This is a genomic window from Micrococcoides hystricis, assembly GCF_042434215.1.
Taxonomy (GTDB): Bacteria; Actinomycetota; Actinomycetes; order Actinomycetales; family Micrococcaceae; genus Micrococcoides; species Micrococcoides hystricis.
Window position 1 is genome coordinate 1 of record NZ_JBHLUB010000029.1, and the last position, 230,686, is coordinate 230,686.

General features: G+C 59.4%; 205 protein-coding genes, 9 tRNA genes, 1 other RNA gene, 1 CRISPR repeat array and 5 riboswitches (1 of these 221 cut by a window edge). Of the genes, 108 read left to right on the plus strand and 107 right to left on the minus strand.

All coding sequences use genetic code 11. The annotated features are described in order from the left end of the window. The first annotated feature begins 251 nt into the window (after positions 1-251). From ACFFFR_RS06890 to ACFFFR_RS06900, 3 genes are read left to right on the plus strand one after another with little or no spacing between them, the layout of a single operon-like run. Positions 252-1,592 carry an endonuclease/exonuclease/phosphatase family protein gene (locus ACFFFR_RS06890; protein ID WP_377459036.1) on the plus strand — a complete coding sequence of 447 codons (1,341 nt, stop codon included), beginning with the start codon at positions 252-254 and terminating at the stop codon, positions 1,590-1,592. 56 nt (positions 1,593-1,648) lie between these two features. Then, on the plus strand, positions 1,649-2,104 hold the full coding sequence (locus tag ACFFFR_RS06895) for a DUF2871 domain-containing protein (RefSeq protein WP_377459038.1): 456 nt from the start codon (positions 1,649-1,651) through the stop codon (positions 2,102-2,104). 56 nt (positions 2,105-2,160) lie between these two features. Continuing rightward, positions 2,161-2,973 (plus strand): hypothetical protein, encoded by an 813-nt coding sequence (locus ACFFFR_RS06900; protein WP_377459040.1) that lies wholly within the window; start codon positions 2,161-2,163, stop codon positions 2,971-2,973. Here ACFFFR_RS06900 and ACFFFR_RS06905 read toward each other — a convergent pair whose 3' ends face one another. The 7 genes from ACFFFR_RS06905 to pta all read right to left on the minus strand — a co-directional run bounded on the left by ACFFFR_RS06905 (position 2,974) and on the right by pta (position 11,657). Beyond that, a complete protein-coding gene (locus ACFFFR_RS06905; protein WP_377459041.1) occupies positions 2,974-3,537 on the minus strand; it encodes a TetR/AcrR family transcriptional regulator in 564 nt (187 codons plus the stop codon). Positions 3,538-3,607: 70 nt separating this feature from the next. Further along, on the minus strand, positions 3,608-4,873 hold the full coding sequence (locus ACFFFR_RS06910; RefSeq protein ID WP_377459043.1) for a DUF445 domain-containing protein: 1,266 nt from the start codon (positions 4,871-4,873) through the stop codon (positions 3,608-3,610). Positions 4,874-4,882: 9 nt separating this feature from the next. Beyond that, complete coding sequence (locus tag ACFFFR_RS06915; RefSeq protein WP_377459044.1) at positions 4,883-6,022, minus strand: acetate/propionate family kinase; 1,140 nt, start codon at positions 6,020-6,022, stop codon at positions 4,883-4,885. 77 nt (positions 6,023-6,099) lie between these two features. Next, on the minus strand, positions 6,100-6,636 hold the full coding sequence (locus ACFFFR_RS06920) for a hypothetical protein (RefSeq protein WP_377459046.1): 537 nt from the start codon (positions 6,634-6,636) through the stop codon (positions 6,100-6,102). A gap of 29 nt (positions 6,637-6,665) precedes the next feature. Continuing rightward, positions 6,666-7,967 carry an APC family permease gene (locus ACFFFR_RS06925; RefSeq protein WP_377459048.1) on the minus strand — a complete coding sequence of 434 codons (1,302 nt, stop codon included), beginning with the start codon at positions 7,965-7,967 and terminating at the stop codon, positions 6,666-6,668. Between the two features lie 42 nt (positions 7,968-8,009). Beyond that, positions 8,010-9,203 (minus strand): NAD(P)-dependent malic enzyme, encoded by a 1,194-nt coding sequence (locus ACFFFR_RS06930; protein WP_377459050.1) that lies wholly within the window; start codon positions 9,201-9,203, stop codon positions 8,010-8,012. Positions 9,204-9,554: 351 nt separating this feature from the next. Next, positions 9,555-11,657 (minus strand): phosphate acetyltransferase, encoded by a 2,103-nt coding sequence (gene pta / locus ACFFFR_RS06935; RefSeq protein ID WP_377459052.1) that lies wholly within the window; start codon positions 11,655-11,657, stop codon positions 9,555-9,557. 106 nt (positions 11,658-11,763) lie between these two features. On the opposite strand from pta, the gene ACFFFR_RS06940 reads away from it, so the two are divergent. The 3 genes from ACFFFR_RS06940 to ACFFFR_RS06950 are packed head-to-tail and all read left to right on the plus strand — an operon-like array spanning position 11,764 to position 14,109. Further along, positions 11,764-12,261: a GNAT family N-acetyltransferase gene (locus ACFFFR_RS06940; RefSeq protein WP_377459054.1), complete on the plus strand. Its 498-nt coding sequence runs from the start codon at positions 11,764-11,766 to the stop codon at positions 12,259-12,261. Continuing rightward, on the plus strand, positions 12,245-13,087 hold the full coding sequence (locus tag ACFFFR_RS06945) for a spermidine synthase (protein ID WP_377459056.1): 843 nt from the start codon (positions 12,245-12,247) through the stop codon (positions 13,085-13,087). The genes ACFFFR_RS06940 and ACFFFR_RS06945 overlap by 17 nt, the downstream gene beginning before the upstream one ends. A gap of 53 nt (positions 13,088-13,140) precedes the next feature. After that, positions 13,141-14,109, plus strand: a complete 969-nt coding sequence (locus tag ACFFFR_RS06950) for a universal stress protein (protein WP_377459058.1) — start codon at positions 13,141-13,143, stop codon at positions 14,107-14,109. 117 nt (positions 14,110-14,226) lie between these two features. Here the strand turns inward: ACFFFR_RS06950 and ACFFFR_RS06955 are convergent, their stop codons facing one another. Continuing rightward, positions 14,227-15,999 carry an NlpC/P60 family protein gene (locus tag ACFFFR_RS06955; protein WP_377459059.1) on the minus strand — a complete coding sequence of 591 codons (1,773 nt, stop codon included), beginning with the start codon at positions 15,997-15,999 and terminating at the stop codon, positions 14,227-14,229. A gap of 446 nt (positions 16,000-16,445) precedes the next feature. On the opposite strand from ACFFFR_RS06955, the gene ACFFFR_RS06960 reads away from it, so the two are divergent. The 3 genes from ACFFFR_RS06960 to ACFFFR_RS06970 all read left to right on the plus strand — a co-directional run bounded on the left by ACFFFR_RS06960 (position 16,446) and on the right by ACFFFR_RS06970 (position 16,785). Continuing rightward, positions 16,446-16,518 (plus strand) — tRNA-Glu (locus ACFFFR_RS06960). Between the two features lie 65 nt (positions 16,519-16,583). After that, positions 16,584-16,657: transfer RNA gene (locus ACFFFR_RS06965), tRNA-Asp, on the plus strand. 55 nt (positions 16,658-16,712) lie between these two features. Beyond that, positions 16,713-16,785: transfer RNA gene (locus tag ACFFFR_RS06970), tRNA-Phe, on the plus strand. Positions 16,786-17,225: 440 nt separating this feature from the next. Here ACFFFR_RS06970 and ACFFFR_RS06975 read toward each other — a convergent pair. Then, a complete protein-coding gene (locus tag ACFFFR_RS06975) occupies positions 17,226-17,741 on the minus strand; it encodes a permease prefix domain 1-containing protein (RefSeq protein ID WP_377459061.1) in 516 nt (171 codons plus the stop codon). Next, on the minus strand, positions 17,738-18,076 hold the full coding sequence (locus ACFFFR_RS06980) for a PadR family transcriptional regulator (protein WP_377459063.1): 339 nt from the start codon (positions 18,074-18,076) through the stop codon (positions 17,738-17,740). The genes ACFFFR_RS06975 and ACFFFR_RS06980 overlap by 4 nt, the downstream gene beginning before the upstream one ends. 345 nt (positions 18,077-18,421) lie before the next feature. Between ACFFFR_RS06980 and ACFFFR_RS06985 the strand changes: the two genes are divergently transcribed. The 7 genes from ACFFFR_RS06985 to ACFFFR_RS07015 all read left to right on the plus strand — a co-directional run bounded on the left by ACFFFR_RS06985 (position 18,422) and on the right by ACFFFR_RS07015 (position 24,741). After that, positions 18,422-18,847 (plus strand): hypothetical protein, encoded by a 426-nt coding sequence (locus tag ACFFFR_RS06985; protein ID WP_377459065.1) that lies wholly within the window; start codon positions 18,422-18,424, stop codon positions 18,845-18,847. A gap of 33 nt (positions 18,848-18,880) precedes the next feature. Continuing rightward, positions 18,881-19,042 carry a hypothetical protein gene (locus ACFFFR_RS06990; RefSeq protein ID WP_377459067.1) on the plus strand — a complete coding sequence of 54 codons (162 nt, stop codon included), beginning with the start codon at positions 18,881-18,883 and terminating at the stop codon, positions 19,040-19,042. 226 nt (positions 19,043-19,268) lie between these two features. Beyond that, a complete protein-coding gene (locus ACFFFR_RS06995; protein ID WP_377459378.1) occupies positions 19,269-20,576 on the plus strand; it encodes an inorganic phosphate transporter in 1,308 nt (435 codons plus the stop codon). After that, on the plus strand, positions 20,573-20,869 hold the full coding sequence (locus tag ACFFFR_RS07000) for a hypothetical protein (protein ID WP_377459068.1): 297 nt from the start codon (positions 20,573-20,575) through the stop codon (positions 20,867-20,869). Before ACFFFR_RS06995 ends, ACFFFR_RS07000 begins: the two co-directional genes overlap by 4 nt. Before the next feature lie 159 nt (positions 20,870-21,028). Continuing rightward, entirely contained in the window at positions 21,029-21,727 is a 699-nt protein-coding gene (locus ACFFFR_RS07005) for a P-loop NTPase family protein (protein ID WP_377459070.1), read from the plus strand. 27 nt (positions 21,728-21,754) lie between these two features. Continuing rightward, a complete protein-coding gene (locus tag ACFFFR_RS07010) occupies positions 21,755-24,091 on the plus strand; it encodes a YhgE/Pip domain-containing protein (protein ID WP_377459071.1) in 2,337 nt (778 codons plus the stop codon). An 11-nt stretch (positions 24,092-24,102) separates the two neighbouring features. Further along, positions 24,103-24,741 (plus strand): TetR/AcrR family transcriptional regulator, encoded by a 639-nt coding sequence (locus ACFFFR_RS07015; protein ID WP_377459073.1) that lies wholly within the window; start codon positions 24,103-24,105, stop codon positions 24,739-24,741. 74 nt (positions 24,742-24,815) lie between these two features. On the opposite strand, the gene ACFFFR_RS07020 is transcribed toward ACFFFR_RS07015, so the two are convergent. The 5 genes from ACFFFR_RS07020 to nadE all read right to left on the minus strand — a co-directional run bounded on the left by ACFFFR_RS07020 (position 24,816) and on the right by nadE (position 29,378). Further along, positions 24,816-26,405 carry a sodium:solute symporter family protein gene (locus ACFFFR_RS07020; protein WP_377459075.1) on the minus strand — a complete coding sequence of 530 codons (1,590 nt, stop codon included), beginning with the start codon at positions 26,403-26,405 and terminating at the stop codon, positions 24,816-24,818. A gap of 2 nt (positions 26,406-26,407) precedes the next feature. Further along, positions 26,408-26,659, minus strand: coding sequence for a hypothetical protein (locus ACFFFR_RS07025; RefSeq protein WP_377459077.1), 252 nt, complete (start codon positions 26,657-26,659; stop codon positions 26,408-26,410). 178 nt (positions 26,660-26,837) lie between these two features. Next, positions 26,838-27,728, minus strand: coding sequence for a DUF8083 family protein (locus ACFFFR_RS07030; protein WP_377459079.1), 891 nt, complete (start codon positions 27,726-27,728; stop codon positions 26,838-26,840). Next, positions 27,725-28,531, minus strand: a complete 807-nt coding sequence (locus ACFFFR_RS07035; protein WP_377459080.1) for an exodeoxyribonuclease III — start codon at positions 28,529-28,531, stop codon at positions 27,725-27,727. The genes ACFFFR_RS07030 and ACFFFR_RS07035 overlap by 4 nt, the downstream gene beginning before the upstream one ends. Before the next feature lie 25 nt (positions 28,532-28,556). After that, on the minus strand, positions 28,557-29,378 hold the full coding sequence (gene nadE, locus ACFFFR_RS07040) for an NAD(+) synthase (protein WP_377459082.1): 822 nt from the start codon (positions 29,376-29,378) through the stop codon (positions 28,557-28,559). A gap of 63 nt (positions 29,379-29,441) precedes the next feature. Here nadE and pyrE point away from each other — a divergent pair, with 63 nt between their 5' ends. The 3 genes from pyrE (at position 29,442) to ACFFFR_RS07055 (ending at position 32,147) form a co-directional block, all read left to right on the plus strand. Next, positions 29,442-30,008 carry an orotate phosphoribosyltransferase gene (pyrE, locus tag ACFFFR_RS07045; RefSeq protein WP_377459084.1) on the plus strand — a complete coding sequence of 189 codons (567 nt, stop codon included), beginning with the start codon at positions 29,442-29,444 and terminating at the stop codon, positions 30,006-30,008. A gap of 384 nt (positions 30,009-30,392) precedes the next feature. After that, positions 30,393-32,015: a sodium:solute symporter family protein gene (locus ACFFFR_RS07050; RefSeq protein ID WP_377459380.1), complete on the plus strand. Its 1,623-nt coding sequence runs from the start codon at positions 30,393-30,395 to the stop codon at positions 32,013-32,015. Further along, positions 32,016-32,147, plus strand: a complete 132-nt coding sequence (locus tag ACFFFR_RS07055) for a putative transporter small subunit (RefSeq protein ID WP_377459085.1) — start codon at positions 32,016-32,018, stop codon at positions 32,145-32,147. On the opposite strand, the gene ACFFFR_RS07060 is transcribed toward ACFFFR_RS07055, so the two are convergent. After that, positions 32,148-33,158 (minus strand): magnesium and cobalt transport protein CorA, encoded by a 1,011-nt coding sequence (locus ACFFFR_RS07060; RefSeq protein WP_377459087.1) that lies wholly within the window; start codon positions 33,156-33,158, stop codon positions 32,148-32,150. Positions 33,159-33,191: 33 nt separating this feature from the next. Here ACFFFR_RS07060 and ACFFFR_RS07065 point away from each other — a divergent pair, with 33 nt between their 5' ends. Next, the gene (locus tag ACFFFR_RS07065) at positions 33,192-33,857 is read left to right on the plus strand and encodes a TrmH family RNA methyltransferase (RefSeq protein ID WP_377459089.1); all 666 of its coding nucleotides are present in this window, start codon (positions 33,192-33,194) and stop codon (positions 33,855-33,857) included. On the opposite strand, the gene ACFFFR_RS07070 is transcribed toward ACFFFR_RS07065, so the two are convergent. Both ACFFFR_RS07070 and ACFFFR_RS07075 read right to left on the minus strand, forming a co-directional pair. Then, positions 33,858-34,919, minus strand: a complete 1,062-nt coding sequence (locus tag ACFFFR_RS07070) for a hypothetical protein (protein ID WP_377459091.1) — start codon at positions 34,917-34,919, stop codon at positions 33,858-33,860. Positions 34,920-34,956: 37 nt separating this feature from the next. After that, positions 34,957-35,859 (minus strand): ribonuclease HI, encoded by a 903-nt coding sequence (locus ACFFFR_RS07075; RefSeq protein ID WP_377459093.1) that lies wholly within the window; start codon positions 35,857-35,859, stop codon positions 34,957-34,959. Between the two features lie 157 nt (positions 35,860-36,016). Here ACFFFR_RS07075 and fbaA point away from each other — a divergent pair, with 157 nt between their 5' ends. The 6 genes from fbaA (at position 36,017) to ACFFFR_RS07105 (ending at position 41,964) form a co-directional block, all read left to right on the plus strand. Next, positions 36,017-37,039 (plus strand): class II fructose-bisphosphate aldolase, encoded by a 1,023-nt coding sequence (gene fbaA / locus ACFFFR_RS07080; RefSeq protein WP_377459094.1) that lies wholly within the window; start codon positions 36,017-36,019, stop codon positions 37,037-37,039. Between the two features lie 161 nt (positions 37,040-37,200). Next, positions 37,201-37,803: an ABC transporter ATP-binding protein gene (locus ACFFFR_RS07085; protein WP_377459096.1), complete on the plus strand. Its 603-nt coding sequence runs from the start codon at positions 37,201-37,203 to the stop codon at positions 37,801-37,803. Beyond that, positions 37,800-39,236, plus strand: a complete 1,437-nt coding sequence (locus ACFFFR_RS07090) for a hypothetical protein (protein WP_377459098.1) — start codon at positions 37,800-37,802, stop codon at positions 39,234-39,236. The genes ACFFFR_RS07085 and ACFFFR_RS07090 overlap by 4 nt, the downstream gene beginning before the upstream one ends. Positions 39,237-39,311: 75 nt before the next feature. Then, positions 39,312-39,731: a DUF3151 domain-containing protein gene (locus tag ACFFFR_RS07095; protein ID WP_377459381.1), complete on the plus strand. Its 420-nt coding sequence runs from the start codon at positions 39,312-39,314 to the stop codon at positions 39,729-39,731. A gap of 133 nt (positions 39,732-39,864) precedes the next feature. Next, positions 39,865-41,154, plus strand: coding sequence for an adenylosuccinate synthase (locus ACFFFR_RS07100; protein WP_377459100.1), 1,290 nt, complete (start codon positions 39,865-39,867; stop codon positions 41,152-41,154). 3 nt (positions 41,155-41,157) lie between these two features. Continuing rightward, entirely contained in the window at positions 41,158-41,964 is an 807-nt protein-coding gene (locus tag ACFFFR_RS07105; RefSeq protein WP_377459102.1) for a carbon-nitrogen hydrolase family protein, read from the plus strand. A gap of 84 nt (positions 41,965-42,048) precedes the next feature. Here ACFFFR_RS07105 and ACFFFR_RS07110 read toward each other — a convergent pair whose 3' ends face one another. Next, positions 42,049-42,921: a DUF1206 domain-containing protein gene (locus tag ACFFFR_RS07110; RefSeq protein WP_377459104.1), complete on the minus strand. Its 873-nt coding sequence runs from the start codon at positions 42,919-42,921 to the stop codon at positions 42,049-42,051. Between the two features lie 29 nt (positions 42,922-42,950). Here ACFFFR_RS07110 and ACFFFR_RS07115 point away from each other — a divergent pair, with 29 nt between their 5' ends. Continuing rightward, positions 42,951-43,355 carry an MmcQ/YjbR family DNA-binding protein gene (locus ACFFFR_RS07115; protein WP_377459106.1) on the plus strand — a complete coding sequence of 135 codons (405 nt, stop codon included), beginning with the start codon at positions 42,951-42,953 and terminating at the stop codon, positions 43,353-43,355. Positions 43,356-43,359: 4 nt separating this feature from the next. Then, the gene (locus ACFFFR_RS07120; RefSeq protein WP_377459107.1) at positions 43,360-43,680 is read left to right on the plus strand and encodes a putative quinol monooxygenase; all 321 of its coding nucleotides are present in this window, start codon (positions 43,360-43,362) and stop codon (positions 43,678-43,680) included. A gap of 23 nt (positions 43,681-43,703) precedes the next feature. On the opposite strand, the gene ACFFFR_RS07125 is transcribed toward ACFFFR_RS07120, so the two are convergent. Together ACFFFR_RS07125 and ACFFFR_RS07130 are read right to left on the minus strand one after the other, a co-directional pair. Further along, positions 43,704-44,108, minus strand: coding sequence for an SdpI family protein (locus tag ACFFFR_RS07125; RefSeq protein ID WP_377459109.1), 405 nt, complete (start codon positions 44,106-44,108; stop codon positions 43,704-43,706). Continuing rightward, a complete protein-coding gene (locus ACFFFR_RS07130; RefSeq protein ID WP_377459111.1) occupies positions 44,105-44,467 on the minus strand; it encodes a hypothetical protein in 363 nt (120 codons plus the stop codon). The genes ACFFFR_RS07125 and ACFFFR_RS07130 overlap by 4 nt, the downstream gene beginning before the upstream one ends. Before the next feature lie 204 nt (positions 44,468-44,671). On the opposite strand from ACFFFR_RS07130, the gene ACFFFR_RS07135 reads away from it, so the two are divergent. Beyond that, the gene (locus ACFFFR_RS07135) at positions 44,672-44,779 is read left to right on the plus strand and encodes an LPXTG cell wall anchor domain-containing protein (RefSeq protein ID WP_377459113.1); all 108 of its coding nucleotides are present in this window, start codon (positions 44,672-44,674) and stop codon (positions 44,777-44,779) included. Positions 44,780-44,855: 76 nt separating this feature from the next. On the opposite strand, the gene ACFFFR_RS07140 is transcribed toward ACFFFR_RS07135, so the two are convergent. The 6 genes from ACFFFR_RS07140 to ACFFFR_RS07165 form a co-directional block, all read right to left on the minus strand. Next, a complete protein-coding gene (locus ACFFFR_RS07140) occupies positions 44,856-46,493 on the minus strand; it encodes a sodium:solute symporter family protein (RefSeq protein ID WP_377459115.1) in 1,638 nt (545 codons plus the stop codon). Next, positions 46,490-47,098: an OsmC family protein gene (locus ACFFFR_RS07145; protein WP_377459116.1), complete on the minus strand. Its 609-nt coding sequence runs from the start codon at positions 47,096-47,098 to the stop codon at positions 46,490-46,492. Before ACFFFR_RS07145 ends, ACFFFR_RS07140 begins: the two co-directional genes overlap by 4 nt. Before the next feature lie 8 nt (positions 47,099-47,106). Beyond that, positions 47,107-47,200: riboswitch (SAM riboswitch) on the minus strand. A 77-nt stretch (positions 47,201-47,277) separates the two neighbouring features. Continuing rightward, a complete protein-coding gene (locus ACFFFR_RS07150; RefSeq protein ID WP_377459117.1) occupies positions 47,278-47,787 on the minus strand; it encodes a CoA-binding protein in 510 nt (169 codons plus the stop codon). Then, positions 47,788-49,140 carry an O-acetylhomoserine aminocarboxypropyltransferase/cysteine synthase family protein gene (locus ACFFFR_RS07155; protein WP_377459119.1) on the minus strand — a complete coding sequence of 451 codons (1,353 nt, stop codon included), beginning with the start codon at positions 49,138-49,140 and terminating at the stop codon, positions 47,788-47,790. 53 nt (positions 49,141-49,193) lie between these two features. Continuing rightward, entirely contained in the window at positions 49,194-51,230 is a 2,037-nt protein-coding gene (gene acs / locus ACFFFR_RS07160) for an acetate--CoA ligase (RefSeq protein WP_377459121.1), read from the minus strand. A gap of 6 nt (positions 51,231-51,236) precedes the next feature. Then, positions 51,237-51,361: riboswitch (SAM riboswitch) on the minus strand. Between the two features lie 123 nt (positions 51,362-51,484). Next, positions 51,485-52,150 (minus strand): biliverdin-producing heme oxygenase, encoded by a 666-nt coding sequence (locus tag ACFFFR_RS07165; RefSeq protein WP_377459383.1) that lies wholly within the window; start codon positions 52,148-52,150, stop codon positions 51,485-51,487. A 215-nt stretch (positions 52,151-52,365) separates the two neighbouring features. On the opposite strand from ACFFFR_RS07165, the gene ACFFFR_RS07170 reads away from it, so the two are divergent. The 8 genes from ACFFFR_RS07170 to ACFFFR_RS07205 all read left to right on the plus strand — a co-directional run bounded on the left by ACFFFR_RS07170 (position 52,366) and on the right by ACFFFR_RS07205 (position 62,634). Beyond that, positions 52,366-54,612: an HtaA domain-containing protein gene (locus ACFFFR_RS07170; RefSeq protein WP_377459122.1), complete on the plus strand. Its 2,247-nt coding sequence runs from the start codon at positions 52,366-52,368 to the stop codon at positions 54,610-54,612. A 3-nt stretch (positions 54,613-54,615) separates the two neighbouring features. Then, complete coding sequence (locus ACFFFR_RS07175) at positions 54,616-55,734, plus strand: heme/hemin ABC transporter substrate-binding protein (protein ID WP_377459124.1); 1,119 nt, start codon at positions 54,616-54,618, stop codon at positions 55,732-55,734. 17 nt (positions 55,735-55,751) lie between these two features. Further along, positions 55,752-56,900, plus strand: a complete 1,149-nt coding sequence (locus tag ACFFFR_RS07180; RefSeq protein ID WP_377459125.1) for a FecCD family ABC transporter permease — start codon at positions 55,752-55,754, stop codon at positions 56,898-56,900. After that, a complete protein-coding gene (locus ACFFFR_RS07185; RefSeq protein ID WP_377459127.1) occupies positions 56,900-57,697 on the plus strand; it encodes a heme ABC transporter ATP-binding protein in 798 nt (265 codons plus the stop codon). The genes ACFFFR_RS07180 and ACFFFR_RS07185 overlap by 1 nt, the downstream gene beginning before the upstream one ends. A gap of 19 nt (positions 57,698-57,716) precedes the next feature. Then, on the plus strand, positions 57,717-58,184 hold the full coding sequence (locus ACFFFR_RS07190) for a hypothetical protein (RefSeq protein ID WP_377459129.1): 468 nt from the start codon (positions 57,717-57,719) through the stop codon (positions 58,182-58,184). An 80-nt stretch (positions 58,185-58,264) separates the two neighbouring features. Next, positions 58,265-58,363, plus strand: a riboswitch (SAM riboswitch). Between the two features lie 106 nt (positions 58,364-58,469). Continuing rightward, positions 58,470-59,873 carry an LLM class flavin-dependent oxidoreductase gene (locus ACFFFR_RS07195; protein ID WP_377459131.1) on the plus strand — a complete coding sequence of 468 codons (1,404 nt, stop codon included), beginning with the start codon at positions 58,470-58,472 and terminating at the stop codon, positions 59,871-59,873. Between the two features lie 46 nt (positions 59,874-59,919). After that, positions 59,920-60,017: riboswitch (SAM riboswitch) on the plus strand. A gap of 70 nt (positions 60,018-60,087) precedes the next feature. After that, complete coding sequence (locus ACFFFR_RS07200; protein WP_377459133.1) at positions 60,088-61,311, plus strand: acyl-CoA dehydrogenase family protein; 1,224 nt, start codon at positions 60,088-60,090, stop codon at positions 61,309-61,311. A 27-nt stretch (positions 61,312-61,338) separates the two neighbouring features. After that, a complete protein-coding gene (locus ACFFFR_RS07205; RefSeq protein WP_377459134.1) occupies positions 61,339-62,634 on the plus strand; it encodes an acyl-CoA dehydrogenase family protein in 1,296 nt (431 codons plus the stop codon). A gap of 85 nt (positions 62,635-62,719) precedes the next feature. On the opposite strand, the gene ACFFFR_RS07210 is transcribed toward ACFFFR_RS07205, so the two are convergent. Both ACFFFR_RS07210 and ACFFFR_RS07215 read right to left on the minus strand, forming a co-directional pair. Continuing rightward, positions 62,720-63,082, minus strand: a complete 363-nt coding sequence (locus ACFFFR_RS07210) for a hypothetical protein (RefSeq protein WP_377459135.1) — start codon at positions 63,080-63,082, stop codon at positions 62,720-62,722. 94 nt (positions 63,083-63,176) lie between these two features. Then, complete coding sequence (locus tag ACFFFR_RS07215; protein WP_377459137.1) at positions 63,177-65,681, minus strand: HAD-IC family P-type ATPase; 2,505 nt, start codon at positions 65,679-65,681, stop codon at positions 63,177-63,179. A gap of 206 nt (positions 65,682-65,887) precedes the next feature. Between ACFFFR_RS07215 and ACFFFR_RS07220 the strand changes: the two genes are divergently transcribed. From ACFFFR_RS07220 to cas2, 4 genes are all read left to right on the plus strand, one after another. Further along, positions 65,888-66,208 (plus strand): hypothetical protein, encoded by a 321-nt coding sequence (locus ACFFFR_RS07220; RefSeq protein WP_377459139.1) that lies wholly within the window; start codon positions 65,888-65,890, stop codon positions 66,206-66,208. A 187-nt stretch (positions 66,209-66,395) separates the two neighbouring features. After that, positions 66,396-69,782 carry a type II CRISPR RNA-guided endonuclease Cas9 gene (gene cas9 / locus ACFFFR_RS07225; RefSeq protein ID WP_377459140.1) on the plus strand — a complete coding sequence of 1,129 codons (3,387 nt, stop codon included), beginning with the start codon at positions 66,396-66,398 and terminating at the stop codon, positions 69,780-69,782. After that, positions 69,754-70,644 (plus strand): type II CRISPR-associated endonuclease Cas1, encoded by an 891-nt coding sequence (gene cas1 / locus ACFFFR_RS07230; RefSeq protein WP_377459142.1) that lies wholly within the window; start codon positions 69,754-69,756, stop codon positions 70,642-70,644. The genes cas9 and cas1 overlap by 29 nt, the downstream gene beginning before the upstream one ends. Further along, on the plus strand, positions 70,641-70,958 hold the full coding sequence (gene cas2 / locus ACFFFR_RS07235; RefSeq protein ID WP_377459143.1) for a CRISPR-associated endonuclease Cas2: 318 nt from the start codon (positions 70,641-70,643) through the stop codon (positions 70,956-70,958). The genes cas1 and cas2 overlap by 4 nt, the downstream gene beginning before the upstream one ends. A 212-nt stretch (positions 70,959-71,170) precedes the next feature. Next, a CRISPR array of direct repeats spans positions 71,171-72,230; the repeat unit is 36 nt; unit sequence AAAGCTTAGCAAGGAGTCTGAACGAGGATTCCCAAC. A 73-nt stretch (positions 72,231-72,303) separates the two neighbouring features. On the opposite strand, the gene ykgO is transcribed toward cas2, so the two are convergent. From ykgO to ACFFFR_RS07250, 3 genes are all read right to left on the minus strand, one after another. Next, positions 72,304-72,426 carry a type B 50S ribosomal protein L36 gene (gene ykgO, locus ACFFFR_RS07240; RefSeq protein ID WP_377459145.1) on the minus strand — a complete coding sequence of 41 codons (123 nt, stop codon included), beginning with the start codon at positions 72,424-72,426 and terminating at the stop codon, positions 72,304-72,306. Further along, a complete protein-coding gene (locus ACFFFR_RS07245) occupies positions 72,423-73,364 on the minus strand; it encodes a CobW C-terminal domain-containing protein (RefSeq protein WP_377459146.1) in 942 nt (313 codons plus the stop codon). Before ACFFFR_RS07245 ends, ykgO begins: the two co-directional genes overlap by 4 nt. Before the next feature lie 125 nt (positions 73,365-73,489). After that, on the minus strand, positions 73,490-74,833 hold the full coding sequence (locus tag ACFFFR_RS07250) for an MFS transporter (protein ID WP_377459148.1): 1,344 nt from the start codon (positions 74,831-74,833) through the stop codon (positions 73,490-73,492). A 357-nt stretch (positions 74,834-75,190) separates the two neighbouring features. On the opposite strand from ACFFFR_RS07250, the gene ACFFFR_RS07255 reads away from it, so the two are divergent. The 3 genes from ACFFFR_RS07255 (at position 75,191) to ACFFFR_RS07265 (ending at position 82,563) form a co-directional block, all read left to right on the plus strand. Beyond that, complete coding sequence (locus ACFFFR_RS07255; protein ID WP_377459150.1) at positions 75,191-75,988, plus strand: cyclase family protein; 798 nt, start codon at positions 75,191-75,193, stop codon at positions 75,986-75,988. A gap of 7 nt (positions 75,989-75,995) precedes the next feature. Further along, positions 75,996-77,639 carry a thiamine pyrophosphate-binding protein gene (locus ACFFFR_RS07260; RefSeq protein WP_377459151.1) on the plus strand — a complete coding sequence of 548 codons (1,644 nt, stop codon included), beginning with the start codon at positions 75,996-75,998 and terminating at the stop codon, positions 77,637-77,639. Between the two features lie 526 nt (positions 77,640-78,165). Then, positions 78,166-82,563: a vWA domain-containing protein gene (locus ACFFFR_RS07265; protein ID WP_377459153.1), complete on the plus strand. Its 4,398-nt coding sequence runs from the start codon at positions 78,166-78,168 to the stop codon at positions 82,561-82,563. 147 nt (positions 82,564-82,710) lie between these two features. Here the strand turns inward: ACFFFR_RS07265 and ACFFFR_RS07270 are convergent, their stop codons facing one another. From ACFFFR_RS07270 to purS, 5 genes are all read right to left on the minus strand, one after another. After that, the gene (locus tag ACFFFR_RS07270; protein WP_377459155.1) at positions 82,711-83,997 is read right to left on the minus strand and encodes a TIGR01777 family oxidoreductase; all 1,287 of its coding nucleotides are present in this window, start codon (positions 83,995-83,997) and stop codon (positions 82,711-82,713) included. An 80-nt stretch (positions 83,998-84,077) separates the two neighbouring features. After that, positions 84,078-85,451 carry an alpha/beta fold hydrolase gene (locus ACFFFR_RS07275; protein ID WP_377459156.1) on the minus strand — a complete coding sequence of 458 codons (1,374 nt, stop codon included), beginning with the start codon at positions 85,449-85,451 and terminating at the stop codon, positions 84,078-84,080. Positions 85,452-85,541: 90 nt separating this feature from the next. Then, on the minus strand, positions 85,542-87,845 hold the full coding sequence (gene purL / locus ACFFFR_RS07280) for a phosphoribosylformylglycinamidine synthase subunit PurL (RefSeq protein ID WP_377459157.1): 2,304 nt from the start codon (positions 87,843-87,845) through the stop codon (positions 85,542-85,544). Further along, positions 87,846-88,577: a phosphoribosylformylglycinamidine synthase subunit PurQ gene (gene purQ / locus ACFFFR_RS07285; RefSeq protein ID WP_377459159.1), complete on the minus strand. Its 732-nt coding sequence runs from the start codon at positions 88,575-88,577 to the stop codon at positions 87,846-87,848. It lies immediately after the preceding gene. Further along, complete coding sequence (purS, locus tag ACFFFR_RS07290) at positions 88,577-88,843, minus strand: phosphoribosylformylglycinamidine synthase subunit PurS (protein WP_377459161.1); 267 nt, start codon at positions 88,841-88,843, stop codon at positions 88,577-88,579. Before purS ends, purQ begins: the two co-directional genes overlap by 1 nt. Before the next feature lie 88 nt (positions 88,844-88,931). On the opposite strand from purS, the gene ACFFFR_RS07295 reads away from it, so the two are divergent. Further along, positions 88,932-89,099 (plus strand): hypothetical protein, encoded by a 168-nt coding sequence (locus ACFFFR_RS07295; RefSeq protein WP_377459163.1) that lies wholly within the window; start codon positions 88,932-88,934, stop codon positions 89,097-89,099. Here the strand turns inward: ACFFFR_RS07295 and ACFFFR_RS07300 are convergent. Further along, positions 89,096-89,998: a 3-methyladenine DNA glycosylase gene (locus ACFFFR_RS07300; protein WP_377459164.1), complete on the minus strand. Its 903-nt coding sequence runs from the start codon at positions 89,996-89,998 to the stop codon at positions 89,096-89,098. The genes ACFFFR_RS07295 and ACFFFR_RS07300 overlap by 4 nt on opposite strands. A 122-nt stretch (positions 89,999-90,120) precedes the next feature. Here ACFFFR_RS07300 and ACFFFR_RS07305 point away from each other — a divergent pair, with 122 nt between their 5' ends. Continuing rightward, positions 90,121-91,107: a tripartite tricarboxylate transporter substrate binding protein gene (locus ACFFFR_RS07305; RefSeq protein ID WP_377459166.1), complete on the plus strand. Its 987-nt coding sequence runs from the start codon at positions 90,121-90,123 to the stop codon at positions 91,105-91,107. On the opposite strand, the gene ACFFFR_RS07310 is transcribed toward ACFFFR_RS07305, so the two are convergent. The 6 genes from ACFFFR_RS07310 to ACFFFR_RS07335 are packed head-to-tail and all read right to left on the minus strand — an operon-like array spanning position 91,086 to position 96,517. Continuing rightward, positions 91,086-92,030 (minus strand): LysR family transcriptional regulator, encoded by a 945-nt coding sequence (locus tag ACFFFR_RS07310; protein WP_377459167.1) that lies wholly within the window; start codon positions 92,028-92,030, stop codon positions 91,086-91,088. The two genes, ACFFFR_RS07305 and ACFFFR_RS07310, sit on opposite strands and share 22 nt — an antisense overlap. A gap of 3 nt (positions 92,031-92,033) precedes the next feature. Further along, positions 92,034-93,104, minus strand: coding sequence for an MBL fold metallo-hydrolase (locus tag ACFFFR_RS07315; protein WP_377459169.1), 1,071 nt, complete (start codon positions 93,102-93,104; stop codon positions 92,034-92,036). 26 nt (positions 93,105-93,130) lie between these two features. Beyond that, positions 93,131-93,922 (minus strand): ABC transporter ATP-binding protein, encoded by a 792-nt coding sequence (locus tag ACFFFR_RS07320; RefSeq protein WP_377459171.1) that lies wholly within the window; start codon positions 93,920-93,922, stop codon positions 93,131-93,133. Next, a complete protein-coding gene (locus tag ACFFFR_RS07325; RefSeq protein ID WP_377459173.1) occupies positions 93,922-94,719 on the minus strand; it encodes an ABC transporter permease in 798 nt (265 codons plus the stop codon). The genes ACFFFR_RS07320 and ACFFFR_RS07325 overlap by 1 nt, the downstream gene beginning before the upstream one ends. Beyond that, a complete protein-coding gene (locus ACFFFR_RS07330; RefSeq protein WP_377459174.1) occupies positions 94,716-95,504 on the minus strand; it encodes an ABC transporter permease in 789 nt (262 codons plus the stop codon). Before ACFFFR_RS07330 ends, ACFFFR_RS07325 begins: the two co-directional genes overlap by 4 nt. Further along, positions 95,501-96,517 carry an ABC transporter substrate-binding protein gene (locus tag ACFFFR_RS07335; protein WP_377459176.1) on the minus strand — a complete coding sequence of 339 codons (1,017 nt, stop codon included), beginning with the start codon at positions 96,515-96,517 and terminating at the stop codon, positions 95,501-95,503. Before ACFFFR_RS07335 ends, ACFFFR_RS07330 begins: the two co-directional genes overlap by 4 nt. A gap of 120 nt (positions 96,518-96,637) precedes the next feature. On the opposite strand from ACFFFR_RS07335, the gene ACFFFR_RS07340 reads away from it, so the two are divergent. The 6 genes from ACFFFR_RS07340 (at position 96,638) to ACFFFR_RS07365 (ending at position 102,410) form a co-directional block, all read left to right on the plus strand. Then, entirely contained in the window at positions 96,638-96,844 is a 207-nt protein-coding gene (locus tag ACFFFR_RS07340; RefSeq protein ID WP_377459178.1) for a LysR family transcriptional regulator, read from the plus strand. Positions 96,845-96,886: 42 nt separating this feature from the next. Continuing rightward, positions 96,887-97,537 carry a substrate-binding domain-containing protein gene (locus ACFFFR_RS07345; protein WP_377459385.1) on the plus strand — a complete coding sequence of 217 codons (651 nt, stop codon included), beginning with the start codon at positions 96,887-96,889 and terminating at the stop codon, positions 97,535-97,537. Beyond that, positions 97,521-98,486 carry an AraC family transcriptional regulator gene (locus ACFFFR_RS07350; RefSeq protein WP_377459180.1) on the plus strand — a complete coding sequence of 322 codons (966 nt, stop codon included), beginning with the start codon at positions 97,521-97,523 and terminating at the stop codon, positions 98,484-98,486. The genes ACFFFR_RS07345 and ACFFFR_RS07350 overlap by 17 nt, the downstream gene beginning before the upstream one ends. Positions 98,487-98,606: 120 nt before the next feature. Continuing rightward, positions 98,607-100,445: an FAD-dependent oxidoreductase gene (locus ACFFFR_RS07355; protein WP_377459182.1), complete on the plus strand. Its 1,839-nt coding sequence runs from the start codon at positions 98,607-98,609 to the stop codon at positions 100,443-100,445. Further along, complete coding sequence (locus ACFFFR_RS07360; protein WP_377459184.1) at positions 100,429-101,511, plus strand: maleylacetate reductase; 1,083 nt, start codon at positions 100,429-100,431, stop codon at positions 101,509-101,511. Before ACFFFR_RS07355 ends, ACFFFR_RS07360 begins: the two co-directional genes overlap by 17 nt. Before the next feature lie 11 nt (positions 101,512-101,522). Next, entirely contained in the window at positions 101,523-102,410 is an 888-nt protein-coding gene (locus ACFFFR_RS07365) for a hydroxyquinol 1,2-dioxygenase (RefSeq protein ID WP_377459186.1), read from the plus strand. Positions 102,411-102,574: 164 nt separating this feature from the next. Here ACFFFR_RS07365 and ACFFFR_RS07370 read toward each other — a convergent pair whose 3' ends face one another. The 4 genes from ACFFFR_RS07370 to ffs all read right to left on the minus strand — a co-directional run bounded on the left by ACFFFR_RS07370 (position 102,575) and on the right by ffs (position 107,558). Beyond that, the gene (locus tag ACFFFR_RS07370; RefSeq protein ID WP_377459188.1) at positions 102,575-103,861 is read right to left on the minus strand and encodes an aspartate kinase; all 1,287 of its coding nucleotides are present in this window, start codon (positions 103,859-103,861) and stop codon (positions 102,575-102,577) included. Between the two features lie 92 nt (positions 103,862-103,953). Next, positions 103,954-104,547: a recombination mediator RecR gene (recR, locus tag ACFFFR_RS07375; RefSeq protein WP_377459190.1), complete on the minus strand. Its 594-nt coding sequence runs from the start codon at positions 104,545-104,547 to the stop codon at positions 103,954-103,956. 32 nt (positions 104,548-104,579) lie between these two features. After that, the gene (locus ACFFFR_RS07380; protein WP_377459192.1) at positions 104,580-107,426 is read right to left on the minus strand and encodes a DNA polymerase III subunit gamma and tau; all 2,847 of its coding nucleotides are present in this window, start codon (positions 107,424-107,426) and stop codon (positions 104,580-104,582) included. Between the two features lie 35 nt (positions 107,427-107,461). Beyond that, positions 107,462-107,558: signal recognition particle sRNA small type (gene ffs / locus ACFFFR_RS07385), an RNA gene on the minus strand. Positions 107,559-107,763: 205 nt separating this feature from the next. Here ffs and ACFFFR_RS07390 point away from each other — a divergent pair. Further along, positions 107,764-108,594 (plus strand): DUF4870 domain-containing protein, encoded by an 831-nt coding sequence (locus ACFFFR_RS07390; RefSeq protein WP_377459193.1) that lies wholly within the window; start codon positions 107,764-107,766, stop codon positions 108,592-108,594. Between the two features lie 88 nt (positions 108,595-108,682). Here the strand turns inward: ACFFFR_RS07390 and thiE are convergent, their stop codons facing one another. Next, positions 108,683-109,375 carry a thiamine phosphate synthase gene (gene thiE / locus ACFFFR_RS07395; protein ID WP_377459195.1) on the minus strand — a complete coding sequence of 231 codons (693 nt, stop codon included), beginning with the start codon at positions 109,373-109,375 and terminating at the stop codon, positions 108,683-108,685. A 63-nt stretch (positions 109,376-109,438) separates the two neighbouring features. Between thiE and thiO the strand changes: the two genes are divergently transcribed. The 5 genes from thiO (at position 109,439) to ACFFFR_RS07420 (ending at position 113,183) form a co-directional block, all read left to right on the plus strand. After that, positions 109,439-110,602, plus strand: a complete 1,164-nt coding sequence (gene thiO / locus ACFFFR_RS07400) for a glycine oxidase ThiO (protein ID WP_377459197.1) — start codon at positions 109,439-109,441, stop codon at positions 110,600-110,602. Beyond that, a complete protein-coding gene (thiS, locus tag ACFFFR_RS07405) occupies positions 110,599-110,838 on the plus strand; it encodes a sulfur carrier protein ThiS (protein WP_377459198.1) in 240 nt (79 codons plus the stop codon). The genes thiO and thiS overlap by 4 nt, the downstream gene beginning before the upstream one ends. Positions 110,839-110,863: 25 nt before the next feature. Beyond that, positions 110,864-111,742, plus strand: coding sequence for a thiazole synthase (locus ACFFFR_RS07410; RefSeq protein WP_377459200.1), 879 nt, complete (start codon positions 110,864-110,866; stop codon positions 111,740-111,742). Beyond that, a complete protein-coding gene (moeB, locus tag ACFFFR_RS07415) occupies positions 111,739-112,983 on the plus strand; it encodes a molybdopterin-synthase adenylyltransferase MoeB (RefSeq protein ID WP_377459201.1) in 1,245 nt (414 codons plus the stop codon). Before ACFFFR_RS07410 ends, moeB begins: the two co-directional genes overlap by 4 nt. 112 nt (positions 112,984-113,095) lie before the next feature. After that, a tRNA-Ser gene (locus tag ACFFFR_RS07420) sits at positions 113,096-113,183 on the plus strand. A 45-nt stretch (positions 113,184-113,228) separates the two neighbouring features. Here ACFFFR_RS07420 and ACFFFR_RS07425 read toward each other — a convergent pair. Next, entirely contained in the window at positions 113,229-114,182 is a 954-nt protein-coding gene (locus ACFFFR_RS07425) for a formylglycine-generating enzyme family protein (RefSeq protein WP_377459203.1), read from the minus strand. Continuing rightward, on the minus strand, positions 114,179-114,826 hold the full coding sequence (locus tag ACFFFR_RS07430; protein WP_377459205.1) for a TetR/AcrR family transcriptional regulator: 648 nt from the start codon (positions 114,824-114,826) through the stop codon (positions 114,179-114,181). The genes ACFFFR_RS07425 and ACFFFR_RS07430 overlap by 4 nt, the downstream gene beginning before the upstream one ends. A 158-nt stretch (positions 114,827-114,984) precedes the next feature. On the opposite strand from ACFFFR_RS07430, the gene ACFFFR_RS07435 reads away from it, so the two are divergent. From ACFFFR_RS07435 to ppk2, 10 genes are all read left to right on the plus strand, one after another. Beyond that, positions 114,985-116,685: an amidohydrolase gene (locus tag ACFFFR_RS07435; protein ID WP_377459207.1), complete on the plus strand. Its 1,701-nt coding sequence runs from the start codon at positions 114,985-114,987 to the stop codon at positions 116,683-116,685. 7 nt (positions 116,686-116,692) lie between these two features. After that, positions 116,693-117,685 (plus strand): ABC transporter substrate-binding protein, encoded by a 993-nt coding sequence (locus ACFFFR_RS07440; RefSeq protein WP_377459208.1) that lies wholly within the window; start codon positions 116,693-116,695, stop codon positions 117,683-117,685. Further along, entirely contained in the window at positions 117,657-118,454 is a 798-nt protein-coding gene (locus tag ACFFFR_RS07445) for an ABC transporter permease (RefSeq protein ID WP_377459210.1), read from the plus strand. The genes ACFFFR_RS07440 and ACFFFR_RS07445 overlap by 29 nt, the downstream gene beginning before the upstream one ends. Positions 118,455-118,456: 2 nt before the next feature. Continuing rightward, positions 118,457-119,239, plus strand: a complete 783-nt coding sequence (locus tag ACFFFR_RS07450) for an ABC transporter permease (protein ID WP_377459212.1) — start codon at positions 118,457-118,459, stop codon at positions 119,237-119,239. 29 nt (positions 119,240-119,268) lie between these two features. Continuing rightward, positions 119,269-120,069 carry an ABC transporter ATP-binding protein gene (locus tag ACFFFR_RS07455; RefSeq protein ID WP_377459214.1) on the plus strand — a complete coding sequence of 267 codons (801 nt, stop codon included), beginning with the start codon at positions 119,269-119,271 and terminating at the stop codon, positions 120,067-120,069. Next, the gene (locus ACFFFR_RS07460) at positions 120,066-121,658 is read left to right on the plus strand and encodes a sulfatase family protein (protein ID WP_377459216.1); all 1,593 of its coding nucleotides are present in this window, start codon (positions 120,066-120,068) and stop codon (positions 121,656-121,658) included. Before ACFFFR_RS07455 ends, ACFFFR_RS07460 begins: the two co-directional genes overlap by 4 nt. 252 nt (positions 121,659-121,910) lie before the next feature. After that, positions 121,911-122,885, plus strand: coding sequence for a class C sortase (locus tag ACFFFR_RS07465; protein WP_377459217.1), 975 nt, complete (start codon positions 121,911-121,913; stop codon positions 122,883-122,885). A gap of 32 nt (positions 122,886-122,917) precedes the next feature. Beyond that, positions 122,918-123,229 carry an NIPSNAP family protein gene (locus ACFFFR_RS07470; RefSeq protein WP_377459219.1) on the plus strand — a complete coding sequence of 104 codons (312 nt, stop codon included), beginning with the start codon at positions 122,918-122,920 and terminating at the stop codon, positions 123,227-123,229. Between the two features lie 16 nt (positions 123,230-123,245). Continuing rightward, on the plus strand, positions 123,246-124,520 hold the full coding sequence (locus ACFFFR_RS07475; protein WP_377459220.1) for an MFS transporter: 1,275 nt from the start codon (positions 123,246-123,248) through the stop codon (positions 124,518-124,520). Between the two features lie 73 nt (positions 124,521-124,593). Next, on the plus strand, positions 124,594-125,520 hold the full coding sequence (ppk2, locus tag ACFFFR_RS07480) for a polyphosphate kinase 2 (protein WP_377459221.1): 927 nt from the start codon (positions 124,594-124,596) through the stop codon (positions 125,518-125,520). Between the two features lie 84 nt (positions 125,521-125,604). Here ppk2 and ACFFFR_RS07485 read toward each other — a convergent pair whose 3' ends face one another. The 3 genes from ACFFFR_RS07485 to ACFFFR_RS07495 form a co-directional block, all read right to left on the minus strand. Then, positions 125,605-126,558 (minus strand): NAD(P)-dependent oxidoreductase, encoded by a 954-nt coding sequence (locus tag ACFFFR_RS07485; protein WP_377459222.1) that lies wholly within the window; start codon positions 126,556-126,558, stop codon positions 125,605-125,607. Then, entirely contained in the window at positions 126,555-127,010 is a 456-nt protein-coding gene (locus tag ACFFFR_RS07490) for an SRPBCC family protein (protein ID WP_377459224.1), read from the minus strand. Before ACFFFR_RS07490 ends, ACFFFR_RS07485 begins: the two co-directional genes overlap by 4 nt. A 143-nt stretch (positions 127,011-127,153) precedes the next feature. Continuing rightward, complete coding sequence (locus ACFFFR_RS07495; RefSeq protein WP_377459226.1) at positions 127,154-128,191, minus strand: isopenicillin N synthase family dioxygenase; 1,038 nt, start codon at positions 128,189-128,191, stop codon at positions 127,154-127,156. Between the two features lie 150 nt (positions 128,192-128,341). Here ACFFFR_RS07495 and ACFFFR_RS07500 point away from each other — a divergent pair, with 150 nt between their 5' ends. Beyond that, positions 128,342-129,043: a LytR C-terminal domain-containing protein gene (locus ACFFFR_RS07500; RefSeq protein ID WP_377459228.1), complete on the plus strand. Its 702-nt coding sequence runs from the start codon at positions 128,342-128,344 to the stop codon at positions 129,041-129,043. 9 nt (positions 129,044-129,052) lie between these two features. On the opposite strand, the gene ACFFFR_RS07505 is transcribed toward ACFFFR_RS07500, so the two are convergent. Genes ACFFFR_RS07505 through ACFFFR_RS07515 form a run of 3 tightly spaced genes read right to left on the minus strand, consistent with a single transcriptional unit; the run spans position 129,053 to position 131,273 of the window. Next, on the minus strand, positions 129,053-129,901 hold the full coding sequence (locus ACFFFR_RS07505) for an aldo/keto reductase (RefSeq protein WP_377459229.1): 849 nt from the start codon (positions 129,899-129,901) through the stop codon (positions 129,053-129,055). A 16-nt stretch (positions 129,902-129,917) separates the two neighbouring features. Further along, positions 129,918-130,736 (minus strand): bifunctional hydroxymethylpyrimidine kinase/phosphomethylpyrimidine kinase, encoded by an 819-nt coding sequence (gene thiD, locus ACFFFR_RS07510; protein WP_377459230.1) that lies wholly within the window; start codon positions 130,734-130,736, stop codon positions 129,918-129,920. A 27-nt stretch (positions 130,737-130,763) separates the two neighbouring features. After that, the gene (locus tag ACFFFR_RS07515; RefSeq protein ID WP_377459232.1) at positions 130,764-131,273 is read right to left on the minus strand and encodes a hypothetical protein; all 510 of its coding nucleotides are present in this window, start codon (positions 131,271-131,273) and stop codon (positions 130,764-130,766) included. Positions 131,274-131,337: 64 nt separating this feature from the next. On the opposite strand from ACFFFR_RS07515, the gene ACFFFR_RS07520 reads away from it, so the two are divergent. Beyond that, positions 131,338-132,558, plus strand: a complete 1,221-nt coding sequence (locus ACFFFR_RS07520) for an MFS transporter (protein ID WP_377459234.1) — start codon at positions 131,338-131,340, stop codon at positions 132,556-132,558. On the opposite strand, the gene ACFFFR_RS07525 is transcribed toward ACFFFR_RS07520, so the two are convergent. Continuing rightward, positions 132,532-134,088, minus strand: a complete 1,557-nt coding sequence (locus ACFFFR_RS07525) for an MFS transporter (RefSeq protein WP_377459236.1) — start codon at positions 134,086-134,088, stop codon at positions 132,532-132,534. The two genes, ACFFFR_RS07520 and ACFFFR_RS07525, sit on opposite strands and share 27 nt — an antisense overlap. Positions 134,089-134,144: 56 nt before the next feature. On the opposite strand from ACFFFR_RS07525, the gene ACFFFR_RS07530 reads away from it, so the two are divergent. Next, a complete protein-coding gene (locus ACFFFR_RS07530) occupies positions 134,145-134,765 on the plus strand; it encodes a TetR/AcrR family transcriptional regulator (protein ID WP_377459238.1) in 621 nt (206 codons plus the stop codon). An 85-nt stretch (positions 134,766-134,850) separates the two neighbouring features. Then, positions 134,851-135,540, plus strand: coding sequence for a queuosine precursor transporter (locus ACFFFR_RS07535; RefSeq protein ID WP_377459240.1), 690 nt, complete (start codon positions 134,851-134,853; stop codon positions 135,538-135,540). Here ACFFFR_RS07535 and ACFFFR_RS07540 read toward each other — a convergent pair. Genes ACFFFR_RS07540 through ACFFFR_RS07560 form a run of 5 tightly spaced genes read right to left on the minus strand, consistent with a single transcriptional unit; the run spans position 135,522 to position 140,527 of the window. Next, on the minus strand, positions 135,522-136,271 hold the full coding sequence (locus ACFFFR_RS07540) for a glutamine amidotransferase (RefSeq protein ID WP_377459242.1): 750 nt from the start codon (positions 136,269-136,271) through the stop codon (positions 135,522-135,524). The two genes, ACFFFR_RS07535 and ACFFFR_RS07540, sit on opposite strands and share 19 nt — an antisense overlap. A gap of 26 nt (positions 136,272-136,297) precedes the next feature. After that, complete coding sequence (locus tag ACFFFR_RS07545) at positions 136,298-137,518, minus strand: MFS transporter (protein WP_377459243.1); 1,221 nt, start codon at positions 137,516-137,518, stop codon at positions 136,298-136,300. A gap of 27 nt (positions 137,519-137,545) precedes the next feature. Next, positions 137,546-138,790, minus strand: a complete 1,245-nt coding sequence (gene tgt / locus ACFFFR_RS07550; RefSeq protein WP_377459245.1) for a tRNA guanosine(34) transglycosylase Tgt — start codon at positions 138,788-138,790, stop codon at positions 137,546-137,548. Positions 138,791-138,828: 38 nt separating this feature from the next. Next, on the minus strand, positions 138,829-139,374 hold the full coding sequence (locus ACFFFR_RS07555; RefSeq protein ID WP_377459247.1) for an NUDIX hydrolase family protein: 546 nt from the start codon (positions 139,372-139,374) through the stop codon (positions 138,829-138,831). Between the two features lie 25 nt (positions 139,375-139,399). Further along, on the minus strand, positions 139,400-140,527 hold the full coding sequence (locus ACFFFR_RS07560) for an NADH:flavin oxidoreductase/NADH oxidase (protein ID WP_377459249.1): 1,128 nt from the start codon (positions 140,525-140,527) through the stop codon (positions 139,400-139,402). Positions 140,528-140,599: 72 nt separating this feature from the next. Here ACFFFR_RS07560 and ACFFFR_RS07565 point away from each other — a divergent pair, with 72 nt between their 5' ends. Beyond that, the gene (locus tag ACFFFR_RS07565; RefSeq protein WP_377459250.1) at positions 140,600-140,923 is read left to right on the plus strand and encodes a hypothetical protein; all 324 of its coding nucleotides are present in this window, start codon (positions 140,600-140,602) and stop codon (positions 140,921-140,923) included. A 13-nt stretch (positions 140,924-140,936) separates the two neighbouring features. On the opposite strand, the gene ACFFFR_RS07570 is transcribed toward ACFFFR_RS07565, so the two are convergent. From ACFFFR_RS07570 to ACFFFR_RS07590, 5 genes are read right to left on the minus strand one after another with little or no spacing between them, the layout of a single operon-like run. Then, positions 140,937-141,914, minus strand: a complete 978-nt coding sequence (locus tag ACFFFR_RS07570; protein WP_377459252.1) for a TspO-related membrane protein — start codon at positions 141,912-141,914, stop codon at positions 140,937-140,939. Next, positions 141,865-142,512: a DedA family protein gene (locus ACFFFR_RS07575; protein WP_377459254.1), complete on the minus strand. Its 648-nt coding sequence runs from the start codon at positions 142,510-142,512 to the stop codon at positions 141,865-141,867. The genes ACFFFR_RS07570 and ACFFFR_RS07575 overlap by 50 nt, the downstream gene beginning before the upstream one ends. A 12-nt stretch (positions 142,513-142,524) precedes the next feature. Next, on the minus strand, positions 142,525-143,463 hold the full coding sequence (locus ACFFFR_RS07580; protein ID WP_377459256.1) for a pseudouridine synthase: 939 nt from the start codon (positions 143,461-143,463) through the stop codon (positions 142,525-142,527). 36 nt (positions 143,464-143,499) lie between these two features. Continuing rightward, entirely contained in the window at positions 143,500-148,086 is a 4,587-nt protein-coding gene (locus ACFFFR_RS07585) for a DEAD/DEAH box helicase (RefSeq protein ID WP_377459257.1), read from the minus strand. Continuing rightward, positions 148,086-148,544 (minus strand): 23S rRNA (pseudouridine(1915)-N(3))-methyltransferase RlmH, encoded by a 459-nt coding sequence (locus ACFFFR_RS07590; protein WP_377459259.1) that lies wholly within the window; start codon positions 148,542-148,544, stop codon positions 148,086-148,088. Before ACFFFR_RS07590 ends, ACFFFR_RS07585 begins: the two co-directional genes overlap by 1 nt. Positions 148,545-148,649: 105 nt before the next feature. Here ACFFFR_RS07590 and ACFFFR_RS07595 point away from each other — a divergent pair, with 105 nt between their 5' ends. Then, positions 148,650-149,708, plus strand: coding sequence for a zinc-binding dehydrogenase (locus ACFFFR_RS07595; RefSeq protein WP_377459260.1), 1,059 nt, complete (start codon positions 148,650-148,652; stop codon positions 149,706-149,708). A 63-nt stretch (positions 149,709-149,771) separates the two neighbouring features. Beyond that, a complete protein-coding gene (locus ACFFFR_RS07600) occupies positions 149,772-150,599 on the plus strand; it encodes a phosphatase PAP2 family protein (protein ID WP_377459262.1) in 828 nt (275 codons plus the stop codon). 57 nt (positions 150,600-150,656) lie between these two features. On the opposite strand, the gene ACFFFR_RS07605 is transcribed toward ACFFFR_RS07600, so the two are convergent. After that, positions 150,657-150,747: transfer RNA gene (locus ACFFFR_RS07605), tRNA-Ser, on the minus strand. Positions 150,748-150,801: 54 nt separating this feature from the next. After that, the gene (gene tadA / locus ACFFFR_RS07610) at positions 150,802-151,284 is read right to left on the minus strand and encodes a tRNA adenosine(34) deaminase TadA (RefSeq protein ID WP_377459263.1); all 483 of its coding nucleotides are present in this window, start codon (positions 151,282-151,284) and stop codon (positions 150,802-150,804) included. A gap of 39 nt (positions 151,285-151,323) precedes the next feature. Here tadA and upp point away from each other — a divergent pair, with 39 nt between their 5' ends. From upp to ACFFFR_RS07625, 3 genes are all read left to right on the plus strand, one after another. Then, a complete protein-coding gene (gene upp / locus ACFFFR_RS07615) occupies positions 151,324-151,959 on the plus strand; it encodes a uracil phosphoribosyltransferase (RefSeq protein WP_377459265.1) in 636 nt (211 codons plus the stop codon). Positions 151,960-152,463: 504 nt separating this feature from the next. Then, on the plus strand, positions 152,464-153,246 hold the full coding sequence (locus ACFFFR_RS07620; protein WP_377459267.1) for a winged helix-turn-helix domain-containing protein: 783 nt from the start codon (positions 152,464-152,466) through the stop codon (positions 153,244-153,246). A 4-nt stretch (positions 153,247-153,250) separates the two neighbouring features. Further along, on the plus strand, positions 153,251-153,862 hold the full coding sequence (locus tag ACFFFR_RS07625) for a SixA phosphatase family protein (RefSeq protein ID WP_377459269.1): 612 nt from the start codon (positions 153,251-153,253) through the stop codon (positions 153,860-153,862). A gap of 54 nt (positions 153,863-153,916) precedes the next feature. On the opposite strand, the gene ACFFFR_RS07630 is transcribed toward ACFFFR_RS07625, so the two are convergent. Further along, positions 153,917-153,990: transfer RNA gene (locus ACFFFR_RS07630), tRNA-Arg, on the minus strand. A 301-nt stretch (positions 153,991-154,291) separates the two neighbouring features. Between ACFFFR_RS07630 and ACFFFR_RS07635 the strand changes: the two genes are divergently transcribed. Beyond that, complete coding sequence (locus ACFFFR_RS07635) at positions 154,292-156,136, plus strand: phosphoenolpyruvate carboxykinase (GTP) (RefSeq protein ID WP_377459271.1); 1,845 nt, start codon at positions 154,292-154,294, stop codon at positions 156,134-156,136. A gap of 154 nt (positions 156,137-156,290) precedes the next feature. On the opposite strand, the gene ACFFFR_RS07640 is transcribed toward ACFFFR_RS07635, so the two are convergent. The 3 genes from ACFFFR_RS07640 to ACFFFR_RS07650 form a co-directional block, all read right to left on the minus strand. Further along, the gene (locus ACFFFR_RS07640) at positions 156,291-157,040 is read right to left on the minus strand and encodes a VOC family protein (protein ID WP_377459272.1); all 750 of its coding nucleotides are present in this window, start codon (positions 157,038-157,040) and stop codon (positions 156,291-156,293) included. Between the two features lie 83 nt (positions 157,041-157,123). After that, positions 157,124-157,633 carry a SixA phosphatase family protein gene (locus ACFFFR_RS07645; RefSeq protein ID WP_377459274.1) on the minus strand — a complete coding sequence of 170 codons (510 nt, stop codon included), beginning with the start codon at positions 157,631-157,633 and terminating at the stop codon, positions 157,124-157,126. Further along, entirely contained in the window at positions 157,634-159,052 is a 1,419-nt protein-coding gene (locus ACFFFR_RS07650) for a phosphomannomutase/phosphoglucomutase (protein ID WP_377459275.1), read from the minus strand. It lies immediately after the preceding gene. Positions 159,053-159,157: 105 nt separating this feature from the next. Between ACFFFR_RS07650 and ACFFFR_RS07655 the strand changes: the two genes are divergently transcribed. The 3 genes from ACFFFR_RS07655 (at position 159,158) to ACFFFR_RS07665 (ending at position 161,977) form a co-directional block, all read left to right on the plus strand. Continuing rightward, positions 159,158-159,940: a hypothetical protein gene (locus tag ACFFFR_RS07655; RefSeq protein WP_377459277.1), complete on the plus strand. Its 783-nt coding sequence runs from the start codon at positions 159,158-159,160 to the stop codon at positions 159,938-159,940. Position 159,941: 1 nt separating this feature from the next. Beyond that, positions 159,942-160,928: a malate dehydrogenase gene (locus ACFFFR_RS07660; RefSeq protein ID WP_377459279.1), complete on the plus strand. Its 987-nt coding sequence runs from the start codon at positions 159,942-159,944 to the stop codon at positions 160,926-160,928. 62 nt (positions 160,929-160,990) lie between these two features. Next, on the plus strand, positions 160,991-161,977 hold the full coding sequence (locus ACFFFR_RS07665; RefSeq protein WP_377459281.1) for a diaminopimelate dehydrogenase: 987 nt from the start codon (positions 160,991-160,993) through the stop codon (positions 161,975-161,977). An 89-nt stretch (positions 161,978-162,066) separates the two neighbouring features. Here ACFFFR_RS07665 and ACFFFR_RS07670 read toward each other — a convergent pair whose 3' ends face one another. Then, the gene (locus ACFFFR_RS07670) at positions 162,067-163,059 is read right to left on the minus strand and encodes a hypothetical protein (protein ID WP_377459283.1); all 993 of its coding nucleotides are present in this window, start codon (positions 163,057-163,059) and stop codon (positions 162,067-162,069) included. A gap of 212 nt (positions 163,060-163,271) precedes the next feature. Here ACFFFR_RS07670 and ACFFFR_RS07675 point away from each other — a divergent pair, with 212 nt between their 5' ends. Next, a complete protein-coding gene (locus ACFFFR_RS07675) occupies positions 163,272-163,595 on the plus strand; it encodes a hypothetical protein (protein WP_377459285.1) in 324 nt (107 codons plus the stop codon). 23 nt (positions 163,596-163,618) lie between these two features. On the opposite strand, the gene ACFFFR_RS07680 is transcribed toward ACFFFR_RS07675, so the two are convergent. From ACFFFR_RS07680 to ACFFFR_RS07695, 4 genes are all read right to left on the minus strand, one after another. Then, positions 163,619-164,041, minus strand: coding sequence for an SRPBCC family protein (locus ACFFFR_RS07680; RefSeq protein ID WP_377459287.1), 423 nt, complete (start codon positions 164,039-164,041; stop codon positions 163,619-163,621). Between the two features lie 90 nt (positions 164,042-164,131). Continuing rightward, a tRNA-Ser gene (locus ACFFFR_RS07685) sits at positions 164,132-164,220 on the minus strand. A gap of 92 nt (positions 164,221-164,312) precedes the next feature. Next, the gene (locus ACFFFR_RS07690; RefSeq protein WP_377459289.1) at positions 164,313-164,522 is read right to left on the minus strand and encodes a TOBE domain-containing protein; all 210 of its coding nucleotides are present in this window, start codon (positions 164,520-164,522) and stop codon (positions 164,313-164,315) included. A gap of 44 nt (positions 164,523-164,566) precedes the next feature. Beyond that, positions 164,567-166,711, minus strand: coding sequence for a prolyl oligopeptidase family serine peptidase (locus ACFFFR_RS07695; protein WP_377459291.1), 2,145 nt, complete (start codon positions 166,709-166,711; stop codon positions 164,567-164,569). A gap of 42 nt (positions 166,712-166,753) precedes the next feature. Here ACFFFR_RS07695 and ACFFFR_RS07700 point away from each other — a divergent pair, with 42 nt between their 5' ends. Next, complete coding sequence (locus tag ACFFFR_RS07700; protein ID WP_377459293.1) at positions 166,754-168,703, plus strand: FAD/NAD(P)-binding protein; 1,950 nt, start codon at positions 166,754-166,756, stop codon at positions 168,701-168,703. 50 nt (positions 168,704-168,753) lie between these two features. Here ACFFFR_RS07700 and ACFFFR_RS07705 read toward each other — a convergent pair. Then, positions 168,754-168,841: transfer RNA gene (locus tag ACFFFR_RS07705), tRNA-Ser, on the minus strand. A 99-nt stretch (positions 168,842-168,940) separates the two neighbouring features. Between ACFFFR_RS07705 and ACFFFR_RS07710 the strand changes: the two genes are divergently transcribed. Together ACFFFR_RS07710 and ACFFFR_RS07715 are read left to right on the plus strand one after the other, a co-directional pair. Further along, positions 168,941-169,957, plus strand: coding sequence for an NAD(P)H-quinone oxidoreductase (locus tag ACFFFR_RS07710; protein WP_377459295.1), 1,017 nt, complete (start codon positions 168,941-168,943; stop codon positions 169,955-169,957). Positions 169,958-169,995: 38 nt separating this feature from the next. Beyond that, on the plus strand, positions 169,996-170,433 hold the full coding sequence (locus tag ACFFFR_RS07715) for a hypothetical protein (protein WP_377459297.1): 438 nt from the start codon (positions 169,996-169,998) through the stop codon (positions 170,431-170,433). 88 nt (positions 170,434-170,521) lie between these two features. Here ACFFFR_RS07715 and ACFFFR_RS07720 read toward each other — a convergent pair. The 6 genes from ACFFFR_RS07720 to ACFFFR_RS07745 all read right to left on the minus strand — a co-directional run bounded on the left by ACFFFR_RS07720 (position 170,522) and on the right by ACFFFR_RS07745 (position 178,338). Next, positions 170,522-170,594, minus strand: a tRNA-Thr gene (locus ACFFFR_RS07720). A 43-nt stretch (positions 170,595-170,637) separates the two neighbouring features. Next, complete coding sequence (locus tag ACFFFR_RS07725; protein ID WP_377459298.1) at positions 170,638-172,251, minus strand: alpha/beta hydrolase; 1,614 nt, start codon at positions 172,249-172,251, stop codon at positions 170,638-170,640. 9 nt (positions 172,252-172,260) lie between these two features. Next, positions 172,261-173,442 carry a DNA polymerase III subunit delta' gene (locus ACFFFR_RS07730; protein ID WP_377459300.1) on the minus strand — a complete coding sequence of 394 codons (1,182 nt, stop codon included), beginning with the start codon at positions 173,440-173,442 and terminating at the stop codon, positions 172,261-172,263. Further along, a complete protein-coding gene (tmk, locus tag ACFFFR_RS07735) occupies positions 173,432-174,127 on the minus strand; it encodes a dTMP kinase (RefSeq protein WP_377459301.1) in 696 nt (231 codons plus the stop codon). The genes ACFFFR_RS07730 and tmk overlap by 11 nt, the downstream gene beginning before the upstream one ends. A 41-nt stretch (positions 174,128-174,168) precedes the next feature. Further along, positions 174,169-176,868 carry a helix-turn-helix transcriptional regulator gene (locus ACFFFR_RS07740; protein ID WP_377459303.1) on the minus strand — a complete coding sequence of 900 codons (2,700 nt, stop codon included), beginning with the start codon at positions 176,866-176,868 and terminating at the stop codon, positions 174,169-174,171. A 195-nt stretch (positions 176,869-177,063) separates the two neighbouring features. Next, on the minus strand, positions 177,064-178,338 hold the full coding sequence (locus ACFFFR_RS07745) for a glycosyltransferase family 2 protein (protein ID WP_377459304.1): 1,275 nt from the start codon (positions 178,336-178,338) through the stop codon (positions 177,064-177,066). A 359-nt stretch (positions 178,339-178,697) separates the two neighbouring features. On the opposite strand from ACFFFR_RS07745, the gene ACFFFR_RS07750 reads away from it, so the two are divergent. The 7 genes from ACFFFR_RS07750 (at position 178,698) to ACFFFR_RS07780 (ending at position 185,582) form a co-directional block, all read left to right on the plus strand. After that, a complete protein-coding gene (locus tag ACFFFR_RS07750; protein ID WP_377459306.1) occupies positions 178,698-180,044 on the plus strand; it encodes a nucleotide sugar dehydrogenase in 1,347 nt (448 codons plus the stop codon). Between the two features lie 12 nt (positions 180,045-180,056). Further along, positions 180,057-181,073 (plus strand): NAD-dependent epimerase/dehydratase family protein, encoded by a 1,017-nt coding sequence (locus tag ACFFFR_RS07755; protein ID WP_377459308.1) that lies wholly within the window; start codon positions 180,057-180,059, stop codon positions 181,071-181,073. 31 nt (positions 181,074-181,104) lie between these two features. Further along, positions 181,105-182,556, plus strand: coding sequence for a polysaccharide deacetylase family protein (locus ACFFFR_RS07760; RefSeq protein ID WP_377459310.1), 1,452 nt, complete (start codon positions 181,105-181,107; stop codon positions 182,554-182,556). A 53-nt stretch (positions 182,557-182,609) separates the two neighbouring features. Further along, a complete protein-coding gene (locus tag ACFFFR_RS07765; protein WP_377459312.1) occupies positions 182,610-183,755 on the plus strand; it encodes a trans-sulfuration enzyme family protein in 1,146 nt (381 codons plus the stop codon). An 18-nt stretch (positions 183,756-183,773) separates the two neighbouring features. Continuing rightward, positions 183,774-184,112, plus strand: a complete 339-nt coding sequence (locus tag ACFFFR_RS07770; protein WP_377459314.1) for a DUF2516 family protein — start codon at positions 183,774-183,776, stop codon at positions 184,110-184,112. A gap of 15 nt (positions 184,113-184,127) precedes the next feature. Continuing rightward, a complete protein-coding gene (locus tag ACFFFR_RS07775; RefSeq protein WP_377459315.1) occupies positions 184,128-184,877 on the plus strand; it encodes a phosphoglyceromutase in 750 nt (249 codons plus the stop codon). Between the two features lie 114 nt (positions 184,878-184,991). Continuing rightward, on the plus strand, positions 184,992-185,582 hold the full coding sequence (locus ACFFFR_RS07780; protein WP_377459317.1) for a nucleotidyltransferase family protein: 591 nt from the start codon (positions 184,992-184,994) through the stop codon (positions 185,580-185,582). On the opposite strand, the gene ACFFFR_RS07785 is transcribed toward ACFFFR_RS07780, so the two are convergent. Continuing rightward, entirely contained in the window at positions 185,549-186,052 is a 504-nt protein-coding gene (locus ACFFFR_RS07785; protein WP_377459318.1) for a hypothetical protein, read from the minus strand. The two genes, ACFFFR_RS07780 and ACFFFR_RS07785, sit on opposite strands and share 34 nt — an antisense overlap. A 166-nt stretch (positions 186,053-186,218) precedes the next feature. Between ACFFFR_RS07785 and ACFFFR_RS07790 the strand changes: the two genes are divergently transcribed. Next, positions 186,219-187,628, plus strand: a complete 1,410-nt coding sequence (locus tag ACFFFR_RS07790; protein ID WP_377459320.1) for an 8-oxoguanine deaminase — start codon at positions 186,219-186,221, stop codon at positions 187,626-187,628. 352 nt (positions 187,629-187,980) lie between these two features. Here ACFFFR_RS07790 and ACFFFR_RS07795 read toward each other — a convergent pair whose 3' ends face one another. Then, positions 187,981-189,564: a nucleobase:cation symporter-2 family protein gene (locus tag ACFFFR_RS07795; RefSeq protein WP_377459321.1), complete on the minus strand. Its 1,584-nt coding sequence runs from the start codon at positions 189,562-189,564 to the stop codon at positions 187,981-187,983. 454 nt (positions 189,565-190,018) lie between these two features. On the opposite strand from ACFFFR_RS07795, the gene ACFFFR_RS07800 reads away from it, so the two are divergent. The 4 genes from ACFFFR_RS07800 to ACFFFR_RS07815 all read left to right on the plus strand — a co-directional run bounded on the left by ACFFFR_RS07800 (position 190,019) and on the right by ACFFFR_RS07815 (position 195,908). Next, positions 190,019-191,173 carry an XdhC family protein gene (locus ACFFFR_RS07800; RefSeq protein ID WP_377459323.1) on the plus strand — a complete coding sequence of 385 codons (1,155 nt, stop codon included), beginning with the start codon at positions 190,019-190,021 and terminating at the stop codon, positions 191,171-191,173. 8 nt (positions 191,174-191,181) lie between these two features. Continuing rightward, positions 191,182-192,102, plus strand: a complete 921-nt coding sequence (locus tag ACFFFR_RS07805) for an FAD binding domain-containing protein (RefSeq protein WP_377459325.1) — start codon at positions 191,182-191,184, stop codon at positions 192,100-192,102. Beyond that, entirely contained in the window at positions 192,099-194,897 is a 2,799-nt protein-coding gene (locus ACFFFR_RS07810) for a molybdopterin-dependent oxidoreductase (protein ID WP_377459327.1), read from the plus strand. The genes ACFFFR_RS07805 and ACFFFR_RS07810 overlap by 4 nt, the downstream gene beginning before the upstream one ends. Before the next feature lie 207 nt (positions 194,898-195,104). Continuing rightward, on the plus strand, positions 195,105-195,908 hold the full coding sequence (locus tag ACFFFR_RS07815; RefSeq protein WP_377459329.1) for a DUF6318 family protein: 804 nt from the start codon (positions 195,105-195,107) through the stop codon (positions 195,906-195,908). A 60-nt stretch (positions 195,909-195,968) separates the two neighbouring features. Here ACFFFR_RS07815 and phoU read toward each other — a convergent pair whose 3' ends face one another. Beyond that, on the minus strand, positions 195,969-196,628 hold the full coding sequence (gene phoU, locus ACFFFR_RS07820) for a phosphate signaling complex protein PhoU (protein WP_377459386.1): 660 nt from the start codon (positions 196,626-196,628) through the stop codon (positions 195,969-195,971). Positions 196,629-196,807: 179 nt separating this feature from the next. On the opposite strand from phoU, the gene ACFFFR_RS07825 reads away from it, so the two are divergent. Both ACFFFR_RS07825 and ACFFFR_RS07830 read left to right on the plus strand, forming a co-directional pair. Further along, positions 196,808-198,124 carry a sensor histidine kinase gene (locus ACFFFR_RS07825; protein ID WP_377459331.1) on the plus strand — a complete coding sequence of 439 codons (1,317 nt, stop codon included), beginning with the start codon at positions 196,808-196,810 and terminating at the stop codon, positions 198,122-198,124. Between the two features lie 12 nt (positions 198,125-198,136). Then, positions 198,137-198,817: a winged helix-turn-helix domain-containing protein gene (locus tag ACFFFR_RS07830; protein ID WP_377459332.1), complete on the plus strand. Its 681-nt coding sequence runs from the start codon at positions 198,137-198,139 to the stop codon at positions 198,815-198,817. Positions 198,818-198,846: 29 nt separating this feature from the next. On the opposite strand, the gene ACFFFR_RS07835 is transcribed toward ACFFFR_RS07830, so the two are convergent. Next, entirely contained in the window at positions 198,847-200,466 is a 1,620-nt protein-coding gene (locus ACFFFR_RS07835) for an HNH endonuclease (protein WP_377459334.1), read from the minus strand. 211 nt (positions 200,467-200,677) lie between these two features. Further along, positions 200,678-201,205, minus strand: coding sequence for a hypothetical protein (locus ACFFFR_RS07840; protein ID WP_377459336.1), 528 nt, complete (start codon positions 201,203-201,205; stop codon positions 200,678-200,680). Between the two features lie 230 nt (positions 201,206-201,435). Here ACFFFR_RS07840 and ACFFFR_RS07845 point away from each other — a divergent pair, with 230 nt between their 5' ends. Continuing rightward, positions 201,436-201,963, plus strand: a complete 528-nt coding sequence (locus ACFFFR_RS07845) for a CarD family transcriptional regulator (protein WP_377459337.1) — start codon at positions 201,436-201,438, stop codon at positions 201,961-201,963. Between the two features lie 95 nt (positions 201,964-202,058). On the opposite strand, the gene ACFFFR_RS07850 is transcribed toward ACFFFR_RS07845, so the two are convergent. Then, a complete protein-coding gene (locus ACFFFR_RS07850) occupies positions 202,059-202,319 on the minus strand; it encodes a hypothetical protein (protein WP_377459339.1) in 261 nt (86 codons plus the stop codon). 136 nt (positions 202,320-202,455) lie between these two features. Then, on the minus strand, positions 202,456-203,025 hold the full coding sequence (locus ACFFFR_RS07855; RefSeq protein ID WP_377459341.1) for an OsmC family protein: 570 nt from the start codon (positions 203,023-203,025) through the stop codon (positions 202,456-202,458). A gap of 42 nt (positions 203,026-203,067) precedes the next feature. Next, positions 203,068-203,208, minus strand: a riboswitch (SAM riboswitch). 135 nt (positions 203,209-203,343) lie between these two features. On the opposite strand from ACFFFR_RS07855, the gene ACFFFR_RS07860 reads away from it, so the two are divergent. Beyond that, positions 203,344-203,937, plus strand: a complete 594-nt coding sequence (locus tag ACFFFR_RS07860) for an NADPH-dependent FMN reductase (protein WP_377459343.1) — start codon at positions 203,344-203,346, stop codon at positions 203,935-203,937. A 33-nt stretch (positions 203,938-203,970) separates the two neighbouring features. On the opposite strand, the gene ACFFFR_RS07865 is transcribed toward ACFFFR_RS07860, so the two are convergent. The 4 genes from ACFFFR_RS07865 to ACFFFR_RS07880 all read right to left on the minus strand — a co-directional run bounded on the left by ACFFFR_RS07865 (position 203,971) and on the right by ACFFFR_RS07880 (position 210,015). Next, a complete protein-coding gene (locus ACFFFR_RS07865) occupies positions 203,971-205,089 on the minus strand; it encodes an NAD(P)-dependent alcohol dehydrogenase (RefSeq protein WP_377459345.1) in 1,119 nt (372 codons plus the stop codon). A gap of 109 nt (positions 205,090-205,198) precedes the next feature. Continuing rightward, complete coding sequence (locus tag ACFFFR_RS07870; protein WP_377459347.1) at positions 205,199-206,218, minus strand: NAD-dependent epimerase/dehydratase family protein; 1,020 nt, start codon at positions 206,216-206,218, stop codon at positions 205,199-205,201. Beyond that, positions 206,215-208,983, minus strand: coding sequence for an alpha/beta fold hydrolase (locus tag ACFFFR_RS07875; RefSeq protein ID WP_377459348.1), 2,769 nt, complete (start codon positions 208,981-208,983; stop codon positions 206,215-206,217). Before ACFFFR_RS07875 ends, ACFFFR_RS07870 begins: the two co-directional genes overlap by 4 nt. A gap of 9 nt (positions 208,984-208,992) precedes the next feature. Further along, the gene (locus tag ACFFFR_RS07880; RefSeq protein WP_377459387.1) at positions 208,993-210,015 is read right to left on the minus strand and encodes a 3-oxoacyl-ACP synthase III; all 1,023 of its coding nucleotides are present in this window, start codon (positions 210,013-210,015) and stop codon (positions 208,993-208,995) included. Positions 210,016-210,247: 232 nt separating this feature from the next. On the opposite strand from ACFFFR_RS07880, the gene ispD reads away from it, so the two are divergent. The 5 genes from ispD to glgX all read left to right on the plus strand — a co-directional run bounded on the left by ispD (position 210,248) and on the right by glgX (position 216,062). After that, complete coding sequence (ispD, locus tag ACFFFR_RS07885) at positions 210,248-210,970, plus strand: 2-C-methyl-D-erythritol 4-phosphate cytidylyltransferase (protein ID WP_377459350.1); 723 nt, start codon at positions 210,248-210,250, stop codon at positions 210,968-210,970. Then, on the plus strand, positions 210,967-211,494 hold the full coding sequence (ispF, locus tag ACFFFR_RS07890) for a 2-C-methyl-D-erythritol 2,4-cyclodiphosphate synthase (RefSeq protein WP_377459351.1): 528 nt from the start codon (positions 210,967-210,969) through the stop codon (positions 211,492-211,494). The genes ispD and ispF overlap by 4 nt, the downstream gene beginning before the upstream one ends. Positions 211,495-211,574: 80 nt before the next feature. Beyond that, positions 211,575-213,017 (plus strand): cysteine--tRNA ligase, encoded by a 1,443-nt coding sequence (gene cysS, locus ACFFFR_RS07895; protein ID WP_377459352.1) that lies wholly within the window; start codon positions 211,575-211,577, stop codon positions 213,015-213,017. A 31-nt stretch (positions 213,018-213,048) separates the two neighbouring features. Continuing rightward, on the plus strand, positions 213,049-214,023 hold the full coding sequence (gene rlmB, locus ACFFFR_RS07900; RefSeq protein ID WP_377459354.1) for a 23S rRNA (guanosine(2251)-2'-O)-methyltransferase RlmB: 975 nt from the start codon (positions 213,049-213,051) through the stop codon (positions 214,021-214,023). 5 nt (positions 214,024-214,028) lie between these two features. Beyond that, positions 214,029-216,062 (plus strand): glycogen debranching protein GlgX, encoded by a 2,034-nt coding sequence (glgX, locus tag ACFFFR_RS07905; RefSeq protein WP_377459355.1) that lies wholly within the window; start codon positions 214,029-214,031, stop codon positions 216,060-216,062. Between the two features lie 8 nt (positions 216,063-216,070). On the opposite strand, the gene ACFFFR_RS07910 is transcribed toward glgX, so the two are convergent. From ACFFFR_RS07910 to ACFFFR_RS07955, 10 genes are all read right to left on the minus strand, one after another. Further along, positions 216,071-216,691 carry a response regulator gene (locus tag ACFFFR_RS07910; protein ID WP_377459357.1) on the minus strand — a complete coding sequence of 207 codons (621 nt, stop codon included), beginning with the start codon at positions 216,689-216,691 and terminating at the stop codon, positions 216,071-216,073. Positions 216,692-216,933: 242 nt separating this feature from the next. Then, positions 216,934-217,902, minus strand: coding sequence for a sensor histidine kinase (locus tag ACFFFR_RS07915; RefSeq protein ID WP_377459359.1), 969 nt, complete (start codon positions 217,900-217,902; stop codon positions 216,934-216,936). Positions 217,903-217,935: 33 nt separating this feature from the next. Beyond that, a complete protein-coding gene (locus ACFFFR_RS07920; RefSeq protein WP_377459360.1) occupies positions 217,936-218,778 on the minus strand; it encodes an ABC transporter permease in 843 nt (280 codons plus the stop codon). 13 nt (positions 218,779-218,791) lie between these two features. Further along, positions 218,792-219,754: an ABC transporter ATP-binding protein gene (locus ACFFFR_RS07925; RefSeq protein WP_377459362.1), complete on the minus strand. Its 963-nt coding sequence runs from the start codon at positions 219,752-219,754 to the stop codon at positions 218,792-218,794. Between the two features lie 119 nt (positions 219,755-219,873). Beyond that, positions 219,874-222,750 carry an FAD-binding and (Fe-S)-binding domain-containing protein gene (locus ACFFFR_RS07930; protein WP_377459364.1) on the minus strand — a complete coding sequence of 959 codons (2,877 nt, stop codon included), beginning with the start codon at positions 222,748-222,750 and terminating at the stop codon, positions 219,874-219,876. A 21-nt stretch (positions 222,751-222,771) separates the two neighbouring features. Beyond that, positions 222,772-223,899 (minus strand): Glu/Leu/Phe/Val family dehydrogenase, encoded by a 1,128-nt coding sequence (locus ACFFFR_RS07935; RefSeq protein ID WP_377459365.1) that lies wholly within the window; start codon positions 223,897-223,899, stop codon positions 222,772-222,774. A 34-nt stretch (positions 223,900-223,933) separates the two neighbouring features. Next, the gene (gene amaB / locus ACFFFR_RS07940) at positions 223,934-225,460 is read right to left on the minus strand and encodes an L-piperidine-6-carboxylate dehydrogenase (RefSeq protein ID WP_377459367.1); all 1,527 of its coding nucleotides are present in this window, start codon (positions 225,458-225,460) and stop codon (positions 223,934-223,936) included. A 27-nt stretch (positions 225,461-225,487) separates the two neighbouring features. After that, positions 225,488-226,933, minus strand: coding sequence for a 2-oxoadipate dioxygenase/decarboxylase (gene hglS, locus ACFFFR_RS07945; protein WP_377459368.1), 1,446 nt, complete (start codon positions 226,931-226,933; stop codon positions 225,488-225,490). Positions 226,934-226,971: 38 nt separating this feature from the next. Continuing rightward, positions 226,972-228,165: an NAD(P)/FAD-dependent oxidoreductase gene (locus ACFFFR_RS07950; protein WP_377459370.1), complete on the minus strand. Its 1,194-nt coding sequence runs from the start codon at positions 228,163-228,165 to the stop codon at positions 226,972-226,974. Between the two features lie 138 nt (positions 228,166-228,303). Continuing rightward, positions 228,304-228,984, minus strand: coding sequence for a GntR family transcriptional regulator (locus tag ACFFFR_RS07955; RefSeq protein WP_377459371.1), 681 nt, complete (start codon positions 228,982-228,984; stop codon positions 228,304-228,306). Between the two features lie 315 nt (positions 228,985-229,299). Between ACFFFR_RS07955 and ACFFFR_RS07960 the strand changes: the two genes are divergently transcribed. Then, positions 229,300-230,686: the 5' portion of an alanine/glycine:cation symporter family protein gene (locus ACFFFR_RS07960; protein ID WP_377459373.1), read on the plus strand. 185 nt of this gene lie beyond the right edge of the window; the window shows 1,387 of its 1,572 coding nt (coding positions 1-1,387); the start codon lies at positions 229,300-229,302; its stop codon lies beyond the right edge, outside the window.

The following is a 230,686-nucleotide window of genomic DNA, read 5'->3' on the forward strand; positions in this document are numbered from 1 at the left end:
ACTGACACCACGTCCTTGTTCATACTCGTCAGCGTAGAGGCATGCGATCAAAGTATGTGAGGCACGACTTGGGCTACGCGATCAATATATGTAAGGTACGCCGGAAACTAGTAATCGCCCGAAATGATAACTAGACTTAGCGTCACGGTCAGATAACAATCTGGAGCGCTCAGGTCACGTTTTTGCATCAAGTCGGCAAGATCGAGCCCTCTCGGTTGAGACTAACTTACCGTCCGGTTAGTGTTGTGGTCATGTCACTCTTCGAGCGTGCACACACCTCCGCTGCCGCCGTCGCCTCTGCGGCGGCGATTTTTCTGGCTGCAAGTGCACCTGCCCACGCTCAAGACCACGAAGTGGCTTCGGCTGACTCCGTCAGCACCCCCGGTACTGCCGTAAATTCTGTGGACCGTTGCCCCGCTAACTTCTTCTCCACGGACGTCGCCGCCACCGAAAAGAACCGTTCCGACCGCGCTGGGGCCCAGTCAGCCAGCATAGATGCTAAGACTGCCGCACACCAGAACGGGAGCGTGCGGATGGCGACCATCAACGCGCAACTCGTTGCTAGTGAAGAAGGCGAGCTGATCGCCCAACTGGAAAATGGTGAGGACGAACGCGCCAAGCGACTAGCAGCCACCTTGCAAACGCAGCGGCCAAAGGTCGTCGCCCTCACCGGGTTCGACTATGACGAGGCTGAGGAAGCCCTCAAACTCTTCCAAGAGCGATACCTTGCCGAGCCGCAGGACAGCACCGACCCCATTCAATATCGCTATACCTTTGTTGCGCCGGTCAACGCCGGTGTGGACTCTGGGTCTGACCTGAACCACGACGGCACTGTTGGCGGCCCGGAAGACGCCTTTGGGCACGGTAAGTTCCCGGGTCAAGGTGGCATGGTTTTGCTGTCCCAGTTGCCGATTAAAGAATCCCAGATTCGCACCTTCACCAAGTTCAAGTGGGAAGACATGCCCAACAACCACTTGAGCGAAACCAAATTCACCAGCATTGAACGCAAAGTGATGCCATTGATGAGTCGGAGCCTTTGGGAAATTCCTGTGGTTTCAGGCCGCGACACTATTTCTTTGGTGGTCACGCACTTCTCTGTGGCCCAAGATTTGGGCGAGGAACAGGCAGAGCAGGGACGACGACTGGATCAGCTCCAATTTCTGGATGATTTTCTCTCCGGTGGTGATCAGGCTGACTACATCGTTGACGATGAGGGCCGCAGCGGAGGCATCGCAAGTAACCGTCAGTATGTGGTGCTTGGCCAGCTAAACGCTGATCCGACGGACGATAAATCCCAGCGGGACTTCTTGCGCCAGCACGCAGCCCCAGGGCAGTTCACTTCTGAGGGTGCCAACACTTTCTTCCGCTCTTCCAGCGACTACAACTCGACGGCCATCACGGATTTGCGTCCACAAAAAACCCAAGGCGAACGACTGAACTACGTGCTCGCTAAACGAGGCACCACCTCCGTGGTTGACGCTGGTGTCTTCTGGCCAAACCCGGCAGCTGAAGAAGCCGTGTTCTTGCCCGAACCGGATGCCGCTGGCATCACCTACCGGTTGGTGTGGGCAGATCTGAGCCTACGCAACTAACCCCAATCACCCGTTCGGGTGATGTTCGCTCTCCGAAAGCCGCATAGCGTGGAAGTATGGAGAAAAAACTACTATATTCATCATTCATTTGGGCCTTCATTGGCGTGGCTTCCGGTGTGTACTACCGTGAACTGACCAAATTCAGCGAATTCGCCTTCGATGTGCCCCAACAACTGTCCACAGTGCACACCCACTTGCTCGTGCTCGGCTTCATCATCCAGCTGCTGGCTCTCGTCGCGATGAAAGTCCTGCGCGCAGCACCGGGCAAAGCCGCTAGCGTCTTCTTCTGGTTCTGGAACATCGGCGTGCTGATCACCGGCGGCATGATGGTCTTCAAGGGGACCCTGCAGGTGCTGGGGGACCCGGCTAATTCGGCGGCATTCGCTGGTATCGCTGGTCTGGGCCACATCAGCTTGACCGTCGGCTTGGTGGCGCTGTTCCTCTGGCTCAAGGATGCGCTCAAGACTGACACCGTGCGCTTGGGCGAGCGTGAAGTGGTCGAACACGTATAAATAATAGTAAGCACGCTGGGAAGATTTTAGATCTGAGCAGTGTTTTAATTGTTGTGATGAAGAAACCTAATGCCAAAAACTTCATGCAAGACCAGCTGGGTAAGTTCGCAGGGAAGCAAGCTTTCGATCAGGACGGACGCCCCAAGCCGGGCTTGGAGAAGGCCATTCTCAACGCTATTGAGGTCCAGCGCCCTCTGGTGCTGGCCAACCTTCGCCGACTGCGCCGCAAACACCCGGAGTGGACAGCGGAAGAGCTGGCGCAAAAGCTCGGCCGTGACTACATGAACACTGTGACGGCCGGTGGCGCTGCTGTCGGCGCGACCGCGATCATGCCCGGCGTCGGAACCGCCGCCGCCTTGGCGCTTTCAGCCGGTATCACGGTCGGATTCCTCGAAGCGACGGCGCTCTACGTGCAGTCCATCGCGGAGCTGCACGGTGTCACCACAGAAGACAAAGAGCGCGCCCAGACCCTGATCATGGCGGTGCTACTAGGTGAAGATGGCAAGAACCTGATCACCCAGTTGGCGGCCCAGAGCGGTTCAATGCCCACGGGTCCGACCTTGTCCCTGCTGCCGTTCATGTCGCAGAAGTCCTTCTCTGGGGCTATCGCAGACAAGATCAAACGCACCTTCTTCAAGAAGGTCTTGCTCCGCCAAGGCTCATCCTTCTTTGGCCGGGCGCTGCCGTTTGGTGTTGGTGCCGTGATCGGTGGTGTGGGAAACCACATTTTGGCTAAGAACAACATCAAGAACACCGCAGAGCTGTTCGGTGCCTTGCCTGCCACGATGCCAGGGGAGTTGGTCCAGGACATCAAGAAGCTGCCGAAAAAACGGTCAGAATATATGAAGAAGGACCCTAGCGGTTCCTAATTAACCCCGGTGGTTGATGCCACCCAGCAACGTCTCGGAGGCCAGTGCGGCAGTAGCTGCGCTGGCCTTCAGTCCTACGGAGAGGCTGGACTCCAGCAGACCCAACAGGCAGGTCATGATCCAGCGCGGGGTGACATCGTCTCTGATCTCGCCGCTGGTTTGGCCTTCAAGAATGCGGTCCTCAAGAGTTTCCAGCAGACGTTCACGCCGGCGAGCGAATTTCGGGTCAATCTCGGCCGTGGTGGTGAGGAGCCCGCGATACTTTTTAGCGATCAGCATCAATTCTTGGGCCAACTCTTCAACCACCTGGGTGGGGGAGGCAGCCTTTTCGGCAACGCGTTCCGTGGCGGATTCCAGCAGCGTCAAAACATGCTCACGCGTGGCGAAGAGAAGATCGTCCACGGAGCTGAAGTGCCGGTAAAGCGTCGCCCGGGAAAGACCGGAGTGCGCCGCAATTTCGGACATCGAAGCATTCGGGTTGTCGCCTAAAACATGCGCGGCTGATGCAAGGATCTTGCCACGGTTACGCACTACATCGCTACGTTCCGAGCCCTTGGCAGCCATAACCCCATCTTGGTTGTTCGTATCGGTTCAATTCAAAGTGTAGCGCAGGTAAACCGAATTGCCAGTCCTGTTAAACCGGATTGAGAATTAGTTGAGCCAATGAATGAATTGTCACTCCGGCAAGGGCGCCAACGATAGTTCCGTTGATTCTAATAAATTGTAAGTCTCTGCCCACAAAAAGCTCTAGGGTTCTACTGGTTTGGTCCCCATCCCAGCGTTTGATTGTCTGCTCAATCACACCCACTAAACTTGGGCCATAATCGCGTAACAATGCACTTGCTAGCTTGGAAAGCTGGCGATCGAGGCTGTTCTGAAGCGGGATATTCGTGGCACATTTATCCGCGACAAAGTCCAGTCCCTGCCCAATTGCAGTTGATAACTCTGATGATGGTTTTGTTAATTCTTCTTGAGCAACCCGTTTTACTGTCTTCCACGTTTGTGCCGCCCATGTCTGCAGTTGAGGCGATGAAAGCAGTTGCTCTTTGTAGGCCTCTACGGAGGACTGAATGGTCGGGTCGTTCTGCAATCGGTGGCTGACATCGGCCAGCCAATCCGTAATGTCCTGACGAACAGTATGCTGAGGATCCGCGTAAATCGCAGCAGCCAACCCCACAAGTTCCCTGTGGATCTTCCGCGCCAACAGTTCATTGGCGAAGGCCGGAGCCCAAGACGGTGCTCGTTCGGTAATAACCTGCTCGATCATCTGGGGATTCTCCGTGACCCAAGTTCCGGCTCGCTCGGCCAGCAAGGTGACGAGTTTTTCATGTTGACCGTGCTCTACCAGCTCGGCGAGGGTCCGCCCTAGGGTGGGGGACCATGCGGGGGCGACGATGTGGCGTTCGGCTACCCCGGTCAGCAGCGCCTTGACGGCCTCATCGTCGGTGAGTTCGAGGCCTCGGGCTAGCACGCGGCGGGTCGTGGCAAGGATGCGCGGGCGTTCTATCGGATCGGCTAGAAGTTCTTGAAGCTTCAGGCCGGCCGTCCGCGTCACGGTGAGGTTCGCGATCTTTTCTTGGGCGACGTCCCCGGCGACAAAGTTGGTGTGGACGAACTCAGAGAGCATCGCGCCCAACTGGTTCTTCTTGCGCGGGATCAACGCGGTATGGGGAATCTTCAACCCGAGCGGGTGGCGAAACAGCGCCGTGACCGCGAACCAATCGGCTAGCGCCCCGACCATGCCACCTTCGGCGGCGGCGCGCAGATACGCAAAACCCGGATAGGACTGCTGCAGCAGGAACCCGACAACAAACAAGCCTGCCATGGCCACCAGAAGCCCGGTGGCACTGGCTTTCATCCGGCGGAGCCGGCGGACCTGCAGTTCTTCGGGGACCTGCATGTTGAAGTCTTACGCTTCGGCGTTTCCGTTGAGCAGTTCCTTCACCAGGCCAGCGATAGCTTCCTCTTCGTTGGTGGGGACGACCAAGACGGGAATAGCCGAATCAAGTGCGGAAATGACACGTGGCTCAGAGGAGCGCGTCACGTTGGTTGGCATATCCAATTTCACGCCCAAAGCGCCGAGACCGGAGCAGACTCGTTCGCGGAACTGCCAGGAGTTCTCGCCGATACCTGCGGTGAAGACTAGTGCCTGCGCGCCGCCGACAGCTACGTGGTAGGCGCCGACGTACTTCTGGAGCCGGTACGCCGCGACGGACAGTGCTAACTCCGCGGCGTCGTCCCCCTCGGCTGCGCGTTCAACGAGGGAACGCATGTCATTGGAGCCGGACAGGCCCTTGAGCCCGGACTGTTTGTTGAGAATGGAGTCCATTTCTTCCGCGCTGCAGATACCCCGGACAATCAACTGGGTGATGATGGACGGATCCACATCTCCGGAACGGGTGCCCATGACAAGGCCTTCCAGCGGGGTGTATCCCATGGATGTGTCTACGGAACGGCCGTTCTTTACTGCCGTGACTGAGGCTCCGTTGCCTAGGTGCGCGATGACGGCGTTGAACTGGTTGCGGTCGTGGCCCAAAAGCTCGGCGGCGATCCCGGTGACGTAATCGTGGGAGGTACCGTGGAAACCGTAGCGGCGGACACCGTGTTCCTTGTAGAGGTAGTCCGGGAGTGCGTAACGCCAGGCATATTCGGGCAAGGTGCGGTGGAAAGACGTATCGAACACCGCGACCTGCGGGGTATCCGGCCAGCGCTCCATGAGTTCACGCATACCCAACGCGTGGGCAGGGTTGTGCAGCGGAGCAAGTGGGGACAACCGTTCGATGGCACGCACAATTTCGTAGTCAATGCGGACCGGCTGGGAGAAACGTTCACCGCCGTGGACAACGCGGTGACCAACAGCCTGAACTTCGCGTTCGCCCAGATCCTTGTGCAGTTGGTCTTCCATGATGACGATAGCGGCACCGTGGTCAGCAATGGGACCTTCACCAATTTGTTCGATGAGACCCTTCGACAGAACATCGCCAGAAGCGGTGTCGATGGCCTGAAATTTCAGTGACGAAGACCCTGAATTAATCACCAGTACGAGCATGAGCTTAAGGCTACCAGTTTGCCGGTTCCGAACCGCCTAACCGTAAGCACAGGTTACAAGCTTAGGCCCGGCGGTGTTTAGAACGGATCGAAGTCCAGCATGCCTCCGAATGCTCTGCCGCGGCCCAGTCCGAACAAGTGCCACAACAGCTCGCTCGCCAGTTGATCCAGCTCATCCTGACAGTCCACGTGCGTGACTCTTTGTTTGCGGAACCGGCCGTGACCGTGGCCGCGTAAGATCAGCTGACCGTCCCGGCGCATGTCAGTGCGCAGGAACAGGTGATGGGTGATGGTGTAGCGCCGGGGTCCCAGCTGGAGCCAACCGTTATGCGAGCTTCGTAGCATCGCATTTGTCTTGCCGTTGTTGAGCTGAACTGGCATCGCAAACCTGCCGAGCAACTCCACATGCGCGCTTTCTCCAGACGTCAAGGTCGGGATTTCGAGGTTCTTCCCCAACCCAAACGGCAGCTTGTCGAAGAAGTCTTCCTTCGGCATGTGCCACCGGGCCACCGGCTCCAGGCCACTATCCCGTAACAAGTAGCCGTTGCCGTCCCGAACCAAGGTGTAGCCGAAAGGCCCCGGTTCGCCGATGATCGCTGCTGGTGAGGAATTCATGGACATAAGCCTAAATGATGCGGTGTCAGTTAGCTCACAGTTTTGCGTTGGCGCCAGAAGCGGTACCCGAAACCGAGCGCGAACACGATGAGCCCACCGATGACCGCCGGCAGCGGCTGTAGAAAAGCGATCCCAACGCAGGCGATCATGCCGGCTATCTGCAGCGCTTTGGGATAGCGCCGCACCTGAGCCGACTGGGTGAGCGCAGACCAGTTTGCAATGAAGTAGTAGAGCAGCACACCGAAGGAACTGAAACCGATGGCGCCACGCAAATCGAGAGTCAAAACAAGCACCACAACAATGGCGGCGAGGATGACTTCGGCGCGGTGCGGCACCCCAAACTTCGGATGAACCGCAGCCAGAGAATTCGGCAAATCGTCGTGTCGAGCCATCGCCAACGTCGTCCGGCCAATGCCGGTCATCAGCGCCAGGAGCGCGCCACAGGCGGCTAACCCAGCTACGGGTGCGATGACGACCGGCAGCCAGCTCCACGTGGAGGACTCATCGGCCACCACCCCGGCCGCTACTGCCAGTGGTGCCGGGGCGCCGGATAGCTTCTGAAGCCCCACTGTGTGCAGCAGCATTAGGGAGATCAGTACGTACAGCACCAGCACCGTGCCCAACGCCAGCAAGATCGCGCGCGGGATGTTCTTCGTCGGTTCGGTCACCTCTTCACCCATGGTGGCGATCCGGGCGAACCCGGCGAACGCGAAGAAGAACAAGCCGGCCGCCTGAACCACCCCAAGCACGCCGGTTTCCGGCAACAATGGGTTCAGTTGCTCGGCCAACGGGACTTCGGCGCCGGAGACGGTAAAACCGGAAATGATGCTGATCGCAAGCGCCGCCACCACAATGCCGACAATCACGGCAGTGGCGGTGGCGGTGCGTTGCACACCGCGGTAATTGATCGTGGCGATCACCAGAACAATTCCGGCAGCAGCCAACCGTTGCGGCCACCCCAGTGAATCACCGGGAACCAGATAGGCCGCCGCGGTCAGGGCCATGGCCGCGGTGGAGGCGGTCTTGCCGATCAAGAAACCCCAGCCGGCCAAGAACCCACGCCACGGTCCGAGCTGCTCCCGTCCGAAAATATAGCTGCCACCGGAGGTCGGATAGACGGCCGCCAACTGGGCAGAGGAGGTGGCGTTAGCGAAAGCCACGAAAGCGGCCAGCCCCAAGGCGATCAGCAGGGCGCCGCCGGCTTCAGCAGCCGCGTGGCCAAAAACGGTGAACACACCGGCGCCGAGCATCGACCCGACCCCGATGATCACGGCATGGGGTAGGGACAGTGCTCGGCGCAGGGAAGGTGCAGAAGCGGATTCGGTGGACATGGCATCTAGTATGTCCACCGGGAAGTGAACAATTGCTTAACGCTACTGATCCGCGACCGCGGCGACTGCCTTGGCCACAGCTGGGGCCACCCGTTCATCCAACGGGGAAGGAACGATGTAGTCCGGGGCAAGATCGTCACCGACCAGATCACTCAAGGCTTGGGCCGCCGCCAGTTTCATCTCGGTGGTGATCTTCTGGGCGCCAGAATCCAACGCGCCCCGGAAGATCCCGGGGAAGGCCAAGACGTTATTGATCTGGTTCGGGAAGTCCGAACGACCAGTGGCCACCACCGCGGCATACTGCTTCGCGATGTCCGGGTGAACTTCCGGCGTGGGATTGGATAGGGCGAAGATCATAGCGTCGTCATTCATCTTCGCCAGGTCCTCTTCGCTCCACTGACCGGTGGAAACACCCACGATAAGGTCCGCGCCAGCAAGGGCGTCGCCCAGGTTGCCGAAGATGTTGTTCTTATTCGTCCGGGCCGCATACTCGGCCTTGATCGCGTTCAGATCATCCCGGTCACGGTGGACGGTGCCCTTGGAATCAACGATGATGACATCCCCGATCCCGGCGACTTGAAGTAGCTCGGTGACGGCAATGCCCGCCGCACCGGCCCCAACGATCACGGCCTTCATGTCCGAGAGCTTCTTGCCGGTGAGTTTGATGCCGGAGTGGACGGCAGCAAGCACGACCACGGCGGTACCGTGCTGATCGTCGTGCATCACCGGGCAATCAAGTTCTTCAACTAGTCGGCGCTCTAGTTCGAAGCAGCGCGGTGCAGAAATATCCTCCAGATTCACGGCGCCGAAGGAGGGCCGTAACCGGATCAGGGTCTCGATGATCTCATCCACATCCGTGGTATCCAAGACCAGCGGAATCGAATCCAGCCCAGCAAAGTTCTTGAACAGTGCGGACTTGCCTTCCATGACCGGCAGCGACGCAGCCGCACCGATGTTGCCCAGACCCAGTACCGAGGTCCCGTCGGAGACGACCGCCACCATGCGGCCAGCCCACGTGTGGGTGGTGACCTTGGCCGGGTCGTCGGCAATCGCCTGGGAGACCTTGGCGACACCGGGGGTGTAGGCGATGGACAGGTCCCGCTTGCTGTTCAACGGCAAGGTGGCTTCTACGCTGAGCTTGCCGCCAAGGTGTGCGTTGAAGACTTCGTCATCGGTGATGGTTTGGGCGGCACGGTTTTCAGCGTCGTTGGTTTCAGTGGTAGGTTGCGAGGTCAAGGAGTGTCTCCTAGCTACGGGAAGGTGGTCGATCTTCGGTGACGTGAGCCGCAAGTGAAGGGAAGCTCTAGCTACGGGTGTGTTCGTTCTGGTCGCCAGCTTGGTCGGTGGTGATTGCGACTCAAAAGAGCTCAGGCAGGTAGGCGGGCGGATCAACGTCAGTGCCGTCGCTACGACGCCCGGTGAAGCGTCAAAACTACAGGCTAGGTCCGTACTTTCTTTAGACCGTTATGCATGCCAATTATATGGGTGCGGTGTGCTGGAGCACAAAATGAAGACGGGCCAGGTGCCCGCGCAGCCGCAGCTGCCAAGAACACCCCAACCCGTCTTAAGCGAAGAGCCTGCGGAGCGTTAGCCCTGTGCTTGAATGGCGGTGATGGCCACGGTGTTGACGATGTCCGCAACGGTGCAACCGCGGGAGAGGTCATTGACTGGTTTGTTCAAGCCCTGCAACACCGGTCCGACGGCCACCGCGCCGGAGGACTGCTGGACAGCCTTGTACGTGTTGTTGCCGGTGTTCAGATCCGGGAATATGAACACGGTCGCCTGGCCCGCCACATCTGAATCCGGCAACTTGGAGGCCGCGATTGACGCGTTGACCGCGGCATCGTACTGGATGGGGCCTTCCAGTGGCAGCTCGGGGGCACGTGAACGGGCCAACTCGGTGGCCTCACGGACCCGGTCCACGTCTTCACCGGAGCCGGAGCCACCGGTGGAGTAGGACAGCATCGCCACCCGCGGGTCGACACCGAACTGCTCGGCGGTCCGGGCCGATGCCAACGCGATGTCCGCGAGCTGTTCCGAGTTCGGGTTCGGGTTCACCGCGCAGTCACCGTAAACCAGCGCGCGGTCTGGCAATAGCATGAAGAACACCGAAGAAACGATCTTGGTGTCCGGGCGGGTGCGCACGAACTCAAGGGCTGGCCGGATGGTGTTGGCGGTGGTGTGGGCGGCACCGGAGACCATGCCGTCAACCATGCCCAGGTGGACCATCATGGTGCCGAAGTAGGCGCCTTCCAACATGACTTCTTGGGCGCGGGCCAAATCGACGCCGCGATGGGCGCGCAAGGTGGCGTACTCTTGGGCGAACTGTTCGCGCAGCTCACTCTCGGCCGGGTCAATCAGGTTGACCCCGTCCAGCTGCAGGCCTTGGGAGGCGGCCAGTTCCTTGATGTCCGCGACATTGCCCAGCACGGTCAGGTCACACACGTCACGGCGGGCCAAGATTTCTGCGGCCTGCAGGATGCGGATGTCTTCGCCTTCGGGGAGCACGATGTGTTTGCGGTCGGCGCGGGCACGCTCGATCAGCTGGTGCAAGAAACGCATCGGGGTGGTCCGCTGCGGCCGGGCCAGCGAGGTGCGTGCCAGCAGCTCGGAACCGTCCACGGCACGGTGCCAGGCGCCGAGCGCAGCCGCGATCTTACGATCCTGACCGGCATGCAGCTCACCCCGGATCTGGGCCACCTTGCCCGCGGTCGAGAATGTGTCCCGGGTGGTTGCGAAGACCGGGAACGGGGCCGCATCCAGGGCATCCCACAGGCGCTTGGTGGGGCGCAAATCATTGGTCAGGATCATACCCGCCGGAACCGGCATGCCGGCCGAGAGCGCGGAGAGCAGGGTTCCCATGACCGCGTCGGAGCGATCGCCGGAGACGATCACCAACGAGCCTTCATTCAGGATGGACAGGAAGTTCCCGCCCTCCATGGAGACTGCCTTGACCTCGGAGACGTCACGGGAGAGGTTTTCGTCTCCAGCGATCTGCTCCATGCCCAAGATGGTGGCGACCTCGGCCACGGTCGGCAGGGAAACCTCTGTAAGTTCAGGAATCACGTAGACCGGGCGGCGGTACTTGCCCGGGCGAATCGCGGACTGAATGGCTTCCAGATCAACGGCTTCATCGCTGGTCTCGGGCTGGGCCCCATCGGCGCGGTTCACCAGCACCGCCAGCAAGTCGACACCGGCACCGTCAAGGGCGCGACGGGTCGAATCGACGGCATCGGCCACGGCCGACGGTGTCTTGCCCAGACCGGAGACGACGGCGATGACCGGGGTGGCCAGGTTGTTGGCCAACGAGGTGTTCAAGTCGAATACTGTGGCCGCATCCAGCGAATGGTTGGGACCAAAGTCGACGGACTGGACAATGACGATCGCGCTGTTGGCAGCGATCCGGGAAAACTCGGCGACGGCCCGCTCATGGATTTCATCAACCCGACCGGCGGCCATCAGTTCCGTGGCTTCCTGGCCGGACATGGCCGCACCGATGCGTTCGTCCGGGAGGTCAAAGGTTTGACGCATCAGCCCCAGCATGGGGTCATCGGCCGGATCCCCGGGGGTGATAGGAGAGAAGAAACCAATAGTGTCTGCCCGTTTGTACAGTGAATCGGCCAGACCTAGAGAGATGAGGGAAGTTCCAGCGGCAGCAGTGGCGGCGTGGACGAAAATGCCCTCGGACACGATCAATACCCCTTACGGTGCTTGGGTGGCGGTGCTTTCTCCCACAGTCTAGCCTGAGAAGATGGCAGGAATTTTTGGGCGTAGTAAGCAAGGTGATCGTTTGTGGGTGCGCGAAGCGGCGCAGGCCGATATCCCGGCTTTCGTAGACTTCAAAACCAAGGCGTGGGAGCAGACCTACGTGGAGTTTGTTGATCCGCGTGTCTTCACCTCGCTGAAAGAGAAACGTTCCCAACAAATTGATTTCTGGCGGGCCGAACTCGAACGCGGTCAGAAACTCTTCGTCGCAGAAGACGCTGACGGGTCGATCGTGGGTGCCGCCGCCGGCACCAAGCCGAAGAAAGACGGCCGCCGCGAACTGCTCCTGCTGTACGTGGACAAGGAAGTCCAAGGCCAAGGTATCGGTGCCCGGCTGATGGCCGACTCGATCGGGGACGACCCGGCGACCCTCTGGGTGATGGGCGTCAACACCCCTGCTATCGGTTTCTACAAGCGCCACGGGTTCGTGCCCACCGGTGAAGAGCGGCGCTCGGAACTGCCCAGCCGCTACGGCGCCGAGATCACCGATGTGCAATTGGCCCGTGACGCACATGGCGCGGAAGCGTAAGGGGCGTTCCGGGTCAGACACCCCGACCACTGTCGAGCTGGTTGGCACGTGGGAGGTTGACCAAGGCGAAGCCCGGATCGAACACGATCCGATTCGCACCGGTGGTCGCCTGCTGATACTGAACGGCACCCTTTCCTCTTATCTTGATCCGGACCCGTTGGTGGTCGAATTCGAATACATGCAGTGGATGGCCGCCGCGTTAGAAGCCATCTATCAGGACCGTCAGGAGCGTTTGCGGCTGCTGCATCTGGGCGGGGCCGGGTGCACGCTAGCCCGCTGGGCTTGCGCTCGCTTTCCCGGTGCGCACAATCTGGTCATCGAAAACGACGCGAAACTGGCTGCGTTGGTGCGCGAACACGTGGACTTGCCGCCGGCGCCGGGGATCCGCATCCGTGTTGCCGATGCTGCTACCGAGTTGGCGAAGATCCACCCGGGCAGCCGAGACGTGATTATTCGGGACGTGTTTGATGATGGGGAGACCCCGCCGGTCTTCAGCACCGCTGAGTACGCACGCACCGCCCAAGAGATTCTGGCCGGTACCGGTGTCTACCTCGTCAATTGCGGTGACCGGCCTAATCTGCGGCAAGCCAGAGCTGAGGCGGCGACACTGACCGAGGTGTTCCGGCATGTATACGCCATCGCGGACGCGGCCATGTTTAAGGGGCGGCGGATCGGCAACATTGTGTACGTCTGCTCTGACGCAGACGAGCTTAGTGCCGTGGACGTGGGGCAGCTGCGGCGGAAGCTGCTGCTGAGTGCCCAAGATATTCAGGTGTGGGACACGGCGCAGGTGCGACATTTTGGCGGTCGGACAACCACGCGGTAGGCCCGTCAACTAAACTAAAAGTGAGAACACTGATCACCTAAGCGGAGGCTTCGATGGAAGAGAAAACACACACCGAAATCCAAGATCCCGGCGTCATCGTCGGCATCGATGGTTCGAATCAATGTATGGCCGCGCTGGGGTGGGCAGCAGATGAGGCGAGCCGCCGCGGAACCATGCTGACGTTGGTCACCGCTTACACGGTGCCGGTCTTCGCGGCCTCTTCCATGGACGCCGGCTACATCGCCATGGACGATGGGGCCATCCGGGCCGGGGCAGAGGCCGTCCTGAAGGACGCCATGGAAGCCCTATCCGGTTACTCGGGCCCGATCCAGACGGTCGTTGAAGTCGGCGACGCTGCCGGCGTGCTGGTCGACCTGTCCAAGCGAGCAGAAGTTTTGGCAGTCGGTAGCCGAGGCCGCGGCGGGTTCATCGGACGCCTGCTTGGCTCCGTTTCTTCGGCGCTGCCGGCTCACGCTAAGTGTGCCACCGTGGTCGTCCCGATCGAATACGCCAAGCACATCACCGAGCGCACCACCGCCGAAGGTAAGGAAGTCGGCCCGGTCGTCGTAGGCGTTGACGGCTCCGATCAGGGCCGTCTGGCCTCGCTGCGTGCAGCCGAAGCAGCCCAGCAGCGCGGCACCAATCTGGTGGTCGTGTCCGCACTGCCACCACTGGGTGGGGCGGTGGCCTGGTTGCCAACCATGGTGGATGAACGTGAGATCACCAAGGACATCCAGGAGAAGCTGGACGCCGGTGCGGCGTGGCTGCGTTCGTACTACCCGGACCTAGATATCAGCACCAAACTGGTTGACGGGGCACCGGTAGACGTCCTGATTGAAGAGACGAAGAATGCCCAGCTGACGGTGGTGGGTACCCGCGGTCGCGGTGGCTTCACCGGCATGCTGCTCGGTTCCACCTCCCAGGGTGTGCTGACTTACGCGCAGGGCCCAGTCATGGTTGTCCCAGACGGAGAAGACCCACGCTTGGAGACTCGGAAGGACTTCGGCCCAGTCCTCGACTAGCCTTCAACGCGCGGGCAAGGAAGTCCGGGCGGAACAGACAAACACCAAGACATGAGAACGAGGGGCGCAGATCCATTTTCGGATCTGCGCCCCTCGTTTCTTGAGCGTCGGACCTACTTAGTACCGGGCCGCTACCGCGTATGGTGCGTTGTAGCTGTAGTACAAGTCGGTCACGGTGATGCCAGCGCTCGGGTTGCGGGCGTGGGCGATCTTGCCGTTACCGATGTAGATGGCCACGTGCCAGAGGTTGCCATGGGTGCCCCAGAAGACGAGGTCACCTTGCCGCAGGTTGTTCACGTTCAGCGGGAATTTCTGTGGTGCCGCATTGAACTGGGCTTGGGCGGTGCGGGCGGAAATGTACTTGCCGCCAGCTGCGTATGCCTGCTGAACCAGACCGGAGCAGTCGAAACCGAGCGGACCGTTACCGCCGAGCACGTAGTACGCACCCTTTTTCTGGGTGATCGCAACGGCGTAGTTGACCGCGCGGGACTGCCAGCTGCCAGCGCTGGACACAGACTGTGCCGACACCTTAGAGGCAGTGGTGTTCTTTGCCGGTGGTGGTGTTTGCTTCTGTGTTTGCTTTGGTCGTGGCGGAGTAGTATTCCGTGGCTGCGGCGGCGTGGTTCTCGGAGCCGGCGGCGGGGTTGGCTTCGTAGTTCGAGTCTGGGTCGAGCTAGCCGTATTGGCGGTCTTCTTCTTATTGGACGAAGCCTTGGTCGAAGTCGAAGCTGGAGAGTTCTTCTTTGAAGAATTCTTAGTAGAAGTTGTCCTTGTGTTCGTGTTCTTCGGCGGCTTAGACTGCGAGTTCGTTGACCCTGCTGGCTTCTGATTCGAACCAGCATTGCTGGAGCCAGATTTAGCGGTATTAGGCGTAGCCGGTACTGAAGGAGTCTCAGTCTCGGGGGAAGGCTCTGGCGTCGGGGAGACCGAAGGCTCCGGAGACGCGGAAGGGGAGGGAGCAACGTTTGACAGGTCGCTATTAGCGGGTGATTGGGACGCGGCCGCGGCTGAGGCCCGCTCGCGATCCTTCTCGGCTTCAATGGCAGCCAGACGATCAGCTTCCTGCTGGCTTTCGGCGACCAATGTCTTGATTTCCTCGGCCACCATTTCCTGGAACTTAGCTTTCGCCTCTTCCTCGGTGATGCCTTCAAGCTGCGCGTACTGCTTGATGAGGGCTGGAAGATCTTCTTCCTCCCACTTCTTCACGGCAGCCAAACGTTCAGCCTCAGCCTTCTTGGCGGCAGCAAGAGCTTCTGCCTTGACCTTGGCAGCTTCTTCAGCTTCGGCTTTAGCCTCGGCGGCCTTCTTGGCCTCAGCCTCTAGAGCTTGGGCTTTGTGGCCGGCAGATTCGGCGCCTTGAGCGGCAGAGTTGGCATACTGCTCTTTACGAGCCTGCTTGTTGATCGCGTCTTCGTCGACCAGCAGGTTCGCAGCATTGCCGCTGTTGCGGTACAGCTCAGCGGCTGCCCCAGCTTGGGCCTGTTGGGCCGCCTGTTGAGCTTCGGAAGCAGCGGAGGCTTCTTGGGCCAGACGGTCGGCCTCAGCCTTACGCGCGGCATAGTTCTCATCGGCGGCAACGTAGCGTTCGTCGCGCTCTTGGGCTTCAGCTTCACGTTCGTCGACGTGTTTCTGGCCCTGGCGCATGGCCTTAGCGACCTTCTTGGACAGGTCTTTCTTCTTGGCCTCGTCCTTCAGAGCTTCTTTGAATTCGGTCTCCGAGGGGACTTCAGGTGCAGGAGTGTCGCGCTTGGCGGCCTGAGCTTTCAGTTCCTTGATGAAGTTGGATTTTTCGATCTGCTCCATCACCGGCGGAAGTGCGATGGCGCCACCAATGACTGCGGTGCTGGCCACCGCGACAGCGGTGATCGATAGCGAGCGACGAAGTTTCAAGTTCTCTCATCCTTTAGTCCGTTGACACACAACGCCGCACTACGTCCATATAACGGTCTAGTTATCTCAAGTTGTTCTGTTGTGACATCAGTATGTGGTGCGGTGAAGGTATCCCTGGGCCCCTCAATAAGGAGTCCAGATATGACTCTCTCCACGGCAAAGCCTAAGGCAACACTAGTAACAGCTGCAACACTAATTCACGCCAGTCACAATAATCACATGGCTGTAATTACGCGGTTTACATCGATGGTTACGCGGCAGTCCGTGATAAAGCTGTTATTTAAAATTCTTTCGGATAACAGTGGCGTAATCTGGCGCAGGAGGTCGATCAGGGCCGAAAATACGGAACCAGAGGGGCCAAAACGTCCGATTTGGAGTTCTGTGCGGAGATCATCTATAGTTGAAAAGTCTTCACCGCTGGGAAACGTTCCAGCCAGAAGAAATAGGCCCCCATCGTCTAGCGGCCTAGGACACTGCCCTTTCACGGCAGCGGCACGGGTTCGAATCCCGTTGGGGGTACTCAAGATGACAAGTCATCAGCAGCGATGCTAGTGTTTTCGTCTTGTGAGTGAATAACTCAATATGGCCCTGTAGCGCAGTTGGTTAGCGCGCCGCCCTGTCACGGCGGAGGTCGCGGGTTCAAGTCCCGTCAGGGTCGCTTAGGTTTTCTGGATTTTCCGGAGGATCGCGGTGATCATCTCACGATGTAACCGGGCTCTGTAGCTCAGTTGGTAGAGCGTTCGACTGAAAATCGAAAGGTCACCGGATCGATGCCGGTCGGAGCCACTGAACCCTCGCGTAGCTTCTACATCGCGAGGGTTCTTTTTAGTTTAACTGCGAGTTATAGGGCTATACGACAAAACGTGGGGATGAGCCGGGCGTGTTAGCCGCGTTCAACACGCTTTATCGCACCAACTGTGGTTGCGAGGAGGCCGAAGAGCACACCGGCAATGGGCCAGACGATCCACGACTGGTGCCAAGCATTCCAGCCGAAGCTCCAGATCAAGAAGATCGCAATGGCCGCTATCCAATAGGGGCCCACAATCCGGTCAATGATGCGATTAGCTTCCAAGTTCTCGGGCCGGTAATCGCCAGATGAGGTGAGCCGATCTTAGGTTCCCCGAGTCATCGTGGTGATGATCAGAATCGCCACACCAAGGGCGACGCCTAAGAAGAAGATGACGGTCCCGATCTGTTCTAAGGCGTGGTTCCCGGGCTGAGACGTATCAGGGTTGTATCGTCCAGTTCGATACGATTTCCCGAAAAGCCGCGAAGATGAACATGCCGACGGCTGCGGCCACAGCAATGAAGAAGATGGCCAGACCGATCGGTTCCGAGAAGTTGAAGTTCATCATGTTGTCGCCGAACACGCCACCGTCACTGCTGAGCAATGATATCGCGGTAATTCCGATCAAGATCAGCGCGACACCGCCGGCGATTAGGTAGGAAGAGCGACGGCGCATTTCTACGTAACGTTCGGCTTTCGCGTCGCTAAAGTCAACGGTATGTTCGCCGATTTCATCGACTTCGGCGCGGATTCCCAGGTCGTCCGCTAGTTCATCGAGGTTACCGAACTGGGTGATGACCCGCCCCACCGCCTCGTGTTCACTGACGCCTTCCGTGCGTAGTTGTTGGTAACGATCCTCGCTCATCTGTAGGAGTTCTGTCTGGGTGCGACGTACCTCTGCAGAGTTCGGGAGGGGGCGAAACATCTGCTCGATATAGGTGATGATGGCATTCATCGTGATGATCCTTCTTCCCTGATGAACTGGCTGACTATCTCCACGGTGGCCAGCCATTCGGCTCGGCGTTGCCAATAGAACTCGCGTCCGGCTTCAGCGATGCGGTAATAGGTGCGAGGCCGTCCGGCGGCAGAAGTGTCCTTGTAGGATTCCAACACTCCTGCCCGTTCTAGGCGGCGCATTGCCGAGTTAAGGGTTGTTTCTTTTATCTCGTAGCGGCCATCTACGCGGGATTCGATCCGCTTTGAGATGGCGTAACCGTACGAGGGCTCGTCTAAGACAGAGTCCAGCACCAGCAGATCGATGGTCCCCCGAATGACATCTCCGCTGATCATGACAGTGTCCTTTGGGGGCGGCTAAAGGTGCTTCGCTAAGACTCATACTGCATCACGCGTAGTATTAGGGCTGAAGGAAAATACGGAAAAATTATCAGCTGGCGCTCAGGGTCTTTTAAAGCTTCTTCCATCTGTGCTTCTTAGTGTAGGAAGTACCTCATCAAGGTGCGAGTGATGAATAGTGAACAAGGCCCTCGACGGTTGAGCATCCCCTCAGCTCCCGTCGGGGCCTTGTTTCTTTTTGAGCCCAGTTCAGGCCTCCACGTCACCTAGCGAATAGAATCGAGCTAGTACGGTTATTCGGCAGCTTTCATTCTCTGCCGCTCGCATTGTGGGAGCTAGCTCATGACGACATCTCCACCGCCATACCAGCCCGGCGGTTTCCAACCTGGGCTTTATCCGCCGAACCATCACCCGATGGGCAGACAACAACAGGTCAAGAAAATCAATGGTGTCGGGCTCGTCGCGCTGATTCTGGGTGTTGTGGTCATCCTGCTGGCCGTGGTTTCGATTGCGCCTCTCTTGGCGGTCATCGTAGCGGGCGTGGCCATCATCGTCGGGATCGTGGCAGTGGCTCTGCGGAACCGCGCCAAAGGGACTGCCATCGCCGGACCCATCTGGGCGGGCATCGGTCTAGTCCTCATGCCAATCCTTCACCCCCCATCTCTTTTCCGACATCTTCGGTGGGAAGCAGCGGCCCCATTCCTACGAGATCGTTTACAAGGTGTACTCCGAGAAAACGGGCCAAGTGTATTACCTACAGGATCGTGAGCCGAAAGAAGAGCGCTTCAAGGGCCACTGGGGATGGTCGCGACGCGGTTGCCTTATCTCAACATCCGGGTGCAAGGCGACATCTACAACTACAGCGACACTGCCGCCAGCTGCGAGATCATCGTCAATGGTGAGACTGTCATGCAGCGCATCGGTAAAGGTGGCGCGGCCTGTAGCTACTACAAAGTCAAGTAGCTGCCGCGCTGGAGACCTAATTGATCGCGGTTTATGGCAGTTGCGCTTCGGCGCGATCAAGCTCACTTCTCGCCGCACCGAAGCGGCTTGACCTGTGCGTGTACGGGTGGAAACATAAAAGTGACGCGCGCGTGAATTCTGCATTACGAGCAGGTGAAAATTCGGCAACTCGCCACAGAAGTGGAGGGCGCGTTTCTTCAACTCCCTAGCGAAATGAAAGATGCCGGTGGAACTCGCCCTCATCGTGCCGCTGGTGATCGCACTAGCACTGTTCTTCGATTTCACGAACGGTTTTCACGACACCGCAAATGCCATGGCAACCCCGATCGCAACGGGGGCGCTCAAGCCAAAAACAGCTGTGCTGTTGGCGGCAATCCTCAACCTGATCGGCGCATTCCTGTCTACCGAAGTCGCTAAGACGATTTCCGGGGGCCTGATCAACGAAGGCAACGGCGGGGTGCTGATCACTCCCGAGATGATCTTTGCTGGCCTGATCGGCGCCATCGTCTGGAATTTGCTGACCTGGCTGTACGGTCTGCCTTCTAGCTCGTCCCACGCCCTCTTCGGTGGGCTCATCGGTGCGGCCATTGTCGGCGCTGGATTCTCCGCCATCAACGGTTCTGTCTTCTTGTCTAAGGTCCTGATCCCCGCAATTGCCGCTCCGTTGACGGCGGGGCTAGTCGCTTTCGCGGCAACCAAGGTTGCCTACGCAATCACCCGCCGGCATGACGGTAAGAAGGACGGTCGCGGCCGCTTCCGCTACGCCCAGATCGCCTCGTCCTCACTCATCGCTTTGGCACACGGAACCAACGACGCGCAGAAGACGATGGGTGTCATCACCTTGACTCTGGTTGCGGCCAATATGCAGGAACCAAACACCGGCCCGCACTTCTGGGTCATCGCAAGCTGTGCCGTGGCCATCGCGCTGGGGACCTACTCCGGTGGCTGGCGTATTATCCGCACCCTCGGTGCCGGCCTGACCATGGTTCGCCCAGCGCAGGGCTTCGCGGCGGAGACCTCGACCGCGGCCACCATTCTGGCTTCCAGCCACCTCGGTTTCGCGCTCTCCACCACCCAAGTGGCATCCGGTTCCGTCATCGGTTCCGGGCTGGGTCGCCGCGGCTCTTCCGTTCGCTGGCGCACCGTCGGTCGGATTACCGCGGGCTGGCTCATGACGCTGCCTGCAGCTGGGGCAGTCGGTGCGGCCGCAGCGTTGATCGCCCATCTCGGGATGATCGGAATAGTTGTCGACACCATCGTCGCTCTGGGCGTCATGCTGTGGATCTTCTGGCGTTCACGTCGGAACCGGGTTGACGCCTCCAACGCCATTGACGTTCCGGATGTCGCTGAATCCGGGTACGCCGTACGCATCCGCAAGGGCAGCTTCAAGCGCATCAAGCGCAAAGCTGGTCTAGAAAACGTTGCAACGCCGGTGGCCCAGACGGCCAAGCGGGATGACAAGATCGCCGCGGCCCAGGCCGAAGAAGAGCGCATCCAAACCGACACCGAACCGGATAAGGGGCAGTCCAGATGAACATCGACTGGCTAGCGTTTGTCATTGTTTTTGCTGCTTCGCTCATCTCGGCAGTGTTTGTGGTCGGACTCTACTCGCTGGGATTGCGCTTTCTGGCCACCCCCGGCCCACGCGTAGCGCGGCCTGATGGCACCTTCCTGCCGGACGGGCCAGCTCGTGACGACGAAGACGATGATGTCGAACAGGTAGGCCGACCGGGCTGGGCGACAGCCGCGGCCTACGTCTGCTTCGCGCTCTCGGCAGTCATGGTTCTCGTGGGGATCTACCTAATCGTCCCAGCGCTGCACGGCTAATACATCCCTTTTCTCTCGGGCGGCACGGTCCAGCTAGTGAGCTGGTGTGCCGCCCGATTTTTGTGCCTGCAAGCAGTTGCCGCTCGCTAATAGTAAGCAAGCGCACATTCTCTTATTTGTACCCACGGGTCAGTTTAGTGTTACCGTAGGGTAATGATCTTGGCGGATAACATCTACGTGGCCGGCGCACATCAGCCGCTGTTGCCGACAACTTCCTTTCACGTGCGTCCGGGTGAGCTGATGCTTGTGCAGGCAAACACTCCGCTTTCGTCAACGACCGCCGGTTTGGTCTTGGCCGGTCGGATGAAGCCGACCCGCGGGGTCGTCACGCTGACACAGGTCCAAGAAGATGAAGACTTTCCGAACCACAGCGCCAAAGCAGTCTTGAAGTACTTGCGCCACCATTCCGCCTTGATCGACAGCCCGCAGATCACCGAACCTGAACGGTTCTTCAAGGTGGGAGACTTTGTAGCCCAAGAGCTTGCCTTGCTGCCGGCTGGGGCGGAACGCCCGAGCCGCAAGCAGTGGCTGGCTGACAACGGCTTTGCCGATCAAGGCGATGTCTGGGTCGAGCAGCTTAACCTGACTGACCGGTTGGAGCTCGTCACTAGGCTGGCCCTGGCCGATCCCACCGTGCGTGCGTTGATCTATGACGCACCCGACCGGCACGGCCACGTCGAAGAATGGTTGCCGGCGCTGGAGGATCTGCACGCCCGGGCACAGATGACCACCGTCATGCTGGTGAGCGCAATCCCATCGTCCTGGACCGGCCCACAAGCGGTGATCGGGGCTGGCGGAGAAGAAGACGACGCGGCTGAAGAGAGCATTGACGACGCGGAGCAGAACGAAGTTCTGTAGACCGCCTCTGAAAAAGGGGAAAAGCAGATGGACATTCTACGACTAGCCCGCAGCGAAGGCCATCGCATGACCGCAGGCCTGCTGCCCAAACTCACCGTGCTAGCACTCGTCATGATCCCGTTGTTCTACGGTGCGGTGTATCTCTACGCCAACTGGGATCCCTATTCCAATATGCAAGGCATCAAAGCCGGGATCGTCAATCTTGATGAAGGTGCCAGCACCGATGAGAAACAACTCGAAGTGGGCGACAAGGTCACCGAACAGCTGATCGAGGATGGAACCTTCGGTTGGGCTCGACAAGACACAGTTGAGGCCGCAACCGCGAAGGTCAACTCCGGCGAACTCTCTTTCGCGCTCGCTATCCCCGAAGATTTCTCCGCCTCACTGGCATCCCCGCAAGACTTCGCCCAAGCCAAGAAAGCCCAGCTGACCTTCATCACGAACGATGCCAATAACTACTTCCTCAGCTCTATCGTGAACCAACTGGCCCAGGAGATCCACGGCACGGTGGCTCGTGAAGCCGGAAAAGAAGTTGCCGATGCCATGCTGACCGGGTTCGGCCGCATCCACATGAACTTGGCCGATGCCTCCTCCGGAGCACAAGAGCTGGCGAAAGGAAACAAGGAACTCTATTCCGGGGCCAAGAAACTTGATAATGGAGCCAAGGAGTTAGCCAACGGCATCGACTCAGCAGATGAAGGCGCGGAAAAGCTCGCCGACGGTGCCACAGAACTCTCCACCGGAGCCAGCAAACTCTCCTCCGGTCTAGGGGAGCTGAACAAGAAAACCAAAGAGTTGCCGGCTCAAACTAAACAGCTCGCTGACGGTGCCACCAGCCTCCATCAGGGGCTGAAGACACTCACGGAAGGGGCTGAGAAGGTTGCAGCAGGGAACAAGAAGGTCAGCTCAACTTTCGACGAGGGTGTGAAAACCTTCGACAAAGACGTAGCCGTGGTCAAAAAGGCCACGAAGTCTGCCAAAGACGCATTGGACAAGCTACCTGCGGACAACTCGGAGGCGAGAACACCGAGTCTCTCGTTAGAAAAGATTCAGCTGCCGACCTCTGATGCCGCGAGCAAGACACTTGAATCTCTCGTGAAAGCCGAAGTCTTGACGGCAGAACAGGCGGCCACCATTCAGCAAGAACTCGTGAGCGCTGCAACCGGCTCAGCGAAGGAAGAACTGGAGAAGGCGGCCAATCAACAATTAGCGAAAATTTGGGACGAACGTCCGCAACTTCCCGATGGATCCACGGTGAGTGCTGCACTCGATGATGTGGACGAAAAAATTGATGCGGTCACTGGCAAGCTCCATGATGCGCAGAAAGACATCAACACCCTCGCTGCTGGCGCCTCGTCGGTTGCCACCGGTGCCGCTGAGGCCCAAGCCGGGGCTAAGAAATTGGCTGACGGGACCAGCGCCTTGGCCAAGGCGACCCCGGAACTACGCAAGGGAATCGTGGCAGCCCACGACGGCGCGAAATCTCTGGCCTCTGGCGCAAGCACTTTGGAGACCGGCGCGGACGACCTTTCTACCGGTCTCGGTAAATTGTCCACGGGCGGTCACGACCTGAAAGACGGCACCAAAGAAGCCCGGGACGGGGCGAAGAAACTGCAAGATGGTTCGGCGGAACTGTCCACCGGACTGACTGACGGGTTGCGGGAGATTCCAAATCTCAAGGACGACGAAAAAGATCGTGTCTCCACCGTGATCGCGGATCCGGTCAACGTGGACAAGTTGGAGGAGACCCGTGCCGCCTCGTACGGTGCAGGCCTGGCACCTTTCTTTGTTCCACTCGCGTTGTGGATTGGCGCGTTCATCTTGGTCCAGATCATGCGCACCATGTCATGGCGGACACTCGCGGCGAACCTGCCCGCACCAAAAGTTGCGCTGGCCAACTGGGTGCCGTTCTTTACTGTCTCCTTGGCTCAAACTGTACTGCTGTATACGACGGTCAACTTCGGGCTCGGACTGGACGCAGCTCACCCGATCGGTGGTTTCCTCCTGCTTGCTCTAGCAGCGATGGCTTTCACCGCACTCATTCACGGCTTTGTGGCGTTACTGGGTAACCCCGGCAAGTTCGTGGTGCTGATCTTGCTGGTCTTGCAGCTGGTCACCGCTGGCGGCACCATGCCGTGGCAAACGTTGCCCGCCCCACTGGTGTGGGCGCACAACGTGCTGCCCATGTCCCATGTGGTCACCGGACTGCGTGCCCTTTTCTACGGCGGTGATCTAGGACAGCTGCCACAAGTGATTGCTACGCTGATCGGCTATACGCTCTTAGGGTGGTTGCTCAGCACCGTCGCAGCAAGTAAGTATCGAAACTGGAGTGTGCGCCGACTCCAACCGGAACTGGTCGAATAAGGAAGAATCGTATGACTGAGGAACAACCCGTCACTACAGAAATCCGGCGCCGCCCCGGGGCCACGGAAAACTCCAAACAACGCATCTTCGCGGCCGCCTTAGAGCTCATGGGGCGGCAAGGAGTCAGCGCCACCACCGTTGAGGACATCGCCACGGCTGCAGGGTTGGCCAAAGGAACTGTGTTCTACAACTTCGGTTCTAAAGCCAAGATGGTCGGAGAACTACTGAAATTCGGATTCGACCTGTTGGCCGAAGGCATCGAATCTGCGGCAGCGCGGGTCAACGAGCCCGGCCAGCTACGAATCCAAGCCATGGTGGCAGCCGCGATCGATTTCTTGCGTGACTACCCCAACTATCTGCACCTGTGGATCTCCCATGCGTGGCGGCCCGGTTCTCCGTGGTTGGAAGACTCGGCCCGCATGCGCACCCAGCTCCTAGCTTTGGTGGAAGACGAGTTGCGTGAGTTGCCCGTGCACCGAGACGATATCGACCCGCCGGTGGTAGCGGCCGCTATGATCGGGACGCTGTTCTTGCTCAGTCAAGAACAAATGGTCTTTGGGGTCAAACGCGGCAAGGACGAACTCTTAGAAACGGTCATGCTCACCATCCACGGGTACTGCGCTTCGGCCGCCTCGACTAAGAAAAACTGACCGTCGCAAGTCTTCCTCTTCGCACCCTGAGGAGGACCAGCGACGGCCAGCTGGGTCATGAGTGGCTGTGATGCTTACAGCGCGTTCTCACCCGCTAACCGGGACCGGTGCACCGGTTGGGGCGCAGCTTCTGGCTCCGGCGCAGCGTCAGCCAGCGGAGCGTTCTGGACTCCCGCGGCTTGTGCAACGCCGGCTGTGGCCAATTCTTCGCAGCTGGCGGTGAATTTGGCGGTGTGCTCTTCCGGCATGGCGGGGGTCGCCAAGGAGACCGCGATCAGCACAATCGTGTTGGCAATCAAGCCCATGATTCCTGGCTCGATGTCCGTAATCTTGCTGAAGTGGAAGAACACCATGACAGCTAGACCAGCTGCGGTTCCGGCGAACGCGCCCGCCCGGTTCGCCCGTTTCCAGTACAACGTGGCGTAGGTGAGCGGGAGGAACTGAACCACGATGCCATAGGACATCAGGAACAACTCAACCAATGTTGCCGAGTTCACCAAGGAGAATATGTAAGCCACCAAGGAGATCAGCACGACCAGCCACCGGGAGAGTTTGACCGCGCTGCGATCAGGCAGGTTGGTCTTCAACGGTAGTACCAGGTCCTTGACCACGACAGAAGCGGCCGTGTGTGCGAGGTTTGCGCCCGTCGACATGGCCGCAGCGATCGCACCTGCAAGCATGATGCCCAGCACCACCGGGTGGAGGTTCGCCACGTAGACAGCCATTTGCAGCAGTACCTGGTCTGGGCGCTCCAGTTCACCGGGACCGATACCGATGATGCCGGCGAAGCCAATAAACAAGATTGGGATAACCAACAGGGCGTAGAGCGGGTAGAACACGACGGTGCGTTTGATGGACTGTGAGGAGTCCGCCGAGTACGACTTCATGAAGACGTGGGGCCACATAATGAAACCCAAGACCGAGAGCAAGATCGCCGATCCGAACTTTGTCCACGACCAGGCTGCACCAGCACCGGGCATCGACAAGAACTCAGGGTAGTTGATCTCGATCTGGGTGAACATTTCTGCGGGGCTACCGAAGAGCTGGTAGACGATGGTCAGACCCATGACCCAAGCGACGACAACCATGAGGACACCCTGCAGCAGGTTGGTCCAGCCGATTCCTTTCAACCCCGAAGCAAAAACGTAGGCCGTCACAACACCGAAGGCCAGAAGCGAACCCAGCCAGAACGGCACTTTGCCTTCTGTAGCGAACGAGAAGAGCAACCCGACACCGGTGATCTGAATGGTCAGGTAGGGCACCAGAGCCAAGACCGACATGATCGCCATCGTGACAGACATGCCCTTGGACTGGAACCGATCTGAAATCAGCCCGGCTTGGGAGATGTATCCGTACCGGCGGCCTAGCGCAGCAATGCGGGGCCCAATGAACCACCACATGATCAACGCCATGGACAGGTACGCCAAAATATATAGCGCGGGAACACCGGCGTTGTAGGCGGCGCCCGGAGCGCCTAAGAAGGTGAACGAGGAGAAGATTTCCGCACCCAGGATGAAGAACAGAACAATGATGCCGACATTACGTCCACCGGCCACATACCCCTCTAGGGTCGCGGACTCGCCCCGTGAAGCACGTAGACCAACGGCTAGAACCACAACGAGGTAGAGGATGACGATTCCGGTGACTACGATCCAACCTTCCACGACTACGCTCCCTTCCCGGCCGCTTCAGCAGCGGCCTCAGGGGTGCGCATGTCCAGTACGTAGGCGACCAAAGTGCCCGCGAAAACGAGAAGGACACACGCCACGTACCAGAAGAACATGAACGGCATTCCGAACACCATCGCCTTGACGGAGTCGGCGAATACGGGCCCGGGCCAGATCATGAGAAGTGAGCAGAGCAGATAGAACAGCGCATAGTACATACTGACTGTGCGCCGCGACATTGAATGCGACATTGCAGTTCCCAACAAGTAAAAAATGAGATGGACTAAAAGTGATGCGCATCACTTGTGGTGGTGTTTTTCAATCGTTGCAGTCGCTCGGGTATAAGTACAACAGATAATTCTGCAGGGAGTTTTCAGAAAAAACGATGACCTGAGAAGCCCCGAAAATACGGGGAAAATGTGCGACTTGTTAGTTCAGTCGTGGCAGAAACTGGGCCGGTCCCCAGCGTAAAGAAAGACGTCGGTGCGCGGCAGCCACTGCGGTCATGTCCCCCTCGGAGAGGGCCTCTAAACCGGCCTGGATGTCGTCCAAGGAATCGTCCGGGTACACGTAACGGGCTAGGTTGCCGTAGTCCAGCTCGACAACAGAATCTTGGTGGAACTGTTCGAACCATTGGCTCAGTTCCATCAGGTCTTCCAGCAGCGGCAGGTCCGGGGCGTGCAGGGCCATAATGGAACAGGCCTTTTTGACGCGCTCGCGGGCATCGAAGAGCGCCACTCGCACACGCATCCCGCGAATTTGAACCTTTCCGTCGTGCTCGTCTTGAAGCACCTCAGTCTCATCGGTGCGGTGAAATGGAACGAACCAAGCCAACGGGATATTGGCCAGTGCAAAACGGCAGTGCAGTTCGGCGGCCGCGGCTTGGTGAGCTTCTTCCGGCTCGGAACCGTAGCGATCTTGCTGGTTCAGCCGTGCCGGTTCGGGGATGAAGTCGCTGAACAGCGGTTGCAGGATTTCTTCGGCCAGCTCCTCGGCCGCTAGATAGGACAGCGGGGCGAAGGAGTTCGGGCAGAAATAGTCGGTAGCGTCGATCGCGTCCGAGGGGAAGGACACCTCGCGGACAAACTCGTCCGCGCTGGTGGGGTAGGGGTTCTCCCCGGAGACCAAGATACGGTGCAAAATCCGTTCCGCCTCGGCCTGTTCCACCTGTTCCCGGCCCAGCCGTTGCGCCTTGATATGCAGCTGCTGCTCGTCGCTGAAGGCGTGCAACGGCTGGTAGACGCGCAACCAGCTGACCGCCGGCAGCATTTGCTGCGGCGGGATCACTGCCGGAGAACCGGTGGAGGAAGAATCGGTCATGCGGACAGTTCGGCGATCACCGGGGCATGGTCGGAGGCGCCTTTACCCTTCCGCTCTTCACGATCAATTTCGGCGCTGACAACGCGCTTGGCCAGTGCGGGTGAGCCCAGAATGAAGTCAATGCGCATCCCCTCACGCTTCGGGAAACGCAGCTTCTGGTAATCCCAGTAGGTGTACACGCCTGGGCCCGGTGTGTGTGGTCGGACCACGTCAATGAAACCGGTTTTTTCGAAAGCGTAGAAAGCTGCGCGTTCCGGCTCGGAGACGTGGGTGAGGCCTTCTTGAATGAAGAAGTCGATGTCCCACACGTCGTCATCTTGAGGGGCGATGTTAAAGTCGCCCATCAACGCGATCTGTGCTTCTGGGTCTGCCTCAAGCCAGCTGCCAGCCTGCTGGTTCAGTACGTCGAGCCAGTGCAGCTTGTAGTGCATGTGCTCGTCATCGAGTGCCCGACCGTTGGGCACGTAGAGGGACCAGACACGGATGCCACCGCAAGTGGCAGAGATGGCGCGGGCTTCCTGAATCGGGTCGACCCCGCCCTTGCCGAAGACAGGCTGATCAACGAAGGTGCGTTCCACATCGGTCAACCCGACGCGGGAGGCAATGGCCACCCCGTTCCACTGGTTCAAACCAAAGTGGGCCACGTCGTAACCCATGCGTTCGAACAGCTCCCAGGGGAAGTTGTCGTCCCGACATTTGGTTTCTTGGATGGCCAAAACATCAACGTCGCTACGCTCCAACCAAGACTCAACACGGTCGGCACGGGCACGCAACGAGTTCACATTCCAAGTGGCAATTCTCATGCCAGCCAACTTATCACCCGGTCGATCAAAGCCACCATTTGTCTGCCGGCGTCACCGGAAGATGCCGCTTGTGTTGGCTGCGCAGGTAGAGCTTTTCGATCTGTTCGGCATCAGCATCACTGACGGTCTTGCCTTCCAGATAATCGTCAATTGCGTCGTAACTGACTCCTAGTTCCACCTCATCGAGCTGGCCGGGCTTCTCAGTCAATAGGTCGGCGGTGGGGGCCTTGTCGCGCAATGCCACAGATGCCCCAAGGTGGTCTGCCAATGCGCGGATCTGTCGCTTGTTCAGGCCGGCGAGCGGCATGATGTCCGCCGCACCATCCCCGAACTTGGTGTAGAAGCCGGTCACAGCTTCCGCGGCCTGGTCGGTCCCCACCACTAGCAAGCCGAGTTGTCCGGCTAGGGCGAACTGGACCACCATGCGCAACCGGGCTTTCACGTTGCCCAAGTTGTAGTCGGTGCTGGGCTCGGCGAACGCCGTCGCGAACTCGGCAGCGAATGCGTCAGTGGTTGAACCAATATTGAAGGTGTGCCGGTGATCGGGTGCAATCAAGTCCATCGCGGCGTGCGCATCAGCGGCATCGGACTGAATCTTGTGCGGGATCATGACCGCGTGGAACTGCAAGTCGTGGCCCGCCGCACGGCCGGCCTCAGCAGCCAGCTGGCAGATCCGACCTCCGACCGTTGAATCGACACCGCCGGAGATCCCTAATACGAACCCTTTCGCGTCGGCCTTGGCCGCATAGTCGACAAGAACGTCGACACGACGTTGGACTTCCACTGCCGGGTCAATGCTGGGGGTAACACCGAGGGTTGTAATGATGTCGGCTTGAAGATCGCGCATACTCCCTACCTTACAATGGTGGCTGGAGCTAAAACCCAACACCTTTATTGATGCGGAGATACGATGAGCGGCGAATTTTCCCCGGCCAAAAAGCGACTACTTGAACTGATTAAAGAACTCGCCGTGGTCCACGGCAAAGTGACGCTTTCTTCCGGCAAAGAAGCCGACTACTACATCGACTTGCGTCGCATTACCCTGCACCACGAAGCCGCCCCGCTGGTTGGGGAAGTCATGCTCGAAACCCTCGACGCGGCCGGTATCGACTTTGTCTCCTCCGGTGGCCTGACCATGGGTGCAGACCCAGTGGGTACCGCCGTGATGCATGCTGGCGCCAAGGCAGGCCGCACCATTGACGCGTTCGTCGTGCGTAAATCAGAGAAAACTCACGGCATGGGCCGGTTGGTGGAAGGACCAGATGTCTCCGGGCGCAAGGTCGTCATCATGGAAGACACCTCTACCACTGGCGGTTCGGCGCTCACCGCTGTCGACGGTGTGCGCAAAGCAGGCGGCGACATCCAAGCGGTAGCCGTGATCGTTGACCGAGACACCGGAGCCAAGGAAAAAATTGAGGCTGAAGCTGGCGTGCCTTACCTGACCATCTTCACCAAGGATGACCTCGGTTTGGAGTAACGAGATTCCACCTCTTTGAGTCGCCCCGCCGAATTTTCGGCGGGGTTTTTCTTTTGCGCAAGAGTACAGGGAAATGTTCTACAAAAGAGGGCATCTAAGGGGCTGAATTTCCACACTTGCTATGCTTAAGGAGGCTTTTCTCTTCCGCCGCACCTTTGATGAGAGCCCCGTGCCGATCACGGCGCGTGTTGTGGCTGTGCTGGCGTTGATGATTGAGGGCATGGTCCCGTGCCGGGGTCGCACCCCGCGCCTTGACCCCCGAGCCTTAGGAAAAGACAGGTCCGCGGTGGCCGTGCACCTGTTGTATTTGAGTGAACTTGGTCTGAAAGTGAGTGAGATTTGGCTGATTTAGCCCAACTTGGCACCCCGGTGTTGTTGCTCCTGATGTTGGTGTTCTATGGCGGAACACTATTCATATCTTGGCGCATCAGTAAGAAACGCGAAAACGCTGACAGCTACATGACTGCTGGAAACAAGATTGGTTTCGGTATTTCTGCGGCGTCCATGACGGCCACCTGGATCTGGGCATCCTCCATGTATGCCTCTGCTACCTCCGGCTACCAGTACGGAATCTCCGGTCCTATCCACTACGGATTGTGGGGCGCGTTGATGATTCTGTTGATCTACCCGTTCGGCCGCCGCATCCGTGAGGTTGCCCCGCGAGCCCACACCATTGCTGAAGTCATGTTCGCTCGGCACGGCCGCTCGAGCCAGTTGATGCTGGCCGGATCCAACATTTTGGGCTCGGTCATTTCCTTGACCTCGAACCTGATTGCCGGCGGCGCGCTCATTCACCTGCTTTCCCCGCTGAGCTTCCAAGCCGGTATCTTGATCATCGCCGGCGGTATTTTGCTCTACACCCTGTGGAGCGGATTCCGGGCTTCCGTCCTGACAGACTTTGCTCAGGTGATGGCCATGCTGGGCGCCGTGATCATTATCATTCCGGTGATTTTCTTTGCCGCCGGCGGGCCGTCGATGTTTGAAGCCGGTGCCGCCAACTTGACCCCACAGCAGTCCAACTTCTTCTCCTCTGAAGCGTTCCTGAACCAGGGTGCGCCGTATGTTGCGGCAGTTCTGGCATACGCGATTGGTAACCAGACCATCGCCCAGCGCCTGTTTGCGGTGCGCAAGGATCTGATCAAACCAACTTTCGTGACCGCAACTTTTGGTTACGGTGCCACCATCATCGGTATCGGTATGCTCGGCGTGATGGCTCTGTACCTAGGCATCACCCCGCTTGAAGGGGATGTCAACAACTTGATCCCGCAGATGGCCGCCACCTACTTGAGCCCGATCCTGTTGGCACTGTTCTTCATCATGATCATCGGTTCGCTGTCTTCGACCGCGGACAGTGACCTCTCTGCACTCTCTGCCATCATGATGGCGGATGTTTACGGCCAAAACGTTGCTGGTCGGAAGAAAGCCAACCCGAAAACCATGCTGCTGGTCGGCCGCGTCACCATGGTGGTAGCGATGGCTGCTGGTTTGTACTTTGCCACGGCACAATTCAATATTCTTGACTTGCTCGTCTTCGTGGGGGCACTGTGGGGCACCTTAGTGTTTCCCGTGATTGCGTCGTTCTACTGGGAGAAGGTCACCAACGCAGCTTTCACTGTTTCGGTGATCGCCGCAATGGCCATCTTCCTGCCGGTTCGTTTCGGCTGGATCGAAATGACCACCCCGATCGGCATCGCCACGGATATCTTGTCCACCATTGGTATCGGCGTTGTGTTGGGCTTGATGGCCTTTGGCTTCTTTGGCCGACGTCCAGCCATGATTACCGGCATCGTCTCCACCGTGATCGCTGCACCGTTCACCATCGGTTTCCTCCACGAATACGCAGTGCTGTCCGGTTCACTGGTCGCCTACGCCGTTTCCACTGTCGTGTGCTGGGCTATGTCCGTCCGCTCCGGCGCCACGTTCGACTTCGGCGTGATCAAGGAACGCACCGGCGATTTCGATACCCGCACCGAAGATGACCTTGTTCCGACTCAGGAAGGTAAGTAAATGACGACCTTTTTCCTCACCGTGTACGTTTTGATGTGGCCGGTCATCGTTGCCGGTGTGCTGTTCATCATCGCGCGCGCTTTTTTCAAGGAGCTGAGAGAAGCTCGCGAACGTGGCGAGCAGATCATTTAGCTACAACCAGTCGTTGCGTTTGAAGGTCAAGAACAGACCAAATCCAACGCAGAGCATCAAGAAGATCGCGAAGGGATACCCCAACGCCCAATGTAACTCAGGCATGTTGTCAAAGTTCATGCCGTAGATGGAGCCGATCAACTGGGGCGCGAAAATGATCGCAGCCCAGGAAGAGATCTTCTTCATCTGTTCGTTCTGCTTCACACCCTGTTCAGCCAACTGGGCGCTGACCAGGGTGGAAGCGAGCGAGAGGGCGTTCTCTAAGGTGGCTCGTAGCCCACGAATACGTTCCAATAATTGCAACGCGTGGTCGTTGACATCACGTAGCTGACGTTGGAGTTCAATATTGTCATCGCCTTCGTGCTCTTGACCTTCCCGCAGCTCGAACCCCAGCCGGGAGAGCAGGGTAGGGATTGGCGCGAGGGCGTTTTGGAACTGGATCACTTCACGGGACAGCTGGTAGATGCGCCGGGAGACATTGGTTTCGCCGGAGAAGAGCTGGTCTTCAATTTCGTGAACATCATTTTCGAGCCCGTCCATCACCGGGAAGTAATCATCCACCACTCGGTCGATGAGTGCATGGACGACTGCATCCGGCCCTTTAGCCAGTTCTTCCGGGTGAAGCTCGAGTTCTTGGCGGACGTTGGAAACATCAAAGTCTTCGGCGTGACGGACCGTGACCACATAGTTTTCGCCCACGAAAATGGACAGCTCCCCGAATTCGATGATCTCTTCGGCATCGAGGTAGCGGGCCGGTAGCAACACGATGAAGTGCGAATCATCGTAGCGTTCAATTTTGGCGCGCTGCTGACCGGAAAGAGCGTCCTCAACCGAGAGCTCATGGAGACGAAGTTCCTCGGCGACCTCATTGAGCTCCGCCTCGTCGGGACGATAAAGGCCAATCCACGCCATCCCACCGGATGAATCGAGCGTGTCTAGGGTCTCCTGAAGCGTCAACGGGGCGTAAGCGCGGTGGCCATCAACGTAGATAGCGTTTTCAATGATCGTCACGCTTACCATTCTTGCAGACCCTAAACTAAAGGGGTGGCAGCTATCGATGAACCAGAAGTAACACCATCCGCAACCTCCGTTGAGGATGAGGTGGGCGTCGGCCCGTGGCAGGGACCCTGGCCTGAAGGGGACCACTGGGATGAGGAGTTACTCGCCAATGGTGACCGCCGGAACGTGCTCGATCACTATCGGTACTGGAAACATGAGGCGATCGTTGCCGAACTCGACACTCGCCGACACAACTTCCACGTGGCTATCGAGAATTGGCAGCACGATCTGAACATCGGCACCGTGGTTCGAACCGCCAACGCGTTTCTAGCCAAAGAGGTCCACATCATCGGCCGGCGCAGGTGGAACCGACGCGGGGCCATGGTCACCGATCGCTACCAGCATGTTCGCCACCACCCCACGGTGGAAGAATTCGTGAACTGGGCCAAAGACAATGGCCTGACCGTCATTGGGGTAGACATCTTCCCGGATTCAGTGCCACTGGAGACGTATGACTTACCGCGGGACTGTGTGCTGGTCTTCGGCCAAGAAGGTCCGGGGCTCTCTCAAGAGGTGCACGCGGCAGCGGAAGCGACCTTGAGCATTGAACAGTTTGGCTCCACCCGCTCGATCAACGCGGCATCTGCGGCCGGGATCGCCATGCACGCCTGGATCAGACGGCACGTGTTCGGTCAGCGCCCCAGCGCGTAGTCAGCCCAGATCGGGAAGATTCCAGACACTCTGCTGCCCGTCTTGGGCGGCCTCCACGGAGCGTAGGGCTGCGGACCAGCCCCCGAAAAAGTCCCGCACCGCGGCCGGGGAAGGGTAGGACTTGCCTGCTGCCTTTTGTTCTTTGCACCAGGCGGTGAATGAGGCGAAGGATGGCTTTTGGCCGTGCCGGCCCATATCCGCCACATAGTTGGCCATAACGTCGGCGTAGTCTTCTTCGCTGAAACGTAGCAGGCCACGGCTGCGTCCCAGCTTGCTGACTTTGAAGCCTGCCGCGGCGACGGCTTCATTCCAACCACCGAAGCGATCTGCCACGGTTTGACGGGTTGGCGGCCACGCGGTTGCGCCGCGCTCGATGATCAGTGAGAGCTCCGCGACCAGCTGCTCGCGGACCAGATCATATTCAGTTCCGCCCAGCGACGAGTCGGGGTGCTCGGTAAGGTATTGTGCGGCCGCGTGGATGCGGGTCAAGACCAAGCGCTGGGTGTCGTCATTCGCGTTGGCACTCTGCAGAACATGCTGCACCTCGGCCAACTGAGAGAAAGGTAGTGCGGTGGCTGCGTCGCTGGGGGAACTCGTTAGTGAATTCTTGGTTGCGAATACCAAAAGCAGTCCCGCGATGAGCCCCTCCTTGGTGAACAGGGCCGTGCGCGGTTCAGCGAAATGTAGCCGGGAGGTGTTGATGGCTAGACGCAGTGCGGCCGCCGAGTGTGTCGGGAAGAAGGCACGCACGCGGAAAATGGTTTCTTCAACGCAGTACCCGGCTGCGCAGAGTTGTTGAATGAGTTCACCGCAGTCGTCAATGGCGGCTTGGGCCGCGGCGACATCTGCTTCGGTGAACGCGGGAGCGCTCACGACCATGGTCTCAGCTGTCTCTGGACGCAGCGACTCTAAATCACCGTGGGCTTTCACCAGCAGCGCGCGGATGCGTTCTTGCGGCAGATCAAAGTGTGAACCGATCACGGCCAAACTCTGACCGGCCGTATACATCCGGGTCATGAGGTCAAGGTGCGGGTGATCAGGGGACTGGGGAGCAGCTGCCATATTCTTACCCTAGCCGTGTCCGCCTTGCCGTGCTGGTTTAGGCCACCAATTCACGGGTGATTTCAGCGAGGAACAGCTGTTGTGTGTCAGGGTCGACGTTGCATTCCCGGTTGCGTCGAGCCAGCATGGCGAGCCGGTCCGCCAGCTCATTCATCCGGTCCCCGTTGTGGGAGCGGACCCACATGAACTTGGCACGGCAATGATGCAGCTGGGTGCGGATTTTTTGTAATTCGATCTTGGCTTCAACGGATGGGGTCGGCAGATTCTGTGCCCGACCGGTCAACAGTTTCACGGCGTGCAACGAGTCAGAACGGATCAACACTGAGGTTTGACGCAGTGGCAGCGCGTCCTGTTTCTCAATGGCATAGCGCAAGGCGAATCGGATGCTGCGAAGTTCGGCAGTCAGCACGTCAGGAGCGTAGCTTGAAGCGGTCCCAGCTACCGGTTCCAGACCGGAAGCAAATTCGGCCACCCAACCGTGGCCAACAACCTTGGAACCAAAACGCTTTGACGCGTCCGTGGAAATCACCATGTGCTGGTACAACCGTGCACACCATTGGGAGGCGAGAGCGGAGGCGCGGGAACTGGCGGCGGGGGAGGGTGCGAACTCGAAGACACGGTATCCTGCGCGGTCGAGCTCCCGGGAGAGTGAACGGTCGGTGGTCAACACCGGCAGGGTCCGCAGAATCCCGCGGGCACCCCAGCGCTGCAAGGTGGATTGAATGCGGTTGGCTAACTCGCGGTGAGCACGGGCCTGGCTTTTTTCGGTGAGATCATCGGCATACTCGGCCAAGAGCAACTGTCCGCGGTGATGTATCAGGGAGTAGTGCGTCTTGTTGCTGTGGGTGTGCACGTGGACGGCGAAACCTGAGCGTGAGTACGCTTCATCCGCGGCGCTGCGGTAACGCTGGGCTGGCGGCCGTGGAACTGGCTTGTTCATGACGACCTCCAAAACTTCGCGTACTGATTGATGTTCATACAACTTTAGTGGCAGGTTACGACAAGATAAAGAGCTCGGCCGTAGATCGGGACTCGTTCTCAGCTAGGATGGTGGTCAGTAAGAGCTATCTTTTCCCTGACATTGGCAAGGAGCCTTAATGCCTATCGCAACCCCAGATAAGTACGCCGAGATGATCGATTCCGCCAAGGCTGGCGGGTACGCTTTCCCAGCGGTGAACGTCACCTCATCCCAGACGCTGAACGCGGCTATCCGGGGTTTCGCAGAGGCAGGCTCTGACGGCATCATCCAGGTGTCCACCGGTGGCGCCCAGTACTTCTCCGGCCCGAACATCAAGGACCGTGTTGCCGGCTCCCGCGCTTTCGTCGCCTTCGCCCGTGAAGTGGCCAAGAACTACGATGTGACGATCGCACTGCACACCGACCACTGCCCGAAGGATCAGCTGGATGGCTGGGTATTGCCGCTGCTGGCTGCTTCCGAGGAAGAGGTCAAGGCCGGCCGGGACCCATTGTTCAACTCCCACATGTGGGACGGGTCCGCTGAAACATTGGAAGACAACCTCAAGATTGCTCGCGACCTGCTGCCACGCATGCACGCTGCCAAGATGATCCTTGAAGTTGAGATCGGCGTTGTTGGCGGCGAAGAAGACGGTATCGCTCACGAGATCAACGACAAGCTCTACACCACCGTCGAAGACGGCATGGCAACAGTGGAAGCACTCGGTCTTGGCGAGCACGGCCGCTACATCACCGCGCTGACTTTCGGTAACGTCCACGGTGTCTACAAGCCAGGCAACGTGAAGCTGCGCCCAGAAATTCTGAAGGAAATTCAGGACGCTGTTGGTGCTAAGTATGGCAAGGACAAGCCGTTCGACTTGGTCTTCCACGGTGGCTCCGGCTCTTCCGCACAGGAAATCGCCGACGCTGTCTCCTACGGCACCATCAAGATGAACATCGATACTGATACCCAGTACGCGTTCACCCGTCCGGTGGTTGATCACATGCTGACCAAGTACGACGAAGTGCTGAAGATCGACGGTGAAGTCGGCAACAAGAAGGCCTACGACCCACGTACCTGGGGCGCGGCCGCTGAAGCGTCCATGGCAGCACGCGTCGTGGAAGCTTGCCAGCAGCTCGGTTCCGCAGGCCGTGCACTGAAGTAAGCACGACTGATCCAGCTTCTGGAAAGCCCCGGCCAGGATCACCACGATCTGGGCCGGGGCTTTCCTCGTCCAGAACTCATTTCTGACAGTCATTCACTGCAAAGAAGTGAGCCTTGCGGATGAGGAGAAACCTAGTCCAGCAGCGTTAGCCTGAATGACATATGGACAATGATTCGGAAGCGCTACTGCACGTTGACGGGCTTGAGCTCACGCTCGGACGAAAACACTTGCTCGCCCCTGCCAGCTTCACGCTGCATGCTGGTCGCTGCGTTGCCCTGACTGGTCCGAACGGATCCGGAAAAACAACCCTTCTGCGGATCGTCACAGGCAAACTCCAACCCACGGCGGGCACGTTTCGCTGGGACGGAGTAAAGAACACCGACTTGTCCTTGGCGCTGGGATCGACCCCGTTCTACGAGAACATGACCGTCCAAGAACACTTAGGGTTGGTTGCGGCCAGCTGGTCGCTAGAAGAGTCTGCTGCTCGGCCTCTCGTCGAGGGCTTCGGCATGGAACCGATTCTAGACAGCTTCATTGAGGAGCTTTCCTCCGGAGAACGTCAGCTGGTCTCGCTCAGCCTCGCCCTGTTGCGACCGGCCAAGGTGCTCATCTTGGATGAACCGGAACAGCGGTTGGATACCCGCCGCCGCCAAGTTCTGGCGACACTACTCAACAAGCAACGCGAGCTAGGGGCCGCCGTCCTCATGGCCAGTCACGATACTGAGCTTGTTGAGGCGGTCGCCGATACGGTATTGCAACTATGAGTGACTTCTCGGTTCGGGCCACTCGGCGCTACCTCAACCGTCACGCTTTCCGCCTGAAGGATCGGCTCTATGTCGTGTATCTGGTGGGAATTCTCGGATTATTCTGGGGCCTGCCGGGATTGTTCTCCGTTGCTGGCGTTCTGGAAATCTTTGACTGGAGTGCCACTGAGGCAGCACAGGCTGGGGTCGTAGTTGCCGGAGCGAGTATCGTCGCTGCAGGCCTGCTACCGCTGCCGCTCGCATTGCCGTACACGGGACACCGGGAGTTCTTTTTCCTGATCCGTGGTGCGGGGACAAAGGCAGCGCTGACAACGCGTACGTTCATCGTCGTTGGGGTGGCGGCAGGCCTAGGTGCTTTGCTGGGAGGCATCCTTGCCGCAAGCAGCCGCGGCGAGCCGCCCCAGAACTTGTTGTTCCTCCTGATCATCCTCGGGGCAGGGGCAGGTCTGACAACCGCAGCTTGCTCGCTGCTCATCCAAGCGAAGACCAACTATGTCGGCAGGCTTGCGCCCCTGCTGATTGGGCTGGGGCTAGCTGCCACAGGGCTGCTTGCCGATACAGTGCTGCTGGAGTTCCTTGCCCTCGCAGCGTGGGTTCTACTGCTGGGAGGGCTGATGCTCACGGCTGCGGTGCCATCGCTCTTGGCCACAATTCAGTTCGGGCATCTGGATGAAATCACGCAGCGCCGCAAAGTCTTGCTCAGCGGGCTCTTTACCCAGAACACGGATGTGGCAACCGCGGTGATGTACCGCGTACCCAAACGGTTCCGTGGTTTGCGCATCGCGCCACCACGAAACGCGTTAGGTCAAGGAAGCTGGGCCGCATGGCTAACACTGCTGCGTACCCCGTACCGCACGCTTGCGCTACTGGTGGCGGTGACAATCCTTGGCGCGAGCATTGCGTGGGCCCAGAACAACGTTCTTATCGCCGCTCTCGTTGCCGCCATTCTCGGGTATGTGCTGACAGCGTTGGGGCAGAGCCTGTCCACCCGTATCACGGCACTTTCCGGAGACGGGCAAGAACGCCCACAAGTTTTCGCGTCGCTGCTCGGCCATGCGCTGCCGCCAGGACTGCTGTGCGCTGCGGTGTTTGTTGTACCGAGCTTGATCATCGGATTATTCGGCGAGCCGGTTCCGTCTGTGGGGTTGAGGAGTGCGCTGGCGCTCGCGGTCCTGACGATGTTCCTGCTGGCTGGTTCAGCCACCACCCCGGTGGGTGTCTTCACGCCGGTGATCACACCCCTTGGAGATGCCTCAGCGGTGAACTGGGTGCTGTGGTCGTTGCGCGGATTCCTGCCGGCGGCTGCTTGGGCCGTGGCCGTTGTCTGGTTGGGGCAAGGCATGGGGACAGCGGTTGCCCTTGGCGGGCTGGCGCTCGTGGTTGCCCTCCGGATGATTCGGTTGCGCCGCAGCGTTGTCACCGGCGCTAGATAGACTACATATGAAATCCGTGGTGCTGAGGCGCCACTGTCCACCGCGAAGAAAGAAGTGAGCTCTACCGTGGAATCCATGATCGGCCGGAATCTGATGGAAATGAAGCCGACACTGCTGCCAGAAGACGAAGAGTTCAACGCTCGCTACCAGGCCGGTGATGAAGCCGAAGATCTGGCCAAGGCGTTCCCGACCAGCTCGCTGGCTTGGGCGATGCTCGCTGAAGAGGCGTGGGAAGAAGGCCGCACCATCGAGTCCTATGCCTTCTCCCGGGTCGGTTACCACCGGGGTTTGGACGCCCTGCGCGGCGCTGGGTGGAAAGGCACCGGGCCAGTTCCGTTCAGCCATGAACCCAACCGGGGTTTCCTGCGTGCCCTGTACTCCCTGGGCCGGGCCGCTGCCGCGATCGGTGAGAGCGAAGAGGTGGCCCGCATCAAACAGTTCCTGCACGATTCGGACCCTGCAGCGGCAGAACTCATTGAGCAAGGTAAGTACTAATACTGTAGAATTGGCCTGTTAGGCCCCTGAGGTTGACCGCGCGATCTGGCTGCGGCAGCAGGGGCATTTGCTTGAAAGCTCAGGGTTGCCGCCATTGTTTTGTGTGGTGCGGCGTGCCCGTAGAGAGGACTTCATGCCAGCGATTGTAATCGTCGGAGCCCAGTGGGGCGACGAAGGCAAAGGTAAAGCTACCGACCTGCTCGGATCGCGGGTCGACTACGTCGTCAAACCCAACGGCGGCAACAACGCCGGTCACACCGTGGTTGTCAACGGCGAAAAGTTTGAACTCAAATTGCTCCCGGCCGGCATCCTGTCGGAAAACTCCGTGCCGGTGATCGGCAACGGTGTCGTCGTCAACCTCGAAGCACTCTTCGAAGAGATCGACGGCCTCGAAGCCCGTGGCGCGGACACCTCCCGCTTGCGTGTCTCTGCCAACGCACACCTGGTTGCCCCGTACCACCAGACGATGGACAAGGTCACCGAACGCTTCTTGGGTAAGCGTGCCATCGGCACGACCGGCCGCGGTATCGGGCCGTCCTACATCGACAAGGTCGGACGTCTGGGCATCCGCGTCCAAGACATTTTTGACGAGTCCATCCTGCGCCAGAAGATCGAAGGCGCCCTGCGCCAGAAGAACGAACTTCTGGTGAAACTGTACAACCGTCGCTCGGTGGAAGTCGACGAGATCGCCGAGTACTTCCTCTTCTACGCGGACCGGCTGCGCCCAATGGTCGTGGACAGCACCCGCCTGCTCAATGACGCCCTCGACGAAGGCAAGGTCGTTCTCATGGAAGGCGGCCAGGCCACCTTCCTGGACGTGGACCACGGCACCTACCCGTTCGTGACCTCATCCAACCCGACCGCCGGCGGCGCCTCCGTCGGATCCGGCATTGGCCCGACCCGCATCACCCGCTCCATCGGCATTATCAAGGCTTACACCACCCGCGTGGGTGCCGGGCCGTTCCCAACCGAGCTGTTCGATGACATGGGTGAACGCTTGCGCACCGTCGGCGGCGAATTCGGTGTCAACACTGGCCGCCCACGCCGCACCGGCTGGTACGACGCCGTCATGGCCCGCCAGGCTTCCCGCATCAACGGTTTCACCGACTACTTCCTCACCAAACTGGACGTGCTGACCGGCATCGAACAGATCCCGGTCTGTGTCGCCTATGAGGTTGACGGTGAACGGCACGATGAAATGCCGATGACCCAGACCGAGTTCCACCACGCCAAGCCGATCTACGAATACTTCCCGGGCTGGACCGAGGACATCTCCGGTGCCCGCAGTATTGACGATCTGCCGCAGAACGCGAAAGACTATGTGCTCGCTCTTGAAGCCATGAGCGGGTGCCGGTTCTCCGGTATCGGTGTTGGTCCGGACCGTGACCAGGTCATCCTGATTCGCGACCTGATTGAGGAGTAAACCATGAAGGTTTCGGTAGCACAGTTCCGCCCCAGCGGGGATGTACACGAAAACATCTCCACCATGGGCAACCTCGTTTCCGAGGCGGTAGCCGACGGCGCCGAACTGGTGGTTTTCCCTGAAGAGTCGATGTTCGCGCTCAACCGCATCACCGGTTCCTTGTCCGAGGCGGTCGATGACTACTGGACGACCTTCGTCAAGGAACTCTCCCTGCTGGCCGCCAACGCCAAGGTCGCCATTGTGGCAGGCGGCTACGAATCCTCCGGTGAGGAACGTCCGTACAACACCCTCGTTGTCGTGGACGACACCGGTGCGGTGGTCAACACCTACCGGAAGCTGCACCTGTTCGACGCATTCTCCTACCGGGAATCAGACAAGATCAAGCCGGGGAACGAAGACACCGTGGTATTCGAGTACCGCGGGGTCAAGATCGGGGTCATGACCTGCTACGATCTGCGTTTCCCAGAACTGGCACGCGACCTGGTGAACAAGGGCGCCGAACTGATTCTGGTGCCGAGCGCCTGGTTCGCCGGCGACCACAAGCTCTTCCATTGGCAGACCATCTTGGCCGCCCGCGCGATCGAAAACACCTGCTACGTGGCCGCCGCCGGAACCCGATCCTCCCGAACCATCGGCTACTCGGTCATCTTGGACCCAATGGGCTTGGACCTGGCCGGGCTTGAAGATGAAGAAGAAGGCGTCGCCACCGCAGACATCGACCCGCAACGGGTTACCGAAGTCCGTGGCTTCCTGCCAGTGCTGAAGAACCGGCGCTACTCCGTCGAAGGCCCACACTGGACCGCTAACTAAACCGGGCAAAAGCGCCCCAAAAACTTTTGGAGCCTGTTCCCCATTTGTGGGACAGGCTCCAATGTTTTCGACAGCGAGAAACTGTTAGTCCATCCGGTCGTAGGCGGAACGCATGAACAGGTAAATCCCGAATAGCACCAGACCCGCTCCGACCGCTGCAAGCAATGGCTGACCAAATGGCTGATCCAACATGGCCTTCAACGCACCATCAATACCGGTAGACTCCTCCGGGTTATTCTTCGCCGTCGCGACAATGAACAACAACCCTACAGCCGCCAAGACCAAGCCCTTGGCGGCGTGACCAATCACGCCGGTCACCGTAATAGCCTTAGAGATCTCCTTACGGCTGGTTGCTTTCAGGTCCTCCTCAAACTTCTTCGAGACACCCTTATACACGTAGAAACCACCGGCGATGACCAACCCGGCACCAATGGCGTAGAGCAGGATCGCCCCGGCAGGATTGCTCATCAGCGTTGCGGTCAGAGACTGTGCCTCGTCACCGGAATCTTTGTCCCCGCCGAAAGCGAAAGTAATACAGGTCGAGGCAATGGCGAAGAACGCGATGGCCTTGCCAGCACCTTTGACCGTTTCCTTGGCACGGTCAGACTTGTCTTTCGTGGTCCTGCCCATGGCGGCGAAGATCGCTTCAGAAACATGCCACAAGCCCAACATGAAGGCACCCAACATGCAGAACCAGATGAGCACCATCCCGAAAGGCTGTTCGGACAGCGTGCGCACAGCACCGGACTGGTCGGCTTGCTCCCCGCCACCACCGAAAGCAAGATTCCACGCGATCACACCCAGCACCAAGTGAATAACGCCGTTGGCGATATACCCGGCCCGAGCGGCTCTGCGGAACCACGGACTATCCGTCACCTGCTCGGCAACATCAGCGCCCTTGTTTGCCGTGCCTTTTGCCTTGTCCACACCTTGCTTTACTTGCGCCCTCTTCTGCATGTCCATGCTCTTACTCTAATCTTGATCACATGATCAGTCAGCTTATTTCTGCCGAAACGGTGCGCCGCTGGTGCCTGCGGTTCCCCTCGGTCATGATTGATCACCCCTTCGGGCCGCAGACCACGGTCTACCGAGACAAAACCAGTCGAAAGATGTTTGCCCTGCACTGGGAAACGGTGCCCGCTGCCGTACGTCGCAGCCTGCCAGAAGGACTTTCGCCTGAAACCGTGGCCGTGAACCTCAAAGCCGAACCCCATCTGAGCGAACACCTCCGGGCGGCGCACTGGCAGATCACCGGCGGGTACCACATGAACAAAACGCACTGGAGTACCGTGTTGATGGTCGTTGAAGGGACGCTGACCGAAAGGTTGCTGAAGGACCTGATCGAGGATTCCTATGATCTGGTCGTCAACGGCTCAAAGCCCCTAGGCTAGAGACATGATCTTTATCAACGCGAAAATGACCGTCAAAGATGCTCATCTCGATACTTTCCTAGACCAAGTCAAGGACTACACCGAAGCTTGCCGGGCGGAAGAAGGGAACCTGTGGTTCGAGTGGTACCGCTCTACGGATGAACCAAACGTCTTCCTGCTCTCGGAAGGATTCACGGACGAGGGCGCAGCCGCGCACGTGGAAAGCGAACACTTCAAACAAGGCATCGAAACCATGCGGCCGCTGCTGGTGAAAACCCCGGACATCATCTCCCGCCAGGTCGACGGCAACGGCTGGGACAAGATGGGCGAACTCCAGATCGACTAGCGTCTCTGAGAGCCCAACCAATATCAGTGAGCCCGGTCCTTCGCGTTGACGAAGGGCCGGGCCGCGGCGTTAGCGGCCCTTGCAGCACATAACACTACGATGACCGCCACAATGCAACACGCTACGACCCAGAGGCCCACCGTGAGATCTCGGGCATCCTCCGAAAGATCCAGCACACTGAACTGATCCAGAACCAGAACCGCGAAAACGCCAGCCGCGGCCACGTAGAAGACCATGCCGAGAAGCCGCAGTAGCCCCTGGGCTGCTTGGTGTCCGGCCCGCCACGCCTGCTCGCTAGCCATCGTGTATTTAGTTCGAATGCCCAGCAATGAGTTGAGCCCGATTCGATCTTGGGCAATGCGCCTCGTGACGTAGTGAACGCTCGCGCCGGCCAAGACCAAGACAACGGCAGGAAGAAGCAGGATCATGACGAGAACTCCGCTACTTTTCTATCCGCTGCTGCGCGGGCCCGAAAGTAGCTGACAATCACAGCAACGAGGGCTGCGCCGAAGAGCAGGCTCGGCCAAAGCAAGTCTTGATGATTGAAAAAGAAAAACCCAATGAAGAACAGTAGCGCAGCTGCGCTGAACGCGGTCTTCCAGATCAAGCTGTATTCCTTCTCGGCCGCCACATGAGCCTGACGCCACACTGCATTACTCGAGGTGGTCGTAGCGGTGCGTAACCCGAGCCTCGACGCTGGTCCCAGCGTGCCGTTAGTCAATCCTCGCTGTGCGACTTTGAACAAAAAACCGATCAGGGCTAGAACAACAGAGAAGAGAATGAGCATCCTCATATTCTCTCACGAGGGGGGAATGCGGCCCAGATCAACAAGCTGAGGCTTGGATCGTTAAGGTTGGTGCACCTGACGCGGATACCGCACCGGACCCCGTCAACTGAACCGAGTGCGATTGCAACCGAAACTGCATCGGAAGGGTCGACCCCTGCTGGCGGCAGCCAGACGACACCGGCGGCTGAGCGAACGGATGAAGCCTTGCCGCGCACCGGCGCCCAACTGCTGGTCCCAATCGGCTTGGCAGTCATCTTGCTGATGCTTGGTGGGGGCGCACTCTGGTTCCGCCGACGTCAGGCAGAGCTCTAGCTAAGTAGTGACCAATACAGAATGGGCCCGTCAGCACAATCGCTGATGGGCCCATTACTTTTGTAATCGGCTGTGTTTAGACCTGTCCCTCTAGCACTGGATCTGGGGTCTTTTCAGCGGAACCTGGGCTTGCATGCTGAGTGTGGAATGCGATGGAAATAAACGCTGTCAGAATGACCAGTAGGCCAACAAGACCGAACGCTCCAATGGCGTGGAGTTGTTCGGCAGCGAAGATGGCAACCGCCAGTAGAACAACGGATAGGCTTGCGAAAAATCGTCCAACACGAGTTCGGCCTGCATTAGTCGACAATTGCCACGGAGCTTGGACAAGAGTCACAGTGACCAAAGCCAGCAAGTTCGCGCTCATCCCAATCCATACCGGATGGATCCCTAAGAAGAACTCGGTGGCGGAGAATCCGGCCGCAGCGTACCAGCCTAGACCGGCGCTAAAGCCAGTCAGGACCGCAGCTACTGCCGCGGTGCGCGTTGCAAGTGGCCAGAAGAAGACGGCAAGAACGGGCGCAAAGGTAGCGCCATTGCGTAGCGTCCAGGCCAGAATATTCCACCATGCAGACTGCTCCATGCGTGCCAGTCCGAAGAGGACCATCAACGCGGTCAAGCCAATCAGTGAGTACCGGGTGTAGCGCACCAAGTCGGCTTCAGAGGCACCCTTTTTGAGAGCACCGATCACATCACGTCCTAGGGATGAGGCGCCCGAGAACTGGCAAGGACCTGCCCAACCAAGCGCTGCAGCCCAGACCCCAACGAAGAACACTCCCACAGCCCATGGCGGCAGGGTCTCTTGCATAAAGTGAGCAATATTGACCAGAGGCAGTCCCTCGGCAGGGGAGAGGACGGCGGCCAGTGTTCCGATGACTACGCCTAGAAGGATGAGGGGGATGCCTACGGCAGCAGCTTGGTAGAGTCCCTTCTGACCGTCCTCAGCGGAACGGGCAGACATTGTTAGTTGGAATGCGGCCTGGGCCAGCGGAACATTGATGATGAAAGTCGCGAACCACGCGATGATCAGCTGAGTCCCAGCGTTGCCCAGAGTCAAGAGTTCAGCTTGTTCCTGAAGCAGCTCGGCTAACGGGTTGTTGCTGGCAGCAACGGCGATCGCCCAAATGCCGACAATCGTCATGAGTGCGAACATGATGACATTGGCGATTTGGTTGAAGGCCAGCGACCGCATCCCTCCGGAGGTGAGGAAAACCAGAAGCAGCAACGCCGTCACCGCAACGGATACACCTAGGTCGAGACCGGTAAAGGCATGCAAGGCGGAGGCGAAGGCGATGGTTGTTGCCACCGAATACATGGGGAAGGTGATCGCGGTGATTGCCCCGGAAGAGATTTGGGCGACTCGTCCGAAACGTTCCCCAATCATGCCTGTAACGGTGATTAGCGCTCGTTGCCGCATGGGTTTCACTAAGAAAATGGCAATCAGTAGGACTTGTACCGTCTCGGCGACTCCGTACCACACGGCGGAAACCCCGGTTCGATACGACAACTCCAAGATGGCAATGTAGCTGGAGCCGGAGAACAACCCGGTGATTGCGGCAGCGATCACCCAGGGTTTGAAGGTCCGTCCACCGACAAAGAACGAGCCGACCTTATTCGCGTTTCGTGTCGGGTTATTAATGATGCGGTTGCCAACAACTAATGCCAAGGTGTAAATGACGGCAAGGCCGATGGTCCATAGTCCAACGCTGGTCATGCTGAAACCTCCTCGGCCGCGAAGCTGATGCTCGTGTGAGGCAGCTGCGATGCTGTCGGTCCTTCAACCCGGGCCTCTAAATCAAGTCGTTCGTGGAGCCTGTATTCGGTAACCGATGCATCTGCTGAACTTGCGAAGTCCCACACGACATCAAGCTTGACGTTGGCATCGGCGAGGAGATTCAGGCCGGGGCAACGCCGGTGAACTTCTTGTGCAAAGTCCTTGAGCGCAGATTCAGGATAGGTGCCGGCTTCTACAGAAACGGCGATCTGCAGTGCTACCTGATCAAAGTATGTTTGAACTCCGGTGACACCGCGTTGGCCCCTATCGTCTTGGAGCGCCAAGGCGTAGGCGTGCTGCGAGCCAACGGTGATGCCCAGGTCTTGAGCAGTTCTGCTGACAATGACTTGGGTGCAACCCAAAACACTCGCTAGAACAGCCTCCATGGGGGATGGGCCGCTGTCTGATCCGCCAGCGACTGCGGGTTGATCGAGGCTGATTTGGTGCCCACGAATCGTCGAGGTTGAGGCGAGTGGGTGGGTTGAGGAAGTGGCAACACGAAGCTTTTTCACGGTGGTGGCCACTTGAGAGCGCGTCAATGACACAGTGGTTCCTTCCATCGGTCCTGGCGGGAGCACCTCCCCCGAAGTCTCGGGTGGTTGCTGCGGCGTCAGCGAGCCAGATCTCTCGGCCGCTCTAGATGGGCAATTACGTATTCAGTTGTTTTGAGTGCTGGGGTGAATCCTTAACCGGAGTTCACCCCAGCAACAAGGCGATGATTTTGTTATGGCTGGCGTTTGGAGGAAATGACCCCCGTGTTGAAGCCGGCGAGGTTCAGTCCGCCGTGGAAGCGAGCGTGCTCAATCTTTACGCAGCGGTCCATGACGACTTTCAATCCGTAGGATTCAGCCAGTTTGGCGGCTTCTTCACTCCAGATCCCGAGCTGCAACCAAACGGTTTTGGCGCCAACCTTGTGAGCTTCTTCCACAATGGCCGGGGTATCCTCCGCGCGACGGAAAATGTTCACCATGTCTGGAACCTCCGGCAGATCTGCCAGCGATGCGTAGACCTTGTGACCCAAGATTTTTGCACCCTTTTCAGCAAGGAGCGGGTTTACAAAGTAGATGGTGTAGTCAGTGGAGGACAGCAGGTAGGTGGCCACAAAATAGCTAGCGCGTGCCGGCTTGTCGGAGGCACCCACAATCGCGATGGACTTGGTGCTGCGCAGAATATTCAGTCGCTCCCGTGCGGTCGGGCCTGTCCACGTACGCTGTGATGTAGTTTCAGAACTCATTTATTGCACCCCTGCCGATACAGTGACCTGTTCCGTGGTCGCGCGGACTTGCTCGTATGCCGCAGTCAAGGCCTGATCTAGGTCCCAGATAATGTCGTCCAAATCTTCCAATCCAACGGAGATGCGCACCAAGTCGGGGGAGATTCCGCAGTCGACGAGCTGTTCATCTGTGAGTTGCTGGTGGGTAGTTGAACCTGGGTGCAGGATCAGGGTGCGGACGTCACCGATATTGGCGAGGTGTGAGGCTAGCTGCAGGTTTTCAATGAAGGCTGCACCCAATGCGCGTGAGTCCAAACCATCAGCTGCTGCCAATCCAAAGGAAAATACCGAACCAATGCCATCAGGCAACAGTTCCTTGCCGCGTGCGTAGTCTGGGTGGGAAGGCAGACCAGCGTAATTCACGTAAGCAATGCGATCGTCGTTCTCCAACCATTCGGCGACAGCCTGAGCGTTGACCACGTGGTTCTCCATGCGCTGCGGCAGCGTTTCGACACCAATGATCAGTTGTTGGGCGGATTGTGGGGAGAGCGAGGCTCCGATGTCACGCAGCTGTTCAGAGCGAAGCTTCGTCAGGAAACCGTATTCGCCGAAGTTGCCCCACCACGACAGTCCGCCGTAGGAAGCAACAGGCCCGGTCATGGATGGGAAGTTCCCGTTGCCCCAATCGAACTGACCGGATTCAACAACCACGCCACCCAAAGTGGTGCCGTGGCCGCCGATAAACTTGGTCGCCGAATGAATGATGATGTCCACTCCGTGTTCGAACGGGCGGATCAATGCCGGAGGCGTCAGCGTAGAATCCACCACCAATGGGATGCCAGCTTCCTTGGCCACCGCGGACAGGCCTTCAAGATCAGCGATCCGACCGGCAGGGTTAGCAACGATCTCGGTGTAAATCGCCTTAGTCTTTGGCGTCAGCGCTGCCTTGAAGTCAGCTGGATCTTGGGAGTTTACAAAGGTTGTTTCAACACCGAAGCGACGCAGCGTCACGTCCAGTTGGGTGATGGTGCCACCGTACAGGGATGCGGAAGCAACGATGTGGTCCCCGGCTTGGGCCAGTGCGGCGAAAGTGATGAACTCTGCAGCCATGCCGGAAGCCGTGGCTACTGCACCGATACCTCCCTCCAACGAGGCGATGCGTTCTTCAAAAGCAGCGACCGTTGGGTTACCAATGCGGGAGTAGATCGAACCGTACTTTTGCAAAGCAAAGAGGTTCGCCGCATCATCAGTGTCCTTGAACACGAATGAGGTGGTGTTGTAGACCGGCACGGCACGGGAGCCGTGGATCTGGTCGGGCACCGAACCGGCGTGCAGTGCACGGGTGCGGAACCCGAAGTTTCGTTGCGATGACATGTGGAGGCACTGTCCTTTCTAGCGTGATCGTGGCAAAGCTGAGACGTTGAGGTCTAGCGAACGATCATCCGGGGTCTTGATTTCTTGGACACGGGGTATGAGTCCTTTACGGTCTTGTTGTTGGGGTAGTCAACGATCTCAGCGATCGCTGCAATGCAGGGTTCGTTCTGCAAGCTGGTGGTGTCTCCAAGCTTGCTGCCTTCGAACAGCTGGGTGAGTAGTCGACGCATGATCTTTCCTGAACGGGTCTTGGGCACGTCCGGGACAAAGACAATGTGCTTGGGCTTGGCGATCGGACCAATGTGTTTGCGCACGTGGTTGGTCAGTTCGTCTTGAACCGCGATGAATGCCGAGTCGGCAGATTTCACGGCCTCCGCGGTTGCCTGGTTCAGCACTACGTAGGCCACGGCGGCATGGCCGGTGTTCTCGTCATAGACTGGGCACACCCCGGCCTCGACTACGTCCGGGTGGGCTACCAGAGCGGATTCGATTTCGATGGTGGAGAGGCGGTGTCCGGAAATGGTAATAACATCGTCGATCCGGCCCAAGATCCAGATGTCACCGTCTTCGTCGTAGCGGGCACCGTCTCCGGCCAAGAACCAGTTTTGTTCCGGGTATGCGGCCCAGTAGGAGTCACGGTAACGGGCGGGGTTGCCCCAGACGGTGCGGGCCATGGACGGCCCGGGCCTGGTCACCACGATGTAGCCTTGGACGTTTGGTGCCACGCGTTCGCCCGCGTCGTCAACAATGTCCACGTCGACCCCGGGTAGCGGGCCTGTGGCTGACCCGGGTTTGAAGTCAGCGTCGGTTGGCCGCGGGGAGCAGATCGTCGAGCCCGTTTCGGACTGCCACCAAGTGTCAACCATGGGGGTCTCGCCGCGTCCCATGTGGGTGCGGAACCAGTTCCACGCTTCCGGGTTCGTGGCTTCACCCACGGTACCGAGCAACCGCAATGTGGACAGATCGTACTCGGCGGGGACGCCGTCGGGGAACGCGCCTTTCAGGGAGCGGATCAGGGTGGGTGCCGTGTAGTAGCTGGTCACCCCGTATCGGTCGATGATTTCAAAGTGCCGGCCCGGGTGCGGAGTCGTCGGGGTGCCTTCGTAGATCACCTGGGTGGCACCGGAGGACAGCGGCCCGTAAATCTCGTAGGTGTGCGCGGTCACCCACGCCAAGTCGGCCGTGCACCAGTGCACGTCGCTGTCCCGTTGAGACTCATCCGGGTTGGCAAAAATGTAGTTGTAGCTGAAGTGAGTCTGCGTGAGATACCCGCCAGAGGTGTGCACCAAGCCCTTGGGCTGGCCGGTGGTGCCGGAGGTGTACATGATGAACAGGGGGGTCTCCGAGTCGAAGAACTCGCACTCGTGCTCATCGGCGGCTGTCTCGACCGTCTCGTGCCACCACAGGTCCCGTCCTTCGGTCCAGTCGATCTCACAACCGGTCCGGCGAACCACCAGCACATGCTCAATGTTGTTCTCACCAGAAACGGCCTCATCGGCGGCCGCCTTGACGGCGACGGCTGTGCCGCGACGGAACTGGCCATCAGTGGTGACAAGCAGCTTGGCCCCGGTATCTTCAACCCGGAATTTGAGGGCTTCTGCTGAGAACCCGCCAAAGACCAGCGAGTGGATGGCACCGATCCGAGCGCAGGCTAAGGTGATAACAATGGTTTCTACCAGTACGGGCAGGTAAACCACTACGCGGTCGCCCTTAGTGATGCCCAATGTAGTGAGGGCATTGGCTGCTTGATTGACGCGGCGGTTCAGCTCGGCGTAGCTGACCGATTCGCGGTCTCCGGGTTCCCCTTCAAAGTGCAGGGCGATCTTGTCCCCGCGGCCAGCGGCGACGTGCCGGTCCAAGCAGTTGTAGGCAACATTGAGTTTGCCGCCTTCAAACCAGCGGATGTGCGGGACATCGTCCTCATCACGGGTGAAGGAGTAAACGTCGTCCCACGGGGTATGCCAATCGAGTTCGGCAGCAGCTTGCGCCCAGAACTCGAGGCGGTCCTCTTCGCTGATCTCGCCGTTGCGGGGATCGACCTTGTCAATGAGCCCAGCGGAAATCGAGCGTGCAGAAACAGAAGCAGTCATGATTACTCTCCATCGACTCCTGGCAGTAGCACCGGCCGCTACCGAAGTTCACATCGAAGAAGTGATGCGCTTTTGGGCGGTGGTTGCTGCGGCGTCAACAAGCCAGATCTCTCGGCCGCTCGGGATGGTTACAACTGCGAGCATACAAAATTAGCTGCGTGATCCCCTAATCCGGGTAAACCAATTGAGATGACGAACCTGGCGAAACGGCTAGGGGAACGCAGCTAATTCTGAAGAAATGCGTGAGATTTATATCAGTGTGTCGGGGCCAGCTCCTTTCGTTCATCCAAAGAGTTGAACAGCTCCCGGTTCAGGTCAAAACCGTACTGTGCTTCAACAATGAGGGCATCTTGGGCGCGGATTTCAGTGACTGCTTCTGCCAACAGAATCCGGTACTGATCCTTGTAAGCCTTGAGTTTGGGGATGCTGGAAAAATGCCACGCCGTCCGTTGCTGTGTTGGAACCCCATAGTGCCGATCGACTAGTGCGGAAATAATTTGTCCGCCGGAAAGGTCACCCAAATAGCGCAGGTAGTGGTGCGCCAGAACCCGATACGCATCCAAATCATTTTCTTGTTGCGCCAGCACATGTAACCGGGAGACATATTGGGCTGTTGCTGCCGTCGGAACCGGGGCCATGTCCAGTCCATGCTCCTGAGCTAATGATCGGTAGTCGGCCGATAAGAGGTCGAACCTTTCGAGCTCAGGATCCAGCAGCTTATGCAGTTCAGGGTGCTGGTGGCGGACTTGCGCCACCGCGAACTCTAGTGCCCGGTACAGATGGAGGTATTGACCAATCAATCGGGCATAGTCCGTGGCGTCGCGTTCGCCTTTCATGAGGGAGGAGATAAAGGCGCTGGATTCGGCAGCCTCGTGTTGTGCAGTGGTTTCGTGCTTGAGGCGCTCGCTGAAGGGAAGCATGTTCACAGGTCTTTCCGTGCGTTCTTGCGAAAGAGAATCGGTCGATTGGTGACCAAGTTAGCGCACCTGAAGCAATTAGCGCAATGTTTTCTTACGTTATTGCATTTAGGTGAGCCTTGCTTTATTGTGAGTGTTGGCTGTGGGAGCTAACGACAACGACTGAGGTGGAAATCTTGGTCACACTTCGCACTATTTCAAAAGGAAAAACGTCCATCATGACGCTTGCTCTCCAGGGGACAACCCGCAGCCGCGCCAAAAAGCTGGCGCTCAGTATGGCTTTGACCGCCGGACTACTCGCCCCGATTTCCCTTCCGTTCGCCACCGCGGATACGCAGCTACCACCGTCAGCCACCCAAGAATGCCGTGACGCGGTCATCTCTGAGTCGACGATGGATTGGGGCTTCCGTGAATCTTTCATGAAGTATCTCACCGGGCGTATTGCTAACGGCAAAGTGGAAACCACTTCACCTGTAACCGAAACAAACCATGTTTTCTCCTTTACCGGTGGCAGCGGTGAATATTCATTTGCAACTCATGACGTCAGCATCTCTTACCCTGGTTCGTTCAGTTTCTGGGGCCACGGTGGAACCTTGGACTCGACCTTCAGCAACGTTCGAATCGTGATTGAAGGCGGAAAGAAAGCCTTCTTCGTCGCCGACGTCAAGTACCAAGGCGACCTGAATATGGCGACGTATGAGTCCACGACTTACAACGAAAAAGACGTTAAGTTTGCCACCATTGACACTTCCGCGATGACAGTGGACCGGGCGACTTCCACCCTGTCTTTCACAAATGCCGCCACGAATCTAACTGCTGATGGCGTGCGCACCATGGCGGAGTTCTATCCCGAAAATGAACCGCTAGCTCCGATCACGCTCACTGCTAAGGTAGGAGCGCTCGGGTCTGCATGCCCGCCGGCGCCAGTGGAGACGGAAGCCCCGGCTGAGCCGGAGCCAACGCAGCCAGCAACACCGAAGCCAAGCACACCAAATCCATCTACCCAGAGCCCGAAGCCTACTAAACCTGCAACTTCCAAGCCGGATTCTGCCAAATCTGCTGAAGCTGGTGTCAGCGCAGGTACGTTTGATTGGGGTGTGAAGAAGTCCTTCATGTCCTACATCAACGGCCCGATCGCTAAGGGTAAGGTCACGGTCAACGGCGGGAAGAACAACGCCGGGACGCTGTCCTTTGCTAAGGCCAACGGGGTGTTTGACCCGACCACAAAGAAGGGGCACGTTACTTTCCCAGGCAGTGTCAACTTCACCGGGCACAACGGTGCGCTTAACACCACGTTCACCAACTTCAGCGTGCACTTTGATGGAAGCAAAACAGCTGTACTCCGGGCTGATGTGAACGCAAAGGAACTATCTGGCGGAACTTACAGCGGCAAACAAGTTGCCTTGGCAACCGTGGACGCGGCTAGTTTGAAAGTGTCCAAGTCCAGCCTGAGCTTGAAGAACGCAGCAGCGAAGCTCACCAAGGACGGCGCAGAAGCGTTCGGTGGTTTTTACGAAGCTGAGAACGCGCTGGACCCAGTGTCTATCACCGCTTCCTACAGTCAGTCCACTAAGCCAGTAGCAGCTGACAAGACCAAAGCACCAACATCCACCGGCTCACCTGCAAAGACAGGTTCATCACGGACCGGAAACGCTAAGACCCCAGCCGGCGTCGCAGCTACTGCTGGCGGAACCGGCGCAACGAACTCGGGATCAACCGCTACTACGGCTACTGGGGGCGGCAGCGCCACCGCTACCGACATGGTGGAAGTTTGTGCCGACCACGAACTAGTCAACGGCACGGCCTCTTGGGGTGTGAAGTCTTCCTTTGCCGCCTACCTCCGTGGTGCCATCGCCAACGGCGACTGGGACCTGACTGGTGTTACCCACAGTAACGGTGCGTTCAACTTCAGCAACGGTACCGGAACCTTCGACAAGACCGCCGGCACCGGTGTGCTATCCCTGCCCGGAACCCTGCATTTCAAGGGACATTCCGGCGCGCTAGATATGAAGATGACCAACCTGAAGATCAAGATCAACGGTGCTAACTCCGCCACGATGATCTGGGACGTCTCTTCCAAGGGCTACGAAGGCCAAGGCGGCGTAGACGCTACTGGCGTTGAATTCGCCTCCATTTCCGGACCGATTTCCGTTACCGATGACAAGATCAGCGTATCTGGTGCTGAAGTGAAGTTGACCAAGACCGGCGCAGACGCCTTCGCGGGCTTCTACCAAGCAGGTCAGGTCATGGATCCAATCTCCTTCTCCGCGTCCATCGGGGAAGGCGGCAGCTGCAGCATGGTCCCAGCGGACTCTGCCGCAGCAGCCAGCGCAGGCAAGGGTGGCCTTGCCAAAACTGGGGCAAGCGCAACCCCACTGGCTGCCACCGGTTTCGGGGCACTCTTGCTCGGTGTGGCAGCATTCTTTGCCGCTCGCCGCAACAAAACCGAAGCTGGAGGTCAGTAATAAATGAATAAGTGGCTCAACCGGTTGCTGGTAGGCGGAACCAGCATCTTAGCTAGTCTTCTGCTCGTCACAAGTTGCTCCTCTCCGATCCCTGCCGGGACGGATGCGACAGAAGAAGCGTCGGCGGCTTCATCCCACAGCTCGGAGTCGCCGACCCCGTCTACCAGCGCCGTTGAGCCGCTCTCATTACCCAGTGGCCCTGTTTCAATTGCCCCGGTACCGGCGGTAGAACCGGTCTCCTCCAAAGCGGAACCTGCTTTGCCGGTCACCTTTAAAGACGTCACTGGTGGAACCCACGAGATTACCGACACATCCAGGGTTCTTGCCTTGGACATTTACGGCACCTTTGTTGAAACCATCATCGCCCTCGGCGAGCAGGACAAGCTTGTGGGGCGAACCAGCTCCAACACGCAGCCGGAAATCGCTGACCTTCCCATGGTCACGGTCGGTGGTCACCAGCTGAATGCTGAAGCAATCCTGAACCTGCAACCGACCTTGGTCATAGCGGATAAGACCCTTGGCCCGCCAGAAGTACTCACCCAATTGGCGGACGCGGGAATCCCGGTCGTCTACCTAGACGCCAAACGAACCTTGGCCACCATGCCCACGATGATCCAAGACCTCAGTGACATCATGGGCGTGGCGGACCGAGGGGAGGAACTTTCTGAAGAGATTTCCCAGCGGCTAGAGCAAGTCACCGAACAGATCAAAGCCCGCTCCGCAGAAACTCAGAAACAGCCAGCAGCTGCCTTCCTCTACATCCGTGGCAGTGGATCTGTGTTCTTCATCTTTGGTAAAGATTCGGGGGCTGACGATCTGATCACGTCCCTAGGACTTAAGGATGTCGCCTCAGAGAAAGGGATTACCGACTACAAGCCTGCCACCGCGGAAGCCTTAGCCGAGCTGGCACCTGATGTATTGATCGTCATGTCCTCAGGTCTAGAGTCCGGCGGTGGCATTGAAGAATTGCTCAAACGCCCGGGAGTTGCCCAGACTCCTGCCGGCAAGAACAAACGCATCATTGATTTACCCGATGGCCAGTCGCTGTCCTTCGGGCCTAGCTACCCGGACATGGTGGAAAAGATCATCCAAGAGGCCTTTACCGCCGATTCCGGAAAATAAGAATCCGGTCACGCCCCATGACAACTTCACTGTCCAAACCACCAACGCAGACCCCTCAAAAGACGTCCGGCACCCCACAGCCGCCGGCCCGTCTGCAGGGTGCTGCCCGACGCCAAGACCGCCGCAAATACTGGCGCCCAGTCACACTGGTTGTCCTCGTAGTGCTGTTGGCTGGTGTTGGACTGGTTTCTATTGCCACGGGACAGTATCAGCTACCGATGCCAGAGGTGTTCGGTGCGTTGCAACGGCGCGTGACCGGGCTGTTTGGCGGACCAATACATCAAGACAGTGCCCAGCAAATGGCTGATAGCACCATCATGAATGTGCGTTTTCCGCGGGTGCTCTTGGGCATCATTGTTGGTGCAGGACTCGGCATTGCTGGTGCAGCCATGCAGGGGATTTTTGCCAACCCACTAGCCGAGCCGGGCATCATCGGGGTTTCTTCCGGTGCCGCCTTGGGAGCAAGTTTGGCGATCGTCTTCGCGTGGGACCAAGGCTTTGCCTTCGCAGTACCGCTGAGCGCGTTTGTTGGTGGCGTGTTTGCCACTTGGCTGGTGTACATGCTCTCCCGCAGCAGCGGAAAATCCGTGGTGCTAACCCTGGTGCTGACCGGTATTGCTATCAATGCGGTCGCTGGTGCCGGAATCGCGTTCCTGACCTTCATGGCAGAGACAACATCCAGAGAACAGATCGTCTTTTGGCAACTCGGGTCCCTGAACGGGGCCACCTGGCAGGCCGTTGGTACAGCCGGTGCTGTAGTGCTCTTTGGCATCCTTGTGCTGACTGGTTTGAGTCGGAAGCTGGATGTGTTGGCGCTGGGTGATAAATCCGCCAGACAAGCGGGCATTCACGTAGAACGTGTACGTGTCGGGGCGATTCTTACGATCGCGCTCGTCACAGCTGCTGCGGTCAGCTACGCCGGGATCATCAGCTTTGTGGGACTCGTTGTGCCACATGCATTGCGCTTGCTGATTGGCCCCGGGCACAAGTACTTGTTGCCACTATCAGCATTGGGCGGAGCGGTGCTGCTGATGAGCGCAGATATTTTTGCCCGAACCTTGATTCCGTTCGCCGATATGCCCATTGGGATCTTCACCGCATTGGTTGGCGGGCCGGTCTTCTTCATCCTGCTGCGCCAAACTCTCAAGAAACAGGGGGTTCTGTGATGGAAAAGCTTGCCCTACAGTCCTGGGACATCAGCGCTACACGCGGGGGACGAAACATCCTGAGTGGTGTTGATATGCAACTGAAGAAAGGTACATTGAACGTCATCATTGGACCCAATGGTGCCGGAAAATCAACACTGATTGATGTCCTGAGCGGAGAAGACCAACCCCGTAGCGGAAAAGTGGAGATTTTCGGTCGCGATCTCCGTTCGATGACGGTGCTGGAACAGGCACAACAGCGGGCGGTGATGGCCCAAGAAACCGCCGTTTCTTTCGCCTTCACGGTTGAGGAAATAGTGGAAATGGGTCGGCAATGTTGGGCCAAGACACCCTGCCGGGAACTGGACCAGCAAAACGTCACGCAAGCCATCCAATTAGCTCAGCTCGATCACTTGGCGGAAGCACGCATCACCGAAGTTTCCGGGGGCGAACGTCAGCGAGCCGCGTTTGCCCGGGTTCTAGCCCAAGACACCCCGCTCATCATTCTGGATGAGCCGGTGGCCGCAATGGATATCAAACATCAGGAACAAACCCTGCAGACGATCAGGCGGTTGTGCACGGAAGGACGTACCGCGTTGGTGGTTCTGCACGACCTGTCTTTCGCCGCCCATTACGCAGATCAGCTGATTCTGCTTGCACAGGGACAAGTTGTCAGTGCCGGAAAACCTCAGGTTGTTTGCGACCCGGAGATCCTTTCTGCGGTGTATGAAACTCGACTTCATGTTCACACCGACATGGCTGGGAAGGTCATCAGTATTGTCCCGGAGCGAAGCTCTTTTCTATCTTTTGCCTCCTAGACACACCTAGACTTGGCATATGAGCGAAGATCACACGGAGCAACCACATCACCTGAAGCATCTCTTGGGCGACACCGCCAAAGTGCTCGAGCTCAAGAACCGGATCGTAGAAGAATGCCTCGATCCGAACGTGCAGCGGATGCACGAAATGGCGTACGACCTGCACGAGTCGACCGGGGTTTCCGCGCGCGAAGCCCAGCTATACATCGCGCACTTGCTCAAAGAAGCCGCAGCGACAGTGCTGTATTGGCAAGTAGCCGAAGCCGCTGCAGACGAAGTACCGGATGAGCAAATCGCGCTCGCGGTCGGAATGGAACCCGGCAGCAGTATCCGTGAACGCTGGCCAGGTATTGATAAGGCTGTTGAGGCTCGTGAACGGGTGGCGGAAACCTTAGAGCCGGTCAGCGTCGACTTCGGCCACGGGTTCACACTGCAAATGCACCTGACACATGACCCGCGCTTCGATGAGTATTCGGACGAGGACTAGTGTGCTGGGTCAGCAAAGATTAATTTTTGTGAAGAGCGTGGATTAGGCCACGTTCGCGGACCGTGTTTCAATGGAACTCGTAACCATCCAGAGTGGCTGAGAGACCTAGCTCGCTGAAGCCACAGCAACCCCGGTAGTTCATACTACTGAGAGGGTGCTACCGCTAGGACCGATGGAGAATTCCATTCACACAGGTCCACAACCTTGGCGCTTTTGCGGCAAAACCAAGGCTGCGCCACGTCGTGTTTGGCAAGGTTCCTTCGGCGAGAGAGAAGAAGGAGCTTTATGAGCACCAACGCACAGCAAGCGTCCCGTCAGATCCTTTTCAACGCCTTCGACATGAACTGTGTTGCTCACCAGTCCCCAGGTTTGTGGCGCCACCCAGAGGATAAAGCTCGTGACTATAACACGATCGGGTACTGGACGCACCTAGCTAAAACCCTCGAAAAGGGCCTATTTGACGGTGTGTTCATTGCAGATGTACTTGGCACCTACGATGTCTACGGCGGGTCCAACGAGGCGCCTCTGCTGACCGGGGCTCAGGTGCCGGTCAATGATCCAGCCCTGCTAATTTCCGCTATGGCTGCCGTGACCGAGCATCTTGGTTTCGGTGTCACAGCCGGTACCGCCTACGAGCATCCGTACCCTTTCGCTCGTCGCCTCGCTACTCTCGATCACCTGACCAACGGGCGTGTTGGTTGGAACGTCGTGACCGGATACCTGCCGTCGGCAGCCCAGAACATGGGCAATGACGATCAGATGGCACACGATGAGCGTTACGATCACGCGGACGAGTACCTAGAAGTCATTTACAAGCTGTTGGAAGGCTCCTGGGAAGACGACGCTGTTCAGTACAACAAACAGACCGGTGTGTTCACTGATCCGACCAAGGTGCATCCGATCAAGCATGAAGGCAAATACTTCAAAGTTCCGGGCATTGCTATCACCGAGCCGTCAGTACAGCGTACCCCTGTTATTTTCCAAGCTGGAGCGTCGCCGCGAGGTAAAGCGTTCGCAGGTAAACACGCCGAAGCCGTTTTCGTAAACAACAACACCATCGAGACTTTGAAATCGACGGTCGCCTCTATCCGTGAGAATGCGGTCGCTGCAGGTCGCGATCCGTACGATATCCGGATCTTCACCATGCAGACCATCATCACCGGCGCGACCGATGAGGAAGCTCAAGCCAAGTACGAAGAATACGTCAAGTCCGCCGACCCCAAGGGCGCGCTAGTGCTTCTCTCCGGTTGGATGGGAGTCGATCTGTCCAAGTACGACTTGGATGATCCAATCGGTGATGTCGAATCCAATGCCATCCAATCTCTGGTCACCAGTCTTCAGACTGGAACCGCTGACAACGAACCGTGGACAGTGCGCAAGCTCAGTGAATGGGTTGGGGTAGGCGGCTTCGGACCGACTCTCGTTGGTTCTGGCGCCACCGTCGCCGAAGAGCTCATCCGCTGGCAGCGCGAAACCGATGTTGACGGCTTCAACCTGGCCTACGCCATCACCCCGGGAACCTTCGAAGACATCGTTGAATACGTGGTTCCTGAGTTGCAGGCACGCGGAGCGTACAAGACCGAATATACGGACGGCTCTTTGCGTAACAAGCTCTTCGGTGAAGGTGACAAGGTTAAGGACACCCACCCCGCGGCTTGTTACAGCCTCGCCCGCAGCCTCGTGTCCTAAATCCAGTACACAAAACTAAATATAGAGAACTCAATACGAAAGAAATCGACCATCTAGAGCAGCTGAGAGATCTGGCTCAATGACGCTGCAGCAACCGGCTCCACCACAGCGGGGACAAGGTGCTCCTGCCAGGATCGATGGAAGTTTCCTTCCCACCTCTTCTTCTGTGAGGTGGGTGGGCGCTTCCGCTTACCCGACCACAAGGAGAAGAACAATGACAAGCACACTAACCACGCAGACCACCGCTTATTGGAAACCCGCGGCTGAAGGTGAACTTGAGTACTGGGTGCCGAAGGCCCAAGCAGCCGCCGCAGAACTAGCACAAGACGTACTCGCTCGGGACGCTGCCAACCAAGAACCATTTGCCGAAGTTGAGATCCTGCGCAAGCACGACCTGATCACGGCCATCATCCCGAGTGAATTTGGTGGCGGCGGCGCAGCCTTCTCCACCGTCTTCGAGATTGTGCGGGAGCTGGCCAAAGTAGACGGCTCGATCGCCCAATTGTTCGCCTACCACAGCGTGAACGTCGCCGGAATCGGTGTCTTCGGAGACGAAGAGACAACCGCACGCCTGTGGCGCAAGATTGCAGATGAACAGGCTCTTGTCGGCGATGCCGTCAATCCGACTGATCCTCATCTGAACCTGCGTCAGGTCGGCGAGAATTTACTGCTCAACGGGACTAAGCGTTTTGCTACCGGGGCTGGAGTTGGAGAATACATCTTTGTCTTAGGTGTACTTGCTGACGGACCGAACACCGGAATCGGCCAGGCAGCTTTGGTCGGTCGAGAACAAGCCGGTGTCAAACACCACGGGGACTGGAACGCATTGGGCCAGCGGCTCTCGTCTTCAGGCTCAGTGACCTTCGAGGATGTTGAACTTGGTGCCGACGCTCTAGTCGGTCTAGACAAGGGGACCGCGTGGCAGGCTCTGATCGCGCCACTGATCCAACTGGCTTTCGTGAACTTCTACCTTGGAATCGCCGAAGGGGCGCTGGAAAAAGGCAAGACATTGATCAACCAGCGGCAGAACGCCTGGTTCTTGGCGAAGGCAGAACGCTACAACCAAGACCACATCTTCCAACGCTTAGTGGGAGAGCTCCACGCCCGGACGGTCGCGGTAGCCGCCCTGACCGAGAAAGTGAACGGAATTCTTGACGCCACGCTGGCGACTGGACGGGCACTGACGCTAGAGGCACGCAGCGAGTTAGAGGTTCAGATTGCCCAAGCCAAGGTGGTTTCCTCTGACGTGGCGACCGATGTGACCAACCGTGTCTTCGAGTTCACCGGTTCCTCCTCAGCCAAGCCAGAAACTGGGCTCGACCTGTACTGGCGGAACGTGCGCACGCACTCGCTGCATGACCCGGTTGATTACAAGAAGATCGAAGTGGGCGCCCACTTCCTGCTCGGCGAATACCAGCCCATCAGCCTCTACACCTAAGCTGCGGCACCCGAAGGATTGATGATCATGAGCGAAAAACTACCTCTACTGCGGGAACTGTTTAGCCGGATTGAGCTCGGTACCCAGCAGCGAGAAAACGACCACGAGCTCCCGGTAGAACAGGTCAAAGAGTTGTGCCGCCACGGTTTCACGGCCTTGCGTGTTCCCCGAGATTTTGGCGGTCTGGAACTGGACTGGTACCAAACGACCGAACTGCTGATTGAGCTGGCCGCAGCCGACAGCGCCATCCCACAAATCTTCCGAGGACACCTGGCAGTAGTTGAAGACGCGCGCTTCCACTACGAAAAGGATCGGCACCGGGCGGAGCAAGCTGGTGACGAACAGTCGCAAGGCGGACATGTCTCCACCGAGCGGTCATTCAAAGCCCACACCTACCAAGAACGGCTCCGGTGGTTCGCCCAAGGACAGCTAGTGGGCAACGCGTGGACGGAACCTGGAGTCGGAAACCTGACGGGTAGTCAGACACAGGTCAAACAGGTGGATAAGGATTCTGTCCGTGTGACGGGGCAGAAAATTTACACAACCGGCAGCATCTTTGCGGATCTGTTGGACGTCACAGCGATCAACGAAACCGGGCAGGAGGTGACGGTACTGGTCCCGAAGGCTCAAGACGGGGTCCGGGTGCATGATGACTGGGATGGCTTTGGTCAACAGCAAAGTGGTACCGGCGCTGCGGAGTTAGAGCAAGCGGTTGCCCCAACCTCGCAGGTACGTCCTGCCATTGAACGGTTTGGTTATCAGACAGCGTTGTACCAGCATGTGCTGAACATTGCACAAGCTGGTACGGCGCAGGCCGCCGCCGCTCACGCGGCACGGTTGTTGGCTGAACGGACACGGACCTATTCTCACGGGAATGCTCCGCGTGCCGGTGAAGACCCACAACTGTTGGCGGTCGTTGGGCAGTTGCATGCACGTGCGGCAGCGGCGAAGGCGGTTGTGCTGTCAACCTCCGCTGAGCTAGATGCTGCGGCACGCAGCGCCACCGGATCGGTGGCTGAACAGCAAGCTGCCTTTGCTGCGGTGGAGCGGGCAACCGCTGCCGCCCAGCTGGTGGTCAATGAGCTCTCCTTGGCGAACGGTACTGCGCTGTTTGATGCCCTTGGGGCATCTGCCGTCCGCAAGGTGACCGGGCTCGATCGGTATTGGCGTAATGCGCGCACGATTGCCTCGCATAATCCTCAGGTTTACAAGGCAAGGATCCTGGGTGATTTTGCGGTCAATCAGCGCACGGCTGACCCGTTGTGGAGCATCGGTGTTTCGGAGCGACTCCAGCAGGAAGGTGCAGCGGCTCTAGAGAACTAGAACCTTTACCTCAGCACAGCAGTGGGCCTGTACCGGAAAACCGGCACAGGCCCACTTTTGCTTGCTCTAGGTAGAGCGGGATGTTTTAGTTGCTACGGCGAGGGCTTGGGGCTCCGCCTTCGGAAGCCCAGTCCGAAGCAGCTTCGCTGCCGCCGAGCTCTGGATCAGAAACCACGTCAGGCTTGTGATTAGGGGTAGCGTTGTCCTTGTCATTGCCGTCACGACCAGTGAGGTCGGTGACGGTGTCGACAACCTTGTTCACAGCCTCTGGAGCGTGCTCGCGAACGTTGTCAGTGACATCGTGAATGGTGGACTGAACTTTAGGGTCCTCCCAGATGCGACGAGCTTCGTCTTTCATACGTTCGTAGCTGTCACGACCGGAACGGGAACCGAGGACAAAGCCAATTCCTACACCAAGTCCGAGGGTGAGTAGTCGACCGATTTTCATATTTTCCTCCTAGCCTGAGCTCATCACCATTAAAGTGCTAAGCGCGCTTGTCATCTTTAATTTATCTGGTTCGAGCCAAGAATCGAAGTCTTAGTTACCCAGCTTTCGCTGTTGGCGTTTCTTCTGCTTCTTCGATGTCGAGAACGATCGGGTCCAAGGGGGCCAACGGATACTTCTTCCGGTGCCACCGGTGAATACCTTCGATGGCGGCCATCCCCACAGTGGAGACGATGCCCACGGCCCACCACAATGGTGCATCGGGGAGCTGGAACTGGTGGAAGAACAGCGAAATGGGAACCGTCAGCACCAGGACCAGCAAGACGTACAGCGAGACGATCAGGATGATCTTCTTGGCATTCAGCGGCCGGGATGCCACATTCAGCAGCCACAGGCCCAGCAACACCACAGTCACCGCCGAAGCCGTCTGGACCTGCTCCAAGGAGTAGTCGCCGTGGGTAGGAGTCAACGAGTCCTTGAGCTTGTAGGCGTATGTGTTGACCAAAACAACGGCACTGGCCACGACGAAGGCTGACGGGATCGCAAACCGCAATGCTCGTCCCAAGAAGCCAGGTACGTAGCGCCGTGGGTTGGTGAGCATGGCCAGGAAGAATGCCGGTGCACCCAAAATCAGGAAATCGATCGTGGAGTACTGCCGGGGCAGGAACGGGAACGTCCAGAGCAAGGCGCCGAACGCCAACGCAAAGAATGTCGCGAAGGTTGTCTTGGTGAGGAAGAGATTCGACAGCCGTTCCGTGTTCGCAATGACTTGGCGGCCTTCAGAAAGCACGTGGGGCAACCGGGAGAACTTGTTATCCAGCAGCACCATACGCGAAACCGCCTTGGTGGCCGGAGCTGCATCCCCCATGGCAATGCCAACGTCTGCGGTCTTGAGCGCCATGGCGTCATTGACACCGTCACCGGTCATGGCAACAACGTGCTTACGCGACTGCAACGCCTCGACCATGGCCTTCTTTTGGTCGGGGGAGACCCGGCCGAAAACAGAGTAGGCCTCCATGACCTCGGCCAGCTCTTCCTTGTCGGTGGGCAGGTCGCGGCCGTCGAACCCGGTTTCGGCGTTCTGGAATCCGACCTCCCGCGCCACCGCAGCTACGGTGAGCGGGTTGTCCCCGGATATGACTTTTAGATCCACGCCTTGCTGCGTGAAGAACTTGAGTGTTTCCGCTGCGTCCGAGCGCACGTTTTCAGTGAACGTCAGGATGGCTTGCGTCTGCAAGTCCGCTGGGAGATACGCGTTGGTGGCCTGCTCTTCACTGATCTCTTCGGGATGGTAGGACAGCACCATGGTGCGCAGTCCCTGCTGTGCGAATTCTCTGGCTCGGGCGACTTCGTTGTTATCCCGGTCAGCAGATAAGAGCGCTTCGGGCGCACCTAGATACCAGCTGCCGCGTGCTGGCCCCCGGTCGTACACGACACCGGAGAAACGGCGTGCAGACGAGAACGGGATCTGTCGGCAGGGCTGGTCAGAAAGATCGTTGCTGAACGCGTCATGCAGGGCCATGGCGGTGGGATTGGCATGCGGATCTGCGCCAATGTAGCCCAAGACTGAGCGGGCCGGTAACGTGGCTTCGCCAACGGGATGGAATTCGCCAAAGCTGACCCCACCCTCGGTCAGGGTTCCGGTCTTGTCTAGGCACACCGTGTCGACTCGGGCCAGCAGTTCGACTGCCGGTTGCTCTTGGATGAGCACTTGCTTGCTGGCGAGCTTCAGGGCCGCCAGTGCGAACGCGATCGTCGTCATGAGGGCTAGGCCCTGCGGGATGCCCGCGGTGATGGCGGCGACGGAAGATACGGCCGCGTCTTTCCATTCACCACTTTGCCAGGCTTGGGCCCAGCCACCCCGAGCGATCATCTGACTGTTCAGCACAATCGCGATGATCGGCACCAAAGCGACGGTGATCCACTTGACCACCCGTTCCAGGCTGCCGCGGAGTTCGGAGTTGATCTTGGAGAACTTACGCGCTTCTTTGGTGATCTTGGCTGCATGCGAATCTGCACCAACAGCAGTCACCAGGTAGGTGCCGTTGCCGGAGAGGACGGCAGAACCTGAATAGGCAGAGTCGTGCGTGACCTTGGGGATCGGGTCGGCCTCACCCGTGAGCAGAGCCTCATCAATTTCGAGGCCATCAGAGCTGATGATGACCCCGTCAGCGGGAAGCTGATCTCCGCGGGACAGGACGATCACATCGTCCACCACAATGTCCGCGATCTTAATGCCGATGACTTCACCGTCGCGGATCACGTTGATCGCATCCTGATTCAATACCGCAATGCGATCCAACTTAACCTTGGCCGAGTACTCCTGAATCAGGCCGATGACCACGTTGGAGACGGCGGCAAAAACAAAGAGTGTGTCGAACCAGCGCCCCAGCATGATGACGATAGCCGCGCACACGCCCAACACGAGATTGAAGACCGTAAACAGGTGCGAGGACAGGATTGCCCACACCGAGCGGGAGGTTTCCATCCGCTGAGAGTTGACCTTGCCCGCCGCTACACGTTCGGCCACCTGGTCGGCGGTAAGCCCACTATAGGCGTGCGGGGGAAGCTCAGTACTGGCTGATGCGGTGGTCGACTGCAACAGGGGCCTCTATATCTACAATGATTGGCAAGGTACGCCTTTAATCTATGTCACCGCGCGCCACATGTGTTCGTGTTTGAGGGTGATCTTACGCCTGTGTTCCTCATCCTGTAGGGGTAATCAAAATAGTAAGCAAGGGTTCGAATGTGTAAGAATAGGGGTTATACGAACTATCGAATGTGATCGAATCAGAATGGGGTGCGGCTGTGCAGAATAGTAGTGAGCGTCAGGATTCGGTTAGCACCTCTGCCGGCGGCATCCTGACCGTCACGGCCGCGCAGGTTGATCATCGCAACCTAGGTGCCGTCGTTAACTTTCAGACCATGGCCGGGGACCGCGTGATTGGTTTCCTCGAATGCATCACCATCAAAGCAGCAGGTGGGCTCACTTTCACCGTGGCCGGCGCCGACTACAAGGTTGAAGCCGAGCAAGAGGTCGAAGTGTCCCTGCCCCGGCAGGTCATCTCGTTGATGAACATCTCCCGCTACGTCAACGACCTGAAGGACGCCGGCCGCCATAACTGGTAGCCCTCGAACACGCGCTGTAATAATCGAATTACATTCGAATAGATATTCGGATATTGTATTCTTTGCCTATTTTTCTCCTTAAACTGTCGCCGGCTTTTTCTATGATCTCAATCACGGAGTCAGAAACGGGATAAGGTAAATCCCATTGTCACTGGCACCATCCTTCTAGCGGATTGAGGAGCAGGAAATGCGATATCTAGTTGGGATTGACGTAGGCGACCGCAGCGTCGGAATCGCGGCGTTTGAGGTTGACGATGCTGGGATTCCATTACGGCGACTTTCATTCCAGTCAGTCAGGCACGATGGAGGTCTTCAGCCGGGTAGCGAGAAATCTCCCGTCAGCCGTCGGGCTACCAGTGGCATCGCGCGAAGAATGAGACGGCTCATCAAACGAAAAAGAGCACGTTTAAGAAAACTCGATGCCAAATTGCGAGAACTTGGTTACCCGGTTCCGACGGTTGAAGTTCCACAAACTTATGAAGCTTGGCATGCACGTTCGAGGCTTGTGACTGAGCAAATTCATGATGAGCGGGAGCTCCGGGAATTGGTCAGCATGGGGCTGCGCCACATTGCTCGTCACCGAGGCTGGAGGAATCCGTATTGGTCTTGGTCGCGGTTGAAACAAGCCCCTGTACCCTCTGCGAGCCTGCAAAAAATTCGGGTTGATGCAGCTGCAACCCTAGGTCGAGATTTTAGCAACGGAGAAATCACGCTCGGCCAGATCGGTTGGCTGGGTGCTAATAGAGATACGTTGATCCGTCCCCGTGAAAACGAGCGGTCGAAGAAGACTGGCCGTACGCCACTTTTCAATCATCGCCTCATGCAAGAGGATCATCTCCAAGAAATTCGCATGATTTGGAAGACCCAAGGTCTTCCGCACCGTCACCTAGAAGCATTGACCAAAGCTATCTTTCATCAGGAAAAACCAGGGGTGCCTGCAGAGAATGTAGGTCGCGATTCCTTGCCGGGTCGAGCTCACCTGCGACGGGCGCTTCGATCCTCAGAGGTTTTTGAAAGATTTCGACTCGTTGCGGTTCTGCGAAACCTACGCGTAAAAAATGCTCCGAACGAAGAGTATATTCCTCTTAATGAGGAACAGTTTCAAACTCTCCTAGATCTCCTAACACGATGGCATCTTGAAAGAGGGCAGAAAGGGGAGCGCCCGACATGGGGAGATCTTGCTGAGGTTCTGCATGTTGAACTTCCATGGATTCGAAAGGGCAATTTCGACGGCGATCCAACAACTGGGGTGCCAGTGCTGGATTCTGCCCTAAAACTGAACGGTGTTTTTGAGAAAAACAAGAAAAACGCATCTGAGGCATACGAATGGTGGTTGGAGGCGTCTTCTGAAGACAGAAATGACCTGATTCGTTTTCTTGACGAAGTTGCAGAAGACGATGAAGACCCAGTTAGCGAAGAGATTTCTGAACTGGTCGCGACTTGGCCAGAAGAACTGATTGGTGCCTTGGAAGGTGCCAATCTGACTGCGGGGAGAGCAAGTTATTCGGAGCAGTCCCTGCAAGAGCTTACTGACCTGATGCTCAACGAAAGGCTAAACCTGCATGAGGCTAGAAAGAAAGCATTTGGAGTAGATGACTCTTGGAAACCAAAGCCCCCCAGTATTCAGGAGAGAACTAAACAGCCTGCTGTAGACCGGGTATTGGCGATCGTACGACAGACGATCATGGGCTTAGTCAGCAAGTATGGAATTCCTGATGACGTAGTTGTCGAACATGCTCGGTCGGGTCTGATGGGACCACAAGCGAGAGCGGAATACCAACGGGAGATCGCAGCCAACCGAAACCGGCGACAAAAAATCGCAAATAACCTCAAGACAGAGAAACAGGTTGATAATCCGACAGGGGTCGATATCCGTCGGGAAATCGTTTTCCAGCGTCAACGTGGGGAGTGTTTGTACTGCGGAAGTGGCCTTGAAGGAGGATTCGAGCTTGACCACATAGTTTCCCGTGCGGATGGAGGCGCAAACACACGTGAAAATCTGGTTGCGGCATGCCGGAAATGCAATGCGGCAAAACATCGTAGGCCATTTGCCGTTTTCGCCAAAACTAGTTCACTTCCTGGCGTCAGCGTCGCGGAAGCGGTCGCTAGGGTCCGTAGCTGGCAGCAACCGCAGCTGGATTCTCAGAGAGATCTCAGAAGACTACAGCAGCGGGTTATCCAGCGTCTGAGACAGACCGAGGATGATGAGCCTATCGACGACAGAAGTCTTGCTTCAACGCAGTATTCGGCTCTGGAAGTTAGGAGCCGGTTACAAGGATTCTTAGATTCTGAAGCAAATAAGCGCGGTCAATCATCCCCTCAGGTTCAGGTATATTCGGGCCGGATTGTTTCGGCTGCTAGAAAAGCTTCCGGAATCGATGGACAACTCCGTCTCAGGGGCGCGGAAATAAAATCTCGCTCAGATTATCGTCATCATGCGATCGACGCTGCAGTGATCGCGATGATGAATCCAAGTATTGCCAGAACCTTGGCAAAACGAGAGTCCCTCAGAGAGGCCCATCGATTCACGAATAATTATCCAGACTGGCAAGGGTTCACAGGCTCAACGGCAGGCATGAGGAACCAGTTTGAGAGTTGGAAATTGCGGATGCAAGCACTTGCCGAATTACTTCAAGAATCGGTCCGCGAGGACCGCATCGTTGTGAAGAATGTTCTCCGGCTCAGACCAGAACGCGGATCCGTGCACGCCGATACGATCGCTGCCTTGGAATTAAAGACAGCAGGAGAAGAGTGGACGTCCAAACATGTAGCGCGTATCGCCTCGCCTGATGTGTACCTACGATTCAAGAGTGCTCTGGGCAAAACCAAAACTTTCATTCCAGCAAACGCTAGCGAACTGGATGATTGCGGTTTGAAACCAGAATCAGAAATTCAACTGTTCCGAAGGCCCGGGCCTCAAATCATCGTTCGCGGTGGATCGGCGACCATCGGCGACAATATCCATCACGCGCGGATATTTTCTTGGAAGGATCGAAACGGCGCAATGCTGTTTGGTGTGCAGCGGATCTTTACAGCTGAACTACCGTTGATATTTGGGCCTAATTACAAACAAAGAGACTTGTTCTCGGGCGAAATTCCAGAATGGTCGTTCGGACATAGGGACATGCAGGCCACTGTTGTCAAAACTCTCGAAAATGGGTTGGCAAAACAAATCGGGTGGTTTGTTGTCGGTGATGAGCTCGAAGTTGATCCTGCAGATTTTGAAGATGGTAAAGATCAATTCTCCCGATTCCTAAGGGAAATGCCGGAAACGAGGTGGGAAGTCCGAGGACTGCCTGAGTCAAGATTGGTTTTAGTGAGGCCACACTATTTGTCGACGGAACAGATCCCTAGTTCCTTGAGTAAGGACGTTCAACAGGTTTGGGAGAAAGGGTGCAGAGTTTCGGCTTCGAGTCTCCTGTCTGCTCCGGGAACCACATTCATTAGAAGAGCTTCCTTAGGAATGCCGATTTGGGCGAGTAATGGGAGGCAACAGATCTTTTCCTTTAATGTGACTCAACGAGCAGAGCACTTGTTAGAAAGCGATGAAGCAAATGAAGTGGCAAGTAGTTGATCTCACTAATTTTGACGGAAGTGTGTCTGCCAAGACCGGCTGGCTTCACGTCGGTGAGGACAAACTTCCTTTAGCTAACGTGGGGTCCATACTGATTGGTCCGGATTGTTCTTGGGGCCACGGTGTTGCGCATCATGCGGCTGAACACGATTGTTCTGTCGTACTCTGCGATTGGCGTGGAGTGCCGATTGCCACGGTCCTTCCGTTTTCGGAAAACTCGAGGGTTGGAGCGAGACATCGTGCTCAAGCGCAACTGAGTATTCCGAGGCAAAAGAATGCATGGGCAAGGATTGTCAAAGCCAAGGTGTTGGGCCAATCCAGAGTTCTCGATCATATTGGCTCGATGGCGAGTGCTCGTCTGGAAACACTGTCCCGACTGGTTAGGTCTGGGGATCCGACCAATGTTGAAGCTCAGGCAGCGCAGATATATTGGAAATCTCTTTTCGGCGATAGTAGCTATCGCCGAATTCCTGGAGCTCGAGACTTTCATAATGCAGTGTTGAACTACGGCTACACCATCTTAAGGGGTCGGGTAATACAGAGTATTGTTGCGGCAGGACTTTCACCTTCGTTAGGTGTCTTCCACCGCCATAGAGCAAACGTATTCGCACTTGCTGACGATCTCATAGAACCTTTCAGGCCGGCGGTTGATGCGCTTGCTGTTCGAATTGTAAACGAAGGTGCGGAGTCGCTTGATAGCGAAACTAAACGCGCGTTAGTGGGTGTCTTGGAAACTTGTTGGTCTAGAAAAGGAGAATCACTAGCGACAGCGGTCTTGAATCTAACGCAACGCTACGCTTCCTACGTCGAGGGAGAGAAGGACAAGTTGCGGGTCGGCGCGTATTTGGAGGCAGGAAAGTGAGTGATCCAATGTGGATGTTGACCATGTTTGACCTGCCTGTTAAGACAGCTGTCCAACGAAGAGACGCTACAGAATACAGAAAATCGCTCGTTAACTTGGGATTCGCGATGGTTCAATTAAGCGTCTATTCCAAATATCTGCCGACAGCTGCTCAGTCGACACGGCTATTGCGGCTAATCACCTACAATATTCCCGCTGGCGGTGCGGTGAGGGTCTATCGACTATCCGATACTCAGTGGCACGGTTCTACGGTATTTTTTGGAGACATCGAGATCGAGCCAGAAAAGGAGCCTCCTCAACTATTCCTGTTTTGAGAAAAACGGAAGGCCCCCGTTTTGGCGGGGGCCTTTAATAAGTTTGGTCTTAGAGACCTTTATTAGGAAGCCTCGTTCAAACTTCCTGCTAAGCTGCGTTAATCATAACAGAAAAACAGCGTGGTAGAAGCTCTGGCACGCAGGTGGAAGCCAATTTTTCTTATGTGTATTTCCGCTGTGGCCCTCTGAATTCAACGATTTTCAAGGGTATTAAAGCTTAGCAAGGAGTCTGAACGAGGATTCCCAACTGATCCCCACACGGTTCATGATGCGCCAAAAGCTTAGCAAGGAGTCTGAACGAGGATTCCCAACTATACGATGGGACGCCACCTGACACTGGAAAGCTTAGCAAGGAGTCTGAACGAGGATTCCCAACTGATGATGTCAGCAAGCTCGCTGGCTAGAAAGCTTAGCAAGGAGTCTGAACGAGGATTCCCAACGTTGTCGTTCGCGGCCATTTCTGCACGGAAAGCTTAGCAAGGAGTCTGAACGAGGATTCCCAACGCGAAATTGATTGCTGCATCGAAGAACGAAAGCTTAGCAAGGAGTCTGAACGAGGATTCCCAACTTCATGACCCTAACCAGATCGTCGCGGAAAAGCTTAGCAAGGAGTCTGAACGAGGATTCCCAACCGAGTTCGTACAACCCACCGGTGCGCACAAAGCTTAGCAAGGAGTCTGAACGAGGATTCCCAACTTCCCGTTCTTCAACCGCCCGTTAGCGTAAAGCTTAGCAAGGAGTCTGAACGAGGATTCCCAACGTCGTCGTCTTCGTCTCCGATGACGGGAAAAGCTTAGCAAGGAGTCTGAACGAGGATTCCCAACGAAGTACACGACTGTGCTTGCTGAGAGGAAAGCTTAGCAAGGAGTCTGAACGAGGATTCCCAACTCATCGCGCGCGCATCGGTAAGCAATAGAAAGCTTAGCAAGGAGTCTGAACGAGGATTCCCAACTCATCGCGCGCGCATCGGTAAGCAATAGAAAGCTTAGCAAGGAGTCTGAACGAGGATTCCCAACTTCTGCTGAATAAACAGGAGAATAGCCAAAAGCTTAGCAAGGAGTCTGAACGAGGATTCCCAACTTGACCCGTGGCAGGTCGTCGTACTCGGAAAGCTTAGCAAGGAGTCTGAACGAGGATTCCCAACTGCTGCGCCGGAGTTTGTTCCGGGGGCAAAAGCTTAGCAAGGAGTCTGAACGAGGATTCCCAACTGGTGAGCGCGCGTTAGCGTCGAAGCTCAAAGCTTAGCAAGGAGTCTGAACGATGGTCCTTGACACCTCCAGTTCGCAGCTCTTCACGAAGTCTGACGGGGCGGGATGGAACGTAGAGGACCAGAGATGGAGGGGTCTTACCCCTGCCGCGCTTTGAATCGCGGGTTCTTCTTGTTGATGACAAAGACCCGTCCGCGACGCCGAACTACCTGAGCGCCAGGGATCTGCTTGAGTGTTTTGAGTGAATTTCTTACTTTCATAGTGTTCCTTCTTCCGTGATGTGACTAATGGGTGCGTGAGTGCTTGGGAGAAACCGTTCTAACAGTCCGGTATCCAGGTTTTCTCCGGTGAAACTAACCTCCGTGTAGGCAAGTTCCTCAACTGGGTGCCACGGGCCCCGGTTCTCGACCCACACTTGTGGGCCACAGCCTTGGACGTGCAACCGGTCTGTTAGGTGCGAATCCAGCCACAGCTGACCCCGGATGCGGACACTGCCGGCAGCGAGCTCCGGCAAGTACCGGTAGAACTGCTCAGAGGGTAAAGGCAGCTCATGGTGCAGAACCACCGTTTGGAAGCGTCCAGTGTGGACGTTCTCGCCGAGCGCGGCACTGACCCTGTGTAGGGCATCTCCCAAGTTGTGGGAGCCTAACCGTGAGGCGTTACCGCAGATCCTCCGCTGTTGAGAAGGGCACGTTATACGCCGAGCGTGCGGGGACAGGGTGCTGATGAGGTCGATGCCGCGCTCGCGAGCCGTTCCACTGGGTGACCAAATTTCAGAGCTTGCCAAGAACACGGTGTCGACGAAATCAAGTTCCGTGTTCAGGAATTGGTGTTGCTCATCAGTGGTGTCCCACAGCTGATCCTCAATCCAATTTGGGTCAACGGCTATCCCGCAAGTCATGACCGTGCTGTTGGATAACTCGGCATCTACGCGGGCGGCAAGGCTGGAACTGGAAGTCAGCGTAGGCAATGCAATCACGCCATTGCTGCTTTGAGGCTCTCGAGCGTTGAGTTCTACGAGCACGTTCCAGACTGAGCTCTCGGTGCGCTGCATGACGCCGGTACGAGTATCTAGGATCTCAAAGTGATCATTACCAATGGCCCGGACCACCACGTCGGCCCGGGTCAGCTCGGCAGCTGCTCTCAACCCTTGATGAGAAGCGAGCTGGTCGCTTGCCGATAGCAATATGAGTTTCATTCTCAACAAGTTACATGAGAATAGTTCTCATAATGAATAGTGCCGGCACTATAAGTTGCCACTTAAGCAGCTTTGGACCCCGCCAGCTGTAGGCGGAGTCCAAAGCTGTGGTGGAAATCGGTGCGCTATTCCACGGGGGTTTCCTTGCGGGTCGTGGGAATAATGGCCACGAATACCGCGGCCAAGACGCCTACGACAGCGAAGATGATGAAGTTCCACTCGAATCCGAGTGCCATGCCTGCGATCCAACCGCCGAGCAGCGGTCCCGCAATCGCACCCACGCGAGCGAAACTGAGTGCCCAGCCGGTTGCGGTGGCTCGAGCGTAAGCGGGGTAGTAGTCTGCAACCCAACCGGTGAGTACCAGCGAGGTCGCAATTGTTCCAACACCGGCCAGCGCGACGAAGATGTAGTTCACGAGCATGCTGTTCGGGAACATCAGCAGCAGGATGCCTGCGGCGCCGAGCACGTAGAAGACAACGAGGATCAACTTCTTGCCATACTTGTCGGCTGCACCACCAATGAGAATGCCGCCGATTGCGGAGGCTAGGGAGAAGACCGCCAAGAAGAGAATCGAGGAGCCTAGCTCATAGCCTGCCTCCTTCATGATGTTTGGCAACCAGGTGTTCAGGCCATAGACCAAGAGCAGTCCGCAGAACAGCGCCACCCAGAACCCGATGGTCGCCACTCGGTAGCCGCGCGAAAACATGACCGATAGTGAGTCTTTCCAGCTTGTGTGCTGCTTCTGCGGGGACTTTGCCGGCATCCATTCGGCCTCATGGTACGGGTTGATGCCAAGCTCGGCAGCGTGCTGGCGAGCTTTCTCGCGTTCGCCGCGAATGAGTAGGGACTCCATCGATTCCGGAAGCTTCCAGATCAACAGCGGGACCAAAAGTACTGGGACGGCGCCAATGCCGATGACCCAGCGCCAGCCAGCCTGCTCCAGAATTGCGAAAGCAACCATCGCTGCAGCCAAGATGCCGAGCGAGTAGCCCGAATACATCAAGCCGTAGTTCAAAGAGCGCTTGCGCGGGTGCGAAAATTCAATGGTCATGGCCGCGGCAACGGGGATGATGCCGCCCATCCCCAGACCGCCAATGAGGCGGAAGAGTCCAAAGAGTTCTGGGGTGGGTGCCAATGCGGCGCCCAATTGAGCGGTGGTGAAAATGACCACGGAGATGATCAGCATCTTTTTGCGACCTAGCCGGTCAGAGAGGCTGCCGATGAGCATGGCGCCGATCATCATACCGATCAGGGCTTGGGAGCCGAGTGCGCCGGCCTGCAGTGGGGTCAGGGACCAAGGCTCGTATGCAATGAGGGCAGGCATGACAGCACCAAGGACACCTACGTCATAACCCTCAGCCAAAATAGAGATCCAACAGAGGAACAAGACCCGATTTGTCGTTCGGGCGGGCACCGGCCATGACGGCGTCGACGGCGCCATAGTGGCGGAGGTTTGTTGTGTAACCATGAAGAAACTCTAAGTGCGAAATTTAAGGAGCACCAAAATGCATTACCTAAAAGTTTCGCTACTGCCTAAGCCTCTTATCGTCTGAAATGCACTAGATCGATAGGACACAGCTTTCGTTGGCCTGAATTTCACATAGACGGCCAAGCTCGTCATGGTCTCAACGAACAATATGTGAACCCAAGTTGCCGTGACATACTTGAAATCTGCTAATTGTTTCGCGGAGTTCCGTTTTCGGGTCAGATGCTCCATCTCAGCTCGCTGTCAGAACTAAGCGGAACGGGGCAGCCCATCTTCACGTCATTCATTTAGCGGGTATAGAAGACCCAAGGTGACAGAGTCGTTCAAGGAGTCGCAATCGTGAGTAATGTCCAAACTCAGAAGCAAAATCTTGTCCTTCAGCTGGCTGGCGCCCTAGCGGATCAGTCCGTCAAGATCGTGGATCTGACTAACAAGCTCTCCGATCAAACTCCAACGCTGCAGTTGCCGGAGCCCTTCAAGAACCTGAACGACTTTTCCCTGGAAGAGGTGGCCCGCTACGACGAAAACGGCCCGCTGTGGCGTCACCAAAACATCTCCATGGGTGAGCATATTGGTACTCACATTGATGCGCCGATTCACTGGATCAGTGGCAAGGATGGCAAGTGCGTGGCGTCCATTGAACCAGAGCGACTTGTCGGCCCAGCGGCCGTACTTGATGTTTCAGAGCAAGTTGCTGCGGACGCGGATTTCTTGGTGGATGTAGCCGACATCAAGGCGTGGGAAGCCGAACATGGCCCGCTGCCGCAGAACGGTTGGTTGCTGGTACGTACCGGCTGGGACCAGTACGCCCAAGACCAAGAAGCATTCGTCAACATTGACGAGAACGGCTCCCACACACCTGGTTTCACGGCAGAATGTGCCCGTTGGCTGGCCGAGGACACCGAGATCTCCGGTGTTGGTGTTGAAACTGTTGGCATCGACCAAGGTAACGCAGCCACACTGGAACCACCGTTCCCCATGCACTACTACCTGCTGGGTAACGATAAGTACGGGGTGACCTCTCTGCAGAATCTCTCCACCTTGCCGGCTACCGGTGCCGTTGTGGTGGTTAGCCCACTGCCGATCGTTGATGGAACCGGTAGTCCTTGCCGCGTCTTTGCGCTGGTGGAGGGCTAACCAACTCATGACAAACACCGTTGCAGACCAAGTAGGAACTTATCTGGCGCAACTCGGTGTAGGACATGCCTTCGGAGTCGTGGGTAGTGGCAACTTTGTTATCACTAACGCACTTCGTCGAGCCGGTGTGCCCTTCACCGCCACTCGTCACGAGGGTGGCGCAGCCACCATGGCAGACGCCTACGCTCGCATGAGCGGTGAGGTAGCTGTTCTTTCCGTGCACCAAGGCTGTGGACTGACTAACGCCGCCACCGGTATCGGTGAGGCCGCCAAGTCCAGAACCCCGATGATCGTGTTGGCGGCAGAGACTGCAGCCTCCGCGATTCACTCCAACTTCGCCATGGATCAAAAGGCCTTCGCTGAATCGATGGGAGCGGTGGCCGAACGGATTCACTCACCGGCCTCTGCGCTCGCGGACACCTTGCGGGCTTATCGAACGGCGGTCCGGCAGCGGCGAACCGTGGTGCTGAATCTCCCTCTCGACGTTCAAGCCGCTGAACCGGTCGGGCAGATGCCAACCGACACAGTCGAACCTGCGCCAGGGGTGGCACCAAGTCTCGAGCAGGTCAACGCATTGACCGAAGCCTTGCGCAACAGCCTGCGTCCGGTCTTTATTGCTGGCCGCGGCGGGCGTGGCGCCAAGGAAGAGATTCAGGCTTTGGCCCATGACGTCGGTGCCCTTGTGGCGACCAGCGCGGTGGCAAAAGGTCTGTTCAACGGTGACGACTTCAATTTGGGAATCTCCGGCGGGTTCTCCTCACCATTGACCGCAGAACTGATTTCGCAGGCCGATCTCATCCTCTCTTTCGGCTGCGCGTTGAACATGTGGACCATGCGCCATGGAACACTCATCGGGGAAGAAACCACGGTCGCCCAAATCGATATTGAAGACGCCAACCTCGGCGCTCACCGACCGGTCGATATCGGGATCGTCGGTGACAGTGCGGCTACGGCTACCGCCCTGCGTGAGGCCCTGCTCAATGATTTAGGCGAGCGTTATCGTACCGAAGAAATCAAAGAGCGGATTGCCAACGAAGCGCGTTGGGACCAGACCGACACCCCAGATCTGGGGGAGCCGGGGGTAAGCATTGACCCACGGGAATTGAGTAAACGGGTCAATGAATTGCTTCCAGCCGAACGGATCGTCTCGATCGACTCCGGCAACTTCATGGGCTACCCAAGCCAATACTTGGACGTGCCAGACGAGTTCGGATTTTGCTTCACGCAAGCGTTCCAGGCAATCGGACTGGGACTCTACACTTCCATCGGCGCTGCCCTAGCCCAGCCGGATCGGATGCCAGTTCTTGGCACTGGTGACGGTGGATTCCTGATGGGAGCTCAAGAGCTGGAAACGGCTGTACGGCTGAAGTTGCCACTCGTGGTCATCGTCTACAATGATGCCGCCTACGCCGCTGAAGTTCACCACTTCGGTAGCGACGTAGATCTCGATACCGTCATCTTCCCGGACACCGACATTGCTGCGTTAGCGCGCGGTTATGGTGCAACAGGCATCACCGTTCGGGACGTTGCGGATCTGGATCAGCTTGCAGACTGGGTGAACTCGAACCCGCAAGCACCGATTGTGATCGATGCCAAGATCGCCAATGACGGTGGCTCGTGGTGGCTGGCCGAAGCCTTCAAAGGACACTAGCGCCGCTGGGTCCCACACACATGGCACGTATCCTCGAGCGATGCCATTTTCGTTGGCTGCACCGAACGTAAAGAAGTAAGGCAGGGGCTGATCCGCAGCGTGGCGCTCCAAGATTTTGCTGAGCGGATTCAAGATCAATGAATCATTGTTGAGCTTTAGCCCATCCTTCCAATCGGCGAAGTACTCATAGAGCGTTCTCTTGAGCCTGCGCTAAATCTATCTATGTCGATGAAAATGCGATTACATGGTTGCTGAATTACTTCTATTTCGCCGGTTATCGATGTAATAAACAAATTCTATTTATCACTCGCCAAATCGCGTGGATCGCTGTGCTGATCGCTCTATGTGGGGAGAGTTCTCCGTAGAAAAAGTGACGGAAAAGAAGCATTTTCAGTCACAAACAGCTTCACGCTTCTTCCTTCCATATCCTTATGTGGGGGTCGTGTAGCCGACTTTATGACGGCATCACGCTCCCAATCATCACCGCCTTGCGCGGTAAATAGGGGATATCTAAATAGGGGGATTCGTGGCTGTTTCAGCACGTCCACGCCGTATTCGCGATGTCCGAACTCGCACCAAGAAACGGTTGCTTTCCACCGCCCAAAAGTCCGGCGTGATTGCAGCTAGTTTGATGGTAGTTTTCGGAACCGTGTTTACCGGCGGAGCCATCGCCACTGGCGAGAACTTACCAGAACCAACATCAGCAGTTTCCGAAACCGTGGTTGAGGAAACCGCTGAAGCGACTCCGACGACGGAGAAAACAACCGAGGAAGCGACTCAGGAAAAAACTGAGCAGGCATCCAACCCGGCCAAGAAGCCGGAAAAACCGGCTGCACCAAAACCATCAACGCAGCCTTCGGAACGACCTTCAGCACCGGCCAGCCCGAGTGCGCCAGCCGACCAACGTGGTCCACTCAGTGACAGCGGTGTCGGGATCAAGGCCTTCCCGACTCCAGCACCACTGCCGAACCCGAACTTGCCACAAAAATGTGGACTCAACATTGCCTTGGTTTTTGACCTGTCCAACTCGCTGACGGACGCTGACATCACCAGTTCGAAGAACGCTGGCGTGAGCTTGGTTGACAGTCTGCAAGGGACCCCTACCTCGATGGGGATCTACAGCTTTGCCTCGTTGGCTCCAGCGCCCAACAACACCAACCTCGGTTTGACATCGATCGCGACCGCAGAGGGTAGTGACCAGGTTCGGTCCAAGATCCAGAACTTGGTGCGCCCACCCTCGAACCGCGGTGGCACCAACTGGGATCGTGGCTTAGCCCAGATCCCAGCCGGCTATGACATCGTCTTATTCGTGACGGATGGCAACCCCACCGCTTACGGAACCCCGGGCACTCCAGGGAACTCCGACTGGGGTTCAAGCTTCGACCAGATTGATATTGATACTGCTACAGCTTCATCAAACGCGTTGAAACGTGGGGGCGCCTTTGTCATGGGAATTGGCGTGGGTCGACTCACCGAAGCGAACTTGCGGTACATCTCCGGAGACAATGTCAATCAGGATTACTACCTGATCGGAAATTACGATCTTCTTGAGGCAAAGCTCCGTGAAATCGGGCTGAAGAACTGTGAAGGTACCATCACCGTCAACAAGCAGGTTCGCGATCTTAACGGTGACCTGTCTGCCGGTGCGGGCTGGGACTTCAGCACTGACACCACCAATGTGACACCGGCATCCGGGACCACTAACGCTGACGGTGTCGTCAACTTCAAGGTTGAAGGCATCGACTGGGACCAATCCCGTGCCGTGACAATCGCCGAGTCCCTGCAGGAGGGCTACGCGCTTGAACAACAAGACGGCAAGAATGCCGTCTGCGTGGATCGGGCCAGCCAGGAACCTGTGACCGCCACCAACGCGGGCGACCTTGGCTTCAAGGTGGACGTCACATCCACTCAAGTAGTGGTCTGTACCGTGATCAACAAGATGGTTCCAAAACCATTGAAGCTGACCAAGACGGCCAAAACCGCCTACAAGTCCAGCTACGCCTGGGGCATCACCAAGGATGTCGACAAGACCAACTTCGTGATCAACGAAGGTGACGAGAACCCGACCGCCAACTACACGGTAGAAGTTACCGAGGGTGCGCGTACCAATTCGGATTACGCCGTGACCGGCAAGATCACGGTCACCAACCCGAACCCGATCGCGATCAACGATGTTGATGTCACCGACGAGCTCGATGGCGCAACCTGTTCCGTCACTGACGGCACGAATGTCACGGTCCCGGCCAACGGCACCAAGGAACTGAACTACAGCTGTACCTTCGAAGGCACACCGGAAAACGAAACCGGCACCAACACGGCCACTGCTGCGTGGAACGGTAAGAGCGTAACCGCCGAAGCCGATTACGACTTTGCCGATGCTGATGTCAGCCACGTGAACAAGACCGTCACCCTGGCCGACACGTACGCGGACGCACCACTGAACGGTGAAACCATCACGTGGTCGAAGCAAGGCGAAAAGCACACCTACACTTACTCACGCGTGTTGGAAGGCACCGCGGGTGAGTGCACCACCTTCGACAACACCGCGACGATCAAGGAAACCAAACAGTCCGATGACGCGAGCACCCAAGTGTGCATCAACAAGCCGCCAGTAGCCGCTAAGACCGCTGCCGGCAGCTTCGATCGCGATTACGACTGGAAGCTCACCAAGAAGGTCGCCAAATCCGACTACAAGGTAACCCCGGACACCTCCGTGAACCCGGACTACACGGTCACCGCTGAGATCGAAAAAGTCACCGATACGAATGTCGTTGTCGACGGCACCATCACCGTGACCAACCCGAACAACTTCGGCGAAACACAGACCGCGACCGTCACCGACCAGCTGTATGCCGGTGATGACGCGCTGACAGGAGCCACCTGTACGGTGGAGGGCGATGCCTCACACACCGTTGAGGTAGCCGCCGGCGCCAGCGTGGAACTCAACTACAGCTGTGAACTGGACGCCGTCCCAACGAAGGCCGTGACTAACCACGCGACCGTGACCTGGGAGAACGGTCAGGAAGCCGTCGCCAAGGCGGGTGTCGAGTTCAACGGAACCTTCACCGATGATGAAGTCACCGTAACTGACGACAAGACCGTTGAAGGCGAATCCAACGTGCTGGGCACCGTCACCGTCGATAACGCCACCGGCGAGATCGATGGCGAAAACAGCTTCAGCTACAGCGACGTTGAACTCGATGCTCCGGATGCCGGCACCTGTGCCGACTTCACCAACAAGGCGGTTGTCACCGAGTCCACCAATATGGACGACAACAACTCGGACACCGCCAAGGTAAAGATCTGCACCGGTACCGATCTTCAGATCTCGAAGGTCACTTTCTACAAGTTCGACCGCACCTACGACTGGTCGATCGCGAAAACCGGTTCCGCTGACCAGCACGTCTTTGGCAGCAGCGAAGACGTCGACTACAGCGTGGACTACACCGTGACCGTCAAGGCTGAAGGCTACGAGGATCACGACGCCAAATTCGGCGGCGACATCACCGTAACCAACCCATCCACCTGGAATGCCGTGACCGCCGCGGAAATCACCGACGTCCCGTCCTTTGACGGAGTGAGCTGTACCGTGATCAACGGTAAGGATATTAAGCTCGCCCCTGGTCAGTCGGAAACCGTCAGCTACGAATGCGATGGCATGACGGATCAGCACGGCCAAACCCCAGAACCGGGCACCAACACCGCCAAGGTCACCTGGGACAAGGAAGCTGCCTACTCCGCCAACGACTCGGCAAGCCACACCATTGAGGTGGATCCAACCCTGGATGCTGACGCGCACGAGACCGTTCAGGTCGAAGACCTGAAGGCCCCGGAGGGCACCGAGTTCGAAGAGCTGCACTTCTGGGACGTGTACAACGCCAACGATGATCACACCAAGGAATACACCTACACCGTCACGGGCACCGTCCCAGCCGGTGAATGTGTCGAATTGGACAACACCGCGACCCTAATCGGGATCCCGGAGCGTTCAGCAGACTACAACACCAAGGTCTGTGCCGGCGCTGATCTGGTCATCGAAAAGACCGCGGACTACACCTACGATCGCACCTACAACTGGGCCATTGAGAAGACCGGAGAATCCGACCAAGTCGTGACCTCCACCGACGGCAAGCCCGTCGACTTCACCCTGGACTACTGGGTCGCGGTCACCGCAGTTGACTACACCGACACCAACCACCGTGTCACCGGTACCATCACAGTCACCAACCCGGTGCAGTGGTCCGATGTAGAGGTTGACGTCACCGACCAGCTGGAAGGCTTCAACTGCTCCGTCTCCGATGATGGCACCGCCACCATTGAAGCCGGCGGATCGGCTGAATTCACCTACAGCTGCACGGGCTCCCCAGAGGAACTGGAAACGGTAACCAACACCGCCACCGTCACTTGGGACAAGGAGAGCATCTACTCTGAGCATGACTCGGCAACCACTGAAGTGGACGCAGAGCCAACCGCAGATGTAGTGGTCGACGAGAAGGTCACCGTCACTGACGATAAGGCGCCGGAAGGCACCTTCGATGAAGAACTGAACTGGCATGACGTCCACGCCAAAGACAACCACACCGAGATGTTCACCTACACCTATGCAGGTTCGGTGAAACCCGGTGAAACCGTCACCGTGGAGAATATTGCGGTTCTCAGTGATACGCCGAAGTCATCCGACGACTGGACCGTGAAAGTCACCGGTGAAGAGCCGGGCGAAGAGCCGCCGGTAACCCCGGAGCCAACGGAACCGGCACCAACCGAGCCGGCACCGAGCGAGCCAACACCAACTGAGCCGAAACCAAGCCAGCCACTACCGGTCACCGGTGCGCAGGCTGCAGGCCTAGCCATTGGTGGTGCGCTGCTACTGGCAGCCGGTATCGGGTTCTACCTGTGGTCCCGTCGCCGGGCCCAAGAAGGCTAAGCCCACTCTAAGTACCCGCTAGAATAGGGTCCCCAACAAAGCTGGCCCGCCCCGAATCATCGGGGCGGGCCAGCTGGCGTTTAAGGTGCCATGAGAACACCGAGTTCTAGGCAGGTCGGAAGACGGCCGCGGCCTGTCGAAGATCTGTCAGGCGATCGTGCGGACCACCCGCGCTACGTTGCTTAGCGGCGACGGGTGAGGTGAGGGCAAGATGTGGGCAAAGAGGGTGTCCAAGTCGTTCATTCGGAAGCGGAAACCGGCTTCTTTGATCTTCTGGTTGCTGACCCGCTGGGATGCAAGCGCGAGCGTATCGGCGGCTTCCGCACCCAGAATCAGTTTCGGTGCGAAGGACGGCACCGGCATGAATGGGCTCTGACCCATGGCCTCAGAGTATTTGGTGATCAGCTCATCGTTGAGCACGGGTTTGTCAGAGACCACGTTGTAGACCCCACGCATGTCTTCATTAACCATCGCGAAGACAAAGGCACGTAGGGCATCTCCGACACTGACCCAGCTATTCCACAGGTGCTCACCAAGTCGACCGGCCAGACCCGCCGAAACCAGCGGCATCAGGGTGCCCATGAGCCCGCCGGCAGGAGTCATGACGAGTCCTAACCGCAGATTGACGGTGCGGAACACATCAGAGGTGCCGGTAGCTTCCCAGTTCAGGCAAGTTTTGGCCAACACATCGATGCCCCACGTGTCCTCTTCTGTCAGCAGTGGTGGATTGGGCCCGTGCGAAGCGTGCGCACCGTAGTAACCGACAGCAGAGGCTGAAACCATGACACGTTTCTTGCCATCTTCCGCTAGCGTTTCCAGACTCTTAGTGAATAACCGAGTTGGCATGATGCGGCTGGTGGAGAGCTGCTGCTTCTTCCGCTCCGTGTAGCGGCCAAAGATCGACTCACCCGCCAGATTGATCACGGCATCACATTCGCGCAGCTTCTCAAGTTCGATCTCCTGGGACCCTGGATTGTAAGAAATTTCTAGGTCATCTTCTGCCGGCCGACGAACCAGCGGACGGACCGTGTGACCCAGGGTCTGCAACAAAGCAGTTAGCTCGGTACCAACCATGCCAGATGACCCACTCATGGCAACGACCATCGGCTCGACGTGGGCGACCGATTGCGCGAACTCAAGCTCTACCGCCAATTGCCGGCTACGGTAATCCAGTAGCTCGGTGAAGACCTCTATCTGGCGTTCCTGAGCTTTGTTGAAACCGGAAGGCTCATACCGAATCGTGTCCGTGAAGACGCTACGGCCTTCCCCAAGAGAATCAACGCCCACCTCTGACACCCACGTGAGATCTTTGGTGCCCGGGTACTTGCCAAGATAAGCCGGTGTCAGACGCTGAGTGGCGCCCGGGCTGGAGAGCCACTGTCGCACGCGTTCTGCCGGGACGTCGAATTCGGTTTGTTTCTGTAGGTCAGCCATAGGTTCACACTAGAAAAAGCTGACCGGTTACGGAAGAGTTAGCCGGATTCTGACCACTTTTTACTCTGCCGGCTAAGTGTTCAGGTAGTAATGAACCGCAGCAGCTGATTGATGCTTGCCCGAGCGATCTGCGCAAATTCTCGGTCGCCGATTCCCTGCAGATAGGGCGCATCTTTCCATGTTGGCCGGTTGTTGAAGAGGAAAGGCAAGTCGAAACAGTGACAGGACTTGAGTCGGGGGTCGGGGCTCCGGAACGTGAACTCGTGTAGTTCGACCCTCTTTCCCGCCATCCGGTAGGCGGCTGCAAGTTGATGCGGCAGCTGTTGGAACTGTAGCCAAGAGGAAGCTGTGCAAATACGCTCGTATCCGCTCAGACTTCGGTCCACCATCCGAGAGCGCAGGTGCTCCGGTAACCGTGTCTGGTCTGTTTGTTCAAGCACCGCAGCAACCACCTTGTCCGCCTGCTCGTGGGTAGCTTCGCGCTCAGCTGGGGAGTCAGCAAAGAAAATGGCCGTTTCATCACTGGTGTAACGCAAGAAGACTTCATCAACGATGAGCCGTGCAGCAGAGGCTTCCGGGTCTAGAAAATCGACCGGGAGGTTATCGGAGATTTTCGGAAGCAGCGCTGTCGGGGCATAACCCAAACAGGGGTCGCCGAAGTGCTTATCCCGAGTCCGAACAGATTCCGCCAACGCGGTGACCATGAACTTGCGGGCGGGGACATCTCGGAGATCGGATACACCCAAACTGGCCGCGGTACGGTCCCTAATTTCTTCGTGTAATCCTGCCGGCCACGGCGTTCGGGTTGCCATGGACAGCAAAGCGATCCGACGAAACTTGCCAGCCAAGTTCTGCTGCTGAGCCAAGGCGTGGACATACCAGCCACCAGCTGATTGCCCGACCAAGGTGATGTTTTCTGGGTCACCACCGAAGGCTTCGATATGTAGGTGAACCCAGTGGATAGCGCATGTGAGGTCCTGCAGTGGCAAGTGTTCCGGGCTGGGATTCAGAATGCCGGCGGCATGGAGTCGATAGTTGACGCTAACGACGCACACTCCTTCAGCTGCCAGAGATTCTCCGCTGTACCACTGGTAGGTCCCAGCCCCGGAGATCCAGGCCCCGCCGTGGACGAACAACACCACGGGTGCGTTCTGGGTGTTCGTTGGTGCGCTGATATTCAGGAAAAAGGCGTCATCACTGTGCGGGTAGGTGCCGGCCGGTGTCCCCATATGTGCCGCTAACCGGGAGGGTAACTGCGGAAAAATCGGGACTTCGGAGGTGTGCTCGAAGTTAGCTTGCTCATCCGCTTGGTCCTGCAGGTCCACGGCCCGGGGCGGGTCGAACCGGCGGCCGTCTCTCAGTGCTGCGTAGCGGATCCCGATGTGTGTGCGAACTGTCCGGCGAATACCAGTGCTGCTTTCCACAATCGTGGATGAAGCGTGCAGCCTAGTCATGGTGTCATTCCTGAAGGGTTCGATAAACACTGTGGGACCCGTCCTGACGGAACGGGTCCCACAGTTCAGCGTGTGGTTGTTACTGCCGCATTAGCCGAAGTGCTTCACCAGGGTGGACTCGTTGGCTTCGCGCATCTGGTCCACGGTCAGTTCGAACTGATCTTGGATCTGCAGTGCGTTTGCCTGAGCGTCCACGACACCGATGCGGGCAACTGGGAAGTTGCGGGCAGTGCACATGTCATTGAAGCGGACCTCCTCGCTGCGTGGGACTACCACGACGGCGCGGGCCTGACTCTCGGAGAACAGCAGGGTGAACATGTCGATGCCGTCTCGTTCAGCAACCTCTTCAAGGGTGATGCGGGCGCCGACACCGTAGCGCAGTGCCATCTCGGCCAGGGTGACTGCTAGGCCACCTTCGGAGATGTCGTGCGCGGCATCAATCATGCCGTCGCGGGAAGCGTTGATAAGCAGGTCGCCCAACAGCACTTCCTTCTTCAGATCTACCTTCGGTGGCAGGCCGCCTAGGTGATCGCGCAGGTTGGCGTATTCGGAGCCATCCAGCTCATCAGCGGTGGTACCCATCAGGTAGATGGCGGCACCGTCTTGGTCGGCAGTCCAGCCGGACTCGGTGCGACGGGTGACGTCATCAAAGCGGCCCAGCACACCGATGACCGGGGTTGGGAAGATATCCACGCCGTTGGTCTGGTTGTACAGGGAAACGTTACCGCCGGTGACAGGTACTTCCAGTTCCTGGCAGCCGTCGGCCAGACCGCGGATAGACTCGGCGAATTGCCACATGGTTTCCGGGTTCTCCGGGGAACCGTAGTTCAGGCAGTCCGAGACGGCGACCGGGACAGCGCCTGCGGTAGCGATGTTGCGGTAGGACTCGGCCAAAGCCAACTGGGAGCCGTGGTACGGATCCAAGTAGACGTAACGAGCGTTGCAGTCCATGGTTCCGGCCACACCCATATTGGTGTTTTCATCGACCCGGACCACGCCGGCATCATCCGGCGCGCTCATGGTTGTGTTGCCCTGCACGCGGGAGTCGAACTGGTCGGTGACCCACTTCTTGGAGCACAGGTTGGCTGAGCCAAGAAGGTCCAGGGTGGCGGCCTTGAGTTCGTCGCCGGTGCTTGGCAGGTCGGTGACTGCCGAGCGGAAGGTGTTGGCCTGCAGCTCGTCTTGGAAAGCTGGTCGCTGGTATGGGCGATCGTAAACCGGGCCGTCGTGCGCCACCGTGCGGGGGTCGACGTCCACGATGGTCTCGCCATCCCAGTCGATGATCAGTCGGCCGGTGTCGGTCACTTCACCCAACCAGGCGTATTCGACGTCCCACTTGTTCAGGATGCCTTCGACCTTGTCCACGTTCTGTGGTGGGATCACAGCCATCATGCGTTCCTGAGATTCGGACATCAGGATTTCGCCCGGAGTCATGCCCTCATCACGGCAGATGACGTTGGTGAGTTCGATATGCATGCCGCCCTCACCGTTGGAAGCCAGCTCGGAGGTGGCGCAGGAGATACCGGCAGCACCCAAGTCCTGAATACCTTCCACCAGATCGTTGGAGAACAGCTCCAAGGTGGCTTCGATCAGCGACTTCTCGGTGAACGGGTCGCCGGCCTGGACGGTTGGACGCTCGACTTCCTTGGAGTCGTCGAACGACTCAGAGGCCAGTACGGAGGCGCCACCGATGCCGTCGGCGCCGGTGCGAGCGCCGTAGAGCAATACCTTGTTGCCCACGCCGGAGGCGTTGGCCAGGTGGATGTCTTCGTGACGCATGACGCCGATGGCCATGGCGTTGACCAGCGGGTTGCCTTGGTAGGAAGAGTCAAAGACCAGTTCGCCACCAATGCCGGGCACACCCAAGGTGTTGCCGTAGTGCGACAGACCGGCGACGGCACCGTGCAGCACTCGCTTGGTGTCTGGGTGATCGATCTTGCCAAGACGCAGTGCGTCGAGCACCGCGATGGGGCGGGCGCCCATGGAGATGATGTCGCGCACGATACCGCCGATGCCGGTGGCGGCACCCTGGAACGGTTCGATGTAGGACGGGGAGTTGTGGGACTCCACCTTGAAGGTCACGGCCCAGCCGTCACCGAGGTCGGTCACGCCGGCGTTCTGGCCGATGCCGACCAGCATGTTTTCCTTCATCTTTTCGGTGACTTTGTCACCGAACTGGCGCAGGTGCACCTTGGAAGACTTGTAGGAGCAGTGCTCGGACCACATCACGGAGTACATGGCCAGTTCGCCAGCGGTGGGGCGACGGCCGAGGATCTTGCGGATCTCTTCGTACTCGTTCTCTTTCAGGCCCAACTCGGCCCACGGCTGAGATTCGTTAGGGGTGCCGGCTGCGTTGTCTACGGTATCGATGTTGAATTCTGGTGTATCGGTCATTTATTTGCCTCCAGCCAAGCTGCTCAGCAGGGAAGTGAAAACGCGGGCGCCGTCGGTGCTTGGGCCGAATCCGGCCTCGATAGCGTATTCGGCTTGCGGCAGTAGGCCCACCACATTGCCTTCACGGTTGGCGACACCGGCGATTGCCTGGGTGGAACCGTGCGGGTTCTCCGCGTAGCGCAGCACGATCTGATTGTTCTCAGCAAGCTCGGCGGCGGTGGCCTCATCAACCCAGTAGTTTCCGTACCCAACCGACAGTGGCAGGACGATGCGCTCGTCCTTGCTGAAGTCCTTGGTGAAGGCGGTGCTGTTGTTGGCGACCGTCAGGGTTTCTGCGGAGTTGTGGTAGCGGGCGGAGTCATTCATCTTGAACGCGCCTGGCAGTAGTCCAGCTTCGGTGAGAATCTGAAAACCGTTGCCGGTCCCGAGGACGGCAAGCCCTTTTTCTACACCGGCCTTGATGGCTTTGATCAGTGGGGCGTTGGCGGCTAGGGCGCCTGGGCGGAGGTAGTCGCCGTAGCTGGAACCGCCGGGAAGGATGACAGCGTCAACGTCTTGCAAGTCGGTATCGCGGTGCCAGAGCTGGACCGCTTCAATGCCGTGGCGGGTCAGCGCTCGAGTGATGTCACGGTCGCCAAGGGTGCCGGGAAAAACGGCAACACCTACGCGCAGGCCGGAATCGGCAACGGAGTCGGTGGAGTAATCGCCGACCAACGGTAGTTCGGTGGTCATTAGGCCACACCAGCCTGGTCGTCGGCTACGTAGACGTTGATGACGTTTTCGACAACGGTGTTAGCGAAGACCTTTTCTGCGGCTTCTTTGGCCTGTGCCAAGACTGCATCAGTGATGTCACCATCGACGGTCAATTCGAATCGTTTGCCTTGGCGGACGTCAGTGAAAGCGTCGAAGCCAAAGTCAGGGAGAGCGTTGTTGATGGCTTTCCCTAGAGGATCTAGAATTTCCGGTTTCGGCATGACTTCAACGACGATTCGTGACATAGAGAATCTCCTAGAGAATATGGGAGTTTTCGGTTCTCTAAGCATACAACCTCTAGGAAGTGTCTAGCAGTGTCAGTAGGCTGGCCATATGGCTGCAAAACAAGGACGTTCTAACCTGCCCTACCTGCTCGGAACCGCCATCCTCGGTGGCTTGGTTTCCATCACTGTGCGGGCACTGCGTGATCGCAAGAAAGCGGACCGGTTGCCGCAATGGGCCGAACAGGTACGCCGGCACAACCGAAAGAAGAAGGTTTAGCTACTCGCCGCAGAGAAGTCTGTGCGCAGATCTGCCGGAATCAAATCGAGGGTTTGAAGTAACTTCTTGCGCAAAAGCTGCGCACGGGCGGAGAATTCGCGCTGTGCCCGCGCATAAGTCCGTTTTCCTTCTGGGGTTTCGATCTTGACCGGTTCGTATCCCCAATCAGCCAAATCGTACGGCGAGGCCTGCATGTCCATGGTGCGGATATCCCACGCCAGCTCGAAACAATCCATCACAAGCTCCGAACTGAACAGTGGCGTCAGCTTGTACGCAACACGATAAAGGTCCATGTTGGCGTGCAAGCATGCCGGCTGCTCGAGCTTTAGTTGGCTCTGCCGGCTCGGTTGGAGTGTGTTCAAACTCACCGCTTCCGGCGCGAAGAATCTGAATGCGTCGTAGTGGGTGCAGGCAATGGTGTGGGATTCGACGACCTCATTGGTGCCCGATGACCCCAGTCGTAACGGAACCGTCGAATGCCGGATGCCGTGTTTCTCTGCGCGATAAGCCATCGCCCACTCGTGCAGACCGAAGCAGCCAAAGCGAGGCGTTGCATCCAAGGTATTTGCCAGCAGTTGGTAGTGGAAGCGCGCATTCGTTAGCTGTCGGTCCATGAAGGCGGCTAAATCAACACTGACCTGGCCGTGTTCGCGACGATAGTACTTCCACGTTTCCTGTTCGATCTGCTCTGTGCCGCCGACAGCAATACTGTTACCGAGTCCGGGATGCCAGCGCTGCAGTGCGGCCGGTCGGTGCGAGTAGTACGTGAAAAGGAAATCCTCCACCGGGTGACTCCGTCCGGTGGCGCGGCGCTCGAGAAAGGGTTCGGTGAATGGGCGCACTCGCGCACGATGAGCTCGTGCAGCTTCGCGTGCTTCTTCCTCGGTGTAGACGGCCATGATCACTATCGTCGCATAAGCAGTCGTTATGCCTGCGGGTCAACAAGATTCGCTTTCGGATAACTGTGAGCTGAGTCACGCTTGTAGTGGTTTGAAGATATTAATCACGAAGGAGATCGAAGGTGTCCAGAGGAATTAAGAATGGATTGAAGAGAGGCTCCGCTCTCGTTGCGATCGCCGCACTCATGGTCGGTTGTGGCCCACAGGGTGGGAACCAGTCGGCAGATGACTACCCAAATAAGAACATCGAGATGGTCGTCGGCTTTGCCGCCGGTGGCCAGAATGACACCGCGGCCCGCAAATTCGCCGCTGCTCTTGAGAAGGAGCTCGGCAGCAAGGTTTTGGTTGTTAACCGTACCGGTGGTGGCGGCGTGATCGCCGCGACTGAGGCGTCTCGGGCCAGCGCAGATGGATACTCGGTGCTCTTTGCCCCCACCGGGGCGTTCACTTCCGGGATGCTGCGTCAGGAAGTCAGTTACGAGATTGACGACTTTCGTTCGATCCAGCCGGTCTCCGCCAACGCGTTCATGATCGCGGTCCCAGCTGATTCGCCGGTACAGAGCTTGGCTGACTTGGAGAAGCTCGATGGTCGACTCACGTACGCTCACTTGGGCCAGGGACACAGCACTCATGTGATCGGCGAATACTTTGTCCAAGAAAAGATGAAAGAGGCCACCGGTGAAGGCGTTGCTTTTGAAGGCTCGCCGGAAGCCACTCAGGCGCTGATCAATAACGACGTGGACTTCGCTGTCCTAGATGTGAGCACCGCTCTGGCGCCGTTGCGCAACGGTGATGTCCGCGCCCTAGCCATCAGTAAGGATGAGTCCATGGAGCAGCTTGAAGGCGTCCCCACCTTCAAGGAAGAGGGTTTAGAGACCATCGCCTTCGTTGGGTCACAGGCGCTGGTGGTCCCGAAAGATGTTCCAGCAGACATTGTCGAGAAGCTGGAACAGGCATCCGCTGAAGCGGTTCAAGAAGAAGGATTCGAAGAGTTCTTGGACGAATTCGCTGGCTGGGTACCGGGGGAGACCGGTGCCGGCTGGTTCGAGGATTTCATGCCGCAAGAACGGGAACGCTTCGTGGAACTCTACGAGAAGCTCGGAATCTGACGTGTGAGGCGAGTAGCACCGTCCCCGTCGCAGTGCAGGTCAGCCAGATAATCAATGGCGGCCTGCACTCGCGTGGGTACGTGCGCTTCGTTCGGAAGCACCGCAACAACCGGATTATCGGGCAGTTCATCAGCAATGGGAACATAAACCAGAGGGATGTTCTCCACGCTGAAACGTTGCGCTGGCGGAAGATTGATGACGGACCAGGCCAGTCCGCGGGCCACAACGGCTCGCAGAGTTTCTGCCACCGGAGTGCTCCACCACAACTTGGGTTTTAGCCCCAGTGTGTGCAGCATTGCCAGCACCGACTGCACGGTAGGGGCAATATCAAAGAGGACTAACGGTTCCTCGATCAGATCCGCCAACCACACTTCTTCAGCGTCGGCGAGCGGATGGTCGGCGGACAAGGCGACATGTTGGCGGGTGTGCCGAATGAGTTGATAGTCCAGATCGTGCGGACGCTGGATCTCATAGCAGAGCGCAAAGTCTAGACGCCCGGCTTCCACGTCACGGCTCAGGGAGACGGCATCGTCTTCCCGCACACTGAGTTCTACTTCCGGGAACTCTTGGCTGAAATGGGCCAATAGTGCGGGAACGACGTGTGGGGAGATTGTTGTGGTGCAGCCGATACGCAGCGGCCCGCGCAACCGGTCCTTTTCCTCAAGCACAGCGGTGCGCGCCTCGTCCAATAAGGTGTGGACGTTGCGCGCATACTCCATGAGGGTCACCCCGGCAGCGGTGGGTACGACGCATTTGGCGTGCGACCGAATGAACAGGGGTGTATCGAGTGCCCGTTCGAGTTGGCCAATAGCCATCGAAATGGCAGCTTGCGTGACGTGACACCGCGCCGCTGCCTCCGTGATGGAGCCTTCCTCTACGGTGGCTTGGAAATATTGCAGCTGGCGCAGTGTAAATTCAGTCATCGCTTATCCTCGTGGTGCACCAATCCCGAACTGCATCAGATCTTCACCAACGTAGAAGTCACCGTCGTAACCGGCGGCCGCTTGCTGCCACTTCTCGGCAGGAGTATTTCCCGGCACCAAGTGCGTCAGGACCAGAGACTTGACCCGTGCAGCTTGAGCCTGCGGGCCGACCTGCTCAATGGAGGTGTGGGCGGCGAGCATGTGCTGCATGAGGTTGGCATCCGGCTTCGGTGAATTGGGGCCCATCAGGGTGTCCACCCAGTCCATGTCGATGCACTCGTGTAACAACATGTCAGCGTCAGCGGAGATCTTGACGATGTTCTCGCAGACACCGGTATCCCCAGAAACTACGACCGAACCATCCGCGGTTTCAAACCGGAACGCAAAGGCCGGGAAGATCGGGCGATGGTCGACCAAGATCGCGGTCACACGAACGTTCTCATCCCGGTAGACCTCAAATGGCTCCATTTCCGGCGTGGGGTCCTCGTTGGGGCGATCGCCGGTGGTGCCGGGCAATTCGATGTCATGGAATTCGAACACATCCCGCAGGTCTTGCTTGGCGTTATCGCGCATCCGGTCGTTGATGTCGAGGGCATAGGCTTCCATGAGCTTCGCCGCTGACTCGGTCAGCCCTGGAGTAGGGGAGTCCGGGTTGAAAACCTCCGGCAGTTGCTCGCGGTTCTCCGGTGCAAAAATCGGTGGCAGCTCGCCCCGGTTGCCCGGACCATAAATCTGGATGGGTGACTTCAACCCGTCAGATCCGTTGTGCCACGCTAACAGCAGCAAATTTGGCAGGTCCACGATGTGGTCCGAGTGGTGGTGGGTGACGAACACCGCCCGCACATTGTCTAAGCCTTTTTGGAATCCGACCGGGCCCAGGTTCGACTTGCGGAACTGCGGACCCCACCCTTCACCTAGGTCCACAATGTAGTGGTCATCGTTCACGGAGATCACGGTGGAGATGCCGGTGCGGTCGGATCCGTCCCACCAAGGTGGGCCGCCAGCAGTGCCCAGAAGTGTGACTCGGGTGCGGTACTGGTCGGCGTTGGATTCGTTCAGGAGCGTGTGTGACATGACGGGATTACTCGTTCTTTCGTTTTCTAGATGCTGGCGTGGGATTTCGCGGACTGGATGAGACCGAAGACCTCGGCTCGCAGTTCGGCGTATTCGTGCAAGAGCTTGGTTTGTTGCTGATCCCGCGGGGTCGGCAGGTTCACTTCAATGTCTCGATTCACCGTGGTTGGCGCACCGGAGAGGACCACTACCCGGTCCCCGAGGTACACGGCTTCATCGATGTCGTGAGTGACGAAAACGATGGTCGTATCGAATTCGTCGCGGACTCGTAGTACCAAGTCTTCGAGTTCGATGCGCGTCTGGGCGTCGACCGCAGCAAAGGGTTCGTCCATGAGCAGGACATCTGGCTGGTAGGCCAGACCGCGGGCGATCGCAGCTCGTTGCTGCATGCCACCGGACATCTGCCACGGGTATAGTTTGCCTTTACCGGCCAAACCGACAGAGTTGAGGACGCGTTCGACCGTGGCGGCACGCTCGGATTTGTTGCTGACCTTGTTCCGAAGCGGCAATTCCACATTGCTGGCCACCGAGAGCCAGGGCAGCAGCGACCGGGAGTAGTCCTGAAAGACAACGGCCATTTTTGCCGGTGGCTCGGTGACCTGCTGGCCTTCGAAAACCACCGAGCCGTCTGAAGGGGCAAGCAGTCCTGCCATGCACTTCAACAGCGTGGTCTTGCCGGACCCGGACGGGCCAACGACGCAGACGAATTCGCCTTGGCGGATGTCGAACGTCACGCCGTCCAAGATTTTTGCTTCGCCGTAGCTCTTCTTCAGCTCGTGCAATTCCAGAATGGGAGTTTGTTTCGTTGGGGTGGACATTATGCGGCCTCCAGTGCCAATTGATTACGTTGACGATGCCAAGACAGGATGGAAGCTTCCACCATGTTGAAGACCAGAGTGGTCAGATAGCCGATACCCCCGAGCAGGAGGGTGCCAGCCCAAGTTTCAGCGACTTCAAACGTCTGCTGGGAGTTCAGCAGGTAAAAACCTACGCCCTGGGTCGCGGCGACCATTTCTGCAACAACGATCAGGATGATCGAAATCTGCAAAGTCGTGCGCAGGCCGGCAAAGATCTGCGGGCTGGCATGCGGCAGCACCACGAACCTGAGTCGTTGACTAAAGCTGAGCCGGTAGGAGCGGGACATTTCACGTAGCTCTCCGTCAAGGGACCGCACACCGTCCACGGTGTTCAGCAGCGTTGGCCACATGGCCCCGAAAGCGATGATGGCAATGTTCATCGCCGGGCCAATACCGAACAGCAACAGGCCAATCGGTAGCAGCACCGGTGGTGGCAGGGAACGCAGGAACTGGATGATCGGTTCCGTCAGGTCCATGAGGGTGCGGGAAAGTCCAATCAACAGTCCAAGTCCGATGCCCAAGGCTGCCGCAATCAAAAACCCTGCCAGGAACTTGCCCAGCGACGGCAACAGATGTTGGGCGAAACCATTGCCCAGCCAATCTACGCGAAGGGTGTGCAGGATTTCTTGGAGAGATGGGAAATATAAGGATTCGCTGTTGGCGCTGCCGAACCACCAGATAAGCAGCAGTAGAATCGGAAGCCAACTGCGCAGCAGGACTAACTGCCAGAACGAACGGGATCGTGTTGCGGTGCTCATGCCGACTCCTCACGGACGGATGGATGCCAGAACAGTAGTGGTTTCTCGGCGGTACGGAACGCGGCATTGATCAGCAGGCCGAGCAGACCCGCAGCAAGAATCAGCGCGTACATGGGTCCTAAGGCCCCGGCTGACTGGGCGACCACGATTGACTGGCCTAGCCCGGCCGCGCCACCGACCATCTCGGTGACAATGGCGATGATCACGGCAATCGACGCGGAAACTCTGAGACCGGTGAGCGCAAACGGCATTATGGTCGGAGCAACTAGCCGCGACGTGGTGAGCCACCAGCCAAGCCGATATGACCGGGACATCTCCCGGCCAACCGGATCGATCTGTTTGATCGCATAGACCAATTGGATGAGCAGCGGCCAGATCGCGCCGAAGACGATCAAGATGAGTTTCAAACCATCAGTGGGACCCCACAACAGCAGACCCAAAGGAATGATGGCCACCGGTGGAATAGGTTTGAGAAATTCTAGAATGAACCAAGTTGATTCGTTGATCACCGGGATCAGCCCGATCAACAGCGCCGCTGGGACCGCGATGAGAATGATCAGCCCCAGGCCGATCAAGGTCACGCGCAGGGTATCCCACAGGGCTTTCCAGAACTCCGGGCTGCCGAGTTGTGCGATGAAGTCCGCCACCACAACGTGGGCTGGCGGAATGGATTCTGCTGGCAAGATGCCGGTCAGGGAGGCCAGTTCCCACAGGGCGAAAACGAGGCCGACGCCAACGATACCAAGAATGAATCGGCGGGCGGGTGAATGAGTGCGTTGTTTCATGGCTTCCACACCGCCTCTTCGATGGATGGTTGCTCGGGGAGGAAACCCAGTGAGTGCATGAGCTCGGAGGCGTGAGCCAACGCAGGTTCACTGAGTTCGGTGGAGAACATGGGTAAGCGCATCTTTTCGAAAACTTCGGGAGGCAGCTTGCCGTATTTTTGGAGCACCTGTCCCACTACCTTGGGGTCTTCCGCGGCGAGCTCACTTCCCTTGTCTACGGCGCGCTGGAAGGCAGCGACAACATCCGGGTTCTTCTCAGCGAAGGGTCCTGCGGTGAAGATCACGGTGAAGCTACCGTTCGGGTAAAAGACCTTCGAGTAGGGGTGTTCCAGAACTGTCGCACCGCCATTGACGGCTTGAACCTGGAACGGCTCAACCAAACAGGCCGCATCGATTGCGTTCCGAGCGAGTGCTGGCACCATGTCTGGGAACGGCATGGCGACAAAATTAACTTTGCTGGGATCGCCGCCATCATTCTTGATGGCTGCGGCGGCTGCCACGTGGACAATCGAAGTCAACGCATTGACGGCAACTGTGCGCCCCTCCAGATCTTTCGGACGAGTGGCACCGCTGGCCTTGGTCGCCACCAATGCGGACGGGTCTTTGTCCGCCTCGGGCGCGATGGAGGTGCCATTGGCAACAGCAAGAAGCGGTAACCCCTTGGCGCTCGCGGCCAGAAACGGTGGTACTGCGGCCGTGCCGAAGGTGAGCTGGCCATTGATGACCGACGGCGCGATCGCGGCGGCGTTTTGCATCACCTGAGTGCGCACCTTCAACCCTTCAGCGGCAAAGAAGCCTTGTTCGGCGGCTACATAAACCGGGGCAAAGTCGGCAACCGGAATAACTCCGACACTCAACTCGGTGTCTTCGGTGACGTCGATCGCCGAACCTTCGCCGATCCCGCAGCCTACCAAGGTGGTTGCTGCAGCCAAACCAAAGGCGCCGAGGAAAAGTTGTCGGCGGGTGAACTGGGTTGAGAGCGGGGCCGACGGACGTTCAGATCCGTAGTGCATATCCCCTCCAAATAAATAATGTGCGCTAGGACACTTTCTAGTATCCTGAGGGGGTAGCCATATGACTAATATGAATTGTGGGGGTTCGTCATTCAAGAAGCGACTATCAAGCTGCGGCACTTGGAGTACTTTTTGGCTGTCGCGCAAACTGGCTCCATCACTGCTGCTGCACACAAGCTGCATATGACGCAGCCGCCACTGTCGCAAGCGATCGCTGCGTTAGAGCGCGACTTGGGAGTGGCCCTCTTAGACCGACAGCCCCGCGGTGTCGAGCTCACCGAGGCAGGGAAGGTCCTAGCTCAAGATGGTCGGGCACTGCTGGACTAGCAGCGGCAGATCATCAAGAACGTCCGCGATGTTGCTCGCGGACTGCGCGGCTCACTGAGCCTTGCCGCCACTCCAGCATCATGGTGGTTCCAGTTGCCGGGTCTCCTCAAGCTCTGCGCCGAACGGTTGCCTGAGGTTGAGCTGGATTTCACCGACGTGCCGCCCATCGAGACACTCGCGCGCGTCGGTAACCGTCGTGCCGACCTCGGCTTCGTGGTCACTGCTGATCCGGCAGAAGTCGGTCGCCATCACCCCGAACTGCAAATGCAGGTGCTCACCGAACTGCCTCCGGTCTTGATCGTGCCAGCAGAGATGGATGCCCCTGAGCGGGCCTCCGTGCATGACTTCACCCATGTGCCGTGGATTGTGCCTGGCAAATTACTGGGCTTTCCTGGTCCCATCGATATCTTCCATGAACTTTGGGATACGTCCCCGACCGGTCCGCCCCGGTATTGGGAGGTCTCGACCTTGCAGTCGGCGATCCCGATCGTTGCCGACGGGATGGGCGTGGCGCTCATGCCGGACGAGGTAAGAAATCACATCAGTCCGCGGGTGAAAACGGTAGAACTCACCGATCAGATTCGACCGCTGTATTCGGTCGTCGTGTGGCGGAAAGACCAGCGACCAGACGGCGTTCTCGCAGCATTCCTGCAACTGTTAGAACTCGAGGTGGATGATGCCGCCAACAGCTAACGCTTCGACCATCACCCAGTTGGGGCCATCCAGATTTGTCTCCAGCGCTTTGCCGCGTAGCGAACGGATCAGAGCTTGGGAGCGGCACAACGCGAATGCTCTCGTGGCGCTCCAAGCCCACTCGGCCCCGGGACAAGAATTCGCAGCAGCCGGGGCCAATCTTGCGCTCCCGGAAATGGACGTTGCGCGCGTTCGCTGCACACCGCACAGGGTTGCAAGAACTGATGCGGATATAAGTCAGCACCCGGTGGATGGCGCGATCGCGTACCTGAACCTCGACCGGTGCGGCACCTTCTGGCACCGCGGACGAAAATTTGAACTTGCGCCGTGGCAGTTACTTGTTGTCGATGGTGACCAAGGCTTCGCGCGGGAGTTCTCCCGCGGCACTGACGAGTTCGTTTTCCGACTATCCCGCAACCTGCTGCAGCAGAGCGCGCGTCAGCGCAACCTCGCGACGCCGCAGATCTTTGATGGTAGCGACCAGTCCGCCACAGCGGCACTTATCGAGCAATTGCGGACGCTGGCATCTGCGGCGCTCACTGATCAGCGACGGGACTGGGATGGATTGCAGGAAAAGGCTGGCCAGCTGCTTGGCGGGTTGCTGGGCTCGGCAGAATCAGATCAGCTCACTCAAGCTCGAGGTCTGATTCAGCGCCATCACCGAAATCCACGGTTCAGAGCCGAAGACTTAGCGGCCGCGCTCGGCGTCTCAACTCGCCAACTGACCCGAATCTTTGCCTCCGGTGAGCGCACCGTTGCGCAGGAACTCTTGGCCGTCAGGCTCGAAACAGCACACCGGGCCTTGAGTGAACCGCAACAAGCACAGCTGTCGGTCGGGGCGATCGCGGTCCAATCCGGTTTCGCCTCCCAAGCGCATTTCACCCGGTGCTACCGGGCCGCATACGGCGTTACGCCTTTGCGGCACCGTCGCGAACTGATCGCCAGCTGAGCCTGATGATCTCATTTTTGATTATTTCCGCCACGTTTCTCCAACTCGGAAAATGTGGTGTGGGTCACGTGAATACTGGATGGAAAGTTTCCGCGAATTTACAGTACGAGGAGCCTCACAATGGTTGTCTTCCACGATGGTATTAAAGAAACCGAGACCCCGGAGAATAGTGTTGTCCACACTGATGTCTTGATCGTCGGCTCTGGTCCTGCCGGCTCATCGGCGGCCCTGTTCTTGTCCGAACTTGGGATTCCGAACATCATGATCACCAAGTATCGCTGGACGGCGAATACACCACGGGCCCACATTACGAACCAGCGCACCATGGAGATCTTCCGTGACCTAGGCGTCGAAGATCAGGTCCTTGAAGATGCGACGCCACACGAGATGATCGGTGACACCGTTTTCTGCACCTCGATCGCCGGAGAAGAGATCGGGCGCATTCTTACCTGGGGTAATCATCCAGCACGGCACGCCGACTATGAGCTGGCCTCGCCTTCTTTGAACTGCGACATCCCACAGACCTACCTAGAACCTATCTTGGTCAAGAACGCCACGGTCCGGGGCACCCAAACCCAGTTCTCGACGGAGTACCTGTCACACGAACAAGACGCTGACGGTGTCAACGTTAAGGTGCTGAACCGGTTGACCGGACAGGTTTACACGATCCGCGCAAAGTACCTCATCGGTGCAGACGGTGCCCGCTCCAAAGTGGCTGCCGATATCAACCTGCCGATGGAAGGCCAGATGGATATCGCGGGCTCCATGAACATCACCTTCAAAGCCGACTTAGCCGAGCTGGTGGGCCACCGTCCTTCCGTGCTCTACTGGGTCATCCAACCTGGCTCCTCCATTGGTGGGATCGGCGCCGGACTAGTGCGCATGGTCCGGCCGTGGGATGAATGGCTCATCGTCTGGGGCTTCGACATTTCCCAAGGGGTTCCAGAAGTTACCGAAGCCGACGCCCTTCAGGTAGTCCGCAACCTGATTGGGGTACCGGACCTTGATGCGGAAATCACCGGGATCTCCCTGTGGGGCAATAACGAACAGTACGCCACCCACATGCAGTCCGGACGGGTCTTCTGCGCGGGCGACGCTACCCACAAGCATCCACCCAGCAACGGTCTGGGCTCCAACACCTCCATCCAAGACTCCTACAACTTGGCATGGAAACTCGCTGCCGTGCTCAAAGGCCAGGCGGGGGAGGAGCTGTTGGAGAGCTACTCGGCCGAACGCGCACCGGTAGCCAAACAAATCGTGACCCGGGCCAACCAGTCAGGACGTGAATTCATGGCCCTGATCGAGGCACTAGGAATTACTCACGCGACCACCGTGGAAGAGATCAACGCTGCGATCGAATCCCGTAAAGACCCGAGCCCAGAAGGCGCAGCCAAGCGTAAGGCCGTGCGAGAAGCCATGGAGCTAAAGAACTACGAGTTCAACGCGCACGGGGTCGAACTCGGTCAGCACTACACTTCCACCGCGGTGGTATCCGACGGCAGCGTCAAACCAGAACCGACCCGCGACCCGGAACTCTATTACGAACCAAGCACCCATCCAGGTGTACGCCTGCCACACTGCTGGGTCGGAACGTGGAAAGAAAAATACTCCACGCACGATCTGGCCCCGTACGGTGCCTTCACCCTGATTACCGGGATCACCGGCAAGCCTTGGGCAGAGGCGGCAGCCACCGTTGCAGCTGAGCTAGGGATCACGCTGAATGCGGTCGTGATCGGTCCCGGTGAAGACATCACTGACCTGTACTTCGACTGGGAACGACTCCGCGGCGTAGAAGAAGACGGGGTCATTCTGGTCCGACCGGACAAACACATCGGTTGGCGTTCACACCGCATGGTCGAAGACCCGGCTGCCGCACTCACCAATGCGCTCAGCCAGATCCTGAGCCGAAACGACAACCTTGCTACCGCGGAGGAGAACAAACATGAACTTGGTGTTTGAACACATCACCCTAGGCCAGCGGGTGCTTTTCGGCACCGGTCAGGCCGCCGATAACCTCGCCCAAGAAGTCGAACGGCTCAACGCCCAACGCGTCATGCTGATTGCGGCCGAGACTGAGCAGGAGTTAGCAGCGACCGTCGCAGCCAAGATCAGTCCCGTCGTGGAATACAACAATGTCGTCATGCACGTGCCCGTCGAAGTTGCACAAGAAGCGCGCAGCGTCGCCCAAGACAACAAGGTCGATTTGCTGGTGTGCGTAGGCGGTGGATCAACCACGGGACTAGCCAAGGCCATTGCCATGGAAACAAGGATGCCGATTGTCGCGGTCCCCACCACCTACGCCGGCTCAGAGGCCACGAACGTCTGGGGTCTGACCGAGGCAGCACGGAAGACCACCGGCGTGGATGACGCCGTCCTACCCACAACCGTGATCTACGACGCCGACCTCACCATGACCCTCCCGGTGGAGCTGTCGGTGGCCTCCGGGCTAAACGGTATGGCCCACTGCATCGACTCCCTATGGGGGCCACGCGTCGACCCCATCAACCAGGCGCTCGCGGTAGAAGGCATCCGCGCCTTGGCTGAGGGTCTGCCAGCCATTGTTGATGACGCACAGGACGTCACAGGACGCGAACAACTGCTCTACGGCGCCTACCTTTCAGCGGTTGCGTTCGCTTCTGCAGGCTCTGGGATGCACCACAAGATCTGCCACGTCCTAGGCGGAACCTTCAACCTGCCCCACGCACAAACGCACGCCACCGTGCTCGCCTACGTGCTGGCCTTCAATATGGATGCAGCACCGGAAGCGGCAGCAAAGATTGCCTCCGCCTTCGGCAGTGATGATGCTCTGGCCGGACTGCAACGGCTCCGGGAGCGTCTGGACGCGCCGCGCAAACTAGCCGACTACGGCTTCACCGAAGACGGGATCGGCGAAGCCGTGGAGGTAGCACTACCTGCCATCCCCGCAAACAACCCTCGAACCGTCACTGAAGAAAACCTGACCGACCTATTACGCGCCGCGTTGCACGGAGAAGATCCGGCCCAGCTGCGCCAGCGTTCCAGCTAAGGAGAACAGTCATGACAACCAATCTCACCCCCGCACAAGAACAGGTTGAACAGGATCTCATCAACCGCGTTGTAGAGAGTTTTGCGAACACCGAAAACCCACGACTCAAAGAAATCATGCAGGGCCTGGTAACCCACCTGCACGCCTTTGTTCGGGACGTTCGCCTGACGGAAGAAGAATGGAACAAAGGCATTGAGTTCCTGACGGCAGCCGGGCACATCACCGACGACAAGCGCCAAGAATTCATTCTGCTCTCGGACGTTTTAGGCCTCTCCATGCAGACCATCAACGTGTCTAACGAAGCGTACAAGGATGCCACGGAAGCCACTGTCTTCGGGCCCTTCTTCGTGGAGGACGCCCCAGAGATCCCGATCGGTGGGGACATCTCCGGTGGGGCTTCGGGCGAACCGTGCTGGGTCTACGGAACGGTCAAAGATACCGAAGGAAACCCGATCGCCGGAGCCCGCGTGGAAGTGTGGGAAGCCGATGATGACGGTTTCTACGATGTGCAGTACACCGACGGCCGGGTTGCAGGCCGAGCCCACCTCTACACCGACGAGAACGGTAACTACAGTTTCTGGGGCCTGAAACCAACCCCATACCCAATTCCCCATGACGGGCCGGTCGGACAGATGCTCGAAGCTGTCGGACGCTCCCCGGTGCGGGCAGCCCACCTGCACTTCATGGTCACCGCTGAAAACTACCGCACCCTCGTCACCCACATTTTCGTGGAAGGTGACCCACAACTGGAGATCGGTGACTCAGTCTTTGGCGTCAAAGACTCACTGATCAAGGTCTTCGAATCCCAACCTGCCGGCACCCCGACTCCGGACGGGCGCGAGCTCGATTCGGCCTGGTCTCAGGTGAACTTTGATGTGGTACTCGCCCCCACTGAGTAACCATTCAGCACTCACCTGAGCCCACACCGGGAGTCAGCGCGGATTCCACGCGTTGGCTCCCGGTTTTTCTACCGCTCAGGATCACCAGCCACGACAAAAAGAAGCCGGCAGTTCAAGGAACATTCCTCGAACTGCCGGCTCTTGCGTCTGTTTAGGTGCTGGACTTAGCGTCCGGTGCCGCCGTAGACCACCGCTTCCTCTTCTGCATCAAGGTCAAAGGCGGTGTGCACCGCGCGCACGGCCTGATCCAACAGGTCAGCGTTGGTGACCACGGAGATGCGGATCTCAGAGGTGGAGATCAGCTCAATGTTGACCCCGGCTTCGTGCAGGGCGTTGAAGAACTTGGCGGAAACACCTGGGTTCGAACGCATGCCCGCACCGATCAGGGACAGTTTGCCCACGTGGTCGTTGTAAACAATATCCTCGAACCCGATCCGGTTCTGTTCACCCTTCAGCGCTTCCAAGGCGGCCTTGCCCTCTAGCTCGGGGACGGTGAAGGAAATGTCGGTGTGGTCGGAGCCTGCGCGGGAGACGTTCTGGACGATCATGTCCACGTTCGCGTTGGCGTTGGCGAGCACGGTGAAGATTTCGGCAGCCTTACCGGGGATGTCTGGGACACCAACGACGGTGACTTTAGCTTCAGAACGGTCGTGGGCGACGCCGGAGATGATGGGCTGTTCCAAGGGTTCTCCCTCTGGGATGGTGATTTTGTCTTCAGGGTCAGGAATGATCCACGTGCCTTCGTGGTGGCTGAACGAGGAACGAACATGGATGGGCACACCAAAGCGGCGGGCGTACTCCACGCAGCGCAGGTGCAGAATCTTGGTCCCGGAGGCTGCCAGTTCCAGCATTTCCTCCGAGGAAATCTTGTCAATCTTCTTGGCGGCAGGAGCCACACGTGGGTCAGCGGTGAAAACACCGTCCACATCCGTGTAGATCTCGCACACGTCGGCCTTCAATGCCGCAGCCAAGGCCACCGCGGTTGTGTCGGAACCGCCGCGACCCATGGTGGTGATGTCCTTGGATTCGGGGCTCATGCCCTGAAAACCTGCGACGATCGCGACGTCACCGCGGTCGATGACTTCTTGGATACGGTGCGGGGAAACCTTCACAATCCGGGCCGAGCCGTGGAACGAGTCGGTGAACATACCGGCCTGAGAACCGGTGAAGGATTGGGCGGATGAACCTTCCGCGGCGATGCCCATGGCCAGAAGTGCCATGGAAATGCGTTCACCGGCGGAGAGCAGGATGTCCATTTCACGTGCCGGCGGGTTGTCATTGATTTCCGCGGCAAGATCGAGCAGTTCATCGGTGGTGTCGCCCATGGCAGAGACAACCACAACCACTTGGTGACCTTGGCGTTGAGTCTCCACGATGCGCTTAGCCACGCGTTGTATACCGGCGGCGTCAGCTACGGAAGAGCCGCCATATTTTTGCACAATCAGGCTCATAGTGGGTTGTGGTTCACTTTCTGTTGAAAGAAATCTTGAGCGTTACTAGTTTACGTCTGCAACCTCTGGCTGCGTTAAAAGCCGCGAAACCGTTACACGCTACGACGGCCCTCGAAGGCTCTGCCCAGAGTCACCTCATCTGCGTATTCGAGGTCACCGCCGACGGGCAGACCGGAGGCCAGACGGGTGATCTTGACCCCCACAGCCTGCAGGATGCGGGCAAGATAGGTTGCGGTGGCCTCACCCTCAAGGTTGGGGTCGGTGGCGAGGATGACCTCTTCGATTTTCTCGTCGGAGAGACGGGTGAGCAGCTCACGGATATGCAACTCGTCGGGACCGATTCCGGCGATCGGGTTAATGGAGCCGCCGAGCACGTGGTACCGGCCGCGGTAGCTGCGGGTCCGTTCGATCGCGAGCACGTCTTTCGACTCTTCGACCACGCAGATCAGGCTTTCGTCCCGCTTCCGGTCACGGCAGATGTGGCAGGTGTCTTCTTCCGAGACGTTGAAGCAGATCTGGCAGAACTTGACCTTCTCTTTCACCGTGATGATGGCTTGAGCCAACGAACGCATGTCAGTTTCGTCTGCTTCCAGAATGTGGAACGCGATGCGTTGGGCAGACTTCGGACCGATGCCCGGCAAGCGACCGAGCTCATCGATCAGGTCTTGAACAGCACCTTCATACACGGTTGCGGTTTACCTTCCTTCTGACAGTGAGCCTAGTAGCCGGCCGGGTCTTGCCCGGGGCGGCGCTCTTCAATAAGCCGGGCGCCAAGAATCTTTTCTAAGGCAGCGCGCCCGTGGGTGGCGGATGCTTCGATTTCTTCGTCATCGTCGCTGGGAATGTCTTCCACATAGGCGGACGGGGTTGGTTCCGGCTCCGGTTCAGCTTGACGTTGTTCGGCCTGTTGGGCGGCCATCATTTGCTGCCAACGAGAGATTCGCTGGGGCGCGGCTGGCTGCGCGGTTGCAGCTTCAGCAGGCTGTGTTTGACTGCCCGCTGGCTCCTGGTCCGAGGCGGATGTCTCTCGGCGCAAGAACGCAGGCACGACGGCTTCGTCGGCTGGTTCTGCCGTGCTCGAAGGATCTTCTTCTGACCAGTGTGGATCGGATGGATAAGGGTCCACCGAATAAGCGTCGTCTTGCTGCGGGGGCTCCTCGTACCGGGCATCATCATGGGGGACCCCGGCATACGGATCCTCCGGGTACTGGGGTGTGTCAGTCTGATTTCCCGAGTCAGCAGCGTGCTGCTGTGCAGAAGATCTGTCAGCTTCGTCGGATTCGGCCTGATCCGGTCTGGTTTGCGTTGAACTGCCGGTCTTCCGGGCAAAGGAAGGAACCGGCAGATCATTCAGGACCTCAACCTGTGGGTGTGAAATTTCCGGCTCGGCATCTCGATCCGCCTCCCCGAGTTCTTCGGGAGCGTCTTGCACGCTTGGTTCGTCTACCTGAGTGTCATCAGAAGTATCGTCGCCACCGCCGGGTTGTTCCTGCGGCGTTGCTTCTGTTTCGGAATCATCATCCCAGGAGACTGGTGGTTCTGGTTTGGACCAATCTGGTTCCGGTCCCAGCCCCGACGGTTCGGAGGCAGCCTTGGATGGGCTGGAAGGGGCGGCTGCGGGCAGACCCCCGCCTCGACGCGCGGGCTCAGCTACTTTTGGGCCCGGTACGTCACCGCCGCCACTGATCAGGTCTACCGTGCACGCGACTCCGAGATGCTTGGTGCCCAGTTCGACGAGGAGTTGCTCGCCGCCGCGGGAACTGAAGGTGTTCCGAGCACCATCATTGGCGAAATTGACCACCAAGTGTTGGCCATCAAAACCGGCAACACTGGTGTGGTCCTTGGCGACCATCCAGAGCATGCGGGAGTGCTGGGAGAGTTCTTGGACGATTTCGGGCCAGAGCCGACGGGCTTTCTCCACCATGTTCGTGCTCTGAGCGGGGGCAGCGGCGGCAGGTTGCTCCTCTTCCTGAGGTTTTTGCTCAGGTGCTTCAGGTGCGTCGGCTGGTTGTTGGGCCGGCTGCTCAGCCTGCTCGCTCGCCGGTGTTGTGATCTCGGCTGGCTCCGGTGCAGCTGGCGCAGGTTTGGACTCGACTTCAGCGGCTACCGTGGTCGGCTCAGGCTGAGCTGTCTGCTCCGGTTGCTGTTCCGCAGGCTGTGCAGCTTTCACCGGCGTTGGCTCGGCAGCGGGGACAGATTCCGGTGCGGCAGCGATCTTCCGCTCTTGAGCTTGAGAGGTTTCGGCGGGCTCGGCGTCTTGCTTCTTCTTCGCCAACATGGCTCTGACTTCGGCGGCGCTGCGTGGCGCATCACCGCTGGACGTAGGGGAAGCTGACGACTGCGCAGAATCGGCAGCCGGTGCCGGAGTGCTCGCCTCGGCAGGGGTGAAATCGACTGCCGAGCTGCCGGCCAAGTGAGCTTCGATGCGATCCAAACGGGCGGCCAGCGACTGCTGAGTGACCTCGGCGGCAGGCAACATCAGGCGTGCCATCAGTAACTCCAGTTGAAGCCGCGGAGAGGTTGCCCCGACCATCGCGGTCAGGGTGGCATTGGTGATGTCGGCGGCCAGAGACAACTGGGCGGGCCCCAGATTGTGAGCTTGGACTTCCATCCGGGCTAAGACGTCTTGGGGGATACCACGCAGCACCTGACCCGGATGGTCTGGCACAGCCCGAATGATGATGAGGTCACGGAAACGTTCCAACAAGTCCTCAACGAAACGTCGCGGGTCTTGGCCGACTTGCACGACGTGATCGACCATGCGGAACAGCGTCGCCGAGTCTTGTGCAGCCAAGGCATCCACCACATCATCCAGTAATGCAGCGTGGGTGAAGCCGAGTAAGTCCACGGCCCGGTCATAATCCAAGCTCTGCGAAGCAGCTCCGGCCATCAATTGATCGAGCACGGACAAGGTATCGCGGACCGAACCGCCGCCTGCCCGGATCACCAGTGAGAGCACGCCGGGTTCAGCCTGCATTCCTTCCTGGAAGGTGAGCTCCTCCAAGTAATTGTGTAAGGTCTCCGGCGGCACCAGTCGGAACGGGTAATGGTGGGTGCGGGAGCGAATGGTCCCGATAACTTTGTCTGGTTCCGTGGTGGCGAAGATGAATTTGAGGTGCGGCGGCGGCTCCTCAACGATTTTCAGCAGCGCATTGGAACCCTGGTTGGTGACCATATGCGCTTCGTCAATAATGAAAATCTTGTAGCGGTCCCGGGCCGGAGCAAAGGTGGCGCGTTCACGCAGGTCTCGCGCATCATCGACACCACCGTGAGAAGCGGCATCGATCTCCACGACATCCAGAGATCCTTGGCCACCGGTGGCCAAATCGACACAGGATGGGCAGGTGCCGCACGGGGTCGCGGTGGGACCCTCGTGGCAGTTCAAGCAGCGGGCCAGAATGCGGGCAGATGTTGTCTTACCGCAGCCGCGAGGGCCGGAAAACAGATAAGCGTGATTGACCCGGTTTTTAGTGAGCGCAGCCATGAGCGGTTCGGTGACATGTTCCTGCCCAATGAGGTCAGCGAAAGTGTCTGGACGATAGCGGCGATAAAGGGCAGTACTCACAGTTGTTAACCCTAACTTGTCTCAGGGACAGGGCATAGTAAAGCCCCTCATGCACCTACCAGAGCCCACTTACCCTTGCTACCTTCCGGTCCTGGGGGAGTTCAGCAGGATGGCACCACATGAGGGGCCGCAGATAAGTGTAGCAAACATTTGGGCTGGGCTTGAGACGCTCAGAATTTGAAATACAACTTTATACCTGCCGGTAACTGCATTGTTTAGCCGATGTTAACGTTCCATTTCGTGAAAACCTATGCAATCTAATAGAGTCTGCGACTGTTTCGCGCCATACTTATGACCAGATAACATCCGCACCAATTAGATATTGAGGACAAGCATTATGACTGATCAACCACAGCGCCCCGAGGGCGAACCGGTAGATCCGAATTCCCCGGAGGGGTACAACCCGGAACAGTCCGGTCAGGAAACCCCACAGGGTGAAACCGCGGCTCCTTACTTTGCCGGACCAGAGTCGCAGGACCCTGCGCAGGGCCAGCAGGGTTACGGGCAGCAGGGCTACGGCGATCAGAGCTACGGCCAGCAAAGCTACGGCGACCAGAGCTATGGCCAGCAGTCCGGTTACGGGCAGCAGTCGGACTACTCCAGCCAGGGTTACGGCCAGCAGTCTGATTACGGTCAAGGTCAGCAGGGCTACCAAGCTGCCGGCTACCCGCAGCAGCAGTCCGGTTACAGCCAGGCAGGCTACCAGCAACAGCAGGGTTACCAGCAGCCGGGCCAGCCAGGTGCGTACCCGCAGTATGCCGGCGCAACCCCTGCCCAGGACCAGTACCGTGGCCAGATCCTCTTGAACTACTGGCTCTCGGTCTTCTTCAGCGTCATCCCGGCGTTGATCTTCTACTTCATGAACAAGGACAACGTCCCAGAGATTGTCCGTAAGTCGCACGCCAACAACCTGAACTTCCAGATCCTGCGTGCCGGTGTCATGATCATCTTGGTCATCGGCCTGTTCGCGACCATGAGCACGTTCACCTACGATGCGTACGGCATGCCATCCGGTTCAATAGCGATGTTCAGCATCCTGAACATTGTGTACATGATCTGGGGCTTCGGTACTCTCATCATCTGCATCATCGCTGCAGCAACGGCCGGCGGTAAGTACGACCGCGGTGAACCAGCCAACTACATCTTCAACATCCCAATGGTGAAGTAACTCTTATGTAGTTTTATCGCTACTTAAACACTGTGGGCCGGGTTCGCTTGAACCCGGCCCACACTGCTTTTGTGGGGAGGAATCTCCGCTAACGTTGCTCACGCAGTTGCTGGCTCAACTCTGCAGCGGCGGCCTCCGGATCCTCAGCTTCCGTGATGGCGCGGACCACGACCACCCGGTCAGCACCTGCCTGCCGAACCTCGGGCAGGGTTTGGGCGTTCACGCCGCCGATGCCAAAGAACGGCTTGCCGCCGGCATGCTCCGCCGCATATTTCACCAGCTCCGGACCGACAGCAGCCCGTCCCGGTTTGGTCGGTGTCTCCCACACCGGTCCCGTGCAGAAATAATCGAGTCCCTCATCGTCGATTGCCTGTTGGGCCAGTTCTACCGAGTTGGTGGAGCGACCAATGATGACCTCGTCACCGAGCAGGGCGCGGGCCTGCTGTGTGGTCAGATCTCCTTGACCCACATGGAAGACGTCGGCGTTGACCAACAACGCCACATCAGCTCGATCATTCACCGAGAACAGTTTGCCCTCTTCACGGGCAACTCTGGCCAAAACTTCCAGCGCCTCGATCTCGGCCCGAGCCTCGAGCTTCTTATCGCGTAACTGAATGAGATCAACCCCACCGCGGTACGCGGCACGCAAGAATTCTTCTAAGTCACCTTGCTCTTGCCGCGCATCGACGCACAGGTATAGCCGCACATCGGCAAACTTCTGCGCGCGTTCTTCTTTGCTCAGCGCGGGAACAGGGGCGGTGTAGTTTTTGTTCTCATCCATACGGCCCATAGTAACCGGCCCGCAACCATATACTGGTTGATGCAGCGTGAACGAAAGGACAGCATGAACAACTTTGATGTGGCCATCATTGGTGCCGGCATCATTGGTCAAGCTACCGCTTTTCACCTTGCAACCAACAACGTCTCCGTGGCGCTGATCGATCCTGCGCCAGCAACCCAAGCTTCGCACGCGGCTGCAGGCATGCTGGCGCCCATCGCCGAGGTCCAATACCAGCAGCAACAGCTCTACCCGTTGATGGTCGCCGCTGGTGCGGACTGGCCCGAACTCATTGATGCCGTGGCTTCCGCAACCGGTCGTGACGAGAGCCAACTAGGGTATCGGCACACCGAAACATTGGTCGTCGGTGCAGATTCCGCAGACCGCCAATACCTGATGGACCTAGCAGGCGTGCAGCGCGAACACGGCATGGAGGTCACCCCGATTCCAGCCTCGGCAGCCCGCCGCGCAGAACCGGCGCTCAACCCACGACTTTCTGCTGCGGTGCGAATCCCCTCCGACCACCAGGTGGATCCGCGTATCTTCCTGACCGAACTTGGGGCTTACTTCGCCCGTCCGGACGTCCCGGTCACCCACATCGAACAGGCCGCCACCGGCATCGACAACACGACCGTCCAGCTTGCTGACGGCAGTGCCATCACCGCAAACCAGATCGTAGTAGCCAACGGCCTCGGGGCCGCCGACCTGGCCGGTCTGCCAGCACTCAACCTGCCCTTGCGTCCGGTCCACGGAGACATCTTGCGGGTGCGCATCCCACAACGTCTCCAACCACTTCTGACCGCCACCGTCCGCGCCGTAGTGCGTGGCTTCCCGGTCTACTTGGTGCCGCGTGCCGACGGCACCATGGTGATTGGTGCGACCAGCCGGGAAGACGATCTGACCGGGCCGCAGATCGGCGGTGTGTACGAATTATTACGGGACGCCCAAGAGGTTGTGCCCGGGGTGCGCGAGTGCGAACTGCTCGAAGTGATTGCACGGGCTCGCCCAGGTACCCCCGACGATGTGCCGCTCACCGGCTGGTTGGGCCCGAATCTCTTCCTTTCCACCGGATACCATCGCCACGGCATCCTGCTCTCCGCACTGGCTGCCCGACTAACGGCCACGGAACTATTGGGCGCCGAAGTCGGCACCCCCACAGACGCAGATGCGGCCCTCTTAGCCGCCATGAACCCACACCGTTTCACCGCAGAAGGAAACTCCACCTCATGACGATGACCATCACCCTGAACGGGAACCCCAAAGAACTCGAAAACCCGGCCCTGCTGCCCTTGATCAGTGAATTGCTCGGCAAAGACATCACCGACGCCGGCACCGCTGCCGATGGCAGCGCGCTAGGCATCGCGGTAGCGGTCAACCACACTGTCATCCCACGTGGCCGCTGGGCCACCCACACCCTCGCTGAGGCCGACAGCGTGGAAATCGTCACCGCCGTCCAAGGCGGCTAAGCTTGCAACCGTTTCGGAGCTACACATGAGCACACAAACTCCCACCTACCCGGCCCTGACCATCGACGGTGTTGAACTCACCTCTCGACTGATCATGGGCACCGGCGGCATCACCTCCCTTGCTACCTTGGAAGAGGCCCTGATCGCATCGGGGACCTCGCTGACGACCGTGGCCCTACGCCGCTACACCCCGGCAGAGGGCGAGTCCCTCTTCGGGATGCTCAACCGCAACAACATCAAAATCCTGCCCAACACCGCCGGCTGCTACACGGCACGGGACGCCATTTTGACCTCCCACATGGCCCGCGAAGCCCTCGGCACCGACTGGATCAAACTTGAGGTCATCGCGGACGATCAGACGCTTCTGCCGGACGGAGTCGAACTGCTCTCGGCGGCCGAACAGCTCGTGCTCGACGGTTTCAAAGTCTTCGCCTACACCACCGACGACCCCGCGTTGGCGCTGCGGCTGGAAGACGCCGGCGTCAGCGCCGTCATGCCACTGGGTGCCCCCATCGGAACCGGCCTGGGTATCCTCAACCCGCACAACATCGAACTCATCGCGTCCCGAGCATCCGTGCCAGTAGTGCTGGATGCCGGTATCGGTACCGCCTCCGAGGCGGCCCTGGCCATGGAACTTGGTTGTGATGCTGTCCTGCTGGCCTCCGCGGTGACCCGCGCCCAAGACCCGGCCATGATGGCCACCGCCATGTCCGCCGCGGTCACCGCCGGTTACTGGGCTAACCGTGCAGGTCGCATCCCTAAGCGCAAACACGCGCTCGCCTCCTCACCGATGGAGGGCCGGGCCACGACCAGCTACGGGGACGAACACCTGACCGCACGGGAGAAGCTGGGTGGCGGGGACTTCCTGCCGGCCGACCCCTCACAAATGGGAGGGGACCGGTGAGCGAAGAACTCCGCGCACGCATCGAGGCGCTTGAGCCGCTAGCAGAGCTAGGTCCGGAACTGACGCCGGAAGAAACCGCACGCTACGCCCGGCACCTGTCCCTGCCCGGCTTTGGTGTCACGGCGCAGCGCAGGTTGAAAGCGGCAAAAGTCTTCGTCGTCGGTGCCGGGGGACTGGGCTCACCCGTGCTGCAATACCTCGCGGCAGCTGGCGTCGGCACAATTGGCTTGGTCGATGATGACGTCGTGGAAGTGACGAACCTGCAGCGCCAAGTCATCCACCGCACCGAGAACATTGGCAAACTGAAAGTCGACTCAGCTGCCGAAGCCGTCAAAGCCGTGAACCCGCACGTGCAGGTTGAAACCTACACCGAGCGGTTGTCGGCGCAGAACATCCTAGACATCATCTCCAAATACGACATTGTGGTCGACGGGACCGACAACTTCGGGACCCGCTACCTCGTCAACGACGCCTGCGAGTTGACCGGCACCCCGCTGGTGTGGGGAACCATCTTCCGTTTCGCCGCCCAACTCTCAGTCTTCTACCCGGGGGTGGGCCCCACGCTGCGGGACCTCTTCCCGGAGATCCCAGACCCGAGTTCGGTGCCGAGCTGTGCCGAAGGCGGCGTTTTGGGGGTGCTTCCCGGACTCGTCGGAACCGCTATGGCAACCGAAGCGATCAAGCTGCTGGCCGGTATCGGAGAGCCAGCCATCGGCAGGGTGTTGATTTACGACGCGTGGAAAATGAGCTGGAACACGCTGAACTTGCTGCCGGACCCGGACCGGGAACCGGTTCGAGACCTCAGTGAGGCAGCTTTCGTCTGCGCCGCCAACCCGACAGAAGGTGCAGACGACCCAGCAGCACTCCGCAACGAATCTGGGCTGCAGGTCATCCCAGAACAGCTCGCGGACGAGCTGACCAAGCCGGGTCGAGTCCTGATTGACGTGCGGGATGACTGGGAACGCGACGTCGTCCTGATTCCTGAGGCCATCCACGTACCGCTGGCTCGTATCCAAGACCGCAACTGGGATGCCGTCACCGAAGCCTTAGAAGCGCACGGCATCAAACCGGAGTTGGTCGAGACTGTGGTGCTGCACTGCAAGGCCGGCGGACGTTCGGGGCAGGCTCAACAAATCCTGAACCAAGCCGGGGTCGAAGGACAACACCCGCAGACGAAAAACCTCAGCGGCGGCGTGCTCGCCTGGGCGGAAAAGTACGCCCCGGAGGCTCCCAGCTACTAGCGGCAAAGCGTTGACGGATCTGTCTGAAAGGGCCGATTATGTATTGCCATCGCCTTTCCGTTATGATGGAATCTGCCTTTGGAACACAGCAGTGAACCAGAGGTAAAAATATGGAGGATTCGCCTAGCGGCCTATGGCGCACGCCTGGAACGCGTGTTGGGTTCACGCCCTCGGGGGTTCAAATCCCCCATCCTCCGCCAAAGGAGAAAGCCCCGGATCGGCATGATCCGGGGCTTTTTCGTTCTCTAAGGTTTGCTGACGGTGCGGAATCCAGTGTTCGAGCTGGAGGAATCCGGAGCGTTTGAAGACCGTGCTGCCACGCGGTACCGATTGCAGTAAGAGTCATGACAAAGATGCGAACCGCCACGCATCACTCTGGTCAGTCCTGCTTGCGGTCCGGAAGGATTCTCGATCGGGGAGGCGCGGTAGTAGCCGGGATCAAAGAAATCAGCACACCAGTGCCAAACATTGCCCGCCATATCGAACAGCCCGTACCCGTTAGCGGGAAACGTCCCGACAGGGGAGGTGGCGGCGAATCCGTCGTCTGCGGTGTTCTGGACTGGGAATCGTCCCTGCCAGATGTTGCATTGGTGGTCGCCGCCGGGGGTGAGCTCGTCACCCCATGCGAAACGTTTGCCGGACAGTCCGCCTCGAGCCGCGTATTCCCACTGTGCTTCTGTGGGTAGCGCCCTGCCCGCCCACTCACAATACGCAACGGCGTCGTTCCACGACACATGCGTCACCGGGTGATCGGGGTTCTCCGTCCACTCGGAGTCGGGGCCCCACGGGTGCGCCCAATCGGCGCCCGTTACAGTCAGCCACCAAGGTAAACCCGGAACCGGGCCTAGAATCTCCTTCTCGCCAGCTTTGACGAAGAGATGGAACACGGCGGACGTGCCGTAACGTTCAGCTTCAGTCTCATATCCGCTGGCGGCTACGAAACGCGCGAACTCAGCTGCTGTGATCGGCGTACGGTCGATATCGAAACCGGCCAGTTCGACTCGGTGGACAGGGTTTTCCCCGTCTTGGGCGTAGCCTTCGTCGAAGTGGTCACCCATCATGAAGGCCCCACCGGGTAGTACCACCGTTTGGATCAATCGCTCGGCAGTATCAGGTGCGCTCGCGGGCAGCGGCCGCTGATTCTCAGAGGCTGAAACTCTGTCATGGCGGCCTGGGGAACAGCACGGATTCTTCGTCACCGAGAATCCAGTCCTGACCCGTGACGCAGATTGTTCGGATCCAGAAGATGAATGCACGCCTGAATCAGGTCCTCCACAACTTCTTCGCACGTGTCCTCATGCGAGTCCGAGATGTGTTGCAGCGTGATGCCATCGATACCAGCAATGGCAATCCTGGCCACTGTCGTGAGCCTTTCCTCGGAAACGTGAAGGCCGGAGCGGGCAGCGCCCTCACCAAAGATTGACGCCGTCGACCTCGTCCACGCGCCATACATGCCGCTATTGATCTGTTCGTTCCGATTCTTCTCAGCTTCGTCCTGCATGCGGGTGGCTCGCAAGAGCAGCTCGAACGTCGTGATCTGTTCCCACGGGCTGGCGACAATACGCTTCCAGATACGTCGCAGGTGTCCGCTCACGGTCTCTTCAAGCCCCGCATCTTCTGACAGTGGGGTAAGCGCGCGGGCGTAATCTTCGCTGAGGTGCTTGTAGACCTGCTCCATCAGCTCCTCTTTGCTGCGGAAACAGTAGTGGAGGGATGCCAGTGGTGCGTCCGCTTCAGCGGCAATCCGGCGGGTTGTCGCAGCGGATACCCCCTCACGAGCTATGACGCGCGCGGCTGCTTCCACGAATTGTTGGCTCCGTTGGGCCAGCGGCACCCGGCTCATGTCCTTCTCCTATCGCGCACAGTCTTTGTCTTTAAGCGTCTGTGCTTCAGCCTATGTGAAAAAGTTCTGGTCAAGTGACCAAGTCATGTGACTATAATTGCGGAAATGTTATCCACATCACAAGTTCACGGCAGCTATAAGCGAGAGAGGAGTCAGCGATGAGCAGCTCAGTAGATCTACTGATCATCAACGGTTATGTTCCGGAAATCGGGACAGCGACCGGCGCGGACGCCACCAGCACCGAGGGCCGCCCAACCACTGTTGCCGTCAGCGAGGGACAGATCGTTGAGGTCGGAGGCGCCGAGCTTGAAAAACTGCGCGGACCCGAAACAGCGATCGTCGATGCAAACGGCGGGGCGATTCTGCCGGGCATCAACGACGGACATCTTCACTTTTGCGCGAGCGCCGTGACTGCCTACGTACTGGTCCCAGTGGGACATGCGACCGACTGGGCTGAAATCCACGAGATCGCACAGAACACAGCACCGGGTGCCGACGGCTGGGTGCGTGGTCATGGGTGGGACGACGCTCGACATGGCGCACCGGATATGGCGCGCTTCTTTGAACTGAACCCCGACGTGCCGACGGTTCTCTTCGACCAGTCCGGGCACCAGCTCATTGTCAACGGGCGGGGGCTAGAAGAGCTCGGACTCTCCGAGAGTGCGGATGATGTGGCTGGCGGCGTTGTTGGCCGCCGTGACAACAACGCACCTAACGGGCACTTTGCGGATGCAGCGATGGGCCTAGTCAACGACCAACTGCCTGCGCTGCCAGCACAAACCCTGCTTGAAGCGTTCTCTAAGTATCAAGCGGACCTGCACGCCTTAGGAATCACTTCATTGACGGAGCCAGGACTTGGTCCGGGCGGTAACACGTTGCTCTCCGGGGCCTGCGGTGAACCTTCCATTCAGGCCCTAGTAGATCTGGCCAAGCGTGATCAACTGCGCACCCGGCTCAACGTGCTGCTCCTGTTCAGCGGGACCGGGGGAGCGACGGCGGAGGCAACCACTTCCGGGCTTGAGTCCGAGCTGACGGCTGCGCTTTCGGAAACCGATGACCAATGGTTGCGGGTGGCGGGCGTGAAAGTCTTCGCGGACGGAACCCCTCGATCCGGTACGGCTTGGATGAAGCAACAATATTGTCTGCCTTGCGGTCACGGCCACGGCGGACTCGTTATCGCCGGGAAGACGGAAGCCGAACAACGTGCAGAGCTGAATGACATCATTGCGGCCATCCACAACGCTGGACTCCAAGCAGGGGTGCATGCGACCGGAGATGCAACCACCGAGGCTGTGATTGAAGCTTTCGCTCATGCTGCTGGCGTGAACGGAAAGCACGACTTGCGGCATTACGTCATCCACGGCGCTTTTGAGAACGCAGACCGCTTTGCCGAACTGGCTGAGGACGGTTTCGGCGTCAGCACCAACCCCGCCATCCGGGCTGCAGCTGGTGCCTTGATGACAAACATCCTTGGCGAAGACTGGTACCGGCGTCACCAGCCATTGGGTTCACTGATGCGCCACGGTGTGCACGTCAACATTGCTTCGGACTCCCCGGTCACCTCGCCCGATTGGCGCAATTCAGTGATCGCGGCCGTGACCCGGGCCAGCACCGCCAGCATCGAAGAGGATTCCAGCGAAGGCTTGAGTCTTTCACAGGCGCTAGCGGCCATGACCAGTGAGCCGGCGTGGCAGGACAAGGCCGAGCAATTCAAGGGTCGAATCGAACCGGGCTACGTAGCGGACATTTGTGTCCTTTCCGCTCCGCTACCCAAAGACGTAGAAGAACTGCGACATATCCCAACTGCAACAACCATCGTGGGTGGAGAAATTGTGTACTCCGCCAAAACCAATAAGTGAGGCAATCATGAACATCCGACGTCTCGGCGCAACCGCCGCCGCACTAGTCTTAGCAACAACTCTCGCAGCCTGCGGTGACTCAGGCGGATCAAACGTGGGTGGCGGTGACACCCAAACCCTCAAGGTCGGTCTGATCGGTATTGGTTCTGACGCTGCGGTGAAGATCGCGGAAGAAGAGGGCTACTTCGCCGAAGAGAACATCAAGGTCGAAAGCACCGTCGTTGCAAACCCGCCAGCCGGGATCGCCGCCGCGCAGAGCGGACAACTCGATATCGCCTATGCGCCATCCATTCCCGTGCTGAACGCATTAAGCGAGAATGTGCCGCTGAAGGTGATCGGCGCAGCTGATGGCTACCCGGAAAATTCCGAGGATGTTGAACCACGCGATCTTGACGATACCGGTCTCTTCGCGAACCCTGATGCAGGAATCAACAGCCCGAAAGACCTAGAAGGCAAGTCTGTTTCCGTTCCAGCCCGCAAGGCCCAACTGGAAGTGACGATCGCCAACTCGGTCAGTGAAGATGGTGGCGACCCGTCCAAGATCAACTGGATGGTGCTCGACCCGTCCTCGGCACTGCAGTCTCTGCAGCAGAAACGCGTGGATGCCGTTGGCCTCGTCTCACCTTTCACCGCAAGGGCCAGCTCTGAAGGTGGCAAGTACGTCGCCTCACCCGGTGTGGAGTTCTTCGGTGAAGGCGCCATCGGATTGTGGGTCGCCGGCGAATCGACCACCGAAAACAAGGCTGAAGCAATCGCCAGCTTCCAGCGGGCGATGAAGAAGGCCAACGAGTACGCCAACGAAAACTATGAGGAGGCCGAACAGTACGCCTCCGAACTGACCAATATCCCCGTCGAAACCTTGAAGGAAGGCGCGCACACTTATTGGCCAACGGACGTGACCTTGGAGCAGATCCAAGACGTCAACAAGAAGCTGGCGGATCTGGGTTACTTGAGCAAGGAGGTCGAGTTGGATGACTCTCTTATCCTTGAAAGCAAGTAAGTCCCCAACCGCAAAACTGCTTCTGGGCCTGATCGGGTCGATCATTCTCCTCGCCGGCTGGCACCTCTCGGCAGTCCTAGGGATCTACGGTAACGGCCTGCCGACGGTCACCGCCACGTTCGCACAGCTCGGTCAATTGCTCACCACCAGCTCGTTTTGGCAAGACGTCGGTATGACGATTGGCATCGCCCTCCTCGGACTCGCGATCTCTCTGGTCATCGGGGTGACTCTGGGTGTCTTGATCGGCTCTTTCGAGCCGGTACGGGCCGCAACCTTTGCCATCACCGAATTCCTCAAACCAATCCCACCCATCGTGGTGCTGCCGCTGGCAGTCATGATTTGGGGGCCGACATCCACTACCGCCTTGTTCTTGGTTCTAGTGGGATGCGTGTTGGCCATCTCGATCCAAACCATTGCCGGTGTACTCGATGCCGATCCGGTCGCTCAAGCAACCGCTCGTTCCTACGGTCTTGGCCGGTTGGAAACACTCTTCAACGTGACCCTGCCTGGGGCATTGCCCTTCATTGGTACGGCGGTGCGGGTTTCCGCGCCGGCATCGCTCATCGTGGTCGTGGTGGCGGGTCTGATCGGTGGGGCTCCCGGCCTAGGCCGAAGCCTATATCAGGCGCAGGCCTCGGGTGACTACCCCTTGGTGTACGCACTCGTGGTGGTACTCGGTGTCCTCGGATTGAGCTCCCAGTGGCTCAGCGAGTTTGTTGAATCGAAGGTGCTGGCGTGGCACCCCTCATTCCGGAAGGAAACCCACTAATCATGATGAGTTCACGTAAGACTCTGTTGTGGGCACTTGCCATCATCACCCCCATCCTGGTGCTGGTGTGGTGGTGGCTGGGATCAGCTAACTCAACGAACAGCTTCCTGCCACCGTTGAGTCGCATCATGGAGCGGTTCCAAGATCTCTGGCTCTTTGCCCACTTCCAATCTGATGTGTTGATCAGTCTCCGGAATCTGGCGATTGGCTACGTCATCGCAGTCATTCTCGGTGTTGCTCTCGGATTCGTGCTGGCAACGGTGCCAATCCTGCGGGCCATGTTTGAACCAGGGGTCCACTTTGTTCGTGGCATCCCACCAGTGGCGCTGGTCCCGATCCTGATCACCCTAGTTGGTTTCGGACCAGAAATGCGGATCACCTCCATCATCATCGCGGCCGTATTCCCAACCATGATTTCCACCATCGATGGCATCCGCGCCGTTGACGGGGGTCTGAAGGATGTCTGCACGGTGTACCAGCTGCCGCGCGCGGCACGCCTCGGATCTGTGTACCTGCCGGCTGCTGGACCACAGATCGCAGCTGGCATGCAGGTCAGTTTGCAGGTCGCGTTCATCGTGATGATTGCATCCGAAATGATGGGGCCTTCCCAAGGCATCGGCTCGATGACCTTGTTGGCGCAGCAGAGCTTCATGTCTGCGGACATGTGGGCGGGCATCTTGCTCCTCGGCCTCATTGGCTTCCTCGCAAATAGCGCCTTTGACCTCATCAAATCCCGGGTTCTGGCCTGGTACATCGGATCGAAACGAATGGAACGAAACTCATGAGTGCCCCAACTATGGAGACGAAGAATCACATGACTACCACCCACAGCGCAGAAACCACCAACGCACGCTTGGTGGTTGAGAACCTCGGCAAATCGTATGGCTCCGGGGCGAACGCCAAAGAAATCATCGGGGATTTGACCTTTTCCGTGAATGCGGGAGAAATGGTCTGCATTGTCGGACCTTCCGGTGTCGGCAAAACAACCCTGCTCAAGTGCTTGGCCGGACTACACCCGAACACCAAGGGCGCCATTTACATTGACGGCAAGCAGGTCTCCGGCCCGCCTAAGGAAATGGCGCTGGTCTTTCAGGACTACTCCCGTTCCCTCATGCCCTGGTTCACGGTCGAGAAGAACATCAAATTGCCGCTACGCCATCTGAAACTCTCTAAAGCGGAGATCGCCTCCCGTGTTGAGGAAGCACTGGCCGCTGTCGGCCTCTCCCACGCGGCAAAACAGCATCCGTGGCAACTCTCCGGCGGAATGCAGCAACGCGTGGCCATCGCCCGTGCGCTGGCGTACCGGCCAGAAATCCTCATCATGGACGAGCCTTTTGCATCCGTGGACGCCCAGACTCGTTTCGAACTGGAAGATCTGTGTCTAAAGATTCGCGACGATTTCGGGATGACCATCCTGCTGGTCACCCACGATATTGATGAAGCGGTGTACCTCTCCGACCGCATTGTCGCGATCGGCAACAAACCCGCTACCGTCTTGGAAGTGATGGACGTGCAACTACCCGAGCCTCGAGACCAGATCACCACCCGGGCGCTGCCGGAGTTCTCTGAACTTCGCTCCCACACCCTGGAACTGATCCGTAAGGCGCAGGCATGACACCACGACCCAATGTCCTGATCTTCATCGCTGACCAGCTGCGTGCCGATCATCTTGGCTTCGCCGGCAACCAAGAAGTCAGGACACCCCACTTGGATCGGCTCGCGAAAGTCTCGACCCAGTTCACGAACGCGTATGTTGCCAACCCGACGTGCATGCCCAACCGGGCTTCATTGCTGACCGGACGTTGGCCTTCGGCACACGGGACACGCTGCAACGGCATCGCGCTAGATCCTGATGCGAATACCTTCGTCCGACAACTGGCCCGTGACGGCTATCGAACGGCTGCCGTCGGCAAACTCCACCACCAAAACATGGGCTGGGACTACGAAGGTAAGCAGCTGGCCCAGATCGAAGAAACTTCACCGGAACTCCTCGATCCACATGTTCCTGACGCGGTGGAACGATCATGGGAGGAAGGCTGGGACAAGTGGGAAGACCGGCAACGGCACAGCGCAGAATACCTACCGCTTCCCGATGACTACTACGGCTACCAGCACGTGGATCTGATCATTGGACACGGGGATGCACCCGGTGGGCACTGGGAACACTGGGCACGCCAACAAGGTGTCGAGCCCCGGCAGCTGGGAGGGGCGGACGCCTCACAGCAAGTTGCTCCGTCCTGGGAGCAGGTCTACACCTCGGAAATTCCGGCAGCTGCCCATCCAACAAGATTTGTTGGAGACAAAGCGATCGAGAATCTAGAGCGATGCGCGCAAACTGAAGACCCATTCTTCCTGTTTGTGTCCTTCCCGGACCCGCATCACCCGTTCGCGCCACCTAAGGAATATGCGGACAGGTATGACCCGGCTCAGCTGAGCCTGCCCGAGACCTTCCACGACGACCCGCAACAAGTCCCCGCACACATCCGTGCCATGCTCGATCGTCGCGGCGTCCCGGACGAAGATCCCACCATGACTTTTGCCGTCACGGAGGAACAATACAGTGCAGCGCTCGCAGCCCAGTACGGACTGATCGAATTCATGGATGAGCAAATCGGGCGTGTGCTCCAGCACCTCGAAGACAGTGGCCAAGCTGAGAACACGATCATTCTGTTCACCTCCGATCACGGGGATCTCTTCGGCGACCATGGTCTGATGCTGAAACACTTTGTGCACTACACCGCGGTGACGAACGTGCCGTTACTGGTGCACCTGCCGGGCCAGCACAGCTCCCACGCCAGTGATGACTTAGTGTCCACCACAGATATCGCTCCCACGATTCTGGAACTAACCCAAGCGCCGAGCTATCGAGGCATCCAAGGCCAATCGCTGGTGCCGTTACTCGAGACAGGCACGATTGAACCGGGTCGGGCAGCGTTACTGATCGAAGAAGACCAACCCTTCTCTCCAGAAGGGCTGCCTGCCCCGGCCCGGATTCGTACGGTGGTCAGCCAGCAAGGCCGCCTGACCCGGTATTACGGTACTGACGAGCTGGAAGTTTACGACCACGCCGTGGATCCGCATGAACGGGTCAACATCGCCTCTTGGGCAGATCCAACAAAGACCCAGCGCGAACTCGAACGCCACCTAGCCGACGAGCTCATGCGGTTAGCCGAGACCGGGCGGGCTCCGACTAGCTCCGCCTAAGAAACCGTTCCGAAGGTGGCGCGTGCGTTGAACGAGGGACCAACGCGCGTGCCACTTTTCCTCTCAGCTGGTTTTATCAGCACCGTGATTGTTGTCGAGTGCACTAATCGGGTTTCACTAGCGCCCACCAGTGACACCTAGTTCTCGGGAGAGTGCAGCGAAACGCATCTCGTTTTTTGCAGAAGCTGTGACGTGCGCTACGGTTTAGGGAAGGTTAAGCAAACACAACGCGATCATTAATGGAAAAGGGCGATGTTCAAACCTGCTGGAGCGCAGACTTCTCCGAAGATGCGCCACGCGCAGCGTCGAGTATTCGGCTGGCGTCCATCCACACAAACGTGGTTGATAGTACTTTTTCTTCTGGCTGGCACCGCCGTGGTCTTTCAGACCACCGCTGCGAGCTGGTTTTCGGCGTTTAATCAGGCAGCTTTCGTGGAGCAGTACCTTGCAACGGTGCAGGACCTGCAGGAACGCGGAGAAGCCGAGTTCACTGATGCTACCGAGTACAACGCAGCTGTTATGGGCAGCAGCGTCTTGCTAGCTGCCCACACACGCATGCCCGCAGCAACCGATGTTGGCGGAGCTAGTCAGGTCGAAAGCTACAAAAACAGCCTGAACATCAATGAGGCCGGTTTGATGGGCCGACTCCAAGTACCGGCGGTCGACATTGATCTGCCGATTTACCACGGAGCCAGCGATGACACCCTCGCCAAGGGCGTGGGCCACGTTGAAGGCAGCCACCTGCCGATTGGCGGCGACAACACCAACGCCGTGCTCACGGCCTACCGCGGGCTGCCCAGCGCTACCATGTTCAACCGATTGGACGAGCTCACTGAAGGTGACCAAATCCTAGTCGGGACCTACGGTGCGGTCATGAACTACAAGATCACCGACGTCAGCTCCGTTTCGGCCGCGCAAAGCGCCGAACTGGTTGCCGATCAGAAGGCAGACCACATCACACTCGTGACCTCCAGCCCCTTGGTGGAGGATGCGCCACGGATCGTGGTCACAGCTGAGCGTGATCTACCGCTGAGCTCTGCCGACTACGCCAAAGCGGTCGAGACTCCACAAGGCGCAGGATTCCCAGGGTGGTTGCTCTTCCTCGGCGCAGCGTACGCTGCCATCGGACTCTATCTGTGGCGTGCCGGGTACACCGATGCGCGCAATCGACGCATCCGAAAGGTGCAAAAGGTCCACGCCAAGGCTGAGAAATCCGCGACTTCCTAACGTCAGCACTTCACATCTGAACTGGAGCAACCATGTTTGAACTGCGCACCTACACAGCGACCGACGGCAACAGAGAGACCCTCGTCAACCGTTTTCGGGACGAAACCATCGCCCTCTTCACCGAACACAACATCACCACCGTTGGCTTCTGGGTAGATGCCACCGACGAGAACAAACTTCACTATCTGGTGAAACACGAGGGTGACCCTCGCCAGAATTGGTCCAATTTTGTCGCGGATGAACGTTGGACGGAACTGAAGGCTCGCACCGAAGCCGACGGCCCGCTCACCGCCGACATGAGCTCAATCTTCCTAGAACCAACTGAATTTTCCGGTCTCAAATAGGGCATAGAATGAGGCCATGAGCCAGCCAGCCGAGGAAGCCTTCACGGGGTACCGGAAGTCCGACCCAGAAGCTCGGCGCATCAACTTAGCCCTCCTGCTGGCCGGGTTGGCCACGTTCGTGGTGCTCTACTCCACGCAGGCCATCCTGCCTTACTTTGCGCGCAGCTACGACATCAGCCCATCGCAAGCTTCATGGGCCATGTCCCTTGCCACGGCAGGCCTCGGATGCGGACTCCTCGTCGCTGCGCCACTGTCCGACAAGCTCGGACGGACCAACCTCATTCTCTTCAGCCTCTTCACCTCCGCACTCATTGGTGTGGTCGTGGCGGTCATCCCCAGCTGGGAGCTGTTTCTCACCGCCCGCTTCATCCAAGGCGTCACGTTGGCCGGGTTGCCGGCTACGGCTGCCGTCTACTTGCGCGAAGAAATACACGTCTCGTACGTGGGAGCGGCCACCGGAATATACGTGTTCGGTACTACTATCGGTGGTCTAGCCGGACGCGTCGTTTCCTCCGGACTGATCGAACTCAGTGAGTTTCTGCCGCTACCGGATCTGGGGTGGATCAACTTCCAACATGAGCATTTCGCCATGCTCGGCACGGCCGTCCTGGCACTGCTGTGCGCCATAGCGTGCCAGAAACTTCTTCCCGCCTCACGTGGCTTCAACCCCAATCCCAGAAGCTTCCGGCAGCTGCCGCGCAACTTCCTCAAAGCGTTCACCGATCCGGTGCTCATTGGCCTGTACATCATGGCGGCTTTGACTATGGGAACGTTTGTGGGCATCTTCAACTCGATGGGTTTCCGGCTTGAAGCCGCTCCCTACTTTTTCTCCATCGGCTTGGTCGGTTTGCTCTACTTCGTCTACCCCGTCGGGGGAGTAGCCTCCACGTGGGCAGGCCGGGCTGCGGACCGGGTCGGGATGCGCAAAGTCATGCCGCTCGGTGTCATTGTCATGTTGGCGGCGATTTTCGTGCTCAACAATGGAAGCATCATTGCGATCATTGCCGGATTGGTGTTGCTCTCAGCCGGTTTCTTTTCCGTGCACTCTGTCGCGTCAGCCTGGGTCGCAGCACGGGCAGCACTGGGCATCCGCCTACCGGCCCAAGCCGCGTCCATGTACATGCTCTTCTACTATGCATGCTCATCCGTCTCCGGTAACCTCACCCCCTACAGCTTCGAACTGGGTGGCTGGGGAGGAGTCACCGTGTTGACTAGCATCCTGATCGGCGTGGCCCTGTTGATCAGCGTTTTATTGTTTTTCACTAAGCCTGTGGCATTGCCTAAACTTTAATGTTTTCGTAACCCAGCCCAACTAGACTTGAAGTAAGGAATAAAGCGGTTCCTGAACCAAGAAAGAGGGTTCCATGACGAAACACCAGCTGGCCCAATTTGATGAGAACCAACGCCAAAACTTGCGTGAGTTCATCGATCAACTTGTGGAAGAGGGCTACACGGTTCAAGCCGGACATGAGAACGATCCTGACCTGATCGCTCCAGACGGGTCAGCGGTGGAGACATGGCGGGAAAACTATCCCTACGATGAACGTCTGAGCCAAGAAGAGTACGAGATCGAGAAGTACAAGCTTCAGGTTGAACTGCTGAAGTTCCAGTACTGGTCCCAAGACCACAACTTGCGCCACGTCATCATCTTTGAAGGCCGCGACGCCGCCGGCAAGGGTGGCACCATCAAACGTTTCACCGAGCACCTGAACCCGCGTGCTGCACGCGTGGTCGCCCTGAATAAACCATCCTCCACCGAGATGGGCCAATGGTACTTCCAGCGGTACATCCAACACCTGCCGACCTTCGGCGAGATCGTCATGTTTGACCGCTCCTGGTACAACCGAAGCGGTGTGGAACGGGTCATGGGCTTCTGCACTGACGATGAATACGAAGTGTTCATGCGGCAGGCGCCGGAATTCGAACGCATGCTCATCGAATCTGGTGTGCACCTGACCAAGTTCTGGTTCTCCGTGACCCAGCAGGAACAACGAACCCGCTTCGCCATCCGGCAGATCGACCCCGTCCGCCGCTGGAAGCTCTCCCCGATGGACCTAGAGTCCCTCGATAAGTGGGAAGAGTACACCGCTGCGAAAGAACAGACCTTCCTGCGGACCGACACTGATCACGCGCCTTGGATCACGATCAAGTCCAATGACAAGAAGCGTGCCCGGCTCAACGCCATGCGCTACTTCCTCAACCAATTCGACTACGAGGACAAAGACGAGACGGTCGTCCATGCACCCGACCCACTGATTGTTCAGCGCGGCCGAGACGCTGTCGGCGACTAACCGACTACATGACAGATCGACCCCGCCAGAGCGGAACGGCAGTAACACTGCCGCCGCCCTGACGGGGTCGACTCTTGTCCGTGGCTAGTAGCCCAGTTCAGCGTTTGCGACGCCTTCGAAGTCGGTACCTTCTGCAAACGCAGTGATGTTGGCGCGAATACGGTCCTGCATCGGCGTGCGAATCATATCCCGGGTATCGGCACTATGCGGGGTGATGATGACATTGTCCATCGCCCACAACGGGTGCCCATCCGGCAATGGTTCAGGCGCCGTCACATCCAGTCCGGCACCCTTGATCTGGCCGGCATCCAGCGCGTCCACCAGTGCATCCGTGTCAATGACACCACCGCGGGCGATATTGACGACCACAGAGCTTGGCTGCATGCGGGCGAACTCGGCCGCACCCAACATGTTCTTTGTCTCCGCGGTCAACGCCGACCCCAAGATCAGCACATCGGCATCTTCCAGTACCGAACCGAACTGATCAAAACTCACCGTCCGGTCGGCCCCAGGCACCGGGGCGTCACTACGACGCACGATCGTGACTTCGGTGTCGAACATCTTGATCAGCCGCAGGATTTCCTGAGAAACACCGCCGGCGCCGGTGATGACAACCTTCATACCGTTGAGAGTTTGCCCGCCTTGCGGCCCCCATGTGGTGGCTCGGACCCGGTCCGGCAGATCCCGCAGCAATGCCAAGGTCAATGCCAGTGCGTGTTCACCAACCGGTTTGGCGAACGAACCTTTGGCCGTGGTCCACACCCGGTCGGGGTGGGCGGTCATGGCCTCCTGGTAGCTTTCGATCCCGGCGGAAGGAAGCTGAACCCATTCAATGGAGTCGAACTCGTCCAAAACACTCTTCACGTCCGCCGGTTTCGTGCCCCAGTACACCAAAAGCGCATTGGGTTTCGTCTCCGCCGTGCGGGCCTGCTGCCAAGACAACAGCGTTAGGTTCTCGTGGGTCAGGGCCGGACCAAAATCAAAGGTGAAATTCTCCGCTGCCGGATCGGGCAGCGCAACCATGGTGATGTGCTTCATGCAGACAATGCCTTCTTTAGATCAGCTACGTGGGTTTCCCAGTCACGGTGATTCCGGATCACCTGTTCGATGCCGCGAGCCAGTTGCACAAAATCCTTCTCGACAATCGTCAGGGTCGAGGCATTCTGCGGGTCATCCGCAGCCGGTTCGACCGTGATGCTCACCCGAGTCTCAGCGCCCCAGCCTGGCTGGGCCCACCGGTAACGCAATTGGCGGGCAGCAGGATTCTCCGCGGTGCCGTTCTCATCGATACCCAGCACGATGCCGGTGGCGATCCATGCGGGCCGTCCCGCAGCTCCGGCGCTCCATTGATCTTTGAGGCTGGCGCCGGAACGGGGCTCGAACTCAAGTTGCGGCCACCACTGGGAACGATCATTAAGGACAAGATCCCAGATCTTCTCGGCGGGCGCGGGCAGCGTCTCTACAAACGTGATGGAATCCTCGTCATACATGCCTTCATGCTATCGGTTCGCCCGTTCAACCCTCACCCGACTACGCCAAGAGCATGGGCACATTCCGCGTGTAAAAACTGGTTTGGGCCCCGACGCTGTTGCGTGGGGCCCAAACACAAAGAGGAACGGGGAGGATGTATCGCTTAGTCTTCCACCAAGTGTGAGTGGTACTTAGCGGTGACTTCGGGGTGCGCCCGCAGCCAACCCTTGAGCACGTTCTCACCGTAGTTCGCCAACAATGGGTTATCCGGATCCTGGGTGACACCCCGGGCCTTGGCAGCCAACTGTGGTGGCAACGGAACCGGGTCCACCACAGCGGTCAGCCGCGGAGAGTGGAAATACGGTACCGAGTAACGGTCCACGCCCTCATCCGGTGCGATCACCCGGTGGACGGTGGCTTGGTAGAAACCGTCGGTGGCGACCTCAAGCATCTCGCCTAAGTTGATCACCAATGCGCCTTCAGTTGGTGGCACATCAATCCACTCGGTGGCGCCTTCCGGCAATACCTGCAGGCCACCGATCTGGTCCTGCAACAGCAGGGTGAGGAAGCCGTAGTCCTTGTGCTCGCCGACGCCTTGGTCGCCAGCAGACTTCACGCCACCGACGTAGTGGACGAGTTTACCCATCCAGTTGGCGTCACCGGCGAAGTGCTGAACAAAGTAGTCCTCGTCCTGACCCAACACCACAGCGAGAGCGGCGAGTAGTTCGTCGCCAACTTGACGCATCAGCTCAGCCCACGCCATCGCGGTTTCGGCAAGCTGGGGCTGGCCGGCCGGCCACTGGTTCGGGCCCTTCAGCAACAACGACGGCTGCTGTGCCAGCTCGTCGGCGGAGGCCGGGACCTGTTCCGGACCGTAGTCGATCTGTTCACGGGAGTCGGGCCGGCCTTTGGTGAGCTCGGCGCCGATCCGGGTGTAACCGCGGAAGTGCGGATTCAACCGGTTGTCGAGCAGGAGTTTTTCGTCGGTGGGGCGGGCAAAGAATTCTGCTAGCTGGGAGAACAGCTCATCGATCTGACCGGGACGGGCGCCAAATCCGGTGATTTGGAAGAAGCCCACGCGGCTGGCGGCGTCTTCGAGTTGAGCCAGAAACTCCGGCGAGAAAGAGCCGCTAGCGTCTCGGGCAGAGGCAAGGTCGAGAACGGGAATGTCCAAGGCAAGGGACTGAACTTGTGCTGTCATGGGCACTATTGAACGCGTGTTGAACCCCGGAGGGAAGCTTCGTGACAGCAAGCTACTTTGCATGACTCAGCGTGACAAGACGCTATCTTTAACCCGCCATGCTGAGGCAAAATATCCCCGAAAGTTTCTATTTCTCCTACACTGACAAGTGTGAATCCCAGTCCTCGCCAGATCCGTAAAGCCGAACGCAAAGCGCGCAAGAACGATGTGCGTGAATGGCACGGCCACCGGATCGTCTCTGAAGAAGACCTGACAGGCTACTTTGAGCAAGTCGATCCGGCCGATGCCAAGCGTGCCAAGAATCGACGCCGCACCCGGCACACCGTGGTCATCCTGATCCTGCTGGCCTTGATCGCCGGCATCGTCTTCTTCGCCTACAAAGTCATCAAGGGCGAGGCCGTCATCCCCGGCTGGGAACACCGCGAACCCACGGCTCTGCCTGCCTGTCCCACGGATGCACGAACGGTATTGGACCCCAAAGACGTCACAGTGCACGTGTACAACGGTACGAACCACTCCGGTCTGGCCGGTAAAACTGCCGACCAGTTGAAGGAGCGTGGATTCTCCATCGGCACCGTCGGGAACGCGAAACTGGCTTCCCAGTCCACCCACGTGCTGATCGTCACCGGGGCCGAGGGCTTCGACGCGGCCTTTACGGCGCAGAAGCACTTCAACAACGCCGATGTCATCACGGACGGACGGACCGATGCCAGCGTTGACGTGGTCCTTGGTTACGAATTCAAGGCGCCACGCTCAGCCAAAAAGGTCAACAAAGCAGCCGGGGCCCTGAACTGCCTCGACGCCGAAACGGACGAAGAAGCAGAGCAGAGCCCCAGCCCAGAAGAAAACTAGCGCCGCAGGCTAGATCATCTGCAACGGGATCGGCGAGCTCGGCGCCGGGAAATGCCGATCAATCGCCTGCAGATCAGCAGCCGCCAACTCCACGGCCTCCGCCGCGATGTTGGCCTGAATATGTTCCGGATTCCGGCTCATCGGGATCGCCAGCACGTTGCCGGAACGGATCACCCAGGCCAGCGCAATAGTGGCCGCCGGGACCTCGTATTTGTCCGCCAGTTCCTCAAAGATCCCGTAGCCCGGCTCGCTCATGAGGCGGCCTTCTTCGACGGGGGAGTACGCCATGGCGGAAATATCCGCATCGGCAAGGAACGGCAACAAATCCAGTTCCGGTCCGCGGCGGGTCGGGTTGTAAAGAATCTGGTTGGTCGCCACCGCACTACCGCCGTCAGCGGCCAGCAGCTCGGCCATATCTTGGTTGTCGAGGTTAGAGACGCCCCACGCACCAATCTTCCCGGCATCCACCAGCTGTTCCATGCCAGCGATGGTTTCCGCGAACGGGTGCCCGCCGCGCCAATGCAACAGGAACAGATCTAACCGCTCCAAGCCAAGCCGCTGCAGTGAAGCCTCAGCGGCTGCGACGGTGCCGGCAGCCGATGCGTTGTAGGGCAGCACCTTGGAGACCACGAACGCGTTCTCCGCGTTACCGGTGGTGGACAGTGCCTCGCCGATGACCTCTTCAGAGGCTCCCGAGCCGTACATTTCGGCCGTGTCGATGACGCGGGGTCCCGACTCCAACGCAGCGTGAATCGCGGCGATTTCTTGGCTGCGCAGCTGCGGGCTTTCGCCGTACCGCCACGTGCCTAAACCAATTGCGGGAAGTTCATGTCCGGGGACCAGTTCAACAGTGCGCATGGGTGCCTCTTCTTCGTTAGCGCAAACCGCCCTGCCACAGAGCGGTGAATGGGGTTTCACCGGTGACCCGTTGGCGGATCCCGGCGGTCACGAATTCCTTAGCTCGCGTCGCCGCCTCAAGGTTGGTCGCCCCTTTAGCAAGCTCGGCGGTCACCACAGCGGCAAGCGTACACCCGGCACCGGAGACAGCATGCTCACCGATCTTTTCGGCCCGCAGGACCGTGACCTCACCACCATCGTAGAACACATCAATGGCTTCCGGGCCGCTCAATCGCACGCCACCCTTGGCCAGAACAGCTGTGCCCTCATGATCGTAGATGATCTTGGCTGCCTCGATCAGGGAGGCCTCATCGGTGATGGAGATCCCGGAGAGCTGCTCAGCCTCAAAATGGTTCGGGGTCACGAACGTGGCGCGTGGCAGCAGCTTGGCTTTCAGGGCCTCGTCAGTGTCTTGCGCCGCACCCGGTTCCTGACCCTTGCAAATGAGCACCGGGTCCAGCACGATGTGCTCGAAGTCGTGTTGCTCCAAGGCACTCGCCACGGTGTCAATGGTGGCGACCGAACCCATCATGCCCAATTTGGTGGTGCGCAGCTTCTGCGGATAGTCACCGACGATCGCCTCAATCTGATCGGCGATCACCTGCGGTTCAACCGGCACAAAACGGTGGTTCCACTCGGACTTGGGGTCAAAGGAAACAATGCAGGTCAGGGCAACGGAGCCGAAGACACCGAGCTCTTGGAATGTCTTCAAGTCGGCCTGTGCACCGGCACCACCGGTCGCTTCAGAACCGGCAATGGTCATGGCATGGGCTGGGGCGGAAAAGTTGGTCGTCATGGAGCCAGCTCCTTATATCTGAAAAATCTAGTTGGTGGTGGCAGTGTCAGGATCGTGAACGTCAGCATCCTGTACGGCAGAGTCCTGCTCGTCGGTGGGCTGCTCGGCAGACTCGGCGCTCGGGTCCTCAACCACAGTGAACCGGAAAGCCATGATGCGGCCGAGGGCCAACAAGATCCCGGCAGGGAAACCGATATACGGGATCAGCAGCGGCACCGAACCGCCGATCGCAGAAAACAGGACGGTGAGTCCATAAAGCATGCCCACAATGGCGTACCCGAACACGTGGACCCACTGGTTCAGCTGATGCCGGAAGATCCAATTGACTAACAAAGTACCCGGCAGACCGATCGCGAGTGAGGAAATCGCGATGATGGGCAACAGAGACAAGACGACTTCGGCGATGCGCAGCCCCGGAATCACTGACAGGGCAAAGACGATCGCAGCCATGATGATGGTCGGCACCAGCCAGGCGATCACATAGCCCACCAATGTCAGCTTTAGGGTGGGACGCTCGGTCGGGACGGATCGGGTCATTTTCTTCTTCGCTGTCCTAGTCACAATCTTCCAGTCTAGTCCAGGTTCGATACAGTGATTTCTTATGGACGGCCAACAACAACTCAAGGCGCATCCCGCCACCTGGTGGGTTGTGCTCGCCGCCGGTGTCATCGCTGCCGGACACGTGTGGAAAGTCCCCGCCGCCCTTGAGTTCATCCGCTCCGAACTGGGCATGGACCTAGTTGCTTCCGGCACCTTTTTGGGGATTGTGCAGGTGGCAGGCATGCTCGTTGGCCTACCCATGGCGCTGTACGCGGAAATCATCGGGTTGCGCAAAGGCATCATCATTGGGCTGGGCCTACTAGCGGCTGGCTCCATTGCCGGCGCCGCGGCACCGAACGTCTCCTTTCTGATGGCTTCCCGCGCGGTTGAAGGCCTCGGTTTCGTCATGGTCACCATGGTCGCCCCGCAGCTGATCCGCATGGTGACCGAAGGCAAGAAGATCAACCTAGCCATGGGTATCTGGGGCGCATATCAGGGCTTCGCGAACCTCGTGGCGGTGCTGGCCACAGCAGCGGCCATGAGTGTCATGGACTGGCGGGCTTGGTGGGCGGTCTTTGCCGGCCTAGCCATTCTGCCCATGCCGTGGCTGCTGAAATGGGTCCCCAAAGATGTGGTCCCCGCCGATCAATCCCGCAGCCAAATCATTGCCGCGGCCGGCAAGCGCACCGTCCGTACCATCAAGACGGCACCGCCGTGGATCGCCGGGGTGGCCTTTGCCTGCTACACCATGATGTGGGGTGCGCTGATCGGTTTCATGCCCACCGTGCTGCAAGAAGAAGGATTCAGCGCCTCCGCGGCCGGTGTGTGGGGTGCCCTCATCGGTGGGGTCAACATCATCGGTGCCGTCGCATCGGGTCCGTTGCTGGAGCGAGGCATCCCGCTACGAGCACTCTTGATCCCCACCTTCGTTGTCATGGGTGCCATGTCCTACATTGCTTTCGGACTGGATGTCCCGATCGCCGTCCGGATCGGTGCCGTCATGCTGTTTTCCGCAGTCGGCTCGCTGATTCCGGCCTCGTTGATGCGGTTGGCCGTCGAGCTTGCCCCACAGGGCGGTTCCACATCCGCGGTGGTGGGGCTGATGCAACAAATCTTCAATGGCGGTAACTTCATTGGTCCAGTCATCATGGCCGTGTTGGCACAAATGACCTCAGGTTGGGACGCCACGTGGTGGTTCACCGCCGCCGCCAGCGTGCTCGGGATCGCGTTGGCCTTAACCCTGCGTGAGGAACGCCTAGGAGTCCGACTGCGCTCGAGCTGACGCATCGTCACCGGTTAGGATCTTGTACCCGGTCCACACCAAATCGATGAGATACAAGATGGCCCAGAGCCGGATGGCGGCGGAAGCAAAGAGGGCCAGGTCGAATCCGTTGTTGAAAGCGGCTTGAAGGTCTCGCCAGATTCCCAACGGATGCTGCCCAATACCTAGCAAGCCAGTGTATTCAAGCTGCGGGAAGAATAACTTCGCGGCGATCACTGCGAGCCAAAATACCAAACTGTGCTGCAGGAACTCTTTGACCAGTTGAGTTCGAGACTTCCTTGTTGCGTCCCGTTCCGCCACTTGACCAGTTGGAGCCTCGAGCTGCTCCGGCCGTGACGGAGTCCTTGCCGGGGCCACCGCGTCGGAGATGCCAAGTGCGCGAATTGCCCACGGCAGAAGAAAAATTCCTGAGGCTAGAAGGAGGGCCACAGCAAGACAGCTCAGCAGCCACGAACCTGATTGATACATCAATCCGGCCGCCACCGAGCCGACGAACCCGCCTGCTAACGTAGCTGCCTCGTACCTGCTGAGCGCGCGACCGGTGGCGTGATTTCCAGCAGCATCAGCCACTGCGGCTTGCTGAACCGGAACCAAAATTGACCACGCGATCGCCGACAGCACCCAGATGATCCCGATCAGCAGTGGCGTCGTGGCGAATGCGAGTCCGATAGCGAAACAGGTGCTGAGCGCTGAAGCCAGTACAAGTGCTTTGCGCCGGCCGATCGCGGCAACCACCCTGTGCAGATAGCTCGGCAGCAAGCTCATCGCGATGGCACCGGGTAAGAACACCAACGCGATTTCAACAAGACCCAGATCAAAATGATGCTGCAAATGCAACAGGAGCAAGAGTCCGAGTGCCGACTCGGCGGCCATGGTGACTACCACGGCAATCAGCAAAGGGCGGTCGGTGCCTGACCTAGGAGGCGTCGTTTGCGTCGCAGTCTCAGGGTGCGTTGGGCTCATAGCAGCATTCCTCGGCACCGAGAAGAGAAGCGCGGCCGCAACGAAGCAGCACAGCGCAAGTGCCAAGAAGGCGTACAAGTAGTTGGTATAGATCGCGATGAAAAGCGCCGGAACGAAAATAAGCCAGGAGCCGGTTTCTTCTGCTCCGAGAAGTTTGGCGAAAACGCTGGAATCCTCGTGTAGACTTTCCGCGACCATGGCCCGCAGCCCAACCCACAGGAAGGCTCCCGCGACACCGGACAGCGCGGCTGCCGTCAAAGCCACCGCCAATCCTGTCGAAAAAGCGTACAAGACGCATGCGATCCCAAAGCCAGCAGCGCCTGCCGCGGCCATGATCGGCCGTGAATGTCGATCGGCGATGCGTCCGGCAATCGGGCGGCTAACGAAGGCCGTTAACTCACTCAACCCAACGAGTAATCCGATCTGCCAAGGGACTAGGCCGAGCACGGTTCCGGCAAAGACGGGCAAAAGGAAATCGATGACCTGCTCGGAGCCGCTGGAGAGCGTGGCGCTATCCAGCAGATTCCGCTCACGCTTCTGAGTTCGGGTTGCCGTCGTGATCGTCATGGGCGCTCTCTCACACTGAACCATCAAAGTTAACACGATCGTGTTAAGATCAGATCATGTCACGAGAGGCTGAACGCGGCAACAGACGTTACAAGATCGCCACGGCTGTCTGGGAGATCATCCTTCTCGACGGCATATCTGCAGTATCCGTCCGAAGTGTCGCCGACCGAGCCGGCATCTCCGCAGGATCATTGCGCAACACATTCCGCACGAAGACCGCCCTGATGGATTTCGCCTTGGCCTTGGTTGAGGAACATGCGACCGAACGAATCCAACGCCACTTCACCGAAGCCGATCCGGTCCTGCTGGTCCGCAACGTGATCGACGAGTTACTCCCACTAGATGACCAACGCAGGGCCGAAATGATGGTTACCATGTCACTGTATGCAGAGTCCCCGAACCATCCGGAGATGAGGCAGCTCAAATCCGACTCTCATGCGGTGATGGTCGGACTGATGACCCAGTTGCTGCAGCATCTGAACGTGAAGGGGCTGCTGGCCCAGGACGTGGATGTGGACCGTGAGGCACCGCGGCTGCTTGCGCTCATCGACGGCTACGCCATGCACATGCTCGCTGCGGATGACCCGGATTTTTCGGCGACAGCACGGCAACACATCCACCATGAATGGCGCCGGTTGTTGGCGCAACCGGGTGCGCAACAGAATATGGCAGAATAAGAACGCCGGTGACAGGGGCAGTGCTAATAGAGCCAGCAGTCGGGATGATTGCGCGGGCGAACCACTACCAAAGGACTTTTCTGCAATGAGCGCTATGGCGCGGTATGCCCGCGTGGGCAGCTTCCGTTATCCCATCTTGGTGGCCATCATGGCCGTCGTTTTGATCCTCTCCAACATTGGTGCATCCAAAGGCGTCATGTTCGGGCCTATCGTCACCGATGGCGGATTCTTCCTCTTCCCACTGGCCTACATTGTGGGGGATGTGCTCAGCGAGGTGTACGGCCTGAAGGCTTCCCGCACCGCGATCGTGACCTCGTTTGCGCTCAGTGCGTTCGCCGCGCTGTGCTTCTGGATCATCATCGCGCTGCCTGCCGCCGAATGGTACGAGGGCCAAGAAGCGCTCGCGGCCACCCTAGGGGCCGTGCCGCTGATCGTCGTGGCCTCCCTGTTGGGCTTCCTTGTGGGTCAGCTGGCGAACGCCACCGTCATGGTGTGGATGAAAAAACGTCAGGGCGAACGGGGCCTGTTCTTCCGACTCCTCGGCTCCACCGGCGTTGGCGAGTTCTTGGACACGCTCATTTTCTGCTCGATTGCCGCACAGGTCATCGGGATCGGGGACATCCCCACCTTCATCAACTATGTGGTGGTCGGGTTCCTCTATAAGACCGGGGTGGAAGTAGTGCTTGCCCCGGTCACGATCTGGGTCATCGGCCAGATCAAGAAACGCGAACCCAGCTACTACGCTGCTGCCTCGACTCAGTCGCCGGCAGAGTAGTGCTGCACGAAGTTCCGCAGCACTTGGTGTGAACCTGAGACGTCTTCATTGGCCACATTCGCGATGATGGTCTCCACCTCATGCGGTTCGAAGTAGCCGTTGGCCTTGTATACCCGGACCCGGTGGGCCAGCCCATCAAAGTCCATCTCCGGGTGGAACTGGGTGGCGTAGAGGTTCTGCTGGATCCGGAACATTTGGACCGGGCAGTCTTGGCCCGTGGCTAGCAGGGTGGCGTGGTCAGGTAGCTGGTTGACGGCCTCTTTGTGTCCGACGAAGCCTTTGAAGACTTCAGGTAAGCCGGCGGCAAGTGGGTCCTTCAGGCCGTCTTCGGTGAAGGTGATGTCTATGGCGTGCACGGCTTCAGCGTAGGTCCGATCGACCACCGCGCCCTGGTGGATGGCCAGCGAACCGACCCCGTAGCAGGCACCCAGGAACGGATAGTCTTCGGCGACCAGCACATCTAGGAGTTTGTGTAGATCCTCTTCGACCCGTTTCTGCACGTCGGTCTTCTCTTCATCCGGGTCAGTGGAGGTGAATGGAGAGCCGCACAGGATGATGCCGGAGTATTGGCGCAGATCAACCTTGCCGAGACGCTGTTGTTCCAGCCGGTAGGAGATGAGCTGGTTGGCCGGCAGCCCGGAAATTTGCAGGGTGGAGCGGTACTCGTCGGACTGCGTCCGGTCATCTTCGCGTGTTTGCAGGAGCAAAAACGGTTTAGGTGCCTTCGCCATCTGCGTCGCCCCCTGTGCTGTTGTGTCTACGGTTGTGGGTCAGCCTGATAATGCAACCGACGGACATAGCGTTTATGCCCGTGAACAAAATGGTAGACCACAACTGTGACGGCCATGAGCGCGGCCATCGCCAAGTACATGCCCCGGTAGCCCCAGGCGGTGACCAACAGGCCACCTAACAGCGGGCCGGCAACGGTCCCAATGTCCAACATGATGTAGAACGTGGAGGTCGTGATCGCCACCCGGTGGTCGGGGGCCTGGGTGACCGCCACGGTTTGGAAGATAGGCATCATGGCCCCGAACCCCCAGCCGGCTAGGATGCCGGCCAGCAACAGCTGCCAGTCGGTCTGCGTGAATGAGAGCAGCACAAGAGCCAACACAAAGCTGACCATGGTGGGGTAGGAGACCACGTTGTCCCCGTAGTAGTCCTGCACCCGCCCCAACACCAACCGAGCCAGCAGCATCGAGACGGCGTAGACCAAGAAGAACAATCCCGCCATGGAGAAGTCTTCGGCTTGGGCGAACGAGTTCACAAAGGCCAGCACGGTGGCGTAAGCCGTACCGGCCAGACCGATGATGACCGAGATCGGTAGCGCGTGCGGATCCAACACATCGGAGAGTTTCCAACGGTGTTTGTCGAGCCGCTCCTGATCGGTGACAGTGCGCTCGGGTAAGCGCAGGAAGAAGGCGGCCAGCAACGCGAAGAAACAGGAGGCAACGGCCAGCACGAACACGGCATCGAACCCGGGGCCACCGATTAATGTCACCGCCAGTCCGGGGCCAACGGCTGCCGCCAGCGTAGTGGAAATGCCGAAGTAACCGGTTCCTTCCCCTCGCCGCAATGGAGGCAACAGCATCATCACGGAGGCGCCCAGTGAGGTGTTGGCGGCACCAAAACCGGCGCCGTGGAAGAACCGGACCACCCACAGCCATTCCACGCTGGTGGTCACAAAATAGGCCAAGCCCACCAGCACGTACCCGGTCAGGGCAAAGAGCAGCAGGCGCCTACGACCAATGAAGTCCAGATATTTTCCGACGATCACGCGCGCGATCAGGGCACCGAGGATGAAGGCCGAAGAAGCGAAACCGCCCGCGGCGTCGGAGGCAGAGAATTGTTCGACCGCGTACTGCGCCATGGTGGTCATCAGCAGATAGAACACCATGGAGATGAAGAAGTTCGCCCCAATGGCCAGCACAAAGTTGCCGGTCCACAACCGGCCAGACGGGGTCTTGTTGGCACTCACCATGGCAGTCTACGCCTTAGCCGCGGTGATTCATGGTTTCCGGTTCGCCCCGTAGTAGCGGCCCAGCACCTGATCTTTGAGTTCGGCGTAGTCCCCGTCGATCATCGCTTGGCGCGCCTGCTGGACCATGCGCAACACAAAACGTTCGTTGTGGATCGACATCAGGGTGTGTGCAACCAGTTCTTTGGCTTTGAACAAGTGCCGGATGTAGGCCCGCGTGTAGTGCTGGCAGGAGTAACAATCGCAGTTCTCATCCAGCGGCCCGAAGTCGGCCCGGAACCGTGCGTTCGGGATGTTGAACCGCCCGTACTCGGTGTAGAACGCGCCGGTGCGGGCAACTCGGGTGGGGGAGACGCAGTCGAAGGTGTCGGCGCCGGCCTCCATGGCTTCGAACAGATCATCCGGTTCGGAGATGCCCAGCAAATGCCGCGGCTTGTCTTCGGGCAGTTCCTCGGCGCACCAACCAATGATGGTGCCCAGCTGGGCTTTCTCCAAAGCGCCACCGATGCCGTATCCGTCGAAGTCCCAACCGGCCAGAGGCTGCCCGTCTGGGCCTTCCGCCTCCATGGCAGCTAGGTCTCGGCACGCCTTGCGGCGTAAGTCTTCGTAGTTGGCGCCCTGAATGACACCGAAAAGCCCCTGATAGGGGCGGTGGTTGCGTTCGTGGGTCAGGCGTGCGTGCTCGTTCAGGCACCGCTGCGCCCAGAGTCGGGTGCGCTCTAGAGCTAATTCTTGGTAGTTCCGGGACTGGCCCAGCGTGGTCAGCTCGTCGAATGCGAAGATAATGTCCGCGCCGATCTGGTGCTGAACACCCATGGAGATCTCCGGGGAGAACCGGTGCCGATCCCCGTTGATGTGGGATTTAAACCACACGCCATCATCGTCGACGTGGGCTAGTCGCTCTTTGCCTTCGGCGACGGCGTCATCGGGCAGCCGGGATTCGGCTTCCGCCACATCCATGCTGATGACCTTCTTGAACCCGGAACCCAAGGACATGACTTGGAAACCACCGGAGTCGGTGAAGGTGGGCCCGGGCCAATTCATGAACCGGCCTAAACCGCCGGCCTGGTCGATCAGCTCAGGTCCGGGCTGCAAGTACAGGTGGTAGGCATTCGCCAGTACCGCTTGGGCCCCGACTTCGGCGATATTCTCCGGCAGCACAGCCTTGATGGTGGCTTGTGTTGCGACCGGGATGAAGGCTGGGGTCTGGATGTCACCGTGTGGGGTGTGGATGGTGCCGGCCCGACCGTGCCCGGTCGAACCGTGCTCCGCCATCCGGGACTCGATGGAAAAGGTAAGGTCCGCAGGCGAACTCAGCGACCCCACCCCACATGGGCCAGTGCCTGCTGGATGATGGCGCCGCGGCCACCAACGAATTCAGCCTGAACATCATCGGAGAGGGCCTCTTCCGGGGTCATCCAGGTGATCTCCAAGGCGTCTTGGCGCGGCTCGCATTCGCCCACGACCGGCACGATAAAGACAAGGGAGACGGCATGCTGACGATCGTCCGTGAGTCCGGTCTCGGACGGGGACGGGAAATACTCTGCCACCGTCATGGGAACGGGGGATGCCGGCAACTGAGGCATGGCCAAAGTGCCCAGATCCTTTTCCAGATGACGCAGCAGGGCTGCCCGCACCGTCTCGCGGTACATCACCCGGCCCGAGACGATTGAGCGGCACAGTCTGGCGGTGTCCGGGTCAGCGGTGTAGAGCAAGCCCACTTCCGAGACGTATCCGAGAGCGTCTAAGCGGACGGGGACGGCCTCTACGTACAGCATCGGTAGCCGGCGGCGGGCCTCGTAGAGATCTGCCTCATTCAACCAACCCGGGTCTGGGTCTGGGGTGCGCACGTTGTTCATGGGTTTTTCCTCCCGTGTCAGGATCTCAGCTCACAGGCTGCGGGTTTCGGGGCCATGTTGCTCGCCAGTATTGAGCGGCGTACGGCAAGTCTGGTTTGGCGAAGCCGAGTTCGGCGGCGGCCTCCACCGGGAAGTTCGGGTTCCGCAGGGCTGCACGCCCGATCGATAGCGCATCGATCCCGGTTTCCTGCAACGCCTCTTCGGCCTGGAGACCGGAGGTAATGGAGCCCACCCCGGAGACGAACAGGTCTGGGTGGTCAGTCTTGATCCGGGTGGCCAGGGGGAGCTGGTAGCCGGGGCCTGGCTTCGGCCCGGTGTACACATCGCCAATACCGCCGGAGGACACATCGACCATGTCGACACCGGGTAGGTGGTTCAGGACCGCGGAGGTGTCCTCGATGGACCAGGAGCCCTCCACCCAGTCGGAGCCGGAAAATCGGATCATCAGCGGCTTGTGTTCGGGCCACACGTCTCTGATTCCGGCGACGATTTCCCGCAAGTATCGGGTCCGGCCGTCGAAGTTGCCCCCGTAATCATCGGTGCGCTGGTTGGTCACCGGGGTCAAGAACTGGTGAATGAGGTAACCGTGCGCGGCATGGATCTGCAGGACATCGAAACCGGCCCGATCGGCGCGCTGAGCCGCCGCCACCCAGTCACCCACAGAGTCTTGAATCTGGTCCCGGCTCATGGCCGTGGAGGGCGCCAAGTTGCTCACCGGGTTGATGCCAGCGGGGGAGAACGTTTGCCAGCCGCCTTGTTCGGCAGACAAGGATGCGCCGCGGTAGCCGGGCAGCCACGGCTCGGTACCCGCCTTGGCACCGGCATGGGCCAGCTGCACGCCCGCCGCGGCACCTTGGCTCTGCACGAAGTCCACCACCCGGGCTAGGCGGTCTTCGTGTTCGGCCGACCACAGCCCGACGTCTTCGGCAGAAATGCGGCCTTCTGGGGCCACAGCGGTGGCCTCCGTGATGACTAGTGAGAATCCACCGGCGGCACGCGCACCTAAGTGGGTTAGCTGCCAATCGTTGGCCAGACCATCACGATCATTCAGCGCATACTGGCACATGGGAGCCAAGAACAGGCGGTTCCGCAGGGTCAGTCCGCGAATGGTCGCCGGAGCGAACAAACGGGTCTCAGGCACGGTTGAACTCATATAAAGCATCTTAGTCACAGTGGAATAACACTGGCCACGAAGCCTTGGCGCAGAACCTCTAGACTGGGACCCGTGCCCAGTTTTCGATTGCTCTTCAACGTTCACGAGTTGTTTCCCGGACATCACCCTGACGCCGTCATGGACACCACCGTGCAGGTGGTTGCCAGCCACGGTTTTGTCGAAGCCAACCAGCTGAACGTGCGACTGCGCGGTGGGGTGCCGGTCCCGGAAATCACCGTTCGGTTCACCCTGCCGGAGAGCTCCGAAACGGAAGAAAATCTGGGGGCAGAGGCCGTCCGAGCAGACGTTCACGACGCGCTGGGGACGATCGCCTCAACGAGCGGGTTCCGGATCCTGCGTCGGGTCCGGGGCAAATGGGTGTCCACCCGAAGCTGATATCGCGACCGGTTTATTCGTCGAACTCGGTGGCCAACCCGCGCTGGGCCCGGTGTTCGGCATGTTTGATCCGGTAACGACGGTTCTCGGTCACCAGCAGCAGCACGAAGGCGCAGCTGCCGGCGAGCAGGGCAACCCACACCGAATTGTGTTCGCCGAACAGGCGGGCGATCATGATTCCGGCCAAACCCGCACCGACACCTAGCGCGACGGAGACGCGGCCACGTTCGGTCATGCACAAGTGCGCGGCCAACCAGGTCAGGAGGGCCACGGCGATCAACGCCCAAATAAAATCGGGGATCCAAAGGTCCCATTTCCAACTGGTCAGCAGAACCGCCAGCGTGGTCGCCGTCAGCGCCAAGAACCAGCCCGCATACAAACCGATGGGTGCATCGGTGCAGAGCCGCTCGGTGTTGTATCTGGCGGTGCGCCGATTCAATTCGCGGATTGCAAGCCACCCGCAAACCGCTCCGGCCAACGCTCCGGTGAAGGCCAACAAAGCCCAGCCAAGGTGCGCGCCCAGCAGCCAGAGAACCGCGGATAGGTTTAGTCCGGCAACGTAGTAGCCGCTACGCCGCTGCCGTGGCGTGCTGGTCTGGGTCGGCCACCACTGAAAGACAGCATGGGTGAGGGCCCCAACCATGAGCAGCAACCACATCAGGTGGGTTTCCGGGAACAGGGACAGCGCCGAATAATCCGCGGCGAAGTAGCCGTGCGGGAATTTCTCTGGCGCCGTCACACCATGCGGGCCGAAAACCAGTCCGGCCGTGAAGGCCATGCCGATAGCTGACACGGAGACGAGAAGTTTGCGGATGAGGTCGGTAGTTGTGGGCTCCGGGTCGGGATCGTAGTTCGGCGCCGGGAAAGGCAGAACGTACGGTTCGGGTTCTTCTTCCGGCTCCGGTTCGGTCCGCAACCCGCGCGCACCGTAAATGGCCTCCTTAGCCAGCGCGATCCGTTCCTCCTGGGACATCTCCTGCTCTGGAGCCACGTTTACCCCTCCTGCCAAGTGCAATCAGCCAAGCAACAAGTAGTCCTAATAGCGTACCGACAACCATCGCTAGGACTGCGGAGGCCCACAGTGGCCAGCCCGTCATTTCGTGGGCGAAGTAGCCCAACAGCGGCATGTAGATGCCCCACAAGATGGAACCCAACGTGGTGGTGATGAGAAAGGGTCGCCAGGGAATGCCCATCATCCCAGCGGTCGCGACCACGGCGGTGCGGCCCCCGGCGACAATCCGAAAGACGATCATGCCGGTATAACTGGTGGTCGGACCCACCTTCGTCATGACCCGCCCGATGCGGTCGTATAACCAGCGGCCCCAGCGTTGGCGGACCAACCAGTGCCGGATCCGATAGCGCGTCATGGCGTACAGTCCGAGATCTCCGACAAAGCCGCCAACGGTGGCAACGGTGATGATGCCCCAGAGACTGAAGCTGCCTTCACGAGCAAGAATTCCGCCGGCTGCCACCAACACCTCGGAAGGGATGGGCGGTAGAAAGGTGTCGGCCGCGACCAAGATGAACGTCAGTGGATAGTACAACCACGCGAGGTCGGCAGCCCACTCGGCAACAAGATTTGTGTCCATCTCCGCTCGGTCCTACGGTTGCGTGTTTGCCGGATCGTGCAGCAGCTGCAGAGAGGAGGTGAAACTTCGGGGCGTGCCCGAAAGCGGATCCGTGAAGCCGATCCACTGAGCCAGCAATTGCAGGGGTGCGGAGAAATTATCCGGGGCCTTATCTAGCAGGATTGGGTAGAACGGATCGTTGATAATGCCCAGACCGATCGCGGCCATGTGGATCCGGAGTTGGTGGGTCTTGCCGGTATACGGGGTCAGCTGAAAAAGACCATGGGTATCGTTGGCGCGTAATAGCTCGATGCGACTGACGGCGTTCGGTGGCACCGGATCGGCTAGCCGATCTTTCACCACCGAACGCAGCACGCCCTTCTCTTTCGTGATGTGGTTGCGTACCACTACCGGGCCGGACCACTTGAAACCCGCTGGCAAGGCCGCCACGGCCTGATAGCCCTTGGAGACTTCTTGACGTTCGAACAGCTGCTGATAAGCGCCCCGGGTCGCCGGGTTGGCGCTAAAGAGCAGCACCCCCGCAGTCGCCCGATCTAACCGGTGAATCGGAACCAGCTCCGGCAAGGTTAACTCATTGCGCAACCGGACTAGGGCGGTTTCTTGAATGAACCGTCCACCCGGAGTCGTCGGCAGAAAATGAGGTTTGTCGATCACCACGAGGTCATCGTCCCGGTGCAAAATCCGGTACTGAACCGGCAGTGGATCCTCATGGGGCACCGAGCGGTAGTACCAGCAGAACTGATACTCATCCATGCGGGTGTGCAGGTTCAACGGGGTGCCGTCTGTCGCAACGATCTCCCCGTTTTCTAGTCGTTGGGTGATCTCTGCCGGGTCCAAGTGTCCGAACCGATGCAACAGATAATCCGCCACCGTGTCGAACCCGCTGTTGCTGGGTAGGCGAAGTCGTGTGGCATTCACGCCATTACGCACCGGAAGAGGGGAGATGTTCATCGGTTCTAACTTATCCGATCGGCCAGAAGACCACCGTCAGGGCCGGAAACGCAGCCCTGACGGTGAGGAATAGAACCCGGCAGCCAACAAAGCTGCTGCCAACGGTGTACCAAGAATTGGTTCTTGATTCAGTTTCTCACTATGGATCTTGTCAATGCGGGCAGCCCGTAAGGTGCCCACCAACGAGGCTGCGATTGTTTCCAGCAACGCCCCATCCGCGCTTTGTTCTTCCGACAGGAAACTGAGCATAGTTTTGCCGCCACGCTCCAGATACAACGCCAAGGCGCCATCGACGAGCACCACCAGCGCACCGGCTTTGCGTCCGGGCCGATGCGTGGTCTGCGCAAGTTCAGGCCACGGTAGAGCTGCCCCATAGGGGTTAGCCGGGTCTGTGGCGGCCAAGGTCGTTGCAACCGGCGCGGGCTGATCGAGCGGGGTGAGTTCTTCTTCCCGGCTGTGCGACCGCAACACGTCAACAGCGCCTAAGTCCGCGAACTGCGCCGCCCCTAGATGCTCGATGTAATAGCCGCGGCGGCAATATCCGGCGTCCTCAAAGAAGGAGAGCACCTTGTAGGCCCAGGCGAAACCACCGACCACGTCTTCGGCCTTGACGCTGCCACCGGTGAGTACCCCGTAGCGACCAAGTAGGAACTCGGCTAATCCGTGTCCGCGTAGCGTAGGGTCGGTCTCTGGTTCCGGGACCCGGCTCCACCGGCCAGCGCTCGCTGGTTCAAACGAGTCGGTGGGGTTGGTCGCATCTGTGCCAGCGGCACCGTAGCGGGCACGGATTGAATGTCGCCGGGCAAACCCGGTGCTCCGCAGGTTCGGCTTCGAAGTGACCCGGTGGGCATTCTTCCCTCGGCCTAGCCAAGCCCGTAGGGCGGCGAAGCTGTCATTGCTGAGTAGACCGGCAAAGACTAGTTCCCACAGGGCCGATGTCAGATCACGGATGACAACGCCCGCTTCGCGAAGATGTTGGCGCAGGTCTTGCACAAAATAGGCTCCAGAGGCCGGAAAATGTTCCCACAGCGCCGTCGCATCTGCACTGAGCTCGGGTTCTTCTTCGCGTGCTGGCAGCGTCAGCGGCGCCGTCCGAGACGGGTGGAAGCTCAACAACCCGTCGCGCCCGGGGGTACTGCCGGCACCGGCGAATAGGACTTCGCCGGTGGAAAGTAATTCATCGAGCATCCACGGCTGGTAGTCGGTAACCCGTGCCGGCAGAATGAGGGATTCCCAGGCGCTGGCAGGGGCCGGGTAGCCGGCGAGCTGATCTAGGACTTGCCGGAGCCCGTCACTACCGTTGTATTGGCCACCGACCCCCTGCCAGTCGATGAGAAAACGACTGTACGCCGAGGTTTCCACGGGAGCCAGTTGACTGCGCAGCGCTGCCAGCGAGCGCCGGCGCAACTGCCGGAGCACGCCGGTGGCACAGTATTCGTCCGCCTCCACATCTTGCCGGAATGAGCCGGACTGCACATCGCCAGCCGCCACGAAGCGTTGGAGCAAGGTTTTCGCCACGGCGGGTGCGAAACCGAGTCGGGACTGGACATCGGCAATCGTGAAGGGGCCGTTGGTGACAATGAAGCGTTGCAACAGGTCGCTGGCAGCATCCTCTTCAGGTTCTAAGAACGCCACTGGGATGCCGTGCGGCAGTGGAATGCCGAGCCCGTCACGCAGTCTGGCGGCATCTTCCACCACAGCGAAGACGTCCTGATCCTGCAACCTAAAACTAAAGATCCGGTTCCGGGCTTGCAGCCACGCCAGATTTTCGTCGAGGTCATCCGGGTCGGTCACCCGCAACATGAGAGCTTCGGCGCTGAGCGGTCCTAGCAGGCGGAGCAGGTCCGCCACGCCCTCGGCGCCGGTGAGACGATAATCCTCTGCAACCCGCTGCAATTGCTGCTGCACTGCCGTGATGACTTCCGGTTCCAACAGCTCGGCCAAGGGCACCTGACCCAGCAACTGCTGCATGAGCTCCGGATCGAGTGCCAGTGCGGCGGCCCGTCGCTCGGCGAGGGGCGAATCACCGGCGTACAAGTATTGGGCCACGTAGCCGAAGAGGAGATTCTGCGCCAACGGGGACGGAGAAGCAGTGTGGACTTCTGCCACCGTGATGCTGCGGTTTTGCAGTTTGGTCAGGATTTCGACCAGTAGGGGCAGTTGGTAGACATCCTGCAAACATTCCCGTGCGGTCTCCAACATGACGGGGAACTGCGGGTACTTTTGGGCTACTTCCAGCAACTGGGCTGAACGTTGTCGCTGTTGCCACAGTGGGGTCCGTTGGGTGGGGTTCTGGCGGGGCAGCAGCAGCGCGCGAGCGGCGCATTCTCGGAACCGGGCGGCGAAGAGCGCGGAGGAGGCTAGCTGATCGGTAACGATGTGTTGGATTTGTTCTGGGTCAAAGAAAAACAGGTCCGCCCCGGGCGGTTCCGCATCTGTCACCGGCAGACGCAGGATGATGCCGTCATCCGCGGCAAGGACTTGGGCATCGAAACCGTAGGTATCTTGAACCCGTTCGGCAACCGCCAGCGCCCACGGCGCGTGCACCGACCAACCATAAGGCGAGTGCAAGATCAGCTGCCAGTCCCCGAGTTCGTCGGTGGTGCGTTCGACAATGAAGCGTTGGTCGGTGGGGAAGGCCCCGGTGGAGCGCAACTGGTCTTGGGTGAGTGCCAGCAGGTTCTGCTGGGCGAATTCGTCCAAATATTCTGCGACGCCCAGGTCAGTCAACTGCTCGGCACTGATTTGTTCTCCGGCAGAGGTGAGCGCGGCTTGAAACTTGCCGATCGCGACCCCAAGTTCGGGGTGCCTGCCTGGGCCTTCACCCCGCCAGAAAGGGAGCTTGCCGGGTTGTCCCGGAGCCGGAGTCACCAGGACACGGTCGTGGGTGATCTGTTCGATCCGCCAACTAGATGCCCCGAGCGAGAAGATCTCTCCGGTCCTGGACTCGTAGACCATTTCTTCGTCGAGCTCACCGACCCGGCGCCCAGTTCCTTCACTTTCTTCGCTGGAGGCTAGGTAGACGCCGAAGAGCCCCCGGTCGGGAATGGTGCCGCCGGAGGTGATGGCCAGCAGCTGTCCGCCCGGCCGGGCGGACAGAACATCATTGGTGCGGTCCCAGACAAGTCGCGGGCGCAGCTGCGCGAATTCAGTGGACGGGTATTTGCCGGCCAATAGGTCTACAACCGCATCGAAAGCACTTCGGGGCAGCGCCGTGTAGGGGGCGCAACGCCGCACCACATCGAACCAGTGTTCCGGGTCCCAGTCATCCATCGCCACCGCGGCGATCGTTTGCTGGGCCAACACGTCAAGCGGGTTAGCGGGCACAGACAATCGTTCGATCCGGCCCGCCAACATCTCTTGGACAAGCACCGTGGAATGCAACAAATCCGTGCGGTGCTTCGGGAAGAACCGGCCGATAGAAGCGGCACCGACCTGGTGCCCGGCACGCCCCACCCGTTGCAGCCCAGAGGCGACCGAAGGCGGGGTCTCCAACTGAATGACAATGTCGACCAGACCCATGTCGATTCCCAGCTCCAAGGAACTGGTCGCCACCACGCATCGGAGGGTTCCTGATTTCAGAGACTCTTCGATTTCCGCCCGCTGTTCTTTGGCCACCGACCCGTGGTGGGCCCGCGCCAGAATGGCGTTCTCGTCGCCCGTCCGTTCCGCCCAAATCTCATTCAGCCGCCCGGTGACCTTTTCTGCCAACCTGCGAGAATTCGCGAACACGATCGAGGCGTGGTGGGCGCTCACCAAATCCACCACTTGGTGCTCAATATGCGGCCAAATACCGGCTTGAATGTTCACCGGCTCCGGTTCGGCCCACGGATCGACCGGCTCGTCCTCTTGATCGTTTGAGGGCTGTTCGATCTGTGGCGGGGCATTCATCTCGGGCACCGGAACGCAGAGCCGCAAGTCCCATTGCTTGACGGCAGGTGGTCGCACAATGGTCACTGGACGTTGACCACCGAGGAATCGGGCCACCTCGTCGGCGGGTTCGACCGTGGCCGATAACCCGATGCGCTGAAACGATCTGCCGTTCAACGCCTCCAACCGTTCCAAGCTCAGGGCAAGGTGAGTACCACGTTTGGTGCCCGCCAGCGCATGAATTTCATCAATGATGACGGTGTGCACATCGGCCAGCATGCTCCGCGCTTGGGACGTGAGGATCAAAAAGAGTGATTCGGGGGTGGTGATGAGAATATCCGGCGGGGTGCGTTGGAGAGCTCTGCGCTCGCGGGCGGTGGTATCGCCGGTGCGAACACCCACACGCAGTTCCGGCAACTCGGTCCCCTGTTGCAGAGCAGTCTGCCGGATGCCGATCAGGGGCGCGCGCAAGTTGCGTTCAACGTCAACACCGAGCGCCTTGAGCGGGGAAATATAGAGAACCTTGGTGCCTTGACCACCGGGCTCACGGTACAGCTGATCCAACGCTGCCAAGAACGCGGCCAGTGTTTTACCCGAACCGGTGGGCGCGATGACCAGCGCATGCTCATCCCGGGTAATCGCGTCCCACGCGCCCAGTTGAGCTTCAGTCGCATGCTTAAACGCCCCGGTGAACCAGGCGCTGGTTGCGGGGGAGAAGCGCGCGAAAATCTCTTCGCTGGATGCTTGTGCCATTAGGAATGATGGTAACTGCCGCCAGCAGCAATGTCTTGAGCCCGATACAGCTGCTCAGTCAACACCAGTCGTACCAACTGGTGGGGGAAAACCAGCTCAGAGAGCGACCACTGCAGGTTGGCCCGCTCCCGTAGCTCTTCCGTCACCCCGTAGGCGCCACCAATGACCAGCACGACCGGTTTGGACTGCACGAAGCAATCCTGCAAATGCTTGGACAGTTTCGGCGAAGTGAGCATCGTGCCGCGTTCATCCAACAAGATCACGTGGTCGCGGGCATCAATCTTGGCTAAGAGCCGCTCAGATTCTTCGGCGCGAGCCGCCTCGTGTTGCCGCGAGGAATGCGGCAGCAACTGCCATTTCAGGTCAAACGGCTTCTTCAACCGCTTGCTGTAGCGGTCGATTCCGTCGGCGACCCAGTCCTCGTGCTTCTTGCCGATGCTGAGAATTTTGATGCTCATGGATTCATCTTCCCTTAACCGGAAGGCTATTTTTGCCGGTCCTGCGCCCTTTAGGCTGAGAAGTGAGCCCGTTCGCAGAAGACGCTATTTAGCTAGGGGAAGCTCATGAAAGCTCTTGTCTACCACGGCCCGAACAACAAATCTTGGGATGAGGTTGCCGACCCGGTCATCCAAGACCCGACGGACGCAATCATCCGCATCGATACCACGACCATTTGTGGTACTGACCTGCACATCCTCTCCGGCGATGTGCCAGCGGTTCAGCCCGGCACGATTCTGGGCCACGAAGGCGTCGGGACGGTCATCGCAGTGGGGGATGCGGTCACCAACTTCGCGGAAGGCGACCGCGTAATCCTGTCCTGCATCACCAAATGCGGTAAGTGTGACTACTGTATTGCCGCGATGCCCTCCCACTGCCAGTCCGTGGGCGGGATCGGCTGGATCTTCGGTCACCTGATCAACGGCACCATCGCCGAACAGGTCCGGGTTCCCTACGCAGACACTTCCATGGTCAAGCTGCCCGAAGATGTCACCGACGAAGCCGCGATCTTCCTCTCGGACTCCCTGCCAACCGGCTATGAAATGGGTGTGCTCTACGGTGGCGTCAAACCCGGTGACAGCGTTGTAGTGGTCGGGGCCGGTGCGGTTGGCCTCGGCGCCATCATGACCGTTGGGCTGTGGGGTGCTTCCACCGTCATCGCGGTTGACACCAATGAGTTCCGCCTGGAGAAGGCCCTCGAATTCGGTGCCACCCACACGATCAATGCCAACGACCCCGACCTGCTGCAGAAGATCAAAGATCTATCCGAAGACGGACTCGGCGTCGACGTTTCGATCGAAGCCGTGGGCTACCCGGAAACCTTTGACACGGCCCTGCAGGCAATCCGCCCAGGCGGAACCATCGCAAACGTTGGGGTCCATGGAAAATCAATTGACTTTCCACTGCACGAGCTCTGGATCTCAAACATCAAGATGACCACCGGTTTGGTCGATGCCACCAGTATGAAAACCCTGCTCAAGATGGTGCAGAGCGGCAAACTGCCGGCCGAGAAGATGGGCACTCACACCTTTGACCTGCAGGACATAGATCATGCCTGGGAGGTGTTCGCCAACGCCGGTGAGCACAAGGCACTGAAGGTCATCCTGAAGAACAAGAACGCCTAAGGTCACCACACCAAAACCAACGGGCGGCAGGCTGGCTGGCTCGGAGAATTGTAGGCTAAGCCTATGAATCTCGACGCCACCAAATCTGCCGCCCGTCGTCTTGGGTATACCGTCCACCAGTACTGGCCGGAGAAAATCCCGACCAAGTACGCCCCATACTCGCTGATGGCGGTCACCTTGGTCGTCGGCGGCGCACTTGTGACCGGCCTAGTAGCAGGTGCGGCGGAAGTCTACGAATGGGTCCGGGAATCTTCTGGAGCCGCGAAACTGGACGAACCCATTTTGCAGCAGATGCTTGCGTGGCGCTCACCCGAGCTGGATCGAGCGGTCACCTGGTTCACCAACTTGGGCGGCACGATCGGCATGACGATCTTGGCGATCATTGCCGTGATCCTCTTATCCTGGTCCTCGAAATCATGGCGAGCCCTAATCCTCGTGGCATCCGTGGCCGCAGGGTCTTTGATCATGACGATCGCAGGCAAACGCCTCATTGGACGGGAACGCCCAGCGCTCGAACACGCGGTCCCGCCCTACGAGCATTCAGCTTCCTTCCCCTCCGGGCACACGCTCAATGCGACAGCAATCATGACCGTGGTCGCCTACCTGCTGTTCATCGAGTTCACCAAGACGAGCCAACGCATTTTGGCGATCGCGCTGTGCACCGTTTTCGTGGTGGGTTTGGGACTGAGCCGAATATTCTTGGGCCACCACTGGTTCACCGATGTGCTGGCTGCATTCCTGTTGGGGCTGGCATGGGCCGGGGTTGTGATTCTCGCGCACAGGGTCTGGTGGGCGGTCAGAGACCACCGGGGACATCATCGCGACCACAAGAACGGCGTACCGGAACCAGCGGCTGAAAACGCCAGCATCCCGGAACCAGAGACGAAATAAAAGCGAGAAATCCCGGTCCGGAGTTCACTGCAGAACTCTGAACCGGGATTTCTTCTGTGGCGGTGACGGTGGGATTTGAACCCACGGTGCAGGGTCACTGCACACAACATTTCGAGTGTTGCACCTTCGGCCGCTCGGACACGTCACCAAACTGTTGTAGTGTATCGCATTCACAAAGAGCCTACGAAACCGGAAGACGGGCTCAGTTGCTACGGTCACGATGCTGGGCAAAGAAGTCACGCAAGAGCCGTTTCCCACGTTCTTCCTGGATGCCACCGTAGACCTCGACCTGATGATTCAGGACGCCATCACGCAACACGTCATAGAGACTACCTACGGCTCCGGTCTTTGGCTCCCAAGCCGAAAAAACTAAGCGGGGAATCCGCGCTAAAGAAATCGCTCCCGCGCACATCACGCAGGGTTCCAAAGTCACCACGAGCGTGCAACCATCAAGCCGCCAACTACCTACGGCCTGAGAGGCCTCCTGCAGGGCGAGAATCTCCGCATGAGCCGTCGGGTCCCCAAGCACCTCACGTCGGTTGTAGCCTCGGCCGATGACTTGACCGTCACGATCGACAACGACAGCGCCGACCGGCACATCCGCACTGGCAGCACAGTGCCCGGCCTGCTCGAAAGCAAGTTCCAGCCAAGGCCCGAACTCGTCCACGGAAAAATGATCGCTCACAACCTTCAACACTAGAACACCGCTGCTAGATTTGGGGCTATGCGAATTCATCAGGTCGACCACCCGCTCATTGCCCACAAGCTCACCCAGCTCCGCGACGAGAACACCACCGCGACCGGCTTCCGGCAGCTCACCAATGAAATAGTCCAGCTCTTGGCCTATCCAGCCACCGCAAAGCTGCCGACAGCGCCGAAATCCGTGACGACTCCGGTCTGCGAGACCGTGGGCAGCGAACTGAGCGGCGAGACCCCGCTGATCGTGCCGATCCTGCGAGCCGGTCTCGGGATGCTCGAAGGTATGAGCAAGTTCCTGCCGGAAGCGGAGGTCGGTTTCCTCGGCATGGTCCGGGACGAACAGACCCTAGAGATCGAAACCTATGCCGAACGGTTGCCGGCGGATCTGACCGGTCGCCACGTGTTCATCTTGGATCCCATGCTGGCCACCGGCAACACCATGGTGGCTGCACTGCATTACCTGCGTGAGGCAGGCGCCGCTTCTCTGAGTTGTATCTGCATCGTGGCCGCACCAGAAGGCATCGCGCAGCTGGAAGAGCACGCTGCCGATCTTGATGTTGATCTGTACATCGCTTCCCTTGATGAGGGACTGACGGAGACCGCTTACATCAGTCCGGGTCTCGGCGATGCGGGGGACCGACTCTTCGGGACCTCGTCCTAAAGCTGAGGGGTTGACAAGTCAGTTAGCTAGCGGTATTGAGTAAATCCCGTAAATTTAAGAAGGGTTTAGCTGAGCGCTCTTGAATTTTGCTTGCGCATATGCTTCTGGGCTTGCGCCGGGGCATTTAGGTGATCTGGCCACTACCATTGAGTAATAAAGATGCGAAAAAACGGGCAAAGAGTGGGATTCAGGGAGGGGTTTCTCGTAATGCTTGCTCGGGCGCTCGACTGTTGTGAAGCGACTGTTTCAGGTCGATCGAATAATGTTGAGCAAATGTTTCACGTCAAAAATCCTGTGAGCTTGGTCACAAAAACTGCTCATAATCTCACTATGTGAGATCTAGTATTGAATGTTACTTGCCAATTCAGTTTGTTACACACCACACTCAAACTTGTGAGTCTCTGTTAGGGGAGTTCACAGGTTCGTAGTTCGAGCATCAAAACAGACGATGACCCGAATTGCAGAACTAGCAGTTTCATTCGCACGAAGCAGGGAAGACATCGCATGTCCGTATCGCCTGGGTACAACCACATCTCCGTCCGGAACGCGCAAAAACGCGCCGCACAAGCAAAGCAGCTCCGTCCAGAGTATGCCCGCCGCATGGAGTACGGTGTTGGACCTTATGCCTTACGTCAGGAAGAAGAGCCTGCAACCATTGTTGCCCCCACCGGTGCCCCTGGTCCGCAAGCCGTCAGCCAAGACACTGTCGCCCGCGGCTTCGTCATTTATGTCGGTCTAGACGAAGAGTCGGCCGCGTCCCACCAGCTGACCCTGTCTCGGTTGGCGGCCCAAGTTCGCCGCGAGATCCAGTCCTTGGCGCCCTCTGCCAAGACCCATGCCGCAGTTGCTTTGGCCCCAGCCAGCGCAAAAGGCGACGATCTAGACGTCGTCCGCGTCGTGCTCGGCGACCCTACGGCCAACCGTGGTGCTCGCGTCGAGCAAGCTCCAGTTCAGACGGCCCAGCACTCCGGCGTGCTGATCGACCTTTCCCGCCGCGAAGTTCAACTCGACAGCGAAGTCCTGAACCTAACCTTCAAAGAATTTGAGCTGCTGAACTACATGGTGGAAAACGCTGACAAGACCGTCAGCCGCGACGAGCTGCTCAATACCCTCTGGCGGAACTCCGATGAAGTGCCGAACGAGCGCACCATTGACGTGCACATTCGTCGCCTGCGTTCCAAGCTGGGTCGACTCTCCAACACCGTCCGCACCGTACGCGGTCAGGGATACCGCTTCTACGAGCACCCTGAAGTTGTCGTCTGGGCGGCACCGGAATACACCATCTAATTAGATGGCCAAACGACTGATCCTGCTCCGGCACGCCAAAGCCGACTACGCGCCGGCCATCGATGCTGCCGATGTCATTGTCGAGCAGGCCCAGCTGTTCCAAACATCTCCCGCGCTACCAGACCTCACGGCAACTGCTCTAGCGCATCAGGCCGGTGACCGCTTGCGCCCGCTGGCCGCATCTGGTGCTAGCGACGCACCAGCGGCCGGCCGCTGGATGAAAGCCAACAACTGGATCCCGGATGCCATCATTTGCTCCGACGCGTTACGGACCCGGCAAACCTGCCTGTGGGTCTGTGAGCAGCTAGGCGAAAAAGCTCCCACGCCCTATCTTGATTCCAGAATCTACGGGGCCGATGCCACCGAGCTGATCAGCATCATCAATGAAACCCCGGAGTCGGTCGACACTCTTCTTATGGTCGGGCATATGCCCACAGTCCAAGATGTGGCTATGCGGCTTTCCAGTGGCGATTCCGATGAAGACGCGGTGCTCGCCATGGCGTCCAACTATCCACCGCTGGGTCTGTGTGCTTTCAGCATTGCCGGCTCCTGGGCTGAACTGGATGGCCGGGACGCCAGACTCGAGCATTTCGAGGTTCCGCGGCGCGATAGCTGATTGCGAAGTTCCGCGTCGGAAGTGCGAAAAGAAAAAGTGGCTTAAAAGAAAAAGCGCGCCCAAAGGGATTCGAACCCCTGACCTTCTGTTCCGTAGACAGACGCTCTATCCAGCTGAGCTATGGGCGCTTGATCATGTTCACCACCGACTGGGTGACTGACCTCAATAAACTATACACACCCGGATCGGCGCTGCCAAATTTTGGGCGCTGTGATTGCGCTCTCACATTCGTTCACCGGCCCGCATGAGGCTCCGTGTGAGAGTTGCCACATACTCGCGGGTCTGTGCTGAAAGCCAGCACGGGCCCCGCGTAATACATGATGTTGGGTGATAGTGTAAGGGGCATATGAGGCGGTCTGAGTGCCGCTTCTTTTTAACAGGCGAAACGACCAACACTACCTGTCGCAAACACCCAACGGAGGGAAGGCAATGGCAGATAACGCCACCCAAGCTTCGATCAGTGACGATCTCAGCAATGCCCCGACCAAGAGCAAGCGAATCCTTGACTGGGTCAAGGGCGTCGCAGAACTGACAAAACCAGACCGCATCTATTGGGTGGATGGATCCGCTGAAGAGAATGACCGGCTGACCCAGGAAATGGTGGACTCCGGAACGCTTATCCGGCTCAATGACGAGAAGTTCCCTAACTCCTTTGCCGCGTTCTCTGATCCAGCCGACGTCGCCCGCGTCGAATCCCGCACCTTCATCTGCTCGGAAGATGAAAAAGACTCCGGTTTCACGAACAACTGGATGGCCCCAGCAGAGATGATGGAAAACCTGAACCGCGTGTTCGATGGCTCCATGCGCGGGCGCACCATGTACGTCATCCCATTCGTCATGGGGCACCTCGACGCTGAAGATCCGAAGTTCGGTATTGAAATCACCGACTCCCCATACGTGGTCGCTTCCATGCGCATTATGGCCAAAATCGGCTCCGACGTGCTGGCCAAGATCGATGAGACCGACGCGTTCTTCGTCCCGGCCATCCACTCGGTGGGTTACCCGCTGGCCGAAGGCCAAGAAGATGTGCCATGGCCATGCAACGACGAGAAGTGGATCGTTCACTTCCCAGAAGACCGCTCCATTTGGTCCTACGGTTCCGGCTACGGCGGTAACGCCCTGCTCGGTAAGAAGGCCTACGCGCTGCGTATCGCCTCCGTCATGGCCCAAGACGAGGGCTGGTTGGCCGAGCACATGCTCATCCTCAAGCTGATCTCCCCGGAAGGCAAGGCCTACCACATTGCTGGTGCCTTCCCGTCGGCCTGCGGTAAGACCAACCTGGCGCTGCTGGACCCAACCATCGAGGGTTGGAAAGCAGAAACCTTGGGTGATGACATCAACTGGATGCGCTTCGGCAAGGACGGCGAGCTCCGCGGTGTGAACCCAGAGTACGGCCTGTTTGGCGTAGCGCCAGGCACCGGCTGGTCCACCAACCCGAACGCCATGCGCGCCATCGAAAAGGGCAACTCCATCTTCACCAACGTCGCGCTCACCGAAGACGGCGGCGTCTGGTGGGAAGGCATGACGGACGAGGTCCCAGCCAAGCTCACCGACTGGCGCGGCAACGAATGGACTCCGGAGTCTGACACCCCGGCAGCCCACCCGAACTCCCGTTTCTGCACTCCGATCGATCAGTTGGACATGCTGGCCGAGGAATACTACGACCCGCAGGGCGTCAAGATCGACGCCATCCTGTTCGGTGGCCGTCGCAAGACCACCATCCCGTTGGTGACCCAGTCCCGCGACTGGCAGCACGGCATCTTCTTCGGTTCCACCCTGTCTTCGGAGACCACGGCCGCTGCCGAAGGCGCCGTCGGTAACGTCCGCCGTGACCCGATGGCCATGCTGCCATTCATCGGCTACAACGCAGGTGACTACCTGAACCACTGGGATACCGTCACCAAGGACCACGGCGAGGCCAACCTGCCGAAGATCTTCTTGGTCAACTGGTTCCGTCGCACCGCAGATGGCGGCTTCGCTTGGCCAGGCTTCGGCGACAACTCCCGTGTCCTGAAATGGGCCGTCGAGCGGATCGAAGGCACGGCTGACGCCAACGAAACCGCGGTCGGTTTTGTCCCAACCTACGAGTCCATGGACTTGACCGGCTTGGACATGACTGAAGAACAGTTCGCGGAGGCCATCGCTGTCGACAAGGACGAATGGCTCGCTGAAATCGAGAAGATCAAAGTCTGGTATGACAACTTCGGTGAAGAACTGCCGGCCTCCATGGCACAGCAGTTCGAAGAACTGAAGAACCGGGTCAACGCCCTGTAAACCACAGCACTGCTAAACCGCGTGGGCGGCGCCGCTTCCAACAACGGAAGTAGCGCCGCCCACCGGCTTTAACGGCAAAGGGTGTGAACATGGCTGAGGCGGTACAGTCTTTGACCGCACCGCCTCAGAAATAGTAGTTGTGGTTGGTGTGCCCCTAGCTCACCAACATGAAGTGGACGCCCTGGGGGTCAACGACGGTGGCGATCCGGCCAAACATGGTGTCCTCCGGACCGTCCAAGAGTTTTCCGCCGGCCTCGACCAAACGTTGAATCGCTGCATCGGTGTCCGAGACCGCGAAGTAGACCCGCCAGTGCGACGGGGTCTCTTCGTCCAAAACACCTGCCGCATCGAATAAACCGGAAATCGCGGCGTCGCCGGCGCCGTTGGTCACGTACCGGAAATTCTCTTCGTTGCCCATCTCCTTGGCGTCCCAGCCCAATGCGTCGATGTAGAAGGGCAGCGCCGCATCAAAGTCCTTGGTCACACACTCGGTCCAGGCGAACTGGCCGTGTTTGGCACCAAGTTCGGTTGCGCTGAATTCGCCATCTTGCCACAGACCGAAGACTGCACCGGTCGGATCCACGGCGATCGCCATGTGGCCGTTTCCGGGGATCTCCATCGGCTCCATCATGACTGAACCGCCGTGCCGTTTCACGGCCTCGACGGAAGCGTCGATGTCATCGGTGTCGAAGTAGGGGGTCCACACGGCAGGCTCATCGCCTTGAGTCTGCATGAGCCCGGCTACCGGCTCGCCGTCGACCAGCGCAATATTGTAATGCCCCATGTCAGGACCCTGGTCTTGGAAGGTCCAACCCAGCAGGGAGCCATACAATTCTTTGGCTGCAGCTACATCGGGGACCGACAAATCAACCCAGGTGGGGACATGGTTAAGATCGCTGGACATTAGCTGCTCCTTGGTCGTGGGCATAGTCATTGGCGTGCTTTCTCATTATAGGGAGAGCTCTGCGACTGATGTGAAAAATCGGTTCAGGCGCTTTCTTTCTCATCGAGCTCGTCGGCAGGTCGGCCGGCGTAGCGCAGCCGTCCGGTTCCCGGGGTGAAGCCGACATCGGGAAAATCAAGGACCACCAGGCCGGAGGTCTTGATTCGTACGAAATCTCCGGTCAAGGTTTCGGCCAGCTCCTCGAACGCGGGGTTGTGCCCGACCAGCATCACGGTGTGGACCGGATCTGGGATGGATTCCAACAGCGCCATCAGGTCCGACCCGGCGAACGTGTAGGCCCATTCCTCGGTTTGAACCCGGACTTCGTCTTGGGCCGCAGCCATGAGCGGCTCTTCTACCCGTTCCCAGGTTTGTTGTGCTCGGACGGCGGGGGAGACCACCACGAAGTTTGGGATCAGACCCTGCTCAGCCAGCCACTGTCCGCTGATCGGGGCTTGCTTCCGGCCGCGTTTGGCCAAGGGGCGGTCACGGTCGGAGACCGGCTGCGTCCAATCTGATTTGCCGTGGCGCAGCAGAATGAGTGTGCGTGCCATCTAGCTGCGCACCAACCCCAGAACCTCATCGCGGACGTTGGCCAGAATCTCCGGGGTCGTTGCCTCACCGTTGAAGCGGAGGAACGGTTCGGTGTTGGATGGGCGCAGGTTGAACCACCAGGAGCCGTCAATGCTGCTTACCGTGGTGCCGTCCATGGTGTCTAGTTCGACGCCGCGATCAGCAAAGGCGGCGACCACCTTGTCGATGGCACCTTGCTTGTCTTCTACCTCGGAGTTGAGCTCCCCAGAGGCCACGTACGGGTCGTACTTTTCAGCCAATTCACTCAGCGGCTTGTCCTGCTGGCCCAACATGGCGAGGACATGCATGGCTGCCAGCATGCCGGTATCGGCGTTGAAGAAATCCCGGAAGTAGTAGTGGGCTGAGTGTTCGCCACCAAACACCGCAGACTCTTGGGCCATCACGGCCTTGATAAAGGAGTGCCCCACGCGCGTCTTCACGGCTCGCGCCCCGAGCTCGGCAACCAACTCCGGTACTGCTCGGGAGGTGATCAGATTATGAATGATTACCGGGGTCTGTTCACCATCAGCTTTGGCGCGGGCGATTTCTCGTTCGGCAACCATGGCTGTGATGGCGGAGGGGCTGACCGGGGCGCCAAGTTCGTCGATGACAAAGCAGCGATCCGCGTCACCGTCAAAAGCCAAACCGATGTCTGCCTGGTGCTCGCGAACTGCCTGCTGCAGATCGACCAGATTCTCCGGCTCGAGCGGGTTGGCCGGGTGATTTGGGAAGGTCCCGTCAAGGTCGAAGTAGAGATCGATGATCTCCAGCGGAAGTCCGGGGAGAATTGAGTCGCCCAAGACGGCCGGGGTGGTGCGGCCGGCCATGCCGTTGCCTGCATCAACCACGACTTTCAGCGGACGAATCTGCGACAGGTCCACGAGTGAACGCAGGTACTCGGCGTATCCGCTGAGCACATCGAGCTTCTCGTAGTCACCGGGTGTCGTGACGGCCGGAACTTCACCGGCTTGGAGATATTCGAGCATTTGGTCGCGGATCGCAAACAGACCGGTATCGGCAGAAATGGGCACGGCGCCAGCCTTGGCCATCTTCATGCCGTTATAACCGGCCGGATTGTGGGAGGCGGTAAAGACTACACCGGGTGCGTCCAGCACACCGCACGCGTAGTATAGCATGTCGGTCGAGATCAGTCCCAGGTCCTTGACGCGGGCACCGCGTGCCTGTGCCCCAGCAGCGAAGGCTGCCACATATTCGGCCGAGTCCGGGCGCATATCGCCCCCGACCAGAACGGTCTTCCCAGCCGCATCCAATACATCTACATAAGCGGCTCCGGTCGCAAACACGGAGTCCGTCGTGATGGAATCGCCGACAATGCCTCGCACATCGTAGGCTTTGAACGCCCCGGCGATGGCCGCTAGATCAAGTTTTGTCTCAAACACAGCCACCATCCTATCTGTGCCTAGCACAGTGAGAGTCATCCGTGAAGATGATGTTTGCCTCACACCGGTGTCCAAACGTCGGTCGAACCCAATAGTATGGAATGCATGGGTGAATACTTAGTGCCATTGGCCATCGTGGTCGGAATCGTCGTCCTGACTCTCGGTGCGTACCGCCTCTTCAAATCCCGTCCAACCAGCTCATCCGGCTCTTCCAGCGAACCGGGTTTCTTCGCCGGGCTCAAAGCCCTGTCCAAACCGGTCACGGAGCAGGACGCGCAGGAGGCTGCAGCCAAGCTCAATCCCGAGCAGCACAAGCGGATCTACGGTCTGATCGCCCGCGGTCAGCACCAGCTTGCGGCACAGGCTTTCCAACAGCTGACGGGTGCCAGTGTCTTGGATTCCCTGCTCGCGGTCAATGCCTTGGCGACTTACCCCACCCAAGCACGGCAAGCTCAGGCCGAGCAGGCTGATCCATTCGCCGATGACTTGGCCGCTCACGATGCCGTCGACTTTGAAGAACTCGACTCCGGTGAACTCGACCATGACGGTCTTGACGTTGTCCCGGAGAACCAGCTCGAATTACCAGGGCTGAGCGAGGAACTCTCCCGCCAATTCGATGACTTCACGGTCCCAGAGTCTTGGGGCGAAGAACCGACCCTGCGCAACCAAGCCTTTGAACTGCAAGTCACCCGTGACGAAGAAACTATTCGGATCTCCTCGGATGATCTGGGACCGTGGGTCCACGACCAGCTCGCGGCAATGGTGCGAGATGGCGATTTGGAATCCGGTGCCGCGCTGCTGGCCGCCAACACCGAGCTCTCCGAACCGGAAGCCCGCCAATTCTTAGAGATCATGGCCGAACGCGATCAACAATTGGGAAGCGACTAACGTGACCTCAGACGTCAAAACCATCACGATCACTGGTGCAGCCGGGCAGATCGGATATGCCACCGCGTTCCGGGCAGCTGCCGGCGCCATCTATGGGGCAAACACCAGAGTTCGACTCAACCTGCTCGAAATCCCAGAAGCTGCACAAGCCGCTGCCGGTGTAGCCATGGAACTGACTGACTCCGCCTTTCCGCTGCTGAGCGAAGTTAACACCTTTGACGATCCAAACACCGCCTTCGAAGGCGCTAGCGTGGGTCTGCTCATCGGTGCCCGCCCGCGAACCAAAGGCATGGAACGCGCCGACCTGCTGGCCGCTAACGGCCAAATCTTCGGGCCGCAGGGCGCAGCCATCAACGACCACGCTGCTGATGACATCCGCGTGGTCGTGGTAGGAAACCCGGCTAACACCAACGCTCTCATCGCAGCGAAGCACGCGCCAGACGTTCCGGCCGAACGCTTCACCGCACTTATGCGTCTGGACCATAACCGTGGGCTCGGCCAGCTCGCGACAAAAACCGGGTCGGCTGTAAACGACATTGAAAAGTTCGCGGTGTGGGGTAACCACTCCGCATCCCAGTTCCCCGACCTCGCTCATACCCTGATCGGCGGCACCCCCGCACTCGAGCTGGTGAGCGAAGACTGGTACCGCGAGACCTTCATCCCAACGGTGGCCAACCGGGGCGCAGAGATCATCCAGATCCGCGGCGGATCATCGGTAGCCTCGGCAGCCTCCTCGGCCTTGGACCACATGCGGGACTGGATCAACGGCACTGGCGAACGCTGGGTCTCAATGGGCGTCCCCTCAGATGGTTCATACGGTGTCCCAGAGGGCCTCATCTGTGGGTTCCCGGTCACCTGCACCAACGGTGAATACACCATCGTGCCAGACCTAGACATGAGCCCGTTTGCCTGCGACCGGCTAGACGTGTCCGTTAACGAATTGCGCGAAGAGCGCGAAGCTGTCCGCGACGCCGGTCTCATCAGCTAAAAACTTTTCATACCACTTTGACCCCCACCAACCCCGCAAGGGTAGAGAAGGAAACACACTATATGGGTGCACAGATCCGCATCGGAATCGCAGGCTACGGCAACCTCGGACGAGGTGTAGAAGCTGCCATTCAGAAAAACCCGGACATGGAACTGGTCGGTGTCTTCTCCCGCCGTAACCCAGAGGATGTCCATACGGCCCAGCCCGCCACCACGGTGTACGCCTGGAACGAATTGCCTGAATTCCAAGACAAGATCGATGTGCTCATCCTCTGCGGCGGATCAAAATCCGATCTGCCCGAACAAGGCCCAGAACTGGCTGCCCTGTTCAACACCGTTGACTCCTTCGACACCCACGCCCGGATCCCCGAATACTATGCCGCCGTTGACGCCCCTGCCCGGGCCGCCAACAAGACCGCATTGATTTCCTGTGGCTGGGACCCCGGCATGTTTTCCATCAACCGCATTATCGGTGAGGCGATCGTCCCCGACGGTGACACCTACACGTTCTGGGGCCGAGGCCTGTCCCAAGGCCACTCTGACGCTGTACGCCGGGTCGACGGCGTGGCCGCAGGTGTCCAGTACACCTTGCCTTCCGAGAAAGCCATTGAAGAAGTCCGCTCCGGTACTCGACCAGAACTGGCAACCCGGGACAAGCATGTGCGCGAATGCTTCGTAGTCTTGGAAGAGGGCGCGGATCAGGCCGCGGTCGAAGAAGCGATCGTGACCATGCCGGACTACTTCGCTGACTACGACACAACCGTCAACTTCATCACACAAGAAGAACTCGAACGTGACCACCAGGCCATGCCGCACGGCGGTTTCGTGATCCGCTCCGGTCAGACCTCCCCCGACACCAACCAAGTCGTCGAGTACCGGCTGGCCTTGGAATCCAACCCTGAGTTCACGGCGTCCGTACTAACAACCTACGCCAGGGCTGTCCACCGTCTGGCGCAGGCCGGCGACCACGGCGCTAAAACCGTCTTTGATATCGCACCGGGTCTGCTATCCATCAAGACCCCGGAGCAACTTCGCGCCGAAGACCTCTAGAGCCTAAGCGCTAAAAACAGCAAAAAGCGAGGTCCTAGCCCCAATAGTTCTTGGGAGCTAGGACCTCGCTTTCGCTTAAGCGCTATCCGTTACTGCTGCGGAGGTGTCGGTGGTTCACCCTCACGCGGTGGCTGCGGTTGACCGTCAGGACGCTGAACCGGAGGCTGCTGCCCGGGTTGAGGAGGATTCGGCTGCCCCTGCCCTGGCTGCTGGTACCCTTGCGGGTTACCTTGCTGAGCAGGTGGCTGCTGACCGGGATGACCGTAGCCTTGCTGGCCCGGTTGGTGGCCCGGCTGCGGCTGGAAACCTTCCGGACGGTGACCAGGCTGCTGCGGACCAGGTTGGCCGTAGTTGCCTGGGTAGCCGGGACCTGCAGGCGGGTGCTCTTGGTTACCCTTCTTGCCGCGCAGAACCAGCCAGAGAATGAGACCGATGAGCAGGAGTGCAACAAGTCCGATTAAGACCCACATCATGATAGAAGAACCGACCCCTCCGGTTGTCGAATGAGCTTTGATGGTGACGTCGTTCTGCAAGTCAGACAACTTGGAAATGGTGACCTTGTTGCCCTCAACGGTGCCGGCGGAAGCTTCGATGACATCGCCCGGGAACTCAAAGACAGCAGCGAAGGTCACGGCATCTGCAAACGCGGCGGCTTCTGGGGAGTTCTCGCCGAATTCCTCAGAAGGGATGGTGAGAGTGTAAACACCATTCTCATTGGTGATGGACCCCGAGTCATCGTCGGGGAAAGTTTCCTTCAGCGGCTGCGGCGGGATGGAAGCAACGCAGTGCAACTCTTTGTCAGTGGAAAGATCTTCGTAGCTAACCTCGACGTCCGGGTTCGACGAGGAAGTTGTGTCCTTCATCAATTCTTCACAGGTGACCTCTTCGCCTGACATTTTCAGCAGGCTGGTTTCCTGTTCGGTGAACTTCATTTCCGACCGCATTTCGGCGGTATTGTTCTCGTGGAACTTCGTGTGCATCGAGATCTCACAGGCGGTGAGAAACAGCAGTGCGGGTAGTAGGAGTAGGGCCAAGAATCTCTTCAGGCCCTTCGGGTGCGAGTGTGAGGGCTGTGTAGTCATACAGCCATTCAAGCACGCAGGCCGTGACTACGCTCCTAAAAACCTGATTATTGCGGACAGCCCCCGAGTCCTCCATCGCGGCCGCAACACTTTAAAAACTTTAGTCACAGTGTCCCAAAACCCTTGACCGCGCCGTGCGCCACCGGTAGGTTCAACAGCAACCCACGGGACTGGTTGCCGATGCCTGTCCCAATGGAAAGGGGACCGGACCCATGCATGTATCGTTTACCGGTGTCTACACCGCAACCGAAGCCAGTAACGCGGAAATGCTCGAGGCCAAGTCAACCAAGATCAAGAACTACCTTTTGTCGCTGGCAGAAGAGCATTCCGAGGTGCTTGAGTCGTTCGTCTACCTGCGGGCTTCTGACCGGCTGATTGAAGTCGACCTTGAAGTAGAAGCCGAAAGCATTGAAGAAGCCGCTTCCCGTGCCGATACGCTCATCAAGCACGCGGTCACGAACGCGATTGGCAAAGCACCAGATGGACAGATGTATCTCACTCGGAAATCGTCCGAGTGCGAAATCATGTCTAAGTAGTCTCAACTTCGCTTTTCAGCGCACTAGTTCTGCAGATTGGTCAGCGCCCTATCCCAGCCGTCGTAGACGAAACCGTCACCTGGTTCGCCGGAGAACCCGTGTAGGTGGAAGACCAACTCGGTCTCTTGCTCGCGTTCGCTAAAGGACAGTGTGAGTCGAGGTGATTCTTCCACAGGCGAGCCTGGCTCGCCCCACGTCATGGAAAGTCTTTGCGTTGGGGTTACTTCCAGAAAGACACCTCCGGTGTGGAACTCATCACCGGTTTCCGCGTTCACCATGGTGTAGAAATACTTGCCGCCGAAGTGCGGCTGGATGACCACGGAAGAGGGGTCGACACCGTAGGGTTCCATCCACGTGGCGAACACGGTCGCATCCGTCCACGCCTCCCAAAGTTCGGCACTACTGGCAGCGAAAGACTTCGTGATCGTGAATTGTGGTTGGCTCATGACACCTTCTGCACACATCTTGTGTAGGGAAACGTTGTGCGAAATAGACGGATCCCCGCCAACTTCGTTGAGTTGACGGGGATCCAGCTGCGGAGACGGGGGGATTCGAACCCCCGGTCCGGTTTAACCCAGACCCTTCATTAGCAGTGAAGTCCAATCGGCCTCTCTGGCACGTCTCCATCCGAGTTACATAAAAATGTAACTCTCCTAGGGTAGGCTACGGCGGGCTCATTCTGCAAAACGATTGAGCCCGCTGAACCGACCACAGTGCCTAGTCGTCCACACCCAATTGGACATCCGTCGACTTGATCAAGATGTAGACATCTTTGCCTTCCGCTAGACCCAAATCTTGGGCGGCCGCGCGTGTGATGGATGAGGTGAAAACATTCTCACCAACCTTGACCCGAACAACGGCCATCGCTTCAGACAGGTCGACAGACTCGACAACGCCTTTGAGTTGGTTTCGTGTAGACAAACGCATTCTGTGGTGTCCTCTCAACTAGGAGTTTTAGTCCTAGTTCGATCCTACTGAACAGCAACCCTGTCGAACAGGAAACGCTGGTAGCGGGCCAACAGTTCTGCCCGTGCCTGCTGGTCTGCAGCTCCAGAGTGCCCACCGTCGAGAACCTCGTGGAAACGCATCTGATCGGCGCCGCGTTCAAAGAGTTTCGCGGCCAGTTTCCGCGCTTGGACAGGTCCTACCCGATCATCGCTGGTTGCCGTCCAAATCAGTGTGGCCGGTAGCTGCTTAAGCTGCTCATCACTGAGCTCATCAACGAGGTGGTAAGGGGAGAAGGTCTTGATGAACTCCCACTGCTCGGGCACATCAGGGTCACCATACTCGGCGATCCACGAGTGTCCTGCCGACAACTGGGTGTACCTGCGCATATCCAACAGGGGCACGCCGCAGGAGAGCGCCCCAAACAACTCCGGATACTGCATCAGCATGTTCCCGATCAACAAACCGCCATTGGAACCACCGGCAGCGGCCAGATGTTGGGGAGCTGTGACGTTTCGCGCCACCAAGTCTTGCGCGACGGCCGCGAAGTCTTCGTACGCCCGGTGCCGATGCTGCTGCAATGCTGCTTGATGCCAACGCGGACCGTATTCACCGCCACCACGGATATTGGCCAGCACGTAAACCCCATGTCGGCCCTCGCTGTCTTTTTGGTCGAGCCAGCCAATAGCGACAGCCGGCTCGTAACCCGGGGTGCGGGACAGCTGGAAACCACCGTAGCCGGATAACAACGTCGGATTCTTCCCGTCCAAGACCGCGTCTTTGGCGCTGATCATGAAATACGGCACGGAGGTGCCGTCCTTGCTCCGCACAAAGTGCTGCTCCACCCGGTACTGTTCCGCGTCGAAGAAAGCCGGAGAACGTTTTACCACGGTTGCCCGCAAGGTGGCCTTCTGTGCCGACAGATCCACATCAAACTTGGCTCGGTAGAGCGTGGTCGGGGTCAGGAAACCGGTGGTCGTCAACCACAACTCATCCGGGTCCGGTCCGAAGCGATCCACCCGGCTGAAGGAGAACATCTGGTACTGATCCGATCCGGTCAGCACACTCGTGTCAACGTCTAGGGCGGATACCTTCACATCGTCCTGATCTTGTTGCAGATGGAAGGCGAGTACCGTCGTGGCCACATCCTGCAAGACATTCAACACCAGCGCATCCGAGAGGAACGTCCAGGACTGGAGGGCGCTGGAGTCATCCGGGGTGAAAACCACAGTGGGGATCGCGTTCCCGGTCAAAAACTCCTCGGCATTCACGATCAACAGCGAACCGCCGGGCACCAGCTGGCCCGGTGCGTACTTGTACTCTTCACGTGGGTACAGGAGCATCCACTGTTTGTGGAAGGAAACCCGCATGTGGGTGGGGACAGGGATCTGCGTGAAAACCGGGTCGTGGAAGTCCGTGCCGGTGTGCACGTATTCGCGGGCGTTGAAGAAGTCGATGACGTCACTGGCCAGGAGCCGAGGATAGTCAGGGTCCGGATCGAAACCGGCAGAGGTGCCCAAATGGTCCAACGAGGTGGAGAAAATCACGGGAGCATCAGCCAACTCGGTACCCCGGCGCAAAAGCCGCACGGTGGCGGGGTAGGACGAAGCGGTGGTGTCAGAATCATCGAGGGGAACCGCAACCAGTAGGGTGTCGGCATCCAGCCAGCTGAACCACGTCTTGGCGGTCTCGACGAAGAAACCATCCTCGCTGGCGTCCCGGAACGAGCCACGGCGCAGATCGAACTCGCGCAGCTGGGTAGCATCACCGCCATCGGGCGATAGCGCCACCATGGCACGGTCATCGTCCGGGCGAAGTGGGGAAGCGCCAGTGAAAACCCACTCGACGCCTTCCTGCGCGGAAAGTTCGTCCACATCGAGCAGGACTTCCCACTCTGGGTTCTGAGAGGCGTAGCTGTCGACCGGCGTGCGCCGCCACAACCCACGCGGGTGCTCGGCATCCTGCCAAAAGTTGTAAACGTATTGCCCGCGCTGGGAGGGTGCCGGGATCTTCTCCGCGGAGTTCAACACCTCAAGATGTTCTGCTACCAAGCGTCGGTACTGGTCATCGTATAACTCGGCCTCGGTGGCAGCGTTTTGCTCCCGCACCCAGCTCAGGGCGTCGTCGCCGTGGATGTTTTCTAACCAAAGGTACGGATCATGCTCACTCATGAGCACCATCCTAGAACCCGCAGGGTACTAAGCTTGAGTTTCATGGGTAGTTTTCACTGTGTGCTGATTGGTGCCGGTCCGCGCGGCACGTCCTTCCTCGAACGGCTCTTAGCCAACCTCGAATCCGGGACCCACCCACACGGCGCCCAAGTACGGCTCAGTCTGGACGTGATCGACCCCTACGCACCAGGTGCCGGGCACGTCTGGCGTCAAGACCAAGACCCCCTATTCCTGATGAACACCCCGGCGCTGTTCCCCACCGTTGCGCCGGTAGGACAGACCCTCGAAGAGCTGGCCGGCTCCTCAGTGGGCCAGTCCTTCCAAGAATGGCTGGCCCAACAACAGGACGGGACCGGCGGGGTGCACAACCCGTCCGTGGAACACATGTGTGCCGAACTGCGCGCCGATGGCTTCCCACCCCGAGCGTTATACGGTGCCTACCTCTCAGATCAGTATCACGCGGTGGTCGCCGCCTTGGAACAGCGCCCGGAGATCGACCGGATCACGTTCCACCAATCATTGGCTACCGGTGTGCGTAAGCTCGAGGACGGCCGCTATCAAGTACAGGCTGACCAGCATGTCTTCACGGCGGACACTCTGGTGCTCGCACTCGGCCACGTCCCGGCCCGGCTGAACCCGAACCAGCGTTTGCTGGCGGATCAGGCCGCCGAGCACAACTTGGGCTACATCGAACCCAACATTTCCGGTGACGTGGAATGGGACCAGATCCCGGCCGGGGAAGCGGTCCTGATGCGCGGGCTGGGCCTGAACTTCTTTGACGTGATGATTGCGCTAACTCAGGGCCGTGGCGGACGTTTCCTACCCGCGCAGGAGCCAGGTCGGTTGACGTATCAGCCCTCGGGCGCGGAACCGATCATCTACGCTGCTTCCCGCCGCGGCGTGCCCTACCGGGGCAAAGCGAACCTTGATTCGTACTACCCCCGCGCTGTGCAGCTGCGCTACTTCACCGAAGAGCACGTGGAAGAACTGGTGGCACGGTTCGGCAAACTCGACTTCCGCGCCCACTTGTGGCCGCTGATCAACCGTGACGTGTTGCTCACCTACTACCGCACCCTGGCTCGGGAACGATCCGATGTCTTTGCCCGAGACCCCGAAGAGTTCCTCCTCCGGTTAGAAACCATGCTGGACTCGGCACACCACGGTGAAGAAGTCACCCAATCCCAAGCCGAAGAACTCTTGGCCGCTTACGCCCCGGAGCAGCGCTGGCTCGACGTCCGAGCCCTCGCACAACCTGCCGAAGGCCTCACCTTCGCGAACGCGCAGCAGTACCAGCAGTGGGTTAAAGAGTTCCTCGCCCACGACATTGATTCCTCCTTGGCGGGGGAGAGTTCCCCGCTGAAGATCGCCATCGGTGCCCTGCATCGGTGTCGAGAACTCTTGAAGGAACTGGTCCGCGAACAGAAGATCACCGACCCATCCCGAATTCGTGACCTCGCCGGCTGGTTCGGCCCCATGATTGAGGGTCTGGCCTCCGGCCCACCCGTCCAGCGGATCGCCGAACTCTTGGCTCTGGCCGAGGCCGGCATCGTTCAGTTCATGGGCCCCACCCCCGTCTTCGAAGTCGAACAGCACCGGGATACCTTCCAAGTGATGAGCCCGTGGGTGCACGATGAACCTGTCCGGGCGCGCTACCTCGTTGAAGCGATGATGCCTGCCAACCAGATCCAGCTCACCGCCTCAGTGTTCCTACAAGAACTCCTTGACCAAAAGCTGGCGCGGCCGTGGGTCTTGACCAACGAAGATGGCCTGGCTGTGGCGGGGCAGGGGCTGGACGTCACCGGCAGACCCTACCGATTGCGCAACGATGCGGGCGAAGAGAACATTTTCGTGCTGGGCCTGCAACTATCCTCAGCCCAATGGGGGACAGCCATCGCGGCAGAAGCAGGGGCCTCAACCAAACTGGGTGCACGCACCCTCGGTGACGCTGACGCCATTGCCGTTGCCGTCCTAAACCAACTGAGGGCCGCTTAACGGGAAAGTCCCGCACGGAGAAAAACTCACGCACGGGACTTTCCGGATCGCGGATGGTAAGGGATTTGAACCCTTGAGACGGGATCACCGCCTACTGGTTTTCAAGACCAGCTCCTTCGGCCGCTCGGACAACCATCCAGACGTGACTACTATACGGCAGTTACCTGCTCGGGGTAAAAAATTGGGAGAATAGAAACACCATCACCAACGGTGGCCCAGCAGAAAGGGGAAGGCAGCATGCGCGCGGTCAAATTTACTGGAGCCGGTGGCCCAGAAGTGATTGAAATCGTCGAGGTCGACCGGCCAGAACCTGCTGCCGGGGAGGTCCTTATTAAGGTCGCAGCAGCAGGCCTGAACCGGGCCGATGCCTTGCAACGCCGCGGCCACTATCCTCCCCAACCCGGGATGAGCGATATCCCCGGGCTGGAAGTTTCCGGGACGGTCGTCGCCTACGGTCCGACCCCAGAGAAGGGCGCCGGACGATTCGCCAGCAAACAGGCACAACTACCCCTCGGCGCCGAGGTATGTGCGCTGCTTTCCGGCGGCGGTTACGCCGACTACGTGGCCGTCCCGGCCGGCCAAGTCCTCGAAGTCCCCGAACCGGTCTCGCTGCGCGCTGCAGCCTCGCTGCCGGAAGTCGCCGCCACCGTCTACACCAACTTATTCTTCGACCAGCGGGTCCGACCCGGTGACCGGGTCCTCATCCACGGAGGCTCCGGCGGCATCGGGTCAATGGCCATCCAACTGTTGGCCGCACTGCAATGCACCGTCATCGTCACGGTGTCCTCAGCGGAGAAGGCGATGTACGCCTTGAACCTGGGTGCCACCCACGTGATCAACTACCAGCGGCAGGATTTCGCCGAGCAGGTCAAAATCATGACTGACGGAGCCGGGGTTGATTTCATCCTCGACGTGGTGGGGGCAAAGTACCTGCAACGCAACGTGGACAGCCTGGCTCCGTTCGGCACCATGGTCACCATCGGGTTGCAAAGCGGGGCCCGCGCCGAGCTGGATATGGGTTCGCTGCTGCGCAAGAAGCTGACCCTGCGTGGCTCCACCCTGCGCGACCGCTCCCTGAAACAGAAACGCAAAATCATGAGCCAAGTCGGGGCCAACGTCTGGCCACTGATCTCTGAAGGGTACGTCAATACCTATATCGACCGCACCTTCGACCTTGAAGACGCACAAGCCGCCCACGAATACTTCGATTCGGGCCAGCACCGCGGCAAAGTGCTGCTGACCATGGACCACTAGAAACCCGAACAGGAAGCACGGATCACGTGGCAGGATTCTTGAGCCGATTTCGGCACCGAAAAGAACAGCGGCAGCTCACCGGTGAACTCGGCGAAGGCCTGTGGCGCCGAGCCCACGATCGGTTCGTGCGCGCCCTCGACCGCTACCACCAGATCCTCGAAGGGGTCACCGACACCGGGGATTACAACCAGCTAGCGGAACTAGGTAACCAGCTGGCCGATCTATTACCGATCGTCCGCGACCTGTGCGCCCAGTGCCAGCGAGAGCACCCCTCGGATGAGCTGACAGTCCCAAACGAGTGCCGACCGGTGCACGCCAAGCTCTCTTCCGCCTCCAACGCGCTCGCCACCACGGCCGAGGCCGCGGCCCTGTTCCGACTGGGCCAAGTCCCCGTGGAACAGGTTCGCTTCCGTGCAGCTCGGGTTGAAGAAGATGTTGCGGCCGCCCAGCAAGCCGCCCTCCAACACGAGATATAGCCCAAGACCCAGGGCAAGAATCCAAAAACGAGCGTGGCCCGCCGGCAGAAGATCACTTCTATGCCAGCGGGCCACGCTTGTCTATTTGAGCCTCCTGCCGGAATCGAACCGGCGACCTATTCTTTACGAGGGAATCGCTCTACCGACTGAGCTAAGGAGGCCTGTGCGTAACGCACACGACGCTACTTTAGCACGATTTTTCAGCTAGCTTTGACAGGTTTTTCCATCTGCCGGGACCGTCCCATCGATCAAGAAACCCTCGATCGCTGCATCCACACAATTGGACTTACCGTAGGCGGTGTGACCAAATCCCTCATAGGTGACAAGTGTGCCGTTCTCCAGCTGCTCGGCCAGGGCCTGCGACCAGCGGTAAGGGGTAGCCGGATCCCCGGTGGTGCCGACCACCACGATGTCGGGGGAACCTGCAGCCTTCACCGCCGAGGGCGCGTTCTCCGCTTGGTGCGGCCACGCGGTACAGAACAGACTGGTGGAAATGAAGTAACGGCCGAACAGTGGGGAAGCTTCCGTCAACGCGCGGTAATCGCCCACCAGTTCGTCCTTGAATGCCGGTCCACCGTAGTCGGCGCAGTTGACGGCCGCGAAGGCCTGCACCAGATTCGATGCGTAGGTGCCATCAGGGTTGCGGTCGTAGTTCAAGTCCGCCAACTGCAACATCATCGCCGGGCTGCCATCAACCGCGTCCTGACGGTAGGCATCAACCAGAGTCGGCCACATATCCTTGTCGTAGAGGGGCACGATGAACCCATCCAGCCACGTCACCCCATTCACGGTCCGCCCACCACTAGTCACCGGGGATTCGTCCAGACTCTCCAACCGCTGCTGAATGTCCTTCAACGCATCATCCACGCTGCCGGTGAACGGGCAGTCGTCAGCTTCGTTGATGCAGTAGCTGGCCCAGTCACGCGTGGCGGAAACGAACCCCTCCATCTGCTGGGCGCTAAGTTCCCGTCCGCTCAAACTCGGATCCATGCCACCGTCCAAGACCATGGCGCCCACATGGGTTGGGAAGAGCTCCGCGTACCGTGAACCCAAGGCGGTCCCATAGGAAAAACCGAGGTAGTCCAGCTTCTCCTGGCCCAGCACCAGCCGCATCAACTCCATGTCATGAGCGGCGCTGACCGTGTCCATATGATCAACGATCGGACCGGATTTCTCCCGGCAGGACTCGACCTCCTCTTCGGCCTCCCGCAGCGCCTGATCCCAATCCAAGTCCTGCGGGTCAGACTGCGGTTCAGCCCGCTGCTCATCGATCTGCTCATCGGTCAAACAACGCACCGGCGTGGACCGCTGCACCCCGCGCGGATCAAAGCTGGTCAGACGGAATTCCTCATTCATTTCGTGCGAGAAAACGTTGTCCGCAGCCCAGCTGAGAAAATCAACGCCAGAGGAACCGGGACCACCAGGGTTGGTGAGCAGGTGGCGCGAAGGGGCGGAGTTACCGGCCGGCATCGTCCGGGCCATAACCACCTCGATGTTGCCCTTGGCCGGGTCCTCGTAATCGAGCGGCGCTTTGAGGGTGGCGCACTCCAACTTGGTCCCGTGGTTGTCCAAGTCCTGGCAGTCGTCCCACTGCAGCTCTTGGGAGACGTACTCCGCCATGGCTTCTTCAGCGAAAATCCCCTCCGGGGCAACGGGTGCACCCGAGGAAGTCGTTCCGGAACCACCTTGGTCCTTTTCCGTTTCTGCCGTGGGGGTGGGGAAGCAACCACTAAGCACCAGGGCCGTGGCGGCAACGAGGCCAAGAACGCCCGCCGGGACTGCGCGGCGGGACCGTGGGGTGGGCGAGGGGGAAGTCATGGGGAAGGGCTACCTTCTGTTCTCGGGGACAAAGTTCACGGCGAGTGCTTCCATCGCCAATTGGTGCGGCACATTGGACTGGATGCGCTCGCGAGCCACGGTGATGGCATCAATGCAGGTGAGCGCGTGGGTCGGGGTCGTGGCGGCGGCATAATTGCCCAGGTTGGGCATCAATTCTTCGTTCACGAGCGCCGCCCCGGTGCCCAATTGCAGGCTGAGACAGTCGCGGAAGAAACTGGCCACATCAACCATGGCCCGGTCTAGGGCGTCATTGAGGGCCCGACGGTTCCTGCGTTTGTGGTTCTCTTCCAGCTCTTTGAAATACGAACGCAACTTTGGTGGCACGTTCTCGTCCGGGGCCAACCCCATGGAGTGTTTCAGAGCCGCCAGTTCGCGTTCATTGCGGTCGGTGGAGGAGGCCGTAGCCTCTTCGGTGGTGGTCGCCACCAGATCCTGAGCTAGGGCGGTGGCAGCAGCCACGCTGCGCGCCTGCAAGGGTAAGGCCGCGATCTTGAGTCGACGCTGCATCGCCGCTGGCTGCTCCGCCAACCAGCGGGCCACCCCGACGTGGGCTTGCGATAGTCGCACCGCCTGAGCAGCGATCTCTGGCGCGTGGCCTTCTTTCACCAACAGTGCGGTAATGGCCTCCACCGGTGGAATCTGCAGCCGGACCGGCCGACACCGGGAACGAATCGTGACCAGCACATCGGCAGGAGACGGAGCACACAGCAACCACAGGGTGTGCGCGGGCGGCTCCTCAATGGCCTTGAGCAACACATTGGTGGTGCGTTCGGTCATCCGGTCCGCGTCCTCGACGATGATGACCCGCCACGGCGCGGTCGCCGGTCGGCGGTAGGCCAGCTCCAACCATTCACGCACTTCTTCGATCCGGTATTGGACCTCTTCCGTTGCGTAGACCGAGACGTCGGGGTGGGCGTCGGCCAGAATTGACCGGCACGGATGGCACTGGCCGCACCCCTTGTCCTCCGGGCGTTCCTCCCGGCAAACCAAGGCCGCGGCGAAAGCCCGAGCGGCCACGGACCGGCCGGAGCCGGGCGGGCCGGTGAACAGCCAGGCGTGCGTTGGTGCGCCGCGCATGACTTCACCGCGCAACTGCTCGAAGGTCGCGGGCTGGCCAATGAGGGCATCCCAGACCCCAAAGGTAGAGGTGTGCGATGTGTCAACGGACATGGGCGCTCACCTGCCGACGATTCAACAACTCTTCAACCCGGCGGCTGACAACGCGGGCGATGGCTGCCGGATCCTGATCGGCGTCAATGACCAGATAGCGTTCCGCAGCGTCGGCCGCCAACGCGAGGAATGACTGCCGGATCTGCTCGTGGAAAGCGTCGGCCTCTGCCTCAATCCGATCAGCGTGGGCCGCCCGGTCACGCATCCGAGCCCGGGCCGCTTCTACCGGCAGGTCCAACAAGATGGTTAGGTCCGGGACGAGCCCGTCGGTGGCCCATTCGTTGACCTGTCGGACGCGATCGATGCCGAGCCCGCGTGCTCCCCCCTGGTAGCTCAGCGACGAATCGACGTACCGATCGGACAGGATAATCTTGCCGGCCTGCAGGGCAGGTTCGATGAGCTCTTCCACGTGTTGGGCGCGTGCGGCAGCAAACAGGAGAGCTTCGGCACGGTCACTGATGTGGAGCATGTCCCCAGCGGGGGAATGGGCCTGCAACAGCAGACCTCGGACGGCTTCACCAAGACCTGTTCCGCCGGGCTCACGGGTGAGGACCAGACTGTGCCCGGCTTCTGCGAGATTCTCGTGGAGTAGCTTCAACTGGGTTGATTTGCCGACGCCGTCGCCGCCTTCGAAGACGATGAACAGACCACGATGGGGCAGGGAGGCAGATGCTGTAGGTTCCACTCTGTCAGCTTACCGTTTATCGCTGGGCTGCGGCCCGGTGGTTACCGGAAGTGGGTGACCGATTCGCCCCGCGGGTTGTGCTCGCGCAGCTTGTGGAGCAAATGGGTGCGGTTGCGGACCTCGAGTTTCCGGAACAGCTGAGTTAGGCGGTGTTCGACGGTGCGCTGGGACAGGAACATTTCGGTGGCGATCTCCCGGTTGGTCCAGCCTTGCTGTAGCCGCTGGACAATCTGTTTTTCCTCATCCGTGAGCAGATTGAGCACCGAATTATTTAGCGAGTCACTGTTCTCCTCAGCCTCATTAACGGAAGGCATCATGTAGGCGGCTTGGCGCTCCCAGCCGACAGCGCCGATCGAGGAGAACAAGCGCAACGCTATGCGGAAGTCACGCTGAGCCCCTACCGAATCGTGCAGGAAGTTACGGGCCAGACCCAGCAACATGTGCAGTCTGCCCAGCTCGAACTCTTTCATCTGGTGCTGCATCGACTCTAGGATTCGGGTCAACTGCGCCAGCGCTTCCTCCGGTGCCCGGGTCAGGGCTTCAGCACGCAGGAACCGATACGAGGAGAGCAACTTGTCCCGGAACACCCCGTCGGTGTCGATGCGTTCCAAAATGGTCCGTGCTTCCTCGCGCTGACCGCGCAGGACTTTGATCTCCACCAGGGAGCAAATGATCCGGACCGCGGAGGCTGAGGTTGTCGACTCCAAATGGTTGAACGCCGCTTGCAGGTGAAATTCGGCTGTTTCCAGCCTGCCAAAGGACAGCGCGTAGTCGGCCTCCAGCGACAAGATGCGGGCAATCTGGTCCGGACTGTAATAGTGGTGCTGTTTCGTGAGGGCCTTCGCGATGTAACTGCGGGCCGTCTCCGGGTGATCCTTCTCGAACCAGTACCACGCGATGAAAGTTTCCGGCAGCGGAGAGATCAGCTGAGCGGTGGGCCCGTGCAAGATCAACGATTCAACGGCCTTGATGGCAGCCGAATAATTCTGGTCCCCGAACTCAATTTCGGTACTGATGATCTGGCACATGCTGTCGGACAGCCGCGGCAGATGCGGCAGCGCATTGCCCTGCAGGGGCGCAACCACATTGCGGGCCTCCTCGAACATACCGACCTCGGCCAAGGCCGACGCCAACGCAATCGCGCCGAAAGTGTGACCGGCAAGACTGTCCTGTTTCTGCCACTGCTCGTACGCCTGCTGAGCGCCGATCAGATCATCCTGGGCCTTGATCATGATGTAGCGCATCATGGACAGCCGTTCGGCGTACTCGGTCGACTGCGGAGCGTTGTACGTGCGCAGCAGTGACTTGGATTCTTCCAAGTGCTGCAAGGCCGCTTCTTTGCGGTAATGCAGGGCCAGGCAGGACGCCAGTTTCAACTGCAGCAAGGCCGCGGATTGGGGTGCGGTGTCCCGGTGTTCGGTGACTGCAGCCACGATGCTGGTCTCGTCAATGGGGGTGCCGATGAGACTGGATATATCGAGGCAGTAGCCCATCATGTACAACTGCAGTTCAGCACCAGGGTCGCACCCGATCACGTAGTTCAGGTAGCGGCGGGCCCAGTCCAGCTGCACCCGCTCGAACAGGCCTTTGACGATCTCGCGGAATTCGTCGAGTGCCTCCGTCTTATGCCCGAGCACGTGCGCCAATTGGTTCTCGATGATCTCGATGCCGAAGTCGATGTGACCTTGTTTGATGAGGCCGGCAGCCGTCCGATAAGCCTCCCGGGGATCGAGGTCGTCGGAGACACTGAGCTCGTGATACTTCCGCACGAGGAAATGCTCGGTGACCCGGGCCAGGCGCAACTGGCGCTCTTTACGTAACTTGGTTGGCTGCTGCCAGAACAATTCGTTGCGCAGAATCTGCGAGGGCATCGTCAAAAAGGTGCCGTGCTGTTGGAGCAGTCCCTTCGTCAGCAGATCCTGGACGGTGTCGGCGCCGCCATCGGTGACCTCCTCGATCGCGGAGGCCTCCACCATCGGAGCCAACGCGCAGTAGGAAAGGGTCTCCAATTCCTGCGTGTAAAAGCACTGTTCGTTGAGCTGCTGCGCGAATGAGGGACGCAGCACCGGCCGCAACGGAAGCGTGAGTGGGTCCAGACCGGTGAGCTGGCCTTCGGATGCCTCCCGCAATTGTTCCCGGAAATAGCGGGCATTGTGATCGGAGCGCTCGAGCAAGACTCGCAAGACAACCGGGCTGGTGGCGGGCCGTTGTAATTCCACGACTAAAGCTTCAGCGTCTGCGATACTGAACGGCGGAATCCGCAATTCGCGCAGCAAGGACCAAGCCGTACCCTGAACTGAATTTGCCGAGGTAGCCACGATCTTGAACCGGTCCGGCATCAACTGGGTCACCAAGACGCTGATCACCTGTTGGCTGGCCTCATCCATCAGCTCGGCATCATCGATCAGCAGATAAAGATTCAGCGGCAAGACTGCTTCCAGTCTTGTTTGCAGTTGACCGGCGATCGTAAAACAATCCACGGCAGTAGGAGACTCAGAGCTGTCCCAGAGTCCATCCGTGTGTCGGGCGTATCTGCCGAATAAGAGTCGGACACCAGAGAACGGCAACTCGCGGTGCTGCGGGCTGCTGCGTGCAAGGAGGAATTCTTCGGAGCCGAAGCGTCGGCTGATGCGGTTCAAGACATGCGTTTTGCCGCTATCCGGGTCCCCCAGAATCACAACTCCGGGCTCCTCGCGGAGACATTGACAGATACTCTCGATGAATTCTGTGCGCGACTGCATGGTGGGGGTCCTCTCTCGAGCAGAAGACGAGTGAACAACGGGGACGCGTCGACCATCGTCTACGAATTCCTGAGGTAGGAACTCGTTGCGCGCGCTGTAACGAACAGAACCGTAGGTTACTGGCCAGTTACGGAACGTGCTCTAATTATAAGCGCGCTGATGAATAAGTGGGTGATGTGGTGGAAATATGAATTTCTAGGCGGCAACCACCTTTCGGCGCTCTGGGCTTACCCACTGGCCGGTTGAGACGCTCTGGCCGAGGGCCTTAATGAGAGCGCGCAGCGAAAGGAAAGCATCGACGAACCGAATCAACGGGAAGAAGGGTGCGAGCAAGAGGAACTTCCAACGCCCGGTGATGGCGGCCGCAAAACAGGATAGGAGCAGGTCCGGAATCAAGATTCCGACGACCAGCACCAAGAGGGCAACGGTCCAGTTTGGTTCAAACAGCGGGAACTGGCTGGCGAAAAAGTCCGGGAACAGTACCCAGGCCAGGCCCGCGAGCACCAGCAGCGGCAGGATAAAGCAGAACATGAACGCGCTGGAGACAAGCTCAATGCAATATGCCCAGACGCTAATCCAGAACTTTCCACGCAGACTGGCGTGCTTGCGCACGGTCTGCCAGAAGCCCAAGGCCCAGCGCAAAACCTGCTTGCGATAGTCGCGCAGATTGTCCGGGTCCTGGGTGAAGGCGACCGCGGCCGCCGGGTGGAACTCAATCCGTCCCAGCTTCTTCTGCTGGATTTCAAACGTCATGTTGAAATCCTCGATGACCAGGCCCGGCGCCTGAATGTCTATCAAGGGCAGGATTCTGGAACGGTACATGCTCGCGAACCCGGGGACGATGTTCACCACATCGATTCCGCGGGTGGCCTGCCCGTACTTCACGAGTCGCTGTACAACCTGGTAGAGGCGCTCGCGGTAATGCGTGAAGAGATTGGCGAAAAAGCCGTGCGGTGCAGGATCAAGCTGCGTGCGGGCACATGCGGCAACCGCAACGACATCCGGGTCAGCAAAGACGGGCAAACCTGTTTCAAAGTAATCCGGGGCAAGCTCGGTGTCGGCATCTAGGAAAAGGACAACCTCGAAGTTCCGGTCAAGTTGAAAATGCTCGATGCCGGCAGCTAGCGCGCCAGCCTTCCCGCGGTTGGGGTTGAGATCCAGGACGTTCACCCCGTAGCTGTGGGCGATCTGTGAGGTTGCATCGGAAGAGCCATCAGAGACGATGAAGACTTGGTCGGCCGTGACGTGTTGAAGCGCCGACCGGATGGTGTTTTCGATGACTGCTTCTTCGTTATGGGCAGCAGTTAGTACCGCGACATCGGAGAGTTTCGGGCAACCGGGATGGCTAACCATCAGTGGTAATCGTTTCGCCAAACCCGGCTCTTGCACGAGCCGAGTCGCGCCAACGATGGCCCAGAAGGTGGTTGTTAACCCCATCAAGACCACCGTCATGATGATAACGGTCAGCACTTTTGATGCCCCTATCGCTTTTCCGTGAATAACTAACTTATGAGTAGCTGTCGGGGTGCGCAGTCCCCCTCTCTTATATTGAACCCATTTCGGCAATAACACATAGAAAAAGACAATACTGTGCGGTTAACCGCAAAGCCCCCGCTAACCGTTGCGGCATCGCGTAGTAAGTATAGAAAACTCTCGAAATCAGGGTTTTGTCTGTTGGACGATCGATATGAATTAAAACTCACTGGTTGGTTTCCCCCACTCGGATGCCAGCCGCTTCTAACGGCGACGCAGAACTAGGGGTTGTTGATCCGCTTTGATCCGCGACTAGTACGTGCACTTGCCGAAGCCATAAAACTTGGAGGGGATCCATGTCGGTTGATCACAGCCCGATTGCGCTGCGCGAACGCGCGACGCATAGGCATGCCCGGAAACATTCTTCACCGAACGGAACAAGCCCACGCTTCGACTTCGACATCGCCATCGTGGGTCTGGGGTACGTCGGTCTACCGACCGCCTTGGCGCACGTGCACAGCGGCAAACGAATCCTCGGCTTCGAAGCCAGTTCAGCCCGCGTGCAAGCCATCAAGAACCACGAGGTCGACCTGCTGCCCTCGGATCAGCAACGTCTGACCGAAGCCTTGGAAGGTGAGAATTTCGAACTCACCCTCGACCCAGCGCTACTCGCCACGGCAGAGTCTGTTGTCATCTGCGTGCCGACGCCAATCGATGAAAACGCCATCCCAGATCTGAGCATTCTGCGCTCCGCCTGCGAGACAGTCGTCAACCACGCCGTTCCCGGCCAGATTCTGATCGCCACCTCCACCACTTACGCAGGCTGCACCCAAGACTTCCTCGTGAAGCCGCTTCAGGACCGCGGTTTTACGGTAGGCAAGAACATCTTCGTCGCTTTCAGCCCTGAACGGATCAACCCTGGGGTGGCAGACTTCGCGATTGAAGACGTGCCCCGCGTCGTCGGTGGCTTCGACCAAGCCTGCCAAGAAAAAGCCGCAGAGGTTGTCGGTGGCTACGGCGGCAGCATCCACGCGGTCGACTCCCTCGAGGTTGCCGAGATGAGCAAGCTGATGGAGAACACCTTCCGTGCGGTCAACATCGCCATGGCCAACGAATTTGCTGAGGCGTGCCGGGTCTTGGGCTTGTCCGTCCAAGACGTGATTGAAGCTGCCGATTCCAAACCCTTCGGATTCATGAAGTTCATGCCCGGACCCGGTGTGGGCGGTCACTGCATTCCGTGCGACCCGCACTACTTACTGTGGCGCATGCGCAAAGAGCATGTGCGCCTACCGGTCATCGAACAAGCCATGAACAGCATTGCGCAACGTCCGACGGCGGCCGTGGAACGCTGTGGGCAGCTCCTCGCCGAACGCGGCATCGCGCTCAAAGACGCAAACGTGGTGGTCGTCGGCTTGTCCTACAAGCCCGACGTCGCTGACTTACGCGAATCACCGGCCCTACAGATCATGGAGCGGCTGAGCTCATTGGCAGGCCGAACCACCTACGTCGATCGATTCTTCCCAGATCAGGTCATCAACAACGGCCGTGAGTTCGTGCACTTCCACGAACCCGTCCACGGCACACCAGACTTGGTCTTTCTGAACACCGTGCACCGGGGGACTGACCTGAGCTGGATCCCAGAGTCCGCCGTCGTCCTCGATGCCACCTACACCCATTCCAAACCGAACGTTTACCCTCTCTAGGAAGAACTCACCGTGAAGAACTTCATTACCGGCGGTGCCGGATTCATTGGCTCACACCTGAGCGATTACCTGCTCTCCCAAGGACAAGAAGTCGTCGTCCTCGATGACCTGTCCACCGGAACCTTGGCGAACCTTGAACAAGCGCTGAAGAACCCGAACTTCACCTTCGTCGAAGGGGACATCTTGGACCGGGAGTTGGTGGCCAAGCTCGTCTCCGAGTCAGATCGCGTGTTCCACCTAGCCGCCGTGGTGGGCGTGAACCTGATCGTGGATGAACCGTTGCGCGGTCTGCGCACCAACATCCACGGCACCGAATCCGTCCTCGACGCCGTCCGGGAACACCCACGCCCGCTCCTGCTTGCCTCCACGAGCGAGGTCTACGGCAAGAACACCGCCGACGCCCTCCACGAAGGATCAGACCGCGTCCTCGGCGACCCGCTGAAGTCCCGGTGGACCTACGCCGCAGCCAAGGGCATCGACGAGGCTTTCGCCCACGCCTACTGGAACCAGTACGGGGTAGAAGTCTCCATCGTTCGCTTCTTCAATACCGTTGGCCCGCGCCAGACCGGCCGTTACGGCATGGTCTTCCCGAACCTCGTCGGCCAAGCCCTGACCGGCCGTCCGCTGACCGTCTTCGGTGACGGCCTGCAGACCCGCTGCTTCTCCTACGTGCATGACATCGTGCCCGCCATGGTGAAGATTCTGGAAGACCCACGCTCCCGCGGCCAGGCCTACAACTTGGGCGGTGCCCAAGAAATCTCCATCCTTGAACTGGCCGAGCAGATCATTGCGCAGCTGGGCTCCGCCTCAGAGATCACCCTGGTTCCTTACGATCAGGCTTACGGTCCAGGGTATGAGGACATGCGCCGCCGTGTACCGGACAACTCCAAGTCGCACGAGCTCATCGGGTTCGTTCCGAACACCGGGGTTGCCCAAATCATCGATGCCGTGGCAGCAGACTTGCGTGCCCGTGCTCAAGATCAGACTAGTGGGGTGCCGCAAGGCGTGTTGAGCCCGACCCTGTCCTAACGGACGGGCTCAACACGCCTGCAGGAGATACATGTCAAGGAAGCCGTTTTCAAAAAGTCGTCTAGCCCAAGGGCTCGCCACCATCGCGGCGGTGCTCTTGGGGCTAGGCGGGTTCTTCGGGCTGGAACACATCATGACCGAAGACCACGCAGACGCCCAAGAGATCGAGGCTGGGCTCAATGAGCGCAACCAGCTGGTCTCTGGGCACCGCGCGCCCAAAGCCGCCGCGCTGCGTCCGATAGAAGACGATGTCCCCGTGGTCTCCATCACCTTCGACGACGGCAACACCTCAAACGCCCGAGCCGGACACATCCTGCAAAAGCATGGTCTGACCGGGACGTTCTACATCATCTCGGCCTTCCTAGAAACCCCGAACTACCTCAGCCGTGCCGAGCTGGACCAACTGGTCAGCGACGGTAACGAAATCGGCGGACACACGCTCCACCACCGGCCGCTACCGACAGTCGACGCAGCCGAGGCGCGCCGCCAAGTCTGCAACGACCGGGACAACCTGCTGGCCTGGGGGTACGAAGTCACGAGCTTCGCCTACCCGGAAGCCGAATCTAATCAGGCCATCGAAAAGATCGTTGAAGACTGCGGGTACAACAGTGCTCGCGGACTCGGCGGGGTTCGCACGAAGGATGGTTGCGAAAACTGCGTCGACAGCGAATCCTTCGAGCCGGAGAACCCCTACCGCACCAAAGCCCCTGCCATGGTGACCAACCAGTGGTCGGTGGACTACCTCAAAAAGGTTGTCCGCAAGGGCGTGGAAGATGGCGGCTGGACGCAACTGACCTTCCACGACTTCTGCACCGACAAAGAAGAATGCAACTTGATTTCGTGGACTTACGATGACTTTGAAGACGTCGTTCGCTGGCTCGCCGAAGAAGAAAAGGCCGGCAAGCTACAAGTCCGCAACGTCAACGAAGTCATGACTGGCAAGATCCAAGACTCCCGGCCCAGCACCCCACCGGCCCAACTGGCCGAAGGCGCCGAACTGGTCCATAACGGTGACTTTGAGTCCACAACCCAACGAGAACGGGAACCGTTCCGGTGCTGGGAAGTCGTCAACTTCGGTAACAATACAGTCACCAGCAATGCCGGAAAGGTGGGAGTCAACGGCAGCAACGGCATGGAATTCACCGTGGCGGACTACCGCTCAGGGGACGCCAAACTGTTGACCAAACAGGATGCCGGCGAATGTGCCCCGGAGGTTGCACCCGGGAAACGCTACCGCCTTGCCGCGGACTACACCGCAGATGACATCACCCAGTTCTCCGTCTTCCTCCGCGGGAACCACGGCCAATGGGTGTACTGGACTTCCTCCACAAAATTCGCGCCCACGGACGAGTTCTCCCGGGCCGAATGGATCACCCCAGAGATCCCCGACGGTTATGACGCCATCAGCTTCGGCTTGGCCATAACCGGCGAAGGTAAGCTCCGGGTCGACAACTACTCAATGCAGATCCCCCCAGAAGAGTAGTCGTCACCCGGGTAAGGGCGCGGCGGGTACCTGAACGGGCGTAGGATCAAAGCGTGAAGAACGCTCAAGATTTCTCTGCCCAGACCTTATTGGTCACAGGTGCCCGCCCGCGTCCGGTAACTAACGCGCCGCTGAATGAGCCGGTCGTGTTCTCCTCCACGTTCGTTGGAACCGGCTCAGACTCCGGCGAGGAACGAACCTACGGCCGCTACGCCAACCCCAGCTGGGACGGTTTTGAAGACCTGCTCGGCCAGCTGGAAGAAGCCACCAACCCCGCCATCCTCTTCTCCTCGGGCATGGCCGCGGTCGCAGCGCTCACCGCGCTCGTCCCATTTGGCGGTACCGTGGTGGTCCCACGCCACGCCTACCAAGGCTCCTTAGTGCTCTTTAGACAGCAGGAGGAAGCCGGCGCCATCAAGCTCAAGAGCGTTGATATCACCGACACCCAAGCCACCATCGCGGCCCTCGACGGCGCAGACCTAGTGCTCTTGGAGTCGCCGACGAACCCCATGCTGGAAATCGCAGATCTGGCCGCGCTGCTACGTGCAGCCCGCGAGGCCGGCATCATCTCCGTGGTGGACAACACCTTCAACACCCCGCTGAACCTGCGTCCTCTTGAGCTGGGCGCCGATGTCGTCGTACATTCGGTCACCAAATACTTGGCCGGGCACTCGGACGTCATCCTCGGCGCCGTGCTGACCAGCAACGACGAGTTGTACGCCAAAATCCGCAACCACCGCGCTCTGCACGGCGCTATCGCCGGACCCATGGAGTCCTTCCTCGCCCTGCGCGGCATGCGCACGCTGGCCCTGCGGCTTCGGGCCGCCGAAGCGAACGCACTCCAGTTGGCCGATTTTCTCAGCCAGCACGAACGGATTGGCGAGGTCCGGTACCCCGGTTTGCCCAGCCACCCGCAGCACGAGCTCGCCACCGAACTGCTGGGCGGCTACGGGGCCATTCTGACCGCGACCATTAACCCGCGTCCGGGCCAAAGCCTTGTTGCCGCGGCCGATGAATTCATCGCCGCATTGCAGCTGTTCACCCCAGCCACCTCACTAGGCGGGGTCGAGTCGCTCGTCGAACGTCGCCGCCGGCACCAAGGCGAACCCGAGTCCGTGCCGGAGAATCTAGTGCGGATCAGCGTCGGCATCGAAAACGGTGCAGAGCTTGTTGCCGATGTCGCCGCTGCGCTGGAGTGAATGTTCTAGGCTAGAGACATGATGAATATCTCCGGCCCCTTCCTGCTAGCGCTTCAGGCCGAGTACTGGCTGAATGTGCTACTCAGCCTCGTGGTGATGATCATGGCCGTGTGGGCGTTTGTCCACGCGGCAAAATCCCACGCTCAAAACTTCGTCGTCAGCGGCAAGAGAACCAAGAACTTCTGGTTGGGCCTGACCGGGGCGTCAGCGGCAGTCATGTTGCTGATGATCTTCGGCGCCATGCTGCCGTTCGGGATGCTCTTCCAGCTGGCCGCAGCCTGCGTCTGTGGCGTCTATCTCGCCGGTGTTCGGCCAGAGGTCAGCGGTCCGAAACAAACCGGATATTACGGCTTCTAGAAGTAGGATAGGAACATGGCTGAGACTTACAAACTGATCCTGCTGCGGCACGGTCAGTCCGAATGGAACGAGAAAAACCTCTTTACCGGCTGGGTAGACGTCCCGTTGACCGAGAAGGGCCGCAACGAAGCTGCCCGCGGTGGCGAACTGCTCAAAGAAGCACAGTTGCTCCCAGATATCCTGCACACCTCGCTGCTCAAGCGCGCCATCACTACGGCAAACCTGGTGTTGGAAAACGCGGACCGGCAGTGGATCCCGGTCAAGCGCAGCTGGCGCTTGAACGAGCGTCACTACGGGGACCTGCAGGGGAAAAACAAAACCCAAGTACGTGACCAGTACGGTGACGAACAGTTCATGATCTGGCGACGTTCCTACGACACCCCGCCGCCGCCATTGGCTGACGATTCCGAATGGTCACAGGCCGACGACGAGCGCTACGCCGATGTCACCGACGCACCACGCAGCGAATGCCTCAAGGATGTCGTGGAACGGCTCCTGCCGTACTGGGAAGAACAAATCGTCCCAGATTTGAAGGCCGGCAAGACTGTCCTCGTCACGGCCCACGGTAACTCCCTGCGGGCCCTGGTCAAACACCTTGACGGTATCTCCGAAGAAGACATTGCCCAGGTCAACATCCCGACCGGTATCCCGCTGTACTACGAGCTGGACTCCAACCTGAAGCCGATCACCCCACGCGGGAAGTACCTCGACCCGGAGGCAGCTGACGCAGCCATCAAGGAAGTCGCTTCACAAGGAAAGAAGTAGGCCCCTCTGCGCTGGGCAGAGCCACAGCAACGAGTCCCCGTCGTGTTCGCCAAGTGCCGGCTGAACGCGGCGGGGATTCTTTCTCTCGCCCAACAATTGTAGAAACCATCCACCATGATCGCAGTCATTCTCGCGGCCGGAGCAGGCCGGCGGCTCGGCAAAGGCCCCAAAGCACTCGTGCAACTCGGGCACAGCACTTTGGCCGAACGGGCCACCGCCACCGCCATTCAGGCCGGTCTGACACCACTGGTGTTGGCCGCTCCGCAGGTTGCTGATACGCTCCGGACATTGCTGGCCCCCGACGCCGACGTCCAAGCGGTGCCCGACCATGCCAGCGGAATCTCCGCTTCGATAAAGCAAGCAGCCCGCAGGCTGCACCAGGCACATCCACACGAACCGGTCATGCTCTGGCTGGTCGATCAACCCGGCATCACCGTTGACGTCATCAAGCGCATCAGCGCAGCCCATCAGGCCGGCACCATTACCCGGGCCAGCTACGAGGGAGTGCCCGCCCACCCGGTCCTCTTCGACCCAGGTGATTTCCAGCAAGCGGCGGAGTCTGCCACCGGCAACGTGGGGGCCAAAGAATTCCTTCGGATGCACCGGCACCGGGTCACGCTCATCGAATGCGGGGACATCGGCAGTGCCGCGGACCTCGATACGGCGGAGGACTACCGACGCTGGGCAGAAGCGTTCGAAGCCTGATCCATCAGATCCGTCGTCACATCCCACACCATGGAGATACACCGACGGCGCAGCGGTGCCACCGCCAACACGGCCAGATCGGCCAGCTCGGCGAACCGCTCATCCTCTGCCCACACGGCCGCAGTTTCGGCCGGAACAGTGCCCTGCCGAACTCTCACCAGCGTCTCAAGCACAGCAGAAGTCTCAGCTAACGGCGCCAGCTCCAGCGCCTCAGCCAGCAAAGACGCCGCAGCCCGGCTGAGCTGACAGCCCTCGGCGATCCCGCGCAGCTCAATCGTCCCGTCCCGTTCACGCAGCTCGACCTCGACGCGGTCACCGCAGCTGGGATTCACGCAATCCCGCAGCAGGATTTGCTCCGGGTCCTTCATCCGCCACGCGGCCTCCAGCCCGGGCACATGAGCCCCATGGTGGGCGATCAATTCCAGCAGCTCGGCTTTGTCCATGTTCGCCAGTGTAGTGAGCCAGCCCACCAAATTCCTAGACAACCGCCCGCAGCTGGCGTAAGCTAGATCACTGATTGGGACACCAATCTCCTGGATCAGCAGACAGGATTAAGACTGAGCTGGCGGTGCACGCCGGCTCTTTTTTATTGGACCGGCCGCAGGCACCGAATCAACTGGAACCTACGGAGGCAACATGACTCTCACAGCACCTGCTGAAAACAACACAGGCCAAAAACAGCGCCCCCTGTGGATTCGCAACCCGATCGCGACCTTCACCGCAGCCGGACCGGACCAAGATCAGGCGGCCGCCAACGGACTGGTCGTCGACCGCACCACCGGGACCATCCTCGAACTGGTACCAGCAGGTGCCGAGCCCCAGACCCCCGACTGTGAACGCTTCGACGCCAGCAAATACGTGCTGATCCCAGGGCTGGTCAACACGCACCACCACTTCTACCAAACCCTCACCCGGGCGTGGGGGCCGGTCGTCTCGGTACCGCTCTTCCCGTGGCTGGTCAACCTTTACCCGGCGTGGGCACGCCTCACACCGGACGCACTGCAATTGGCGACGACGGTCGCCATGGCCGAACTCCTGCTGTCCGGCTGCACGACGGCTGCCGACCATCACTACCTTTTCCCAGATGGGATGGAACACTCCATCGACATTCAGGTCGCAGCCGCCCAAGACCTGGGCATGCGAGCCATGCTGACCCGCGGTTCAATGAGCCTGGGGGAGAAGGACGGCGGGCTGCCACCGCAAGAAACCGTTCAAGAAGCCGCGATCATCCTCGAAGACAGCCAACGCTTGGTCGAGAAATACCACGAACGTGGCGCCGGTGCCCGCATCCAGATCGGGTTGGCGCCTTGCTCACCGTTTTCGGTGACGCGGGAAATCATGCGAGACACGGCAGAGCTCGCAGCCGAGCTCGATGTCCGTCTGCACACACACTTGGCAGAAACGATCGATGAAGAAGACTTCTGCCGGGAAATGTTCGGGTTGCGCACCGTTGACTACCTCGAATCCGTCGGCTGGCTGCACGAAGGCACCTGGTTGGCCCACGGCATCCACTTCGACGACCAAGAGATCCAACGTCTCGCCGCAGCCGGCGTGGGTGTGGCCCACTGTCCCGCATCAAATATGCGGTTGGCATCCGGGATCTGCCGGGCCATCGAACTCGAAGACGCCGGCGCGCCGGTCGGCATCGGTGTCGACGGGTCCGCCTCCAATGACGGTTCAAACCTCATGCTCGAAGTCCGGCAGGCCATGCTCATTCAGCGCCTTAAATATGGCGCCGAGGTCGTCACCCCTGAACGTGTTCTAGGCTGGGCGACACGTGGCTCGGCTCAACTGCTGGGACGCGGCGACTTGGGCACCCTGCAGGTCGGCCAACAGGCTGACCTGGCGCTATTCAGTTTGGATGACATCCGCTTCTCCGGCTCCCACGACCCAGTGGCCGCGCTTCTGCTCTGCGGGGCAGACCGGGCCGATTACGTCATGGTCGGCGGCAGCTGGCGGGTGAGCGATGGACGGATCAACGGTCTGGACATGGAGTCCTTGCTGAGCGCCCACCGCGCAGCCGCCAAGGAGCTCGTGGACTTCTAACTGCCTTCCAAGGTCTAGCACTTCCTAACTCCACACAAAGCTCTCGGATGAGACCCCGTCCGGGAGCTTTGTCGTGCCCAAAATCAATTGCAAATCTCAAGCAACCGCTCTCCATATACAAGAATTATGATTCGTGCTGTCTCGTTTTACCTCTGTGTGTGATAGCTCGCGAGGCGGTGGTGTTGTGTGGCGGTCACGAACCCGCGTGAGGCTGTCTAAGTGGAAGAAAAGTTCTAATAAAGCATTCGAATACTCACCAGGGGTAACTGTGGACCAAAGGGCAGCAAAAGGCCGCTGCGCCGACCAGATTGAACCGGTCGATGCAGCGGCCCAGCTGCTTGAGGGGCCGCGGTTAGCGGCTGTCCTCGGACTCTTTCACCTTTTGCAGAACCTGATAGATCTGCGCGGTGTCCGTTACTTCCCCGGAGTCGATGTGTGCCTGCACCACGGGCGCGTGCTCTTCCGGCACCAGTGGAATCTCCTCGCCGTCGCAGTCCACGAACTTCCCGTCGATGAAGACATCGCCTTCCTCGAGGCTCTTCAGATTCGTGGGGGTCAGGTAGCGGATGGGCTTGGCTGCAAAGGTCGAGGGGTTCTCCGAGTTGCCCACCAGTAGTTCGTTGAACAGCAGGTTCAGCAGGATCGCCATGATCGCGGCAGAGGAAATACCAGACTCAAAGATGGTGCGGTACCAGTCTGGGAAGCCGGCCCAGAACTCGGGCGAGACGACCGGGATCATCCCGAACGTCAATGAAACCGCGACGATGATGAGATTCATGCTATTGGTGAAGTTCACCTTCTGCAGGTTACGGATACCGGAGGCGGCAACCGTCCCGAAGAGAACCAAGCCCGCGCCGCCCAGAACCGGCAACGGCACGGCGGCCACAATCTGACCGACCACCGGCAGCAGTCCCAGCAACATCAGAATGGCCCCGGCGGCTGTCACTACCCAGCGGCTGCGCACCCCGGTAATCGCGACTAGGCCTACGTTGGCGGCGAATGCGGTCTGGGTGAAGGAACCGAAAACCGGGGCGATGCTCGAGGAGAGCATATCGGCACGCAGCCCATCTGCGATGCGCTTTGAGTCAACGGGGGTGCCCACAATCTCGCCAACCGCCATGATGTCTGCGGTGGTTTCGGTCATCGTTACCAGCACCACGATCAGCATGGAGATGATGGCCGCAATCTCAAACTTAGGCAAACCAAAGGCAAAAAACTCCGGCAGTGAGAAGATGGCGCCTTGGCCGACTTCTGAGAAGTCGGTTTGGCCCATGAAAAACGCCGCGACAGTACCGATTACTAAGCCTAGAAGGATCGATAGGCGGGAGAGGGAAGCGACGCCAAGTTTGGAGAGCGTCAAGACGATGGCCAGCGTTAAAAAGCCGAGACCGATGTTGGTTAGCGAGCCATAATTGTCCGTGGCCGGGTCGCCGCCCATCACCCAATTCACCGATACCGGAACTAGGATCAAGCCAATAGCTGTGATGACGGTTCCGGTGACAACCGGTGGAAAGAAACGAATAATCTTGGCGAAATATTTGGCCAAGAAAATGCCTAGCACGCTGGCCACGATCGTAGCCCCGAAAACCGTAGCTAGATCCCCGCCACCGGCAAGAATCGCCAAGATCGGCGCAACGACGGCGAAAGAGACGCCCTGAACCAAGGGCAACTTGGCCCCGAAGAAGGGGAGGCCGGCCGATTGCAGCACGGTGGCGAGCCCGCCAATGAATAGGCATGCTGTGACGAGGCTGACGGTCTCAGTCTGGTTTAGGCCGGCAGCTGTTGCGACGATGAGCGGCACGGCGATGATGCTGCCGTACATGGTCAGCACATGTTGGAAGCCGTAGGCGCACGTCTTGCCCAGCGGCAGGCGCTCGTTTTCAGGCCTCTGCGGCGGATTTTCGCACGCGGCAGGTGCAGATTTGAGGTTTTTCACGGGGTTTCCTCCCAAGATCTGTGAAAACTCATCCCAGCTGACGGGTGCGCGATCAATCCATGAAGCTGGCGACGAAGTATGCGGCGACGCGCTAGAGATCAGCACGTCATGTTCGATTGTTCTGATATCGACGGGTACGCCTTGAGAGTGGCCCATCGTCGCATATTTTTCACAATGCGGAAGTCGAGTTCCGCTTGGTGTGATGAATACTACACGTACGTCAAGACGGCTTGTCAAGGATTGTCTTATTTTGATCTTGCGTGACGCACTTCACTTCATGTACTGTTGGAGGTAACCAGCCTAGGCGGGTCCACCGTAAGGACTATCTACCGGGCGTTTTGAAATATAAACCCTGGGTTTCCTTGTCGGACCAGCTTAGGCTTTTTGTTGCCTTCGCAACGCCATAGCTCAAGCAGTGCTCCTTGGACACCCACATCGTCACAAGGAGGATCCAATGCTTGACCGTTTGGAAACCTACCTCCCTCAACTGCAGCAGCCAGAGCAGTGGGCCGTGGCCACCGTCATTTCCACCAGCGGTTCGGCACCACGTGCCGCCGGAGCGTCCATGTTGGTCCACGAAAGCGGCCGCTGCGTCGGCTCGGTATCAGGTGGATGTGTTGAGGCTGCAGTCGTCGATGCTGCCATGACAATGCTGCAGACCGGCGCCAGTGAGGTCATCGAGTTCGGCTATAGCGACCACGACGGTCTTGGTGTCGGCCTCACCTGTGGCGGAAGCCTCGAGGTGCACATCCAGCCGCTGAGCGCGCTGCAGAACATCCTGCCAATCCTCATCGACTACGCCAGCCGAGACAACCACCCGGTCGCCCTGGTTCAGTCCGTGCAATCAGACAGGCAGCACATCCTAGAACTGGTTGATTTGTCCGAGCCCGTCGATCATTGGCTACTGTGCCAGCTGCCTCGGCGCACTCAACAACAGGTCCGCGCCGCCCTGAAATCAGGCACGAACACAGTGGTGCCGTTACTCGTCGGTGACGACGAAGACTGCCAACCAGATGGTCGCCTCGTCATCCAGACCCGGCTCAGTGCACCCCGGCTGCTCATCTACGGAGCAAATGACTTCGCGGCTGCGCTGGCCGCAGTCGCTCGCCCGCTGGGCTGGCACATTACTGTCTGCGATGCACGTTCACTTTTTGCCACCGCGGCGCGCCAACCACACGCCCACGAAGTCGTGGTGGAAACCCCGGTGACGCATCTGCGGCGTGAATTCGCCACCGGTGCGATAGACCCGCGTACCTCCGTTGTGGTACTTGGTCACGATCCCCGGTTCGATCTGGAGATTCTCGTCGAGGCCCTGAGTCTGCCGTTGAGCTATGTCGGAGCCATGGGTTCACGCAAAACCCATCAGAAACGAGTCGAAGACCTGCTGAAACTCGGCCTTGACGAGTCAGCTTTGGGTCGACTGCATTCACCAATCGGACTCGACATCGGCGCTGGAAATCCGGCCGAAATAGCCATCTCCATTCTCGGCGAGATCATCGTCAGCCGGAACTCTGCGAGCGCAGAGCAGGATCAGCCTCTCGTGCAGATCCAACACCTCAAAGACACCCGTGGGCCGGTCCAGACCCGGACCCCTGCAGCACGAAAGTAATCAGCACCATGGATATGACCTGCGTCAACGAGATCGTCAGCACGGCGGACCCGAACCAGTGGCAACCCGGAGATGCCTGGCTGGCAGGTGGTACCGTCTTGTATTCCTACGGCATCGACTTGCAGATCGGTCGCCCCAAACGCCTTCTTGACCTGCACGCTGCCGGGTGGCCAGCACTGGAGTGGGACGGGCAGCGCCTACGCATTGCGGCAACATGCAAGGTAGCCGAGCTCTACCGTTTGGGTCGGACCCCGGAGCACGTTCTCGCGGAGCTGACGGGCCAGTTACCCCAGCATCCCGGCCTGGACTTGATCGCCCCCTGCTGCGACAGTTTTGTGGCCTCGTTCAAGATCTGGAACATGTCCACAGTCGGCGGCAACGTGGCGACAGCGCTGCCGGCAGGTCCCATGACGTCCTTGTTGGCAGGGTGGGATGCTGTCGCAGAAATTCACGCCCAAGACGGAGCCGTCCGCCACCAACCCGTGGCCGAAGTCGTCACCGGTGAAGCCAAGCACACCCTGAGCAACGGCGAGCTCATCCGAGCCTTTGACATCGATGCCGCAGTGCTGCAACAACCCAGCGCATTCCGCCGCATCTCCCTGACCGAACGCGGTCGTTCCGCGGTCCTGCTAATCGCCAGAGATATCGGAGACAGGATCATGCGGCTGGCCATCACCGCAGGCACCGTCCACCCGATCATGGTCGACATTCCCATCGACGCAGTGGACCCAGCCGAGCTGACGGACCTCATTGACGAATACGTGCCACACAATGCCTGGACCACAGATATTCACGGAGCACCGGCATGGCGGCGAGCGATGACCGCCAGACTCACGCAAGAGCTCATCGAAGAACTATTTCCCGGCACCATCCCGGACGCCGCCGACCGTGACTCCGGGGACATCACCCTCAAAGGAGCCAACTCATGACGACCGAGCTGCACAACCAGCAAGTCACCGTCGATGGTGAACCCATCGCGCTGACTGAAGACACCGCACCGGCACCGGGCCAATGCCTGCGTAACTGGCTCCGCGATCGAGGCCGCACCAGTGTCAAGAAAGGCTGCGACGGCGGCGACTGCGGGGCATGCACCGTCCACGTTGATGATGAGCCGGTCCATAGCTGCCTCTACCCGGCCCACCAGGCCGCAGGTAAATCCGTCACCACCTTGCAGGGTCTGGGCACTCCGGAACAGATGCACCCGATCCAAGAAGAGTTCCTCAACGCCGGTGGTTACCAGTGCGGCTTCTGCACTGCGGGATTCATCATGACCACTGCGGCGCTAACGGAGCAGGACAAGGAAAACCTGCCCCGAAGCTTGAAAGGGAATCTGTGCCGCTGCACCGGCTACCGGGTGATCGAAGACGCGATTGCCGGGCGCACCAACGTCTCTGAACCGCACGGTGGGGTGGGCTCCAGCGCCCGTCCACCTGAGGGCGTCGGGGTGGTCACCGGGACCGTTCGATACACCATGGACATTTCACCCGAAGAGTTGCCCTCTGCCCTGCACTACGGCGTCCTCGTCCGCTCAACCATCGCGTCAGGGAAAATCACGTCGATCGATACGAGCAAGGCTGAGGCCGAACCGGGAGTCGTCAAGGTCTTTACCTATCGAGACGTACCGGAGACGAGATTCTCCTCCGGCCAACACGAGATCCGCGAAGACGACCCGGACGACACCCGCATCTTGGATGACGTCGTGCGTTTTCACGGTCAACGGGTGGCCCTTGTCGTGGCCACTTCCCAGCGTGCCGCTGAACGCGGTGCCCGATTGGTCGAGGTTGAGTATGAGACGTGGAGGCCGAACTTTGATCCGGAAAAAGCGCTGCAAGCCCCTGCGGTGCACGGTGACAAGACAGCCGAAGCCTCACGCATCATGGATCCGCAACGGAACCTGCTGGCAGAAATCGACCACGAGATTGGTGATGTGGATGCGGCGTTAGCCAACTCCGCTGTCACCCATGAAGCCATCTATCAGAGCCACCGCATCAACCACGTCGCCCTCGAAACACACGGAGCCATCGCTTGGCTGGATGAGGAACGACGATTGCGGGTGCGCACAAGCTCCCAAGTGCCGTTCCTCGTACGACGAACGCTGGCCTACATTTTTGAGCTGGCGAAGGAAGACATCCGCGTCGTCAGCGAACGCGTTGGCGGCGGCTTCGGATCCAAACAGGAGGTCCTTGTCGAGGACGTCGCTGCGCTCGCGGCCCTTGATCTGGGAGTGCCGGTGAAAGTCGAATACTCCCGTTCTGAAGTCTTTGCCGGGACCACCTGCCGTCACCCCTTCCGAATTCGAGTGCGCGCCGGCGCGGATGCGCAAGGAACACTGACCGCCATCGCGGTGGATGTCCTCTCCGACACCGGTGCCTACGGCGGGCACGGGCCGGGCACCCTGTTCAACGGGTGTTCGACCCCCATCAGCGTGTACCGGTGCCCCAACAAGAAAGTCCAGGCCAAGGTGGTCTACACCAACAACATGCCTTCTGGGGCATTCCGCGGATACGGCCTGACCCAGCTGACGACCACCATCGAATCAACCATGAGCGAACTCGCGTTCCAATTGGGCATGGACCAGTTGGAGTTCCGCCGCAAGAACGTCATCACCGAGGACGATGAAATCATCTCCTACACCGACGAGCAGCCTGCCGAACTGAAAGTCGGTTCCTATGGTTTGGGCCAATGCTTGGAACTCGTGCGTGACGCCTTCGCCCGAAGTAAGGAGCGTTACGCGAAGGATGAAGCCGCCGGGCTGATCCAGCCGCTCGGTCCAGAATGGGCTGTCGGTGAGGGCGTTGCGTTGAATATGCACGAAACCATTCCGCCCTTTGGCCACATCGCGTATTCGAAGGTTCGGTTGTTGCCCAGTGGCAACTACCAAGTGGACGTCGGCACTGCAGAGTTTGGCAACGGAACATCGACAGCCCACGTGCAGCTGGCCGCATCCACGCTGAACACTACGACTGACCGGATTCACCTGCGTAAATCAGATTCGGACATTGTCGAGCATGACACCGGCGCCTACGGGTCGGCTGGGGTTGTGGTCGCGGGTAAGGCAACCCACCAGGCGGCCACCACCCTGCGCGGTAATCTGCTGCAGGCCGCTGCCGACATTTGGGGTGTGCCACCCAGAAGCTGCCAACTCATGGAAGACCACATCGCCGGCCCGGATGGCCAACGGATCGAATTGAGCCAAGTCTGTGAGCAGGCACCGGATGCGTGTGAGGCCGATGGCTTCTCGGACGGGATGGACATCTCCGTGGCCTTCAACGTTCACGGATTCCGGGTAGCGGTCAATCGTGAGACCGGTCAGGTGAAAATCTTGCAGTCGGCCCAAGCGGCTGACGCCGGCGTGGTGGTGAACCCGCACCAATGCCGCGGCCAAGTCGAAGGCGGCGTAGCTCAGGCCATCGGTGCCGCGCTGTACGAACACATTGACATTGATCAAGAAACCGGGGAAGTGACCACCAACATTCTGCGGCAGTACCACATCCCAACCTACGCGGATATTCCACGAACCGAGGTCATGTTCGCCAAAACGGAAGACAGCATTGGTCCGGCCGGTGCTAAATCCATGAGCGAGTCCCCGTATATCCCGGTCACGGCCGCGATGGGCAACGCGATTCGCGACGCCATCGGCATTCGGCTGACCAAGCCGCCGTTCTCGGCGGACACCATTTTTGCTGCCCTGCAATCGGGTCTGATCCTTTACCCGAATGAGTAGGCAGCAAATAGTCCATCGCCGTTGAAATTTGAGAGTGACAACGGCATCCCCATGATGGATGGAGTCTAGTGGCGTCTTTCCCAGCGCGATGAGGGAGGGCGCCACTAGCTCTGTTTAACCAGCGTGGCTGTGGATAACTGAACATGGGCTGCGAGCGGTCTCGCTAGGGTGAGGGCAATCTTGCACCACTGAAAGGACGGTTGCCCCATGCGAAAGACTCTCAAGATGCTGTTGGCCGCAACGCTTCTAGCGGCTACCGCCGGTTGCGGTTCGGACACGGACGCAGAGCCGAGCCCCAGCCAGAGCGGCGCGAACCATGCGAAAGCTTCGGAAACGAAGAGCACCGATGCCGCAACTTCCAAGAACGAGGCGGAAGAGCAACCGACCACCACCGGGAAGGACGCCCCGGGAGTGGTGCGCTCCACGCCATCGGGCCAACCGTATGTGCCGGCCACCAATGAGCGGCCAGCCTCCGGCGTTCCCGTTCCGAAAATCTCTGATGACACCCGCAAGAACACGGCGGCCGGCAGACTCGCCACCATCGAATACTACTTCGCAGCCAGCGATTACCTCTATGAGACCGGTGGGGCCGCACCCATGAACTTTATTGTCCATCCAAACTGTGCGGACTGCTTCAAGGTTTTTGAGGAAATTATTGAGCACTACAAAGCAGGTGGCTGGTTGATTCCGGGACAATACGAGGTCAACTCCGCCGCGGCCACGCAGAAGAAGAATGAGGAGGTGCACCAGGTCTACGAGGTCCGCGTACAGACTAAGGAGTACTACTCCAAACTGGGTGGGGTCAGTACCGGAAAAGATGGGAAGCAGCGTATTCCGGGGACACTGCGGGGAGAGCAGGTCGAAGGTGCAGGAATGATCAAGGACTGGGTGTTTTTGGTCGTCTTTGACGAGCAGGACCGCCAGAATTATCTGATCGGGTGGCTGGTGGAAGAGAGCGAACCATTCGAGGATGAAGAATCTCAGCCCGAGGACGGGAACCAAATAGCATGAGGGAGCCGGCCCGGTGTGGGCCGACTCCCTCATGACACAGCACTTAGGCGGTGAGGCTGCTTAGATGCCGGGCAGGGTGGATTCCCATTCGCCGGTCACCAAGTAGCTGACCTTGCGGGCCACGGACACGGCGTGGTCGCCGTACCGCTCGAAGTAACGGGAGGCTAGGGTGCAGTCCACGGTGCTTGGAGCATCGGCGTCCCAGGACGGGTCGGCGATGGCCGCGAAGACGGAGGAGTGCAGCTCGTTCAGCTCCATGTTGTCCTTGACGATCTGCTTGGCCAGATCCAATTCGCGGGACTCAAGGAGCGCGGTGACGTTCTGTGCCATGGAGATGCACAGCTGGGCCATCCGCTTGAAAGTTGGGGCGATGGAAGCTGGAGCGACGTTCTCCGGGTAACGGAGACGGGCTAGCTGGGAGATGTGGCGGGCCAGATCACCCATCCGCTCGAGCGAGGAGGACATGCGCAAGGCCGCAACAACGGTGCGCAGGTCGGTAGCGACTGGACCCTGGAGGGCCAACAGTTCAATGGCTTTTTCATCGAGGGCCAACTGGAGGAAATCGATGCGGGCATCGTCGGCAATAACACGCTCGGCCAGCTCAAGGTCGGCTTCGTCGAACGATTCGTAAGCCCGCTCCATGGCGGTCGAAACCAGCTGAGAAATTTCTACGAGCTGGTCACCGAGTGCTTCCAGGTCGGCTTGGAAAATTTTGCGCACCGGCAGTCCTTTCAACATGACGTTCAGCGATCACCTTTTCAGTACTGTCTTAATGATTACCACCGCAAAGATGAACATTTGGTAAAGACCGCGCTCAAACAGTGAAAAACACGGAAAACTCACGGTTTTCCGGGGAAATACTGGCCGCGGCAGCAAAACGGGACACTAAGCTAGTGAACGTGGAACCAGTGACTCTTGCGACGGTGACAGGCCTGATCGGTCTGGTGATGGGTGTTGCCGCCATGCTTGCGTTTCGCTCCTCAGAGCGCTCCCGGCTGACCGGCATTGATGTGGAGGAGCCCACCCTGCCAGAAGGTGTGGCCGAGATTCTCTCCGTCATCGGCCGGGCCTACATGGTGGTGGACACGGTCGATGGTGTGGTGCGAGCCAACCCTGCCGCATACGCCTTCGGGCTGGTGCGTGGTCATACCGTGGTGCACAAGGAGATCCTGGCGATGACCGCCCAAGTCCGCAGGGACGGGGTGATCCTAGAACGACAATATGAACTGTCTAGGGGACCACTGAATCAGGGATCGTTAGTCTTGGCGCTGCGGGTTGCCCCGGTGGGGGACGAGTACATCCTGCTGCTGGCCGATGACCGCACCGAACTGGTCCGCACCGAGGCGATCCGCAACGACTTTGTGGCCAACGTGTCGCACGAGCTGAAAACCCCAGTGGGAGCCATCTCCCTGTTGGCCGAGGCCCTCGAAGACGCCGCCGATGACCCGGCAGCGGTGCAACGCTTCGCCTCGCGCACACAGAAAGAAGCCAAACGGCTGGCCGCCTTGGTGCAAGACATCATCGAGCTGTCCCGACTCCAGGGCGCGGACGTGATCACCGAGGGTGAGAACGTGAACTTGAACGCCGTGATCGCCGAAGCGATTGACCGGAACAAGTTGCCGGCCGAGAACAAGAACATCAAGGTGGTGTGTGGCGGCAAGATCGAGGGTCTGGTCTACGGTGACCGAGACCTGTTGATGACCGCCTTCCGAAACCTGATTGACAATGCGATCCGTTACTCCGGGCCTGGCACCCGCATCGGCATCGGCCTGAAAGTGCGCGATGGGGTAGCCACCATCACGGTCACGGACCAAGGCCCCGGCATCAACCCGGAAGAGCAGGACCGGATCTTCGAACGCTTCTACCGGGTTGACTCCGCCCGCTCCCGGCACACCGGTGGTACGGGTCTGGGCCTGTCGATCGTCAAACACGTCATCACCAATCACGGTGGGGAAATCACCGTGTGGTCGCAATCCGGTCAAGGATCCACCTTCACGGTCCGATTGCCGCTGGTCGATGAGGAACCAGAATCGCAAATCCGGGTGGATGATAAAGAATTCGGCGAGTATGCCGGCGAGGAAGAACCAGTGGCCCAGCCTCGGCCGCTGACCTCGGAAATGCCCATGTTGGCACCACGACCGGCTGTGGCAAAGCCGAGTAAGAAGGCCGCGCAGTTATCCCGCGGCACCCAATTCACTACCGATGAAGATCATTAAGGAGTCGGCACTGTGACCAGGATTCTGGTTGTTGAAGATGAGGATTCGATTGCGGATCCATTGGAGTACCTCCTGACGAAGGAAGGGTACGAAGTGCAGGTCGTCGACAACGGCCTTGACGCCGTGGCCGAGTTTGATCGGGCCGGTGCCGACCTAGTGCTGCTGGACCTGATGCTGCCGGGCCAATCCGGGACCGAAGTGTGTCGACAGATTCGTCAGCGCTCCATGGTCCCGGTGATCATGCTTACGGCCAAGGATGCGGAGATCGACAAGGTTGTTGGCCTCGAACTCGGCGCAGACGACTACGTGACCAAGCCGTACTCCTCCCGTGAGCTGGTAGCGCGGATCCGTGCTGTGCTGCGCCGGCAGGCAGAACCCGAAGAACTCATCAGCTCCACTGTGACCGCAGGGCCGGTCCGCATGGATGTAGAACGCCACCACGTGACCGTCAACGGGGAGCCAGTGCAGCTGCCGTTGAAGGAATTCGAGTTGTTGGAGATGCTGCTGCGCAATGCGGGACGAGTCCTCACCCGCGGCCAGCTCATTGACCGGGTCTGGGGCTCCGACTACGTCGGGGACACCAAGACGCTGGATGTGCACGTGAAACGTTTGCGCTCGAAGATCGAACCGGAGCCATCGGCACCGCAATACTTGGTGACTGTACGCGGCCTCGGGTACAAGTTCGAAGGCTAGTTTCCGGCCAGTTCAGACACGGGTGTCCGTTAAAACGGTGGTTCAGCGGCTGCTGAAGTCTCCGACTGATAGGCCTGCCACGCTAACGGGTCCAACGGTTTGTAAGCCTTGGTGAGCGTGGGTGTTGCGCTGTCGCCAAGGCTGAACTCTAGGACGCCGTCACCGAGCTCAGGGCGTGGATACACTGTGAACCATCCAGCGGTTTTGCCGCGATGATGTTCCGGACACAGGCTGGCCATGGTGCCGTAGCCGGTGGCGCCGCCCTCGGCCCAGGGGTGCACATGATCCAGCTCCGCCGAGGTGGCTGGTTGTCGGCACCCCGGATAGCGGCAAATACGGTCCCGGTAGTGGATCAGTTGCCGAACTTTGCGCGGCAACCGGTAGCTGCGCCGACCGACGCCCAACGGGTAGCCGGTGAAGGGGTTCGTGAGGATCCCGTGAAAGAGACTGGCCCGGCCCAAAAACTCTGCTGCTTCAGCGGTGTTGAGCCGGTGGTCGGAACCGAGGATCTGTGCGGTGGCGCCCGAGGAGAGGACACCGGTAGGGAAGCGGCCGTCCCGCTCGGATCTTGGCTGGCCGTAGAAGAGTCGATTTCGTTCGGACTGGGCGTAGAGATCTGGGAAGTGTTGCTGCAGGAAAGAAAGCCGTTCAGGATCGAGGAAACCACCTAGGTTGATGGCTTGTTCCAACGTCAGTTCCAAGATGACACTGACCTCCGGGCCCTGCGCGAGGGGTGCGGGCCGGTTTGTGCTCGCTGAGGTTTTGTCGATATCGGCAGACCGAGTCAGGAGCGTATCCACGAGTACGTCTGCCTCGAGTTGGGCTGGTGTCCGGTCGGCCGCTACACGTGCGCTTCTAAGCTGTTGCGCGCGCTGCGTCAGCGCTGCTTGGATCAGCGCGCCGTGACCGGCGCTGATCTTAGCTGAAAGAAAAGCCATCCCGTCCTCGGCCGGGGTAATGCGCACATGACGGGTCTTGGCCGCCATCGTTTGCCGATCACTGGCGGGGAGGGGGTCATGCTCGTCACGCAATTGCCTGGCCTGCTGCTGGAGCTCACCTTCTTCGAGGTCTTGCTGACTCAGTTCGGCTAGACGAGTGCCCAAGCGGAACTGTGCTTCCTGGACGGACTGGACGGCCTGAGCATATTCTCTCGGCTGCCATGGGGTGCCGTCGGCTTTCTGGGTCCGTTCGGGCAGCGGGATTGACAGTAGTTGTCCGCCGAGGAACTGTGCCGTGGAAACGGTGATGGCCCCGGCCTCTAACTGAAGCAGTAGGGAAGGGGCGTGCTGGTGGAGGATAACGCTGAGCTGAATGAGCTGCCGGACTACAGCTCTACGCAGGGTACCGTGCTGCAGCATGGCAGCTTCAATTTTCCGGCGCAGCTTTCCCCGGTCCTTTTCCAACGCGACCTGAGTGAGAACTGTGCGATCTAGGCGGTGGCCCTCGGCCTCGGCTAGTGTCGCGCTCTTGCGATAGATGCGCTGCAGTTGGTGAGCGAACAAATAACTCTGCAGCTGTTGTTCGGCGTCGAGGAACCACGGCGCTTCGGCGGCGGGAGCATCATTGGCGTCGTGGATTGCTGCGATGCAGGCTTGCAGGTCTAGGGGAGCGTGGGTGCCACGGGTTGGTTCTAGCACTCGTTGCGTCACGATCTCTCCTTTCCGCTGCAGTTCGAGCTGGTGGCAGCACTGTAGCGGGCCCAAGACCCTTAGGGGCTAGGGACGGAAAGGGGTGCACTGGAAGAAGGGTTCGGCGTGCCCGGCTGTGGAGGACCGTTTGGTGGCAGCAAAAAGCGGGTGGGGTTGAGCCTACGTTGTTGGGCCCGACCCCACCCGCTCAAAGCAAGTGGTGAGAACTCTTTTAGTTCGTTGGTGGGTTGCTTGGGGCGTGATCGTGCTCCAAGTGATCCACGATGTCGGTTGGGCGCTCGCCCGGAACCAGATCCGCGTACTCTTCGAGGGCCGAAGACAGGACTGGGACGTTCAGGTCCTCGGTGGTGCCGTTGACGGTCACTTTCACTGGAATCAGGGAGCCTGGCTCGCCGGAGGACGGAACGGTCAGTTCTTCGTCTTCAAGGTTGGTGGCCTGGTTGGCAGGGACCTGGGCGGAAACTTCACCGGAGTCAACCTTCAAGGTCACGGACAGCTGCTGGCTGGTTTCGTTGCCGACAACACCAATGACGCGGGCTTCGGCGTCTTTATCATCGGCGATAAAGGCGATGTTGCGCAGCTTGGCATCTCCGATGTCGGCGACGACGCCGTCGGAGGGGGAGTACTCCTTGGTGGTGGCTTGCTCGTTGATTGCAGCACAGCTGGTGGTGCCGAGCAGGACAGCCAGAGCGGCGGCGGATGCGAAGGCCCGCTTGCCACGTGCCGGGACAAACTTCACGATGGAAACTCCTCGAGTAGAAACAAAGCGCAAGTGTTAACAAGAAGATTAGCGCATCACGGCGTGCAGGTCATAGCCGGTGACTCGCCGTGGCTGTGGGGTAGCGGAGAAGAGTGCGGAACATATTGGGCGCGTTATTATCATCGAGATGGCTACGCTGTCAGCCTACAAAGCCCGTGTTGCTTGTGATTTGTGATAAACTCGAAGCCGGAAAAGGGAGATATAAACATATGGTTTTTGAGGTTGGCGAGACGGTAGTTTACCCTCACCACGGCGCTGCACGGATCGAAGAGATTAAGACTCGCGTGATCAAGGGCGAAGAGAAAATGTATCTCAAGCTCAAAGTTGCACAAGGTGATCTGACCATCGAAGTCCCTGCAGAGAATGTCGACCTCGTCGGTGTTCGCGATGTGGTGGACGCTGAAGGTCTGGAAGAAGTTTTGGACGTGCTACGTGCAGACTTCGTTGAAGAACAGACCAACTGGTCCCGTCGTTACAAGGCCAATCTGGAGAAGCTCGCCTCCGGTGATGTCATCAAGGTTGCCGAAGTTGTTCGCGATCTATGGCACCGTGAAAATGACCGCGGCCTCTCCGCCGGTGAGAAGCGGATGCTGGCCAAGGCTCGCCAGATCATGACTTCCGAATTGGCTCTGGCCAAGGACGTGACTGAAGAACAGGCCGAAGCACGGGTTGACGAAATTTTGACCCAGTCAGCACAGAAGGCTGCCGCGAAGGCTGATACGGAAGCCGCGAAGTAGTAGCGGAGAACTTCCGCCAAGATTTTTGATTCGCCCGGGACTGACCAGCAATGGTTGGCCCGGGCGTTTTGTTGCCTAGATGCTACCGGTGTGCGCTAGCCGCGGCGGAACAGACGCTGGTGCCAACCAAACAGGTAGCCGGTGCCGGTGAGACCGCCCAGCATCACGACGATGCCGGCCACGATGCCGGCGATTTCCCTGCCGCCAAGTGGGCAGCGTCCACCGGCCTCTTTCTCGGGGCATTCGGACCAGGGCGCGATGTAGCCCAAGAGGGCAAGAGCGGCGCCTAGGAAGATGGCGGCCAGCGCGAAGTTGACCCAAACGGTCTCGGGGATGTCGCGAAGTCGGTCCAGCATGGTTCTCAGTTTATCGTGCCGGCCAGAGGCGAGCGGGCCGCACCCCAGAAACGGCTCCGCCCGAACCAGCTGTAGTGGCTGGCCCGGGCGGAACGCGGACTCTGAAGGTGCAATGCCTAGGTTCTAGGAGTTGTGCTTAGTCGTCCGATGCCTCAGCGCCGTTGATGCGCTGGCTGATGCTGACCGGAGTCGGGTTGGCGAAGACATCCAATAGCGGGCAGTGCGCGTCGACGGTTTCTTGGAGTTCACGGTAGCGTTCGGCTGACTCTGGGCCGGTGATATTGACGACCAAGCGGACATCGCTGAACCCGGGGCGGACCTGCTCATCGAGCCCGAACAGTCCTTTCACGTTCAGATCGCCCTCGGCCTGAATCTGAATGTCATCGACTTGGATGCCCAGCTGGTGAGCGTAGAGCCGGTACACAATCTGCTGGCAGGCAGCTAGGGCGCCGAGCGCGTATTCGACCGGGGCGGCCCCGGCGTCATCGCCGGCCAAACCGGCCGGTTCGTCGATCAGGAACGAGTGCTTACCGGCACGGATATCCGTGGCGATGGCGCCCACAGACTTGGCGTTGATGGCGAATGTGAGGTTGGCGTGCTCTGGATTGCTCTCGAGCTTGCCGGACCACTGCTGGCCAACGTCGTTGAGGCGTTGGCTGCGAACTTCGTTGAGGTTCTCGGTGGCGAGGAGAGTGTTGACGGACATTCGATGCTTCCTTAATGCGTCGTGGCGCTGGCCGTGAGCGCGGCGCCATACTTACGTCCCGCCTTGTGGCGGGCGTCGAATCGTCACCTGGGGCACCCCACTATGGCAAGGGGGTTGCCGTCCAACCGGCCAGGGCCATTCGTGCCGCATAAGCGTCACTTCTTGAGGTTGGAACTCGTGATTCTTGCTCTCCACTGTGCTGGATCTGTGCGGGCACTTCAATTTGGGCGTCATCTAAGGACATATCGGGTTGGCTAGAAAAAGAACCCGAAATGCCCGTATTGTTGATATGGCAACAATCTTTGGGAGTTGATAGCTGTGGCCGAGAAACCAGTTCTACAGATCATTATTGGCAGCACCCGACCAAACCGAGTATGCGGTGCTGTTGCCCAGTGGTTTATCGACAGGGCCCGCCAGGATGGTCAGTTCGATGTTCAAGTCACCGACCTGCGTGAGCTAGACCTGCCGATGATGGATGAGCCGAATCACCCACGCCTGCAGGATTACCAGCACGAGCACACCAAGGCTTGGTCTAAAACGATCGAGGCTTCGGACGCCATCGTGTATGTGATGCCCGAGTACAACTTCACGTTTACGGCTCCGGTGAAGAACTCGTTGGACTACCTGTTCAACGAGTGGGCGAACAAGGCTTTCGGAATGGTCAACTACGGTGGCGTCTCCGGTGGCCTGCGTGCAGCTCAAGCACTGAAGCCGGTGGCCAGCGCACTGCAGATGGTGACCATGCCGGACTTTGTCACCGTGCCGATGGTGGCCCAGCACATCGAAGACGGCAAGCTGAATCCGACAGACATTATGAATGATTCCGCCGACGCGTTGCTCAATCACATGGCCTCGTTGACGGTGGACCTGATGGCCCGCCGCAAACGGTTGGCCGAAGAAGCCGATCAGTAGGCGTTCTTCCCCTTGACTGGCTGTGCTGGGGCTTTAACCCTGATCGAGCTCCAGCACAGCTTTAACTGTGGTGCCTGCGCTCGTGTCCGCGATGGCCTGCTCTAAGTCGTCAAAGGCGTAGGTCTTGACGAGCTTCTCCAGCGGGAAGCGGCCCTGGCGGTGCAGTTCTAGAATCGTCGGGATCAACTGGGTGGAGGTACTGCCGCCGCCCAGGACCCCGATGACCCGTTGGCCCCAGAGGGTTCGGAAGTGATCGAGCCGGAAGCTGGCTTCGGCAGGGGCACCCCCGATAAGTACGAGGCTGCCGAGCATCGCCACGGCCTCGGCCGCCTGCTCGATGACGCCGATCACCCCGGTGCAGTCCAGCACGGCGTCGGCCCCGTTGGGGCAGATCTTCAGGATTTCTTCCACCAGGTTGGTGTTGCCCGAGTTGATGATGTGGGTGGCGCCGAGTTCGTGGGCGAGCCGAAGCCGGTCATCGGACAGGTCCGCCGCGATGATGGTCGTTGCTGGGGTGTTCACGGCAGCCATGATGGCACCGAGCCCGACGGCGCCGGCCCCGATGACGACGATGGCAGCCCCGGGTTCTGGGCGGACCGAGTTGAAGACGGCACCGGCCCCGGTGGTGATGCCGCAGCCCAGCGGTGCGGCCAGTGCAAGGTCGACCTCGGAATCTACCTTGACCAGGGAGCTGGCATGGACCAGCGAGTGGGTGGCGAAAGAGGACTGGCCGAAGAAGTGACCGTTGATGGGCTTACCGTCATCCCGGCTGTACCCGGAGGTGCCGGCACCCGGCTCGCGCAGCCGGTGACCCCCGACAAGGGCTTCCCCGATGTGGAGGCAGTAGCGGTGTTCACCGGCGATGCAGTTGCGGCAGGCCCCGCAGTAGGGCCAGCCCAAGACGACCCGGTCTCCGATCGCAAAATCGGTGACCCCATCCCCGACGGCCTCGATGACGCCGGCACCCTCGTGCCCTAAAATCCCGGGAAGCTCGTAAGGCATGTTCCCCGCTTGAGTGTTCATGTCTGTGTGGCAGACGCCCACTGCAAGGTTGCGCACGAGCACCTCACCGGGGACCGGGTCTGCGAGCTCTACCGTGTCACGGCTGAACGGGGCGTTGGTTTCTTCAACAATGTAGGCATCAATCTTCATGGCGGCACTCCTGATCCCGAGGATTCGCTGGGTCGTGTTGCTCGAAACTGTGGGGGCACTGAAGCCCCTGCCTCGAACCTAACACCGGTGCCGTCAGGATGTATAGGGATCAGCGCATACGGTAGTACTCGGTGAGCAGCGCGAGGCCTTCGTCGATGGAGACGGCAGGACGCCAGCGAAGCACCTGTTGGGTACGGCGCTGATCAAACCAGTGGGCCGTGGAGAGTTGTTCGGCTAGGAACTTGGTCAGCGGCGGCTCATCGTCACGGTCTTTTCCACCGGCAACGGGCAGTTCCCAGATGCGCTCGATGACGGCGCCGGCGACTTTCGCCAACCCGGCCGGCAGGTGCAATCGCGGCTCCGGGGAGCCACCGGCGCGGGCCAGTCCGCGGATCAATTCCCCGATGGGGCGGGGCTCTGCGTTGGTGACGACGAGGGCTTCGCCGTGCGTGTGATCGACGGCGTGAATGGCCGCGAGCACGGCGTCGACAGCGTTGCTGGTGTAGAGGGTGTCCACCAGAGCCGCACCCGGACCGAGCACGGGCATCCGCCCCTGGCGGGAGCGGTCGACGATGCGCTGGGTCAGCTGGGTGTCGCCCGGGCCCCACATGAGATGGGGACGCAGGGCCAGGACCCGGAAGTGCGGGCTGTCCGCACCGAGGGCAATGAGTTCTCCGGCGGCCTTGGTGCGGGCGTAATGCCCGCGAGCCGCCGCCGGGTCAGCTGGGCCGGCACCCTCGCCGATGATGGAGTTGCCGGCATGCGCGACCGAGGGCGAAGAAATCTGAATGAAGCGTTCGACCCCGGCGTCTTGGGCGGCGGTGACGACGTTGCGGGTGCCTTCGACGTTGACTTGGTCGTATTCGTGGGCCGGACCGGAGACGGAAACTTTGGCGGCGATGTGCACCACGGTGTCACAGCCGGCCACGGCGGCGCGCACGGCGGCAGGGTCGGTGACGGAACCTTCGATGTCTGTGGCCCCAGCCACCCCGGAAGGTCGGCGTTGCAGGGTCACAACCTGGAGGTTGCGTTCCACCAGCTCACGGGCAACACCGGCGCCGAGGAGCCCGGAGGCTCCGGTGACCAGAACCTTGTGCAGCGGCCCGACTGGACGGGGCTGAGTGCTCATGGTCGACCTACTTTGCCGCCGGCGAGGATGCCATCGGCCCAGACAGCCAGCCGGGGCCGGTTGATCTTTGACTGGTGCCGGATGTCCACCGGGACCGAATCCGTAACCAGTACTGCAGCGACCGGGATCGGGGCCGCCGCGGCACGGACCTGTGCAGCAAGCTCGGTGGGTGCTACCCCACGTTTGAGTCGCTTCAGACCGGGGCCGGTTGCCGGTTCGATGACTGCTACGACGGCTTGGGTGCCGGCCGGGCCGACCCCCACGATGGCGCTTCGGGCCACGGCGTGGAGGGCATCAATGCGCGCTTCGGGTCCGCCTGGGGCCACTGGCCCGTCGGCGGTGGTGACGACGTGCTGGAGGCGGCCTTCAATCCATAGCCGGCCGTCCGCATCGAGGTGGCCGATGTCTTCGGTTCGGTGCCATTCCAGTCCGTCCACCGTGTCACGGCGGGAGCGGGCATCGGTGTACCAGAGTCGGTCGTAGCCGGCCTTCATGTGCGGGGCGGAAATCACGACTTCGCCAAGGACTCCGGCGGCCTCAGGGCCTTCCAACAATTTGGTGCTGGCGCTGCCATCAGGATTCAGTGGGGCGATGACCATTCGTACCGGTGATACGGGGCGTCCGACGCAGACGCCGTCTTCGGTCCCGGTGGCATTCAGCTCGGTGATGGCGGCGGCATCGATGTCGGCTAGCAACAGCGACTCGGTCATCCCGTACGGGGAGTGGAAGTCCGCGCCGGTGAACAATTTGCCGACCTCGGCCACCAGGTCAGGGTGGACTGGGGCTCCGGCGGAGAGCACCAGCTCAATGCCAGCAAGGGTGTTACGTTGCGCGGGGGAGAGCTGGTCTGCGGTGGCGACCACGTTGCGCAAGGCGGCGGGGGAGGCAAACACCATGGTGGCGTTGGCGGCTGCGGCGGCGTCGGCAACTTTGACCGCGGTGAGCGTCGCCGGTTTGGTGACGTCCATGTCCGGGGTCGTGGAGGTTGCGCCGATCGCCGGGCCGAGCAAGGCAAACGGGGCGAATCCGGCCAGCAGTGAGGACCCGGGACGGACATTGAATACATCGCGCAGCAGCCGGGTGAGGTTGGCTAGCCGTCCCTGGGTATACATGACGCCCTTGGCCGGTCCCGTGGAACCGGAGGTGAACAGGATCGCTGCCGGGTCATCCTTGGTTGGTGCGGGACCGTCGTAGCGTTGACCATCGTGGGCTGCGATGAGCTGATAGATGCTGGTTTCGACCTTCAACGCGGCAGCGCCGAGGCGGGGCAAGGTTGTGACGGAGATGCGTCGGCCGGGCCAATTCTGGGCGCGGGCTACGGATAACCCGGGTGTTTCACCGATGATCCAGTCCGGGCGTGCTGCCCGAACTGCGCGGGTCATTCCGGCGATGCCCAAGCCGGCATCGGCCACCACACCGACTGCTCCGAGGCGCAGACAGGCGTACAGGATGGCGGTGAGGTCGCGGCCCGGCGGCACCAGCAGCGAGATGCGGTCTCCGGGGCGCAAGCCATGGTCGTACAGGCCGCTGGCGATGGCGTTCACCACTGCGGAAAGCCGGGACCAGCTGACGCGACCGGCAGTGCGTCCTGCCATATCCACCAGTGCCGTGTCCGACTTATCCGCCCATGTGTCGAGGAAGTGCCACAGCGGTGGTGCTTCTTCGGTGGTGTCGCCAGCGGGTGTGCGGGATGGCTTGGTGCCGGTGACGACTTGTTCCGCCCACAACAGGATTGGGGCAGTGATGTCGGCGTCTTCGGGAAGCAGGTGGCCTGCTTTTTCGAAGCGGTGCAGGTCCGCAGCCGGTAGGCGGTCGAGCAAGTCGGCCAGATAGCGGTCCAAGAAGACCGGGTCTTTCGGGCCCCACAGAATCAGGGCCGGTTTGCCGGTACGACCGTAGGCGGCAATGTCTTCTCCGATGCGCTGAAGCTCTGGGTAAGACCCGTGGGCCGGGTCAACGGGGATGTCTGCGACGAAGCCGCCAATGCCGCCACGTTGTTCGGCGCTCCAGTACGGTGCGTGGAAAGCCTGCCGGACGTCTGGGTCCAAGGCGGGGTTGCCGAGTCCGGTCGTGACGCGCAAGAAGGCGTCTGTCAGCACGGTGGAACCGGGCAGCAGCGGGCCGGCGAGGGCGGCCTGCAAGGGGGCAGGGATCGGCTGATCGGCCTGATGATGGACGGCGGTGTTCAGCGTCATGATGCCGCTGACGAGGTCCGCGTTGCGGGTTGCCCACCCTAAGGAAATGACGCCACCCCAGTCGTGCCCCAACGTGAGCAGCGGTTGACCCGCGGCAGCATCCCGGTCAAGTCCCAGGTGACGGACCAACGCATCCAGGTCGGTAATCCGTCCGGTGAGGGTACGGTAGCCCCGATCGGTGCTAACACCGGGCTGTTGAGCTGAAGCCGGGACGGGAAGGCCTGCATGAGCCAAGCGCTCGGAATAACCCATGTCCAGTTGATCGGGGGCCACGAGGCGCCAGATGGGGCCAGTGTATTCCGGGTCAGCGGCGTTGGCGAGGGTGGCGGTGGCCAAACTGCGCCAGAGATAAGACCACGTGGGGTTACCGTGCACCGCCAAGATCGTGCCGGTCGGGGTGCGGCCGAGTTTGGCCAAAGCGGGTGCCGTATCGAGGACGTGGAAGGTGTGCGAACCGTCCTCACCCAACACCGTGACGAGTTGACTCCAAGCCGGGTCCCAACCCGGTAAGACTTCCGGGTCAGGCAGGGTAGCGGGGCTAGCTGGAATGTGGGTGCTAGGCAGCTGCATGGTTCCTTACTACCAGAGGATTTCCAACATGGCGGTGTTCAAGCCGGAGCCGACGCCCAAACAGAGGACACGGTCACCGGCGGAAAGAGAATCGGCCTCGCGCGCCAACGTGATGGGCAAAGACGCTGGTCCCACGTTGCCAAGCATGGGGAAGGTCAGCGGGAAGCGCTCGCGGTCCAACTTGGCAGACTCAACAATGGCGTTGGTGTGAAGCTGGGACACCTGGTGAGTGACGTAGCGGTCCATCGAACCCCATTGCCAGTCGTCGGGGACATCCCGCCACGCATCCATGACCAGTTCCAACCCGTTCTCCAGCAGGCCTGCAGAATCGGTGAACATGCCCTTGTGGTCACCCACGCACAGGGCGTGGTGCTCGGTCCCGGAGCGGGTGATCCCCCGCAGAATACGGTGGCCTTCCGGGTGCTGATCGGTACGACCAATGACGGCCGCGGCGGCACCGGATCCCAGTGTGAGGGAAGCGAACTGCTCCATAAAGTTGTCCCGGGTCACGGTATCGCTGTGGAGGTTCGCGATGGTGGCTTCCTGGACCTTGACCGAATCTTCACCGGCGACCACGACGGCGTAGTCGAGCTGACCGGCATCAACGAGTGTGGCGGCCAAGTCCATCCCGTTGACGAAGGCGAGACAGGCGTTGGTGATGTCAAAGTTGGTGGTCGAAGATGGCAAACCCATCTCGTGGTGGATCCGGACGGCGACAGATGGCTCAAGCGTCTCGCGGGTCACAGAGGTGTTGACCATCAGGCCCACTTGTTCTGGTTTGATACCGGCTTTGGCTAGTGCTTGGCGGCCGGCTTCGGCAGCTGCCTCTTGGAATTGGCCGGGGCGCTCCCAGTTACGTCGGGCCTCGACACCGGCGACGCGCTGGAGCAGGCCGCGTGGCAAACGTAGGCGTTTCAGGACCGTCGCGAGACGGTCGTCAATCTCATCTGAGGTCACCAAGATTGGTGCTTCGACTTCCACCACTGACAGCAGGGAGGCGTTGGTGTGATGAGAAACAGCGTTGCCGTGCACTATGGGGTCTGGTCCGTTCGTGTCTGTCACTCAAGCCGCAACTTGAGTCATGATCCGGGTAGTGGCGGCTTCATGCCACCAGCGTTCAAGAATATCGCAAACCACCCATTCAGGGTTATTCATGAGTCGGCGAGCATTCATGAGCTTGTGGTAAGTAGCAAACCAAACATTGAGGATGTCAGAAGTTCCTGAAGAAAAACTGGGTGTGGGCGAGTTGGATAAGGTGGATCACGTGCGTACTTCGCTTTTGATCGTGGCTGCAGGTTCCGGAACCCGCTTGGGGTATGGGATGCCGAAAGCTGCTGTGCCTCTAGGCGGCAGCACCATACTGGAGCAGTGCTTGGCCAGAATCCCCCTGACGGCGTTCTCTCAAGTCGTGCTGATTGTCCCGGCGGACAGCCCGGAGCTGGCCGAAACCGGTCGCTATTTTGCAGAACAGAATCCCGATGCTGACATCGTAGTCACCACGGGCGGAAAAACGAGGGCTCAATCCGTCGCCAACGGGATGGCAAAGGTGACCGAGGGAACCGATGCCGTGCTGATCCACGATGCCGCACGACCGCTCACCCCAGCGGGTTGTTTCGAGCGGGTAAAGACTGCGCTGGCTGCCTCTGCTGACGGTGTTGTGACTGCGTTGCCGGTGGTGGACACCATCAAGGAAGTCGCAGCGGATACGGTGAAGCGAACCGTTGACCGTTCAAATCTCGTGGCGGTGCAAACCCCGCAAGGATTTTCCGTTGCGGCTTTGCAGGAGGCGCAACAGCATCTGACGACGTTGTCACCGGTCGAGGCGGAGTCCATTACTGATGAAGCCATGTTGTTGGAACGGGCCGGAAAGATCGTCAAAACGGTGTCCGGTTCGGCGTTAGCCCTAAAAATCACGACGGCCGCTGATCTGCATCTGGCGGAACTGCTACTGACCGACTTGAATTCGCCTAAGGAGAGCACCCCATGACCGGACCAATAAGCTCAGAACCGAACCGGATTATCCTGCCGCGTACCGGTATTGGCACCGATGTGCACGCTTTCGCGCCGGCCGATGAACTACGAGAATTGTGGGTCGCCGGATTGCACTGGCCCGGCGAACAGGGACTGTCCGGCCACTCGGACGGGGATCTGGTGGCACATGCCGCGTGCGATGCGCTCTTTAGCGCTGCCGGGATCGGCGATCTCGGTGCCCACTTTGGCGTTGACCGGCCCGAACTAAAAGATGCTTCCGGGGCGGACTTGCTGGCGGAAGCGGCGCGGCTGGTTAGGGCTGAAGGGTTCGAGATCGGGAACATCGCCGTTCAGATGATGGGCAACCGCCCTAAGATCGGCAAGCGTCGCGCGGAAGCAGAACAGGTGCTTTCGGAAGCGGCCGGAGCGCCGGTCAGTGTCTCCGGTACCACCAGTGATGGGTTGGGCTTTCCCGGCAATAACGAAGGTCTCTTCGCGGTGGCGACGGCGCTGATCTACCCTGTGCAGGAGTCCGTGTAAATTCACGGAAGTTCGGCAGTTGTGACGGTGTGCTGCCGCCCGGTTCCAGCACTGATCGGCGAACCGGTAATCTAATAGGTGTGGGACTAAGATTTTATGACACCAAAAGCGCCAGTATCCGTGACTTTGAGCCCCTGACACCGGGCCAGGTTCGCTTGTACTACTGTGGCGCCACGGTGCAAGGCAAACCGCACGTGGGACATGTGCGCAGCGCCATCGTGTTCGACATTCTGGTGCGCTGGCTAGAATACCGTGGTTTCGACGTGCTTTCGGTCCGCAACGTCACCGACATCGATGACAAGATTCTGGAAAAATCAGCCGCCTCCTACGAACCCGACTTCACCCCGGAGGTCGACTACCCGGCCCAAGAACCATGGTTCGTGCTGGCTTACCGGTTTGAACAAGAATTCCACCGCGCGTACGACGCGCTCGGGGTACGCCGGCCAAGCTACGAGCCGCGCGCGACCGGCCACATCCCAGAGATGCACGAGCTGATCCAGCGTCTGATCGATGCCGGTCACGCCTACCGGGCGCTCGACGGGTCCGCTGACGTGTACTTTGACGTGCGTTCGTGGAACCGGTACGGGGAGCTGACTCGCCAGAGCGCCGACGACATGCAAGGTGCCGCCGACGCTGATCCGCGCGGTAAGAAGGACCCCCGTGACTTCGCTCTCTGGAAAGCGGTGAAGGAATCCGAGCCGTTGACGGCTTCGTGGGACTCCCCGTGGGGACGCGGCCGCCCAGGCTGGCATATCGAATGCTCAGCCATGGCCACCAAGTACTTGGGCGGGCACTTCGACATTCACGGTGGCGGGTTGGACCTGCGTTTCCCACACCACGAAAACGAACTGGCCCAGTCCTGCGCGGCGGGGGATGATTTCGCGAACTTCTGGATGCACAACGGCATGGTCACCTACGAAGGTGAAAAGATGTCGAAATCCATCGGGAACACGATCTCCCCGGATGAGATGCTCTCCATGGCCCGCGCCAAGGTTGTACGTTTCTTCCTCGGCCAAGCCCACTACCGGTCCATGTTGGACTACCGGCCCACATCGCTGGAGGAAGCCGGCAACGCGGTGGAACGCATTGAGACCTTCATTGACCGGGCTAACGCGGTCGCGGACAAACTCACCGACATCGTCCTGACCGACGAGGTCCCGGAGGCCTTCGGTGCCGCCATGGACGATGACCTGAACGTGCCCCAAGCACTCGCGGTGCTACACGCCACCGTCACGGCCGGGAATACAGCCCTGGCCAACGGGGATGATGAGAGCGCGTTGCAGGCTCTCGGGCAGGTCCAGGCGATGGTCGAGGTGCTCGGTCTGACCGATGCGGATACCGCCGACGCTGCGGGCGATGACGAGTTGCTCGGTGCCCTCCTAGATTCGTTGCTGGTGGAGCGTGCGCAGGCTCGGGAAAATAAAGACTGGAACCGCGCCGATGAAATCCGGGACCAGCTGGCCGGGGTCGGTATCCAGATCGAAGACGGCCCCGACGGTGCCACCTGGTCTCGCAAAGACTGATATTTAGCTTTCTATTTTCAAGGATTTTTTGATGGCAAAACCACACCACAGCCCAGGGGCCGTGCGGAAGACCAAGCGGGGCAAAACCGTGGGCTCCGGCGGCAAGGGCAAACGCGCGCTTGCAGGCAAGGGACCGACCCCGAAGGCCGAAGACCGGGTCTATCACAAGGCTTACAAAGCGAAGCAATTGGCCGAGCGTTCGGCGGCAAAGCGAACCCGCCGCAACGTAAAAAACACTGACGACCTCGTGAGCGGACGTAACTCCGTGCTCGAGGCACTGGAATCACAAATCCCAGCCAAGCACCTGTACGTGGCAACGGGGTTGGACATGGATGACCGGGTGCGCAAGATTCTGCGCCTGGCTGCGGAGAACTCCGTACCGGTGGTGGAAGCGTCCAAACCGCAGTTGGACAAGAACACCAACGACGCGGTGCACCAAGGCGTCGTGCTGCAGATCCACCCGTATGAGTACCCGGACGCGGTCGAGCTGGTTGAGAAGAGCGTCAACGACTACCGTCGCGGCTACACCAAGCACAAACCACTGTTTGTCGCACTAGACGGCATCACCGACCCGCGGAACCTTGGTGCCATCATCCGCGCCGCATCGGCGTTCAACGCGGCCGGCGTCATCATCCCCGAACGCCGCTCGGTCGGAATGACAGCCTCAGCGTGGAAGACCTCCGCCGGTGCAGCCACCCGAGTCCCAGTGGCCAAGGCCAAGAACCTCACCCAAGCCTTGAAATCCATCAAGGACGCAGGCGTGTACGTTCTTGGTTTGGACGGCGGCGGTGACGTCGAGCTGCCGGGCTTAGAACTGGCAACCGAACCGTTGTGCATCGTGGTTGGTGCGGAAGGCAGGGGCCTGTCCCGACTGGTCGGGGAGACCTGCGACCAGATCGTGTCCATCCCGATTAGCTCGGAACTTGAATCCCTCAACGCCTCCATGGCTGTGGGCATTACCTTGTACGAGATCGCATCGCTGCGTTCAAACTGGCGCGCCTCATAGGTTTCATGCGTCACGCCTTCCTCGACCGAGCCCGACCGTACCCATTCGGCCTCACCCGCCAGGCCGGCGTCGGCCCGACAATCCCGGCCCCGGCGAACATGGCAGTCTACGCGCCCGCGGGGGAGAAGTGGGTTGTCCATGTGCTGCACCCGGACGGCCGCCGAACCCGGCACCCACTGAACAACCGGCAATACGATGTCCATTTTGGGATCATCCCGGACGTGGTCGACGGGACACGCTACGCGCTATCGCGTGCCGACTCGGAAGAACTGATCCTCGACCCCTACGCACCCGCAGTGGTGGAGAGCAACGGTGAGTATTGGGGCAGCTACGTTGAGCATAGTTTCGATTGGCGTCGGGATACACGGCTTGGCACACCGAAACGCAAGACCGTGATCTACGAGGCCCACGTCAAAGGCTTGACGAAACTGCACCCGGATATCCCGGAACGACTGCGCGGCACCTATGCCGGGTTGGCCCACCCGGTGATGCTGGACTATCTCCTAGAACTAGGTGTGACTGCTGTTCAGCTGCTGCCTGTGCATCACTCGATCGATGAACCGCATCTGGTTGAGAACGGACTGACTAATTACTGGGGTTACAACACCCTGAACTACTTCAGCCCGGATCCCGGTTACGCGACGGAGGCCGCGCGTAAGGCCGGCCCATCGGCCATTGCCGTGGAGTTCAAAGAGATGGTGCGCAGCTTGCACGCCGCAGGGTTAGAGGTCTACCTGGATGTGGTGTACAACCACACGGCTGAAGGCGGCCAAGACCAAGAAACCTATTCGTGGCGAGCCTTGGGCGACGACGTCTACTACGTCAAAGACCAAGACGGAAACTACGTGAACTCCACGGGCACCGGCAACACCGTGAACTTCGCGCACCCGCGTGTGGTGCAATGGGCCATGGATTCGCTGCGGCACTGGGTCTCCGAATTCCACATCGACGGGTTCCGGTTCGATTTGGCGGTCACCATGGGCCGGGACTCCAAACACAGGTTTAACCCACGCCACCCATTCTTTGTGGCCGTCACCCAAGACCCGGTGCTGGCCGGGGTGAAAATGATTGCCGAGCCGTGGGACCTAGGTCCTGGCGGCTGGCAGACCGGGAATTTCCCGCCGGGTTGGTCTGACTGGAACGACCATTTCCGGGACACCATGCGCGACTTTTGGGTGGCTGATCGCGGCCGGATCGATTCCGGGGCCACCGGCGGGGACTTGGGACGGTTGGCACAGGCGCTGTCCGGCTCAAACGATATCTTCAATGCCAGTTTCCGTGGCCCGTTCGCCCCGGTGAACTTCGTGACCGCGCACGACGGGTTCACCCTGAAGGACCTCGTCTCCTACAACTACAAACACAACGAGCTCAACAAAGAGCACAACCGTGACGGGGCGGATTATTCGCGCTCGTACAACCACGGGGTGGAAGGTCCGTCTGAGGACCCGGATGTGTGGGGCCAACGACTCAAGACGGCGAAGAATCTGATGAGTGCGCTGTTGATTTCCTCGGGCATCCCCATGATCTGCGCGGGGGACGAAGTCTTGCGCACCCAGCGCGGGAACAACAACGCTTACTCCCAGGATAATGAGATCTCCTGGCTGGACTGGTCGGCGCGTACCGAGCAACAGGAACAGATGTTCCAACTCACCAGGCATCTCATCCAGCTTCGAAAGACCCTGCTGGAGGGAACCCTGCAGCTGGAAGATCAAACCGAGCTGCACAAGATCTTCAATCAGCGCTGGTTCAACGCGCACGGCGAAGAAATGAGCCAAGAGGATTGGTGGGATACCCAACGACGAACCATGCAGTTGATGATGAGCGGCGAACTCGACTCTACCGTGCTGGTCGTTTTCAACGGGAGCCCGGACCGTCAACTGATCACGGTGCCGGTGTGTGCGATGGCACCGGGGAATTCGTATCGGCTCGTCGCGTCCACTTCAAAACACGGGGACCAGCGTCGTGGGGCCGTCATCACCGCGGGCAAACGCGAAAGCATTGAACCCTTCTCGACCGCGATCTTCCGCTGCGAAGGCTAGAACAGCTGTCACAACCAGCCATTGTCGGTTGCGATGCGTGCGGCCTCAGAGCGGTTACGTGCTTGCGTTTTGGTCATGATTGAGGAGATGTGGTTCCGCACGGTGCCGGCCGACAGATGAACCTGTGCGGCAATTTCATCGATGCTGCAGCCGGAAGCGGCGGCACGCAGCACCTCCGTTTCACGTTCGGTCAACGGGGACGGGCCCACACTCAACGATTCCACCGCCAAGCTCGGGTCAACCACACGTTTGCCCGCATGGACTTGCCGCACAGCTTCGGCTAGTTCTTCCGCGGGTGCGTCTTTGACCATGAAGCCATCTGCCCCGGCAGCCAGAGCGCGCGCCACGTATCCGGGTCTGCCGAAAGTGGTCAACATCAACACTTTGGTGTCCGGGAAACGCTGTTTTAGTTGGCGGCAGGCGGCCAGTCCATCCAGGACCGGCATTTCGACATCTAGCAGCACCACATCTACGGGGCTCCCCGCGGCATTTTGTTCTTCAACTGCTGTCAGACACTCTTGCCCGTTGGCCGTTTCTGCGACGATGTGCAGGTCGCCTTCAAGTCCCAGTAGCGCAGCCAAGGCGCCCCGCACCATGGCTTGGTCGTCGGTCAGCATCACTCTGATCATGCTTCTGCTCCGATCCGGTATTCGACACTCCAACCCTCGTCCGGCTTCTCCGGGTCTTTCGGCCCGGCACTGAGTACCCCGGTGGGTTCGACTCGTTGGCGCAACCCCTGCAAGCCGGTGCCACGACGCGCCTTGGCCGGGTGCCGCGGGTTCTTGGCGGGGCCCTCGTCACTGATCTGGATCAGGGTTGGCGAGACGAAGATTTTGACCTGTTGGGCGTAGGAGTGGTGAACGATGTTTGCTCAGGATTCGCGGATGACGTAGGCGGCGTTCGTTTCGATAATGCCGGCGTTGGGAATTCCCCGGTCCTCGATCTCGACCCGGGCACCGGCGGCGTGCAGCAGATCTTTGGCCGCGGACAATTCGGCGTGTACCGACACCTCCCGAGTCGCGGCAACCACATCGCGCACATCGGACAGGGCCTGCCGGGCCAGATCTGCGATCTCGGTGACCTGCTGCTGGGCCGCTGAGAGTCGATCGTTCGGGGCGGAGCTTTCCTCGACGACGTGACCGAGTAACCGACTCGCTAGCTGAGCTTTGACGTTGATGGTGGTCAGGGACTGACCCAGGATGTCATGCAGATCAGAGGCCAATTGGGTGCGACGGCGTTGATCCGCCAGTTGCTGGTTTTGCACCCGCTCCATCGCTTGCTGCTGATCGTTCTCGAGGCTGCGGCGCACCAGCAATACGATCCCGCCGGTCAGGACGACCGTGAGCGGTACGAATAGCCCGTAGGAGGCGTTCCAGGTTTGGGCCAAACTCAGCGCCAGCGTCCCGATCGTCAGTGGCAGCACCCACTTCTTGGGGAGTTGCAGGGCGATCATAGCCACCAGAAAAGGCAGCGCGAACGCGCCGTTTTCCGGGCTGATAAAGAAGAACCACTGCTGCAGGGCCAGGTAGAGGACAATCATGACCCAGACACGGGGACGCACGCGCTGAGCGGGCGCCACGTCGGTCAGCAACCAGCTGGCCATGTACGTGTTCAACAGCGCGAACATCAGCAAAACGGGCAGCAGCAGCTGGCGCTCGCCATCCAGTAGCTCGAGGAGGGCAGAGACCAGCGGGATGATGAGGAAGATGGTGTACGGGGTTGCCCAGAGCAGAGATTCCACACGCGGACGCCCCGCCAACCAACTCCGGGAGCCGGACGGCTTGGTGCCGTCGACAGCCGACTCGGCAGGCGGGGCGAACTTGTGCGAAAACAGCGGCATCAGAAAATGATCTTCGTGTTGGTGCTTGGCGGATTAGCCACGCTCGGTGTCCCGGTTGCGGCCGATTACTGCAAGTATGGCAAAGATTGCCAACCAGCTGATGGCATTGATGAGCGCGCCCCATTCAAACCCGTCCGCATAGATGGGTGCCTGGGCGAGCTTGTTGATGCCGTACAGCGGGCTGTAGGGCGCGATGTTCTGGAAGATCTCAGCCATTTGTTCCAGTGGGAAGAACATGCCGGAGAAGAATGCCATCAGGGCGGTGGCACCGCCCATGACACCGTAGGCGGCATCTGAGCGCATCCAGTATCCGACCGCCAAGCCCATCGCTGCGGTGATGAGCGTGCCCGCGATGATCAGCAGCGCCGTGTAGAACCAGATGGGGGTTTCCATGCGGGCATCGGTCACAGCGCCCACGACGAACGCCACGGAGACGACGACCCCTGCGACGAAGACTCCGGCGATGATCTTGCCAATGATGTACCAGTAAGGCTTCATCGGTGTCAGCGACATCTGGCGGGACCAGCCTTGGGTACGTTCCACGGAGATGTTGGCTCCCGTGGCGGCGCTGGTGATGATGGCGCCGTAGAGGGCCATGCTCACCAGAATGGTGGCGGCAACGTTACCGTTGCCCACTTCGATCAACGAGTGCTCTTGCCCGGTGCCAAACATCAGGTACATCACGATGGGCAATCCCAACGCGAAGCCCAGATTCCACGGGTTGAAGATTTGGTCTTGGATGGTCCGCACGATGGTGGCGATGGTGGGGCGCAGTTGCGATGGGCTCGGACGCTCGAGATCTGCGGTAGTCAGTTCGGGGTTCTTGTGTTGGGTTTCGGTCATGGCTTCAGCTGTAGGTTGTGCGATAGTGGTCACGAAAGTCACGTCCTTAGACTTCGAGGTTCTGCGAGTTCTGGGATGTGTTTGAGTTGTCATCGGTGAGGGCCCGGAAGGTGTCTTCTAAGGTTGCGGAGGTCATCTCAAATCCGCTGGTACCCGGTGCTGACAGGATGGCCAGTGCCGCCGGTTCTAAGGCTGTGCCTTCGAGTTTGACGCGGTGGCCGATGACATCTAGGTGCCAATCTGTGCCGATCCGCAGCTTACGCAGTTGCTGCAGCAAGGTGTCCAGCTGTGCTGGTGCGATGTTCGCCGTCAGGTGCTGCTTGAGAGTGCGTGCCCGCAGGGTTGCGGTGGACTCGTCGGCGACGATGGACCCTTCGGCCATGATGATGGTCCGCTCGGCGAACTCTTCGGCCTCCGTGAGGTAGTGGGTGGCGAAGACGATGGTGCGGCCGGCGTTGGCTTGTTCACGCATCAGCGCCCAGAATTTGCGGCGAGCGTTGACGTCCATCCCGGCGGTGGGCTCATCCAAGATCAGCAGCAACGGGTCGGGGATGAGTGCGATCGCTAGGCGAAGTCGTTGAATTTGGCCGCCGGAGCATTTGCCGATTCGGCGCCGGGCCAGTTTGGTCAGGTCGGTTTCCGCCATGACCTCTTCCACGGGGCGCGGGACGGCATAGGTGGAGGCGATGTAGCTCAAGAGTTGGCCGACCGTCCATTCGTTGATCAGGGAGCCGGTCTGTTGGATCACACCGATCAGGCCACGGTTGATGGCCTTCTTCGGGGCCATGCCGTACAGGGTGCAGCGACCGGATTCTGGTGCGGTCAGGCCCAGCAGCATGTCGATGGTGGTCGTTTTTCCGGCACCGTTAGGGCCGAGCAGCGCGACAATCTCCCCGGGATTGATGCGGAAGGAGACATCGTCAACGGCGAGCACCGGCTCGCCGCCTTTAACGTGGAATCGCTTGCGCAGAGATTCGGCGGTGATGGCGGTGATGTTCGTAGTGTTCATGGTTTAAACACTAGAAAACCGCGTGATTCCGGGTAAGTAGCGTGTGTCACGAGCTGTGAATGACATTTGTCAGGGGTGCATCCCTGACATCCGGAGCAATCCGGCTAAATCGGCCAGAGCTACTTCACGCTCCGGGCTGCCGTGGGCGGGTCTTCCACGTGTTTGGGCTGCTCCCGTAAGGCTTGGGCCAACAGTTGGACGAGGTGACGGCCACTGACCTGGCGCAGGTCTTGAATCTGGGTGCGACAGGAGAAACCGTCTGCCAGAACAGCCCGTTCCGGATGCTGGTCAATCTTGCCCAGAATCCCTTGCTCACCGACCGTCACCGAGATGTCATAGTGGCCGCGTTCCATACCGAAGTTGCCGGCCAGTCCGCAGCAGCCCTTGGAGTATTCGACGTCGCAGCCCATGGCCGTCAGCAGCTGCTGGTCTGCCTCGTATCCCATCACGGCGTAGTGGTGGCAGTGTGGCTGGACGAGCAGCGCCGCATCGCTGCGGGGCGGTTGCCAGCCGATCTCGGTGAGGAACTCTGCGAGAGTGCGCACTCCGGCCGCGACGACACTGGCCCGGGGGTCCTGCGGCAGCAGCTCGGTCAAGTCAGAACGCAGGGTGGCGATGCAGCTCGGTTCAAGGCCCAAGATGGGTTTGCCGGCGGCGGCATGTGGGTACAGCACATCTAGGGTCGCGGCGAGTTTCTTCTTGGCTGCGGTCAGCTGGCCGGTAGAGATCAGGGTCAGCCCGCAACAGGCACCCGGTTCGGCCAGTTCCACGTCGCAGTCGGCGGCCGCGAGGACCTCCAACGCGTCGGGGACGAGACCGGGGCCAAGTGCATCGGTGAAGGAGTCGAGCCAGAGCACCACCTGGTGCTGACCTAGTTGCCCGCCGTCGGTCCGGTTTTTGTGGATCCAGCGGGCAGGCTTGGCCGGTAATTGGGGAAGCCCGCGACGGGTGTCCGCTCCGATGGCGAACATCATGAGCTTGCGCACTGGGCCGATGTTACCCAGCCAGTTCAGCATGGGGCCGAACGGACCGAGATAGCGCAACCACTGCGGTAACCGGCCCAGCGTGTAGTGGGTCCACGGTCGGCGTTTGCCCTGGTAGGTGCGGTGGAGTGCCTCTGACTTGAAGGTGGCCATGTCAATGCCGGTTGGGCAGTCGTTGGCGCAGGCTTTGCAGCTCAGGCACAGATCGAGGGCCTCATGCACTTGAGGGGAAGACCACCCTAAGGTCACCACGCCACCGTTGAGCATTTCTTGCAGAACGCGGGCTCGGCCGCGGGTGGAGTCCTTCTCATCGGCGGTGGCCCGATACGACGGGCACATGAAGTCCGTGGAGACCGTCGACTGGGCCCGGCATTTGCCAACGCCCACGCAGCGGTGCACGGCGTTGGTGATATTGCCGTCATCGGCGGCGAACGCAAAACCGTCGGTCGCCGCCATGGCGTGGGCTTGGGGCCGGCGTAGGTCCGCGTCCAAGGGAGCCGGGTCGACAACGACCCCCGGGTTGAAGATGTTGTGAGGGTCCAGAAGGCCTTTGAACTGGCGCATGAGATCCAGTGCGTCCGACGAGTACATGACGGGCAACAGCTCGGAGCGGGCCCGGCCGTCGCCGTGTTCGCCGGAGAGTGAGCCACCGTAGGAGGCGGCCAAGGCTGCGGCCTCCGCCATGAAGGTGCGCATGGTCTGGTTGCGGTTCTGAAGCGGGAAGTCGATGCGCAAGTGGATGCATCCATCGCCGAAGTGACCGTAGGCCAAGCCCGAGAGTCCGTGGCTGGCCAACAGGGCCTTGAGTTCACGCAGGTAGGGGCCTAAGTGCTCTGGCGGGACGGCAGAGTCCTCCCACCCGGGCCAGGCTTGTTCACCGTCTGCGGTTCGACCGGCCAGCCCGGCGCCGTCGGCCCGGATCTGCCACAGCCGGCGTGCCTGCGGGCCTGCCGGGTGGATGACGTGGTCGAGGGCCGAGCAGTCCGCGACGAGGGCCTCCGCACGCCTCAGAGCGTCGGTGGCGTCCGTGCCGTCGATTTCGATCATGAGCCAGCCCCCGCCGGCAGGCAGGGCGGGTACCGAGCCGGTTCCTTTGCGCCGGACGATAGTCTGGACCAGCTCGGCGTCGAGTCCCTCTAACGCCAGCGGTTTGTGCGGCAGTAAGGCCGGGACGTCGTCGGCGGCGGTGGCCATGTCGGGGTATCCCAACACCACCAGCGCCGGTTCGGTGGCCAGTGGAACAAGTTTGACGGTGGCCTGTAGGAGCAATCCGCAGGTGCCCTCGGTCCCGACCAGTGCGGCCGCCAGGTTTCGGCCGTTCTCGGGTAGGAGCTGTTCGAGGGAGAATCCGGAGATTTGGCGATCAAACCGGCCGAACTCGGTGCGTAGCACCGCCAGGTTGGCGGAGATCAGTTCCTCCAACCCGGCGACGCTGGCCACAGACGTGCTGCCTGCCGCGGTTTCGATGACCTCACCGGTGCCGGTCAGCCAGGTCAGGGATTCGACGTTGTCGGCGCACCGGCCGTAGCTCAGCCCGTGCGGGCCGCAGGCGTTGTTGCCCAGCATGCCGCCGAGTGTGCACCGGTTGGCGGTGGACGGGTCTGGGCCGAAGCGCAGACCGTGCTCGGCGGCTTGGCGTTGCAGTTCGGCCAACACCACACCGGGCTGGACGACGGCAGTCCTGTTGACCGGGTCGATGCTCAACACCTTGTTCAGGTGCCGGGAGAAATCAAGAACGATACCCGGACCAATTGAGTTGCCCGCACACGAGGTGCCGGCCCCGCGTGCGGTCAGTGACATGGCGTACTCGGTGGCCACTTGCAGCGTGTAGAGCACATCGGCCACACATTGCGGGAAGACCACAATCTCCGGCACCACCCGATAGTTGGAGGCATCGGTGGAGTAGATGCCCCGGGTCAACGAGGTGGCGTCCACCTCTCCGAGGAGCCGAGTCTCTAATGCGGTGACGACCGCGGAAATTCGCTCGTCAATGGTGGCGGCGATGTGTTGCACGTTCGGCTCCTCGAAGGTGGGTTAGTAGGAACCGCGCAGGTCCATGGCGGCACGTACCCGCTGCTTGGCCAGCAGCTGGGCTGCCACGTGGGTGGTTTCCCCGGTCTTGGCGGCCTCGTCCAACGTGGTGTTGGCGTTGGCCCGTAGCTTGGATGCCACGGTGTCGAAGATCCGCTGCGGCTCGACCCGGAACGGGGAGAACCGTGCCTCCATGGCGAAGGCTGCAGAGACGACGCCGCCGGCGTTGGCGATGAAGTCCGGGATCAGGGTGACCCCGGTGCTCCGGAAATACTCTTGGGCCGCGGTCGAGGTAGGCAGGTTGGCGCCCTCGACGAGCAGCTTGGCTTTGACGTTTTTGGCCGATTGTTCGTCCAACACGTTTTGGAGTGCAGCCGGTACCAGAATCTCCGCGTCGGTGAACAGCTCCTGCCCGGGATCGATCCGCAATTGCGGGTAGTCCTCGACTAGGTCGTCGCCGACCTCCTCGCGTTTGGTCAGTAGCTGCGGGATGTCGAGGCCGTTCGCATCGGCAATCGCGCCCTTGGCGGTGGAGATCGCGGTGACGGTGTAGCCCAGCTCGTGTAGCCGTTTGGCGACCGCGTGGCCGACCGCGCCGAACCCTTGGACGGCTACCCGAGGCTGGTTCAGGCCCATCCGGGTGGCGGTTTCGTCCACGACTTCGGCGACACCGAAGCCGGTGATTCCCAGCTTGTCGTAGGCCACCCCGCCTAGCTCGTGTGGGGTGCCTACGGCGGCGCCGCGGCCCAGCTCATCGTTGATGATGGCCGCGTCGTTTTCGGTCAGGCCCATGTCCAGCCCGAAAACGTACTCCTCGGGGACCTCGTTGGATAGTTTCCGGACGAAGGAGCGAAGGATGCGTTCTTTATCCGGAGCGGTCGGGTCAGCTTTGATCCCGGCCTTGGCGCCGCCGTAGAACAGATCCACGGCGGCCCACTTCCACGTCATGACCCGGGCGAGGCGGCAGACTTCGTCGACCGTGACGGTTGGCTGCATGCGGGTACCGCCCTTACCGATACCGCGAGCGGTGTTGTCAATGACGAGGACGCCACGCATCTTCGTCTTGGGGTCACTCACGGTGACGATTTTTTCTGGTCCCCACTCATCGATGAGGTCAAAGAAGTCTGCCACAACGCCCTTTCAGTGTTTGGCTCAGCTGTACTTGCTAGATGAATTCAACGCCCTGGGCCAACGGCAGTTCGCCCGAGTAGTTGATGGTGTTGGTGGCCCGGCGCATGTAGATCTTCCAGGCGTCGGATCCGGATTCGCGACCGCCACCGGTTTCCTTCTCGCCACCGAACGCGCCGCCGATCTCGGCCCCGGAGGTGCCGATGTTGACGTTGGCGATGCCACAGTCCGAACCGCGGGCGGAGAGGAAGATCTCGGCTTCGGTCTGGTCTGAGGTGAAGATGGCGCTGGACAGGCCCTGGGGGACCGCGTTGTGCAGCTGAATGGCTTCATCCAAATCCGTGTAGGTCATCACGTACAGGATCGGGGCGAAGGTCTCGTCTTCCACGATGGCGGACTGAGCTGGCATCTTCACGATGGCAGGTTCCACGTAGTAGGCGTCCGGGTACTCATCGGCCATGACGCGGTTGCCGCCAACCAGTACCTGTCCGCCTTCGTCCTTGGCCTGGGCTAGGGCGGCTTGCATGTCTTCGTAGGAGCGGCGATTCACCAGTGGGCCGACCAGCACGCCCTCGTCGGAGGGCTTGCCGATGGTCAGGGTCCGGTAGGCGGCGACCAGTTTCTCTACCAGTTCATCGGCCACGGATTCGTGGACGATCAGCCGGCGCATGGTGGTGCAGCGCTGGCCGGCGGTTCCGGCGGCGGCGAACGCGATGCCGCGCAGGGCCAGATCAAGGTCAGCACTCGGGGTGACCAGGGCTGCGTTGTTGCCGCCGAGTTCGAGCAGGATGCGGCCGAAGCGCTGGGCTACGCGTGGGCTGATTTCCCGTCCCATCCGGGTGGAACCGGTGGCCGAGACGAGGGCGACGCGCTTGTCATCCAGCAGCGGGGCAGAGGCCTCCGGGTCAGCGATCACCAGCTGGTTGATGCCCTCCGGGGCACCGCAATCGGCAACGGCGCGGCTGAGCAGGGCCTGGGTGGCTAGGGCACACAGGGTTCCGACCGCCGATGGCTTCCACACGACGGAGTCTCCGGCTACCAACGCGAGCGCGGTGTTCCACGCGTAGGGGGCAACAGGGAAGTTGAACGCGGTGATGCAACCAACGACACCGAGTGGGTGCCAGGTCTCCATGAGCCGGTGGCCGGGGCGCTCGGATGGCATGGTCTTGCCGTAGAGCATGCGGGACTGACCCACCGCGAAGTCGCAAATGTCGATCATCTCTTGTACTTCGCCTTCAGCCTCGGAGGTGATCTTGCCGACCTCCGCGGTGACCAAGCTGGCCAGATCGGATTTGTGCTCGGTGAGCAGTTCGGCCCACCGTTTGACGACCTGCCCGCGAACCGGGGCCGGCACATCTCGCCAGGTCAGGAATGCGTCGTGGGCATCGGTGATGGCCTGTTCGACGTCGGCGCGGGTGTGGGATTGTACGTTCAGCAGCAGTTCGCCGGTGACGGGGGAGTGGATCTCTCGGTCGCCGTGGAACTGGTGTTCGCTCACACCGCAGGCCAGCAGGGCCTCACGTACGGTGGTGGTCATGGTCTGGTCTTGAAGTTGGATGGTCATTGCTCTCCTTGAATGGTTGTTTCAGGTTTAGTTGCTGGTTGCGCTCGCGGACAGCGCCGGGTTGTGCGCGTCCGCAGTGACGGTGGCCTTCAGGGCCTCCGAGAGGGCATCAAGGGATGCTTGCTGCTGCGCGGCGTAGAGTTCGTTGGGGTCGTGGACGGGGCGGCCGACGATCTGTTCCATGACGGTGATGTCATAGTCGGTACCGGCCTGGGCGTCATCGCGGGAGCCTTCCCCGGTCAGGTTGGACTGGAAGATGCCGGCTGCCGAGCGCGGCAGGAAGTCCTCGTAGACGATCGGCTCGGCGACCACGTGCCCGGCGTCGACCAGATCCCAGACGGAGGTTTCGGCGCCGGCAGCCTGTTCGGCAGCCGCAGCTTGGGCGCCCTCGGCTAGGTGGTAGGTGAAGAAGGCGAGGCCCTGTTCTGCCAGCCCACGTTCGGTGTTTGGCAGTCGCTCCCGCCAGACCTCGCGGGCCACGTCGGTGCGGATGCCACCGGATTCGGCTAGCCGTCGGTCGGTCTCGGCCAGCATCTGGTCGTAGAGGATCCGGCCGGCCGGGGTCAGTGCGATGCCGCGCTGCTCAACTTCGCCGAAGCGCACGCGCAAAGTGCCCGGGCCGACGGTACCGTTTTCGAACTTGAAGATGCGTTCTTCGGAGAGTGCGCGGAAGGAGGTCTGGCGCAGCAGGATGTCGGGGCCTTCCCACGCGGGTGGGCCTTGGACCTCGTCGATCATCTTGATGCCGAGTTCTTCCATTTGGCGGTACAACTCATCGATGTCCAGCACGCGTGGGGTGAGGTGGTTGATGTGGGTGCTGCTGACACCGCCGATGTCCGCGGCGACAGCCGAGATGTTTTCAAGCTCGCGGTACCAGGCGTGATCGACCGGGTCATCGGAGAGTTTGAAAGCTGCGGTGGCCAGCTCGAGCAAGTGCGCGGCCTCGGCATCGTCAAGGCCGCCCTGTTCGGCCGCCTTGTCAGCCAGTGCCAGGAGCTCTTGCGGGAAGAGCGTGCGTTGGGTGATGAAGTCTTGCAGGCGGGCTTGCAGGTCTTCGTCGAAGAAGCGTGGGTCATCTGCGGCCAGCATTGAGGTGAAGACACGGAATGGGTTCTTGGCGAGTTCATCGGCGTCCACGGGGCGGAAGGCGGTGGAGACGACGGGCACCGAGGACTTGGAGGCATCACGCAGATCGTAGAAGCCGACCGGGTACATCCCGAAGGCGGCGAAGACGCGAGCAACTTGGGCCATCTCGGTGGGGGAACCAACGCGGATGGCACCGTGACGTTCGGCGGTGACCCGTTCGATGCTGCCCAGGCGTTCGGCCTCGGCGCCCTCTTTGGCCATGAACTCTTCATTGACCTTGGTGGAGACGTCCACCAAGGTGTTGTAGGCGGGAACTTCCTTGCCGTACATTTCTGACAGGCTTAGCGCGAAGGCTGCGCGAAGTTGCCACAGTTCTTGGAATGCCATGTTCCTGAGATACCTTTCGAAAATAAGTTGGTTGAAAGCTAGATGATGTTGACTTCGCGCCGAGTCAGCGCGGGTGCGTTGAGCCGCTCAAGGGAGAACGGCAGCGGGTCCATGAAGGATTCGCGGTCAAGGTAGAGGTCCGCCATTAGCTCGCCAACGGCAGGAGATTGTAAGAAGCCGTGACCGGAGAAGCCGGTGGCGTAGAAGTAGTTGCTGATGTGATGGCTGCGGCCGATGAACGCGTCATGGTCCGGGGTGTTCTCGTAGAGGCCAGCCCAGCCGCACTCGATGGTCGGATTCGCCAAACTTGGTGCGATGACCGCTGCGGCGTCGTTGAATTCGTTGAGCCAGCAGAAATCGAATTCGCGGTGGTAGCAGGGGTCCTGATCGTGGGAAATCCCCAGCAAGAGGGCATCGCCGGCATTGTGAAAGTACATGGTGGTGGACAGGTCCAAGGTGAAGGGAACCGTCGGATGCGGCTTGTCTGCAGGGGCTGTCGGTGTGAAACCAATCATGCGGCGAACCGGCTCGATCGGCATGTTCACGCCCAGCATGGCTGAGACCGTTCCGCCCCAAGCCCCGGCGCAGTTGAACAGCGCGTTCGTCTTGATGGTGCCCCTAGTCGTCGTCACCGCGGTAACCGCGCCGTCCTGGGTGTCGATGCTCAAGACTTCGGTGCAGTTCAAGAAGGTGACGCCCAGTTCTTCGGCGGCGCGCACGTACCCTTCCACGACCTTGGCTGGTTGGGCGTAGCCGTCCTCCGGTGAGAAGGCGGCACACATGAGCGCATCCGGGTTCAAGAAAGGGTTGAGTTCGGCGGCTTCACGCGGAGTGACAATCCGGGAGTTGACGTCCATTTCGTTCTGGACGGCGGTCGAGTTCACCAGTGAATCGGCTTCTGCGGAGTCGCGGGCCAAGAAGAGGTAGCCAACCCGTTTCAGACCAATGTCGATCCCGAAATCTTGTTGGAAGTTTGCGAACTTCTTCAAGGAGCGCTGACCCAAGACGATGTTGGAGGGATCAGAGAAGTTGGCTCGCACTCCACCCAGTGGTTTTGCTGAAGAGCCCTTGCCGATCTGGCCTTTTTCAACAACGACAATGTTGCGCACGCCTTGGGAGGCCAAATGCCAAGCAATGCTCACGCCGATGGCGCCGCCGCCAACGATGACGACGTCTGCTGACGCGGGTTGTGCGGCAGCGGTAGTGAGACTCAACGAGATTGCGTGTTCCACAAACGAGTCCCTTCTCGTGTGATGGCGTTCACTAAAACGCCTGTTGTGGGTTATCGATAACCATACTTCACGAGCTGGAACTGTGTGTCAAGGGTCACATGGGAAATAGTTTGGGTTGTCTGCGGCGGGGCCGTAAAGCTAGCAGTCTGGTCGCGCGTATTCGAGGTGTTGGATCATCAATGCGGCGGCCAAATCTGGCTCGCCGCTGATCACGGCTTCGGTGATGCGCTCGTGCTCCTGGGCGCTGGCGAGAAGTTGCCCGTCGCCCTTGAGGTGCTCGTAGGAGCCGTTGACGCGAGACTGGTCGCGCAAGCGTTCAACGATCTCGAGCCAGCGTTGATTGCCCAAAAGTTCAACGAGTTTGAGGTGGAATTCTTGGTCTGCCTCGAGGTAGTCGGCCAGGTCGCCCTGAGTAAGATCCACCGTTTTTTGGGTAAGTTTTCGTAGTTCCGTCGCTTCGCCCTCGGTGACACGGCGGGCGGCGATGCGGCGAACAGCTTCCACCTCGACGAGGAGCCGCAAGTCGTAGACTTCGCGCTTATCGGCGTCGCTGAGCTCCACCACGCGGAAGCCGCGGTTGCGCACCAGTTCGAGCAGGCCACGGTTGACCAGCGACATCATGGCTTCACGCACGGGGCTGTTAGAAAGCCCGAGTTGGGTTGCGATGGCGTTGGCGGAATAAATCTCCCCGGGCTTCATATCGCCGCTGAGTAAAGCATGCCGAAGCATGGACTCGGTCGAGTCCTTGAGGGTGCTGTGCCGCAGGGCCTGCGAAACCATGTCGCTGGCAAAGGGCAAGCGGGAAGCGTCCAAACTCATCGTGGCTCCTACTGCCTACTGAACTTATCGGCAGTCTATCGTCACAAATGCGCGAGATTGGTTGATTCTGTGTTCGACTTACTCGGTGGTCGCAAAGCTGCTGCCAAAAGCTACGCCTACTGATGAGTATCTTTCTGTCGCCAAAATGGGGAAAAGGGTTGACATGAAAAACCGCGTGGAGGATTATGGGTTATCGATAGCTGAGAGTGGCGTACATCACAAAGTCAGTGTGGATAGCCGTGGATCCCTCTCTTCTCCATCAATCTGACAGTTCGGAAGGTTCAGATGAAAATCTCGCACGAGATTCCAACACTCATGTCAGCAACGTCTGTCGACGAATCAATTCAAAATATTTTCGGTCCCATCGTCGACTTTCTTGAGACGATCGTTTTCTTCGCTGTTCCCATCGGTGACGCCGAGCTCCCGCTGCTAGTAGTCTGGCTGATCTCTGCGGGTATTTTCCTCACATTCTGGCTTCGCATTCGGCCCATTCGCGACGCCAAACTCAGCTTTAAGATCATCAAGGGTCACTACAGCCGTCACTCGGATCCGGGGCAGGTCACCAGCTTTCAAGCGCTGGCGACAGAACTTTCCGGAACGATCGGTCTTGGCAACATCGCCGGTGTGGCGGTAGCTATCTCTCTGGGCGGACCCGGCGCGACGCTCTGGATCATTCTGGCTGGTTTGCTCGGAATGGCCGTGAAGATGGCTGAGGCGACGCTGGGGCAGAAGTACCGTACGGTGCACGCCGACGGTAGCGTCTCCGGCGGGCCGATGTACTACCTGCGCGACGGTCTGAAGTCGATTGGTCGGCCAAAGCTTGGTAAATTCCTTGGCCTGTTCTACGCGGCGGGCATGATGATCGCCGTCCTCGGTGCGGGTAACATTTTCCAGGCCAACCAGGTCACCGCACAGCTCGTCAACGTGACCGGCGGAACCGACAGCCCACTGTACGGGCAGGGCTGGATCGTCGGTCTGGTGTTGGCTCTGGTGGCCGGCGTCGTCATCATCGGCGGTATCAAGTCGATCGCACGCATGACCAGCCGCATCACCCCAATCATGGCCGTGTTGTATGTACTGTGTGTCTTGCTGATCTTGGCCATCAATATCGGTCAGATTCCTGCCGCCATCGCGACCATCTTCTCCAGCGCCTTCACCGGTGCGGGTGTCACGGGCGGCATCATTGGTGTGGCCATCATCGGTATTCAGCGAGCAGTGTTCTCCAACGCCGCTGGTACCGGTACCGCAGCTATGGCTCATGCGGCTTCCAAGAACAAGCGTCCGGCAGAAGAAGGTTTGGTCGCCGCCTGGGAGCCATTCATTGACTCTGTGGTGATCTGCACGATGACCGCGTTGGCGATCATCGTGACCGGTGTCTACCAGGACACCACCTCTGACGGTGTGGCCATGACGACTGATGCGTTCAACACGGTTCACGATGCGTTCTCAATCCTGCTGACCGTCAGCATCGCACTGTTCGGTTTCTCCACGATCTTGAGCTTCTCCTACTACGGTCGCAAGACCACCGGCTATGTCTTCAACCAGTCGAAGATCGCTGAGCGGGCCTACGACGTGGTCTACGTTGTCTTCATCGTGATTGGCGCTTCCGTCTCCTTGGATATGGTGGTCCGGTTCTCCGATGCGATGTTCTTCCTCGTGACGGTGCCGAACATGTTGGGTATCTACTTCCTGGCCAAGGTGT

Bases quoted from the DNA above. Each gene is read 5' to 3' on its own strand.
- ACFFFR_RS06890 (WP_377459036.1), top strand. From the start codon at position 252: ATGTCACTCTTCGAGCGTGCACACACCTCCGCTGCCGCCGTCGCCTCT.
- ACFFFR_RS06895 (WP_377459038.1), top strand. From the start codon at position 1,649: ATGGAGAAAAAACTACTATATTCATCATTCATTTGGGCCTTCATTGGC.
- ACFFFR_RS06900 (WP_377459040.1), top strand. From the start codon at position 2,161: ATGAAGAAACCTAATGCCAAAAACTTCATGCAAGACCAGCTGGGTAAG.
- ACFFFR_RS06905 (WP_377459041.1), bottom strand. From the start codon at position 3,537: ATGGCTGCCAAGGGCTCGGAACGTAGCGATGTAGTGCGTAACCGTGGC.
- ACFFFR_RS06910 (WP_377459043.1), bottom strand. From the start codon at position 4,873: ATGCAGGTCCCCGAAGAACTGCAGGTCCGCCGGCTCCGCCGGATGAAA.
- ACFFFR_RS06915 (WP_377459044.1), bottom strand. From the start codon at position 6,022: ATGCTCGTACTGGTGATTAATTCAGGGTCTTCGTCACTGAAATTTCAG.
- ACFFFR_RS06920 (WP_377459046.1), bottom strand. From the start codon at position 6,636: ATGAATTCCTCACCAGCAGCGATCATCGGCGAACCGGGGCCTTTCGGC.
- ACFFFR_RS06925 (WP_377459048.1), bottom strand. From the start codon at position 7,967: ATGTCCACCGAATCCGCTTCTGCACCTTCCCTGCGCCGAGCACTGTCC.
- ACFFFR_RS06945 (WP_377459056.1), top strand. From the start codon at position 12,245: ATGGCGCGGAAGCGTAAGGGGCGTTCCGGGTCAGACACCCCGACCACT.
- ACFFFR_RS06950 (WP_377459058.1), top strand. From the start codon at position 13,141: ATGGAAGAGAAAACACACACCGAAATCCAAGATCCCGGCGTCATCGTC.
- ACFFFR_RS06975 (WP_377459061.1), bottom strand. From the start codon at position 17,741: ATGAATGCCATCATCACCTATATCGAGCAGATGTTTCGCCCCCTCCCG.
- ACFFFR_RS06980 (WP_377459063.1), bottom strand. From the start codon at position 18,076: ATGATCAGCGGAGATGTCATTCGGGGGACCATCGATCTGCTGGTGCTG.
- ACFFFR_RS06985 (WP_377459065.1), top strand. From the start codon at position 18,422: ATGACGACATCTCCACCGCCATACCAGCCCGGCGGTTTCCAACCTGGG.
- ACFFFR_RS06990 (WP_377459067.1), top strand. From the start codon at position 18,881: ATGGTCGCGACGCGGTTGCCTTATCTCAACATCCGGGTGCAAGGCGAC.
- ACFFFR_RS07000 (WP_377459068.1), top strand. From the start codon at position 20,573: ATGAACATCGACTGGCTAGCGTTTGTCATTGTTTTTGCTGCTTCGCTC.
- ACFFFR_RS07010 (WP_377459071.1), top strand. From the start codon at position 21,755: ATGGACATTCTACGACTAGCCCGCAGCGAAGGCCATCGCATGACCGCA.
- ACFFFR_RS07015 (WP_377459073.1), top strand. From the start codon at position 24,103: ATGACTGAGGAACAACCCGTCACTACAGAAATCCGGCGCCGCCCCGGG.
- ACFFFR_RS07025 (WP_377459077.1), bottom strand. From the start codon at position 26,659: ATGTCGCATTCAATGTCGCGGCGCACAGTCAGTATGTACTATGCGCTG.
- ACFFFR_RS07030 (WP_377459079.1), bottom strand. From the start codon at position 27,728: ATGACCGATTCTTCCTCCACCGGTTCTCCGGCAGTGATCCCGCCGCAG.
- ACFFFR_RS07035 (WP_377459080.1), bottom strand. From the start codon at position 28,531: ATGAGAATTGCCACTTGGAATGTGAACTCGTTGCGTGCCCGTGCCGAC.
- nadE (WP_377459082.1), bottom strand. From the start codon at position 29,378: ATGCGCGATCTTCAAGCCGACATCATTACAACCCTCGGTGTTACCCCC.
- pyrE (WP_377459084.1), top strand. From the start codon at position 29,442: ATGAGCGGCGAATTTTCCCCGGCCAAAAAGCGACTACTTGAACTGATT.
- ACFFFR_RS07050 (WP_377459380.1), top strand. From the start codon at position 30,393: ATGTTGGTGTTCTATGGCGGAACACTATTCATATCTTGGCGCATCAGT.
- ACFFFR_RS07055 (WP_377459085.1), top strand. From the start codon at position 32,016: ATGACGACCTTTTTCCTCACCGTGTACGTTTTGATGTGGCCGGTCATC.
- ACFFFR_RS07070 (WP_377459091.1), bottom strand. From the start codon at position 34,919: ATGGCAGCTGCTCCCCAGTCCCCTGATCACCCGCACCTTGACCTCATG.
- ACFFFR_RS07075 (WP_377459093.1), bottom strand. From the start codon at position 35,859: ATGAACAAGCCAGTTCCACGGCCGCCAGCCCAGCGTTACCGCAGCGCC.
- fbaA (WP_377459094.1), top strand. From the start codon at position 36,017: ATGCCTATCGCAACCCCAGATAAGTACGCCGAGATGATCGATTCCGCC.
- ACFFFR_RS07085 (WP_377459096.1), top strand. From the start codon at position 37,201: ATGGACAATGATTCGGAAGCGCTACTGCACGTTGACGGGCTTGAGCTC.
- ACFFFR_RS07090 (WP_377459098.1), top strand. From the start codon at position 37,800: ATGAGTGACTTCTCGGTTCGGGCCACTCGGCGCTACCTCAACCGTCAC.
- ACFFFR_RS07095 (WP_377459381.1), top strand. From the start codon at position 39,312: ATGATCGGCCGGAATCTGATGGAAATGAAGCCGACACTGCTGCCAGAA.
- ACFFFR_RS07100 (WP_377459100.1), top strand. From the start codon at position 39,865: ATGCCAGCGATTGTAATCGTCGGAGCCCAGTGGGGCGACGAAGGCAAA.
- ACFFFR_RS07105 (WP_377459102.1), top strand. From the start codon at position 41,158: ATGAAGGTTTCGGTAGCACAGTTCCGCCCCAGCGGGGATGTACACGAA.
- ACFFFR_RS07110 (WP_377459104.1), bottom strand. From the start codon at position 42,921: ATGCAGAAGAGGGCGCAAGTAAAGCAAGGTGTGGACAAGGCAAAAGGC.
- ACFFFR_RS07115 (WP_377459106.1), top strand. From the start codon at position 42,951: ATGATCAGTCAGCTTATTTCTGCCGAAACGGTGCGCCGCTGGTGCCTG.
- ACFFFR_RS07120 (WP_377459107.1), top strand. From the start codon at position 43,360: ATGATCTTTATCAACGCGAAAATGACCGTCAAAGATGCTCATCTCGAT.
- ACFFFR_RS07125 (WP_377459109.1), bottom strand. From the start codon at position 44,108: ATGATCCTGCTTCTTCCTGCCGTTGTCTTGGTCTTGGCCGGCGCGAGC.
- ACFFFR_RS07130 (WP_377459111.1), bottom strand. From the start codon at position 44,467: ATGCTCATTCTCTTCTCTGTTGTTCTAGCCCTGATCGGTTTTTTGTTC.
- ACFFFR_RS07140 (WP_377459115.1), bottom strand. From the start codon at position 46,493: ATGACCAGCGTTGGACTATGGACCATCGGCCTTGCCGTCATTTACACC.
- ACFFFR_RS07150 (WP_377459117.1), bottom strand. From the start codon at position 47,787: ATGAGTTCTGAAACTACATCACAGCGTACGTGGACAGGCCCGACCGCA.
- ACFFFR_RS07155 (WP_377459119.1), bottom strand. From the start codon at position 49,140: ATGTCATCGCAACGAAACTTCGGGTTCCGCACCCGTGCACTGCACGCC.
- acs (WP_377459121.1), bottom strand. From the start codon at position 51,230: ATGACTGCTTCTGTTTCTGCACGCTCGATTTCCGCTGGGCTCATTGAC.
- ACFFFR_RS07165 (WP_377459383.1), bottom strand. From the start codon at position 52,150: ATGCTTCCCTTCAGCGAGCGCCTCAAGCACGAAACCACTGCACAACAC.
- ACFFFR_RS07170 (WP_377459122.1), top strand. From the start codon at position 52,366: ATGACGCTTGCTCTCCAGGGGACAACCCGCAGCCGCGCCAAAAAGCTG.
- ACFFFR_RS07175 (WP_377459124.1), top strand. From the start codon at position 54,616: ATGAATAAGTGGCTCAACCGGTTGCTGGTAGGCGGAACCAGCATCTTA.
- ACFFFR_RS07180 (WP_377459125.1), top strand. From the start codon at position 55,752: ATGACAACTTCACTGTCCAAACCACCAACGCAGACCCCTCAAAAGACG.
- ACFFFR_RS07185 (WP_377459127.1), top strand. From the start codon at position 56,900: ATGGAAAAGCTTGCCCTACAGTCCTGGGACATCAGCGCTACACGCGGG.
- ACFFFR_RS07190 (WP_377459129.1), top strand. From the start codon at position 57,717: ATGAGCGAAGATCACACGGAGCAACCACATCACCTGAAGCATCTCTTG.
- ACFFFR_RS07195 (WP_377459131.1), top strand. From the start codon at position 58,470: ATGAGCACCAACGCACAGCAAGCGTCCCGTCAGATCCTTTTCAACGCC.
- ACFFFR_RS07200 (WP_377459133.1), top strand. From the start codon at position 60,088: ATGACAAGCACACTAACCACGCAGACCACCGCTTATTGGAAACCCGCG.
- ACFFFR_RS07205 (WP_377459134.1), top strand. From the start codon at position 61,339: ATGAGCGAAAAACTACCTCTACTGCGGGAACTGTTTAGCCGGATTGAG.
- ACFFFR_RS07210 (WP_377459135.1), bottom strand. From the start codon at position 63,082: ATGAAAATCGGTCGACTACTCACCCTCGGACTTGGTGTAGGAATTGGC.
- cas9 (WP_377459140.1), top strand. From the start codon at position 66,396: ATGCGATATCTAGTTGGGATTGACGTAGGCGACCGCAGCGTCGGAATC.
- cas1 (WP_377459142.1), top strand. From the start codon at position 69,754: ATGAAGCAAATGAAGTGGCAAGTAGTTGATCTCACTAATTTTGACGGA.
- ykgO (WP_377459145.1), bottom strand. From the start codon at position 72,426: ATGAAAGTAAGAAATTCACTCAAAACACTCAAGCAGATCCCTGGCGCT.
- ACFFFR_RS07245 (WP_377459146.1), bottom strand. From the start codon at position 73,364: ATGAAACTCATATTGCTATCGGCAAGCGACCAGCTCGCTTCTCATCAA.
- ACFFFR_RS07250 (WP_377459148.1), bottom strand. From the start codon at position 74,833: ATGGTTACACAACAAACCTCCGCCACTATGGCGCCGTCGACGCCGTCA.
- ACFFFR_RS07260 (WP_377459151.1), top strand. From the start codon at position 75,996: ATGACAAACACCGTTGCAGACCAAGTAGGAACTTATCTGGCGCAACTC.
- ACFFFR_RS07270 (WP_377459155.1), bottom strand. From the start codon at position 83,997: ATGGCTGACCTACAGAAACAAACCGAATTCGACGTCCCGGCAGAACGC.
- ACFFFR_RS07275 (WP_377459156.1), bottom strand. From the start codon at position 85,451: ATGACTAGGCTGCACGCTTCATCCACGATTGTGGAAAGCAGCACTGGT.
- purL (WP_377459157.1), bottom strand. From the start codon at position 87,845: ATGACCGATACACCAGAATTCAACATCGATACCGTAGACAACGCAGCC.
- purQ (WP_377459159.1), bottom strand. From the start codon at position 88,577: ATGACCACCGAACTACCGTTGGTCGGCGATTACTCCACCGACTCCGTT.
- purS (WP_377459161.1), bottom strand. From the start codon at position 88,843: ATGTCACGAATCGTCGTTGAAGTCATGCCGAAACCGGAAATTCTAGAT.
- ACFFFR_RS07295 (WP_377459163.1), top strand. From the start codon at position 88,932: ATGGCTGCAAAACAAGGACGTTCTAACCTGCCCTACCTGCTCGGAACC.
- ACFFFR_RS07300 (WP_377459164.1), bottom strand. From the start codon at position 89,998: ATGGCCGTCTACACCGAGGAAGAAGCACGCGAAGCTGCACGAGCTCAT.
- ACFFFR_RS07310 (WP_377459167.1), bottom strand. From the start codon at position 92,030: ATGACTGAATTTACACTGCGCCAGCTGCAATATTTCCAAGCCACCGTA.
- ACFFFR_RS07315 (WP_377459169.1), bottom strand. From the start codon at position 93,104: ATGTCACACACGCTCCTGAACGAATCCAACGCCGACCAGTACCGCACC.
- ACFFFR_RS07320 (WP_377459171.1), bottom strand. From the start codon at position 93,922: ATGTCCACCCCAACGAAACAAACTCCCATTCTGGAATTGCACGAGCTG.
- ACFFFR_RS07325 (WP_377459173.1), bottom strand. From the start codon at position 94,719: ATGAGCACCGCAACACGATCCCGTTCGTTCTGGCAGTTAGTCCTGCTG.
- ACFFFR_RS07330 (WP_377459174.1), bottom strand. From the start codon at position 95,504: ATGAAACAACGCACTCATTCACCCGCCCGCCGATTCATTCTTGGTATC.
- ACFFFR_RS07335 (WP_377459176.1), bottom strand. From the start codon at position 96,517: ATGCACTACGGATCTGAACGTCCGTCGGCCCCGCTCTCAACCCAGTTC.
- ACFFFR_RS07350 (WP_377459180.1), top strand. From the start codon at position 97,521: ATGCCGCCAACAGCTAACGCTTCGACCATCACCCAGTTGGGGCCATCC.
- ACFFFR_RS07355 (WP_377459182.1), top strand. From the start codon at position 98,607: ATGGTTGTCTTCCACGATGGTATTAAAGAAACCGAGACCCCGGAGAAT.
- ACFFFR_RS07360 (WP_377459184.1), top strand. From the start codon at position 100,429: ATGAACTTGGTGTTTGAACACATCACCCTAGGCCAGCGGGTGCTTTTC.
- ACFFFR_RS07365 (WP_377459186.1), top strand. From the start codon at position 101,523: ATGACAACCAATCTCACCCCCGCACAAGAACAGGTTGAACAGGATCTC.
- ACFFFR_RS07370 (WP_377459188.1), bottom strand. From the start codon at position 103,861: ATGAGCCTGATTGTGCAAAAATATGGCGGCTCTTCCGTAGCTGACGCC.
- ACFFFR_RS07390 (WP_377459193.1), top strand. From the start codon at position 107,764: ATGACTGATCAACCACAGCGCCCCGAGGGCGAACCGGTAGATCCGAAT.
- thiE (WP_377459195.1), bottom strand. From the start codon at position 109,375: ATGGATGAGAACAAAAACTACACCGCCCCTGTTCCCGCGCTGAGCAAA.
- thiO (WP_377459197.1), top strand. From the start codon at position 109,439: ATGAACAACTTTGATGTGGCCATCATTGGTGCCGGCATCATTGGTCAA.
- thiS (WP_377459198.1), top strand. From the start codon at position 110,599: ATGACGATGACCATCACCCTGAACGGGAACCCCAAAGAACTCGAAAAC.
- ACFFFR_RS07410 (WP_377459200.1), top strand. From the start codon at position 110,864: ATGAGCACACAAACTCCCACCTACCCGGCCCTGACCATCGACGGTGTT.
- ACFFFR_RS07430 (WP_377459205.1), bottom strand. From the start codon at position 114,826: ATGAGCCGGGTGCCGCTGGCCCAACGGAGCCAACAATTCGTGGAAGCA.
- ACFFFR_RS07435 (WP_377459207.1), top strand. From the start codon at position 114,985: ATGAGCAGCTCAGTAGATCTACTGATCATCAACGGTTATGTTCCGGAA.
- ACFFFR_RS07440 (WP_377459208.1), top strand. From the start codon at position 116,693: ATGAACATCCGACGTCTCGGCGCAACCGCCGCCGCACTAGTCTTAGCA.
- ACFFFR_RS07445 (WP_377459210.1), top strand. From the start codon at position 117,657: ATGACTCTCTTATCCTTGAAAGCAAGTAAGTCCCCAACCGCAAAACTG.
- ACFFFR_RS07450 (WP_377459212.1), top strand. From the start codon at position 118,457: ATGATGAGTTCACGTAAGACTCTGTTGTGGGCACTTGCCATCATCACC.
- ACFFFR_RS07455 (WP_377459214.1), top strand. From the start codon at position 119,269: ATGACTACCACCCACAGCGCAGAAACCACCAACGCACGCTTGGTGGTT.
- ACFFFR_RS07460 (WP_377459216.1), top strand. From the start codon at position 120,066: ATGACACCACGACCCAATGTCCTGATCTTCATCGCTGACCAGCTGCGT.
- ACFFFR_RS07465 (WP_377459217.1), top strand. From the start codon at position 121,911: ATGTTCAAACCTGCTGGAGCGCAGACTTCTCCGAAGATGCGCCACGCG.
- ACFFFR_RS07470 (WP_377459219.1), top strand. From the start codon at position 122,918: ATGTTTGAACTGCGCACCTACACAGCGACCGACGGCAACAGAGAGACC.
- ACFFFR_RS07475 (WP_377459220.1), top strand. From the start codon at position 123,246: ATGAGCCAGCCAGCCGAGGAAGCCTTCACGGGGTACCGGAAGTCCGAC.
- ppk2 (WP_377459221.1), top strand. From the start codon at position 124,594: ATGACGAAACACCAGCTGGCCCAATTTGATGAGAACCAACGCCAAAAC.
- ACFFFR_RS07485 (WP_377459222.1), bottom strand. From the start codon at position 126,558: ATGAAGCACATCACCATGGTTGCGCTGCCCGATCCGGCAGCGGAGAAT.
- ACFFFR_RS07490 (WP_377459224.1), bottom strand. From the start codon at position 127,010: ATGTATGACGAGGATTCCATCACGTTTGTAGAGACGCTGCCCGCGCCC.
- ACFFFR_RS07495 (WP_377459226.1), bottom strand. From the start codon at position 128,191: ATGACAGCACAAGTTCAGTCCCTTGCCTTGGACATTCCCGTTCTCGAC.
- ACFFFR_RS07505 (WP_377459229.1), bottom strand. From the start codon at position 129,901: ATGCGCACTGTTGAACTGGTCCCCGGACATGAACTTCCCGCAATTGGT.
- thiD (WP_377459230.1), bottom strand. From the start codon at position 130,736: ATGACGACCAACTTTTCCGCCCCAGCCCATGCCATGACCATTGCCGGT.
- ACFFFR_RS07515 (WP_377459232.1), bottom strand. From the start codon at position 131,273: ATGACCCGATCCGTCCCGACCGAGCGTCCCACCCTAAAGCTGACATTG.
- ACFFFR_RS07520 (WP_377459234.1), top strand. From the start codon at position 131,338: ATGGACGGCCAACAACAACTCAAGGCGCATCCCGCCACCTGGTGGGTT.
- ACFFFR_RS07525 (WP_377459236.1), bottom strand. From the start codon at position 134,088: ATGACGATCACGACGGCAACCCGAACTCAGAAGCGTGAGCGGAATCTG.
- ACFFFR_RS07530 (WP_377459238.1), top strand. From the start codon at position 134,145: ATGTCACGAGAGGCTGAACGCGGCAACAGACGTTACAAGATCGCCACG.
- ACFFFR_RS07535 (WP_377459240.1), top strand. From the start codon at position 134,851: ATGAGCGCTATGGCGCGGTATGCCCGCGTGGGCAGCTTCCGTTATCCC.
- ACFFFR_RS07540 (WP_377459242.1), bottom strand. From the start codon at position 136,271: ATGGCGAAGGCACCTAAACCGTTTTTGCTCCTGCAAACACGCGAAGAT.
- ACFFFR_RS07545 (WP_377459243.1), bottom strand. From the start codon at position 137,518: ATGGTGAGTGCCAACAAGACCCCGTCTGGCCGGTTGTGGACCGGCAAC.
- tgt (WP_377459245.1), bottom strand. From the start codon at position 138,790: ATGGCGGAGCACGGTTCGACCGGGCACGGTCGGGCCGGCACCATCCAC.
- ACFFFR_RS07555 (WP_377459247.1), bottom strand. From the start codon at position 139,374: ATGAACAACGTGCGCACCCCAGACCCAGACCCGGGTTGGTTGAATGAG.
- ACFFFR_RS07560 (WP_377459249.1), bottom strand. From the start codon at position 140,527: ATGAGTTCAACCGTGCCTGAGACCCGTTTGTTCGCTCCGGCGACCATT.
- ACFFFR_RS07575 (WP_377459254.1), bottom strand. From the start codon at position 142,512: ATGGACACAAATCTTGTTGCCGAGTGGGCTGCCGACCTCGCGTGGTTG.
- ACFFFR_RS07580 (WP_377459256.1), bottom strand. From the start codon at position 143,463: ATGAACATCTCCCCTCTTCCGGTGCGTAATGGCGTGAATGCCACACGA.
- ACFFFR_RS07585 (WP_377459257.1), bottom strand. From the start codon at position 148,086: ATGGCACAAGCATCCAGCGAAGAGATTTTCGCGCGCTTCTCCCCCGCA.
- ACFFFR_RS07590 (WP_377459259.1), bottom strand. From the start codon at position 148,544: ATGAGCATCAAAATTCTCAGCATCGGCAAGAAGCACGAGGACTGGGTC.
- ACFFFR_RS07595 (WP_377459260.1), top strand. From the start codon at position 148,650: ATGAAAGCTCTTGTCTACCACGGCCCGAACAACAAATCTTGGGATGAG.
- ACFFFR_RS07600 (WP_377459262.1), top strand. From the start codon at position 149,772: ATGAATCTCGACGCCACCAAATCTGCCGCCCGTCGTCTTGGGTATACC.
- upp (WP_377459265.1), top strand. From the start codon at position 151,324: ATGCGAATTCATCAGGTCGACCACCCGCTCATTGCCCACAAGCTCACC.
- ACFFFR_RS07620 (WP_377459267.1), top strand. From the start codon at position 152,464: ATGTCCGTATCGCCTGGGTACAACCACATCTCCGTCCGGAACGCGCAA.
- ACFFFR_RS07625 (WP_377459269.1), top strand. From the start codon at position 153,251: ATGGCCAAACGACTGATCCTGCTCCGGCACGCCAAAGCCGACTACGCG.
- ACFFFR_RS07635 (WP_377459271.1), top strand. From the start codon at position 154,292: ATGGCAGATAACGCCACCCAAGCTTCGATCAGTGACGATCTCAGCAAT.
- ACFFFR_RS07640 (WP_377459272.1), bottom strand. From the start codon at position 157,040: ATGTCCAGCGATCTTAACCATGTCCCCACCTGGGTTGATTTGTCGGTC.
- ACFFFR_RS07645 (WP_377459274.1), bottom strand. From the start codon at position 157,633: ATGGCACGCACACTCATTCTGCTGCGCCACGGCAAATCAGATTGGACG.
- ACFFFR_RS07655 (WP_377459277.1), top strand. From the start codon at position 159,158: ATGGGTGAATACTTAGTGCCATTGGCCATCGTGGTCGGAATCGTCGTC.
- ACFFFR_RS07665 (WP_377459281.1), top strand. From the start codon at position 160,991: ATGGGTGCACAGATCCGCATCGGAATCGCAGGCTACGGCAACCTCGGA.
- ACFFFR_RS07670 (WP_377459283.1), bottom strand. From the start codon at position 163,059: ATGACTACACAGCCCTCACACTCGCACCCGAAGGGCCTGAAGAGATTC.
- ACFFFR_RS07675 (WP_377459285.1), top strand. From the start codon at position 163,272: ATGCATGTATCGTTTACCGGTGTCTACACCGCAACCGAAGCCAGTAAC.
- ACFFFR_RS07680 (WP_377459287.1), bottom strand. From the start codon at position 164,041: ATGAGCCAACCACAATTCACGATCACGAAGTCTTTCGCTGCCAGTAGT.
- ACFFFR_RS07690 (WP_377459289.1), bottom strand. From the start codon at position 164,522: ATGCGTTTGTCTACACGAAACCAACTCAAAGGCGTTGTCGAGTCTGTC.
- ACFFFR_RS07695 (WP_377459291.1), bottom strand. From the start codon at position 166,711: ATGAGTGAGCATGATCCGTACCTTTGGTTAGAAAACATCCACGGCGAC.
- ACFFFR_RS07700 (WP_377459293.1), top strand. From the start codon at position 166,754: ATGGGTAGTTTTCACTGTGTGCTGATTGGTGCCGGTCCGCGCGGCACG.
- ACFFFR_RS07710 (WP_377459295.1), top strand. From the start codon at position 168,941: ATGCGCGCGGTCAAATTTACTGGAGCCGGTGGCCCAGAAGTGATTGAA.
- ACFFFR_RS07725 (WP_377459298.1), bottom strand. From the start codon at position 172,251: ATGACTTCCCCCTCGCCCACCCCACGGTCCCGCCGCGCAGTCCCGGCG.
- ACFFFR_RS07730 (WP_377459300.1), bottom strand. From the start codon at position 173,442: ATGTCCGTTGACACATCGCACACCTCTACCTTTGGGGTCTGGGATGCC.
- ACFFFR_RS07740 (WP_377459303.1), bottom strand. From the start codon at position 176,868: ATGCAGTCGCGCACAGAATTCATCGAGAGTATCTGTCAATGTCTCCGC.
- ACFFFR_RS07750 (WP_377459306.1), top strand. From the start codon at position 178,698: ATGTCGGTTGATCACAGCCCGATTGCGCTGCGCGAACGCGCGACGCAT.
- ACFFFR_RS07760 (WP_377459310.1), top strand. From the start codon at position 181,105: ATGTCAAGGAAGCCGTTTTCAAAAAGTCGTCTAGCCCAAGGGCTCGCC.
- ACFFFR_RS07770 (WP_377459314.1), top strand. From the start codon at position 183,774: ATGATGAATATCTCCGGCCCCTTCCTGCTAGCGCTTCAGGCCGAGTAC.
- ACFFFR_RS07775 (WP_377459315.1), top strand. From the start codon at position 184,128: ATGGCTGAGACTTACAAACTGATCCTGCTGCGGCACGGTCAGTCCGAA.
- ACFFFR_RS07780 (WP_377459317.1), top strand. From the start codon at position 184,992: ATGATCGCAGTCATTCTCGCGGCCGGAGCAGGCCGGCGGCTCGGCAAA.
- ACFFFR_RS07790 (WP_377459320.1), top strand. From the start codon at position 186,219: ATGACTCTCACAGCACCTGCTGAAAACAACACAGGCCAAAAACAGCGC.
- ACFFFR_RS07800 (WP_377459323.1), top strand. From the start codon at position 190,019: ATGCTTGACCGTTTGGAAACCTACCTCCCTCAACTGCAGCAGCCAGAG.
- ACFFFR_RS07805 (WP_377459325.1), top strand. From the start codon at position 191,182: ATGGATATGACCTGCGTCAACGAGATCGTCAGCACGGCGGACCCGAAC.
- ACFFFR_RS07810 (WP_377459327.1), top strand. From the start codon at position 192,099: ATGACGACCGAGCTGCACAACCAGCAAGTCACCGTCGATGGTGAACCC.
- ACFFFR_RS07815 (WP_377459329.1), top strand. From the start codon at position 195,105: ATGCGAAAGACTCTCAAGATGCTGTTGGCCGCAACGCTTCTAGCGGCT.
- ACFFFR_RS07845 (WP_377459337.1), top strand. From the start codon at position 201,436: ATGGTTTTTGAGGTTGGCGAGACGGTAGTTTACCCTCACCACGGCGCT.
- ACFFFR_RS07850 (WP_377459339.1), bottom strand. From the start codon at position 202,319: ATGCTGGACCGACTTCGCGACATCCCCGAGACCGTTTGGGTCAACTTC.
- ACFFFR_RS07855 (WP_377459341.1), bottom strand. From the start codon at position 203,025: ATGTCCGTCAACACTCTCCTCGCCACCGAGAACCTCAACGAAGTTCGC.
- ACFFFR_RS07865 (WP_377459345.1), bottom strand. From the start codon at position 205,089: ATGAAGATTGATGCCTACATTGTTGAAGAAACCAACGCCCCGTTCAGC.
- ACFFFR_RS07870 (WP_377459347.1), bottom strand. From the start codon at position 206,218: ATGAGCACTCAGCCCCGTCCAGTCGGGCCGCTGCACAAGGTTCTGGTC.
- ACFFFR_RS07875 (WP_377459348.1), bottom strand. From the start codon at position 208,983: ATGCAGCTGCCTAGCACCCACATTCCAGCTAGCCCCGCTACCCTGCCT.
- ispF (WP_377459351.1), top strand. From the start codon at position 210,967: ATGACCGGACCAATAAGCTCAGAACCGAACCGGATTATCCTGCCGCGT.
- rlmB (WP_377459354.1), top strand. From the start codon at position 213,049: ATGGCAAAACCACACCACAGCCCAGGGGCCGTGCGGAAGACCAAGCGG.
- glgX (WP_377459355.1), top strand. From the start codon at position 214,029: ATGCGTCACGCCTTCCTCGACCGAGCCCGACCGTACCCATTCGGCCTC.
- ACFFFR_RS07910 (WP_377459357.1), bottom strand. From the start codon at position 216,691: ATGATCAGAGTGATGCTGACCGACGACCAAGCCATGGTGCGGGGCGCC.
- ACFFFR_RS07915 (WP_377459359.1), bottom strand. From the start codon at position 217,902: ATGCCGCTGTTTTCGCACAAGTTCGCCCCGCCTGCCGAGTCGGCTGTC.
- ACFFFR_RS07925 (WP_377459362.1), bottom strand. From the start codon at position 219,754: ATGAACACTACGAACATCACCGCCATCACCGCCGAATCTCTGCGCAAG.
- amaB (WP_377459367.1), bottom strand. From the start codon at position 225,460: ATGACCATCCAACTTCAAGACCAGACCATGACCACCACCGTACGTGAG.
- hglS (WP_377459368.1), bottom strand. From the start codon at position 226,933: ATGGCATTCCAAGAACTGTGGCAACTTCGCGCAGCCTTCGCGCTAAGC.
- ACFFFR_RS07955 (WP_377459371.1), bottom strand. From the start codon at position 228,984: ATGAGTTTGGACGCTTCCCGCTTGCCCTTTGCCAGCGACATGGTTTCG.